Here is a 230,686-nt window from a genome sequence, read left to right as displayed (position 1 = left end):
ACGGCGTCCCTGCGGACCGTCGGCGAGGACACCACATAGTCGACGTCCCGCCAGCCCCGGGGCATGGTCTCGGTGACCGCCGGGTCGAGGTCGGCCTTGTAGAACCAGATCGCGCCGGTGCCGGGTGCGAAGCCGTCGTGCACCAGGTCCAGCCAGAGCGCGTCGTCCACGAGCACCCGGGTCGACGCCGGGTCGGGCACCTCCCGCTCCATCCAGGCGGCGGCCGCCCGATAGGACGCGTTGGCATCGAGGGTGAGGGCGTCCCGGTTGCCGTCGACCCAGCGCGGGACGATGAGCCCCACCCCGGCGACGGCGAGCAGGGCGACCAGGCAGCGGCGCGGGGTGAGCCGCTCCCGCCACCCGGCGGGGGCCCGGCGCACCGGCTCCGGCGCGGCCGGGGCCCGCTGCCCGGCGCCCGCCTCCGCGGCGGGGTCCCGGTCCGCCGGGAGCCGCCGGTGCAGCAGGGCGTGCACCACGCTCGCCGCGGCACCCGCGAGGACCAGCGCCAGGAAGGGCAGCCCCTGGATGACGTACATCGCGGGGAGATAGCCCGAGGGACGCATCGCCACCAGGGTCAGGATCGCCACCGCGCACGCGGGCCCGGCGAGGGCGCGCGCCGTGACCGACCAGCGCTGGACACAGAGCAGCAGCACCCCGCCGGCGACCCCGCCGATCGGCAGCACCCGGTCGTAGTAGAGCCAGGACTGGAGGACGTCGTACGAGCCCGAGCCCGGGTCGAGGATGAAGCCGGAACCCTCACGGCCCATCTGGTACATGATGCCGTCGATGAGCGACACATGGCCGGGGCCGGGGAACAGCTCATGGTTGAGCAGCGCGTACAGCGGATACGACAGACCGATCAGCACGCACGCGGTGATCGCGCCGGTCACCGCGAACTTCCGGGTGTCACGGTGGCTGTGCGTCCACATGGTCACCAGCAGCGCGGGCAGCACCACGAGCATGGTCTCCTTGGTGAGCACCGCCACCGCGCTCACCAGCCCCGCGGCGAAGTGGTGCCACAGATGGCGGTTGGGCGACGCCGCCAGGCAGAACGCCAGCAGTATCCACATCACCGCCAGGTTGTCGAGGAAGATCTCGCGCTGGAGGACGACGGAGAGCGGGGAGAGCCCGAAGAGCAGCATGGCGAGCGCCGCGGACCAGCGGGGCAGGAAGAGCCGCCGGGCCAGGACATAGAGCAGCACCGCGCAGGCCGCGCCGACCAGCAGCATGACGGAGCGCATCGGGGCCACGGTCATCGACTCGGGGGCGATGACCGAGGGCAGATAGGTGAGTCCGGCGATCTGGATCCAGCCCAGCGGCGGATGGTCGTACCAGTAGGTGTAGTGGGCGAGCCCCCGGCCCTCCTGGACCGCCCACGCCTGGGCGAGATAGGTGCCCTCGTCGTCGCTGAGGGCGGGGAAGCGGGTGATGTTCCAGCCCTGGACGAGCAGGATCACCGCGAGCAGGACCAGGCAGAGCAGCAGATCGGGGCGGGAGGCGCGGAAGCGGACGACGGGGCGGGGCAGCAGCCGTACCCGGACCCCGTCGGGTATCTCCTCCGGTTCCCCGGACTCCGCTGATCCCCGGGATTCCCGGGCGCCGCCCGCGGGGGCCGGTGCGGGGGCGCGGCGCTCCGGTATCACCGGCGGGAGCTCCGGGGACCCGTCCCCGGCGGCCCGCTCCGCCGCGGTCCGCTCCGTCGTGGTGGCCTGGCCCGTGGACCGCTCGGGTGTCGTGTCCTCCGGCGTGGGCAGGGTGGTCGTCACCGGTGGGCCGCCTCTCGGGTCTCGGTGAGGTGCGCGCCGACATGGCTGGTGAGTTCCCACTCATTGCGCCCGCGCTGCTCCCGCCAGACCGCGCGCACGGCGGCCCCGGCGAGGAGCACCTGGTAGAAGGGCCCGCCCACGATGAGCTTGAGATAGTGCGTGAACCGGACCCGCAGCCCGTACTGCTGTCCGAAGTCATGGAGTCCGACGACCTCGAAGACAAAGGTGACCATGGCCGTGATCAGCGGCAGGAAGGTCATGATGGCGACGCCCACCGGGACGTCCGCGAAGAGCGCGATGGCGATGTTGACGGGGATGACCACCCCGGAATACGCCTGGAGGAAGGGGGTCATCAGGGTGTAGCGGGCGAGCAGCCGCTGCCGTCTGCTGGGCAGCCGGCGCCAGTCCTTCTTCCGGTAGACCTGGAGAAACCCCTGGTTCCAGCGGGTGCGCTGCTTCAGCAGGCTCATGAGGCTGTCCGGGGTCTCTTCCTTGGTGACCATGTCGCTGTCGTAGGCGACGACGACCTTCTTGCCGGTGGACGAGAGCCGCACCCCGAGGTCGCAGTCCTCGGCGAGGCAGTTCGCGTCCCAGCCGCCCGCCTCCCGGATGACGTCGGTGCGGACGAAGACGGTGTTGCCGCCGAGCGGGATGAACCCTTTCTCCGCGTGGAGGTGGAGCCTGCTGCGGAACCAGAAGAAGTACTCCAGGCAGTTGCGCAGGCTGTACCAGCTGGAGTGGAAGTTGATCAGCTGGACCCCGCCCTGGACGACATCGGCGCCGGTGCTGGTGAAGGCGTGGTCGACATGGCTGAGCAGCTCCGGGTGGACCTGGTCCTCCGCGTCGAAGACCCCGACGACATCGCCGCGGCAGTGCGGCAGCGCGGTGTTGAGGGCCTTGGGCTTGTTCTTCTTCTCATGGGTGTCGGTGATCACCCGTACCCGCAGCGGGTCCCTGAGCGCGGCGCGCTCGGCGACCTCGGCGGTCTCCGGGTCGTCGTGCCCGATGATCACGATGATCTCGTAGCGGGTGTGCGTGGACTCCAGCAGCCGCTCGATGGTGTGCTCCAGCACCGCCTGTTCATGCCGGGCGGGCAGCAGCAGCGAGAAGGAGAGCCCGACCTCGCTGTCGGGCCGGTCGAAGCTGGTCGAGGCCAGCGTCTCGGGCGTACGCCAGGCATGCATCTGCCACCAGAGCGTGAACGCCGCCATCCAGAACAATGCCATGGACATGGCAACTATAAACACCGACAGCACAGTTGAGCCCCCCTCGGACCCCCGTCGCACACACCGAGCTCGGGGTCCCGGGGACCGGTCATGCCTGTGTGCGTGCAGCCGTGTGGTCTCTTCCGGCACCCACTCCCCTGTGGGCGCTCGCGGCTGCGTCTTGCGAAGGGGACCCTATCGGCAAAATGTGAAAGTCCGGTGCTCATTCGTCAAACACTGGCGCGTTGCTGACTCTTGGCGCGTTTTTGACCATGGAAAACACCGCCACCGCGCCGGGTGCTCACAGAGCGGATGACCGGTCATGTCCCGCAGGGGGCGCGGGAGGTCCGGGGAATCCGGGAAGCCGGGCTTTCGGGGAATCGGGGGGGAGGGGAACGGCCGCCGGGGCCGGGGCGGTCGGCTGCCCGCCCCGGCCGGTTCCCCATGGTTCAGGAGGGGTTGTTGGTGCTGGCCGCGATCTCCGCGTCCATCTTCTCCACCGACTCCTTGATCTTGGTGAACTGGGTGGCGAAGCTGTTGATGCTCTCCACCGCCTGCTGGAGGGAGAGGGTCAGCTTCTCGTAGGCCGCCTTCATCGCGGGGCTGCTCTGCTGCATGAACAGACCGTTGTCGAGCAGTCCCTCGACGGTGGTCTTCGTGGTGAGCAGATGCGGGTTGATGTCGTTGACCGCCTGGTTCATCACTCCGGCGACCCGCACGATCTCCGCGTAGTCGATACTGATGTTGCCCGAGGGCATAAGGGCTCCCTGTGCGTCGGTGTCGTTGCGGACCTGTCGTTCCCTCTGCCGGTCCCACCGGCCCCGCCGGTGTCGCCGTTCCTCCCGGCCCCGCAGGTCCTGCCGGGGCCTCTGTGCTCGCTGCCGGTGCCTCCTGTCAGTCCTCCTCGCGCTCCCACCCCGAGTCGTCGTCGGCGCTGTCGCTCGTCCACTCCTCGGTGCGGCCGTTGGTCTCCACGGTCTTGGTGCCACTGCCGTCCGGGTTCACCTCGATGGTGGTCACCACCTCGTTCCCGCTGCGGTCCACCGTGGTGTGGACGGTCCCCGTGACCGTGCGCTCCTCGCCGTCCTCGCCCGGACCGTTCGTCGTGTACGAGGTCCGTGTGTCCCGGTTGCCCGTGGCGGTGTTGTAGACGGAGGTGCTGCTGCCGGTGGTGGTGCTCTCCTTGCCGTCGGGCGTGACCGTCTTGCTGGTGAAGTCGTCCTTCGTGGTCCGCTCGTTCCCCGACTCGGTGGTGTCGGACTGCCCCGTCGTCGTGGTGGTGTTGCCGTAGACGTCCTTGGCGGTGGAGTCATAGGTGCCGTCGGGGCGGTAGTTGGTGGTGTCGGTGCTGCTCAGCCCGGAGCTGGTGGTGATCGTCGTGGTGATCTTGGTGGGCTTGCCGTCGGCGCCGTACTCGTAGGTCGTCGTCGTGGTGTTGCCCCTGCCGTCGTTCGTGGTCCAACTGCTCGGCCGCTCCGGCGGGGGCTTGGGCGCCCGGGGGTCGTTGGGATCGGCGTGCCCGGCCGCCACCAGCCGCTGCCACTCGTCCCAGATCTCCTTCTGGGTGGCGTACAGATCGGCGTCGAGCGACGCCGCCTGCTTGCTCGCGCCGCCCGCCAGCCGGAAGTCCCAGTCGGCCCAGCCCTTGGCCACCCCCTCATAGAGGTTGCCCAGCTTCTCCAGCTTCTCCTCGGACCGCTTGAACGAATCCTTCCAGACGGCGTAGTACGTACGGATCGCGGTCGCCGCCACCCTCCCGACCTCCTCGGACGAGGTGTGCTCCGGCCGGCCCTCCCGGGCCTGCTGCACCTGGGTCCGCAGCTCCCGGGCCTTCTGCGCGACCGTGTTGAGCAGTTCGTAGTCGACGACGATGTCGGGCACGGGTGCTCCCTCGTCCGGACGGGGCGGAGAGGCCGCTCCTCCCCGCCCCGCCATCATGCCCCACCCCGGGGCCGAAAGGCGGCCCTGTGGACAAGCTCCCCGACGCCGGCCCCCTGCGCGGGCGTACGATGAACGCCCGCGAAGGGAGGCGAACTCCCGCGAGGGGAGGCACCGTTGCCCGCACGACCGTCCGACTGGAGCGCTCTCGGGCTGGGTGGCGACCCCGTCCCCGGCGACACCGACGCCCTGGCCAAGGTCGCCGACGCGATGCGCGAACTGGCGCTCTCCGCCGGGACGGTCACCAACGGACTGCGGGAACTCCAGAACACGGCGGGCGACGGACAGCGCTTCGTCGGCAAGACCGCCGACAGCCTCCGGGAGCAGGTGGACGAGCACCTCTACCGCTTCGTCGGCCGGGTCGAGGAGTCCTTCCGGATGGCGGAGAACGCCGTCCGCGCCTACTCCGCCGCGATGGCCACCGCCCAGGGCGAGGCCGACCAGGCGCTCTCCGCCGCCCAGGGGCTGTCCGACGACGACCCCGAGCGGCAGAACCTGACCCAGCTCGCCGAGGACGCCCGCTCGGACCTCGACGCCGCCGCCAGTACGCTCAGCGACAGCCTGTGGGCGGCGGGCGAACTGATGGTCCAGCCGGTCAGCGACTGCGACCTGTTCTGGGAAGCCTTCCAGTGGCTGACCCTCATCATCTCCGTGATCGCCGTCTTCACCGGCGGCATCCTGGGCATCCTCGCCTGGGGCATGAACGCGGCCCTGCTGATCAAGACCGTCGTCGACTTCAGCCAGGGCAAGGCCACCGGACTCGATCTGGGCCTGGCCTTCCTCGGCATCCTCTTCCCCTCCACCAAGGGCATCAACGTCGGCGCGCTCCTCAAGGGCATCGGCAACAGCCTGCGCGGCGGCCTCGGCGGCCTCACCGGCCTCGGACGCAACCTCTGGGGCCAGGCGGGACGCTTCGCCTCGATCACCGGACTGCCCCGTATCGTGATCCTGCCCCTGCTCGTCGGGGCCAAGATCGCGCCCGCCCTGCGGATCGACCTCGGCGCGGTGCTGCGCGGCATCGGCGGCGGTGTGCGCGGCGGCTGGACCGGGCTGATCACCGCCGTGACCGACGACTGGGCCCGGGTCACCGCCAACGCCACCGGCAGCTGGGGCAAGGTGGGCGCGTACACCACGGTCAACCTCCAGCGGCTGGGCCGCTTCACCCTCGCCGCCCTGGTCCCCCTGAACTTCGCCGAGATGGGCGCCCTCGGCATCGGCGGCGCCGCCCGGCTGGCCTTCGCCGAGCGGGTGCTCGGCATCCCCCAGCCCCAGTTGCACCGCCTCCTCGTCAACGCCGGACAGTTCGACGCCCTGGTGCGCACCTCGCCGTCGTTCACCCACACCGGTTCCGGCTCCCTGGTGCCGTCCTCCTTCCGGCCCGGCGGACTGCTGCTGCCCGGCGGGCTCGGCACGGTCGATCTGACCGGGCTCAGCCTGGCCCGGATGCCGGTGCTCGACCTCGGCTCCCTCGGGCCGGGGCTCGCCCGCGGCGGCTTCTCCGGGATCACCGGCCTGCCGCCGCTCCACCTCCCGGCCTCCCTCGGCGCCCCGCCGCTGCCGGGCGGTCTCGGCGCCATCACCGTGCCGACCGGAGCCCCGGCCGGACTGCTCACCCCGCCGACCGGTGCTCCCGGTCTCCTCACGCCACCGCCGACCGGCACCCCCGGCCTCCTCACCCCGCCGACCGGTGCTCCCGGGCTGGTCGCCCCGCCCCTGCCACAGGGGCTGACCCTCTCGCCCGGCGGGCTGGCCGTGCCCGCGCCGGGGATGTCCGCGGGCACGATCGCCCTGCACCAGGCCGACTTCGCCGCGGGACAGGTCCGCCTCGACAGCAACCTCCTGGTGTCCGGGAACACCGCAGTGGACCTGCTGCGCGACGCCCGCGGCCCGTCCCAGGTCGGCGGCACGGTCCAGCCGGGCCCCGCGCTGACGGGCAGCCCGCTGCCGGCCGTCGGCTCCCTGGGCGACGGGGCCACTCTCGGGCGCGCCGCCGTGGGACACGCGGAGGCGCTGGACGACCTGACCTTCCCCGAACTGCGGGCCCTGGCCGCCGGGGACGTGGCCGTGACCTCCGTCCGCGGCGACGGGATCACCCTGCGGATCGGGGACGCGGCCCCCCGTACCGTGGACGCCCAGGCACTGGCCTCGACCGCCCCGGTGCCGCGCCCGGCGGCCGTCGCGCAGACCCCGCCGATGGCGGCCGGGTCGACGCCGCCGCTGCCCGGGACGGTCGCCGGGGTGCAGCCGCCGCCCGCCGTCGTCCTGGCCGGGGCGGGTGACGCGGCGGCGCGGTCCGTGCCCACCCCCACCCCCGTCAACGGCGCGGTGCAGACCCTGCCCGCTCCGTCGGCCGTGGTCTCCGCTCCGCCGTCGTCCGCGATCACCGGCGCGGTGTCCGCGCCGTCGGTCCCCGGCGCCGCGGCGCGGACCGCGGTCCCGCCGCCGTCGGCGGCGATCGACGGCTCCCTGATCAGGACGGTGGGCGACGGCACGGCCGGAGCGCCGCGCCTGAGCGCCGCGCCACCGCCCCCGGTGTCCTCGCACGATCTCGCCCTGGGGCTGCTGCGGGGCGACGGGCCCCGGACCCCGGGGAACCCGGTCGGGCTGAGCGCGCGGGAGACCCCGGTGCCGGGGGTGTCGTCACGGCCCGCGCTGGACGGGGCCGGAGTGGCCCCGGGCCGGACCGACACCAGCGCCCTGGACCTGGTCGCCCGGCCGGGTGACCGCCCGGGCGCCCCCGGCTCGGCCACCGGGGGTGCGCAGCCCGTGCCCGTCACGCCGGAGGCCCGGATCTCCGTTCCGGAGCGCGTGCCCGACACGGCGTCGAGCGGCGGCCGGGGGACGGGGCGGGCCGACCCGCCCGGCGCCGGCGGCGGTACCGGTCCGGGCCACGTGGAGCCCGTCCGCACCGCACCGGAGACGCGGCCCGTCCCCGGCCCGGAGCAGCGTCCGTCCGTCCCGGAGACCCGGGTCCCCGACACCCGGAGCCCCGAGATCCGCGCACCCGAGGGCCGTGCGTCCGTTCCGGACAGTGCTCCCGACCTGCCGTCGCCGTCCGCGCTCGACAAGGGGAAGGGACGTGCCGTCGACGTCCCGGAGGCCGTGGACGAGGTGGTGGACGGGGCCCGGGGCCTGCCGGAGGGGCGGATATCCGTTCCCGAGCAGGCTCCCGATCTGCCGTCGCTGTCGGCGGTGGAGAAGGTGAAGGGTCCGGACGCCCCGTCGGGCAGCCGCTGGGGCGGGCAGGCCGCCGCGCTGGTCATGAACCAGCGCATCCGCGCCGCGCACCAGGTCGTCATCGGCGACGCCACCGGCCTCCGGGCCACCGAACGGCTCAACGCCTGGGCCGCGTACGAGAGTTCCCTCACCGCCCTCGCCAAGGCCGAGGACCAGCTCGACCTGGTCACCCCGCCCCCCGGCACCGGGGCCTCCACCGGCCCCACCCGGGCCTATCAGCAGTCCCTGGAGAGTCTGCTGACCGCCCGGGCCGAGGCGGACCGGACCTTCGGCCACCTCCGGGACCTGGGCATCGACCCGGTGGCGACCCGTCAGGAGATCCGCAGTGTCACCGGCCGGATCTGGACCGAACGGGGCGGCCTCCTCGGCGGCGCCCGCGAACCCCGCTACCAGCCGGGCCTGCCCGACAGCCCCACGACGCCGTCCACCACCACCGGTCAACTGGACGACGCGATGGACGTGGAGCTGGAGTCGCCGCCGCCCAGCGTCCTCGACAACGGGACGGACGGAAGCCCCTCCGTCCGCTCCATCGATCTCGACACCGGCGCCGGGACGCCCGTACCGCAGTCAACGGTCGGGCACCTGGACGCCATGGAGGTCGACCCGCCGCCCGTCCTCACCGGCGGAGCCCATCAGTGGACCCCGGCGGGCGTCCCGACCGCGCCGTACACGATGGTCAACGACGCCTTCCAGGCCGTTCCCGGGGGCGGGGTCGGCTCCTTCACCGATGGCGGCTATCTGACCTGGGTCCGGGAGAGCGCGGGGGACTCCCGCCCGATCTCCTATGTCGTCAACACGATCGTGAACCACAGAGAGTTGCGGAGCGGGCTCCAGAGCTTCCTGGACTCCGTCACCGGCGGGCTGGACGGCTTCGACGGCCGGGTCGCCGTCGTCATCGGCGTCAACGGCACCCCGGGTGAGCTGGCGCAGATCCGGCAGGCGATCCAGGGCGCCCTCGGCGACGCGTCCTTCCCGCATCCGCTGGCGCTGGTCGCCACCCCGATCCCGCCCCGTAAAGCGGGGTTCCCCTACGGCACCGCCCGGAACGCCACCCTGACCAGCCCCGCGACCGTCCATCTGTCCCGCGCGATGATGGACGGCGGCACCCATCCGTACATCTCCATCATGGACTTCGACCCCAACCCGCGCATCGTCCCCAGCGGGGACCACGTCTTCCGCCACTTCGAGCGGTCCCTGATGCCCGGGGACGGGGTCGCCCCGATCCGGCCGCTGTCGATGGCGGGCGGCTACCGGATGCCCGATCTGACGGTGCCCGGGGCGGCCCAGGAGCTGCTGGACGCCACCAACGCCAGGCTGGCGGCGGCCAGGAACGCGGCACCGCCGCCCGCGGCCACCGGGGACGCCCCGCCCAAGCGGGTCAAGAAGCCCAAGGGCGATGTGCCACCGAGCCAGCTGAACCGGCTCGACCAGATGATCCAGCACGACATGCGCATCCGCGACCGGGTGGCCCAGATCCATCCGCAGACCCCGTACGCGCCCGAGCCCAACCTCTTCGTCGACGCGGCGGCGACCCTGCTGAACACCAACGGGGTGCAGGCCATCCGCTTCGGCGACAACGCGGCCGAGTTCCAGACCCTCAGCGAGCGGCTGAACCTCCTCAACGCCTGGGAGCTGAACCGGAGGCTGCCGATCGGGGCCGTCGCCGGGGTCGGCGGCGACCGGATACCGGGGCTGCTGCGCGGAGCCGACGACCTGTTCGTCCGCGCCGACGGCGTGGCCCCGCACACCGCCGACGTGCTGCGGGGGCTCGCCACCGCGATCCGCGACGGCGACCCCCTGTTCGCCGGGATGGACACCGTCAACCTGCCGCGGCTGCTCGACACCCTGGCGGACAACCTGCCCGGCGGGCCCGGCGCCCGGCTGCCCCTCACCCCCGGGGAGGTCCTGGAGCTGCGCCAGGGCCTGTGGCGCCTCAGCGAGGGGTACGAGACGCGGATCACCCTGCGCCAGATCGACGCCGCGAACGGTGTCCTCCCCGAGCGCGGGGCCGCCTTCCACACCGACTTCCAGGGCGCCGCCGTCCCCACCGATGTCTCACGGCTGCTCAAGGGCTTGTGGGCGGACGGAAAGCTGCCCCAGGACCACGCCAATATGAAACAGCCGATGGACCGGTTCTTCAGCCGGGACGAGTCCCTGGGCAACACCCAGAAGGGGCGGGTCGGGCTGAGCGGGGCCGATCACCGCGACGCCTGGGTCGTCGCCCGTCCGGACCCCTCCGGCGCGGGCTTCGGGCACACCGACCCCTTCCGGCCGGTCCACCACGGCCCGGGGGACCTGCCGTCGACACGGACGGGCGCTGATCTCTCCGCCGGGCTCGATTCCCGGCTGGGCACCCCCGTCAACACGGCGGGCACCACCGGCAACCCGGTGGGCATGGCGGTGTCCGCGCGGGTCGGCGGGGCGGGCTCGTCCCTCTTCGCCGGGGTCGACCCCGCGGCGATGCGGGTGCTCTCCCAGCAGATCGCGCTCAGCACCGACTCCACCCGGTTCCTGCGGAATCTGCGGTACTTCGCCCATGAGCATCTCGCCCATGCGCCTCTCGTGCCGGGGCTGCTGGACCGCTCCCCGGGCTCCTTCTTCGCGGCACTCGACAACGCGGTGCCGCCGGTCAACGGGGTGGACACCTCGGTCCGGATGATGAACGACCTCGTCCGGTCGTTCGACCCCGGCCTGGGCAGCGGTCGTCTGCGTGCGGCGGACACCGAGCTCCGGGGCCTCCAGCAGCACATCGACCAGATGCACACCGCGGGGATGACGGTCGACGACTTCTTCATCCGGCTGACCCACGGCCGTATCCACCCCCCGGGCCAGACGCTCCCGGGACTCCGGATCGCCGAGTCGCCGGTGATCTTCGGGATGGACCCCGGGGCGCTGCGACTGCTCGGCCACTACGCCAACGCCCTGGGCATGGAGATCCGGGTGACCGGCACCGACGGCGTGACCCATGTGGTGGAGCACCTCGGCAAGGGGCGTGGCCCCCGGCAGGCCCTGGAGGTCGCCTGGAACCCCCACGGGAACCCGCCCGGCTGGGAGGCCCGGCAGGTCCCCGCCGACCAGAACGGTGGCGGCGGTTCGTCCCGCGGCCCGGGGACGGACGGCGCGGGCGGCGGGGACCGTCCGCCCAAGCGCCGTCGCGAGCCCGGCCCGGGAGCGCAGCAGCCGCCGTCGGCACCGTCCTTCCCCGGCCCCGACGCGGGGCCGTCCCGCCCCGCTCCCGACAGCGGAACGGGCGGCGGCACCGGCGACGGCGGCCCAGGGCACGGGGACACCGGCAAGCGGAGGGACACCGGCAAGGCCCGTGACATGAGCGACATCGACGCCGGACCGTCCCGGCCCGCCGTCCCGCCCAGGGTGTCCGACCCGGCGCCCGTGGTGCAGATCGACGGAGCCGCGGCGCTGGAGCACTACGAGGAAGCCCGTTTGGAGCTGACCTCGGCGGTCACCGCACTGAGCAGTCTGGAACCGCCGTCCGCCGGCGGCTCCTCGCGGGCGAGCGGCTCCACGGAGTCGGTGCAGTACCGGCAGACCCTGGAGCGGGCCCAGTTGGCGCAGGCCGCGCTGAACCGGGCCGCGGCGGTGCTCGAACAGCTCGGTCTCGATCTGCCGGACCGGATGTCCCGGCTGGGGCTCGACCCCGGTGCCGGGGGGAGTGGCCGCCGGGGCGCGGGACCCCGCTGAGCCGACGGGCCCGCCGACCACGGAGACCGGCGGGACCCGGTGGCTGTCTCAGCGGGTGCTCAGCGGGTGCGCCACTTCTGGTTGGTGGCGCCCCCGCAGCCCCAGATCTGAATCGGGGTGCCCTTCGTGGTGCCGAAGTCCTTCGCGTCCACGCACTTGTTGGCCTGGGGGTTCACCAGGTCGTTCTGTGTGCTGAGGACGAAGGTCTGAGCCGGGTTGCCGCTGCACCGGGCGATCTGGACGAGTGCGCCGTCCGCCGTGGAGCCCCAGGCCACGTCCATGCAGTAGCCGCCGGTGCGGACGGTCCCGTCGGGCCGGAACTCCCAGCGCCGGCCCGATGTGCCCGTGCAGTCGTTCAGCACCACCTTGGCGCCGTCCGTGACCCGGCCGCCCGCGACATCGAGGCACCGCCCGGAGGCCACGCCCGTGATACGGGTGCCGCGGGGCGCCGGGGGCTTGGGCTTGGGCTTCACGGCCGGGGGCCGGGTAGCGGGCCTGGCCGCGGGCTTCGGGCGCGGAGCCGCGCGCGGCGGGGTGCCGCCCCCGCTTCCCCCGCCGCCGTCCCCGGTCCGGGGCGGAGGCGCCGCCGCCGGCGGAGCGCCGCCGTCCGCCCTGCCCCGGTCGGCCCCGGCGCCGGGGCCGCCGCCGTCCGTTCCGGCCGCGCCGTCGCGCGCGGGCGGCTGTGCCGCGGCGGGTTTGCCGGGGGTGCGGGGCCTGGGCTGCCGCGGTGTGTCGTCGGCCGTCCTCGGGGAGGGGGCGGCGGAGGCCGGGGGAGCGGAGGAGGGCGCGCTCGCGGAGGGTTTCGCCACGGCGGCGGTGCGCTCGCTCCGTCCCTCGTCCGTGCTGAGGTCGATCTGTCCTGCCAGGGAGACCGTGAGCGCGCACACGGCCGTCACGGCACCCGCGCTCAACAGGGTGGTCCACACTCTCCGCCCCGGCCGCGTCCCCCGCTGGGGGTGGGCCGGGTGGGCGGAGAAGGTGTCGGAGAACGAGGGCCGCCCGGAGCCGGGAGGCTTCGGCTCATGGGGCGGAGGAGAGGACGGCACGGGTACTCCATCGGGTCGCAGGGCGGGGCCGCCGAGGCCGTGCCGCCGCCCGCTGATGTCAGGTCAATTCTCTTCGATCCGAGAAGAGTTGCGGCGGCACGGTCTGCTTCCGGCCGATGTCCGGGTACGGCTCCGAGTCTAGCCCCGCGCCCCGGGCGGAGTCCCTTCCGCCGGGCGTGCCGCGCTTTCCGTGCCGGTCTCGGCGCGCCCGGTGCGGGGGGTGAGGCGCAGCCGCAGCCCCTGGGGGCGGACCACGACCCCGACCCCGGGCCGGACCCGGCTGCCGGGTTCCGCGGTCCAGCTCCAGCGGGTGGCGAAGGACGTGAGCGCGAGGGTGGCCTCGTTCACCCCGAAGACATCGCCGATGCACTTGCGGGGGCCGGAGGCGAAGGGGATGAAGCCGTGGCGGGGAGGGGCGTTCCCGGGCGCCCAGCGGTCGGGGTCGAAGACGTCCGGGCGGTCGTGGAGCTGCGGGTCGCCATGGACGAGGTAGGGGCTGTAGGCCACGATCGAACCGGCGGGGATGAGATGGGGCCCGAGGCGGGTGTCGTTCATGACCGAGCGGGTGATGAAGAAGATGGGGGAGTGGACGCGGAGGACCTCGGTGAGGATGCGACGGGTCTGTTCGAGCCGTTCGATGTCGTCGTATCCGGCGGGTCTGCCGCCGAGCACCGTGTCGACCTCCGTGCGCAGCCGCTCCTGGAGATCCTGGCGTTCGGCCAGGACGTGCAGGGCCCAGGCGAGCGTGCTGGCCGTGGTCTCGGTGCCCGCGGCGAAGAAGCCGGAGAGCTGGTCCTTGATCTCCGCGTCGGACAGGGGCGGCGCGCCCTCGGTGATCTCGCGGTCCTCCTGGGTGGCCAGCAGCATGGAGAGGAGGTCGCCCCGGTCGCCGGGTTCCGCGCGGTAGGTCCGGATGATGTCCCGGTAGATCGCGTCGAGCCGGGGCCGGGCCCGCCAGTGGCGGACGTGCGCCGGCAGCGGCAGCCAGTCCAGTGAACGGGGCACGAGCGAACGGAGGTAGATCCCGTCGATCGTGGTCACGATGTCCGTGACGAACCGGTCCAGCGTGGCTCCCGACAGGCCCTGCGAGAACATGGCCCTGGCCGTCACCTGGGCGGTGAGCCGCAGCAGCGGGCCCACCGGGTCGAAGGGCCGGTCGGTCGGCCAGGAGTGGGCGCTCTCGGCGATCACCTCGGACATGATGGAGGTGTAGCCGCGCAGCCGGGTGGGGTGGAAGGCGGGCTGCGTGAGCCGGCGCGCCCGCTGGTGCGCGCTGTGCGGGCAGGTGATCAGGTTCTCCCCGATGACCTCCCGGGCGCGGTCGAAGAGATAGCCGCCCTTGTCGAAGGTGCGGGCGTCCAGGAACATCCTGCGGGTCAGTTCCGGATCGCAGATCATCAGGGTCTCGGCGGGGCCGAAACGCATCTTGACCACCGCGCCGTGGCGCGGCAGCGAGGTGACGAACCGGATGGGGTCGCGGGTCATCGCCAGGGCGTGCCCGATGAGGGGGAACGCTCCGGGCGCCTCGGGTATGGGCTCGGCGCTCGTCGCCGCCGGGGTCCGTGCCGTGTGCTTGGTCATCTTCCCCTTCTTCTCTGCTTCCGCTCTGCGGTACGACTGAGGGGAGGCGGCCCCCAGGTGCGGGTCGGGGGCCGCCTCGGCGCGGAGTGAAGGCTAGTGACCGGCGGTGCCGAGCCCAAGGGGTGGGACGGCTGCGGTGGCTGAGGTCAGGGGGTGACCGGAATATTCGTCAGGCCCTTGCCGCCGACCACGGTGTTGCTCGCGTACACCGTGGTGCGGCAACTCGTGCTGTAGTTGGTGACGTTCACGGCGAGTCCCTTGACCCCCTGTGAGCCCCGCAGATCGGAGGAGTTGCCCCGGAAGACCGCGCCGCAGCCCCAGCCGCTGCGCAGGGTGTGGGTCTCGAAGCCGTTGTTGGTGGTGTGGGTCCCGGTGTTGTTCTCGACGAGGACGTTGTTGCCCTTGACGTCGACCCAGGAGTCGTCGTAGTTCGCTCCGGTCAGACCGTTGCCGTCGAAGGTGTTGCCGATGATCCGGGTGCCGGTGGTCCCCTCCTTGACGTCGATGTTCTCGCCGCCGATGTCGGGTCCGATGACATTGTTGAGGATCAGGGCGTTGTCGCTGCGGTCCGAGAGGGTGTTGGCGGTGCCGACGTAGACGCCCTCGCCCATGCCACGGCCGTCGTTGCCGGTGTCGTAGATCCGGGAGTTCTTGATGACCGCGTCCCGGCTCGTCTTGCGGAAGTGGACGGCCTCCATGTCGAGGTTGTGGACGGTGATGCCGTCGATGAGGACGCCGTCCGCCCCGTCCGTGACGATGCCCTTCTGGCCGCCGGTGACGGTGACCCCCTTGACGGTCCAGTACGAGGCCCCGTTGAGGTGCAGACCGTAGCCGCCGCCCGCCGTCAGGACGGCGTTGCGTGATCCGGTGAGGGTGATGCGGGCGGACGCGGTGCCATCGACCGTCGTCTTGAAATTGCCGGTGTAGACGCCGTCCGCGAGCTGAATGGTGTCGCCGGGGCCGGCGGCGGTGAGCGCGGCCTTGAGTTGGCTCGCGGTGTTCACCTGGATGACCCCGGCGGCTTGGGCCTCGCCGCCGAGGAAGGACAGAGCACTGGTGGTCAGAGCGGCGCAGAGCAGGGCGGGGGAGAACTTTCCGGTGTGCATGGCGGTCACCTTTCCCTGAAGGATGTTCAGATATGTGAATGTGGGGTGTCATACTGAACATCGGGAGATTCGCGAAGGTAAGACCGGCCGCGTGGAGAGTCAATACCCGTGAGCGAATGACCGGAATGCGTACGCCATGGCACTGCGTGCCACCCCCGGCGCCCCTCGGATGAATCCCCTCATACCCGGTCACTCCATTGCCCCGCCCCCGGCTGCGCCGCCCGCCCCTGGGGCGTAGGACGGAGACGGTGGACCGAGCGAGGACAGTACCGGGCGAAAGGGGCGGGTATGTACATCGTGGTCGACCTCAACCGCTGCCAGGGGTACGCGCAGTGCGTCTTCCTGGCCCCGAAGGTGTTCGAACTCCATGGCGAGGAGGCCCTGATGTACCTGACCCGTGTCCCCGAGGACCAGCAGGACCCGGTGCGCCGGGCCGTCGCGGCCTGCCCGGTGCAGGCCATCACGGTCGGCGGTGCCGCGGGTGCCGGGAACTGACCGGCCCGGCCGGATCGTCGTCGTCGGGGCCTCCCTCGCCGGGCTCCGCGCCGCCGAGGCCCTGCGCGACAACGGCTTCACCGGCGAGCTGACCCTCGTCGGCGAGGAGGACCGGCCCCCCTACGACCGGCCCCCGCTCTCCAAGGCGGTCCTGCTCGGCCGGGTCCGCGCCGCCGACGTCACCCTCCCCGCCCGCCGGGCCGTCGACGCCCGGTGGCGGCTCGGCGTCCGCGCCGAAGGCGTCGACCTCACCCACCGGACGGTCCTCCTCGCCGGTGGCGAACGCCTCCCCTACGACCGGCTGCTCATCGCCACCGGCACCCGCGCCCGCCCCTGGCCCCACCCCGGCGAAGCCGCCCTGCACGGCGTCCTGGCGCTGCGCACCGCGGCCGACGCGGCCCTGCTGAGCGGCCTCCTGGACGCCGGACCGCGCCGGGTGCTGGTGATCGGCGCCGGATTCACCGGCTCCGAGATCGCCTCGGCCTGCCGGGGGCGGGGGCTCGACGTCACCGTCGTCGAACGCGGGCCCGCCCCCCTGGTCGGTGCCCTCGGCGGCACCCTCGGCGCCTTCGCCGCCGCGCTCCAGCGCGCCCACGGCGTCGATCTGCGCTGCGGAGTGACCGTCACCTCCCTCCAGGGCCGGGACGGCCGGCTCGTCGGCGCCGAACTCTCCGACGGCGGCCGGATCGAGGCCGATGTCGCCGTGGTCTGCCTCGGCGCCGTCCGCAACACCGAGTGGCTCGACGGCTCGGGACTGGCCGCGGGCCCCCGCGGCCTCGCCTGCGACGCGGGCTGCCGGGCCTTCGACATGTACGGCATCGTCACCGACGACGTCTTCGTCGCCGGGGACGTGGCCCGCTTCCCCCACCCTCTCTTCGAGTACCAGCTCCTCTCCCTCGAACACTGGGGCAACGCCGTCGCCCAGGCCGAGGTCGCGGCCCACAACATGATCAGCGAGGGCCCCCGCCGCCGCCCCCACCTCGCCGTGCCCGCCTTCTGGTCCAGCCAGTTCGGCCTCAACATCAAATCCGTGGGCGTGCCCACCTTCTCCGACCGGGTGGTCATCGCCCAGGGCTCCCCGGCCGAGCGCCGCCTCGTCGCCGTCTACGGCTACCGGGGCCGGGTCACCGCCGCCGTCAGCGTCAACCGGGCCAAGTCCCTGGAGTACTACGAGCGCCTGATCGAGTCCGCCGCGCCCTTCCCGCCCGACCCCGCCACCACCGACCGCACCGTCGCGCCCACCCCCGTCCCCTCCGACGTCCCGGACCCCCGACAGCTCTCCCACGGCCCGACCGTCGCCCTCACCGGCCATCTCCCGGACCGGCGCGGCCTCGCCCTCGTCCGCCGGGAGAGCTGACCCCCGCAGCCCAGGAGCCCGCGCCATGCCCCCGGAGACCCTGTTCCGCCGGATCACCGACTACGCCAGCCGCGCCGACCCCTACCCGCTCTACGCCGAGCTGCGGGAGGCGAGGGTGGCCCGCCAGGAGGACGGCAGCTACCTCATCGGCACCTTCGCGGACGTCGCCGCCCTGCTCCACGATCCGCGCATCAGCTCCGACCTGCACAACCGCACCGACCCCCGGGCGGGCGGGCTGCTGCCGCCGCCCGACGACATGCCGCCGTCCTTCATCGGCGTGGACGACCCCGAGCACGACCGGCTCCGCAGACTCGCGATGCGGCCCTTCGGACCGCCGCACTCGCCCGGCCGGATCGACGGCCTGACCGGCGAGGTCACCCGGATCGCCCGCGAACTGGCCGGCTCCCTCGACGGCAGGGACCGCATCGACCTCGTCGACGACTTTGCCTACCCGCTGCCCGTCGGTGTGATCTGCGGACTCCTCGGCGTCCCCGCCGAGGACGTCCCCCAAGTGCACGCCTGGACCGAGTCCATCATCGCCGGATTCGACCTCACCCCGGGCCAGGACGAGGAGGCCCGCACCCGCGCCGCCCGCGAGGCCCGCCGGGGGATGGCCGCCTACCTCAGCGGACTCGCCGAGTCCCGGCGCGGCCACCCCTCCGGCGACCTCCTCTCCGACCTCGCCAACGACCACGGCCCCGACGGCAGCCTCACCCCGGGCGAACTGATGGTCACCGCCGTCCTCCTGCTCATCGCCGGACACGAGACCACCGTCAACCTCATCACCAACGGGATGCTCACCCTGCTGCGCCACCCCGACGCCCTCGCCCTGCTGCGCGCCGACCCGGGCCTGGTGCCGGGGGCGGTCGAGGAACTCCTGCGCTACGAACCGCCCGTACAGCTCCTGCCCCAGCGCACCCCGCTCACCGATGTCGAGGTCGCCGGTGTCACCATCCCCCGGGGCGCCCCGCTGATCCTGGTCCTGGCCGCCGCCAACCGCGACCCGCTGCGGTACGAGAACGCCGACCGCTTCGACCCGCTGCGCCGCGACATCCAGCACTTCGGCTTCGGCAGCGGGGTGCACAACTGCTTCGGCGCCCCGCTCGCCCGGCTGGAGACGCGGGTCGCGCTCACCGAGCTGCTGCGCGCCCTCGACGCCCCCGCCCTGGTCGAGGACCCGCCGCCCTACCGGCGCAGCCCCGTGCTGCGCGGCCCCCGCCATCTGCTGATCGAACAGGCGACGGGCGGCGGCGCCTGAGCCGGCCCGGGCCCGGACCGGTCCGTTCCGTACCGGGGGGCCCGGCTCAGGCCCCGGCGGGGAGCCACGCCGTCAGATGCCCGGGCGTCGACCCCGGCCGCACCCCGTGGACGAACTCCCGGCGCAGCACGGGGTAGGGCTCGCCGTCCCCGAAGAAGTTCTGCTTCATCCGGGCCAGCTCGTCCAGGCGGTACGCGTCCAGGGGCCGCTCGGCCTCCTCGCGCTCCCGGCCGCTCCGCTTCAGCGTGACGCGCTCCGGCAGCTCCGCCGCGCCCGCGAGCGCCGCCGCCCGCAGCTCGACCTCGGCCCGGAACTCCGCCTGGCCGCCGGGCAGCACCCGGTCGATCAGCCCCAGGTCCGCCGCGTGCTGGGCGCTCACCGGCAGGGGCCGCGAGGTCAGCCGCTCCGCCTCGGCCGTGCCCACCCGGCGCGGCAGCGTGTACGTCCAGTACTCCGAGCCGTACAGCCCCATCAGCCGGTAGTGGGGGTTGAGCACCGCCCCGTCCCTGCACCACACCTCGTCGGCGGCGAGCGCCAGCATCAGCCCGCCCGCCGCCGCGTTGCCGGGCAGCGCCGCGACCGTCAGCCGGTCGGTGGTGGAGAGCACCGCGTGGACGAGGTCGTCCATGGCGTTGATGTTCTCCCAGGACTCGTCGCCCGGGTGGGCCGCGGTCTCGATGACCCCCAGATGGATGCCGTTGGAGAAGAAGTCCCGGCGGGGGCCGAGCACCAGGACCGAGGTCGGCCGGGCGCAGGCCGCCCGATAGGCGGCGAGCAGCCGTCTGCACCGGCCGGTGCACATCGCCCCGCCCGCGAAGGAGAACTCCAGGAACCCGGCCCGGCCCAGCTCCCGGTAGCGGATCTCCGACCAGGTCTCGCGGTCCGCCGCGGCGACCGGGTCCACCCCGACCTCCGGCACCCCCGCGAGCCGTTCCCCGAGCACCCGCGCGGCGGACAGCTTGACGGTGACGGGCCCGCCGGGGACCCTGCGGGGCCGCAGCTGCGGAATCCACACGGCGCCGTCCGACGTCGCCCGGCAGATCGCCCCGTCCCGGGTGGCGAGCACCGTGCCCGGCGCGCCCCGCAGCTCGTCCTCGGGGTGCCCGCCGTGCAGGAAGTACGCCTCGCCGTACAGCTCGTCGAGGACACCGGGCCGGGAGTCGGCCGCGCGCAGCTTGCGCAGCACCGTGGCCGTGTCGTCGTGCTCCCAGTCGATCCGGCGGACGTCCTGGCGCAGCGGGGGCCGCAGCCTGCCCCGGACATCGGGCGCCGTGTAGTCCAGCGGCTCGGGGACGAAGGTGCCGGACGCGAACCGCTCCACCGCCAGCAGGACCGCCCGGACCGCCGCGTCGGAGACCTCGCCCCGGTACAGCTCGCTCTTGCCGCAGGGCGCGACCCGGAAGGGCACGGACGCCCAGATGTCCCCGGCGTCCATCTCGGCGGCGGCCTGGAGCACCGTCACCCCCCAGTCGGCGGCCCCCTCGTGGATCGCCCAGTCCAGCGAGGAGGGGCCCCGGTCGCCCTTGGGGCCGGGGTGGACGATCAGGACCGTCCGGGTGGACCAGATGTCCTCGGGGACCACGGAGGTCAGCATGGGGGCGACGATCAGATCGGGGTCGGTCGCCCGGACGGCTTCCCGCAGCGGCTCGTCCCCGTGCACGAGATGGACGGCCACCGAGTGGTCCTCGTCCCGCAGAGCGGTGTGGACGCGCTGGGTGAGGCTGTTGAAGGAGCCGGCGATCAGCAGAATGCGCAAAGGTGCCCTCCGTGGTGGGGCTCGGCGCGGGCTGCGCACGAGCACGGCTGGTCCACGCGGTCGGGATTCGAACGGGAGCGCGGACGGCCGCTCTGCCCTGTGGCACGTACCGCACCGCGGCCGTGGTTCACCCGGGCCGGGAGCCCGGCGCGGCGCTCCCGCGCCGCCGCGGTCCGTTCGGCCGGGCCGTGGCACGGCCGACGGCCATCGGGTCGGAATCCCCTCCGCACCCGGGTCACTTTTCCACGGGAGCCCCGCCGACTTCTGGATTTTGCCTGGACTGTCCCCACGGGTGCGCCGTTCGGGGGAGAGGCCGTTCGGCCCCTTGCTTTTGGACAAGTGGTCCTTGACCTGTCCGGAAAACGGCGGACGGGCCGCCCGTCCATGGGCACCATGGGACATGGCCACGCACGACCCCATTCCAGCGGCAAACGTTTTTCCGCTCCGGCCGCCCCCGCAGGCGGCACCGACGGCGTCCGGAACACCCGTACCGGAGGGGCCGGGCTACTACACCGGGGCGGGCGAAGTGGCCGAGCGGCTGGCGGCGGCGGGACTGAGCACCCCCCAGGCGCCGCGGCCGGGCAGCAGGCCGGGGGAGTTCTGCACGGTGGAGGCGACCCACCCGGACGGCTGGCCCGAGGGCGCCGCGTTCTGCGTGGAGGTGACCCACTTCCCCGAGGCCGCCTACCGCTGGCGGTTCGGGCAGGAGGACCCGCCGGGCGCCGCGGAGCACCGGGCGGAGCGGCTGCGGACGGTCGCCGACGCGCTGCGGGGCTTCGGCTACACCGTGGAGACCGTGGAACGCGGCGGCTGGCGGCCCGGACAGCGGGCGCTGCGCGTCCACCGGCCCGCCGGGGACGCCCCGGGGCGGTGACGCCCGCCCCCGCCGGGCGGACCGGGAGGCAGGGCGCGCTGACTTGTGGCGTCCGCGCCCGGCTCCGGCCCGCCGATCCGGCGCGCGGACTCGTGCCGTCCGCGCCCGGCGTTCCGTTCCCGTGTCCCGCGCCCCGGACCCGTACCGTCGGAGCCTCCGACGACGACAAGGAGCAGGAGATGCCCATGGAATCGCCCACGGACCGTCCGTCCCGCGGTGCGCCGGGAGCCGCCGGGGTCGCGGTGCCGGACAGCGCGCTCGCCCGGGAGGCCACCGAACTGATCCGCGACACCACCGGTGAACTGATCTACCACCACTCCCGCCGCGTCTACTTCTTCGGCAGCCTCCAGGCCCGCGGGAGGGGACTGGCCGTCGACCCCGAACTCCTCTACGTCGGGGCCCTCTTCCACGATGTCGGCCTCGGTGAGGCCCACCGGGGCAGCGGACGCAGGTTCGAGATCGACGGGGCGGAGGAGGCCGCCGCCTTCCTCCGGGCCCATGGGATGCCCGAGGAGGCGGTGCGCCGCGTCTGGACCGCGATCGCGCTGCACACCACACCGGAGATCCCCGCGTATCTGGAACCCGAGGTGGCGGCGTTGACCGCCGGGGTGGAGTACGACGTCCTGGGCATCGGCTTCGACGGCATCGGCCCGGCCGAGCGCGCCGAGATCACCGCGCTGCATCCCCGTCCCGACTTCAAGCGCCGTATCCTCGCGGCCTTCACCGAGGGCGTCGCGCCCAAGCCGGAGACCACGTTCGGCAATGTCAAGGCGGATGTCCTCGCGCACTTCGTCCCCGGCTTCCGGCGCGGCGACTTCGTCGAGGTCGTCCGGGCCTCGCCCTGGCCCGAGTAGCCCCGGCCGCCACCGGGACCACCGGCCGTGCGGACCACCGGCCGGAGCCCGGCCCGGGGCGGACTTCGCACGGCCCTCCCGTCCGGCCGGGGCGGTCGCGCACGGGGCGGTCGCGCACGGGGCGCGCCCGCGGGTCCGCGCCGTGGAGAACCAGCCAAAACCGGGGCCGGGGGAGAGCGTGGGAAGCGCCGCGGCGGGGAGGGAGCCGCCGCGGCGCCGGTCGCCTCCGGGCGCCCCGGGAGGGGCCGCCCGGCCGCTCAGCCCTTGGGCACCTTCAGCCTGTCCCAGCTCCGCCTGCCCGGGGTGCCGTCGGCGTCCCGGCCCGTGTAGCCCAGCTTGCGCTGCCAGGCGGCGTACGAGGAGCGGTCCGCCTCCGACCAGGAGGGGCCGGGGCCCACCCGGTACCGCCCGCACCCCTCCGCCACCAGCCGCCTGCCCATGGCGGTGACGATCGCGCTGCGCCGCCCGGACGCGAAGAAGGCCGCGCCGGGGAACGGCTCGTACGCCACCGGACGCGGCCGGGGCCTCGGCCGCGGCGCGGGCCGGCCCGCGGGCGGTCCGGCCGGTCCCCCGGAGTCCTGGGCCAGCCGGGCGGCGACCCGGGTCCGCATCGCGTCCATGGTGAAACCGCGTGGGTCGACCTTCCCGGGCTGCCACTCCAGATGGCCGATCACCGAGCGCTGGGACCAGCCGTGGGCCCGGCAGATCGCCCCCGACGCCTGCTCGATCGCGAGGAGTTGGGCCTCGGGCCACGGGTCCTTCCCGTCACCGAGGTTGACGCACTCGAAACCGTAGAAATAGCGATTGCCGTCGGTGTCGGCCTCGTTCTTCACGGGCAGGGAGGTCTCGCCGATCACCGCGCGCAGGACCTCGCCGTCGCCGAGCCCGGCGTGATTGGCCCGGCCGTTGCCCACCAGGTGGACCGTGCCGTCCTTGGCGATGACCCCGTGGCAGAGCGGGCCGGGCAGCGTGGCGTGGCCGTTGTAGCACAGCTCGACGGAGCTCTCGGTGCCCGAGGTCACGGTGTGATGGACCATCACCCCGTGCACCGGCCCCCACAGGCCCTTGTGGTTGCGGTTGTGCGTGCGCCAGCTCCGGTGCTCGACCACGCGCAGACCCTCGCTCCGCAGAACGTCCACGAGTCTGTCGGCGGACAGTGGTGTCGCCATGGGCGGTGCTCCTTCTCCCCGATCTGCCTCAGCCGCCGGCCGGAGCGGGTGTCATGAGCGGGATGTCGTCATGGGTCGCCGGCCGCCGGACTGCTCTTGATCGTCATTCCCGCCCAAAGCCCCCTCCGAACCGTTCACGCGGTGATGTTTCCGATGGGGTTGATGTGATTTGGGTGTCCGGTCCCGCCCGGACGGTGTGTCCCGCCCGAGCGGTGCGGGGCCGGTCCCGCACCGCCATCCGGACGGGCCCGGCCCCTGGCCCCCGGCCCGGCCTCCCGGGCCGCTCGCGCGGCCGTACCGTTCAGCCGGTCAACTCCGCCACCAGCGCCGCGACCTGGGGCAGCTCGATGAGGAATCCGTCGTGCCCGTACCGGGACTCGATCACCCGCAGCCGGTCCGCCCCCGGGATGCGGTCGGCCAGCAGGCGCTGCTGCGCCAGCGGATAGAGCCGGTCGGAGTCGACCCCGGCGACCAGCGCACGCGCGCGGACACGGCGCAGCGCGGCGTCCGTGCCCCCGCGCCCACGGCCCACGTCATGGCTGTTCATGGCCTCCGTCAGCACCACATAGCTGCCCGCGTCGAAGCGGCGGGCCAACTTCTCGGCGTGGTGGTCGAGATAGGACTCGACCTGGTACCGGCCGCCGTGCCAGGGGTGCTCGTCCCCCTGGGGCTCGCGCCCGAAGCGCCCGGCCAGCTCCGTCTCGCAGCGATAGGTGACATGGGCGAGACGGCGGGCGATGCCCAGCCCCCGGTGCGGGCCCCGGCCGGGGCCCGCGTCATGGTAGTCGCCGCCCCGCCAGTGGGCGTCCGAGCGGATGGCGTGCACCTGCACTCCGGCCCACGCGATCTGCTCCGCGCTGGCCGCCGCCGTGGTGGCGAGCAGCAGCAGCGCCGCGCAGCGGTCCGGGCGGTCCACCGCCCACTCCAGCGCCCGCATGCCGCCCATCGACCCGCCGACGACCAGGGCCCAGCGCTCCACGCCCAGCAGATCGGCGAACCGGACCTCGGCCGCCACCTGGTCACGGGTGGTCAGAAAGGGGAAGGCGCCGCCCCACCGGGCCCCGGTCCCGTCCCGGGGCGAGGAGGGCCCCGTGCTGCCCTGGCAGCCGCCGAGCACATTGGGGGCGACCACGAACCACCGGTCGGTGTCGAGGGGACGGCCGGGCCCGATCAGCCCGTCCCACCAGCCCGGGGTGGGGTGCCCCGGCTCCGCGGGCCCGGTGACATGGCTGTCGCCGGTCAGGGCGTGCAGCACCAGGACCGCGTTGGAACCGTCCGGCGCGAGCCGCCCCCAGGTCTCATACGCGATCCGTACGTCCGGCAGCTCACCGCCCGCCTCCAGGGGGAGGGGGCCGGGCAGCCGCAGCCAGCGGCGGCGGCCGGGCGGGTCCCCCTCCTGCCAGGCCCCCGTGGCGGGCAGCGGCCCGCTCACGGGGTCCCGGGCGCCGGGCACGGTGGTGTTCAGGACGCGCCCTTCGCGGCCCGGAAACCGGCCTCCAGATCGGCGACGAGATCGGTGATGTTCTCGATTCCCGCCGAGAGCCGCACCAGGCCGGGCGTGGTGCCGGTGGCCGCGAGCTGGTCCGGGGCGAGCTGGCTGTGGGTGGTGGACGCGGGGTGGATGATGAGGCTCCGGACATCGCCGATGTTGGCGAGATGGCTGAACAACTCCACGCCGTCCACGAACCGCCGCCCCGCCTCCACCCCGTCCCGCAGCTCGAAGGAGAGCACCGCGCCCGCGCCGTCGGGCAGATAGCGCGTCGCGGCCTCGTGCCAGCGGTTGCCCGGCAGCCCCGGGTAGTGGACGGCGGACACCTCGTCGCGCTCGCTCAGCCACCGCGCCAGGGCGAGGGCGTTGGACGAGTGCCGCTCCATCCGCAGACTCAGCGTCTCGATCCCCTGGAGCAGCAGGAACGCGGAGTGCGGGGAGAGGGCCGGGCCGAGGTCCCGCAGGAGCTGGACCCGGAGCTTGACGGCGAAGGCCCCGGCGCCGAGAACCGGCCAGTAGCGCAGCCCGTGGTAGCTGGGGTCGGGCTCGCTGAAGTCGGGGAAGCGCTCCGGGTGCGCCCCGAAGTCGAAGGTGCCGCCGTCCACGACCACTCCGCCGATGGTGGTGCCGTGCCCGCCGAGGAACTTGGTCGCCGAGTGCACCACGATGTCCGCGCCGTGCTCGACGGGACGCAGCAGGAACGGTGTCGGCACGGTGTTGTCCACGATCAGCGGCACGCCCGCCGCGTGCGCCGCGTCGGCCACCGCCCGGACGTCGAGGACATTGCCGCGCGGATTGCCCAGGGACTCCGCGAACAGCGCCTTCGTGGTGGGGCGGATCGCGGCCCGCCAGGCGTCGATGTCGTCCGGGTCGTCGACGAAGGAGACCTCGATGCCGAACTTCGGCAGCGTGTGGCGGAAGAGGTTGTAGGTCCCGCCGTAGAGGGAGGTGCTGGAGACGATGTGGTCACCGGCGCCCGCCAGGGTCAGGATCGCCAGGGTCTCGGCCGCCTGCCCGGAGGCGAGCGCCACCGCCGCCACGCCCCCCTCCAGCGCGGCGACCCGCTGTTCCAGGACGTCCGACGTGGGGTTGTGGATGCGGGTGTAGATATGGCCGGGCTCGGCCAGCGAGAACAGGTCGGCGGCGTGCTGTGTGTCCCGGAAGACGAAGGACGTCGTCTGGTAGACGGGCACCGCCCGGGCCCCGGTCGCCGGGTCGGGCGCGGCGCCCGCGTGGACCTGCCGAGTCTCGAACGACCAGCCGGAACGGGGGTCGGCCGCGGGCTCGTCGGGGGTGTGGCCTGCGGATACCTCGTCGACGCTCTGGCTCATGGGCGCTTCCTCACGGGGTGGGACGGCTGGGGCGGGCACGACGGCCCGTCGGCTCCGGGGAGCGCCGGCCCCGGCGGGGGTGCGACGGCCCGGAGCGTCCGGTTCATGCCGCCCAGCACCGTAACGACCCGAAAATCGAACAGGGAACGTGATCGCGGCCATCTCCACACGGTCGCAATACGCAGGAAATATTCCGGGGCCCAAAGGGGGCGGACGGGCTGCCGCCGACCGTGCGGGAGGGGCCGGAAACAGCGGCGTGGGACGGGTGCGGACGGTGGGGCGGGGCCGCCCGGGGAACTCCTCGTCCACCGCGCCGGTCGTATACAGGTTCTGGCGGACGCGGCCCGGCGCCGCCCCTCTTCGCCCGGCCTCCCCGGAAGCGATTATTCCTGGCCCAGAGGACAAGAGGTCGGCCACATCTTCCCTCGGCTGGGGAGGCCGCCACCGCCGCCACGGTTCCGCCGTCCCGCTCGGCGACCGCCTCGGCGGGCGAGGGCGGACGCGGGCCCCCGGCCCGCCACCACCCGGCGATGACGGAGAGTCACGCACGGCGGGCGCGGCACGGCGGGCCGCGCGTCACCCGTACGCGCCATCGCCCATGGCCGCCGCCCTTCTCCCCGTTGGGCCACCGCCGGGCCGGAGTTGCGGCCACCTCCCGGGCATGAGTCCGTGAAGGCATGTTCTGCCGGATATCACCGTCAGGAGGAGCCATGCGCACCATGCCGAAGGACCAGGAGACCGACACGCTGTCCGTGGTGTACTCGGTCCATGTGATCGAGGGGGGCGAACAGGGATTCCTGGACGCCTACGACCGCATACGGAGGTCCGTCGCGAGCGTTCCCGGCCATCTCGTCGACCGTCTCGGCCAGCCCATCGACGACTCCCGGCAGTGGGTGATCACCAGCGAGTGGGAGACCCCCGAACACTTCTTCGCCTGGCAGCAGGGCGAGGACCACCGCGCCCTGCTCGCGCCGCTGCGGCAGTGGGTCGACCAGACCCAGTCGCTCCGCTTCCGGGTCGTCCAGGAGACCGTGGGGGCCGAGGCATGACCCAGGACACCGGCCCGGTCGCCGTCCTCGGCCTCGGCTCGATGGGCAGCTCACTCGCCGGGCGACTGCTCGACCAGGGGGTCCCGGTCCGGGTGTGGAACCGGACGGCCGACCGCGCCGAACCGCTGACCAGGGCCGGGGCCGTGGCCGCCGCGCACCCCGCCGAAGCGGTCGCCGGGACGAGCGCCGCCATCTGCGCCGTGGCCGACAGCGAGGCCCTCTCCGCCGTGCTGCGCGGAGCGGGCGGCATCCTCTCCGACGGCCCCTATCCCGGCGCCCTGCTCTGCGCCGGGACCGTCGCCCCCGAGGAGATCGTCCAGCTCACCGGCGGGCTGACGGGCGTCCTCGACGTGGGCATGCTCGGCAACCGGCGGCACGCCCGCACCGGGGAGCTGAGACTCTTCGTCGGCGGCGAGGAGAAGGTCTTCGCCGCGGGCCGCCCGCTGCTGGAACTGCTCGGCAAGGAAGTCGTCCATCTGGGCGGGCTCGGCTCCGGCATGCGGATGAAACTCCTCCTCAATCTGCTCATGGGCATCGAGGTCCAGGCGATGGCCGAGGCCGTCGAACTCGCCGTCGCGGGCGGTCTCGACCGCGCGCAGGCCCTCGGGGCCATCGCGGGCAGCGGCTTCGCCTCGCCCGTCATGGCCTTCAAGTCCCAGCGGCTCGCGGCCGGCCGCTACGGCGAACCGGACTTCCGACTGCGGCTGATGACCAAGGATCTGCTGCTCGCGGCCGGAGCGGCCGAGCGCGCCGGGCTGCGGCTGCCCCTCCTGGAGGCGGCGCGGGACACCCATGTCCGCGCCACCGAGCAGGGCCACGGGGACGAGGACTGCGTCGCGGTCGCCCACGCGCTGGCCCCCGGGGCCCCCACGGCCCTGACGGCACCGAACCCGGGAACGCACGCATGATCATCGACATCCACGGCCATCTCTCACCGCCCGAGGCCGCCCGGCGCTTTCCGATGCCCCCCAGCCTGACCGACGTCGACGGCATGCTCGCCGCCCGTGCCCGGGCCGGGATCGACCTCACCATCATCGGCAGCCCCGTCGGCGCGGGCGCGATGGCCCGCGTCCCCGGCGTCGACAACTACCGCCAGCCCAGGGACCGGCTGCGCCGCTTCCACGCCTGGATGTCCGGGCTCATCGGCACCTTCCCCGACCAGCTCCGCGGCTATGTGTACGCCAACCCCTTCGGCGACGACGACCATCTGGAAGGGGTCCGCGAAACCCTCGCGGACCCCGCCTTCGTCGGACTCATCACCACCTCCAGCGTCCACGGCGAACTCCTCGGCTCCCCCCGCTCCGACGCGTTCTTCGCGCTCGCCGCCGAAGCCGGGGTCCCGGTCCTCGTGCACGCCCCCGCCGAACCGATCGGCACCGAGGCCGTCGACTCCCACGGCTTCGTCGAACAGATCGGCCGCTTCGGCGATCTCCAGCTCGCCCTCTCGCTGATCGCCTTCAGCGGCTGGCTGGACAAGTACCCCGGGCTGCGGCTGATCGGGGCCACCGGCGGAGGCGCGCTGGCGCTGCTGCCCGAACGCCTCCAGACCGCCGCCCGCCCCCGGCACTGGGGCCGGACACCGTCCGGCCCCAGTGCCGGGGGCCCGGCCGGTGCCGCCGGGCCCCCCGCCGGGCCGCCGGACCCCTCCGCCGTGCCGCCCGCGGCGGACCCGGCCGCCGCACTGCGCCGCCTCTACGTCGACACCAGCACCTTCAGCCCCACCCATCTCGGCCTCAACGCCGAGATCCTGGGACCGGAGCGGATGCTCTTCGGCACCGACTCGCCACCGCTCTCCGTGCCGCTGGAGGACTTCATCCGCATGATCGAGAAACTGCCCGTCGACAAGGCGTCCCAGCAGCTCATCCTCGGCGGCAACGCCGAGGCCGTCTTCGACCTCAGGAGCCGTCCATGACCAGCGCGGATGACCCGGCCGACGCGGCGGTCGCCGCGGCCGAGCGGTGCACCCCCGAGTTCCGGCGGAACCCCTACCCCGTCTACGGACGGCTCAGGCGGACCGCCCCGGTCTGTCCCCTCAACCCCCCGCACGGCATCACCACCTATCTGATCACCCGCTACGAGGACGCCCGCGCCGCCCTCGCCGACCCCCGGCTCAGCAAGGACATGTACGGCGCCCTGGAGTCGTACCGGAGGATCTTCGGGGACTCCTCGGTCGCCCTCGACGACCATATGCTCAACGCCGACCCGCCCAAGCACACCCGGCTGCGACGGCTGGTCAACTCCGGTTTCACCCCCCACCGGGTGGAGTCGCTGCGCCCCCGGGTCCGGCAGATCGTCACCGGACTCCTCGACGACTGCCCCATCGGCGAACCCGTCGACCTGCTCGCCGCGTTCGCCTTCCCCCTGCCGATCATCGTGATCTGCGAACTCCTCGGCGTGCCCCCGGAGGACCGGCCCAAGGTGCAGTCCTGGTCCACGACCGTGGCCCAGACCGGCTTCAGCCCCGAGTCCAAACGGGCCCAGCAACTCGCCGAGGAGGCCCTGCACGCCTACTTCGCCGAACTGGTCGAACAGAAGCGGCGGCGGCCGAGCGACGACCTGCTCAGTGTGCTGATCGGCGCCCGTGACGAGAACGGACGGCTCACCGAGCACGAACTGATCTCCTCCGCCTTTCTGCTGATGTTCGCGGGCCACAAGACCACCGCCTACCTCATCGGGAACGCCGTCCTCCACCTCCTCCGCCACCCCGGGCAGCTCCGGGCGGTACGGGAGGACCCCGCGCTGATCGCACCCGCGGTGGAGGAAGTCCTCCGGTACGACGGATCGGTGGAGACGGGCACCTTCCGGTACGCGACCGAGGACGTCGGGATCGGGGGCACCGTGATCCCCCGGGGCGCGCTCGTGCAGATCGCCCTCAGCTCGGCCAACCGCGACCCGGCGAAGTTCGACGCCCCGGACACGTTCGACCTGGCGCGCCCGGCGAACAACCAGAGCGCCCACCTGGGCTTCGGCCACGGCATCCACTACTGCCTGGGCGCCCCGCTGGCCCGGCTGGAGACCCAGCTCGCCCTCACCGGGCTGTTCGACCGCTTCCCCCGGGTCGCCCTCGCCGACCCCGCGCGGGAACCGGAGTGGCTGGTCGTGCCCTTCCCCGCCTTCCGCGGACTCGTGGAACTGCCCGTCGTCCTGGAGCCGCCCGCGCCCTGACCGCCCCGCCCGCGGCCGGCCCGGTCCGTTCTGCTGGGGACGGCGGCGGAGCGGCCCGTCCCAGCAGAACGGACCCCGTATGACCATCTGGACCGTCCGTCCGGAGTCCCCCGAGGACATTCCGGCCGTCCACGCGGTCAACGCCGCGGCCTTCGACACCCCCGCCGAGGCCGACCTCGTGGACGCGCTGCGCGCCGACCCGGAAGCCTGGATCGACGGACTCTCCCTGGTGGCGGCGGCATCCGACGGCACCGTGGTCGCCCACGCCCTGCTGACCCGCTGCCACATCGGCGGCGGCCCCGCGCTGGCCCTCGCCCCCTGTGCCGTCCTCCCCGGACACCAGCGCAGGGGCGCGGGCTCGGCGGTGGTGCGCGCGGCGCTGGAGGCCGCGCGCGAGCAGGGAGAGAGTCCGGTGGTGGTCCTCGGGCACCCCGCCTACTACCGCCGGTTCGGATTCGAGCCCGCGTCCCGCTGGGGCATCCGCGCCCCCTTCGACGTCCCCGACGAGGCGCTGATGGCCCTCGTCCTCGACTCCGACCGGCCCGTTCCGCGCGGAGTCATCCGGTACGCGTCCCCGTTCGGCATCTGAGCGGCGGACGCGTCGCGGGGGCGGACGGACGTCAGCGCGGTCCCGCGCCCCGGGCCGTCAGCCCGGCGAGATGGGCGCGGACGGTCTCGTGGACGTCGTCGCCGCCGCGGTCCTGGAGATAGAAGTGACCACCCGGGAAGACATGCAGGCCGAACGTGCCCGTGGTGTACTCCCGCCAGTCCTCGACCTCCGCGACCGACGCCCGGGGGTCGGCGTCCCCCGTCAGCGCCACCACCGGACAGCGCAGCGGGGGGCCCGGCACATGGACATAGGTCTCGACGGCCCGGTAGTCGCCCCGGATCGCGGGCATCACCAGCTCCAGCAGCTCCGGATCGGCGAGCGCCTCCATGACGGACCCGCCGAGGAACGACAGCTCGCGCAGCACGCCCGCGTCGTCGCGCAGATGGACTCCGCCGAGCTGCGTGGCGTGGTGCGGGGGGCGGCGCCCCGAGAGCAGCACCAGCACCGGCGCGGGGGTCCCCGCCGACCGCTCCAGCCGCCGGGCGACCTCGTACGCCACGGTCGCGCCCATGCTGTGCCCGAACAGCGCCAGCGGGCGGTCGTCGTCGAGTGCCGAAAGAACCGGGACGATCCGGTCGGCCAGCTCGGCGAGGCTCTCCGCACAGGGCTCCGTACGCCGGTCCTGGCGGCCCGGATACTGGACCGCCGACACATCCACCGAGGGCGAGAGGGCCTTCGCCATCGGATGGTAGGCACTGGCCGCGCCGCCCGCGTGGGGGAAGCACACCAGACGGATGTCCGCCCCGGGCGCGGGGGAGTAGTTCCGCAGCCACAGCCGTGCCTCGCCGACCCGCTGATCCATGTGTCTCGCTCGCCCTTCCTCGTGCCGCCGCGCCCCGGGTGGCCCCGGGGCCGGGCGGTCCGCCTCCGTATCCGGGGGAGCATGCCCACCCCCCGGACCCCGATCACGTCAATTCACGCCGGTCCGCGCCCGTCCGGTTCAGTTCTTGCGGTGGTTGATGTCGTCGGTGAGTTGGGGCAGGACGGTGTGGAGGTCGCCGATGACGCCGTAGTCGACGAGGTCGAAGATCGGGGCTTCGGGGTCCTTGTTGATTGCGACGATGGTCTTCGAGGTCTGCATGCCCGCCCGGTGCTGGATCGCGCCGGAGATCCCGGACGCGATGTACAGCTGCGGTGACACGCTCTTGCCGGTCTGCCCGACCTGGTGGGAGTGCGGGTACCAGCCCGCGTCGACCGCCGCCCGCGAGGCCCCGACCGCGGCGCCCAGCGCGTCGGCGAGTGCCTCGACGACGGCGAAGTTCTCCGCGCCGCCCACACCCCGCCCGCCGGAGACCACGACCGCCGCCTCCGTCAGCTCCGGACGCCCGCTCGCCTCCCGCCCCGCACGCTCCACCACCCGCGCACACACCGCGGCCGGGGAGAACACCACATCCAGATTCTCCACCGCACCCGCCGCGGGAGCCGCCTCCACCGGCGCCGCGTTCGGCTTCACCACGATCACCGGCACCCCCCGCGTCACCCGCGACCGCGTCGTGAACGACGCCGCGAACACCGACTGCACCGCCACCGGCCCGCCGTCCGCGCCCACCTCCACATCCACCGCGTCCGTCACGATCCCCGAACCCGTCCGCACCGCCAGCCGCGCCGCGATCTCCCGGCCCTCACCCCCCGAGGACACCAGCACCGCCACCGGCACCCCCACCGCACCCACCGCCGCCGCCAGCGCGTCCACCTTCGGCACCACCAGGAACTCCCCGTACTCGGGCGCCTCCGACACCAGCACCCGCACCGCACCGTGCTCCCCCAGCACACCCGCCGCCCCCGCGGCACCCTCACCCGCCACCACCGCCACCGGATCACCCAGCCGCCGCGCCACCGTCAGCAGCTCCAGCGACGGCTTCGCCACCACACCACCGGCATGATCCACCCACACAACAACCTCAGCCACGACACACACTCCCAACCACGAAGAACCCGCAACACCGGACAACAACCACAGAAAAAGACCACACCGAAAACACCACCACCCACACCACCCACACCAGCACCAGCACCAGCACCGAAGACGGCACCGGCACCGCCAGCAGCAGCGGCGGAGAGGACAGAGGGCACGGAGGGGACGGAGGGGGAAGAGATAAGGGGGGTGTCAGATGAACTTGCGTCCGGCCAGGAACGCGGCCACCTTCAGTCCGCCGTCGCCCTCGTCGGTGACGATCTCGCCCTTCGTCCGCGCCGGGCGCTCCACCGCCTCCACCACCTCGGTGAACGCGCCCGCGAGCCCCACCCCGTCCGCGTCCAGGCCCAGATCGTCCAGATCCCACTCCACGACCGGCTTCTTCTTCGCCGCCATGATCCCCTTGAACGAGGGATACCGCGCCTCACCCGACTGGTCCGTCACCGACACCACCGCCGGCAGCGGCGCCTCCACCCGCTCACTGGCCCGGTCACCGTCCCGGCGCCCCGACACCGCACCACCCCCGACGGACACCTCCGACAACAGCGTCACCTGCGGCACCCCCAGCCGCTCCGCCAGCACCGCCGGCAGCACCCCCATCGCCCCGTCCGTCGACGCCATCCCGCACAGCACCAGATCAAAACCCGCCTTCTCCACCGCAGCGGCCAGCACCAGCGACGTCCCCATCACATCCGACCCGTGCACACCCCCGTCCTCCACATGCACACCCCGGTCCGCCCCCATCCGCAGACCCTTCGACACCGCCTCCCGCGCATCCTCCGGACCCACCGTCAACACCGTGACATCCACCTCACCGTCCGAACCCTCCGCGATCCGCAGCGCCTGCTCCACCGCGTACTCGTCCAGCTCCGACAACAGACCGTCCACACCCTCCCGGTCCACCGTCCCATCCCCGGCAAACCGCCGCTCACCCGCCGCATCCGGCACATACTTCACACAGACAACAATCCTCAAGGTCATGGCGATCTCCTAGCGGTGGATGGTCCGTTGGCGCGAGGCTATGGCACTCAGTACCCTGTGTAAAGGCACCTAGTGCCAAAAGGCGGGTTCCGGTGCTACGTTGCCCGGCATGACTCAGCCACGCAGAGCACGCAAGGCCGCGCCGGGCCCATCGGCGGACGCCGCCGCCAGGGTGCCCATGCGCGAGGCGCTGGCCGAGGCGGCGTTCCAGCTCTTTCTTGAGCGGGGATTCGAGCGGACCACCGTGGACGACATCGTGGCACGGGCGGGGGTCGGGCGGCGGTCTTTCTTCCGGTATTTCCCGTCGAAAGAGGACGCGGTCTTCCCCGACCACGAGCGCTGTCTCGCCGAGATGACGGCCTTTCTCGACGGCCACGCGGACGGCGATCCGCTGGAGCGGGTCTGCGAGGCCGCCCGGATCGTGCTGCGGATGTACGCGGCGAACCCCGAGTTCTCCGTGCAGCGCTACGGACTCACCCGTGAGGTGCCGGGGCTGCGCACCTATGAACTGTCCGTCGTACGCCGCTATGAACGGACTCTGGCGGGGTATCTGCGGGGCCGCTACGGCGATGCCCCGGACGCCTCGCTGCGCGCCGAGGTGATCGCCGCCGCTGTGGTGGCGGCGCACAACAACGGGCTGCGCGGCTGGCTGCGGTCGGGGGGACAGGGGGACGCGGAGGGGGCGGTCGAGCACGCCTTCGCGCTGGTGCGGGAGGTCTGGTCGGGCCGGGGCGGTCCACGGGCGGTGGTGTCGGCGGCCGGTGACGCGGGGGAGGGCGGCGAGGTGGTCGTCATGGTGGCGGCCCGGAGCACTCCGCTGTGGCGTGTGGTCCAGCGGCTGGAGACGGCCCTCGCCGACGGCTGACCGGGTGCCTTCGGCCCAAGGCGCCGGTCCGACGGCTCCCGGTCCTGTGGCCCGCCCGGCGGCCGCCCCGACGGGGTCGCGTCGGCCCCGCCGCCGCCCTCGTCGCTCCGGCCCGGACCCCGCCCGGCCCGGACCCCGCCCGGGGGCGACGCCACCGCCCGGCCCTCTCTGGAAATGCACCCAGTGCCTATGCGCGGCGGCACTCAGTGCCATATGGTGCTGGGGCGCTTCGCGCGGCGGGGCGCGTCCGAGCCGAGTGCAGGGAGTCGAGATGTATCGAGACATGTCCCAGCCGGGAACCGGCACCGCGCCGTCGGCGCGGAGGGCGGCCGGTCTCATCTATCAGCGGTGCCGCTGGTGCGGCACCGCCTCCTTCCGCCGTCTGCTCTGCCCCGTCTGCGCCTCCAGCGACCTGGAGTCCGCGCGCAGCGAGGGCGAGGGTGTCGTCATCCGCTCGGCGGTGGTCAACCGCTACACCCGGATCGCGCGCAACGAGTCGCTGGTGCGCTTCCCCGAGGGCTTCATGCTCCGCTGCCGGGTGGTCGGCACGGCCCCGCATCTGGTCTGGGTCGGGGCGAAGGTCCGCCCCGTGGGGGGTGCCGACTCCCGGGAGGGTGAGGCCGTGCTGGAGATCTGCGACCCGGTCACGCCCGTCAGCCCCTGGTGAGGTCCGCCGCCGGGCCCCGCCCCGGCCGTCCGGATCAGCCCGCCCGCAGGGACTCCAGCATCCGGGAGAGCGCGGCCCGCGTGTCGGCCAGCTCCCCCGGCCCGCCGGACGCGGCCAGCCACAGCGCCGCCTCGTTCATCGCGCCCGACAGCAGATGGGCCAGCGGCGCGACCGGCTGCCGGGGCACGATTCCCCGTTCCATCAGATCCGCCAGCGCCTCGGCCAGATGGCGGGCGGACGACTCCTCGTCCAGGGCGCGCCACTCGTTCCAGCCCAGGACCGCCGGTCCGTCGACGAGCATGATCCGCTGACGGGCGGGGTCGGTGGCCGCCGTGAGGAACTCCTGGCAGCCCGCCGTCAGTTGCTCCCACGGGTCCTCCCGGGCGTCGGCCGCGTCGGCCACCTGGTGCCCCACCTCCTCCTGGACCTCCCGCAGCACCGCGCGGAACAGCTCCGCCTTGCCGGCGAAGTGGTGGTACAGGGCCCCCTTGGTGACCTCGGCGGCCGTCACGATCTCCGCCAGGCCGACCGCGCCGTACCCGCGGGCCGCGAACAGCTCCCGGCTCACCCGCAGCAGCGTGTGCCGGGTCCGTTCCCGCTGCAACTCCCTGGCCGTCGGTGCCATCTCGCCGCGTCCCTTCCGCTCCGCGCCCGTTCGCGCGGCCTGTCCCGTGTACTCCGGCCCCGTTTGACATACCGATGGTACGTCAATACTTTGATTCACATACCGATGGTATGTGAACGAAGGGCAGTGCCGTGCTGAAGAGCTTCTATCCCGTGATCGCCACCTCCCGGATCGAGGAGTCCAGGGACTTCTACACCCGGCTGATGGGCTTCGAGACGACCTTCGAGGCCGACTGGTACATCAGCCTGCGCCGCCCCGGCCCCCTCGCGTACGAGCTGGCGCTGCTGGACCACACCCACCCCACCATTCCCGAGGGGTACCGCACCCCGGTCGCGGGGCTGCTGCTCAACTTCGAGGTCGAGGACGTCGACGCCGCATGGGAGCGCCTGGTCGTCCGCGCGGGTCTGACCCCCCGGCTCGAACTGCGCAGCGAGGAGTTCGGCCAGCGGCACTTCATCGTCGCCGACCCCGATGGCGTGCTCATCGACGTCATCACCGAGATCCCGCCCACCGGGCGGTACGCCGACCTGTTCCGCACCGGCTGAGCCCCTGCCCGACCGCCCCGACCGCCGGATCGCGGATCGCGGCGTCCCGCGCGGGCGCCGGTCCCGGCCTGTCGCGCGGGCGCGCGGTGTCGCCCGGACGGCCGAGCACAGCGTGCGCACCCCCGGCGGGCGCACTGCAATGGGATCGTGGCACAGCCCCCCGACGACTGTCTCGCCCGCAATGAGTGGATCTGCGGCGAGTATCTGACGACCCGGCGGGGAATCCTCCTGGACGCGGTCGTCCAGCACCTCCAGCTCACCGGCGTCTCCGTGCTGATCGCGCTCGCGCTCGCCGTCCCCCTCGCGCTCGCCGCCCGCCGCTGGCGCTGGGCGGCCGGACCGGTCCTCGGTCTCACCACCGTCCTCTACGCCATTCCGTCACTGGCGATGTTCTCGCTGCTGCTGCCGGTGTACGGGCTCTCCGCCGCCCTGGTGATCGCGGGCCTGGTCCTGTACTCCCTCACCCTGCTCGTACGGAACATCCTCGCCGGGCTGCGCTCCGTCCCCGAGGAGACCCGGCAGGCCGCGCGCGGCATGGGGTACGGGCCGCTGCGGCTGCTGCTCGCGGTGGAGCTGCCGCTCGCCCTGCCCGCCGCGATGGCGGGGCTGCGGATCGCCACGGTCTCCGCCGTCTCCCTGGTCACCATCGGGGCGATCGTCGGCCACGGCGGGCTCGGCAACCTCATCTACTCCGGGATGAACACCTACTTCAAGGCCCAGGTGCTCACCGCGTCCGCCCTGTGCGTGCTGATCGCCGTCATCGCTGACCTGCTGCTCCTCGGCGCCCAGCGGCTGGCCACCCCCTGGGCGCGGGCGGGGGCCACGTGAACACCCTCGCCGAGGCGTGGCGATGGCTCACCGACCCCGCCCACTGGTCCGGCGACGGCGGCATCGCGCAGCGGCTCGTGGAACACCTCTGGCTCACCTCCGTCTGCCTGGGGCTGAGCTGTCTGATCGCGCTGCCCGTCGCCCTGGTCCTCGGCCATGTCGGCCGGGGCGGGGCGCTCGCCGTCAACCTCTCCCACATCGGCCGCGCCGTCCCCACGTTCGCCGTCCTCGTCCTGCTGCTGCTCAGCCCCATCGGCGCCTACGGCTCCTGGCCGACCGTCATCGCGCTGGTGCTCTTCGCCGTGCCGCCGCTGCTCGTCAACGCGTACACCGGGATGCGGGGGGTCGACCGCGACGTGGTGCGCGCCGCGCGGGGCATGGGGATGACCGGCCGTCAGATGCTCCTCGGCGTGGAACTCCCGCTGGCGCTGCCGCTGATCCTCACCGGGGTGCGGATCGCGGCCGTGCAGCTCGTCGCCACCGCCACGCTCGCCGCCCTCGCGGGCGGCGGCGGCCTCGGCCGGATCATCACGGCGGGCTTCAACCTCGCCTCCACCCCGCAGGTCGTCGCGGGCGCCGCCCTGGTCGCCGCGTTCGCCCTCGCCGTGGAGGGGCTGTTCGTCCTGGGACAGCGGCTCGCCCCCGCCTGGGCACGGGAGAGCGGCTGATGCGGCCCCGGTACGCGGTGTACGCCCTCTCGCTGGCCGGGGCGACGCTCGCCGTGGCCGGCGCCTGTATGACCGGGCCCTCACTGGAGAACCGCGACCGGGGCACCGTGCCGCCCGGCGACAGCCACCGGCTGACCGTCGGCTCCGCCGGATTCACCGAGAGCGATCTGCTCGCCCAGCTGTACGCCCTGCTGCTGCGGAACGCCGGACACCCCGCCGACGTCCTCACCGTCACCAACCGGGAGATCTACGAACCGGCGCTGGAGAGCGGCCGGATCGACGTCGTGCCGGAGTACGCGGCGACCTTCGCCGACTGGCTCAACGCCAAGGCCAACGGGGCGGGCGCGCCCCCGGTCGGATCACCGGACCTGGCGACGACGATGACCGCGCTGCGGCGGCTCGCGGAGCCGCGCGGGCTCGATGTGCTGCCCCCGGGGCGCGCGGTGGACCAGAACGCCTTCGCGGTCGGCCGGGAGTACGCCGCGCGCCACGGTCTGAAGACCCTGAGCGACCTGGGGAGATCAAAGCTGCCGGTGCGGCTGGCGGCGGGCGACGAATGCGTGGAACGCCCGTACTGCGAGCCGGGGCTGCGGTCCGTCTACGGCATCGACATCACCGCCGTCGACCCCAAGGGCGTCGGCACCACACAGTCCAAGCAGGCCGTGCAGCGCGGGCAGGACCAGATGATGCTGACCACGACGACCGACGCCACCCTGGACGCCTTCGATCTGGTGCTGCTCCAGGACGACCGGCACCTCCAGAACGCCGACTACATCGTGCCGGTGGTCAACCGGGCGCGGGCCGGGAGCCCCGGGATCGCCCGGGCGCTGGCCCGGCTCAACACCGTGCTGACCACCGGGGACCTGGCCGGTCTGAACGAACGGGTCGACAGTTGGCGCAGGCTCCCGGAGGACGTGGCCCGGCAGTACCTCCAGGAGAAGGGCCTCCTGGGCCGCACCGGCGGACCTCCCGCCGCCCCGCCGCCACCGGGCCGCCGGGTGTTCCCGCCCCCGGACCACGGCCACCCGCCCGATCCTGACCCCCCGCCCCCGGCCCTCCCGCCCCGTACCCCGCGCTCCTGGCTCCGGCCGGCCCTCCCGCCGCTGGAGTGAGCCGGTGGGGGCACCTCGTGCGCGGAGACCGCCCCGGGCTCCGCCCCGTTCGGCCGGAGTTCCCGCGGCTGCGCGGGGTGCGCCGGGCAGGGGGAAGGGTGCCCCTGGGGCGTGGGGGGCTCAGCACCCGGACGGGGAACGGGACCCGGCCGTGGGGTTCCCGGCCGGAGATCCGGGACCCGTCCATCCGTCCGCCGGTGCCGTGCCGCCGGGGGAACGAACATCCGGCGGATCATGCCCCGGCGCCGCGCTCCCCTCGGGGTCGCCGCGGGCCGGGCGCTACGCCGGTCGGTCCGTGTGGAGGGTTTCCAGGCGGCGCTGGAGGACCGCGAGGGCGCCGCGCTGGCGGCCCGGGACGCGGCGGCGCAGGGCGACGAGGCGGGGGGCCAGCGCCAGGGCCGCCGCCGGGTCGCGGATCTGCTCCCATTGGTGGTGGGCGCGGTCCACCGCCCCCTCGACGTCGGGGTCGTCCTCGGCCTGCGCCCGGGACAACCGGTTCTCGGCGACCGTCATCCACAGATCGCAGCTCAGCGCCGGTTCCCCGGCCAGCCGGGCCAGATCGGCCCGGACCTCCAGCCAGTGCACGGCCTGGGCGGAGCCGGGCCCATGGCTCCGCAGCTCCTGCTGCTCCCAGGCGGCGGCGGCCGCCGCCGCCTCGCTGTGCCGCCCGGCGCGCGCGGCGGCCAGTATCGCCGGATGGGGGTCGGGGACGGCCTCCGCTCCGACGGCCCCGGCCGCCGGAGCGGCACCCGCCCCGGGACCCGCCGGGGTCCGGCCGCCGTCCAGCAGCAGCGCGCCCTCGCTCCCGCACTCGGCCACGGCCCGCGCGTGCAGCGCGTCCGGGTCGGGCCGGGCCCCGCTGCGCCAGATCGCGGCGCAGGCCCGCAGATACACGGGGCCGGTGTCGTCCGCGCCGCGCCGCCGCCGGGGCGCGGGCGGGGCCACCCTCCCGTACATCCGGACGGCCGGACCCAGGCCCAGCCCCTCATCGGCGGCCCACCGCCAGGCGTCCTGATCCGCCACCAGGTCCACGAAGACGGTGGTCGTACCGGGCCGTCTGGCCGTCAGCTCCGTGGCCAGCCAGTGCCAGGGCAGCCCGGTGTACCGCAGGGTCGACGGGGAGGACCGGGCCAGCGCCAGATGCGGCAGCCGCTGCTTGCGGTCCAGATGGAGCTGCCCGGCGAGATAGATGCTGAGCGGCCCCGGTGCCGCGGCGGCCGACCGGATGCGGGTGAGGACCGTCTGCGGGTCGAACGGATCGGCCAGTTCCACCACCGTCGCCGTCGCGGTCCCGGTCAGCGCGCCGGGCGGCACCGCCGCCAGCGCGGGCAGTACGGAACTCGCGTCGACCAGCCGCCCCTTGCCCACCGGCGCGACCGCGACGAGCAGCGCGGTTCCCGGCATGGCGGTGTCCCCTCCCGTGATCAGCACACCCTGCACGGTATCCGAATCCGGGCCCCGGTCCGTCCCCCGGTGTGCGGTTTCACTCCGTACGGTGCGGCCGGTTCCCGTACCGGGCAGGGAGAAGACCGGTGAAAGGGACGGCCGGAGGGGCCGCGGCGGACCGGCCGGCGGGGCGGCGGAGGGCCGGGGGACGTCAGGCCGCCAGCATCTTCGGCAGCCACCGCAACTGGGCCGCCTGCTGCACGGAGCCGCCGCCCTCGTGGTCGTTGAAGTCGTAGATCTCGATCTCCTTGGTCCGTCCGGCGTACGCGTTGTAGGCGGCGAAGACCGTCGACGGCGGGCAGGTGGTGTCCTGGAGGGCCACCGAGAAGAGGGCCGGGGCCCGGCACCGCGCGGCGAAGTGCACTCCGTCGAAGTAGCTCAGGGTGCGGCGGACCCGTTCCCCGCTCGTCCGGTGGGTGCGGAGGTAGTTCCCGACCTCCGAGTACGGTATGTGGTCCGTGATGGTGACGGCCCGGGGGAAGTCGCACAGGAACGGCATGTCCGGGGCGATCGCCAGCAGTCCGGGCAGCAGCGCGGCCAGCGCGAGGGCCACCCCGCCGCCCTGGCTCTCCCCGATCACCGCCGTGCGCGCGGCGTCCACGCGCGGATGGGCGTGGGCCGCCTCCACCGCGCGGACCGCGTCCGTGATCAGCCTGCGGTAGTAGAAGGTCTCGGGCGCCTCGATGCCCTGGGTGAGGAAGCCGGGATGGGACGGGGCGCTGCCCACCGGGTCGGCGGTGACGCCCTCGCTCCACATGCTGCCCTGGCCCCGGCTGTCCATGACGAAATGGGCGAAACCGGCGGAGGCCCAGAGCAGATGGGCGTGCGGGAGGCCGCGTCCGCCGCCGTAGCCGATGGACTCCACGACCACGGGCAGCGGGCCGCTCTCCCCGGCGGGCAGGACCAGCCAGGCCCGTATCGGGTGCCCGCCGAACCCGGCGTAGGTCACGTCGTACACCTCCACGGTCGTCAGTCCGGCGTCGACGGGTTCGAACCGCGCGCCGAGGTCGTGGGAGCGGGCCCGGGCGAGGGTGTCCGCCCAGAAGCCGTCGAAGTCGTCGGGTTCGGCGGAGGCGCTGCGGTAGCTGCGGAGTGCGTCGAGCGGAAGGTCGTACAGAGTCATCGGGCACCGCCGTGGGCTCGGGGCGGGACGATCCGCCAGGGGGAACCGGGGGGTGGGCGCGGGGACATTGTGCCCCAGGGGCTGACGGAAAGTCAGTGGCGGTCGGCGGTGTCCGCGGTGGTGCGCGACCGTCGGGGTACGGCTCCTCGGCGGGGAGCGCGCGGCGGGGGAGCGGGCGGGCGGAGCGAGCGCCGCCGCACGGGCGGACCCCCGCGTACGGAGGGGGCCGGTCCCCGGTCCCCCCGCGCTCCGTGCGCTCCGGTGGCGCCGCCGTACGCGGATCGGGCCGGTCCGCGCGGGCGGGCCGGAGCGTGGTGGGGGTCAGGCGTCCGAGACCGAGTGGAACTCCACCTCGTCGCGCGGAATCCCGCGCTCGTCCGCGTCGACGGACCGCCGCAGGGCCTCGTGCAGCAGGGCCGGGGTCAGCACCCCGAGGAAGCGGGAGCCGTCGACGACCGCCACCCACCCGGCGTCGTGCTGGAGCATCTCGCCGAACGCCCGCTTCAGGGTGGCGCCGAGCGGCACCCACGCCTCCATCCGCCGGGCCAGGGGGCCCACGGTCGCGCCCGCCCCGGCCCGGGCGAGCACGTCCGCCGCCACCCAGCCGTGCAGTTCGCCGCCCGGGCCGACCACCACGGCCCAGCGCGCCCCGGCCGAGCGCAGCCGGACGGCGGCCGGGGCGGCGGGCTCGTCCAGCCGGACCAGCGGCGGCTGTTCCAGGTCGTCCGGTTCGACGGTGGTGACGGCGAGCCGCTTGAGGCCCCGGTCCGCGCCGACGAAGCGGGCCACACGGTCGGTGGCGGGCGCCCCGAGGACCGCGCCCGGGGTGTCGAACTGTTCGATGCGGCCCTGCCCGTACACGGCGATGCGGTCCCCCATCCGCACCGCCTCCTCGATGTCGTGGGTGACCAGCAGGACCGTCTTGCGCACGGTCGCCTGGAGGGCCAGGAACTCGTTCTGGAGGTGTTCGCGGACCACCGGGTCGACGGCGCCGAAGGGCTCGTCCATCAGCAGCACGGGCGGATCGGCGGCGAGGGCCCGGGCGACGCCGACGCGCTGGCGCTGGCCGCCGGAGAGCTGGGCCGGGTAGCGCGAGCCGTACACGGCGGGGTCGAGGCCCACCAGGTCGAGCAGTTCGGCGGCGCGGGCCCGGGCCTTCGCCCGCTTCCAGCCGACGAGGGCCGGAACAGTGGCGGTGTTGTCGAGAACCGAACGGTGCGGGAAGAGGCCGACATGCTGGATGACATAGCCGATCCGGCGCCGCAGCCGCACCGGATCGACGGCCGAGACATCCTCCCCGTCGACGAGGATCCGGCCCGCAGTGGGCTCGATCAGCCGGTTCACCATCATCATCGTGGTGGTCTTGCCACAGCCGGACGGGCCCACCAGAGTGACCAGTTCCCCCCGCTCCACCTCGAAGGACAGGCCGTCGACGGCGGTCGTGCCGTCCGGGTAGACCTTGCTGACCTGCTCGAACCGGATCATGTCCCCACGCTAGGAGGGGGGCCCGCCGCCCGCACACGGGCCGGGCCTGTCCGAGTCACCGGCCGTGGCCGGATTTCGTTCCAGCGATCTTTCATGTCATGCCCCTTGCCAGTGGCTGGCGGGTGCTGCTTCCATCAGTTAGGAAAGTTTCCTTCCAGTCCCGGTACCCCCACCAGGCAATGGAGACCCTCATGAAACCCCCACGCACTGTGCTGCGCCCGCTCGGCGGCGCGGGCACCACCCTCGCGGTGGCCCTCCTCGTCGGACTGCTGACCGCCCCCGCCGCCCCGGCAGCCCCCGCGGACGCCCTCCCCGCGGACCGCGCCCCCCGGGCCGCCGTGCTCGAGGCCGAGGACGCGACCATCTCCCAGGGCGCGGTCGAGTCCAACCACCGCGGCTACACCGGCCGGGGCTTCGTCAACTACGACAACCTCACCGGCAGCAGTGTGGAGTGGACCGTCCGCGCCGACAAGGCCGGCACCACCCCGCTGACCCTCCGGTTCGCCAACGGCACCACCGTCAACCGCCCGATGACCATCAGCGTCAACGGCACCCCGGCCCTCACGGGCCGCTCCTTCCCCGGCAACGGGTCCTGGACGAGCTGGCAGACGGCCAACCTCGACGTCCCCCTCAGAGAGGGCGACAACACGATCCGGGCCACCGCGACCACCGCCAACGGCGGCCCCAACGTCGACAGCCTCACCGTCCCGGACTCCGGGGGACCCGGCCCCGGCCCCGGACCCGGCCCGGGCGGCACCCCCGTCGGGATCAACGGCCAGCTCACGGTCTGCGGCACCAAGCTGTGCAACCAGTACGGCAAGCCCATCCAGCTCCGCGGCATGTCCACCCACGGACTCCAGTGGTACTCCCAGTGCGCGACGGGCGCCTCGCTCGACGCCCTGGCCAAGGACTGGAACGCCGACGTCCTGCGGATCTCCATGTACATCCAGGAGGGCGGCTACGACAGCGACCCGCGCGGCTTCACCGACCGGGTGCACAACCTCATCGAGCAGGCCACAGCGCGCGGGATGTACGCCCTGGTGGACTGGCACATGCTCGACCCCGGCGACCCGCACGCGAACCTCTCCAAGGCGAAGACGTTCTTCACCGAGATCGCCCGGCGCCACAACAACAAGAAGAACCTGATCTACGAGATCGCCAATGAGCCCAGCGGTGTCTCCTGGTCCCGGATCAAGAGCTACGCCGAGGAGCTGATCCCGGTCATCCGCCAGAGCGACCCGGAGACCACGGTCCTCGTCGGTACCCGCGCCTGGTCCTCCCTCGGTGTCTCCGACGGCGCCACCGAGGCCGAGACGGTCAGCAACCCGGTCAACGCCTCCAACATCATGTACACGTTCCACTTCTACGCGGCCTCGCACAAGGACGAGTACTTCAACGCCTTCTCCCGCGCCGCCGACCGGATTCCGCTGTTCGTCACCGAGTTCGGCACCCAGACCTACACCGGCGACGGCGGCAACGACTTCGCGGCCAGCCAGCGCTATATGGACCTGATGGCGAGCAAGAAGATCAGCTGGACCAACTGGAACTACTCCGACGACTTCCGCTCCGGGGCCGTCTTCAAGACCGGCGTCTGCAACGCGGGCGGCCCCTACACCGGGACCTCCCCGCTGAAGCCCGCCGGTGTCTGGATCCGTGACCGGATGCGCACCCCGGACAACTTCCCGACCCGCTGACCCGCTGACCCGCTGACCCGCCGACCCGCCGGGCACGGGCCTGCCGGTCCGCGCGGACACCCCGCACCACCCACGCCCGCCCCTGGGAACCCGATGTGATCCCATGGGCGGGCGTGTCCCGTTGTCGAACAGGAGTGTCCGTGACCAGCTACCGCCAGCCAGGAGTCGTCCTCACCGACCATGTCTTCGGTGTCCCCCTCGACCACGCGAACCCCGGCGGGGAACAGATCGAGGTGTACGCGCGGGAGGTCGTCGCGGGCTCCCGCCACGCCGACGGCCTGCCCTGGCTGGTCTACCTGGAGGGCGGGCCCGGCTGCGCGGCCCGCCGCTTCACCGGCACCCAGGCATGGCTGGAACGCGCCCTCACGGAGTACCGCGTCCTCCTGCTCGACCAGCGCGGCACCGGCCGCTCCACACCGCGCAACCGCCAGACCCTCGCCGCCTTCGCCGGGCCCGGGGCCCAGGCCGACCACCTCGCCCACTTCCGCGCCGACAGCATCGTCCGCGACTGCGAACTGATCCGGCGGCGGCTCACCGGCGGAGCGCCGTGGACCGTCCTCGGCCAGAGCTTCGGCGGCTTCTGCGCCACCCACTACCTGTCCACCGCGCCCGAAGGGCTCCGCGAGGTCTTCATCACCGGCGGACTGCCCTCGCTCGACGCCCACGCCGACGACGTCTACCGCGCCGCCTACCCCCGGATGCGGCGCAAGAACGAGGCCCACTACGCCCGCTACCCCCAGGACGTGGCGCGCGCCCGGGAGATCGCCGCCCATCTCGCCGAGCACGACGTGACCCTGCCCACCGGCTACCGCCTCACCCCCGAGGCGTTCCAGTCGCTCGGCATCCTCCTCGGCACCGGCACCGGCAGCCACCACCTCCACTACCTCCTGGAGAACGCCTTCGTCCCCACCGGCGGCGGCCGGCGGGAACTCTCCGACGGCTTCCAGGAGGCCGTCGCCGCCGAGCTGTCCTTCGCCCGGCGCCCCCTCTACGCGGCCCTCCACGAGGCGTGCTACGCCCAGGGCCCGCGGCCCACCGCCTGGTCCGCCGAGCGGGTGCGCGCCGGGTTCCCCGCGTTCGACGCCGCCGCGGCGCTCGACGGCGACAGCCCGCTGCTCTTCACCGGCGAGACCATCCACCCCTGGCACTTCACGGCCGACCCCGCGCTGCGCCCGCTGCGCGAGTGCGCCGAGCTGCTCGCCGCCCGCACCGACTGGCCCGCGCTCTACGACCCGGCCCGGCTCGCCGCCACCGACATCCCCGTCGCCGCCGCCGTCTACCACGACGACCTGTATGTCGAGACCGAGCACTCACTGCGCACCGCCCGCGCCATCCGCGGACTGCGCACCTGGATCACCGACGAGTACGAGCACGACGGTGTGCGGGCGGGCGGCCCCCGGGTCCTGGACCGGCTCATCGCCCTGGCGCGGGACGAGGTCTGAGACCGGAGCCGTCCACGGCCGCGCGGACCGGGCCTTGCCGGACGCACCCGCGCGGCCCGTGCGGCGGACCCCGCACGGCGGCCCCCGCGCCCCGTACGCTGCGGTCATGACGGACACCAGGGACACCACGGACGGCGCGCCCGCGGCGCTGGAACCCATGCCCGGTGACTGGCGGCGCGCCCTCGCCGTCGTCGCCCACCCCGACGACCTCGAATACGGCTGCGCCGCCGCCGTCGCGGGCTGGACCGACGGCGGCCGGGAGATCGCGTACCTCCTGGCCACCCGGGGCGAGGCCGGGATCGACACCCTCGAACCGGCTGGGTGCGCGGCCGTCCGCGAACGCGAACAGCGGGCGAGCGCCGCCGTGGTCGGCGTCACCTCCGTGGAGTTCCTGGACCACCGGGACGGGGTGATCGAGTACGGCACGGCGCTGCGCCGGGACATCGCCGCCGCCGTCCGCCGCCACCGCCCCGAGCTGCTGATCACCCTCAACCACCGGGACACCTGGGGCGGCACCGCCTGGAACACCCCCGACCACCGGGCCGTGGGCCGGGCGACCCTGGACGCGGCGGCCGACGCGGGCAACCGCTGGATCTTCCCCGAACTCCTCACCGAGCAGGGGCTCGCACCCTGGGACGGGGTGCGCTGGGTCGCCGTCGCGGGTTCGGCCTCCCCGACGCACGCCGTCGACGCCCGGCCGGGCCTGGAGCGCTCGGTGGCCTCGCTCCTGGAGCACCGCACCTATATCGAGGCGCTGACCGACACCGACCCGGAGAGCTATGTCCGGGAGTTCCTCACCGGCGCGGCCGGCCGCGCGGGCGAGTCGTTCGGCGGTGTGCCCGCGGTGACCTTCGAGCTGTTCCCGCGCTGACTTTGCCCGCGTCCCGCCGCGCGCCGGGCCGGGTCCGCCGGGGGAGCGGGCGCCGGGCCCCGGGCGCTCAGAACTCGACCAGCACCTGGTCCAGGGACTTGCGCACCAGATCGGGCACCTGGCAGTCGGCGGCCGGATAGCCCACCGGCAGTACGGCGAACGCCTTCTCGTTCGCGGGGCGGCCGAGCACCTCGGCGAGGAAGCGCATGGGGCTGGGGGTGTGGACCAGTGCCGCCAGACCGGACAGGTGCAGCGCGGTCAGCAGCATGCCGACCGCGATGCCCACGGACTCGTCCACGTAGTAGTGCTTGCGCTTGGCCCCGTCGGGGCCGAGCCAGTAGCGCTGCTGGAAGACCACGATCAGCGCCGGCGCGTCCGTGAGATGGGGCTTCACCTCGTCCGTGCCGAGCGGACGCAGCGCCGCCAGCCACTCCTCGCCGAGCCGGCCGTCGTAGGAGAGGCGTTCCTCCTCCTCCGCGGCCTCCCGGATGCGCCGCCGCACCTCGGGGTCCTGGACGAGGACGAAGGTCCACGGCTGCTGATGCGCGCCCGAGGGGGCGGTCGCCGCGCAGGCGACGGCGTCCCGGACCACCTGGAGCGGCACCGGGTCGGGGGCGAACTGGCGCACCGTGCGCCGCTCGTCCATCCGGGTGCGCAGCTCTGCCGAGCGGTTCAGCGAGTGCTCGGGGTCCATCCGGCCGGGGCGGTAGGGGACGGGCCGGTAGGGGTCGCCGTGGGTGGGGGTCCAGGGACGGGTCGGTGCGGTCATGAGGGCGAGTGTGCCGTGTGACGGGAGCGTACGACAGGGGCTGGTGCGGCTTTTCGGTACGGCCCGGGACACGGCCGGTCGGCACGGCCCGGGATACGGCCGGTCGGCCGAAAGCGGGCGGCCGGGGGGTGATGAGGGTTTCCCCAGAGGCAAGCGACCGCTTAGTATGCGCGCACCGTACCGACGGCGGCGGGTGGAGGCCCACGATGCAGGCATGGCGAGTGCACCGCAACGGTGAGCCGGGCGAGGTGATGCGGCTCGACGAGGTGGACAGGCCCGTGCCCGGGGAGGGGCAGCTCCTCGTCCGCGTCCGGGCGGCGAACGTCAACTTCCCCGACGCGCTCCTGTGCCGGGGCCAGTACCAGATCCGTCCCCCGCTGCCCTTCACCCCCGGCGTGGAGGTCTGCGGCGAGACCGCCGACGGCCGCCGGATCATCGCCACCCCGGCCCTGCCGCACGGCGGGTTCGCCGAGTACACCGTCGTCGACGCGGCGGGAGCGCTGCCCGCGCCCGCCGCCCTCGACGACGCGGAGGCGGCGGCCCTGCACATCGGCTACCAGACCGGCTGGTTCGCCCTGCACCGCCGGGCCCGGCTGGCCGCCGGGGAGACCCTGCTCGTGCACGCGGCGGCGGGCGGGGTCGGCAGCGCCGCCGTCCAGCTCGGCCGGGCCGCCGGTGCCCGCGTCATCGGTGTCGTCTCCGGCGCGGCGAAGGCCCGCACCGCCCGTGAGCTGGGCTGCGACCAGGTCGTCGACCGCCGCGCCGAGGACGTGGTCGCGGCGGTCAAGGACGCCACCGGGGGCCGGGGCGCGGACGTGGTCTACGACCCGGTCGGCGGCGAGGCCCACACCTGGTCGGCCAAGTGCGTCGCCTTCGAAGGGCGCATCCTCGTCATCGGCTTCGCGAGCGGCACCGTCCCCACCCCGGCGCTGCACCACGCCCTGGTGAAGAACTACTCGATCGTCGGGGTGCACTGGGGCCTCTATCTCCAGAAGGACCCCGGCGCGGTCCGCGCCTGCCACGACCGGCTCACCGAACTGGCCGCGCAGGGCGTGATCAAACCCCTGGTGAGCGAACGGGTCCCGCTGAGCGGCGCGGCGGACGCGGTGCAACGGGTCGCCGACGGCACGACCACCGGCAGACTCGCCGTCCTGCCCGCCGCCCCCGGGCAGGCCCACCCGCCCGCCGCCGGGGAATCCCCCCGATGACCGCACCACGCCGGGGACGCGCCGGGAACGGGCCCGCCGACCGCCGCCACCACCCCGAGGGAGGGCCACGATGACGGCCGACGCCGACGACATCCGCACCCGCACCCGGGCGTTGCTCGCCACGCACCCGCCGCAACACACCCCGCGGCTCGACTTCCTCCGCGCCCGCTTCGACGCCGGACTCGCCTGGGTGCACTACCCCGCCGGACTCGGCGGGCTGGGCGCGCCCCGGCCCCTCCAGGCCGTCGCCGACGCCGAACTCGAAGCGGCGGGCGCCCCCGACAACGACCCCCGCCGGATCGGGATCGGCCTCGGCATGGCCGCGCCCACCCTGCTGGCCCACGGCTCCGACGAGGTCACCCACCGCTTTCTGCGCCCCCTGTGGGTGGGGGAGGAGGTGTGGTGCCAGCTCTTCAGCGAGCCGGGCGCCGGTTCCGACCTCGCGGCCCTCGCCACCCGGGCCGTGCGCGACGGGGACGACTGGCTCGTCACCGGTCAGAAGGTCTGGACCTCCAGCGCCCACCTCGCCCGCTGGGCCATCCTCGTCGCCCGGACCGACCCCGGCCTCCCCAAGCACCAGGGCCTCACCTACTTCGTCTGCGACATGACCGACCCCGGTGTCGAGGTCCGGCCGCTGCGCCAGCTCACCGGCGAGGCCGAGTTCAACGAGGTCTTCCTCACCGGTGTCCGCATCCCCGACCGGCACCGGATCGGCGCCGTCGGCGAGGGCTGGCGGGTCGCCAGGACCACCCTGATGAACGAGCGCGTCGCCATCGGCGGCCACCGGCTGCCGCGCGAGGGCGGCATGATCGGACCGGTCGCCCGGACCTGGCGGGAGCGGCCCGAGCTGCGCACCCATGAGCTGCACCAGCGGCTGCTGCGGCTGTGGGTGGAGGCCGAGGCCGCCCGGCTCGCGGCCGAGCGGCTGCGCCAGCAGCTCGCCGCCGGTCAGCCCGGCCCCGAGGGCAGCGCCATGAAGCTCTTCCTCGCCGGGCTCAACCAGGAGATCAGCGCCCTGGAGGTCGAGCTGCGCGGCCCGGAGGGGCTGCTCTACGACGACTGGACGATGCGCCGCCCCGAGCTGGTCGACTTCACCGGCCGGGACGCGGGCTACCGCTATCTGCGGGCCAAGGGCAACTCCATCGAGGGCGGCACCAGCGAGGTGCTGCTCAACATCATCGCGGAGCGGGTGCTCGGACTGCCGTCCGAACCGCGCGACGACAAGGACATCGCCTGGAAGGACCTGGCCCGATGACCCCGAACCCCGAGACGGCCCCGGCCCCCCGGACCACCCCCGGGACCGCCTCCGGAACCACCCCCGGCCCCGCCGCCGCCCCGCCGGACCCGCTCGACCTGCTCTGCTCGGAGACCGAGGAGGAACTGCGCGCGGCGGTGCGGTCCCTGCTCACCGACCGAGCGGACCTGCCCGCCCTGCTGACCCGCGCCGAGGCGGGCGACCCGGTCGACCCCGCCCTGTGGGCGGCCCTCGCCCGGGACATCGGGGCCGCGGGCCTCCTCGTCCCGGAGGAGTACGGCGGTCAGGGCGCGAGCCACCGCGAGGCCGCCGTCGTCCTGGAGGAGCTGGGCCGGGCCATGGCCCCGGCGCCCTTCCTCACCAGCTCCGTCATCGCCACCGAGACCCTGCTGGCGCTCGGACCGGACCGCCCCGGGGTCCCCGGCCTCCTCGCGGAGCTGGCCACCGGCCGCAGGACCGCCGTCCTCGCCGTGCCGTACGCGGCCTCCCCCCACGAGCCGCCGCCCGCCGGGGACGGACCGGTCACCGGGGTCGCCGACGCGCACGGGGCCGATGTGCTGCTGACGCTCCGCGCGGACGGCCTGCGCGCGGTGGACCGGGCGGACGCGACCGTCACCCCGCTGACCGTCCTCGACCTCACCCGGCCGCTCGCCGTCGTCGCCGCCCCCGAGGGCGCCGGCACCCTGATCGCGGACCGCGCCACCGCCGTCGGCGCGGTCCGCCGAGCACTCCTCACCGGCGCCGGGCTGCTCGCGTCCGAACAGCTCGGGGTGGCCGAATGGTGTCTGGAGGAGACCGTCCGCCACACCCGGCGGCGCCACCAGTTCAACCGGCCCGTCGGCTCCTTCCAGGCGCTCAAGCACCGCATGGCCCGGCTCTGGCTGGGCGTCGTCTCCGCGCGGGCCACCGCACGGAACGCGGCGGCGGCCCTCGCCACCGGCGCCCCGGACGCCCCGCTCGCCGTCGCCGTCGCCCAGGCCCACACCGCGACGGTCGCCGTCCGGGCCGCCGAGGAGTGCGTCCAGCTCCACGCCGGGATCGGAATGACCTGGGAGCACCCCGCCCATCTCTATCTCAAACGGGCCAAGTCCACCGAACTGGCGCTCGGTTCCCCCGGAGCGCACCGGCTGGCCGTCGCCGAGCTGGCCGAGCTGCCCGCCCCCTGAGCGGGGCCGGGCCCCACGGGCCCCCGCGGCCCCCTGGGACACAGCGGAATCCTCGTCCGTGGACGGGAGGAAATCCCAGGTCGGACCGGGTGGGTCCGGCTCTCTGCCGGTGCGGTTTAATTGCAAGCTGTTCGCAAAAGCAGCCTGATCGCCAGTAGGGGTGTGGGAGCCGTGTTGTCCCGTTCGTTCCAGTCGAGCCCGTCGCGCGGCCGGTCGCGCCGTACGCTCCGCGGCCTGGCCGCCCTCGGCACGGCGGGCGCGCTGACCGCGGGTGCCGCCGCCTGCTCCAACCCCGAGGACGGCGGCTCCGGGGGCCGGGGCACGGGCACCTCCGCCGTGGTCGGCATCGCCTACGAGCCCGAGACCCTCAGCCCCCTCCTCGGCTTCGGCAAGGACGGCAACTCCAAGATCTTCGACGGGCTGCTCGCCCTCGACGCCGACATGCGGCTCAAGCCCGCGCTCGCCGCCGCCCTCCCCGAGGTCAGCGCGGACGGGCTGACCTACACCTACCGGCTCCGCCAGGGCGTGACCTTCAGCGACGGCAAGCCGTTCGCCGCGAAGGACGTCGTCTTCACCTACCGCACCGTCCTCGACGCGAGGACGAACAACGCCTCCAAGTCCGAGCTGGACGCCGTCAAGGACGTCAGGGCCGTCGGGGACGACACCGTCGTCTTCACCCTGAAGTACCCCTACGCCCCCTTCGCGCAGCGCACCGTGCACCCCATCGTGCCCGAGCACGCCCTCGCGGGTCAGGACGTCAACACCGGCCCCTTCACCACGAAGCCGGTCGGCACCGGGCCCTATGTCCTCACCGGCTGGTCCAGGGGCGAGAAGCTCAGCTTCACGGCCAACCCCTCCTACTGGGGCGGCAAGCCCGCCGTCGAGAAGTTCACCATGGCGGTCATCAAGGACGACGACGTCCGCGCCACCCGGCTGCGCGCCGGGGAGCTGGACGGCGCGATCCTGCCGCCGAACCTCGCCAAGGGCTTCGCCGGGGACCAGGGCAGGAAGACCCACACGGCGAAGACCTACGACTACCGCACGGTGACCCTGCCCACCCACCACGAGGTCACCGGCGACACCGCCGTCCGCCGCGCCCTCGACCTCGCCGTCGACCGGCAGACCATGGTCGACAAGATCCTGGAGGGCGCCGGGAAGCCCGCCTACGGACCCGTCCCCACCGGCAGCGAGTGGTTCGCCGAGGGCACCGAGCGGACCCACGACCCGGACGCCGCGAAGAAGATCCTCGACGAGGCGGGCTGGAAGCCCGGCAAGGACGGCGTCCGGGTCAAGGACGGCGTCCGCGCCGAGTTCCCGCTCTGGTACCTCTCCGGCGACAAGCTCCGCCAGGACCACGCCCTCGCCTACGCCTCCGACGCCAAGAAGGCCGGGATCTCCATCAAGACCCAGGCCGGCACCTGGGAGGTCATCGAACCCCGGATGAAGCAGGACGCCGTCCTCGCGGGCGGCGGCTCGCCCGGCGACCCCGACTTCGACCAGTACCTCCTGCTGACCTCGTCCCTCGCGGGCGACGGCTTCAACAACATGGCCTGGTACGACAACAAGGCCGTCGACCGGGCCCTGACGAAGGGCCGGGAGAGCGGCGACCGCGCGGTCCGCGCGGACGCCTACGAGACCGTTCAGCGCGAACTGGTCAAGAACCCCGGCTACACCTTCCTCACCCACATCGACCACCTCTATGTCGTCGACGACTCCTGGACCGGGCTGAGCACCCAGGTCGAGCCGCACGACCACGGCCTCGCCAACGGCCCCTGGTGGAACGTCGAGGACTGGAAGCCCAAGAAGTGACCACCGGCCTCCGCGCGGAGCAGGCGGCGGGCCGCCGGCTCCCCTGGGGGCCCATGGCCCGGATGGCGGGACGGCGGACCCTGTTCGCCGTCCCCGTCCTGCTGGCGGTGACGTTCGGCGTCTTCGCCGTCGCCGACGCCTCCCCCTTCGACCCCGTCAAGGCGTACACCGGCGGCGCCGGGCTCACCGCCTCCCAGGAGACCCTGGACCAGATCCGCGCCAACCTCGGCGTGGACCAGCCCCTGGTCAGCCGCTGGTGGGACTGGCTCACCGCCGTCCTCGGGGGTGACCTCGGCGACTCCAGCTCCCTGCGCCAGCCCGTCGCCGACGTGCTCGCCGAACGTGTCGGCTGGTCCGTGCTGCTCGCGGGCACCGCCTTCCTCCTCGCCGTCGTCCTCGGCACCGCGCTCGGCGTCCTCGCCGCCCGCCGCCGGGGCGGGCGGTTCGACCGCGCGACCTCCGGTGCCGCGTACGCCCTCGAAGCCGCCCCCGTCTTCTGGCTGGGGCTGCTCGCCATCTGGTTCTTCTCCCTGGAGCTGGGCGTCCTGCCCGCCGGGGGCCTCACCGACAGCGACAGCGACGTCGTCACCGCCTCCCAGGTCGCCACCCATCTGGTGCTGCCCGCCGCCGTCCTCGGGATCACCCAGCTCCCGTGGTTCTTCCTCTTCGTCCGGCAGGGTGTCGGCGACGCCCTCGACGAGGACCCCGTGCGCGGTGCCCGTGCCCGCGGGCTGGGCGAGCGGACCGTGCTCCTCGGCCACGCGCTGCGCTCCGGGCTGCTGCCCGTGCTCACCCTGATCGGCTCCCGGGTCCCCGAACTGATCACCGGGGCGCTGCTCGTCGAGACCGTCTTCAGCTGGCCCGGCGTCGCCGCCGCCACCGTCGAGGCGGCCCTCGCCGCCGACTTCCCCCTGCTGGCCGCGCTCACCGTGCTGGCCACCGCCGCCGTGCTCGCCGGGAACCTCCTCTCCGACCTGCTGTACGGACTCGCCGACCCGAGAGTGGGCTTCGATGGCTGACACCGCACCCGCGACCGCCGCGGACGGCACCGGCTCCGGGGGCGGCACCACCTCCGCGGACGGCACCGGCTTGGGGGACGGCACCGCCGCCGCACCCGTCTGGCGCTCCCGGGGGCGCACGCGGCGCTCCACCCGGACGGCGCGGGTCGGGGTCTCCGCCGTCCTCGTCGCCGCGGCCGTCCTCGCCGTGCTGGTCGTCCCCCCGGTCGTGCAACTCGACGAGCAGGCCGTCGACCTCGCGCGGAAGCTGTCGCCGCCGTCCTGGGAGCACCCCTTCGGCACCGACGACGTCGGCCGGGACCTGCTGCTGCGCTGCGTCTACGGGCTGCGGGTCTCCCTGCTCGTCGGCGTGGTCGCGGCAGTCGTCGCCACCGTCGTCGGCACCCTGGTCGGCGCGGCGGCGGCGGTCTTCGGCGGCTGGACCGACCGGGTGGTGATGCGGCTCGTCGATATTTTCTCCTCCGTGCCGCACCTGCTGCTCGGCATCTTCGTCGTGGCGATGTTCCGCCCCGGGGTCTGGCCGGTCATCGCCTCCGTCGCGGTCACCCACTGGCTGTCCACCACCCGGATCGTCCGCTCCGAGGTCCTCTCGCTGCGCTCCCGGCCCTATGTGGACGCGGCGATCTCCGGCGGGGCCTCCCGCTGGCGGGTCACCGTCCGCCATCTGCTGCCGGGCGTCCTGCCGCAGGCGGGCCTCGCCGCCGTGCTGATGGTGCCGCACGCCATCTGGCACGAGTCCGCGCTCTCCTTCCTGGGCCTCGGACTCCCCAGCCACCAGGCGAGCCTGGGCAATCTGGTGCAGAGCGCACGCGGCTCCCTGCTGGCGGGCGACTGGTGGCCCACGCTCTTCCCCGGGCTCTTCCTGATCGTCCCCACCCTCGCGATCGCCGGACTCGCCGGTGCCTGGCGCGAGCGGATCAACCCCCGCCGCCGATCGGAGCTGATGCTGTGAGCACCGCCGTCCTCACGGTGCGGGACCTCTCCGTACGGTTCCGGATGCGCGGCGGCGGCCTGGTCGCCGCCGTCTCCTGTGCCGACTTCGACCTCGCGGCGGGGGAGTGCCTGGCCCTCGTCGGCGAGAGCGGCTGCGGCAAGTCCGTCCTCGCCTCCGCGCTCCTCGGACTGCTGCCCGGTAACGCCGAGACTGCCGGGACCGCCACCGTCGACGGCGTCGAACTCCTCGGCGCCGACGAGCGCACCCTCGCCCGCACGGTACGGGGACGGCGGATCGCGCTCGTCCCGCAGAGCCCGGCCGCCCACCTCACCCCCGTGCGCACGGTCCGCTCCCAACTGGAGGAGACCCTGCGGGAGCTGACCGGCACCCCGCGCAGACAACTGCGCGCCGCCGCCGTCGCCGCGGCCGAGCGGGCCGCCTTCCCCGCCAGCCACCTCGACCGCCATCCGCACGAACTCTCCGGCGGGCTCGCCCAGCGCGCCGCCACCGCCCTCGCCCTCGTCGGGGACGCGCCCCTGCTCCTCGCCGACGAGCCCACCACCGGGCTCGACCGCGCGCTGGTGGACCGGACCGCCGACGAACTGCGCCGTCACGTCACAGACGGCGCCGACGGCCGCGCGCTGCTGATGATCACCCACGATCTGGCGGCGGCGCGGCGGATCGCCGACCGGGTCGCCGTCATGTACGCGGGCCGTATCGTCGAGATCGCCGACGCCGAGGCGTTCTTCGGCCGCCCCGGGCCCCGGCACCCCTACGCCCGGGGGCTGCTCGCCGCGCTGCCCGAGCGCGGCTTCACACCCATTCCCGGGCTCCCGCCCGAGCTGAGCGACCTGCCCCCGGGCTGCGCGTTCGCCGCCCGCTGCGACCGGGCCACGGACCGCTGCGGCACCCGGCCCGGTTTCACCGGGGGGCTGGCCTGCCACCATCCGGTCACCGCCGTCGCCGCCGACCCCGCGCCCGACCGTGGCTGAGCCCCGCCCGGCCGCTCCCGAGGAGACCCCCCGTGCTTGAACTCGACGCGATCACCGCCGGGTACGACCGGCTCGCCCCGGTGGTACGGGACTTCTCCCTGCGCCTGGCACCCGGCGAGGCGGTCGGGCTGCTCGGCCCCAGCGGCTGCGGCAAGTCCACTGTCGCCCGGGTGGCGGCGCTGCTGCACCGCCCGTACGCCGGACGCGTCGTCCTCGACGGGGAGCCCGTCCGGGGCTGGCGGTACTCCGCGCCCCGGGCCCAGCGCACCGCCGTCGGCGTCGTCTTCCAGCAGCCGAGGATGTCCGCCGACCCCCGCCTCACCCTCCACGCCCTGATCGCGGAGCCGCTGCGCGCCAACGGCCGCGGCGGCGAGGCGGACGCGCGGGTCGGCGAACTGTCCGACGCGGTCGGCCTCACCCGCGATCTGCTCGCCCGCCGCCCGCACGAGGTCAGCGACGGCCAGTTGCAGCGGGCCTGTCTGGCGCGGGCGCTGGTGTTGCGGCCGCGTTGGTTGGTCTGTGACGAGATGACGGCGATGCTGGATGCGTCGACGACTGCCGCGCTTGTGGCTGTTGTCGAGGAGTACCGGCGTGGCGAGGGTGCCGGTCTTCTCGCGGTCTCCCACGATCCCGTTCTGCTGAGCCGTTGGTGCGCTCGTACCGTTGTGTGGGCGGACACCGTTCCCGCTGTGTGAGTGACGGCCGGTTGCAGCGGGCCTGTCCGGTGCGGGCGCTGGTGTTGCGGCCGCGTTGGTTGGTCTGTGACGAGATGACGGCGATGCTGGATGCGTCGACGTCTGCCGCGCTTGTGGCTGTTGTCGAGGAGTACCGGCGTGGTGAGGGTGCCGGTCTTCTCGCGGCCCGCCTGACCGACCGGCCCGGCCCCTGACCCGTGCGCCTCACGCGGCCCCGCCCGCGTTCCTGGCAGGCGCCGCGAGGGCGGGTCCGCCCGTCCGACGACAGCGCCTCCCCCGTAGAGGGCCACCGGCCCTCCGGCGCCGGGGCGTGGATGCCCCTGCTCCGCTGCGCGCCCGCGTGGACCGGGTGCCGTGACGCCCGCTCTCCGGCCGGACGGTGCCTCCCCACCCGGCCGCCCGGCCCGCCGGCGCCCGGGTCTCCCGCGCGGGGCCGGTCGCGGACCGATCGGGGTCGGGTGGTGTGCCGGGTGCTCCTCGGGGACCTGGGTCGTGTCGTCGAGATCCCGTCCGTCCGGCCTGTCCTGGCACGGCATCCCCCTGGGCCTGGCGGGCACCGGTGGGGAGCGCGGGGGAGCGCCCGCCACCTCTGGGCCCGGCGGCCCGGGCGGTACCCCGTCCGCTGCCTCGCGGTGCCTCCCGCCGGGCCCGCTCTCCGGGTGGACGACGTCTCCCCACCGGTGGGCCTTTTGGACCCCCGGTGCCCCGACCGGAGCCGGGCGATCCGTGCGTCGGGTGCTGTCCTGCGGTGTGGCCGGTTCCGTTCGGTGGGCGCTCAGGGGAGCCGGAGGAGCCGGGCGGTCCGTGCCGCGCGTGCCGTTCCTGTGGTGCGGCCGGGGCGGGGCAGGGACGCCCTGCTCCGGCGGGGGCCGGCGCCCGGGTGCCCCGCGCGGGGCCGGTCGCGGACCGATCCGGGTCCGGCCGTGCGCCGGCGATCCGTGCCGTGAGTGCGTCCTGTGGTGCGGCCGGGGCGGCGGGTCCCGGCTCCCGGCTCCCGGATCCCGGCCGGTTCCGGCCGTCGGGCACTTCTGCCGGTGTGTCCGCCATCCGTCCCCACGGGGCCGTGCGGCGTGCCCCCGGCGGGCATCCGCGGCTGTGCCGCCGGGCGGCGGGAGGCCGAACTCCTGGTGTGCCCCCTCCCGGGAGGCCGGGACGCGGTCGATACTCAGGCGTCCCTCCCGTTCCCACGCGCCCGGAGGCCCCACCGTGACACCCACCCGCCGCAGCGTCGTCACCACGCTCACCGCCGCGCTCGCGGGCGCCACCGCCGTACCGGACCTCGCCCGCCCGGCGCGGGCGGCCGAGCGGGGCGGCACCCCCCGGCCGCGCCCGCTGCGGCAGGCGCACGCGCACAACGACTATCTGCACCCCCGGCCGCTGCACGACGCCCTCTCCCACGGCTTCACCAGCCTGGAGGCCGACATCTTCCTGGTCGACGGTGAACTGCTGGTGGCGCACACCTCGGCCGAGCTGGACCCGTCCCGCACCCTGCGCTCGCTCTACCTCGAACCGCTGCTCGCCCGCATACGGAAGAACCACGGCGCCGTCCACCCCGGCCACCACCGCCCCGTCCAGCTCCTCGTCGACATCAAGGCGGACGGTGTCGCCTGCTATCGGGAGCTGGACCGCCAACTGCGGGCGTACCGGCCGATCCTCACCTCGTACCACCGGGGCCGGGTGCGTCCCGGCGCCGTCACCGCGGTGGTCTCCGGCGACCGCGCGGCGCGCGTCCCCATGGAGGCGCAGCACAGCCGTCTCGCGTTCTACGACGGACGGCTCGACGACCTGCCGACCGCCGTGCCCGCCTCGTTCGTCCCGCTGGTCTCCAGCAACTGGAACACGGACTTCAGCTGGCAGGGCACCGGTCCGTTCCCGGCGGCCGAACGGGAGCGGCTGCGGACCCTGGTCGCCGCCGCCCACGCGGACCGGCGGCGGATGCGCTTCTGGGCCACCCCCGACGCGCCGGGGCCCGCCCGGGAAGCGGTCTGGCGGGAACTGCTCGCCGCCGGGGTGGACCACCTCAACACCGACGACCTGCCCGGCCTGGAACGCTTCCTCCGCGCCCACCGGGCGCCCGCCGGTACCGCCGTCGGCACAGCGCCCGGCACCCGGTTCTGAACCGGCGTCCCGCCGCAACCACCCGTACGGCGGACACGCCGTACGGGCACGCGCGCCCCTCGCTGCGTCAGACTACCGCCGAATGCCGCAAATCTGGCATTTAACTGCGGTGAAAGAGGCTGGCGATGGTCGTGTCGATCTCGGTGATCCTACTGATGCTGCTGCTCGCGGTGATCTTCATGCGCAACAGCGGGCTGAAGTTCTCCCACGCGCTCGTCTGCGCGCTGCTGGGCTTCTTCCTCGCGGGCACCAGCATGGCGCCCTCCATCCACGAGGGTGTCGCCGCCACCGCCGAGGTCGTGGGCAGTCTCCACCCCTGACCCGGAATCAGTCGCGGGTGGCCGTGTCCACCAGGTACGAACGGATCAGGAAGCGCACCCCTTCCGGCGCCTCCAGCGAGAAACCGCTGCCGCGCCCCGCGACCACGTCGACCACCAGCCGGGTGTGGCTCCACCGTTCGTACTGCGCGACCGACATCCAGAACCCGATGGTCTCGGGGACGCCCGCCACCTCCAGCTCCGCCAGGAGGACGTCGGAGCCCCCGGTGCGGAACTCTCCGCGCGGGTAGCACATGGGCGCGCTGCCGTCGCAGCAGCCGCCCGACTGATGGAACATCAGCGGACCGTGGGCCTGTCGCAGCCGGCGCAGCAGCCCGACCGCCGCCTCGGTCAGCTCCACACGCGGTGATTCGGACATGCCGCCAGTCAACCACCGCCGACGTTGCGAGGTCGTTGCGCCGTCCCGGCGTCATCCGGACGCCCTCCCCGCGTCAAGCGGACGCCGTCGCCCTTCGACACGGCCGTCCCCGGGATGATTGCGTGGACCCCGTGGCGGAGGCGTCCGCCGCCGCCGGTGCGCCGGTGCACGACGACGGGATGGAGTCCCCATGCCTCTGGAAGGCGAGTACGAGCCGAGCCCGGCGCAGTGGGTACGGGATCAGGTGGAGCTGTACGAGAGTTCGGGCGGCGCCGAGGGCACCACGCTCCGCGGTATGCCGGTGGTCGTCCTGACCACCCGGGGCGCGCGGAGCGGGAAGATCCGCAAGTCCCCGCTGATGCGGGTGGAGCACGGGGGCAGCTACGCCCTCGTCGCCTCGGCGGGCGGGGCCGCCAAGCACCCCGTCTGGTACCACAACGTCGTCGCCGACCCCCGGGTGGAGCTCCAGGACGGCGCCGTGCGCCAGGACATGGCGGCGCGCGAGGTGACCGGTGAGGAGAAGGCCGTGTGGTGGGCGCGGGCCGTCGAGGCGTACCCCGACTACGCCGAGTACCAGAGGAAGACCGACCGGGCCATCCCGGTCTTCGTGGTGGAGCCCGTGACGGGGCGTCACTGATCTCCTCCGGGGTCCCGCCGCGCTCCGTGCGCACCGGGACCCCGGAGCGGCGCCGACTCCGCTCCGGGGCTGCGGTGCGGGCGTTCAGTGAACACCGCGGTACGTTGCGAGCGGGTTGCGTGGAGAAGTTCATCACGTGATCGTTGAACCCGCCGGGCACCGTCGGCCGTGTGGCGTCCGCGCCCCGCCGCCCGGGCGCCGCCGCCTCCCCCCGCCCCTCCGTGCCGCATATGCCGGGCGCCACTGCCGTTCACCTGCGGCGCTCCGCTTTCGCCGCCGCCGTGGAGGCCCCGCCCGCCCCGTCGCCCCGCCCGGAACACGCGCACCAGGCATCGCCGCGGCATCGTTTGCGCCATCCCGCACCGCTCCGGGCGCCAATCCCCCCGCGCGGCGACTAGCCGTCGATCTCCCCGGGAAGAGGGCTGGGGCCAGGTCGGCCGCCCCGTCCGCCCGGGCCCGGCCGGGCCCGTCGGTACCGCTCCACGGGTGGCTGTGTCCGTCCCGTCAGTCCCGTCCGTCCCGTCCGTACCCCCGCTCCACGGAACCCCTGGGAGGCGCCGGTGAACCCCGACACCGCGAGGAATCGCTTCACCGAACTGGAGGGCGGCGATCCCGTGGACCATCGGCGGGTGGAGGCGTTCTTCGACGACTGCGGACCGCTCGACATCGACGACATCATCGGGGAGTGGCGGGGCGCGCCCCTGCGGACCGGGCACAAGGGGGTCGCCCAGCTCGACGGGCTGGACTGGTACGGCAAGGTCTTCCGGTCCCGCTTCGACATCACCCCCGTGGCCTGCCGGGACGCGTCCGGGAGACTCACCGACCGCCATGGCTACGGCGGGGCGGGCCTGTGGCGGGTGGAGTTCCGGGGCGTGGTCTCCCTCTCACTGGTCTACGACCGGCATCCGATCGTCGACCACTTCCGCAGGGTCGACGAGGACACCCTCATCGGTGTCATGGACGGCGGCCCCGACCTCCTCGACGAGGGGAAGCACTTCTACTTCTCGCTGCGGAGGAGGTGACGGGATGTCGGAGACCGTGAGCGGAACGACCGCCCCGAACGGGACGGGGGGCCCGGGCGCCCCCGCCGGGGCCCGCGATCTGACGGCGGAGATCCGCCGGGCCTGCCGGGCCGCCGCCGAGCACTGCCGCACGACGCAGAACGCGGACGGATCGTGGTCGCCGGACCCCGACCCCCGGATCACCGAGACCGCGCTCGTCTGCCACGCCCTCGCCCGCTCCCGGGGGACCCGCGCCGATCCCGGCGTCGACGGCGCCGTCGCCCGCGCCCGGACCTGGCTGCGCGCCGCCACCCCCCAGGGCCACGACCCCGGCGTCCGCCTCCTGGAGACGCTGCTGCGCTCCCACGCGCTCGGCGAACCCGACGCGGCGCGCGCCACCCTGTACGAGAGCTGCCGGACGACCCTCCCCGCGCGGGCCCGGCTGATCCGCGCGGTGGCCCTGAGCGCATCCGGTACCACTCCGTCCGGTACCACTCCGTCCGGCGCCACCGCGCCCTTCGGCGCCGGGGCCCTGGCCGAGGGGATCGAGCGGCTGACCGCCGACACGGAACGCCTGGGCACCGGCGCCGAGTGGGCGGGCAAGCCCTGGAGCCGCACCGAGGTCCTCGCCGAACTGGCCCTGGCGCAGCACGCCGCCGGCCGCCCGGCGGACGCCGCCGCCACCGTCGCCTCGCTCGCCCGTGACCAGTCGCCCGACGGCTCGTTCCACTCCCTGGCCATCACCACCGCGCTCGCCTTCCTCGCCCTGGACACGGCCGCCCCCGGCGGCACCGCCTGGACCCGGGCCCGCCGGTCCCTCCTGGACATCCAGCGGGCCGACGGGACCTGGCGGTTCAGCCCCACCGAGATCTGGGACACCGCCCTGACCGTACGGTCCTTCCGGGGCGTCCCGGCCTTCGACACCGCCTGCCTCGCCCCGGCCCGCGCCTTTCTGCGCGCCACCCAGAACCCGGACGGCGGCTGGCCCTGCCTCGCCGGGCTGACCTCCGACTACGACACCACCTCCACCGCCCTGACCGCCCTCGCCGACGACCCCCGCGCCGCCGCGGCGATCGACCGGGGCCTGGAGTTCCTCCGCGCCGGACAGCGGGCCGACGGCCTCTGGCCCACCTGGCAGTCCGCGTCCGACACGCCCGCCCAGGACGTCATCGCCCATGTCCTGACCGCCCTGGACGTCCATGGGCACCGGCACCGCGTCGAGACCGGACGGGCCCGCCACTGGCTCGCCGCCCAGTGGTACACCGACCGCCGCTGGACCGCCGACTGGTACCGGGGCCTGCCCTACGCCACCGCCGAGGCCGTCAGGGCGCTCCCCGGCCACGAGGCCGCCGCCCGCGCCGCCGACCGGCTCGCCGCCCGGCGCGAACCCGACGGCGGCTGGGCCGCCGAACCCGGCGAACCCACCACGCCGGGCTCCACCGGACTCGCCCTCGCCGCCCTCCACGCCGCGGGCCACCCCGCGGCCCGGCCCACCGACCGCGGCGTCCACGGGCTGCTCGCGGCCCAGCGCCCGGACGGCACCTGGGAAGGAGCCCCGATGATGTACGGCCCGCGCCCGCTGCTCGCCCACTACGGGAGCCATACACAGGCGTTCGTCGTCTGCGGGCTGCGCGCCGTGACGGAGCGGGTGCCCGCATGGTGAGCCGCTTCCGGGTGCCCACCGCCCCCGGCGGGCTGCCCTTCGTCGGCCACACCCGGCGGCTGAGCCACGACCCCCTCGCCTATCTGCGCTCCCTGCGCGGTGCCGGGGACCTCGTCCGGCTCCGGGTCGGCCCCCGCTGCGTCTATCTGGTGACCTGCCCCGCGCTGACCCGCCGGGTCCTCGTCGACGAGGCCCGGTCCTTCGACAAGGGCGCGATGTTCGACGAGCTCCGCCTCGGGATGGGCAACGGACTCGTCATCTCCGGCGGCGCCTTCCACCGCCGCCAGCGCCGCCTCGCCCAGCCCGCCTTCCACCCCGCGCGGATCGACGGCTACACCCGGGCCATGACCCGGCGCGCCGGTGAACGCACCGCCGCCTGGCAGTCCGGTGTCACCCTGGACCTGACCCGGGAACTCGACGAACTCACCCTGGACATCCTGCTCGACACCGTCCTCGGCGACAGCGCCGGTGCCGTCCGCGAGGACGTGCTCCGCTGGCTGTCCGCCAAGAGCGGGGTGATGCGCCGTGTGCTCTCCCCGCTGTCCGCGTGGCGCGCCCGGCTGCTCCGTCCGGGCCCCGCGCGCCCGCTGCCCGTCACCGAGGACACCCTCGCCTCCCTGCGCGCCCTGCTGGCGGTGGAGATCCACCGCGGCAGGCTCGCCCCCGTCGGCGGGGGCACCGAGGACATGCTGTCCGTACTGATCGCCGCCCGCGACCCGGACGGCGTCACCGGGATGACCGACGCCGAGCTGACCGATGAACTCCTGACCCTGTTCCTCGCCGGGACCGGCACCGTGAGCGCCGCTCTCGCCTGGGCGTTCGCGGAGGTCAGCCGCCACCCCGCGATGGAGCGCGCCCTCGCGGACGAGGCCCTGCGGGTCCTCGGCGGGCCGCGCCCCGCCACCGTCGCCGACCTGCCGGAACTCCAGTACACCGAACGCTTCCTGCGCGAGGTGCTCCGCTGCCACGCGGTCTGGCTGCTGATGCGGCGCACCCTCACCGCCGTGGAGCTCGGCGGTGTGACCCTGCCGCCCGGCACGGACGTCTACCTCAGCCCCGACATACTCCACCACGACCCCGGCAGCTTCGCCGACCCGGACCGGTTCGACCCCGACCGCTGGCTCGCGGAGCGGCGGGAGCCCGGGGCCCAGGGCGCCCGCGGCGCCTATCTCCCCTTCGGCGCGGGCAACCGCCGGTGCGCCGGGGACGGCTACGCCTGGGCCGAGATGGCCCTCGTCCTCGCCACCACCCTGGCCCGCTGGCGGCTCGTCCCCGGGCCGGGGAACCGGCCCCGGCCCCGGGTGGGCACCGTGGTGCGGCCCGAGCGGCTGCGGATGATCCCGGAGCCGCGATGAGCGCGCCCCGGCCCGCCGCCCCCGCCCACGGCACTGTCCTCGTCAGCGGCGGCGCCTCCGGTATCGGCGCCGCCTGCGTCCGCCGGCTCGCCCCCGCCGCCGGGACCACCGTCGTCGCCGACACCGACCGGGACCGCGCCGGGCTGCTCGTGGACGAACTCCGTTCCCAGGGGCTGTCCATCACCGCGGAATCCCTGGACGTCCGCGACCCGGACGCCGTCGCCGCGCTCTACCGGCGGCTCGCCGCCGAGCACCCGCCGGTGACGCTCCTCGTCAACAGCGCCGGTATCAGCGGACCGAGACGCCCGCTGGACGCGTACCCGCCGGAGGACTTCGACGCCGTGGTCCGCACCGGCCTCCACGGCACCTTCCACATGATGCGCGGAGCCCTGCCCGCGATGCGGGCCCGCGGGGGAGGGGTGGTGGTGAACATCGCGTCCGTCGCGGGCGCCCGGGCCGTGCGCGGGTTCGGCCCCTACGCCGCCGCCAAACACGCCGTCATCGGACTGACCAGGACCGCCGCGCGGGAGTACGCGGAGTACGGGATACGGGTGGTCTCCGTCTCCCCGGGCCACATCGACACCCCGATGCTCGGCGCGCTCCCCGCCGGTACGGCCGGACGGCTCGCCCGCGAGGTCCCCGCGGGCCGCCTCGGCCGCCCCGAGGAGGTGGCGGACCTCGTCGCCTTCCTCGGCTCGGAGCAGGCCCGTTACATCACCGGCTCCGACCACCCGGTGGACGGCGGCTGGCTCGGCTGACCCCTGGAGCGTCCGAAGGAGACACCGTGGAGGAGAACGCCGTGGGAAAGACCACCGGGGGACGAAGCACCGGGGACGGCACCGGGGAGCGGGAGGGCCCCGGGGGTCCCGGAGACACGGCCCTCCTCCACCACGCCGTCGACGGCTGCGGGACCGCGCTCCGCCTCGTCCCCGGCGTCCGCCGCTGGGCCGGGCAGCACGGTCTCTCCCTCGCCACCGACATCGTCCCCCAGGTCTGTCTGGCGGCGGCCTTCTGCGGCGGCCCGGACCGGGACCCGGAGGCCCTGGCCCTCACCACGCGGCTGCTGACCTGGACCTACGCCCTGGACGACCACTCCGACGACCGCACCGCCGACAGCGGCTCGGTGGCGGAGACCATCGAGGGCTGTCTCGCCGTCCTGCACGGGGCCGCGTCCGCCCGCGCGGAGGACCCGCCCCTGGTACGGGCGTTCGCCGACCTGGTGCCGCGGGCCCTGGACGGGCTCGCGCCTCCGGTCGCGCACGCCTGGCAGGAGGAGGCCGCCGCCCTGCTGACGGGCACCCTGCGGGAGCGCGCCTGGGCGGACGGCACCGCTCCGCCGCCGTCCCTGGCGGAGTATCTCGACATCGGCGCACGGACCATCGCCGTGGCCCTCAAGGCGATCACGCTCTGGTGCGGACTGCGGGAGCCGGATCTCTCCGACCGGCTCCCGCAGCTCCTGCCGCCGCTGGCGCGGGCCGCTCTCGCGGTGCGCCTCGCCAACGATCTGAGCGGCCATCGGGTCGAGCGGGCCCTCGGCATCGTCGACGCGCTCACCCTCGGACTGAGCGTGGCGGACGCGGAGGACCGGGTCCGCCGCCATGTCCATGAGTGCGCCGACGCGCTGCGCCCCCTCACCTCACGGGGCCACCGGCCGGCGCTCGTCGTCGAACGGTCCGCCCGCTGGTCCGTGCGGCTGTACGGGCGGTACTACGCCGGGCGCTGACCCGGGACCGGGGCCCGGCAGGCCCCGGCCGACTAGCGGCCTGCGGCAGGGGCCTGCGATCCGGGCGCCCCCGCGGAGCCCGCCGGAGTCCCGACTGTGCCCTTGCCCTTGCCGCCGTGCGGCGGGGCGGGCATGTGGTTGTCGGCCATGGCCGCCCCCGCTGAACCGAGAATCAGCAGTGCGGCGGTGGCGGTGGCGAGCGATATACGGTGCCTTCTCTGCATCAGGCAACCCCCTTCGGTCATGGAACTACGGTGTGCGACGCGGCTCGCGCCGTCCCCCGGTGAATACCGGTTCTGTGGAACAACGTTCCCGCGAGCCGATGATCCGATACGGCCGACGAGGAAAGGAAGGGCGCCACGCGGGCGTCCCGCGGACCGTTCGCGGAAGGAATCTCCCCGGTCCGCCTTCCCCGGTGCGGCCCCGGGACGACCCCTCCATCATCGCTCAAGTGGAGGGCGGGTCACAGGAGATGGGTGTGGCATACCTCATAACCGGGGGCATCGGATGTCCCAGGTGCGCGCCCTGCGCGGGGACGGCCGCCGGGCGCCGCCCGGCGCCGCCACCGGAGGCACACGTTCCGTGGGTGACAAAGCGTCAAGCTGCGTACCGCTCGCGAGCGTTGCTGACGTGACCGTTCACAGAGGCGATCGCGGCCCTCGCCGTGCGGCCCGCGGCCCGCCGCCGTGTTCCCGGGGGCCGCCGCCGCGCGACCGCGCCGCCGTTCCTGGGGAACGCCGTCCGTTGCTCCCGGCATAAGTTTTGGAATCAACAAATCCGTGCCGCTGTTCTGAACAAGCCCTCGATTGGCCGGAAAAACCTGTTTGACAACCCCCCGTCCGGTTTCCCGGCGGAGGCGATCGACGACCGTGCCATGATTCCGCCCGGCCTCATCACCACCGCGACGCTCGGGGAGCTCATGGCCCTCTCGCTCCAGGAATTACTCGATCTCTTTCCCGGTTCCGGCGACGACTTCGGCATCCCCTTCGACCGCCTCAGAGAGTTGGGAGGAGTCCCCGAACTGCTCGCGACCTGGCTCCAGTCGGCGGATCTGACGGTCAGGGGGGCGATCCCCGACCGGGGGAACCTGACCGTCGAAGGGGTGCTCTCCTTCACCCTGGTCGACGGTCCCTGCCCCGTGGTCGTGTCCTTCACCGCCGACGCCGCCGGGACGGTCAGCGGGGTCGGTCTCGACTTCACCCTCCCGTCCTCGGACGACGACGAGGGCGAAGGCCGTGCAGGCCGTGAAGAGGAAAGGGACGACGAGGAGGACGAGGACGACGAGGAGGACCCCGGGCTCGTCCCGCATCTCGTCCTCACCGCGGGCGCCCAGTTCTCCGCCGCGCTGTCGCTGCCCTTCGCCGGCGGGGAGAAGGAGATGGTCTTCACCGCCACCTACGACGGCGGCACCGTCATCGGCGACTGGTCCTCCGACGCCAGCCTGTCCTGGGACGACATCGCCGACGTCCTCGGCACCGCCCCCGCCGAACTCCCGCCCGCGCTGGTGCCCTCGCTCCACCAGGTCGCCTTCGCCTACGAGAAGCGCAAGCGGGCCGTCGTCCTGAGCGCGCGCACCGAGTACGTCCAGCTCGCCTGGGCCTCCCTGCCCCAGAAGCGGGCCGCCATCGGCACCGGCCGACGGCTGCGGGTCGTCCTGCTCCAGGGGGTCTACGAGGCGGGACTCGCCGACCTCCCCACCGTCGGCGAGCACATCCCCCTGGAGGACGACCTCGTCTTCGCCGGGCTCCAGGCGTTCCACCTCTCCGCGCCGATGAGGACCCGCAAGGTGAAGGCCGTCAACGAGCTGCTGGCCGATGTGGGCGTCAACCTCGGACTGCCCTCCCGCGACCTGACCGCCGGAGCCTCCGTCGCCATCACCGGCGGCATCGCCCTCACCGCCAAGAACTACGGCCTCGTCCATCCGCTGCGCCGCAGGAAGCCCGGCCCCGGGCCCGGCCCCGTCCCGCCGCCCTTCGCACCCGCGCCCGCCGCGCCCCCGGCCCTCCCGGCCGTCCGTGCCGACGAGGACACCCCCGAGCCCGCCAAGGCGTCCCTTCCCGTCGACGCCGTCTTCGGCCCGCTGCGGATCTCCGAGATCTCCCTCGGCTACGCCGACGGCACCGTCCGCGTCACCATCGACGCGACCCTCGACGCCGGAGGCATCGAACTCAGCGCCTCCGGCCTCGGTTTCACCGTCCGGATCGACCGGGGCGACGGCGAGTGGGACTTCACCCCCGTGCTGAGCGGCCTCGGCCTCGCCTACGACCGGCCCCCCGTCCGGATCGCCGGAGCCTTCCTCGTCAAGGAGTCCGAACCGCCCTACGAGCAGCTCTTCGCGGGCATGGCGGTGATCGAGGCCAAGGTCGTCAGCGTCAAGGTCCTCGGCGCCTACGCCCGCGCCGAGGGCGGCTTCCCCTCCCTCTTCCTCTACGGGGTGCTCGGCGGGCGCTCCGGCCTCGGCCCGCCCCCGTTCCAGGTGCGCGGCATCGCGGCCGGTTTCGGCTACAACAGCTCCGTCCGGGTGCCCGCCCCCGCCGACACCCCGTCCTTCCCGTTCGTCGCCGAACTCGCCCAGGGCGGCCCGGCCCGGCCCCCGCTGGAGGTCCTGGACTCCCTGCTCGACGGCGCCGGCGGCAGGCCCCCCTGGATCACCCCCGAGGCCGGGCGGATCTGGTTCGCCCTCGGGATCGACTTCACCGTCTTCAGGATGGTCGACGCCCAGGCCCTCGCCCTGGTGGAGTTCGGCGACGACTTCACCGTCGCCGTACTCGGGCTCGCCACCGCCGCCTTCCCCCTCGGACGCGGCGACGGCCCCGTCCTCGCCCGCGTCCAGCTCGCCCTCCAGGCCCTCTACACCTCCCGCGACGGCATGCTCGCGCTCGCCGCCGAACTCACCCCCGAGTCCTTCGTCCTCGACCCGGACTGCCGGCTCACCGGCGGACTCGCCTACCGCACCTGGTTCGCCGGGGACCACGCCGGGGACTTCGTCTTCACCCTCGGCGGCTACCACCGCGACTTCGACCCGCCGGAGCGCTACCCCGTCGTCCCCCGGCTCGGCTTCACCTGGGGCATCTCCGATGTCGTCACCGTCCGGGGCGAGGCGTACTGCGCCCTCACCCCCGCCGCGCTGATGGCGGGCGGACGGCTGGAGGTCGCCTTCCACTCCGGCATCGTGGACGCCTGGCTCAGCGCCCGGCTCGACGCCCTGATCCAGTGGAAGCCCTTCTGGTTCCGGCTCGGCATCGGGGTCCGCATCGGCTTCTCCGTGGACCTGTGGCTCTTCACCGTCCGCGGTGAGGTCGGCGTCGACCTCGACCTGTGGGGCCCGCGCGTCGGCGGCATCGCCACCGTCCACCTCTGGTGCATCGACTTCGACATCTCCTTCGGCGCGAGCGCGCAGAAGGACCCGCCCCCGGTCCCCTGGAGCGAGTTCCAGGAACAGCTCCCCGCCCCCGAGGAGCGGCTGCGCATCACCCCGCTCCGCGGCATCCTCCCCGAGGACGAGTCCGTCCGCGCCCGCCGCCGGGCCACCGGGGACGAGCGCTGGGTGGTCTCCGCCGACGGCTTCTCCTTCTCCACCACCACCGCCGTCCCCGCGTCGAAGGCCACCGCCGGAACGAGGACGGTCGACGGCAAACTCCTCGACATCCGGCCCATGGAGGCCACCGGGATCGACTCCCGGCACACCCTGACCATCACCCTGGACGACCGCCCCTTCGACCCCCACGCCCGCGACTGGATCATCACCGAGAACACCTCCGCCGTCCCCCAGGCGCTGTGGGGCACCGGCGACCCCGACGCCCATGACTCCCTCGTCCCCGGGCAGCTCCTCGGCCTCACCGTCGTCGTCCCGCCGCCGCAGGACGGACCCACCCCCGGCGAGATGACCGATGTCTCGCTCGGCCACGAGGACCTGGCACCCAGCGACGCCCTGCCGCTGACCCCCGCCGACCCGCCCACCGGCCCCGTCCCCGAACGCTGGCAGGACGGCACCACCCCCACCCCCGTCGGGACCATCGCCGACACCGTCGCCACCACCACCGTCCCCGCCCGGGACGCCCTGTACACCGAGCTGACGGCCCTCGGGCTCGCCCCGCCCGGCCACCACGACCCCCTGGACGGCTTCGCCGCCCGTGCCGCGAGCACCTTCACCGCCGAACCGCTGACGATCTGACGCGCGCCACGGGAGCCGCCATGACCGAGACCACCGCCGGGGAGACCCCCCGGTTCACCGTCCACTTCCACGACGACCACATCGCCCCCGCCCCCGGCGGGCTCTACACCGCCGTCCTCGAACACACCGTCGAAGGCCCCGGGGTCGACGAGAATTTCCTCCCCGTCCAGCAGGACTTCGAGATCCGGGCCCCGCAGTTCACCCTGGACGAGTCCTTCGTCCATGCCCGCCACCCCGCGCCCGGCGCCGTCGGGGCCTTCGAGTACGTCCTGCCGCACATCACCCTCAACCGGCTGATCCTGCCGTGGGAACGCAGCCCCGACCCCGACGACCTCACCCTGCCCTGGCTGGCGCTGCTGCTCCTCGCCGAGGAGGAACTGCCCGACGACCCCAGGGCCCAGGGCACCACCCGCACCCGCACCGTCCGCGAACTCCTCGGGAACACCGACCGCACCGTGCTCACCCCCGACATCCGCCGGGTCCCCGACGAACTCCTCGACAGCGCCTGCGCCACCGTCGACATCCCCGCCGACGTCTACGCCGCCCTCGTCCCGCGCAGGCAGGAGCTGCGCCACCTCTGCCATCTGCGCAGGGTCCGCGACCGGGAGGCCACCCGGGTCCTCGGGCCCGCCGGGGAGATCCTGGAGACCGGGGAGTACGGTGTCGTCGTCGCCAACCGCTTCCCCCGCACCGCCGGACGGTACGCCGCCCACCTCGTCTCCCTCGAAGGCTTCGCCGACCACCTCAGCGGCGCCCGCCCCACCCAGGACACCGTCCGGATGGTGTCCCTCGCCGCCTGGTCCTTCGAAGCGGCCCCCGACGCGGGCGCCCACTTCGCCGCCCTCGTCCGCGCACTCGCCGAGGACCCGGCGGGCCTCGGGCTCCGGCTCACCGGCGACCGGCCCGCGCAGGGCCCCGCCGCCGACCGGCTCGCCCAGGGCTACGCCCCCGTCGGCCATGTCCTGCCCTCCGGGGAACGCACCCTCGCCTGGTACCGGGGCCCCTTCACCCCCGTCGTCCCCCAGCGGCCCCCCGGCTTCGGCGACACCCCGCTGCGCCACGCCGACGAAGCCCTGATCTACCTCACCGACAGCGGCGTCTTCGACGTCGGCTACGCCGCCGCCTTCACCCTCGGCCGGGCCCTCGCCCTCTCCGACGACACCCTGGCGAGCGCGCTGTCCGCGTTCCGCACCCGCTCCCGCCGGATCGCCACCCGGGCCCTCGCGCACTCCCGTACCGCCGCCCTGCTCGACGCGGACACCGCCCACCCGGCCCGCGACCGCTTCCACCGGCTGATCGAGGACGGACTCGGCGAGCGGCTGCACCGGGCCGCCCGCACCACCGGCACCGCCGCCGCCGCGGGGACACCCCGCCGCCAGAGCGGGGGAGTGCCCCGGCCGCCGTCCCCCACCGCGCTGCGGACCGGGGCGCTGCGCGCCGGACCCCTCCGGGACGGGCTGCTCCGGGCGCTCGGCCGGCCCCTTGCCGAGCTGCGCGACACCGTCGACCAGGTGGCCCTGATCGCCCGGACCCCCCTGCACCACCTGGTGCCCGACGTCCGGATGCTGCCGCCCGAGAGCCTGCGGTTCTTCCATGTCGACCCCTGGTGGTGCGCCGCGCTGCGGGACGGCGTCCTCAGCACCGGCATCGGCACCACCCTCGACGAGGTGGTGGGCCGCCTGGCCCACGACACCCTCGACGCCCCCCGCCCGCTCTCCGGCCTCCTCATGCGCTCCGCGCTGGTCCGGAACTGGCCCGAGGCCGTCGTCGAACCCCTGCGCGCCGGGGGCGGGCTGCTCGACATCGTCCACCGCCGGGTCATCGGCCCCGATCTGCTGCTCTGCCTTGTCGACGGGGTGCCCGACGAGGTCGTCCTCCGCGAGCCCCACGCCGGAATCCACTTCGGCGTCGACGAGAACGACCGCATCGGGCTGCGCCGCCTCACCCCACCGGTGGGCGACTCCCTCGGCGAGGAGGCGTCCTTCCCCGCCGACGGCGACATCGGCCGCTTCCTGCGGACCGCCCACGACGGCGCCGTCCCCGAGATCCTGGATCTCACCGCGGGCCCCGACCCGCTGGTCCCCGCGCTGGCCGACGCCCTGCGGGAGCTCGGCGAACTCCCCGAGGGCGGGAGCCTGTCGCCCGGGGCGCTCGCCGTGGAACTCGTCAACGCCCCGCAGCGGATCTCCTTCACCCCCGGCCGTTAGGAACCCGTACGCGATGGACGTCCCCACCTCATCGAACTCCCTGATCGTCCCGGTCCAGGTGGACACCCTGCTGGTCAACAAGCACGTCAGGGCCAACGAGCCCTACCGCCGCTGGTACCCGGACTTCGAACGGCTCGACCAGCGGGTGCAGCCCGAGCCCGACCCCTTCAGCAGCGCCCCGGTCACCCCCGGGACCGGGGCCCATGTGCACTGGCAGCTCCCCGACGCGCTGCGGCGGGGACAGCAGGACGGGCCCGCCGGGGAGATCACCTTCCCGACCGTCCCCAACCGCTGGCTGGTCGTCCGCTACAGCCGTCCCGCCGCCGCCCCCGGCCAGGCGCCCACCGCCGTCGGCTGGGTCGTCGACAGCGACTTCCTCGACGACGAGGAGGGCACCTCCGCCTTTCTCGACCCCACGGAGCGCGAGAACCTGGTGCCCGCGTGGATCGGCCGTGCCGTGAACATCACCGCCGCGCCCTTCGACGGCCGCACGACCGACACCCCCTTCCTCACCGCCGTCGGACCCGGACTGCCCACGTTCTCCGCCTTCCAGCCCTACAACGAGAACGTCTTCTCCCTGCACGACCCCCTCACCGACCTCACCGGCCCCTTCCTCATCAGCTACACCGTGGTCGGCTGGTACTCGGACGAGCGCTGGGACATCCTCCGCGCCCCCTCCGGCGGTGGCATCCGGGACCGGCTCGCAGAGCTGCGCTGGGCCACCACCGATCCGGACCTCGCGCCCACCCGCTCCTACTACGCGGGCACCTCCCTCGGACTCCACTGGGACCTGGAGCTGGCCGCCTTCCCCACCCCCGACCGCAAGCCGGACGACATCAACGCCATCGACGTCGCCGTCGGCCATGTCGCCCCCGACGCCGCCACCGCGCTCACCCCGGCGGCCCTCGGCGACCCCGAGGCGGCCCTGCTGTGGGAGGCGTTCTCCTACGACCTCCTCGATGTGCTCGACGAGGACGGCGAAGGAGCCCTCGACCAGGCCCTGCGCCGCACCTGGTTCGGCGCCGAGGACGGCGGCCACCGCTGGCGGGTCGTCGACCGGCCCCGGCCCCCGGGGCAGCGGCGGCGGCAGCGCGCCGAGCGGGAGACCGCGGCCGAGCGGCAGTGGCTCGCCGGCCTCAACCGGGCCCAGTCCGCCCACGACCAGGCCCTGCGCGACCTCGCCGCCCTCCAGCGCCGGCTGTACGGACTGTGGTGGCTGGACGGCAGCCGCAAGGAGAAGCCCGACGGCTGGGCGGAACGCTGCGCGGCCCAGCTCGACCCGGCGGACCCGGACTCCCTGGCGAGCGGGGTACGGACCGCAGCCGACGGGCTGTTCGGCCCGGACGGGCTCCGCTCGCAGATCCCCTGGGGCGACACCGCCGAGGAACTCGCCGCGAGGATCGCCGAGTTCGCCGAGGGGAACATCGCCCCCGACCGCGAACTCCAGCGCTGCCCCGAACCCCCCTTCCACAGCACCCCCGACCCCTCCATCGTCGTCCGCGGGGCCCGGCTCGACCGCCCGCTCACCGACGAGAAGGACCTGCCCTGCCGGACCGTCGGCGAGACCGTCACCGGGATCGTCATCGGCGGGGCCATGACCCCGGCACCGCCCGCACCGCCCGTCCCCCGGCTCGACGGGCTGCCCGGAGCGGACGTCCTCGCCGCGCTGCTGAAGGAGTTCTTCCTCCTCGACCGGGCGGCCCTCAGCGACGACGACCTGGAAGCGGCCCTCGGCGACGACAGCCGCGTCCAGGGCACCCTCGCCCCCTGGACCCGCACCTGGGAACAGCCCTGGTCGCCGCTGCACCTCATCTGGAAGACGGACTGCCACCCCACCCCCTACCGGAGCGAGGGCGAGGACCACTGGAGCTTCGACGGCACCCGCTACCGCTGGGACGGCACCGGCGCCGTCGCCCCCAGCACCCTCACCGGACGCGCCCTGCTCAATCCGCTGCTCCCCTTCAACACCCGCTCCCGGCTCGCCCAGCACATCCGCACCCACCCCCGGGGGCCCGTGGCCGGACTGACGGCGCTGCGGGAGGCGGCCTCCGAGGACGACGAACTGTCCCAGCGGATCGACGGCGTGAACCTCTGGCTCGCCCAGCACGCACCCGCCTTCAACCTCCGCACCCCGCTCGTCGACACCGGGCTCTCCCGCGTCCCGCTCAGCGAGGTCCCCGACCCCGGCCCGCTCGACGGGCCGCCCAGGGACTTCCGCCCCGTCCGCGCCGGACAGGTCGCCTTCGAACAACTCCATGTCATCGACCGCTTCGGCCGCTCCCTCACGGTCATCAGCCCCGACAACATGCTCAGCTACGCGGTCAAGCGCGCGGACAGCGTCGTCCCCGACGTCCCCGTCAACGAGGAGAACGAGTACCGCTACGTCCAGCTCCCGCCCCGGCTGCTTCAGCCCGCCCGGCTCCGCTTCGACCATGTCTCCGCCCTCGACGACGACCGGCTGATCGAGGTCGAGGACGGACCCGCCGAAGCGGCGGGCGACACCCCCGTCTGCGGCTGGCTGATCGCCAACCGGCTCAGCCACTCCCTGCTGGTGCACGGCCCCGACGGCGCCGCCCTCGGCGAGATCAGGGCCGTTCTCGACACCGCGCACCGCAGGACCACCGACTGGGACCCGCTGCCCGGCTCCCCCTACCCGCAGACCGGTGCCGACACCCCCGGCGGGCACGCTTTCCAGCAGGCACTGCCCCATCTCCACGGCTTTGTCACCGGACTGCTCGACGGCGGCCCCGACGCCTTCGACGCCCTGCTCGCCACCGTCGACAGCGCCCTGTCCGCGACCGCCCCGCAGGGCGAGGACACCAGCCTCGCCGCGCTCGTGGGACGCCCCATGGCGCTGCTGCGCAGCCGGGTGCGGCTGGAACTCGACGGACCCGCGATGACCGCGTCCTCCTGGGAGGAAGTCCTCTCACCCACCGAGCCCGAGTTCACCGGGTACCGGTGGAACGTCCGGCTGGGCGCCGGGGACATCGTCAGCGACGGACTCGCCGGATTCTTCACCGGCACCGACTACACCACGCTCCACACCGTCGCCGAACCCGGGACCCCCGGCTACGCCGTCCCCATCGACGGCCGGGAGATCGCCCTCACGGCGCGCCCCGCGAGCGGCGACCACCCGCCCGGGGGCGCGCGCCGCGAGGAGGAGTCCGACACCGCCTGGCTGACCCTGCTCGCCGACCCCTGGGCGGCTGTCCACGCCGTCAGCGACATCCTGCCGGTGGCCCGGCTCGAACTGCCGGAGACCTGGGTGCGCACCCCCCTGGGCCGGGTCCGGCTCTCGTTCCGGATGGGACCGCTGTTCGCGGGCGTCCGGGAGGTCCCCGGCGAGGAGGGCGCCGAGCCCGTCGAACACCTGGTCATGCCCGGCCCCTCCGGCCGGCGCGGCACCTGGTCCTGGGCCGAGCCCGCGCCCGTCGGCGGCGGCGGGGCCGGGGACGGGGCCGGGGACTGGACCACCCGCCCCCTCGCCCCGCCCGACCCCCCGCTGGCCCTCACCGACACCACCCCGGCGGCCCGCTTCGGCTTCCTCCAGCTCAGCGGGGCGCTCGACGAGCCGGACGGCGACGGCCGGCGGAACGGGAGCAGCGCATGACGACCGCCCTGGGCTATCGGGTCCACGCCACCCCCTCCCCGCTGCGGATCAGCACCCCCGACAGGGACCGCCACGCCACGGTCGAGGTCGTCGTCACCAACGACGGCCCCGAGCCGGTCCCCTGCGACACCGTCACCGTCGCCCTGCCCACCGGCACCGGACCCGGCCGTCTCACCGCCCTGCCCGCGGCGGTCACCGCCACCACCGACGACCCCGCGTGGACGGCGGAGCACCGGGGCGGCGGTGTCTTCGCGCTCCGTCCGGCCGCCCCCGGCACCCCCCTCCCGCCCGGCGCGCGGATCACGCTCACCCTGTCCGGGATCGTCGTCGACAGCGTCCCCGGCACCGTCACCCTGGACATCCGGGAGACGGCCGCCCTGTCCGGCCTCCGGGAGCGGCGCCCGGCCCCCGCCGTCCGGCTGGCCAAGGCCGACCCGGACGCCCTCTTGAGGAACTTCAGGCCCGACAAGGTCTCCGTGGCCAACGGCGGGACGGTGACCCTGACCTGGGAGTGCGAGGAGGGCCCCCACTACGAGCTCTTCTTCGACGACCAGCGCGTCGTCGTCAACGGCTTCATCGAGGACGGCAACGGGACATGGAGCTCGCGCCCCCTGACCCGTGCCACGGCCTTCATGCTGCTCGCCAGTACCGTGCAGGACGGTGTACCGGTCACCTACGGACTGACCACGGCCGTGACGGTCGACATCCCCGACCTGGAGGTCGGCGACCTCGACGCCAACGGCACGGTCCGGCTCTTCGGCCGGGCGCAGGAGCTGCCCGTCACCACCCAGAGCACGGCCACGACCTACTTCGCCGACACCGACGGGGTCCTGACCGGCTATGTCAAGACCACCCGCGCCGATGCGATGGCCGAACTGAATGTGCTGGTCACCTCGCCGGACATCACCCGGCAGAAGTTCTCCGCGCAGTCCTGGGACCCGCGTGGCGGCACCGACAACCAGGAGGCGAGCCTCCTCGTCCCGGTCCCCAAGGACTCCACGGTCCGGGTCACCTCCAAGGGCCTCGATTTCTCCGGCTCGCTGACCTGGTTCCCCTTCGGGACCGGCCCCCTGCGCGAGCACACCCCCTGACCACCGGCCTTCCCTCCCAGGAGATCCCTGTGACCGCTTCGCTCATCCCGTCCGGAATCGACGCCGCGTTCGGCGTCCCCGGCCCCTCCGGCCCGCTGGTCTACTTCGTCCGGGGCGGCTGGGCCGTGGAGCACGACGCCGGGACCGTCGCCCCGCCGCTGCGCGGGGCGGCCGTCGCCGAGCTGTGGCCGAAGCTGCCCGCCGCCTACCGGAACGGGTTCGACGGTGCCTGCGCCACCGACGGGCCGGAGGTCCACCTCTTCAAGGGCGCCACCACCGTCCAGTACGACGTGGTGCGGAACGAGCCCGTCGGCGGCACCTCGCCGGTCCCCATCGGCAGCCGCTTCCCCGGGCTGAACAAGGTGCCCGAGTTCACCCAGGGCATCGACGCCGGGGTCCCGGACTCCGACGGCGGCGCGCTCTACTTCTTCCGGGGCGACCGCTGCGCGGTCTACGACCCCGAGACCGACGAGGTCCTCGACCACGGCGCCATCGCGGAGGTCTGGCGCACCCCCGACTTCCCCGCCGCCGAGGTCTACGAGGGGGTGGCGGCAGCCTTCGCCCACCCGGCCACCAGCAACGGCTATCTGGTCACCCGCGACGGTGTCCGGGCCGCCCAGTGCAACACGCGCTCCGGCAAGCTCACCTCCGAGCCGGGTCCGCTGCGGGAGCGCTGGCCCTACCGCACCTTCCTGTGCGTGACGGACAGCACCGAGGAACTGCTCCGGGTGTACGACGCCGCGAGCGGGCAGCAGATCCAGCAGACCACGATCGGCCGCTCGGGCCAGGTCGCGTTCTCCACGGACGGCTTCCTCGGCTTCGCCCCGGTCTACCGGGACGGCCGGCTGGTCGTCTGCGATCTCACGGCGGGCACCACGGACACCGTGGACCTGGGCGGCAGCCCCTACGGGGTCACCGCGCTGCCCGACGGCTCCGCCGTCTGGGTCGGCGACCTCGAAGGCCCGCAGATCCGCTCCGTCGACCTCGCGACCGGCGCCGTCACCCCGATCCGGGCCGGGGGGACCCCCTCCGCGCTCGTGGCCGCCCCCGACAGCCGCTCCGTCTATGTGAGCTGCCGGGGCGACGGGGATGTGGCGGTGGTGGACACCGCGAGCGGCGCCGTGACCCGCAGGCTGGGCGAGATGTCCAACCCGTCGGACGTGGTGATCACCCCCGACGGCCGTACCCTCGCCGTCCTGGACCCGTCCGGCGGCAGCAGCTTCGTCGCCCTGCTGACCACGTCCGGTACCGGAACGACCCGGTTCGTGGAGACCGGGCGGGACCTCATGGGCATCGCCGCCGCTCCGGACTCGCGGACGCTCTACACCGCTGATCTCGGCCCCGACGTCCGGGTGATCGACATCCCGAGCGCGAGCCGGAGGGGCACCGTCACCGCGTCCGGACGTCCCTCGTCCGTCGCCGTCACCCCGGAGGGCGACCGGCTCTTCGTCGTCGGCTACCTGGCGGACTCGGTCCAGATCTTCGACCCCCTGACCGGGGAGCGGACCGGGGAGATCCCGCTGGGCGCCCCTCTGTTCGAGTACGCCTATCTCTCCACCGGCCCCGCCTGGGGCTGAGCCGGGGGACCGGACCGAGGAAGCGGAAGCGGAGAGGGAGGAGAGCGGCCCATGACCGGTCGCGACAAGGACGAGGACGGCCCCCAGATCGTCAGCTACGGGGTGCGGCCCGAACCGGCGCCCATCCAGGTGTCCCAGGGGTCCACCCCGGCACGGGCGGCGGTGCGCACGGTCCTCACCAACCACACCGGCCAGGACGTGGCCCTGGCGGAGGTCGCGTTCGCCTTCCCGGTGGGAGAGGGACCCGGCGACCTCACCGCCAACCCCCGCAGCGTCGAGCCCTATCTGGAGGAGGGGGAGGGCGGGGCCTCCCGCTGGATTCTGGAGGCGGACCCGGACCGCAGCGGTGTCTTCCTCCTCACGCCCCGCCGCAGTGCGTACAAGCTGCGGCCCGGGGACGAGCTGACGGTGTCCTTCGCCCAGATCCAGGTCAACTCGGCGGTCGGCACCAGCAGGCTGACCATCACCGAGACCGTGACAGAGGGGGGACCGCCCCGCCCCGCGGAGTGGCCGCTCGCGAAGGTCCCCGCCGGGTTCACCGCCGGGGACTTCCGGCCGCAGTACATCCTGGTGAAGAGCGGCACCGGCGCCGTCCTCACCTGGCGCGGCGAGAACCGGCCCGGTGCCGTCTACACCATGCTCCACGCCGGTGAGCCCGTCGACGTCACCCAGGTCAAGCGCTGGGAGTCCCCGCCGCTCCACCAGGACACCGCGTTCACGCTGCTGGTCGAGGTGACGGAAGGGGACGGCACCGCCGAGTACGCCATGAGCACCCTGGTCACCGTGGCCCGGCCGGATCTGATGCTCCGCCATCTCACGGTCGGGGGCCGGGTCACCCTGACCCCGGTGGCCGTGGAGTTCGCGCTCGACGAGGAGGTCTTCGTCCGCGAGTGCACGGCCGAGACCGACGGCCTCCTGATCGGACACGTCCTCGCCGACGAGGACATCACCGACCCCGCCGCACCCGCGCCGACCCTCGCGGTCACCGTCACCGCGCAGGGCGTCGAGCACCACAGCAGTGTCCAGTCCCGGGCCGCGTCCCCCCTGACCGGGGAGGACCGGAGCCGCAGGCTGACGGCGGTCGTGCCCCGGGGCGCGGCCGTCCGGATCACCCGTGACGACCGCACCGCGTACACCCACCGCCTCACCTGGATACCGTTCGGCACCGGCGAACTCCGGGCCGGGACGGGAGCCTAGGCAACGGGCCGGGGACGGGGCCGGGGCCGTCGCCGCTCAGTCGTCCGCGGAGACGGCCTCCACCACCGACAGCACGGTGGGCGTGGTGGTGATGTCGTCCAGCAGCAGCCCGGAGGCGCCGAAGAGACGGAGGAAGTCGCCCTCCGTGCGCTCCCGCCCGGTCAGCGAGGCCATCATCATCAGATCGAGGTCCTTGCTCTGGTGCGGGGCGTCCCCCTCCGGGACGAGCGCGTCGATGATCATCACCCGGCCGCCGGGTGCCAGCGCCTCACGGCAGTTGCGCAGAATGGCCACGCACTGCTCGTCGTCCCAGTCGTGCAGAATCCGCTTCAGTATCAGGACGTCCCCGGTCGGCACCGAGGCGAAGAAGTCCCCCTCGGCCGTCTCCCAGCGCCCCGTGGGGTCGGCGCCGCCGGGCACCGGGGTGGCGAGCGTGTGCTCCGCGAGCACATGGGCCTGGTCGTAGAGGATGCCGCGCAGGGTCGGCCCCTTGGCCAGCACCTTGCTCAGCAGACCGCCGTAACCGCCGCCCACGTCCACCACGGTGGCGCCGTCCCTGAACGAACAGCGCCCGGCGATGGGCACGTTCTCCGCGTCCGACAGGGACGCCATGCCCGCGTGGAAGACGGCCGCGATCTCCTCGTTCTGCGCGAAGTGCTCGAAGAAGCCCTGCCCGAAGAGGGCGTCGAACGCGGAGGTGCCCTCGGTGAGACAGCGGGTCATCTCCCCGGCCGGGCGCCACATCGTGGGGTCGGTCAGCATGAGCACCGCCGCCCGCGCCGAGACGGGGGAGTCCGTCCGCAGCGCGTTCCCGTCCGCGGTCAGCCCGAAACGGCCCTGGTGGTCCTCCGTGAACAGCCCCCTGGTGGCCAGCAGCCGCAGCACCCTGTAGAGGTTCCGCTCATGGACCCCGGTCGCCCCCGCCAACTCGGCGGCGGTGCGCGGCCCCTCGGTCAGATGGTCCGCGACGCCCACGGCCGCCGCGGCCCGCAGCGCCGCCGGATAGAGGAAGCCGAGGGCCTCCTGCACGATCCGGGCGTTGCTGCGCCGCCCCGCCCTCAGTTCGTACTCCGCGCACTGGTCGCTGTAGCTCATCCGTCGCCTCCGTCGGTTCCGGTCGCCGGTTCGGGGGCGCACAGCATCCCAGCCCGCCGGAGGGGGCACGGTTGATTCCCGCCACACCGCGATCATTGGAAGGACGGCCCCGCCGGGCCGGGCCGGCGGCTCCCCGGGCCGCACGCCCCCTGTCTACGGCCGACCGGACACGGGGGCTCCCGCGGCCTTCAGGAAGGGGGCGAGCACGGTGACGGGGCGGACGGCGGTGGTGAGGAAGAGCGCGACGCCGACCGCGCCCGGGTCGGGCACACCCGCCGCGCGTTCCCCCAGATAGCTGGCGCGGCCCCGCCGGGCGGAGCGGCCCGCCGTGCGCCGCACCCCGTCCCACGCCGTCACCGAGGCCCGGTCCAGGGCCCGTACCGGCGGTGTCGGCGCCGGGCACGCGGCCAGGGCGAGTACGGCCGGGTGCAGCGCGTCCAGCAGGGTCTTGTCCCCGGGCGCCGCCCCGCCCACCCGGCGGATCGCCGCGAGACCCCGGCCGGTGCCCACCGCCAGGGCATGCGTGGTCAGCCGGGGGCCGTCCGCCCGGGCCGCCGCCGCGAGCTCCTGGAAGAGCAGGCCGAACAGCGGCCCGCTGGTCCCCCCGACCTCGTCCAGGAAGGCGGTGGCCAGCACCCGCAGCGGCTCATGGGCCGCCCGGGGCCGGCGCGGCACCGCCGCCCGCCCGTCCGCCGTGCCCCGGTCCAGCACCCCCACGGCCGCGACCAGCCCGGAGCGGAGGTTGACCCCGAAGTCCCCGTCCCCCGCGAGCTGGTCCAGCGCGGTCAGCTCGGACTCGCACGCCGCCACCGAACGGGCGAACTCCCGCACCCACGCCTCGGTGAACACCCCGTCCTCGGCCATGACACCGTCCCTGGTTCGCCCCCGCACTGCCGGTACCGCCCTGTCCCGCTCGGTGGGTGTCTCACCACCGCCAGGCCGGTGTGCTCACCGGCGCGTCGTACAACCCGGTCGCCTCCTCGTCGGTGGTGAGCAGCGTCAGACAGAAACCACCGGTGTCGAGCGCCGTGACGAACTCGCCCACCAGGCTGCGCCGCAGGGCGAGCCCCCGGCCGTCCAGTGCCCGGCCCAGCTCCCGCAGGACCGCGTACAGCTCCAGCCGGGTGACCGAGCCCAAGCCGCTCACCAGCGCGATCAGCCCTCCGTCGGGCGGGGGCGGCAGCGCGGCCAGCAGACTCGTGGTCATCCGGTCGACCAGGGCGTCCAGGGGCTCGTCGGCCAGGGTGCGCCCGGCCCGTTCCCCGTGGATGCCCACGCCGTACTCCAGCACCCCGGGCGGCAGTTCGAACGCCGGGCGGCCGGTGGTGGGGGAGGTCGGCGGGGCGGACGCCACGGCGAGGCTGCGGCACCGTCCCGCGAGCCGGGTGCCGAGCGCGGTCAGCTCCTCCAGACCGAGCCCCCGGTCGGCGGCGGCGCCCAGCAGCTTCTCCAGCAGCACCGTACCGCCGGTGCCCCGGCGGCCCACCGCCACCGCGGGGTCGTCCGACGCGAGGTCGTCGTCGACCAGCAGCCGGGCGCACGGCACCCGCTCATGGGCCAGCCGCTCGGCGGCGATGCCGAAGTTGATCCGGTCGCCGGTGTAGTTCTTGACGATGTGCAGCACGCCCTCCCGGCGGGCCACCGCCCGGGACGCCTCGAAGATCTGCCGGTTGTGGGGCGAGGCGAAGATCTGCCCGGGGCAGGCGGCGTCCAGCATCCCCGCCCCCACGAACCCCGTGTGCAGCGGCTCGTGCCCCGAGCCGCCGCCGGAGACCACGCCGACCCGGCGCAGCGGGGAGCTGTGCCGGGCCCGCAGATAGCCGTGCTCCGGGTGGTAGGCGACCAGGTCACCGTGGGCCCGGGCGAAGCCCTCCAGGGCGTCCGCCACCAGTGAGCCGGTGGTGCGTGCGAAGTACCTGGCCACGGGAAGCTCCTGACGAGGGCACGCCCGAGGCCGATACGGGCAGTGACCGATCGTTCCGTTCCCCCAAGACTGCGGCCCGGGGCGGGGCTCCGCAATCCGGCTCCGCCCGTCGGGGGAGCGCCCCGGCGGGCGCCGTACGGCACACCCGCCGGGGCGGCGGCGCGGTCAGAGCGCCACCAGCACCTTGCCCAACCGGTCCCCGCGCCCGTGGTACAGGCTCTGGTACGCCGTCGGAATGCTGTCGAAACCCTGGTGGACGGTGTGTTCGCAGACGATCTCGCCCCGGCGGACGGCGCCGCCCAGCTCCTCGTGGAGCGCCCGCCAGTTCGGCGGGGTGAACCATTCGAGCGAGAAGATCCCCCGGATCGTGGTCCGGGGGAACATGATCCACGGCAGCAGCCGCGGCCCGTGCGTCTCTCCGCCGACCTGGGTCGCCCACTGCCAGCAGACCGCCACCTGGCTGTCCACGGTGAGCAGCGGGAAGACGGCGTCCGTGACGGCGCCGCCGAGATGGTCGACATAGCGGTCGACCCCGTCCGGGGCCGCCGCGCGCAGCCGCTCGCCGACCGCTTCGGCGCTGTCGCCGTGCCGGTACGGGAGAACCGCGTCGAAGCCCAGCTCCCGCAGCCGCTCCGCCTTCCGGGGGCTGGACGTGGTGCCCACCACCCGGGCCCCGGCCCGCTTGGCGAGCTGCCCCACCAGGGAACCGATCATTCCGGACGCCCCGCTGATCACCACCGTGTGGCCCCGTTCCACGGTCATGAAGCGGTTCAGCGTCCCCCAGGCGGTCATCCCCGGGCCGCCCATCACCCCGAGGGCCGTCTCCAGCGGCAGCGCCCCGTCGTACCAGCCGGGGTCGAGCCGCCGGAACGCGGGGAAGACCATGGGGAAGGTGCCCGTCTGCCAGCTGCTGGGGGCACCGTTGCTGATCACATGGGTGCGCCAGCCGCCGAAGCCCTGCACCAGATCGCCGACCCGGTGCGGGGCCCGCGGGCCCGCCTCCACCACCTCCATGATCGAGTCGGCTCCCATCGGATCGCCGAGGGGGGTGTCCAGGGCGATGCCCTGGAGATAGAGGTCGACCGAGACGAACAGCGTCCGCAACAGCATCTCGTCGGGCGCGAGATCGACCTCCAGCTCCTCGGTGACCTTCCCGTAGACCCGGTCCACGTCCGGGACTCCCCGCATGTGCTCCCTGACCACCCAGGTCTCTGCCTTCACCACCATGTGCTCACTCCCACGTCTCGTCCAGTGGGGCTCCCGCCGGGGGGCGGGGAGCCGGTACGGGGGTGTCCGCGCCCACCCCGACCGGGATGACGAGATGGGTCGGCGGGGGCGCGCTCTCATCGATGGACGCCGTGAAGGGCTTGCCGTCGTCCCGGCAGACGAACTGCATGACATGCCGTCCGGCCGCGGCGGCCCGGATCAGCCCGCCCGTGGTGGCCCAGACCCCGGACTGGTAGAAGTCGGCGAGCCCCGGGACCCCGGGGCCGTGCTTCTTCACCAGTTCCTCCAGTGTCTCCCCGCTCTCCACGAACGGCTGCCAGCCCAGGACCGTCCCGTCGTAGTTGCCGGTGTAGCGCACCTGCGTCAGCGGGGTGGACACATCGCGCACGGCGATCGACTCCTCGATCCCCGGGTGGCGCTCCTCCAGGAACGCCACCAGCGCGTCCCGCGCCCGCCGCTTCGCCAGGTAGTAGCCCCGCCCGTGCCGCACCGGCAGGGTGTGCAGCTCCTCGCCGGCCCGCACCCGGCTGATCTGCTCGGGCCCCTCGTCCAGGGCCCGCCAGGGGGCGATGTCGCAGAAGTAGGTGGCGTAGACGACCGCCGTGCCCCGCGGCGACAGCTCCGGGTAGTGGCGGCTGCGGAACTGCACATTGACGCTCGGGTGCCGGATGCCGGTGAGCCGGGCCGCCGTCTCCTCGTCCAGGAGGTGGGTGGTGCACGGATCGGCGTCGGGAAACTCCCGGCGCAGCCCCAGGAAGAGGGTGAAGTACCCGGGGAAGACCATGCCCGGCTGCTCGATGGTCCGGGTGTAGAGCCGTTCGTACTCCTCGCCCAGGGGGCGCCCCTTGAGGAGTTTCGTCATCGTGGTGTGGCCGTCGCAGGCGGAGACGACGATGTCCGCCCGCAGCTCGCTCCCGTCGCTCAGCCGCACCCCGGTCGCGCGGTCGTCCTCGACGGTCACCTCCTCCACCTTCGCGTTGTAGGTGACCTCGCCGCCGAGCGCTCGGTAGCGCTCCTCGATCGACCGGGCGAGCCCCAGCGATCCGCCCTCGGGGACCCCCGCCGAGAGATTGGCGTGCGAGGCGAGCTGGAAGTGGAACGGCAGCACCGGGAAGTTGGGGTGCCGCTCGTACAGGATGAAGTTGAACGCCTCCCGCAGCAGCGGATGGGTGAAGCGGGCCGAGAAGTCCGCCATCAGCTCGCCGATCGAGGTGCTGACCGCCCGTGCGTACGGCAGGAAGGAGGCCAGCATGCGCCAGCGCTCCCGCCGTCCCATCAGCCCCACCGGCTTGAGGAAGGGATAGACGGCGAGCGCCTTGCGGAAGGACCGGAGCTGATCGCAGAAACGCCGGATCAGCCGGGCGTCGGCGGGGGAGATCGACGTCAGATGGGCCTGGAGCCGGTCCGGGTCCGAGTAGAAGTGCACGGCCTGCCCGTCCCGTCCGCGCACGATGTTGAAGACGTCGAAGTGGCGGATCTGTTTGCCCTGGAGGGCGCCCAGCTCCAGCCAGATCTGGTGCATCTCGTTGCCCGGACCGCTCCCGAGCAGCCAGCTCACACAGCAGTCCAGGACGAAGTCCCCGCGCGACCACGATGTGCAGCAGCCCCCGGGGACCTCGTGCATCTCCAGGATGCGGCTGCGGTACCCGTTCATCTGCGCGTAGCACCCGGTCGACAGGCCCCCGAGCCCGGCCCCGATGATGATCATTGTCTCCCGGCGGCCCGGGAGGCCCTGGCGCGGTGTCCTCATGCCTCCGGGACCTCCTGTCCGAGCCGGGTGTCCCGCCGGTCGAGCCGGGGCAGCGGGCCCAGCCGCGCCGGGCGCCAGGGCTCGCGCGCCAGGCTCTCCCGGGCGGTGAACGGCAGCCCCCACTCGTCGCACAGGTACTGGACGGCGAACCGGCCCGTCGACGCGGCCCGGATCAGCCCGCCGAGGCCCACCCACTGCCCGGCCAGGGAGAAGCCGGCCAGCCCCGGCAGCCGCATCCGGTCCTTGCCGACCAGTGCCGCCGCCACGTCGTCGGCCTCCGAGAACGCCTTCCACGCCAGGATGCTGCCGTCGTGGTTGCCCGTGTACCGCTTCGTCGTCGCGGGCGAGGCCACGTCCAGCAGCTCGATCCGGCCGGCGATCCCGGGGCGGTGGCGTTCCAGGAAATCCCGGACGAACGCCGCCAGCCGCCGTTTGAGCGCCCAGTACGCCTTGCGGTCCCGGGTGCGCAGCTCCTTCCAGAAGCCGAAGTCGCTGAAGTAGGTGCAGTGGATCACCGATCTCCCCGGTGGAGCGAAGCCGTCCGAATAGTGCGAGCGCAACTGCACCACCAGACTCCGCTGGAGCGCCCCCGGGAGGTGGGCGGCGTCCTCCGGGGAGAGCAGATAGGTGGTGCTGTGCGCGCGGTCGGGACCGAGGTCCCCGCGGACTCCGGCGAACACCGAGACCACCGCGGGGAAGAGGGCGCCCCGCTCCGTCAGCAGCTCGCCGTAGAGCCGGTCCACCCGCGGCCCGGTGTACCGCCCGCCGAGCAGGGTGCGCACGGTGGTGTGGCCGTCGCAGGCGGCGACCACGTGGTCCGCGTAGTACCGGCGGCCGTTGCCCAGCTCGATCCCGACGGCGCGGTCCCGCTCGACCAGGACCCGGGCCACCCGGGAGCGGTAGGAGACCGTGCCGCCCAGCGCCGTGTACCGCTCCTCGATCGAGCGCGCGAGCCCCAGCGAACCCCCCTGCGGGAAGCCCGCGTTGCGGCGGTGCGCGGCGGCCATGTTGAAGAGGTACGGCAGCAGCGGGAAGCCCTCCGGGTCCTGGAAGAACACATTCCGGAACGCTCGCCGCAGCAGCGGGTCCTCGAACCGGTCGGCGAACGCGTGCATGGGCGTCGCCGCCGTGCGCCAGAAGAGCCGGAAGGCGGGCAGCACGGTCCGCAGCATCCGCAGCCGCTCCCCGGCGCTCCGCAGCGCGGGCGCCGTGAGGAACGGATACAGCTCGATGTCCGTGAACCGCCGCAGATCCCGGCAGAACGAGCGGATCAGGGGGGCGTCCGCCGGGGAGATCCCCAGCAGATGCGCCTCCAGCCGCCCCGGGTCGTTGTAGAACATCACCGACCGGCCGCTCTCGTCGGTGACCCGGTTGAACATGTCGAAGTGGGTGATGCTCTTGCCGTCGAGCGCCCCCAGCTCCCGCCAGATCCGGTGCGCCTCGTTGCCGGGCGCGGTGCCGATCAGCCACTCGATGCAGTAGTCGAAGACATAGCCGTCCCGGCCCCAGGCGGTGCAGCAGCCACCGGGCAGCACATGCTTCTCGAAGATCCGGCTGCGCATCCCGTTCATCTGGGCGTAGCAGCCGGTGGCGAGCCCGGCGACACCCCCGCCGACCACGATCACCCGGGGGCGGCGGTCCGCGGGCCGCCCGCCGGGGGCGGCCCCGGGGCGGACGGACCACTCGTGCTCCTCGTCAGCGTGCACGGCGCACCCCGTCGGCGTGCTCGGCGTGTCCGTCGGCGTCCGCCGTCCGCGCGCCCGGGAAGCCGCCGGGGCCAGCGGGGCCGTCGGGTGCCAGCATCCGGCGGACCAGCGCCGCGTTGCGCGCGAGATGACCGGGGTCGAGCATGTCGGCGTGGGCACCCGAGCCGCGCAGCACCGTGTGCGCACGGGTGGAGCTGGTGTGCCAGGACCCGGGCACCCCGTCCGCGTACAGCTCCGCGCTGTGCTCGTCCGTGATCACCGCGACCGCCGCGGCGACGGCCCCCCGGTTGGGGGTGCGTCCGCAGAACGCCAGATACTCCGCCGCGTGCTCCATCGTCTCCCGGGCCACGATCTCCGAACCGGTGTGCTTGCGCAGATGCTCCGCCAACTCCTTCTCGAACGCCACCAGATGTTCGGCCCCGGGGGTGAAGGCGTCCTCGATGCGGTGCGAGTCGAGAATGACCACCCGGTCCACCCGGCGTCCGCGCCGCTCCAGCTCCTTGGCCGTCTCGAAGGCCAGATTCCCGCCGAGGGAGTAGCCGAGGAGCAGGCAGCGGCCCTCCGGCTGGAGCTCGCCCACCAGATCGGCGTACCGGGCCACCTTGTCCTCGCCCGGCAGATAGCCGAACGAGGTCATCCGGTACTCCGCCAGCTCTCCGGCGAGCCCCCGGTAGACGAGGGCCTGACCCCCCGCGGGCGGGAAGCAGAAGATCCGCTCCGTGCCGCCGTCGCCGCCGTCGTTGAAGCCGAGGTGGACGCCGTCCGCGTGGCCGCCGCCGTCCAGGACGGCCCGCTCCACCGAGGCGGCCATCCCGTGCAGGGTCGTGACCTGGTACAGCCTGCTGACCGGCAGGGAGACCCGGAACTCCGCCTGGAGGTGGTGGATCAGCTCGATGAGCTTGATGGAGCTGCCGCCGATCTCGAAGAAGTCCTCGTCCCGCCCGATCCGCTCCCGGCCGAGCAGCGCCCCCCAGTGCCGGGCCATGCTCACCTCGTACGCGGTCACCGGCGGCTCGTACGCGTCGGCCTCGTCCGCGCCGGTGCCGGGGGCGGGCAGGGCCGCCGTGTCGACCTTGCTGTGCGCGGTCAGCGGCAGCTCCGGCAGGGTGACGAAGTGCGACGGGATCATATAGGCGGGCAGGAACCGGGCGAGATGGCGGCGCAGCTCCTTGCGGCCGAGCCCGCCCGCCGCCGCCTCCGCGGTGCCCGGCGCGGCCTCCCCCGCCCCGTCGGCCGGGACGCAGTAGGCGCACAGCGCCGCCTCGCCCCGGGCGTCCGGGCGCACGACGACCACGGCACGGGCCACCTGCTCCAGCTCGGTCAGGAGGGCGGCGATCTCGTCGGTCTCGATCCGGTGGCCGTTCAGCTTCACCTGGGTGTCCACCCGGCCCAGCAGATGGATACGGCCCCGGTCGTCCCAGCGGGCCAGGTCCCCGGTGCGGTAGAGCCGTTCGGGCCCGGCGCCGGGGTCCCGGCCCAGGGTGCGGGTGACGAAGCGCTCGGCCGTGCGGTCCGGGTCACCGGCGTACCCGGTGGCCACCCCCTCCCCACCGATCCACAGCTCCCCGGGGACACCGGGCGGCACCGGCTCCCCGTGCCGGTCGAGGATGTGCAGCGTGCTGTTGGACAGCGGCCGTCCGATGGGCACCATCCGGCCCGGCTCCAGCCCGTCGGCCGGGCCCTCGAAGCAGGCGCTGTCGATGGTGGCCTCGGTGACCCCGTACGAGTTGATCACCCGGGTGCGGGGGCCGCCCAGGGCCCGCAGCCGCTCGTACTCCGCGACCTTCCACGCGTCCGAGCCGACCACCAGGAGCCGCATGAAGTCCAGCCGCAGCCCGTGCTCCGCGCAGTGGTCCATCAGCCCGCGCACCACGGCGGGGACGAACTCCCCGCAGTCCACGCCCTCCTCGCGCAGGGTCCGGTACAGCAGGGCGGCGTCGAAGAGCAGATCCCGCCCGGCGAGCACCAGCGTCCCGCCGGAGCAGAGCGCCCGGACCCAGTCGCCGGTGAAGACGTCGAAGGACGGGGCGGCCATCTGGAGATGGCAGCCGGGCTCGTCGGCGAGGCCGTACCGCTCCCGCCAGGCCGCGTGGGCCGAGGCCAGATTGCGGTGGCTCACCTGGACGGCCTTGGGCCGCCCGGTGGAGCCGGAGGTGTGGATCACATACGCGGGGGAGTCCGGCGCCACCGGGACCGGCGGCAGCGGCGCCGTGTCCCCCGCGCCGTCCCCAGCGGCCAGGACGAGGGTGTCCACCGGCAGCTCCGGCAGCCCCGCCCGGCCCGCGACGTCCGCCACGACCACGAGCACCGCGCGCGAGCCGGTGACCATGGTGACGATCCGGTCCGCCGGGTGGTCGGGCGGGATCGGCAGATAGGCCCCGCCCGCCCGCAGCACCGCGAGCAGCGCCACGATCAGCTCCGGGGACTTCTCCAGGCAGAGCCCGACCACGCTGCCGGGCCCGACGCCGCGGTCGCGCAGCCCGCGGGCCAGCACCCCCGAGCGGTGGTCGAGTTCGGCGTAGCTCATCCGCAGCCCACCCCCGCCCCCGGGCGACGGCGGCACCCGGACGGCGGTCGCCTCCGGGCGCAGGGCCGCCGCCCGGGCCACGAGCCGGTGCACCGGGACATCGAGACCGTCGGGGGCGCCGTCCGCCCAGGGCTCCGCCCCCGAACGCGGCAGGGCCCGCCGCCGGGCGCCGCTCCACTCGGCGGTCAGCCGCTCCCGCTCCGTGGCGCCGAGCATGTCGAGACGGGTGACGGCGCGCCGCTCCGGGGCCCGGGTCAGCTCGTCCAGCAGCCGGGTGTAGTGCCCGGCCATCCGGCGCACGGTCCCCGCCTCGAACAGGTCGGTGTTGTACTTGAAGACGCAGTGGAAGCGGTGCTCCGACTCCTCCTCGTAGGCCGAGAGGGTGAGGTCGAACTGCCCCTCCTCCTCGGGCAGTTCGATGTACTCCAGTCGGTAGCCGTACTTCTGCGCGGCCACCTTGTGGGTGAGCAGGATGAACATCGCCTGGAAGACGGCCGAGCGGCTCGGGTCGTGCTGGAGTCCCAGCTCCTCCACCAGCAGTACGAAGGGGTACTCCTGGTTGTCCAGGCCGCCGAGCACCGTCCGGCGCACCTGGTCCAGGAGGTCGGCCACCGAGGGCTCCCCGGACAGATCCGCGTGCAGCGGCAGCGGATTGACGAAGTACCCGTAGACGGAGGCGAACTCCTGCCGGGTGCGGCCCGTCACCGGGGAGCCGACGACGATGTGGTCCTGTCCCGAGTAGCGGTGCAGCAGGAGGTAGTACGCGCTCAGCAGCACCACGAACGGCGTCACCCCGTGGGTCCGGGCGAGCCGGTGCACCCGGGCGCTCACCTCCTCGTCCAGGACAAAGAACTCCGAGGCCCCGTTGTGGGTCTGCACCGCCGGGCGCGGCTTGTCGACCGGCAGGTCCAGCAGCGGCACCGGGTCCGGGAGCTGCGCCCGCCAGTAGTCGAGCATCCGGCGGGCACCGGGGCCCGCCAGGAAGCGGTTCTGGTCGTTGAGGAAGTCGAGATACCGGGCCGGTACGGGCGCGAGCGCGGGCTCCTCGCCCCGGCGCAGCCCCTCGTACACCGCGAGCAGTTCCTCGATGAAGGTGAACGTGGAGATCGCGTCGGAGACGATGTGGTGCACCGCCTTCATGATCACCCAGCGGTCGGGGGCCCGTTGGAAGAGACGGAACCGGAAGAGCGGGTCCCGGGCCAGGTCGTAGGGCTTGCGGTACTCGGTCACGATGGTCGCGTGGATCTCGTCCCAGCTCTGGTCCCGCACGTCGAACATCCCGAGGTCCACCGCCGCGCCGGAGGAGACCCGCTGCACGGGCCGGCCGTCCACCAGCAGGAAGTTGGTGCGCAGCGCCGGGTGCCGGTCCACCGTCCGCCGGACCGCCTCGAACATCAGCTCCGGGTCGAGGGCGACCCGGACCTCCACCGCGCCGCCGATGTTGTACGCGAAGCCGTCCGGGTTGAGCTGCTTGAGGAACCAGAGGGCCTTCTGGTTCTGTGTCAGGGGGTACTCGCGCGCGTCCTCGAACAGCTCCGGCTCCGCCGCGCCCGCGCCGCCGCCCTCCCCGGCGCCGGAGTCCAGCAGCTCCGTCAGCGCGGTGTACAGCCGGTCCGTCAGCTCACCCACCGACGTACCGCTCAGCAGGGACACCACCGGCAGCGCGATCGCGAACTCGGCCTGCACCCGGCCCCGCAGCTCCATCGCGAGCAGGGAGTCGAGCCCCAGCGCCCCCAGGCCCTCGGCCGGGTCGATCCGCTCCGGGGCGGTCCGCAGCACCGAGGCCGCGAGCCCCGTGAACCGCTCCGCCACCAGGGCCCGCCGCTTCTGCGGATCGCCGAGCGCGCCGAACGCCTCCACGAAGCCCGCCTCCGCGCCGGACCGGCGGCGCGGGGCCGCCGCGGCCAACTCGCCCACCAGCGGCGGCGGCGAGGCGTACCAGGAGAGGAAGACCGGCCAGTCGACCACCGTCGCGATCAGCAACTGGGCCCGGTCCTGGCCGATGACCCGCTCCAGCACCGCCATCCCCGCCTCGGGCGACAGCGAACTCATGCCCCGGTCGACGAGATAGTGGTCGACGAGGCCCAGCTCCTCGATCATGCCGGTGGCCCACGGGCCCCAGTCCAGGCTGAGCGCCGCGAGCCCGGCCGCCCGGCGGTGGTGCGCCAGCGCGTCCAGGAACGCGTTCCCCGCCGCGTAGTTGGTCTGGCCCGCCGTCGTCAGCAGCGAGGCGATCGAGGAGAAGAGCACGAAGTGCTCCAGCGGCTCGTCCCGCAGCAGCCGGTGCAGCAGCAGGGCCCCCACGGCCTTGGGGCCGTAGACGGCGTCGAAGGTCTCCCGGTCCATCTCCGCCACCAGGGCGTCGCGCACCTGCCCCGCCAGATGGAACACGCCCCGCAGCGGCGGCCCGCCCGCCTCCCGGTACCCCTCGTACCAGGCGGTCAGCGCCGCCGCGTCGGTGAGGTCGGCCGACACCGCCTCCGGCCGTGCCCCCGCCTCCTCCAGCTCCCGCAGAAAGGCGATCGCGCGCCCCGGGGAGGAGGCCGGGTCGACCGCGTCCCAGCCCGCGCGGGCGGGCAGCGGGGTCCGGCCCATCAGCACCAGCCGCCGGGCCCCCCGGGCGACGAGCGTGCGGCACAGCAGCCGCCCCAGCGCGCCGAAGGCGCCCGTGACCAGGTAGCAGCCGTCCGTGCGCAGCCGCAGCGGCAGCGGCCGGGTGAGCCCCTCGGCCCGGCGGATACGGCTGGTGAGACGGCGCTCGCCGCGCAGCGCCACCTCCTCGTCGGCGGACCCGTCCGTCCCGTCCGCCTCGTCCGCCCCCTCCGTCCCCGCCTCCGGGGCGGTGGCGGCCAGGATCTCCCCCAGCAGCGCGGCGGCCTCGGCCCCCGGGTCCCAGGAGTCCGGGTCGAGGTCGACCAGCAGCCCCCGGTGCCCCGTCAGCTCCTGGTGCCACAGCACCCGGCCCACCCCCCAGGCGGGCGCGCCCAGCGGATCGACGTCCGCGCCCGGCAGCACGGCCTGCGCGCCCCGGGTGACGACATGGAGCCGGCCCTCCGTCCCCGAGCGGAGCAGCGCGCGGGCGAGCGCGATCAGCGAGTAGGCGCCGGTGCCGCCGTGCCCGTACAGCTCCGCGGGCCCGGTCTCCCGCACCCCGGGCAGATCGAGGTTCCACAGGTGCACCAGCGCGCCGAACGAGGCCGTGCCCCGGTCCCGCAGCTCGGTCAGCAGCCGTTCCCACCGGGTGTCGTCGCCGGGGGCGAGGGTGAACACGCCGCCCCCGCCGCCGGCCGGGTCGTGGCGGTACTCCTCGCCGGGGCGCACCAGGTGGTACGGCGTGCCCCGGGCGGCCAGCAGCGCGGCCAGCGCGTCGCCGACGCCCCCCGCGTCGGCGAGCACCAGCCAGGGGGCCCCGCCGGGCACCGTGTCCCGGGGGGTCCCGGTACCCGGGCTGTCGATCCAGACCGTCTCGGTGAGCCAGGAGTCGATGGTGCCCCGGGCGACGAAGGACGGCGCGCTCTCGGTGTCGGCCGCCCGGAATCCGCCGATCCGGCCGACCGCCGCGCCGCCCTGCTCGTACACCGCGATGTCGCCGACCAGTTCGTCCGCCGCGGAACGGGTCACCGTGGCATGGGCCCACAGCGGGCGGTCGCCCACGGGGCGCAGCGCCACCTCCTCGATCGACAGCGGCAGCCGCACCCCGGTCCCGGCGGCGCTCCCGGCGGGGGCCCCGGTGCCAGCGGGGTCCTCGCCGGAGAGCAGTTGGGGGGTGAGCAGCGACTGGAAGCAGGCGTCGAGCAGGACGGGGTGCACATGGTGGTCCGCCGTGTCCCCGCCGGCCGCCGCCGGGGCGCGCAGCCGGGCCAGCGCCTCCCCGGGCCCGATCCAGACCTCCTCGATGGCCTGGAAGGCCGGGCCGTAGTGGTAGCCCAGGGCCGCCAGCCGGGCATAGCACTCCGCCCCGTCCATCCGGCGCAGCCGGGCGCCGACGGCGCCGGGGTCGAGCGCGGGGCCCGGGGAGCGGCGCTGCGCGGTCCGCACCACCCCGCCCGCGTGCACGGTGCGCTCCGGGTCGGCGGCGGTGGCGCCGTCGGGGCCGGAGACGACGGCGAAGGACGCGTCCTTGGCGGACAGCGAGAACGTCACGGACCTGCTCTCGCCCTCGGGCAGGAAGAGGGCCCGGCGCAGCTCGATGTCGGTGAGGACGGCGTCGGCGCCGCCGCTGAGCGCGCGGACGGCCTGGGCGGCCATCTCCAGATAGCCCGCCGCCGGGAAGACGACGGCGTCCTGGATGCGGTGGTCCGCGAGATAGGGCAGGGTCTCGATGTCGAGGGCGGAGTGCCAGGTGGGCTCCGGGTGGTCGGTCCTGCGGCCGAGCAGCGGGTGGTCCAGGCCGCCGAGGCGGACCCGCGCGACCGGCCCGGGCTCGGTCCAGTGGCGGTCGCGCCGCCAGGGGTAGCGCGGCAGGGCGACCGGGCGGCCCGTGGGCTGGAGGACGTCCCAGTCGATGTCGGCACCCAGGTTGTGCAGCGTGGCCAGGGAGGCGGCGAAGCAGTCGGTCTCGCTCTCCTGGCGCCGGATCGAGGGCAGCGTGCGGCCGGTGACCTGGCGGGCGTCGAGGCATTCGCGGATCGCGTGCCCGAGCACCGGGTGCGGGCCGATCTCCAGGAACAGCCGGTGGCCGTCGTCGGCCAGCCGGTCGACCGCGGCGCGGAAGCGGACCCGGTCGCGGACGTTGATCCACCAGTAGCCGGCGTCCAGCTCCGGCCCCTTGGCCCGGTCCCCGAGGCCCGTCGTGTACAGGGGCAGCCGCGCGGGCCGGGCGTCGATCCCGGCGAGGCAGTCCAGCAGCTCCTGCCGGATCGTGTCCATCGCGGCGCTGTGGTAGGGCACCCGGACGGTGAGGAAACGGGTGAAGACCTGCTCCGCCGTCAGCTCCTCGGCGATCCGGGCCAGGGCCTCCTCGTCCCCGGCGAGCGTGACCCCGGTGGGGCTGTTGACGGCGGCGATGGACACCCGCTCCCCGTGCGGGCGCACCCGGCGCTCCGCCTCCTCCTCGGAGAGGGCGGCGGCGAGCATGGTGCCGGTGCCGTCCAGCGTCTGCTGGAGTCTGCTGCGGTGCACGGCGATCCGTACCGCGTCGGCGAGGCTGTAGACACCGGCCTCGTAGAAGGCGGCGATCTCGCCGGTGCTGTGGCCGACGACGGCGTCGGGGCGGACCCCGTGCCGGCGCCAGAGGGCGGCCAGCGCGATCTGGAGGGCGAAGTTCGCGGGCTGGGCCAGCCAGGTCTCACCCATCCGGGACGCGGCCTCGGGCGCGGCCATCTCCTCGGCGAGCGACCAGCCGGTGAGGGCGTGGATCTCCCGGTCGCAGTCGAGGATCACCGAGCGGAAGACCTCCTCGCGCTCGAACAGCTCCCGGCCCATGCCCCACCACTGCGGCCCCATGCCGGTGAACACCCAGACCAGCCGCCGTTCGGCGGGGTCGAGCCGCCTGCCCAGGACGGCCCCGGGGTGGGGCTCGCCGCGCAGGAAGGCGGCGAGGGCGGCGTCCAGCGACTCCCGCGAGGAGTGGACCAGGGTGAGCCGGGACTCCAGGTGCTGGCGGCGGTGGGCGAGGGTGTGCCCGAGGTCCGCCGCCGTCACCGGGGCCGCGCCGGGCTCCGTGAACTCCCCGGCGAGTTCGCGCCGGATGCCGTCGGCGACCTCGCGCAGCGCCTCGTCGGTGCGCGCCGAGAGCGGGAGCAGCGTCCAGGCGCGCGGCGGGCCGGAGAGGGGGGCGGCCGGGCGCGGGGCGGGCGCCTCCTCCAGCACCACATGGGCGTTGGTGCCGCCGAAGCCGAAGGAGTTCACGGCCGCCCGCGCGGGGCCCCGGTGCCCGGGCCACGCGGTGACCCGGGTGGGGATCTCGTACGGCAGCGCGGCCGGGTCGATCGCGGGGTTCAGCCGCTCCAGGTTGATGTGGGGCGGGATCAGCCGGTGTTCGAGGCAGAGCGCGGTCTTGATCAGCCCGGCGATCCCGGCCGCCGCCTCGGTGTGCCCGATGTTCGTCTTGACGGAGCCGACGTAGCAGCGGGCGCCGGGGTCCCGGCCGATGGCGAGGGCCCGGCCGAGCGCGCCCGCCTCGATGGGGTCGCCGAGCGGGGTCGAGGTGCCGTGCGCCTCCATGTACTGGAGCTGGCCCGGGACGATCCCGGCCTCGGCGCAGACCCGTTCCACCAGGGCGACCTGGGCGTCGGCGCTGGGGACGGTGATGCCGTTGGTGCGGCCGTCCTGGTTGACCCCGCTGCCGAGGATCACGGCGTGGATCGGGTCGCCGTCGCGCACGGCGTCCTCCAGCCGCTTCAGGGCGACGACGCCGACCCCCTCGGCCCGCACATAGCCGTTGGCCGACGCGTCGAAGGTGCGCGAGCGGCCGTCGGGGGAGAGGAAGCCGCCCTTGGTCTCGGCGATGGTGTACTGCGGCGCCATGTGCAGCAGGGCGCCGCCCGCGAGGGCGAGGGAGGTCTCGCCCCGGGCCAGGCTCTGGCAGGCGAGATGGACCGCCACCAGCGAGGAGCTGCACGCGGTGTCGAGGGAGAGGCTGGGGCCGCGGAAGTCGAAGCAGTACGAGATCCGGTTCGACACCATCGTCATCATGGTGCCGGTCGCGGTGTGGGCGGCCAGGGTGTCGAAGCTGAGGTCCGAGAACTGGAGGATCTTGTAGTCCAGGGTGAACGCGCCCATGAACACCGCGACATCGCTGCCCGCCAGCTCGCCGGGGCGCTGCCCGCCGTCCTCCAGCGCCTCCCAGGCCACCTCCAGCAGCTTGCGCTGCTGCGGGTCCATGTGGTCGGCCTCGCGCGGGCTGATGCCGAAGAAGGCGGGGTCGAACTCGTCGAAGCCGTCGATGTAGCCGCCGCGCCCGCCGGTCAGCCGTCCCCGTTTCTCCTTGTCCCGGCTGGCGAGGGTGCGGATGTCGTACCGGTCGGCCGGGGTGGGGGTGATGCAGTCCTTTCCGTCGAGGAGGTTGCGCCAGAAGCTCCGATGGTCCGACGCGCCGCCTGGCAGCCGGCAGCCGATGCCGATGATGGCCACTCTGCCCTGGTCGGGGGCGGGGGTCGCGTCGGTCATGGTGGAACAACTCCTCACGTCATGGTGCGGCGGCACGGAGGGAACGAGAACAACGAGAACGGGGACGGGTGGTGCGGGACGGAGGTCCGTGGGGGACGGGGCCCTGGCGCCGGAGGAGACGGGTCGTGCGTCTCCCCGGGGACGGCGCCAACGCCGGTGCTCCGGACCGGGGTGGGGTCCGGGGCGTGACGGTGCGACAACGCGTGCGGTGGTGCGGTGGTGCAGGACCGTACGGAGGTGTGGCGGTAGGGGTGCGTGACAACGGGTGTGACGGTGGAGGCGGCCGAGGGGCGGGGGATTACACGGCCCGCTCAGCCGGGGCCGGTCTCCCGGCGCCGTGGTCGCAGCGGATGGAGCAGACTCGCGAGGAATTCCCCGGTGCCCGGGAAGGACGCCGGGTCGCCGAGCCCCACGGCGGCGGGCGCGCGCCCGGGCCGCCAGGTGTAGCTGCCGAACAGATGGTCCCAGACTGAGAGGTCGGAGCCGAAGTGACCGGCCTCCGGCAGGACCGTGCTGTGGTGCAGCCGGTGCTGTTCGGGGCTGGCGAGGAGGTGGTTGAGCCTGCCGATGCGCACATCGATGTTGGCGTGGACGAAGTAGCCCTGCGCGGTGACGAAGAGCCCCGCGGCGAACACCGCCTCACGGGAGAACCCGCACAGCGCCAGGGCCAGTTGGACGCACCCCTGGACCACGACGATGTCCAGGACGTGGTTGACCCCGTTGTTGGCCACATTGACCTTCCGGGGGACGTGGTGCACTCCGTGCACGCGCCACAGCAGGGCGTTGGTGTGGCTGATCCGGTGCAGCAGATAACCGGCGAGCGAGCCGGTCAGCAGGGCCGCGAGCGCCTCGATCCAGAGCGCCGCCGTCGGCTGCGAGGGCGCGAGCGCCCCCACCCCGAGGGTGACCAGCGCCTGGGCGAACGCGCTGCCGCCCATGGTGAGGAGGAAGTAGGTGCCGTACCAGCCCCACTCCTTGCGGCTGGGGTGCCAGGACGGCTCGAACGGGATCAGACGTTCCAGACCGGTGAGATAGAGCAGGACCCCCATCAGGAAGAGCGGGCTGACCAGCGCCGGGTCCCAGCCCAGGGTGAGTGCCGCGACGGCTGTCGCCACGGTGGCGGCCAGCAGGAAGGGATAGGCCGCCGTGCGGAGCACGGCCTCTCTGCGGAACGGCCGTGACGCCGGGCCGGGTTCGTCCCCGGCGCCGGACGGTTGTCGTCCGTACGCGTCCATCCTGGGCTCCTCTGCAAGAGGCTCGGACACAGCGGAAGGGGGGACCCGGAAACAGCGGCCGAAGGCCAGGGGAAAATCTGCTCACTGAACCCCCGTTCCTGCGGCATCTGTGCGACCGCGCATGCCGAAATCTCTTCGGACGCCATGAAGTCACCGCGTCGTACGAGGTCATGGGGCGTGGCCGAGGATGCAGATCCCTGAGGAAAACCCGCCAGGATTCCCTGTGCGCGGTCGCCTCTATCCCATGGTCATTGAACCGGATTTTCTCCATGCCGGGAACACGGGAGGAAGTTCCTTAATCAATGTGAGTTACATAGTGATATTAGTTGTCTGATGGGAGAATCCTGATTACCTATTCAGTTCTGATGGGATGGTCCGGTGGATGGGAGGGGGGCGGGGGCGGAGGGGGAGCGGGCATACGGAAACCGGGGCGGCCCTGGGGGCCGCCCCGGTGGGGTGGGTGGACTCAGCCGAGTTCGGTCATACCGTTCCAGCCGGTGCCGATCTGGGTTCCGGTACCGGCCTTGAAGCCGCCGCTGCCGTTGCCCGCGAACAGATGCAGGGTGCCGGTCGCGACCTTGCGGGTGACGATGTCGTTGTGGCCGTCGTTGTTGAAGTCGCCGACGCCGGTCATCTGGTCGAAGGCGGTGAAGTTGTTGCCGACGGCCTGGCCCGTGCCGGCCTTGAAGCCGCCGCTGCCGTTGCCCTCGTAGAGGTGGATGTCGCCGGTGGTCCGGTTCTTCGCCAGCAGGTCGGCCCGGCCGTCCCCGCTCCAGTCGCCGACACCGGCGATCTCGCCGAGCGCGGCCCAGGAGGTGCCGATGACCTGCCCGGTGCCCGTCTTGAAGCCGCCCTTGCCGTTGCCCGCGTAGAGGTGCAGGTCCGTGGTGGTCCTGGACCGGACGACGAGGTCCGTCCTGGAGTCGCCGTCGAAGTCACCGGCGCCGATGATCCGGTCGAAGCCGGTGAAGTTGTTGCCGATGACCTGTCCGGTACCGGCCTTGAAGCCGCCGCTCCCGTTGCCCGCGTACAGATGGAGATCGCCGGTGGACCGGTTCCTGGCCACCAGGTCGTCGCGTCCGTCGCCGTCCCAGTCGCCGACCACGGTGACATGTTCGAGGGCGGAGAAGTTGTTGCCGACGGCCTGGCCCGTGCCGGCCTTGAAGCCGCCGCCGCCGTTCCCCTCGTAGAGGTGGATGTCGGCGGTCGCGGCGGCCTTGGCGAGGACGTCAGACTTGCCGTCGCCGCTGAAGTCGTGCGAGAAGCCGGGCCCGGTGCCGCAGTTGTTGCTGGTGAAGTCGCGGGTCGAGCCCGGGTAGGAGATCCCGTCGAAGACGGCGGTCTGCCCGGTGCCGTCGAGGGTCTGCTCGAAGTGCAGATGCGCGCCGCGGGAGTTGCCGGTGTTGCCCACCTTGCCGATGACCTGGCCGGCCTTGACGGCCTGGCCCACCGAGACCGACTCGCCGGAGAGATGGGCGTAGTGCGTGGTCCAGCCGCCCCCGTGGTCGATCCGGACCCGGGTGCCGGCCCAGCCGCCCGAGGGCCCGGCGGCCGTGACGGTGCCGTTCGCGCTGGCGGCCACCGGCTTGCCCGTGTCGTCGCCCGGGTACTGGTTGAAGTCCACCGAACCGATCGGGTCGTGACCCGGGTAGGTGGACGCCTGCCACACCTCGCCGCAGCGGAACGGGAGCTGGAAGTCCGGGCGGGCGCCGGCCTGGGCGGAGGAGGCGGCCCCGAGGGTGAGGGCGGACGCGGCGAGGACGACGCTGAGGGCGGTACCGGCGAGGCGCTGGGACATCATCGATCCATTCTTGTCATGCACATGCTCAATGAGACTTCGTGCGGGTGCTGCGCGGGGCGAGCCGCGCGGAGTGCTGGGGTGGCGGTGGTGACGTGACGCGGTGCCGTACGGGTGCCGCGTGTGTGCCGTACGGGGCGGGCGCCGCCCGGACCGGCGCCGCCCCTGGTGGGCACGCCCCACTCTCGCCGCGGGAGATCACCCCGGGGAAGGCGGGACGAGTGGCCGGAACCTGCCTGGCAGCTTGGGGACCGCACCGGTCCGGCGGCGCCCGCTTGGGGGAGCGCGGCGCCCGCGCGCCGCCCGGCGGGGCGCGGCCCCGGAGGTCAACATCCCGTCAACGGCCCTCGGCCGCGCGTCAAGAGATCGTTGACCTGCCCCGGGCACACTCGTCCGCAGGCCCCCACCGCGCACCCCGCCCTGCCGCCCGCCGCGGACACGCCCCCGGCGTCCGTACGCGGACCGCGCCGGTGTGCTGACTACTGTGATGGACGAGGCCCACGGGAATACCAGGGTGAAGAGGGAGAGAGGTGCCATGAAGGACACCGACGCCGTTGTCGTGGGCTCCGGGATCAACGGGCTGGTGGCCGCCGCCGAGCTGGCCGAGGCCGGATGGTCCGTCACCCTGCTCGAACGCCACGACGACATCGGCGGCTTCATCGCCTCCGGGGAACGCACCCTCCCCGGCTACATCCACGACACCTACTCCTCCTGGCACCCCCTGTTCGTGACCGGACCCGCCCACGCCCGGCTCGGGGAACGGCTGCGCGAACACGGACTGACGTACCGCAACACCGAGGAGTGGGTCACCGCGAGCGTCGCCGACGACGGACGGGTCACCCTGGCCCACCGCGACCCCAAGGTCACGGCCGCGGGCTTCGCCTACGAGGCCGACCGGGACGCCTATCTCGCCGCGCTGCGGCTGCTCGACGAGCACATGGGTCCCGTCGGCGGCCTCCTCGGCGGCGAACCGAGGTCATCCGCAGGCCTGCGCCACCTGGCGGATCTGTTCCGCATCGGCGGGCGCGCCGGAGTCGAGGGCTGGGCACGCTCCCTCGTCACCGGCGGGCGCGGCTACGCCCGTTCGCGCTTCCGGGGCACCGAGGTCGACCACCTCTACGCCCCCTGGCTGCTGCACGCGGGTCTCTCGCCCGACCACGCCTCCGGCGGGTTCATGATCCCCCTGCTCGCGGCCACCCTGCACGGGGCCGGGCTGCCCGTCGTGGCCGGGGGAGCGGGCCGGTTCACCGACGCGTTCCGCTCGCTCCTCGACTCCCTCGGGGTCCGGATCATCACCGGCACCGAGGTCGAACGCGTCCTCGTCGACGGGAACCGGGCCCGGGGCGTGGTCGCGGACGGCCGGGTCGTCCGGGCCCGCCGCGCGGTCCTCGCGAGCGTGACGCCCACCGTGCTCTACGGGCGGCTGCTGCCCCGGGACACCGTGGACCGGGAGGTACGGGAGCAGGCGGCCCGGTTCCGCTACGGACGGGCCGCGCTCCAGATCCACGCCGCGCTGTCGGGCCCCGTGCCCTGGCGGGACGAGCGGCTGGGCACCGTTCCGCTGATCCATCTCTCCGACGGCTCGGGCAGCACCGGCATCGCCTGCGCCGAGGCCGAGGCGGGTCTGCTGCCCCGGCGCCCCACGGTCGCCGTCGGCCAGCAGCACGTCCTGGACCCCGGCCGGGTGCCCGAGGGCGCGGCGGCCCTGTGGCTCCAGCTCCAGGAGGTCCCCTTCGCCCCGCTCGGGGACGCCGCCGGCGAACTCGACACCGGCGGCGGCTGGACCACCGCGCTCGCCCGGTCCTACGCCGACCGCGTCCTGGACCGGGTCGCCGCGCACGCCCCCGGGCTGCGGGAGCGCATCCTCGCCCTGGACATCATCACCCCCGTCGACCTGGCCGCCCGCAACCCGAACGCCGTCTGCGGCGACCCCTACGGCGGCTCGCTGGAACTGGACCAGAACTATCTCTGGCGCCCGCTCCCCGGCGCGGGCACCCACCGCACCCCGATCGAGGGCCTGTGGCACATCGGGGCGTCCACGCACCCCGGACCGGGCCTCGGCGGCGGCTCCGGCCACACCGTCGCCACCACGCTGCTCGCGGACGGCGACGAGCAGTGGCGGGGCCCCGCCGGAATCCTGCCGGCCCTCGGCGTCTGACACCCGCCGGGCGCGCGACCGCGCTTCCCGGCGCCCGGCCTCGGCTCCGCCGGGTCCGCCCCGTGCGTGACCGCACCCGCACGGCGCGCCGGGTGCCCGGTGCCCGGTGCCAGCTTCGTCCGGTGCCCGGCCTCGGCTCCGCGCGGCCCCGGTGCACGGCCCGCCGCGCGCCCGGCCCGTGGCTCCGCCGCGGCTCCGCGCGGGCTCCGTCCGGTGCTCGACCGCGCCCGGTGCGGGGTGTGTTCGGTGCCGGGTCCCGTCGGTGGCGGGTCCGACCCGGTGCCGGCTCCGCCCGGTGTGCGACCGCGCCCGGTGCCCGGCCCGCCGGGCGCCTGACCGACGCGTTGGGTGCCCGGTCCCGTCGCCGTCCGATCCACCTCGGTGCCGGCTTCGCCCGACAGCCGACCCACCGGGTGTCCGGCCACCGGTCCTGTCCGGCGTCGGTCCGTTCGGTGCTCGATGTCCCCGGTGCCCGGTGCCCGGTGCCCGGTGCCCGGTGCCCGGTGCCCGGTGCCCGGTGCCCGGTGCCCGGTGCCCGGGTGCGCGGCGTGTTCGGTGCCTGGTCCCGCCGGGAGTCCGAGGCTTGCCCGGTGTGCCACCCGCCGGGCTGTCCGACGCGTTCGGTGTCCGGACCCGCCGGGCGTCGGCCTCGCTCCCGCCCTGTGTCCGGCGTGTTCGGTGACCGGTCCGGTCGGTGGCCGGTCCTGTGCGGCGCCGGCTTCGCTCGGTGCTCGACCGCGCCGGTGGGCGACTTGCCCGGTGTCCCGGTGCCCGCCCCCGCGCGGCGCCCGGTGCGGCCTGGTGTCTGCGGCCCGCGGGGTGCCCGCGCCCGCTTCGCCCGGTGTGCGACCGTGCCCGGCGCCCGGCTACCGGGTGTCCGAAGCGTTCGGCGCCCGGCCCCGTCGGCGGCGGCTCGGTGCCCGACGGCGCCCGGCGCCGGTCCTGCCCGTCGGCGGCTCCGTCCCGGCCGCGTTCAGCGTCTGATCCTGCCGCACAGATGGTCCAGGGCGAAGGCCCCCGCCTCCTGCTGGAGCAGGCGTTCCGCCTCCAGTTGCCGCAGCAGCCGGTCCAGCAGCGCGCCGTCCCCGGGGGCCTGGAGGAACTCCAGCACCGCCCGCTGGAAGGCGCCCCGCAGGGTCGGCGGCATCGCGTCCGACGCGTCGAAGCAGAGCAGCCGCGCCTCCGTGAACAGCCCTACCACCGCTTCGGTCGCCCGGGTGCGCGGGCCCGGCCCCGCCGTTCCGTCGGCGAAGAACGGACGCTCCGCCGCCTTCGCCGCCCGCGCCCAGTCGGCCCGGGTCGTCGGGGAGACCAGCTCCCGCAGCAGCCGCCAGGCCGCGTCGCCCGGCGCGAACACCGCCGCCAGATCACCGGAGACCTCGAAGGCACCGCCCCCGTCCGGGAGCCCGGGGACCACCGTGGACGTGGGCGCGGGCAGCACGTCGTCCCCGTAGTGCCTGCGGATGAACGAGCCCTGGTGCTCCCGGTCGCAGTCGCCGCTGTTCAGCAGCCCCCGCCCGTCCTCGCCGTCGAACGGGGTGGACAGCGCCGCCGGGCCCGGCTTCCCGCCCCGTGCCGTGAGCAGGTCCCGCCAGAGGTGCCAGGCCCGCCGCACCCGGTCGTCCGTCCACTCCAGCGAGCCCGTGGCCCACGCCTCGTACACCTCGGGACCCTGCGACTGGAGCAGCAGATCCTCGATCCAGTCCGTCCCCGGCCAGCCCGACACCGGGCCCGACGCCATGCCCAGGCACCAGCGCCCCTCGCCGTTCGACCTGCTCCAGACGATGCTCTTGAGATCCACCCGCACCGGGATTCCGTACACGTGCTGCCGCAGTTGACCGAGGTCGTCGGCGAGGGTGATCCGCTGCGCCCAGGGTCCGGTGGCCGTCGCCGCCAGACCCTCCGGCAGGGGGGACGCGGTGCCGTCCCGCGCGTACTCCGCCAGTTCGCCCAGCCCGTTCAGGATCGCCACGTCGGGCGGGGCGTCCGAACGCAACTGCGCCACCAGCGTCTCGCGCAGGGAGCGGGTGCCCTCGTACGCGTAACGGACCCCGGTCCGCTCGCCGATCCGCGCGAGCACGGTCGTGAACGGCTTCTCCTCGCCGCCCGTCCAGGGGCCCAGGACCACCAGGGTCCGCTCGCCGGGGCCGCCCGAGCAGCCCGCGGCGAGCAGCGCGGCCGGGGCGAGCAGACACCAGGCCAGCAGGGAACGCAGCACACGGCCCACGGCCGTCGACGGTGTCGTCATCGGGTCCGCCTACGGATCATCAGATGTCTGCGGTTGTAGTGGAAGAGGGTGTATCCGCAGGCCAGGGCGGCTGCCGCCCCCGGTATCAGGGCCAGGGCCGTCCACCGGGTCCACCCCGGGGGATGGGTGTCCGCGAGCCGGACCGCGAGCCGGTCCCGCTCCCGTGCGATCGTCCGCTCGGCCAGGATCTGGCTCTCGATCTCGTCCCTGATCCGGTTGCCCGCACCCCGGTCGGCCGCGTCCCGGTCGGCCGAGACCCGCGCCAGCGCGGCCACGGTCTGCCCGATGTACTGCTGCGAGCGGTGCTGGCCCGCCGTCCCGAACCCCAGCAGGGCGAGCACCAGCAGCACCGGCGCCGCGCACCCGGCGAGCGGCAGGCTGTGCACCCGGATCCGCCGCCGCAGAAAGGCCAGGGTGCCGACGACGAGGAGGACGAAGAGCAGCGCCGCCACCACGGCGGCCAGGGCCGTGCCCGCGGTGAGGGCGCTCCACCCCGACCGCCGGGCGGCGTCCGCGCGCAGCTCGCGCTCCAGGGTCCGCAAGCGGTCGAGCACGGCCGTGGAGCCCTCGGGGCCCCGGCCGTCGCCCAGCAGACCGGCCGCGTACGCGAGCCCGGCCCGGCGCAGCCCGTCGCTGTTCTGCTGGTCGTTCGCCCAGTCGATCAAGCCGTCGTAGGCGACGACCAGACCCGACACCACCCGGATCTCCTGCTCCTGCGAGCGGCGCAGCGCCCCGGTCTGCGCCGCGTTGTTGAGGCTCTGGGCGGCCTGCGCGAGCAGCGAGGGATAGCGTTCGCCGAGCCCGACGAGAGCGGTCTGCCGCAGCGGCTGCCCGGCGACCCCGCCGAGGCGCCGCTCCGCCTCGTACCGCGCCAGCGTCAGCGAGACCCGGGTACGGGTCAGCTCCGCCAGGGCGGGCGCGTGGCGGTCGCGGAGCTGTTCGGTACGGCCCGCGGGCACGGAGTGCGCGACGGCCGCGAGGCCCAGCGCGGTGAGGGCGACCACCGGCAGCAGGACCGACCGCGTCATCAGGAACGGCCCGGTGGGCCTGCGGACACCGTCCGCGCGCCCCGAGGCCCAGTGCCACAGGGGCAGCCAGCAGGCCCGCGGGGCCCGCCGCCACCACCGTCCGCGCGTCCCGCCCGCGGGGGTCCGCCCCGCGGCCCCGCTCACCGGGCCCCGCCCCGCGCGCTGTCGCCCCCACCGGCGGACCGGCCCCGCGCCCGGCGGTCGAACAGCCCCCGGGGCGCCTCGTCGCTCCGCCGGTGGCGGAAGCCGAACGGCCGGGTCAGATACGCGTTGTCGACCAGCGCCTCGGCCAGTGCGCGGTCCTCGTCGCCGGAGCCGGGCGGCACCTGCTCGTACAGCCGCAGATAGCAGGCCGCGAGCTGTTCGCGCAGCTCGCGCTCGGAGGCCGGGGCGGGGACGTCCTCGGGCAGCTCGGCGAGGTGCGCGCGCAGCGTCTCCAGCGGGTCCCCGCCGCCCGGGTCCCGCCGGTCCCCGGGCGGCCGTGCCCGCCGCCCGGCCGCCGTCCGCGCACGGGGGCGCGGACCGGCGGCGGGGACCAGCAGGAGCAGCAGCTCCAGCAGATCGGCGCCGAGCCGCTGCTCCGCCAACTGGTCGGTCAGCCCCTCCCTGCGGGTGAGCCGGTGCAGGGCGACCCAGGCGCGGCACGCCTCCTCGGGGGAGGGCGGGGAGCCGTCGGCGGGCGGGTCCGCGAGGATGCGCACCACGGCCGTCCGCGCCGCCGTGCGGTGCCGCGAGTCCGCCGGGACGGCCCGCAGACAGGTGAGGGCGTCCGCCGCCCGCCCGGCCAGCAGATGGATGCGGGCGAGCCCGAAGGCGGCCCCGCCGAGCGCGCGATTGCGCTGCCACACCGCCTGGTACAGCGTCTCGGCCGTCTTCGGCCGGTCGAGCCGCTCATGGCAGTACCCCAGCGCCAGTTTGGGCGCGTACTCGCCGGGGATCGCCGCGTACACCCGGTCGAACGAGGTCAGCGCCCCGGCCAGATCGCCGCGGAAGAGCCGCAGCAGCCCCTGGTGCCAGTGCAGCCGCCAGTCGTGTCCGGCCAGGGCCCCGATCGCCGAGCGGGCCCGGGCGAGTTCCCGCTCGGCCTCCGCGCACCGCTGCGCCGACTCCTCGGGCCGGTGCCCGGCGATGTCCAGATGGAGTCGGCAGCGCAGCAGCGAGCGCTCGGGGGACTCGTCCCAGGCACCGCTGAGCTGGAGCAGGCCGACCGGGTCGTCGTACGAGGTGCGCTGGAGCATGGTCCAGTTGCGGTCGTTCTCGTCCGGTTTCGGCACCGGCAGCCCGCAGGCCACGGCCGAGGGCTCCGGGGGCCGGAAGGTCAGCCGGCGTTTGGCATTGCCCCCGGTCCGCCACTGGACGAGGGCCGGGGCCCGGCCGAGTTCGCCGTCGAGGGCGGCGGGCGTGGGGATGAAGAGCGGCGAGGGTTCGAAGTGCTCCTTGCCGAGCCGCAGCGAACGCAGCTCCCGCAGGACGCCCCGGAGCTGGAGCGCCATCTCCGCCGCCGAGGCGAACCGGGCCTCGGGCAGGTCCGCCATGGCCCGGGCCACCGCCCGCTCCAGGGAGTCGGGCCGCCGGGGCGAGGGCGCCTTCGGCGCCAGGTCGAAGAGCTGCCGGAGCACCGCGCCGACGGCGTACAGATCGGCGGCGACCGTCATCCGGTTGGAGTACCGCAGCTCGGGTGCCGGATAGGTGACCGGCCCCGGCGCGCCGATCTCCCGTACCCCGGCCACGTCGATGAGTTTGATCCCGCCGCCGCAGTGGATCACGTTGGTGAGGGAGAGGTCGCCGTAGACGAGCCGCCGCTTCTCGTGGAGATGGGTGAGCGCGTTCAGGATGAGCAGCCCGTACACCGTGATGAACTCGGGCACCCGGTCGTCGTGGAAGGGCGGGACGCGGTCCCTGATCTGGTCGGCGACCCACTGGAGCGGCGCGCCGTCGGCGAACTCCATCACGATGAACATGGCGGTGTTCTGCGGATGGCCGGGGTGGCGGGCGTAGTTGAAGACCTTGATGATCGACGGGTGGTTGAGCCCGATGAGCCGCAGCCGCTCCCGCAGGGCCGTCTCGGCGGCGCCGGGGTCGCCGGGGTCGCGGACCCCCTTGAGGGCGACCGCCCGGTTCTCCAGCATCTGGTCACGGGCGAGATACACCCGGCCGAAGCTGCCCTGGCCGATCCGGCCGATCACCCGGTACTGCTGGTGCAGCTCCTGGCCGCGCGTCAGCCCCGAGTCCGGGGCGGCGGGGTCGGGGGAGGTGTCCACGAGGTCGTCCGGGTTGTCGACCGTCACCTGGGGGAGGTCGGTGAGGCCGTCACCGGCCGGGAGCACGGTGTACCGGTGCGCGGCGTCCGGGTCGAACGAGTGCACGGCCTCCTCGACCTCGCTGTGGAGCCGGAACAGCTCGTACGAGAGGGCCGCGCTGTTGCGCAGCCCGCCGCCCCGGAGCGCGGAGAGCCGGGCGGCGAGGTGCCGGGAGGCGGGCGGGGTGAGGCGGACGGTGTGCCGGTCGGCGCCGCCGCCGTCCGCGCTCCCGCCGGCGGACCTCCGGGCGGCTCCGGCGGGGCCCCGTCCGGCGGCCCGGTCGGCGCGGTCGCCCGGGGGGCGGCTGCGCCGTTCCAGGGAGGTCAGGACATCCAGCCGCTCGGCGATGGTCCGGGCGCGGCGCTCGGACCACCCGGGGTCGAGCAGTTCACCGGCGACCCGGTCGAGCAGCGGGGAGCGCGGGTCGCGGAAGGTGAGCAGCAGTCGGCTGTGCCCCTGTCTCAGCAGGGCGTGCAGCAGGGGCAGGACCGCCTCGCCCACCGGTGCGGCCCGGTCGACGGAGAGGAAGGCCGCGCACAGTGGCGGGCTGTGCCCGGCGATCCGCTCCAGCAGGGCGTCGGTTTCCGTGCCCGCCGTGGGGGGAGCGGGGCCGTCCGCTTCCGTTCCCGAGCTGTCCCGTCCGGGGGCCGGGCCCTCCGTCGCCCGGGCTGGGCCCCGGCCGTCCGCCCCCGGTTCCGCGCCGTCCCCTCCCGGGGCGCCGTCGTCCAGCCCGGTGCGGCCCGCCGTATGGGCGACCAGCTCCGCGACGGTCCGGCCGCTGACCTCCACGGCGAGGTCGATCGACCCCGCCTGCGGGACGGGGGCGCGGGTGCCCTCCCCGGTGCCCGGGGCGCGTTCCCGGTCGGCGAGGTTGAGCGTCGCGTGCAGCACGGACAGCGCGTCCTGGTCGTCGTCACCGGCGAAGGCCAGCTCCACCGGGTCCCTGACCCGCCCGGGGCCCGGGGCCGTCCCGCCGTCCAACCAGGCGGTCACCGTGTGCCGCAGCCCGCGCGCCCGCCGGGAGTCCGGTGGACCGGAGGTGGGCGGGATGGTGCGGGAGACGGCCCGGTGCCCGGAGACCAGCCGGTCGCGCCCGGCCTCGGGGAGATGGCGCAGCAGGGTCTCGGTCGGGATCATCCGGTGCGTCCCGCCGTCGCCGCTCCCGCCGGGCGGCTGCGCCAGGATGCCGATGACCCGGCCGGTGCGTCCGTGGACGACGCCGCCGCCCGCGAAACCGGGGCCGAGCGGGCCGGACCCGGCGTCCGGCGCGATGCGCACCCACGCGGGGCGGACACCGGGACCGTCGCGCTCCAGCAGCCGCGCGGGCACCTCCCGGCCGTCCGGCCGGTCCCCGGGGTAGCCGACCAGCCGCACCGGTTCGTGCGGCGCGGGGGACTGCCGGTGGAGCAGGACGGGGCGCGCGGGCGCGGGCTCCGTCAGCCGCAGCACCGTGACACCCCCGTCCACGCCGTGGGGGTCGGCCAGCACCTCGGCGGGCAGCAGCCGCCCGCCCGGACCTCCGGCGGCGGGGAAGTCCGCGTACACCCGCGACGGCGCCTCCGCCGCCGGACGGAGCGCCACCACCCCCGCACAGGTGACCACCAGACCCCCCGGCAACAGCACCCCGGCCCCGACCGGCCCCTCCGTGCGGGCTTCCCGCCGGAACAGCCGGACCCGCCAACTCTCGCCGCGGACCGCCGAGTTGGACACTCCCCCGAAGTCCCTCATACCGGAAACGATAGCCCCGAAGAGGAGCGTTCCCTCCCCTTCACCAGGAACCGCCCCCCATCGCCGTACCCGCCCCGCCGGGCCGCTGGTGTCTGAGAGCCGCCGGACCCGCCGGACCCGCCGGACGGGGCCCGGCGGGGGGCCGACCGGACGGTACCGGCCGGGTCCGTGGCGGGACATGACGGCCGATCAAACCACTGAAACCGCCCGGACGTGTAGAAAAGGAACCATGGCGGGAATCAAGGGTTCCTCTGAACGGCCCTCCGGCGACGGACAGCGACCACCGAACGGCGACGACCGGCACGGACCGGCCCCCGGGCGGCGCGCGGGCGCGCGGTCCGCGGTGGGGCCGCGCAGCGTCGTCGGGCAGATGTTCCTGCTGTATCTGGCGGTGGTGCTGCTGCTCACCGCGGGCGCCGTCGTCCTGCTGCTGATCATGGCCCGGCAGGAGAGCGTCCAGGAGGCCGGGGGCCGCTCCCTCGCGCTCGCGCAGGGCTTCGCCGTCGCCCCCGGCACCGCCGCCGCGATCCAGACGCCCGACCCGACCGCCGTGCTCCAGCCCCTCGCCGAGGAGGCCCGCAAGGGCGCCCACGTCGCCTTCGTCGTGGTGCTGGACCGCCGGGGCACCCGGCTCACCCACCCGCTCCCCGACCGGATCGGCAAGCACACCTCGACCGACATGGCCCCCATCCTCGCCGGGAGGACCGTCGTCGAGGAGTGGAACGGCACCCTCGGCCCCCAGGTCCGCGCCTACGTCCCCGTCACCGGCCCCGACGGCGCGGTCGTCGGCGCGGTCGGAGCCGGAGTCCTGATCGCGCAGGTCCACTCCGCCGCGGCCGAACAACTGCCCCTCGTCCTCGGCGCGGCGGCCGGCGCCGTCCTCCTCACCACCGGCGGCGCGGCCCTGCTGAGCCGCCGGCTGCTGCGCCAGACCCACGGCCTCGGCCCCGCCGAGATCACCCGGATGTACGAACACCACGACGCGGTGCTCCACTCCGTACGGGAGGGTGTCCTCATCGTCGACCCCGCCGGGCGGCTGCTGCTCGCCAACGACGAGGCCCGGCGGCTGCTGGGCCTCCCCGCCGATGCCGAGGGCACCGCCGTCGGCTCCCTCGGTCTCCCGCCCGGCCTGGCGGAGCTGCTGTCCTCGGGCCGGGAGGCGACGGACGAGCCGCACCGCGCGGGGGAGCTGACCCTCGCCGTCAGCCAGCGCCCCACCAGGGGACCACGGCCCGGCGGCCCCACCAGCCGGGTCACCACCGTCCGCGACATCACCGAACTCCTCTCCGTCGCCGACCGGGCCGAGACCGCCCAGCGGCGGCTGCGCGTCCTCTACGACGCGGGCGTCCACATCGGCACCACGCTGGAGGTACCGCGTACCGCCCGCGAGCTGGCCGAGACCACCGTCGACCGCTTCGCCGACTTCGTCACCGTCGACCTCGTCGAAGGGGTCCTGCGCGGGGAGGAGGTCGGCGGCACCGAGGGCGAGGTGCGCCGGGTCTGCGTCGCCGGAATCCGTCCCGACGCCCCGCTCTACCGCGAGGGCGAGCTGATCCGGCTGGTGCCCTCCACCCCCCAGGCCCGGGGGCTGTCCACCGGGCGCACGGTGCTGGAGCCCGTCCTCGGCGAGGCCCCCGGGTGGGCGGCGCAGGAGCCCGAACGGGCCCGGCGGATCGTCGAGTACGGCATCCACTCCCTCATCACCGCCCCGCTGGCCGCCCGGGGCGTCCTCCTCGGCGTCGCCGGTTTCTGGCGCATGCGCCGCCCCGAGCCCTTCGACCAGGAGGACATGGCGCTGGCCGAGGAGGTCGCCGCGCGGGCCGCCGTCTGTCTCGACAACGCCCGCCGCTACACCCGCGAGCACACCATGGCCGTCACCCTCCAGCACAGCCTGATGCCGCGCTATCTGCCGGTCCAGGAGGCGGTGGAGGTCGCCTACCGCTACCTCCCCGCCCAGGCGGGCGTCGGCGGCGACTGGTTCGACGTCATCCCGCTGCCCGGCGCCCGGGTCGCCCTCGTCGTCGGCGACGTCGTCGGCCACGGGCTGCACGCCGCGGCCACCATGGGCAGACTGCGGACCGCCGTGCACAACTTCTCCGCGCTCGACCTGCCGCCCGACGACATCCTCGGCCACCTCGACGAACTCGTGGGCCGCATGGACCAGGAGCGCACCGCGGGCGACGACGGCCCCGATGTGACGGGCGCGACCTGCCTGTACGCCATCTACGACCCGGTCGGCGGGGACTGCGTCCTCGCCCGCGCGGGCCACCCGCCGCCCGCCGTGGTCCACCCGGACGGCCGGGTGGAGATCCCCGACGTCCCCGTGTCACCGCCGCTCGGCACGGGCAGCGGGCTGCCCATCGAGACCGCCGCCCTCAAGCTGCCCGAGGGCTCCCGGCTGGTGCTGTTCACGGACGGCCTGGTCGAGAGCGAGGACCGCGACATCGACACCGGTCTCGCCCGGCTGCGCGACGCCCTCTCCGGGCGGCCCGGACTGAGCCCGGAGGAGACCTGCCGGGCCGTGCTCACCGCCCTCCCCGGCCAGCGCCCCCGGGATGACGTCGCCCTCCTGGTGGCCCGGACCCGACGGCTCGACGCGGAGCGGATCGCCGAGTGGCGGGTCCCGTCCGACACCGCCGCCGTCGCGCCGGTGCGGGCCGAGTGCGCCCGCCGGCTGCGGGACTGGGGCCTGGAGGAGATCGCGTTCACGACCGAGCTGATCCTCAGCGAACTCATCACCAACGCGGTCCGCTACGCCTCCCAGCCGATCACCGTCCGGCTGATCCACGCCTCCTCCCTCATCTGCGAGGTCTTCGACGGCAGCAGCACCTCGCCCCATCTGCGCCGGGCGACCGTCACCGACGAGGGCGGCCGGGGCCTCTTCCTGGTGGCGCAGCTCGCCGACCGGTGGGGGACCCGCTACACCCCCCGCGGCAAGGTGATCTGGACCGAGCAGACCCTCGACGGGTCCGGCGGCCACCCCGGCGGCCCCGACCTCACCGAGGCCCTGCTCGACCAGTGGAACCTCTGAGCCGATGCCGATGCCGATGCCGATGCCGATGCTGGTGCCGGTACTGGTGCTGGTACCGGTGCCGGGCCCGGCGCGTACCGGCACGGGCGGCCCACTCCGGTCGCGCACCCCCCGCCCCCGGAGAACAATGAGTGCCGGTACGGGCACCTCGACCACGGCGGGCGGTGCCCGGCCGTGCGGTGGCGCCCGCCGGAGGGATGACCGCGGTGACGACTTCGCCCTTCGGGTCCGGTGACCCGTTCTCCGACCTGTTCAACCGCTTCTTCGGGATGAGCCCGGCGGCCTCCCCGCCGGCCGTCCAGCGGGTCCCCATCGGCCGGCTGCTCAGCGACTCCGCCCAGGAGCTGCTGGCGGCGGCGGGTGCCCGGGCCGCCGAGGACGGTTCCGACCTCGACACCCCCCATCTGCTGTGGGCCGCCACCCGGGTCCCGGCCGGACGGCAGGTGCTGGAACAGGCGGGCGTCGACCCCGACGCCCTCGCCGACCGGGTCGGCCGGTCCCTGCCCACCGGCACCGGCGCCGGTGAACCCGCCCTGACCCCGGCCGCCAAACGGGCCCTGCTCGCGGCACACGCCCGCTCCCAGGCGCTCGGGGCCTCCTACATCGGCCCCGAGCACATCCTCGCCGCCCTGGCGGACGACCCCGCGTCCGGCTTCACGGGCGCCCTGCCCTCCGGCGGCCCCGGCGGCGACCCCGGAACGGGGGAGCGCCACGCCCGCGCGGGCGGCGGCAGCCCGACCCCCACGCTCGACGAGTACGGCCGCGACCTCACCGAGGAGGCCCGCGCGGGCCGGCTCGACCCCGTGGTCGGCCGGGCCCAGGAGATCGAGCAGACCGTGGAGATCCTGTCCCGGCGGACCAAGAACAACCCCGTGCTCATCGGCGACCCGGGCGTCGGCAAGACGGCCATCGTCGAAGGGCTCGCCCAGCGCGTCGTCGCCGATGAGGTCCCGAGGGCGCTGAAGGACCGCCGGGTGGTCTCCCTCGACCTCGCCGGACTCGTCGCCGGGTCCAAGTACCGCGGCGAGTTCGAGGAACGGCTGAAAAAGGTGATCGACGAGGTCACCGCGGCCGACAAGAGCGTCGTGCTCTTCATCGACGAACTCCACACCGTGGTCGGCGCGGGCGGCGGCGGGGAGGGCTCCATGGACGCCGGGAACATCCTCAAACCCGCCCTCGCCCGGGGCGACCTCAGCGTGGTCGGCGCCACCACCATCGACGAGTACCGCAAGCACATCGAGAAGGACGCCGCCCTGGAACGCCGTTTCCAGCCCGTCATGGTGCCCGAACCCACCGTCGAGGAGACCGTCGAGATCCTCCAGGGGCTCCGCGACTCCTACGAGATCCACCACCAGGTGCGCTTCACCGACGAGGCGCTCGACGCGGCGGCCGCCCTCTCCGACCGCTACCTCAGCGACCGCTTCCTCCCGGACAAGGCCATCGACCTGATGGACCAGGCAGGTGCCCGGGTCGGGCTGCGCGCCGTCGGCACCCCCGACCGGAACCACGATCTGGAGGACCGCGTCACCAAGCTGCGCCGGGAGAAGGACGAGGCCGTCAGCTCCGAGGACTACGAGCGGGCGGGCGCGCTCAAGGCCCGGCTCAGGGCGGCCGAGGAGGAGCTGGCGCAGGTCGGCGAGGAACGGGAACAGACCGCCGACGTCACCGCCGAGGACATCGCCGAAGTCCTCTCCGCCCGCACCGGCATCCCCGTCTCCCAGCTCACCGAGACCGAACGCCACCGGCTGATGAAACTGGAGGACGCCCTCCATGAACGGGTCATCGGCCAGGACGAGGCCGTCGTCGCCGTCTCCCAGGCGGTCCGCAGGGGCCGGGCCGGCATGGGCGACCCCGACCGGCCCACCGGCAGCTTCCTCTTCCTCGGCCCCACCGGCGTCGGCAAGACCGAACTGGCCAAGGCGCTCGCGCAGCTCCTCTTCGGGGACGCCGACCGGATGATCCGCTTCGACATGAGCGAGTTCCAGGAGAAGCACACCGTCTCCCGGCTCGTCGGCTCGCCCCCCGGCTATGTCGGCTACGAGGAAGCGGGCCAGCTCACCGAGGCGGTGCGCCGCAAGCCGTACAGCGTCGTCCTGTTCGACGAGGTCGAGAAGGCCCACCCGGACGTCTTCCATCTGCTGCTCCAGGTCCTGGACGACGGCAGACTCACCGACGCGCAGGGCCGGACCGTCGACTTCCGCCACACCGTGGTCATCATGACCAGCAACATCGGCTCGAAGCGCATCCTCGACCACCATGGGGCGGTGGACGAGATCCGGGACGACCTGATGGGCGATCTGCGCGCCCACTTCCGGCCCGAGTTCCTCAACCGCATCGACGAGGTCATCGTCTTCCACGCCCTCACCCGGGACGACCTCATCCATATCGTCGATCTCCTCCTGGAGGGCACCCGGCGCAGGCTCCACGCCCAGCGGGTCGGCTTCGAGATCACCGAAGCCGCCAAGGAACGGCTGGCCAACCTCGGCTACCAGCCCGAGTTCGGGGCCCGGCCGCTGCGCCGCACCCTCCAGACCGAACTGGACAACCGGCTGTCCACGATGCTGCTCGACGGCACGCTGAGCCCCGGGGACACCGTCGTCGCCGATGTCCGGGACGGCGGGCTGACCCTCTCCCTCAAACAGCCGGACCCGACGGCGGACGACCCGGCGGCGGACCCGGCGGCGGACCCGTCCGCCGAGCCGTCCCCGGAGCCGTCCGCCGAGCCGGAGAAGGACGGGAAGGGGCGGTCGGGGGAGGCGGGGACCGAGGCGGGGAACTGACGGGGCGGAGCGGTCCGCGGGCGGATATACGATCGATATACGTCCGCGGAGAGCACGCGGCGCGGGCCGGGAGGTGGGAGTGGAGGGCAGTGCCAGAGGGCTGCGCTTCGGACTGCTCGGGCCGGTCCGCGTCTGGCAGGACGGAGCGGCCCGGCCGTCGGGAACGCCCCAGCAGCGCGCCCTGCTGACGGCGCTGCTCCTGCGCGAGGGCCGGACGGCCGGTCCCGCGGAGCTGATCAGCGCCCTCTGGGGCGAGCAGCCGCCCGCCCGGGCCCTCGCCATCACCCGCACGTATGCGTCGCGGTTGCGGAAGGTGCTGGGGCCGGGTGCGCTGGTGAGTGAGGCGGGTGGGTACGCGATCCGGGTGGGCCGGGAGTGTGTGGATCTGTTCGAGGCGCAGGAGTTGGCGCTGGAGGCGGAGAAGACGCGTGCGGCGGGTGACCGGGAGCGGGCGCGGGCGCTGATCGGGAAGTCGCTGGGGCTGTGGGACGGTGAGCCGCTGGCGCATGTGCCGGGTCCGTACGCGGAGAATCAGCGGACGCGTCTGGAGGAGTGGCGGCTCCAGTTGCTGGAGACGCGGCTGGATCTGGATCTGGAGGCGGGTGCGCACGCGGAGGCGGTGTCGGAGCTGACGGCGCTGACGGCGGCGCATCCGCTGCGGGAGCGGCTGCGGGAGCTGTTGATGGTGGCGCTGTACCGCAGTGGCCGGCAGGCGGAGGCGCTGGCGGTGTACGCGGACACCCGCCGTCTGCTCGCCGACGAACTCGGTGTCGACCCGCGTCCCGAACTCTCCCGGCTCCAGGAACGCATCCTCCGCGCGGACGCCGGACTCACCCGGCCCGGAACCGCCGCGCCCCGCTTCCCGGTGGGGGCGCCGGTGCTCGTCCGGCCCGCCCAGCTCCCCTCCGGGGTGCCCGACTTCACCGGCCACGAGGACCGGGTGCGGGAGCTCGCGGACTGGCTCGCCGACCCCGGCCACCCGGCGGTGGCGGTGTGCGCGCTCGCGGGCGTCCCCGGCGTCGGCAAGTCCACCCTGGCGGTGCATGTCGCGCACGCGGCCCGGCACCGCTTCCCCGACGGACAGCTCTACATCGACCTCCAGCGCACCGAGCCCCGCGCCGACCGGCCCGGGGCCGTCCTCGGCGCCTTCCTGCACGCCCTGGGCGTCCCGCAGTCCGGCATCCCGGAGGGCAGGGAGGCCCGCGCGGCGCTCTACCGCTCCGTCCTCGCGGGGCGGCGGCTGCTCGTGCTGCTGGACAACGCCCGGGACGCGGCCCAGATCCGGCCCCTGCTGCCCGGCACCGCGGGCTGCGCCGTCCTCGTCACCAGCCGCACCCGCATGGTCGACCTCGCCGGGGCCCGGCTCATCGACCTCGATGTGATGTCCCCCGAGGAGGCGCTCCAGCTCTTCACCCGGATCGTGGGCGCCGAACGCGCCGACGCCGAGCCGGAGGCCGCGCTCCACACCTTCGCCGCCTGCGGCTTCCTGCCGCTGGCGCTCCGCATGGCGGCCTCCCGGCTGGCCGCCCGCCGCGCCTGGACCGTGTCCGACCTCGCCGCGCGGCTCGCCGACGAAAGCCGCCGCCTCGGCGGACTCCAGGCCGGTGAACTCGCCGTCCGGGCCCCCTTCGACCGCGCGTACCGGGGCCTCGGCCCGGGCCAGGCCCGCGCCTTCCGGCTGCTCGCCCTCGCGGACGGCCCCGAGATCCCGGCGGCAGCCGCCGCGGCGATGCTCGGACTCCCGCTGCACACGGCGGAGGACCTGCTCGAAGACCTCGTCGACGCCTCACTGCTCGCGTCCGCCGCACCGGGCCGCTACCACTACCACGACCTCGTCCGCCTCCACGCGCGCTCCTGCGCCGAACGCGACGAGACCCCCGGGGACCGCCAGGAGGCCCTGGCCCGGCTGCTCCGCTTCTCCCTCGCGACCACCGCCCCGCCGGTCCGGGACATCCGGCCCGCCCCGGTCTGCGCCCTCGGGCACTCCGGCCCGCCCCTTCCCTGAACCGTGCCGGTCGTGCCGTCCGCTCGACGACGCCGGGGCGCGCGCTCCTCCTGCGCCCGGCCCCGGGGTCCGGACCGGCCGGGCGTGCGTCCCCCGTGCGGTATGGGGAGGACGGCACCGGGGACGGCGGGCGCCGATGGCGACCTCGTCGGGTCGGCCCGAGGGCGCGGGTCCGCCCGGCTGTCCGTGATTGCCCCCTCCGGTCCCTCCGACGGGCCGGTGTTCCTTCCCGTGGGAGGGCGGTGCCCCGTTCTATCGTTCATGGTCTCCGTGCGCCGCCTCTGTGTCCGGGGCGTCCGGACCGGCCGGGCGTGCGTCCCCGTGCGGTACGGGGAGGACGGCACCGGGGACGGCGGGCGCCGATGGCGACCTCGTCGGGTCGGCCCGACGGCGCGCGGGTCCGCCCGGCCGTCCGTGATCGCCCCCTCCGGACCCTCCGACGGGCCGGTGTTCCTTCCCGTGGGAGGGCGGTGCCCCGTTCTATCGTTCATGGTCTCCGTGCGCCGCCTCCGTGTCCGGGGCGTCCGGACCGGCCGGGCAGGTGCCCTCGGTGCGGCAGGGAACCGGGGCCGCGGGCGCCCGCGGCCCCCCGTTCGGGCCCGCCCCGACGGCGCGCGTCCGCCCGGCCGCCGCGGTCCCCGTGTTCTCCGCGGTCCCGCAAAGGGGCCGTCGGCCTCCGGACCCGGCACGGCCGTGCCCTGTGTGGGACGAATGGCCCGGGGCGCCGTCCGGGACACCGGCGGGAGGTCCTGCCGCCGCCCGGTCCGGCGCCGTGCCGGACAGCTCGCGGGCGGCGGCCCGCGTCACGTGGATGCGTGGGTACGACACCGGCCCAGGACCGTCACCGGCGCGAGCGGTGTCCCCTTCCCCGAGCGGGACGCGGCCCCGGGCGGACGCCGCCGACGCCGACCTCCGGGCGGACGGCGCCCGTACGACGCCCCCCGGAGGGGGATCGGCCGGTTCAGCGCGGGGCGAGATGGTCCGTGAACCACCCGGCGGCGGCCTCGGTGACCTGGTCCAGGGCGCCCGGCTCCGCGAAGAGATGCCCGGCGCCCGCCACGACCAGCAGCCGGTTCGGGCAGCGCAGCCGGTCCTGGGCCCAGCGGTTCAGCTCCAGCACCCGGGGATCGGCACCGCCGACCACGAGGAGGACGGGGGCCGTCACGGCGGGCAGCCGGGCGGCGGCGAGGTCGGGGCGGCCGCCCCGGGAGACCACCGCGGCGCACGGTGAACCGGGCGAGCCCGCCGCCCACAGCGCCGCCCCGGCCCCGGTGCTGGCGCCGAACCAGCCGATCGCCAGCTCCCCGCAGCCGGGGCGGTCCAGCAGCCAGCGGGTGGCCCCGGCCAGCCGCTCGGCCAGCAGCTCCGTGGCGAAGACCAGGGAACGGTCCACGGCCTCCGCCTCGGTCAGCAGATCGAGGAGCAGGGTGCCGAGGCCCGCGCCGTTGAGCCCCGCCGCCACCCGCCGGTTGCGGGGGCTGTGCCGTCCGCTGCCGCTGCCGTGGGCGAAGAGCACCGCTCCGGTCGCCCCGGCGGGCAGCGTGAGATGTCCGCCGAGCCGTACCCCACCGGCCGGGAGCGACACCTCCGTGTCCACGGGCCCGGCCCGGGGCGGCTCCGGCGCGGGCGGCGCCCCGCCGTCCCCGGCCGGGCCGTCCGCCGCCGTCCGCCGGGCCGCGTCCCGCAGCGCCCGGACGACCTCCTCGTCCCGGGTCTGGGCGAAGTTCGCGTAGAACTGCCCCACGGCGGCGAAGTCCACGGGGGTGTGGAGGCAGACCAGTTCGTCCGCCTCACCCGCGAGCACCGAGGTCCAGTGCGGCGGCGCGACCGGTACCGCGAGCACGACATGGGCGGCTCCCCGGGCCCGGACGATCCGGCAGGCGGCCCGCGCGGTCGAACCGGTCGCCACACCGTCGTCCACCAGGACCACCGTGCGGCCCCCGAGCGGTTCGGCGGGGCGTTCGCCCCGGTAGCGGGCGGCCCGCTCCGCGAGCACGGCCCGCTCCCGCTCCTCCACGGCGGCCAGTTCACCGGGGGAGACCCCGGCCCCGCGCACCACCCGCTCGTTGACGACGCGTACCCCGTCCTCGCCGACGGCGCCCATGCCCAGCTCGGGCTGGAACGGCACCCCCAGCTTGCGCACCAGACAGATGTCCAGCGGGGCGCCCAGGGCCTCGGCCACCCGCGCCGCGACGGGCACACCGCCCCGGGGCAGCCCCAGGACCACCGGATCGCGGTCCCGGAGCGAGGTCAGCCGTCCGGCCAGCCGCCGGCCCGCCTCGTCCCGGTCCAGGAAGTACATGCGCAGCCTCCCCACAGGGGCATCCCCCGGGACACCGCTCGCACCGCCCCCCGTGGTCCATTGTCGCCCTTTGCCGCCCTTCCGGCCGTGGGGCGGCAGCCCGGCCACTCCCGGGGCCGTGGTCCCGGGAGTGTCAGCGCCGGGGCGCGGCGGACGGCCCGGCGGCGCGCGCGAGGGACCGCAGCGCCCGGTCCAGGCCCTCGCGCTCCCCGTCGTCGAGGAGCGAGACGAGCCCGGTGAGCGCCGCCGCCAGATCGGTGAGCGCGGCGTCGGCCACCCGGCGGCCCTCGTCGGTGAGGGCGATCCGGAAGCTGCGCCGGTCCTCGGTGTCCAGGCTCCGCGCCACCAGCCCCGCCCGCTCCAGCCGGTCCAGCCGCTTGGTCATACCGGCGCGGGACGTCAGCAGGGTGTCGGAGAGCCGCGAAGGGCTCAGGACATAGGGCGGGCCGCCGCGCCGGAGCGTCGCGAGCACGTCGAACTCGCCCTTGCTGATGCCGTGCCGCCGCACCGCCCGTTCCCCCGCGGGCCCGGTGACCTGCTCGGCGACGAAGGCGAGACGGCCGAGGACGGCCACGGCGCCGAGATCGAGATCGGGCCGCTCGCGCAGCCAGTCGTCGGCGAGGCGGTCGGTCGGGTCGGCGGACCCGGCGGCGGGGCGGCGGGGGCTGTCCGGATCGCCGGGCCCTTCGGGCCGGGCCGGGGCGTTCGCGGGAACGGAGTCATCGCTCATGGCCCGACAGCTTATGAGCCCGAAGACAATTCGCGCGTGTACTGTCGTCTGGAAAATCATCTCCGGGCGGTGCGTCCGGGGACCCCGAGATCTGGATGACGCGGACCCTCATCCGCGGGGCGCGGGTCTTCGGCGGGCCCTGCACGAGGCGGGCGTCCCCCTGCCGGCGGGCACCGACGCCACCCCCTTCGCGCCGGGCCACGGCGACGGCCGCCACCGCGAGCTGAAGCTGCTGACCCGGGCCGGGGCTGACCCCGCTGGAGGCGCTGACCGCGAGCACCGCCACCGTCGCCCGCCACTTCTCCCTCGCCGGCCGCGGCCGGATCGCCCCCGATCTCCTGCTGGTGAGCGGGGATCCCACCCGCGACATCCACGCGGTCCGGCGCCGGGGCGTCCGCCGGATCCGCTGACCCCGGACGGCTCCCCGGGCCCGTCCCCGCTGCGCGGCACGGGCCCGGGAAGCGGACCGTCCGGATGTCAGCGGCTGTCGAGCGGCCCCAGCAGCCAGGCCCCGGGACCGTGCGGGTCCTCGTCGAAGTAGTAGGCGCGGATGGCGCCGAGGATGTCCGCCCGGCCGATGAGCCCGTCGCCGTCGGTGTCCAGCCGTCCGAAGACCTCCCGGGCGTCCCCTTCCGGCAGCCCCATCAGCGCCCCCGTCCACCGGACCTGCTGGTCGCGGGTCAGCCGTCCGTCGCCGTCCTCGTCGGCGACGTCCATGAGCGCGTCGAGGAACGGCACATACGCGGCGTCGAAGGAGTCGGGCGTCACCAGCAGCCCGGCGGCGAAGGCCGCCTTGTACTCGTCCTCGCCGATCCTGCCGTCCCCGTCGGCGTCCGCGACCCGCACCAGTTGCCGCCACAGCCCGGTGGTCAGCTCCCGCAGCCTGCCCAGCGCCCCGTCCTGGGGCCCCCGGCCGAACGCGGCCCCCAGCCGTTCGACGGCGGACTCGAAGTCCCGCCGCTCGATGAATCCGTCGCCGTCGGTGTCGTAGGTGGCGAACCGCCGTGCGAGCCTTCGCTCCAGGAACGGGCTGACGTCGTGCATCGACGCACTCCTCCAGGGTTGGTCCGGCCTGCCCGGGGTCCGTGTCCCGGGGCAGGGAATACAGGTTCGGGGCGCAGGGGTCAGGGGATACGGGCGACCGCGCCGTACATCGCGATGTCCCGGTCGTCGTCCAGCGGCCGGCCGGGTTCGGGACGCCAGCGGTGGACCTGGCACAGGCCCGGTTCCACCAGGTCGAGGCCGTCGAAGAAGGCCGCGGCCTGCGCCCGGGTCCGCAGCGCCATGGGCATCCCCCGGCGCTCGTACTCGCGCGCGACCCGGCCGACCTCCTGCGGGGCGAAGTCGGCGGTGCCGATGGTCGCGGCCAGGAAGCTGCCCGGTGGCAGCGGCGCGAGCAGCCGCCTCAGCACGGGGTGGTCCTCCGGCGGCAGGACGAAGTGCAGCATCCCGATCACCATCAGGCCGACCGGCTCGCCCAGGTCGAGGATGTCCCGGAAGGCGGGCGAGCCGATGATCGTGCCGGGGTCGCGCATGTCCGCGTCGGCATAGGCGGTCCGCCCCTCGGGGGCGCTGGTGAGCAGGGCCTCGGCATGGGCGAGCACGATCGGGTCGTTGTCGACGTAGACGACACCCGCGTCCGGCCGCTCCGCCTGGACGATCTCATGGAGGTTGGGCGAGGTCGGCAGGCCGGTGCCGATGTCGAGGAACTGGCGGACACCCTCCTCGCGGGCGAGGTACCGGGCCGCCCGGTGCATGAACGCGCGGTTGGCGCGCATATGGACGGGGAGGGCGGGCCACTCCGCGCACATGGCCGCACCGGCCTCGATGTCGACCTGGTAGTGGTCCTTGCCGCCGAGGATGAAGTCGTAGACGCGCGCCGAGTGCGCCCGGCCGGTGTCCACGCGGTCCGCCGCGCGCCGTGCCTCGTATGCCATCGTGTGAACTCCGTTGGGACCGGGGGGAGTCGGCAGTCTACGGCTCCTGCCGCCGGCCCCGGGAGCCGGGGCTCCGGCCCGGGGGCGGTCCGTCCGTGGCGGCGACGGCGACGGCTGCGGGACCGGAACGGGGCGGGGCGGCAGGACCGCCTGTCCGCCGGGCCTGAGCGCGCGCGGCCCCGGGCCCGACGCGGCCTCACATCCGGGCTCTCAGCACATCGACCTCGCAGCCCGGCGCGAAGGGGTCGAAGCCGTGCTCGACCAGCCAGCGGACCGCCAGCAGGCTGCGCAGCGACCACCACCCGTGGATCACCTCGATGTCGATGTCGATGCCGGTGCCATAGCCCGCGATGACGTCGCCGAGGTGCTCCTCGTGCCCGAGTGTGAAGGTGGCGAGGTCGTACAGGGCGTCGCCCCGGCCCGCCTCGGACCAGTCGATGACGCCCGTGACCTCGTCGCCGTCGACGAAGACGTGGGCGATCTGGAGATCGCCGTGGGTGAACGCCGGAGTCCACGGCCGGAGCGCGGCCTCGGCGACCCGGCGGTTGCGGGCGACCAGGTCGGCGGGCAGGACGCCGCTTGTCACGAGCGCCCCGCACTCGTCGTCGAGTTCCGCCGCCAGCGCGACGGCGCTCCGCCCGGCCCGGCCCGGCCAGGGCGGCGGCGGAGCGTCATGCAGCGTCCGGATGGCGGCGCCCGCAGCGGCCCACGCCGCGGGCGACCCGGTCGACGGCCCGCCGAGGCGCCCCAGCGTCGTCCCCCGGAGCGCGGCGATCGCGAGCACGGGCGGCTCGTGCCACAGGATCTCCGGGGTCGGGACCGGTGCCAGGGACATCGCCTCGACCTCGGTGCCGACACGCGCCCGATCGGCGTCCACCTTCAGGAACACATCACCGACGCGCAGCGTCGCCCGCTCGGAATGGGCGACGACGACCTTGACCTCATCCATGGGTGATCAGTATCCCGGGGGCGGCCGACGGCGTCGCCGGGTTTTCGTGTGCGACGACGCGCGGGCCGCCCCGGGAGCACCGGGCGGCCCGCGCCCTGCCGGGCCTACCAGGTGTGCGCCACGTCGACTATCAGGCGGTCGCCCGCGTGGTGCACCCGGAACGGCAGCTTCGCGCGCACGCCCAGGGCCACCTGGGTCTGCCCCTCGAAGCTCGCCCCGAACACGGCGTCCCGGAAGGTCCGGTAGCCGGAGACGTCCACACCCGGCAGGGCCTTGCCCGCGGTGGCTTCGTAGACGGGCCTGCCGGTGGCGGGGTCGTAGCTCGGGGCGTTGACATAGACCTGGAGGATGGCACCGCCCTTGACGGGAAGGCGTTCATGGGTGCCGTCCTGGTGGAAGGCGTCGACATAGCCGACGTGGTAGCCCGTGGCGCCGCCGCCGGCGCCGGTGATGTCGAAGACGGCGCGGTCGAAGCAGTCGTGCCGCCCGGTGCGGATGTTCTTCAGCGGTTCGGCGGTCGACTCGGTGGCCGACCGGGTGCCGCTGCCCCACGGGGTGGAGCAGGTGGCCGCGGCCGACGGGTGGTCCACCTGACCGCACGAGGCCCAGGCCGCTCCGGCCGTTCCCACGAGCGTGACACCCGCCAGCGCGAGGGCGGTGACGGCGGTTCCCAAGGGGCGCATGACATACCTCCGGAAGAGAGAGACGCGGTGCGGGGCCGGGGCCCCGCATGAGCGCCTACCCTTCCGCCGGGCGAAGACGACGACATCCGTGCGGATACTCATCCGGTGGTCCGGGTACCGGTGGCGGGTGTGCCGCAAGGGACTTGAGCGAACGGAGTGCACCTCTGGGGCGCCGGGGTCCGGGCCCGGGCGGGGCGCTCAGCCGCCGGCGGACGGCCGTGTGCCGGTGCCGGGGGAGACCGGGGGGTCAGCGCTCTCCGCCGGCGGCGGGGCCAGCCCCGCCAGATATCCGTCGACCAGCTCGGTCTGGTGGCCGGGCGGGAACGCCCCGGGGTCGAAGAGGGCCTGCACCACCAGGCCGAGCACGAAGGCCAGCGCGCCTTCCGCGACCCGGTCCGGGGCCCCGGGCGGCAGCTCGCCGAGCCGCTGGGCCGCGGCGATCCGCTCCCGCAGCCGGGCCCGGCCGCCCGCGTATCTGCGGGCGTACTCCTCGCTCAGCCCGGGGTCGGCGAGCGCCGTGTCCCAGGACGAGACCCAGATCCGGTTGCTCGCCGCGGCCTCGGCGGTCAGCGGCAGGATGTCGAGCAGCGCGGCCCGCACGGCGGCGAGGCCCTCGGCCGCCGCGCGCCGGGGCCGGGCGGCGGTCCGCTCCGCGAGCAGTTCCAGGGCGTGCGCGACCAGGTCCCGCTTGGCGGGGAAGTAGTGGGTGAGCAGACCGGTGGTCGCGCCCAGCTCGACGGCGACGGCGCGCAGGGTCAGCCCGTCGAAGCCGCGCGCGGCCAGCACCCGCCAGACCGCCTCCGAGACCTCGCGGCGGCGGGCTTCGTGATCCCCCCTGGTACGTGGCATGCTGCCAGAGTACATAGACATAACACTTGTTTTGTGAATGGGGTCGCCATGTTCTCCCTCCCCCTGCGGGACGACGCCCGCCTCCGTCCGCTGGAGGTGTGGCACGCGGCCGAGTTCGCCGCGCACATGGACCGGGCGCGCGAACACATCCGCCCCTGGGTCGGCGCGGGGTTCGTCACCGACGGCCTCGACGGGGCCCGGGGCATCCTGAGCCGCTACGCCGGGCGCCAGGCCGCCGACGGCGGCCGTCTCTACGGCATCTGGCACGCGGACACCCTGGTCGGCGGCGTGATGTTCACGACGTTCGACGCCGCGTCGGGAAGCTGCGAGATCGGCTGCTGGCTGGAGCCCGCGGCCGAGGGGCACGGGCTGGTCACCCCGGCCTGCCGGGCCCTGCTGGACTGGGCCTTCGCCGAGCGGGGGATGTACCGCGCCGAGTGGTGCTGCCGGGCCGACAACGAGCGGAGCGCCGCCGTGGCCCGGCGGCTGGGCATGACCCTCGAAGGGGTGCGGCGCGCGGTCTGGCCCTTCGCCGGTGCCCGCCACGACCAGCAGGTCTGGGCGGTGCTCGCACCCGAGTGGCGGTCCGGCGCGGGCGCGGACCGCCCGGCGTCCTGAGCCACCCGCACCGGCGGGCGGCACCGGGCGGCGACAGCACCGGCGGGCGGCACCGGAGGCTCCCGGGCCGCCCCCCCGGAGGCCGCGTCTACCGGGGACCGCCGTCCGGCGCCCGCTCCGTCCCGGAGGCCGCCCCGCCGTCGCCCGTCCCGCTGGTCCGGATCACCTCGGCCACATACAACGTGTACGAGTCGTACCACCGCTCCCGCCCCAGCCGCTGGGCCAACCGGTGCTCGGGGTCGGTGCGCCACGCCTCCAGCGTCCCGGGATCACGCCACAGGACGACCGCGAGCCGCTCACCGTCCTCCGCCGTGTAGTGCTTGACCTCGACGGGGTCCGTACCGCCGATGGCGGCGACCCGCTCCCGCATGCGTTCCTCGGCGGCGTCGTGGTCCGCCCCGGCCCGCGCGGACAGCCGCGAGGTGAAAACGATCAGAAGCATCCGTAACCCTCCACGGGGAACGCGGGGCGGGCCGGGGGCGTGTACGCGCGCAACCGGCTGTCGGAGACCGTCGCCAGCCCCGCTCCGTACCTGCGGAGCAGGGCCTCGACGAGGTCGTTGAAGTGCCGGTCGGCCTGCCGGACCGAGGCGTACCCCTCCTCGGAGAAGGCACACCGCTCGTACAGCGGCACGAACCGGTCGGGGAAGAGGCCGACGAGACGTTCCCGCAGCAGCGCCGCCGCCTCGTCGGCCCCCTCCCGAGGGGGGCGGGTCATGGTGTCGTAGTGCCGGTAGGACAGCTCGGATATCGCGTCGGCGTCGGCCCGCCGCCGCTCTTCGTAGGCGGCGAGGGCCGGTCCCCAGCCGCCCTCCGCGTCCAGACAGGAGGCGAGCGTCCGGGCGTCCTCGAAGGCGCAGTTCATGCCGTGTCCCATGAACGGGGCCATCGCATGACAGGCGTCCCCGAGCAGGGCGAAGGTGTCGCGCCACACCCAGCGGTCGCACCGCACCAGCGGGACGGTGGCCCGGGGCGCCGCGGCGAGCTGCGCGCCCAGGTCCGCGATGGCCGCCGCGGGCTCGGGGAAGTCCGCGGTGAACAGCTCCAGCGGATCGCGGCCCGCGTCCACCGCGGCGTAGGACGGCGCGGGCCCGTCCAGACGCTGGAACAGACAGCCGGAGAACCGGCCCGACGGCACGGGGAACGCTCCGAACAGCGCGTCCCCCGTCGGCCAGTAGTGCATGGTGCGGCGGTCCAGCCACCCCCCGTCCAGGGCGATCTCCTGATACGCGAGCCGCAGCGGACGGACCCGCTGCCGGGCACCCCGGGCGACGAGCGCCGCACGGGCGACGGAGTGCGCCCCGTCGCACCCCAGGACATGACGGCAGACCACCTTCCGGGGCCCCGTCTCCTCCTCGACGAGGAGCGCGGGCTCGTCCAGGTCCACCGACCGCACCCGCCGCCGGAAGCGCACCGCCACCCCCGGGGCCGCCTCGGCCGCGTCCAGCAGCAGCCGGTGCAGCCGCTCCCGCTCCACCGACCAGATGGGCCGCCCGTCCCGGCTGTACGGGGTGGTGTGCGAGGTGCCGTCCCGCAGATGCGCGCACCGCCCGTGCAGGGGGACGGCGAACGACCGCACCGTGTCGCCGAGACCCAGCTCGTCCAGGACCCGCCAGCCGCGTGCGGAGAGCATCACGGTGAGCGAACGCCCGCCCGCGCCGGGCCTTCCGCGCGGATCGGCCCGCTTGTCGAGCAGCAGGACCCGCTCGCCCCTGCGGGCCAGATACAGGGCCGCCACCGGCCCCACCAGACCGGCGCCCACGACGACGACATCGGGGTCCCCGGCGGCACCGGTCCGCCCGCGTCCCGCTCCGTGCGTCCCGCCCGCCCCGCTCCTGTTCCCGTCGCCGGGTCCCCCGCTCATCGGGCGCCGAGTTCGGCGAGCACGGCGGCACCGGCCTCCCGGGTGCCCAGCGCCCCGCCGATGTCGGGGGTGGTCCGCCCGGCGGCGACGGCCGCCGCGACGGCCCGGCGCACCGCCCCGGCCTCCTCGCCGTGGCCCAGATGCTCGACCAGCAGGGCCGCCGAGAGGATCGCGCCCAGCGGATTGGCCGTACCCGTCCCCGCGATGTCCGGCGCGGAGCCGTGCATCGGCTCGAACACCCCGAACCCGGTGCCGGGGTTGAGACTGGCCGACGGGGCCAGGCCGATCCCGCCCGCGAGGGCGGCCGTGAGACTGCTCAGGATGTCGCCGTAGGTGTTGTTCGTCACGATCACGTCGAACACGGTGGGGTCCTCGGCCAGCCGCAGCGCGGCCGTGTCCGCGTACAGATGGGACGTCGCGCACCGCGGATGCCGGGCCACCGCCTCCCGCCAGCAGCGCTGCCACAGACGCCCACCGTGCGGGATCGCGCTCGCCTTGTCCACCAGGCACACCCCGCGGCGTGCGACGGAGAAGGCGAAGTCGATGATCCGGGACACCCCGCGATGGGTGCTGAGGTCGGTGTCGAGGGCGACCTCGGCGGCGGTGCCCGTCGCGGTGCCGCCGCCGATCCCGCTGTACAGCCCCTCCGTGTTCTCCCGGACGACCACGCAGTCGATGGGCCGCCGGGCGGCGTCCCGCAGCGGGCTGAGCCGCTCGTGCCAGAGCCGCGCGGGCCGGTAGTTGGCGTACAGGTCGAGCCCGGAGCGCAGCCGCCACAGCACACCCCGGGCATAGCCCGTGTCGCGGAGCCGTGGGTCGCCGACCGCGCCGAGCAGGGTCGCCGCGCTGGAGCGCACCCGGGCGAAGTCCGCGTCCGACAGCGCGGTCCCGTCGCGCAGATACCGGTGCGCGTTCACCTCCTCGATGACATCGAATCGCAGATCGAGTCCCAGGGCGACCAGGACGTCCAGCGCGGGCCCGATCACCTCGGGACCGATGCCGTCGCCGGGAATCACGGTGATGGTTCGCACAAGCCGCACCTCCAGTGCGTCGTCCGTTCGGGGCAGAACCCGCGGTGAAGCGCGGGGGACAGGTCCGGTGCGGCCGTCGGCAGCCCCGCCCGGCGGACTGTCCCGGCGCCGGGACACCCGTCGGCGGCCCCCGCCCCGCCGCGCCACGCACCCCAGCAGCACGCGGCCTGTTCCCGCCCGCCGGGGTCACCTACATTCAGCGGGCCGAGCCTTCCCCCCGGAAGCCCGGATGTACAGACCGGCCCCCGCGGACCCGGGGTGAACCGCCGGAAAGGAGACCCTGTGGCGCCGTCGCTCGACCTCACCGACCCGGCCGCCTTCGTCCGGAACGACCCGTACGCCTACTGGCAGGAGATACGCGTGCGGAGCCCCGTCTTCTGGCATCCGCCCGCCGCCGGGCGGCCCGGATTCTGGGTGGTGTCCCGGTACGCCGACGTCCGGGCCTGCTACGACGACGGGCAGCGGCTCGGCTCCGCCCGGGGCACCGTCCTCGACGTGCTGCTGCACGGCGACGACTCGGCGGGCGGGAAGATGCTCGCCGTCACCGACCGGCCCCGTCACCGCGCGCTGCGGAGCCTGATGCTCCGCGCCTTCTCCCCGAGGGTCCTCGGCGAGGTGGTCCGCCGCGTCGAGGAGCGCACGGCCCGGCTCGTCGAGGAGACCGTGGGCCGGGGCACCGTCGACTTCGCCGCCGATGTCGCCGCGCACATCCCCCTGAACACCATCTGCGATCTGCTGTCCATCCCCGGCCGGGACCGCGCGGAGCTGCTGGCGTGGAGCAAGACGGCCCTGGCCTCGGAACGGCCGGACGGCGACCGCCTGGACGCGCTGGAGGCCCGGAACGAGATCGTCCTGTACCTCGTCGAACTCGCCCTGGAACGGCGGGCCCGCCCCGGCGACGACGTCATCAGCATGCTCGCGTCGGCCGAGGCGGACGGCCGCCCGCTCACCCCGGAGGAGATCGCGCTCAACTGCTACAGCCTGCTGCTGGGCGGCGACGAGTCCTCCCGGATGTCGGCGATCACCGCCGTGCTCGTCCTCGCCCGCCACCCCGGCCAGTGGCGCGCCCTGCGCGAGGGCCGGATCGGTGTGGACACCGCCGTCGAGGAGATCCTGCGCTGGGCCACCCCGGGCATGCACTTCGCCCGCACCGCCCGGTGCGATCTCACCCTCGGCGGGCAGCGGGTGCGCGCCGGGGACATCGTCACCCTCTGGAACACCTCCGCCAACAACGACGAGACGGTCTTCGACCGGCCCCGCACCCTCGACCTCGCCCGCCGCCCCAATCCGCATCTCGCGCTCGGCCACGGGCCCCACTTCTGCGTCGGCGCCGCCCTCGGCCGCGCCGAACTGCGGGCCCTGCTGACGGCGCTGACCGCCCACGCCGGGACGATCGAGCAGGCCGGGGAGGGGCGGCGGATCTACTCCACCTTCCTCCACGGCTACAGCAGTCTGCCGGTCACCTTCCGGCCGCGGCGTTCCGCACCGCGGCCCGACCGGCCCTGAAGGCCGGGCCCGCACGGGGCCGGATGCGTCACCCCTGGTCAACCGCGTGGCGCGGGCAGGCCGATTGACAGGAAAAACGCGACTGTAGTACGCATCACGGCAGGGCTGTGCAGTCGACGGTGTCACCCCGTCAGGCGCGCAGGTGCTTGCGTACGCCAATTCCCGGCCCTCGGCACCGTTCCCAGTGGAACGTCAAGAGCCTTCAGGAAATCGGGACATCCGCGACGCAAGGAGATGACCACGCCTTCATGGAACGTTACGGTCAGTATCGGTCGGCACGCAGGACCGGCGCCGCTCCCCACGGTCCGCCGGGCGGCCCGAACGGGGTCGAACGGGGCGGGGCCCGCTCCCTGCAGAACCGCCTCGGCATCACCGACGGCGTCTACGCCGGACAGGTCGAACTGCGGATACCCGCGGGCCTTCCGTTCGACTCCTGGTGCCGGCTCGGAAGCCAGATCAAAAGGGTCTCCGAGTCCTCCGTGTGGTGGCTCGCCGACTGGCTCGTCTTCGGCGAGGAGGAGTACCCCGACCGCTATCAGGTCGTCATCAAGAGGACCTCGCTCAGCTATCAGACCCTGCGCAACTACGCCTGGGTCGCCCGCAAGTTCCCCGTGGCCCGGCGCCGGGACGCGCTCAGCCTCCAGCACCACGCCGAGACCGCCGCCCTCCCCGCCGACGAGCAGGACCGGTGGCTGGAGCGCGCCGAGCGCGAGCGGTGGTCCGCCCGGCGGCTGCGGCGGGAGCTGCGCGGCCACCACGCCGTGGACGGCGGGGCGGCGGCCCGGGTCCAGGTGACCCTGAACCTCGACTCCGAGCGCAGGGGCCGCTGGACGCAGGCGGCCGAGGCGGCCCACGTCCCGCTCATGGAGTGGATCGTGCGGACCGTGGACGACGCGGCGGCCCCGTAGCGGACCCCCGGCCCGGTACCCCGCGGACGGTCCCGCGCCGCCCGCACCCCCCCCCGTGACACCCGACGAAGGAAGGCAGGGCGATGGAGGAGACCGAGCGGACCGTGCCCACGGTGCCCCAGCTCTTCGAGGCGGTCGCGGGCTGGGCCGGGGACGAGACCGCCGTCGTCTTCCGGACCGCCGCCGTCAGTTACGCGGAGCTGAACACGGCGGCGAACCGGCTCGCCCGGTGCCTGGTCGACCGGGGGGTCGGACCGGACATGACCGTCGCGGTCTCGGTCCCCCGGTCGATCGAGCTGCCCACCGTCCTGCTGGCCGTCCTCAAGGCGGGCGGCGCCTATCTCGCGCTCGACCCCGACTACCCGGCGGAACGGCTCTCGGCCATGGTGGCCGACGCCCGGCCGCTGCTGCATCTGCGCACGGCGGAGCTCGCGCTCCCCGCACCGGCCGCCGGAGTCGACGGCGGCGCCGATGGCGCCGACGCGGCCCATGCGGTCGATGTGCTCGATGTGGTCATCGATGATCCGGTGTTCCGCGCGGAGTGCGCGGCCCGCTCCGGCGACGACCTCACCGACGCCGAACGCCGCGCCCCCCTGCTGCCCGCCCACCTCATGTACCTCGTCTACACCTCCGGCTCCACCGGCCGTCCCAAAGGCGTCGCCGTCTCCCACGCCGGGGTGTCCGCGCTGGTCGAGGGCCAGCACCGGCACCTCGCCCCCGGGCCGGGCGACCGGGTGCTCCAATGGGCCGCGACCGGATTCGACGCCTCCTTCTGGGATCTCTCCCTGGCCCTGTTCTCCGGCGCCACCCTGGTGCTTGCACCCGCCGCCGACCTGCTCCCCGGGCAGCCGCTCCGGGACACCCTGGCCCGGCACCGCGTCACCCACGCGACCCTCCCCCCGGTGGCGCTGAGCGTCACCGAGCCGGACGGGGTCCTGACCGGCGGGGCCGTGGTCTCCACCGGGGACGCCCTCTCCCCGGCCCTCGCCCGCGCCTGGTCCGCCGGGCGGCGCCTGTTCAACGGGTACGGCCCCACCGAGGTGACCGTCGGCATCTCCGTGGGGCAGGTCACCGGGGACGAGGAGATCGGCGTCGGCCGCCCGCTGCCGGGCAGCTCGGTCCAGGTGCTCGACTCCCGGCTCCGGCCGGTGGACCCCGGCGCCGAGGGCGAGCTGTATCTCAGCGGACCCGGCCTGGCCCGCGGCTATCTGAACCGGGCGGCGGAGACCGCGACCCGCTTCGTGGCCGACCCCGCCGGGCCGCCGGGCAGCCGGATGTACCGCTCCGGCGACCGGGGGCGGCGGCGCGCCGACGGGGAGCTGTTCTTCACCGGCCGCGCCGACCACCAGGTGAAGGTGCGCGGCTTCCGTGTCGAACTGGACGAGGTCGAGGCCCGGCTGACCGCCCATCCCTCGGTCGGTCTCGCGTGCGCGCTGGTCGAGGGCGACCTCGCGACGGCCCGGGTCGTGGCGTATGTGACCCTCCGCGAGGGGGCGCGCCCCCCGGGCGGGACGGCGGTCGATTCCGGGGCCGCCGCCGCGGAGCTGCGCCGCCATGCGGCCCGTACGCTCCCCGGCCACATGGTCCCGTCCCGGGTGACCGTTCTCGACCACTTCCCCACCACGCCGAACGGCAAGATCGACCGGGCCGCCCTGCCCACCGTCCGCCCCGGGGGCCCCGCCCGCCCCGTTCCCCCCGGGGAGCCGACGGGCCCCGGGACGGCGGTCGAGGCCGAGCTGTGCGCCCTCGTCGCCCGGATCGTCGGCGCGGACGGCGTGCGCCCCGGGGACAACTTCTTCGACATCGGCGGTCACTCGGTCCTGGCCACCCTGCTCGCGCGGCAGATCCGCAGGGCGTTCGACGTGACCGTGCCGATGCGGGCGATCTTCGAGGCCGGAACACTGGCGGAGCTGGCCCGGACGGTGGCCCTGGCCCGGGCGTCCGGCGCCTGACGGACCGTGGGCCGCCCCGGCCGTGGTGTCCGCCACGGTCCCGTCCGGGCCCGGACGGCTCACCGCGTACGGTGCGGGCGGCTGCCACGGGGTCTCCCGGGAGGTACGGGCCCCGGCCCGGCGGCGGCCCCGGGGCGACCCGGAGCCGTTCGGCGGGGACGGTGGCGCGCCCGGTGCGGAGCGGCCCGGCCGCCTCCCCGGCGCTCGGCACCCGAGGGGAGCGGACGCCCCGGACACCGGGTCCGGCCTCGGGCGGACAGCCGCGCGCGGCGGGCCTGCGGGCGACCTGTCCCGTTCCCCGGCAGCCGGGCGAATCCGTACCGGGGTCTCCACGACCGGTCCCGGCGGCACGCCGACCGCACCGGCGCCATGACCGGGACCGCCGGGCGAAGGGACGGCGGACCGCCCGGCGCACGGGCCGGTCCGCGGTGCGACCCCGGCTGCCGCGGCACCGCCGACCAGGGCGCGGGGCCGTCCACCGGCGCTGTCCCGGCCGGTACGACGGGAACGCCGACCGATCCGCACACCGTCCCGCCCGGGGCGGCGGGACCTCGCTGTGCCGAGCCCCGGGGCGGCGCCCGCGCAGGCCGTGCAGACCGCCCTGCGGGCCCCCAGCAACGCCACGGACGCCGCCGGACCCCTCAGCCACGCTGTCTCCGCCGATCCCGTGGCCCGCACCCCGGAGGCGGACATCCTGGAACGGCCCGGCCGCCGGGCCGGGAACAACCCGTGGCCCGACCCCTGTCCCGCCGTGCCCGCCCCCGGTGCCGCCGGAGGACACCGGCGCCGGGCACGCCCGTCACCCGGCCGGAGTGCCGCCGTCCGCCGGAGGGTCCGGGTAGAACTGCCGGGCCCAGGCGCGGAACACCCCCACCGGGCCGTCGCCCCGGACCAGCCGGGGCGGGCTGACATACCGCTTCGCGTCCCAGACCGGCAGGTCCCGGCTCATGTCCCTGACCACCGTGAGCAGATTCACCCAGCCCGCCGCCCCCGTCAGGGGCCGGAGCAGCGGCGGGGGAAGCCGGGACCACACCCGGTGACCGCCGTCGACGGCCACGCGGGTACCGATCAGCAGCTCCACCCGCCAGGGCGCGACGGGCCGACTGGCGGCGAGCACATCGAACACCAGCCCGCTGCGCGCGTCCCGGAGCGTGGCGTGCAGCAGGGACAGACCGTAGAGGTGGAAGGTCAGATCCGCCCGGAGCCGTCCGAACGGCGGGAAGGTCCGGGTGAGTTCCACCGTGGCGCGGAAGCGGTGCCCGTCGATGACCGGACCGCCCTTCGGCACGGCGTCCGAGAAACCGTGCAGGGCACGCAGATGCCCCAGGTCCGCCACGTTCTCACAGAGTTCCTGCGGATGGCTCAGCACCTCGGTGCGGGCGAACCGCAGCGGCGGGCCCGAGGGGTCCAGCAGCTCCGGTAACCGCCAGCCGGGCGGCTGCCCGGGGGCGCCGCCCGCCCAGGTGAAGATCCCGCCGTTGACCTCGTGGCAGGGCAGCACGGCGAGCCGGTCCCGGACGGCCCCCGGGGCGTAGCCGGGGCCGGTGCGGGTGACGGCGCCGTCCCCGCCGAAGGCGAAGTGGTGGAAGGGGCAGACGATGCTCTCCCCGTCCACCCGGCCCCCGCAGCCGAGGTGCGCCCCCAGATGGGGGCAGTGCGGCCGGATCACCCGCGCCCGCCCGCCACGGGTGCGGTAGACCACGACGTCCTCGTCCATCAGGCGCCGCGTCACCACGGCACCGGGTCGGACATCGTGCGACGGGACGAGCAGGAACCAGCCCGCCGGATACGGCAGCGGGGGCTCCCCGTCGGCGTACGGCTCCTTCGGCCGGGGCCCGGCGGGCGGCCGGAGCCGCCACCGGAGCAGCGGCGTCCCGCCGGACCTCCGGGGGCCGCCGCCGGTGCCCGGTCCGGACACCCGCGCTCCGGCCCGTGTCACCAGCGCACCGGCAGCGCGTCGAGACCGTGTATGGCCCCCGGGCCCCGGAACGGAAGCTCCTCCAGCGGCCGTGCGAGCCGCAGGCCCGGCAGCCTGCGGAAGAGGGTTTCCAGGGCGATCTCCATTTCGAGCCGGGCCAGCGGCGCCCCGAGGCACAGATGCGGGCCGTGGCCGAAGGAGAGATGGTGGGTGCTCTGATCCCGTTCACCGGCGACGAGGAACGCGTCCACGCGGTCGAAGGCCCGGCCGTCGCGGTTGGCGGTGGGCGGGATCACGAGGACCCCCTCCCCGGCGCGGACGGTCCGGCCGTCGACCTCGACATCCGCCAGGGCCGCCCGGCCGATGCCGTGGTGCCCCAGCGGGGACACCAGCCGCAGCAGCTCGTCGACGGCCTCGGGGGAGTGCCCGGGGGAGTCCCGGAGGGCGGCGGCCCACTCCGGGTTCGCCAGCAGCGCCGCCACCGACAGGCCGATCGCCGACGCCGTGGTGTCGTGACCGGCGACGAGCAGCAGCCGGCACATCGAGGCCACCTGGGCGAGTGTCAGATCGTCCCGGGCCGCGAGATGGCTGACGAGACGTTCGTCGGGGCATTCCCGCTTGGCCGCCGCCAGCTCGCTCAGATACGTGTGCAGGGCGTTCCAGCACCGCGAGCTCTCCTCCGGTGTGGTGTTCCACTGCGCCATCGCCCGGCTGGTCCCCTCGAAGAACTCGTGGTCCTCGTAGGGGACGCCGAGGATGTCGCAGATCACCAGCGACGGCACCGGCAGGGCGAACTCGCTGAACAGATCCGCCTGTCCGCGCGGTTCGATCCGGTCGATGCGCTCGTCGACGAGGGCCTGCACCGCCGGGCGCATGGCCCGGACCCGGCGGGCCGTGAACCAGCTCGTCAGCATTCTCCGCTGCCGGGTGTGCTCCGGGGCGTCCATCCGCACGAACGAGGGCTCGCCCTGCGCCATGAACCGCTGGCGGGGGCTGGTCAGCGGGAAGCCCGGGGTGTGGATGTCCGCGCTGAACCGGGGGTCGGACAGGACCAGCCGGACGGCGGAGTGCCGGGTGGCCAGCCACGCCTCGCTCCCGTCGAAGAGGGTCACCCGGGTGAGGGGCTCCTCCTCACGCGCCGCCTCGTACAGGGGCGGTGGCGCGAAGGGGCAACCGCCCCGGGGCGCCGGGAAGGGCATGGTGGAAGCGGACACACCGGGAGCCGGCGGGGTCGACATCGGGGGACCTCGTCTTCTGTTCGTCTTCGGCCGACGCGCCGCGTGCTCTCACCCGGCGCCGGGTACGGGGGCACCACCGGGGCCCGGTGCCCGCGGGGACACGGGGCCGGCGCCGCACGGCGCGGCTGCCGCCGTCCGTCCGCGCGGACCGGGAACGCGGGGACCGGCAGGGCGCCACGGCCGTGGTTCCGTGCACCGTGCCCCCTCCCGGCCGCTCCGCGCGGGCCCCTTCGTACACCTGTCTCACCGGACCGCACGGCCGTGATCTTCCGGATGGTTCACGGCGACCGCCCGCGGCACGGTCGGGGCGACGGGCCCGCCCGTGCCGCGACGGGTGCCGGACCCCCCGGCGCTCTGCCGCACTCCCCGTGCGGGCGCCGGGCCGGACCGGTCCGGCAGGACCGTCGGGCCGGGACGGTGTCCGCGGAGCAATTCCGTACGCAGCTCCCTGATCGGTTCTGTGCTCAGCTCCGTGATCAATTCCGTGAGCAGTCGCGTGATCAATTCCGTGATCAATTCCGCGGCGCTCTCTCTTTTCGCACCCGTCACAGAAGCAACAGCAGTCCGGGGAGCACCCCGTCATCGATCTTCGGCGCCCCGGTATCCCCTTTTCGTCCGCGGGCCACGGCCCGGCCGGAGGCCCCCGAGGCGGCATGTCCCACACACCGTCACCATGATTCCGATGCCGTAGCGGACGCTGTCCCCACCGGGTGTCGACAGCCCCGAGAATTCCCTCCACCACAGGTCATCAGGCATGTCCCCGCTCGTGAAGCGGCTTGAGCGATCATCAATTGGAAGATCCATTTTCAAAGCTTGAACACAAATTGCACACATCCCCTCTTCATAGCGGCCGCGATGGTCTAGATTGACCGTGCTTCAGCTGTTCGGGCGGGAAGCGAACATTGATGATCTATGGGTCTGACACCGTGGACAGCCGTCGATCGCGTCCCGGTGCCAGACGTGGGGGTGATCGATTCCTGGAGCCCGTCAGGGCCTTGGGCGCGGGGAGCGCCCGGGGTCTCCACGGGTTTCCGCGCACCTCACGAGGCCGGTGGACAGAGGGGTCCGCTGCCGCCCGGGGTGGGCTGTTCACGCGGCACCGAACCGGCCGGGGCGCCCCGCGCAAGGGCGCGGGGGCCCGGACGGGGGACGGCGCGGCGCGGGAGGCGGGGGCCTCCCGAGGGGAGGGAACGGTGTCGGGTAGACACGTCGAACCGCCGGCGTACTGGGGGGATCTGTGCAACAGGGGGGATTAGTCAACCCGTTTCCGTCAGCGCGCGGGCGTCTGGCGAACGGGGCGTTCAACCAGCCCGCGATCGATTGGGAAGAGCGGTACCGCCGTACCGTGATCATCAGCGATACCGTGGCCACCGCCTTCGTGGTGGCGGCGATCGGCAATTTCTTCGGGGCCCGTGACGCGGCCAACTGGCACGAGAAATGGGGAATTCTCGCCTTCGGCACCGAACTGCTGGTGCTGGGAGCGCTCGCGGTGAACCGCTCATGGACTCCTGCCGTCCTCGGTCAGGGGGCCGAGGAATTCCGCAGGCTCAGCCGCGCGGTGTTCACGGCGGCCGTCGTTCTGGCGCTCGGCGGGATCGCCCTCACCTCGCGGAACATCAAACTCTGGATCTTCGTCGCGATTCCCGCGATCGCCCTCGTCACCATGACCGAGCGCTATCTGCTCCGCCTCCGGCTGCACAAACAGCGCAAGGAAGGACGGTGTCTGCGACCGGTGCTCGCCGCCGGGAGCCCGGCCACCGTGCAGGACCTGATCGCCAGGGCCCGCAAGTTCCCGCACCTCGGCTGGCGGGTGGACGCGGTGTGCACGACGGACGGCCTCGGCCCGGACGGCGACCAACTGGACGGCGTGCCGGTCATCGGCAGGCTGGCGGACGTCGCCAGCCACGTCCGCCGCGACGGCTATCGCGTCGTCGCGGTCACACCGGACCCGCACTGGTCGCCCGACCGGCTGCAACGCCTGGCGTGGAACCTCGAAGGCAGCGACGCCGAGATGGTGGTGGCCCCCGTCCTGATGGAGGTGGCCGGGCCGCGGCTGCATGTCGACGCGGTGCTCGGCATCCCGCTGCTGCGGGTCAGCATGCCCGCCTTCACCGGGGGCCGCCGGGCGGTCAAGGCCGTCGTCGACCGGCTGGGCGCGGCGGTCCTGCTGCTGCTGTTCGCGCCGCTGATGCTGCTCGTCGGAGTGCTCGTCCTGACGGACAGCCGGGGCGGCGCGTTCTACCGCCAGCGCAGGGTCGGCAAGGACGGCCGCGAGTTCACCATCCTCAAGTTCCGCACCATGGTCGCCGGAGCCGACGGGGCCCGCGCCGGGCTGGCCGACCGCAACGAGGGCGCCGGGCTGCTGTTCAAACTCCGCCGGGACCCGCGGGTGACCCGGGTGGGAGCGGTACTGCGCCGGTACTCGATCGACGAGCTCCCGCAGCTCCTCAACGTGCTCACCGGATCGATGTCGCTCGTCGGCCCGCGGCCCCCGCTCCCCGAGGAGTCCGCCGCGTACGGCCCGGACATCCGGCGGCGGCTGCTGGTCAAACCCGGGCTCACCGGCCTGTGGCAGATCAGCGGACGCAGCGACCTGCCCTGGGAGGAAGCGGTCCGGCTGGACCTGAGATATGTCGAGGACTGGTCGCTCGCCCTCGACGCGGTGATCTTGTGGAAGACCCTGCGCGCGGTGGTCTACGGGCAGGGGGCCTACTGATGCGCGGGAGACAGGGCCGCACGGCGGCCCGCACGCGGAGCGCAGGCCGCAGGGGCCTGCCCGGGGGGAGAGACAGGGCATGAGAGTCAGTGTGTTCGGGCTCGGCTACGTGGGCTGTGTATCAGCCGCGTGCCTGGCCGACATGGGACACGAGGTCATCGGGGTGGACGTCAACCAGGTGAAGGTCGACCTGGTCAACAGCGGCAGGGCCCCGGTGGTCGAGGAACGGATCGGCGAACTCGTCGCCGAGGCCGTACGGACCGGGGCGTTGCGCGCCACCGGCGACGTCGGCGAGGCGATCAGGGGCAGCGAGGTGTCACTGGTGTGCGTGGGCACACCGTCGGAACCCAACGGCAGCCTGTGCACGGCCTATCTGGAGCGGGTCACCGAGGAGATCGGCGCCGCGCTGGCCGAGCGGGGCGGGCGGCAGACCGTCGTCTTCCGCAGCACCATGCTCCCGGGCACCTGTCTGAACCTGCTGGTGCCGATCCTGGAGAAGAGCGTCGGCGGCACGGCCGGAGTGGACTTCGGGGTCGCGGTCAACCCGGAGTTCCTGCGCGAGGGCACGAGCGTGCGGGACTTCTTCGACCCGCCCAAGACCGTCATCGGCGAGATCGACCCGGCCAGCGGCGACACGGTGGCGGCGCTCTACCGGGACCTGCCCGGCGAGGTGTTCCGGGTGCCGGTCCCGACGGCCGAGGCGATCAAATACGCGGACAACGCCTTCCACGGCCTCAAGATCGGCTTCGCGAACGAGCTGGGCGCGGTCTGCCAGGCCCTCGGGGTGGACTCGCACCAGGTGATGGATGTGTTCCTGGCCGACCGCAAGCTGAACATCAGCCCCGCCTATCTGCGGCCCGGCTTCGCCTTCGGCGGGTCCTGCCTGCCCAAGGACCTGCGCAGCCTGGTCCACGCGGCACACCGGGCCGATGTCTCGGTGCCCATCCTCGCCCATGTGCTGCCGTCCAACACCGCCCATCTCCAGCGCGCGGTGGAACTCGTCGAACGCACCGGCAGGCGCCGCGCGGGCCTGTTCGGTCTCTCCTTCAAACCCGGCACCGACGACCTCCGGGAGAGCCCGCTCGTCGAACTGGCCGAACGCCTCCTCGGCAAGGGGTACGACCTGCGGATCTACGACGCCAACGTGAGCCTGTCCCGGCTGCTCGGCGCGAACCGCGAGTACATCGAGACCCGGCTGCCGCACCTCGCGCACCTCCTCGCGGACTCCGTCGGCGAGGTGCTCGAACACGCCGATGTGTGCCTGGTCGGAACCAGGGACCCGGAGGTGCTCGCGGCACTGCCCCACGGCGAAGGACCGGTGATCGTCGACCTCGTCCGCCTCCCCGACGCCGACAGGCGCCGGGCCGAACCGGGGTACCTGGGCCTTGCCTGGTGACACGACGAGCGACGGCCGGCCGGACCGGCGCGCCCTGATCCTGGTGGAGAACCTGTCGGTGCCCTTCGACCGGCGGGTGTGGCAGGAGTGCACGACCCTGCGCGACGCGGGCTGGACGGTGCACGTCATCTGCCCCCGGGGCAGCACACGGGACACCGAGCCGGAGGCGGAGATCGACGGGGTCCGCATCCACCGCTACCCGCTGCGCGCGGCCACCGGGGGCCCCGCAGGCTATCTGCGGGAGTACGGGTCGGCGCTGTGGCACACGGCCCGGCTGGCCCGCAGGGTCGGCCCGGTCGACGTGGTCCACGCCTGCAACCCGCCCGATCTGCTGTTCCTGCCCGCGCTGTGGCTGAAGCGGCGCGGCGCGCGATTCGTCTTCGACCAGCACGACCTCGTGCCCGAGCTGTACCTCTCCCGCTTCGGCCGCGGCGAGGACCTGCTCTACCGCGCCGTGTGCGCGCTGGAACGGCTCACCTACCGGGCCGCCGACATCGTGATCGCCACGAACGAGAGCTACCGGGACGTCGCGATCCACCGGGGCGGACAGCGGCCCGAGGACGTCTTCGTGGTGCGCAGCGCCCCCCAGATCGAGCGGTTCCAGCCGGTGCCGCCCGAGCCGGAGCTGAAGCGCGGCAAGCCCCATCTGCTGTGCTACCTCGGGGTCATGGGCCCCCAGGACGGTGTCGACTACGCCCTGCGGGCCCTGGCCGCACTCCGCGACGAACTGGGCCGGACCGACTGGCACGCGGTGTTCATCGGCTCCGGCGACGCCTTCGACGCGATGACCGGGCTGTCCCGGCGGCTCGGACTCGACGACCGGGTGCAGTTCACCGGGCGGGTCCCGGACGCCGACCTGGTGCGCTACCTGTCCACCGCGGACGTCTGCCTCTCGCCCGACCCGCGCAACCCGCTCAACGACGTGTCGACCATGAACAAGGTCCTGGAGTACATGGCGATGGGCCGGCCGATCGTCTCGTTCGACCTCCGGGAGGCGCGCGTCTCCGCCGGGGACGCCGCCGTCTACGCGTCCGCCGACGACGAGTCCGAGTTCGCCGCGCTCATCGCGCAGCTCCTGGACGACCCGGACCGGCGGGCCCGCATGGGCGGGATCGGCAGGGAACGGATCAGCGGCAGGCTCTCCTGGCGCAACTCCCAGGCGTCCCTGCTCGCGGCCTACGCCGCCGCCTGCCGTGACCGCACCCCGGGGCGGCCGGCGACCCGGTCCGGACAGGGAAGCGACCGCACCGTTGAGCGATGACACGATACGCCTGGCCACGATCGGGCGGATTCTCCGTCGGCGCCGACGGCTCCTCACCCTCCTCACCGTGGTGGGCGCGCTCGTCGGCTACGGCACCTCCGTCCTGTTCCCGCCGCGCTACACGGCCTCGGCGCCGGTCCTGCTGTCGGGGCAGTGGGAGGAACGCGAGCTGCTGACCCAGGTGGAGATCGCGACCATGTCGGCGGTCGTCGACCGCACGGCCGCCGCGCTCGGCTGGAAGGGCGTCAGCGGCAGCGAACTGCGGGAGCGGGTGAGCGCCAGACCCACCGACGGGAACATCATCAAGATCTCCGGCACGGCCGACACCCCGGAGCGCGCACAGCGGCTCGCCGACCGCACGGCCCGGGAGTTCGTCGCCTTCGCCGCGCGGCTCACGGGCGAGGGCACCGACCCCGAAGCGGCCACGGGAGCCGAGGCGCTGCGGCGCAAGGTCCTGGAGACCGACCGCCGCATCACCGAACTGGCCGAGGCGGCCGACCCGGGCCGGACCGTGGAGAGCGTGCAGGCCCGCACCACCCTCGCCAAGCTGCTCACCGCGCTGGAGACGGCCATGAAGAAGCTGGACGAGGCCGACCCGGCGAACGGCAGGACCGGCATGGTCGTCATGGCACCGGCGGACCGGCCCACCGGCGCGGTGCCGCCGACGCGGCCCCAGCTCATCGCCGCCGGGGCCCTGCTGTTCCTCCTGTCCGCGGTCATCGGCCACCTCGCCGCCGCACGGGTCAACCGCAGGCTGCGCACCGAACCGGAGATCGCGGCGGCGCTGGGCTCGGCCCTGCTGGGCACCGTCGACGTCCCCGGTGGACGGGGCGCGCACGGGACGGCGGGCGGCGGCCCGCGCGCCTGGACCCGCCGACTGCTCGGCGTCGACACCCGGTGGGACCTGCCGACCCCGCGGACCTCCGGCGACGAGGCCGGACGGCGCGTCCGCTACCGGCGGGTGTGCGCCCGCCTCCGGGACCAGGCCCCCGGCCCCCGGCGGCTGCTGGTCGTCGTACCGGACCGCGACGAGACCGCCCGCCGGGCCGCCGGGCAACTCCTCGCGGAGGCCGGGGGCGGGCTGCCCGGCGACCCGGCCCCGGCGAGCGGCGGATACCCCCTGCTGCGGGTCGTGGAGGTCGCGGTGGACCGGCCGATGGTCCCGGACCGCGGCACCGAGTCCGGCGCCGTGGTCGTGCTCAGCGCGGGCCACTGGACCGCCGCGGAACTCGGCGGTATCGCCGAGGCGTGCGCGGACAGCGGACACGACATCGTCGGCACCGTCGTCGCCGGCGCGGTCCGGGCCCGTCCGGCGCGGGCCGCCGACCGCCCTTCGGACACCGCCGCGACGGCACCCGCGGCGCCCGGCCGCACGACAGGGGAGCCGGAGTGACGACGAGCACGACCGGGAAGCCGTCGACGGCCGCCCCGCTGCTGGACCTCCAGGCGCTGGTGGTGGCGGTCCGCAGACGCCGCCGCCTCTGGTACGCGCTGGCGCTCCTGGGGCTGCTGGCCGGACCCGCGGCGGCGGTCCTGCTGCGACCGCCGCCGACCGCCGTGACCACGGTGCTGGTCATCCACAAGGAGGACCAGCCGAACGACACCGGAACCCTGATCCGCACCGATATCGCCCTGCTCCAGACCACCCGGATCGCGGGCCGGGCCCTGAAGGCCCTCGCCTCCCCCGAGGACCCGGCGGAGTTCCTGCGGGAGTACCGGGGCACCGGCCTGACCAACAACCTGCTGCTGATCGAGGCGACGGGCGACACCGGCCCGGACGCGGTGGCCCGCGCCCGGGCCCTGGCCGACGTGTTCATCGCCGACCATGTACGGCGGATGCGGCAGACCGCGAACGCCGAGGCCAAAGCCCTGCTCGACGAACGCGACCGGATGCGGGACGAACTCGCCCGGGTCAACCGGGACATCGGGAACCGCCCACCGCGAAGCGACCCGAACGCGTCGGCGGACATCGAGTCGCTCTTCGCCCGCCGGGCCGAACTCAACTCGCGGATCGCCGAATTCGACCGCCGCGCCGCGGACGCCCGCACCGGCGCGCCCCAGGTCGCCGCCGGTACCCAGATCGTGGACGCCCCGCGCACCGTGCGGCACTCCCTGCCCCGGGCCGCCGCCACCAACGCCGCCATCGGACTCGTCCTCGGGCTCGCGCTCGGGCTCGCGCTCGCCGCGGTCGGCGCCGTGGTCGCGGACCGCCCCGTGCTGCGCCGGGAGATCGCGGCGAACCTGGGCGCCTCGGTCATCGCGGAACTGCCCGGGGCGCCCCGCCCCCGGCCCCGGCGGTGGCGGCGCCGACGGACCCGGGCCGCCCGGGAACGGCTCACCACCACCCTCGTCCGCACCGTGCGCGGCTGCGCGGAACCGGTGTCGCTGCTGGAACTCGGCTGTGCGCGCGGCACGGGCGCCCTCGCCCTCGACGTCGCCGCGGCGCTCGCGGCGGACGGCCCGGTGGCCGTCGTCGACGGCCTGCCCGGCGCGGAACTCGCCGCGGGCCGCCGGGGACCCGAAGACCCGGCCGTGGTCAGCGGCGCGGACGCCGAGTCCCTGCCGCAGCAGACCCGCCGGCTCGGCGTCGGCTCGGTCGCGCCCGGCACGGCCTGGACCGACCTCCAGTACCTCGGCAGCCGGACCGTCCTCGTCGTACGGGCCGGGCACGGCAGCGCCGCCTGGCTGCACACCGTGGCACGGCAACTCGCCGACCAGCGCATTCCGGTGCTCGGCGTGGTGCTGATCGACCCCGACCCGCGGGACCGGACCGACGGCACGCTCTGGGACGGGCCGTACGCCGCCCCGCACGGCCGGGACGAACGGCCGACCCCACCGTACGGGACGGCGGGCCCGCCGCGCGCCGAGCGCCCGCCCCGGCAGAACAGAACGGGCCCGCCGCGCACCGAGCGGCCGGCGATGCGGGCCGCACGGGTCCCGGACAGCGAGCAGGAGGCACGGTAGAACATGTGTGGCATCGCAGGCACATACCGCTGGCCGGACGGGAAGGCGGTGACGGACCGGCTCACCGGAGTCCTCACCCACCGCGGCCCGGACGGGTCGGGCCGCTACAGCCACCCCGTCGGCGACAGCGAGGTGCACTTCGGCCACCGCCGGCTGGCGATCGTCGACCTCTCCGCGACCGGCGCCCAGCCGATGGTCTCCGACGGCCTCGCCCTCACCTACAACGGCGAGCTGTACAACGCGCCCGAACTCCGCGCCGAGCTGACAGCCGCCGGAGTGCGCTTCCGCGGCACCTCCGACACCGAGGTCCTGCTGGAGGCGTGGCGCCGCTGGGGCACCGCCTGCCTGCCCCGGCTGCGCGGCATGTTCGCGTTCGGCGTCTTCGACGAACGCACCGGTGACCTGGTCCTCGTCCGCGACCAGCTCGGCATCAAGCCGCTGTTCCTGCTCCGGCGCGGCCCGGGCCTGATCTTCGCCTCCGAACTCAAGGCGCTCGCCGCCGCCACCGGCGGAAAGCTGGACGTGGACCACGGGGCGCTCGTGGCCTCGCTGCTCTACTACTGGGTGCCGGACTCGCGCTGCGCGCTCCGCGGAGCGGAGAAGCTGCCGCCGGGGAGCTGGCTGCGGTGCCGGGCCGACGGCCGGGTCGACCGCGGCCGGTTCTGGAACCTCAAGGACGTCGCCGCCGAGGGCCAGGAGCGGGCCCGGTCCGGGGAACGCCCGGACCTCGCCGCCGTCGTCGAGGAGTCGACCCGGCGCCATCTGCTCGCCGACGTACCGGTGGCGACCTTCCTCTCCGGCGGCCTCGACTCCAGCTATCTGACCGCGCTGGCGGCCCGCCACCGGCCCGGGATCTCCGCCTACACCATCGGCTTCCGCGCCGAGGACGCCATGTTCGAGGCCATGCCCGACGACCTGCGTCACGCCCGCCGGGTGGCCGGGCGGTTCGGCATCGACCTGCGGGAGATCGAGATCTCCCCCCAGGTGCTCGACCTGCTGCCGAGGATGACGTACCACCTGGACGAGCCGATCGGCGACCCCGCCGCGATCAACACATTCCTGATCTGCTCGGCCGCCCGGGAGGCCGGGGTCAAGGTGATGCTCTCCGGCATGGGCGCCGACGAGCTGTTCGCCGGGTACCGCAAGCACCTGGCCAACCTGCTCGCCCTGCGCTACCAGCGCGTCCCGGGGCCCCTGCGGCGCGGCCTGTCGGCGGCGGTGGACCGGCTGCCCGTCGCCACATCCCGCCGGGGCTACCGGTCGGTGCGCTTCGCGAAGCGGTTCCTCTCCTTCGCCGACCTCCCGGAGGAGACCGCGTTCCGCCGCAGCTACACGATGTACGACCGGGACGAACTGCTCGCCCTGGTCGATCCGGACCTGGCGGGGACGGTCGACGACGTCCTCACCGAACACGCGGACGTCTACCGGGACAACGACCTCGACGACTTCGTCAACCGGATGTGCCTGGGCGACACCCGGATGTTCCTGCCGGGTTTGAACCTCGCCTACACCGACCGGTCGAGCATGGCCGCGTCCACCGAGGTCCGGGTGCCGTACGTGGACGTCGAGGTGGTCAGGGCGGCGTTCGCGACACCCGGCGACCGCAAGATCGTCGGACGGCAGGGCAAGGCCGCCCTCAAGGAGGCGGCGGTCTCGGTCCTGCCCCGGGAGATCGTCTACCGGCCCAAGGGCCTGTTCAGCGCCCCGCTGCGGGCCTGGATGAGCCGGGACCTGGCACCGCTGGTGCGCGAGGTGGTGCACGACGGCGTCCTCGTCCGCTCCGGCCTCCTGCGCCGCGAGGCCCTGGCGCGCATGGTCGCCGAGGACGCCGCCGGGCAGCGGGACTTCTCCAAACATCTGTGGCACGTGCTGACCCTTGAGTACTGGTACCGCGACGCGGTCTCCGGCTCCGGCCGGAGCCACGCGGCGTGAGGGCGTAGTGAGCGGAACGAAAGAGGAACTCGGGTGAAACAGGTCGTACAGAACTACAAGAGCGGCGAGCTGGCGCTGCTCGACGTACCGGAGCCGGGGTGCGCACCGGGCGGTGTGCTGGTCCGCAGCGCCTACTCGCTGATCTCCACCGGGACCGAGCTGATGAAGGTGTCCGAGGCGGGCATGTCCATGCTCGGCAAGGCCCGCTCCCGGCCGGACCAGGTCGCCAAGGTCATGCAGAGCGTGGCCGTCAACGGGGTGCCCGCCACCTACCGCAAGGTGATGGGCAAGCTGGACTCGTACACCCCGCTGGGCTACTCGCTGTGCGGGGTGGTCGAGGAGGTCGGCGCCGGGGTCGACGAGGTGAAGGCCGGCGACCTCGTGGCCTGCGCGGGCAATGAGCACGCGCTCCACGCCGAGCTGAACTGGGTGCCGAAGAACCTCTTCGCCCGGGTGCCGGACGGCCTCGCGCCGCGCCACGCGGCCTTCGGCACCGTCGGATCGATCGCCCTTCAGGGCGTCCGCCGGGGTGAACCGCAGCTCGGAGAGGTGGCGCTGGTCATCGGCCTCGGGCTGATCGGACAGCTCGTGGCGCAGCTCCTCACCGCCTCCGGGGTCCGGGTCGTCGGCGTCGACCCCGACCCGGCGCGCTGCGCGCTCGCCGCCCGCCTGGGCGCCGCCGCCTGCGGCGATCCCGCGTCCACGGCCGTGGCGGCGGCCGTCGCCGAGCTGACCGACGGCCACGGGGTGGACCAGGTGTATCTGGCCGCGGGCGGCGGCAGCAACCAGCCCGTCGAACTCGCCGCCCGGCTGAGCCGGGACCGGGGCCGGGTCGTCGACATCGGCAAGTGCCGACTGGACCTGCCGTGGAACGCGTACTACGAGAAGGAGCTGGACGTCCGGTTCTCCCGCAGCTACGGGCCCGGGCGCTACGACCCGGAGTACGAGCTGGAGGGACGGGACTACCCGATCGGGTATGTGCGCTGGACCGAGCGCCGCAACCTGGCCTGCTTCCTCGACCTCACCGCCCGGGGCGGTGTCGACGTGGAGCCCCTGATCTCCCACATCGCCGGCTTCGACGACGCCGTGGAGACCTATCGGCGGCTGAAGGACGGCGAACTGGAGGCCGTGGCCGTGCTGTTCCGCTACCCCGGGCACACCGAGGAGCCGAAGGCCGCCCCGGCGGTGGCCGTCCCCGCCGTCAGGAGGAGCGGAGCGGCGCCCGCCGCGACCGGGACCGGCGGGGCGCCGGTCCGGCTGGCCTTCGTCGGCGCCGGAAACTACGCCACCTCGATGCTGCTGCCGCACCTGGCGCGGCGCGACGGCGTCGAGCTGTCCGCCGTCGTCACCACGACGGCGCTGTCCGGGGCCAACGCACGGCGGAAGTTCGGCTTCGCCCGGGCGACCACCGACCTCGACACCGTGCTCGGGGACCCGGCCGTCGACGCCGTGTTCGTGGTCACCCGGCACAGCTCCCACGCCGACCTGACCCGAAGAGCGCTGCTCGCGGGCAAGGCGGTGTTCGTGGAGAAGCCGCTGGCGCTCGACCAGGACGAGCTGGCCGGGGTGCTCGCCGCGGTGGAGGAGTCCGGCAACGACCGGCTCCAGGTGGGCTTCAACCGCCGGTTCGCGCCGCTGCTGAACGAGGCACGCACCCGGTTCGGCACCCGGAGCGGACCGGCGAGCCTGCGCTACCTCGTCAACGCGGGCCGGCTGGACCACGGGAGCTGGTACCTCCGCCAGGACACCGAGGGCTCCCGGTTCGCGGGCGAGGGCGGCCACTTCATCGACACGGCGAGCTGGCTGCTCGGAGCCGACCCGGTGTCGGTGTACGCGGTCGCCACCCCCGGCACCGAGGACCTCCAGATCGTGCTCGGCTACCCCGACGGGTCCACCGCCACCGTCAGCTATGTCACCACCGGCGCCCCCGGCTTCCCCAAGGAGACGCTGGACCTGGTCGCCGACGGCAAGGTGCTGCGCCTCGACGACTTCGTCCGTGCCGCCGTGTACGACGACCGCCGCAAGCGGTGGGCCGGCCCCCGGCTGCCCCAGGCCCGGGACAAGGGCCAGTCCGCCCAACTGGCCGCGTTCATCAGGGCGCTGCGGACCGGCGGGCCGATGCCGGTGCCGCTGGAGTCGCTGGCCGCCACCACGGCGGCCACCCTCGCGGTACGGGACGGTCTCGTCAGCGGCGCGCCGGTGACCCTGGCGAGAGCGCGATGACCATGGACATGGGCTGGTATCTGCGGCGGCTGTCCCGGATGGGACCGAGGGAGGTCGGCGGCCGGGCGGCCGACGCCGTACGGCGCAGGCGATGGCGGTCGGACCCGCCCGGCTGCCCGGTCCCCGACGGCGCCCGGTTCACCGCGGTCCTGCCCGCCGGGACGGTCGCCGCGGTCCCGCCGGACGCCGTGAAACGCCTCGTCGCCACGGCGGACCGGCTGATGGACGGGCACGCCCGGTACTTCGGGGTGGACCGCCACGACCTGGCCGACCCGGACTGGTGGTACGACCCGAAGACCGGCCGCCGCGCCCCGGCGGGCCACGCCTTCGACCTGCCGTACCGCGACGAGGACGCCGTCGGCGACATCAAACAGATCTGGGAGCCGTCCCGGCACCAGCACCTGACCGTGCTCGCCGCCGCCTACGCGCTCACCGGGAACGAGCGGTACGCCGAGCGCGTCGCCGGACATCTGCGGTCCTGGTGGGCGGCGAACCCGCCGCTGCGCGGGGTGCACTGGACCAGCGGCATCGAGCTGGGCATCCGGCTGCTGTCCTGGGTGTGGACCCGCCGACTGCTCGACGGCTGGCCGGGCGCGGCCGGGCTGTTCGAGGACAACCCGGCCGCGCTGCACCAGATCTGGCACCATCAGCGCTGGCTGGCCGCCTTCCCCAGCCGGGGGTCCTCCGCGAACAACCACATCATCGCCGAGGCCGCCGGACAGACCGCCGCGGCCTGCGCGTTCGGATGGTTCCCCGAATCGGCGCGCTGGCGCGCCGACGCGCTGCGGTCGCTGGAACGGCAGCTGCGGAACAACACCTTCGACTCCGGCCTCAACCGCGAGCTGGCCACCGAGTACCACGGACTCGTCCTGGAACTCGGCCTCGCCGCGGTGGCCGAGGCGGACACCGCCGGTGTGCCGGTCCCCGCCTCCGTCCGGCAGGTCCTGCTGCGCATGACGGACGCCCTCGCGGCCGTCGTGGACAACCGGCTGCGGCCACCGCGCCAGGGCGACGCGGACGACGGGCACGGACTGGTCGTGGACGGCGCGGGCACCGACCGCTGGGCCTCGCTGCTGGCCACCGGGGACGCCGTGTTCGGCCGGCTCGCCTGGTGGCCCGAGGTCACCGGCACCGATGTGCGCACCCCGCTGCTGACCGCGCTCATCCGGCCCGCGGCGCCGCCGGTGACCCGTCCCGCGCACCGGCCGGCCCACTTCGCCGACGCGGGGCTGACCGTCCTGCGCGGCCCCGGGGAGATCTGGTGCCGCTGCGACGGCGGTCCGCACGGCTTCCTGTCCATCGCCGCGCACGCCCACGCCGACGCGCTGTCCGTGGAGGTCCGGCACGACGGGGTCGACATCCTCGCCGACCCGGGGACGTTCTGCTACCACGGCCAGCCAGAGTGGCGGCGGTACTTCCGCTCGACCCTCGGCCACAACACCCTGCGGCTCGACGGCGCCGACCAGTCCGCATCCGGCGGCCCGTTCCTGTGGACCCGGCAGGCCCGCAGCCGGGTCCTGGCGGTCGAGCCGTCCGACGGGCCAGTGGCCCGCTGGTGCGCCGAACACGACGGCTACCGGCCCTCCGTGCACCGCCGCCGGGTGGAGCTGACCGCCGCGAGCCGGGAGCTGCGCGTGGTCGACGAGGTGCGCGGCGGCCCGCGCCGGGCCGCGGGCCTGGCCTTCCACCTCGGGCCCGCGATCACCGCGGAGCTGGCGGGGAACCGGGCCCGGCTCACCTGGACCCGGGACGGCGAGGACCGCTCCGCCGTGCTCGACCTGCCGGGGCAGCTCCACTGGCGGGCGCACCGCGGCGAGACCGCCCCGCCGCTGGGCTGGTACTCCGCCGGTTTCGGACGCAAGGAACCCGCCACCACGCTGCTCGGCACCGGCTTCGCCGACGGCACGCGGGGGTTCACCACCGTCCTCAGGTTCGACGGCAGGGCCTGAGGGCTGCCGGGACAAATCGGAGCCGGAGCCGGAGCCGGAGCCGGAGCCGGAACAGGGACAGGAACAGGAACAGGAACAGGGAGCGAAGTCTCGTGATGCACAGGGCACGGCGGGGGACGGTGGACCTCCCCCTCGCTCCGCCGGGGGCACCCCCACCCCTCGCCACACCAGGGGCACCCCCACCCGGGCCGCCGGGCCCGGGGCGGGCGCGCTGCCGGGGCGCACGAGTCCGGCGCGACGCGTCCGACAGCCCCTCGGCAGGACGCCCCGCGGGGAGCACAGAGCGGAACCGGACACCACCGACGGCCGCCCGCGCCCCCGGGCCGGACACCACCACCCGACCCCGGGCCGGTGGTTGACATGGCCGGATATCTACGGCGGCGCGGCCTGCCGGGCGGAGCGGACCCGGCGGGCCCCCACCCCGGCGCCGAACCGCGCCCGCCCGGACCACCGAAGACCGTCGGGATCGTCTGGGGGCTGCTCGTCCTCAACACCCTCGGCTCCGCCGGGGCGAAGACCATCGTCCCGCTGCCCCGCTCCCTCATGCAGATGGTCACGATGGGCGCGCTCGCCGCCGCGTTCGCCCTGGCACTCGCCCTCAACCTCCGGCTGCGCATCCGCGCCAGCGCCTTCGTCTTCCTGCTCACCCTGTTGCTGGTGCCGAGCGTGATCTCCAGCGCGATCCTGGAGTCCGGGTTCGGCGCGATGTTCCGCTGTGCCCGGCTCTCCCTCTTCGTCGGCACGCTGTGGCTGCTCAGCCGCTGGTGGGACGGGAGCCTGACCTTCGTCCGCCACCACATCCGGCTCTACTTCGCGGTGATCGGCTCCGCGGCCGCCGGGCTGGTCGTCTCGCCGGGCGCGGCCATGCCCGAGCTGTACGGCGGACGGCTGGTCGGCGCGCTGTGGCCGCTCACCCCGCCGCAGATCGGACAGTACGCCGCAGTGATCATCGGGCTCACCGTGCTGCTCCTGCTGGGCCGTCGCACCACCGGCACCAGCGCGGCCGTGATCATCGTCCCGACCCTCATCCTGCTCGCGCTGACCCACACCAGGACGGCGACCGTGGGCCTGCTCGCCGGGCTGGTGCTGGCGATCGGCTCGCTCCTGCTGACCAGCGGCCCCGCCCGCCGGTTCTTCGCCTGGACGGTGGTGTGCGCGGCCGTGGCCGCGGTGGGGTTCGCCTCCGCGGTGCAGGCGTGGTTCCTGCGCGGACAGAGCAAGGAGCACTTCTCCAGCCTCACCGGCCGGGCCAAGGTCTGGGACGCCCTGCTGGCGGAGCCCCGGACCACCGCGGAGCGGCTGTTCGGCGTGGGCCTGGGCGACAAGTCGTTCGGCGGGCTGCCGATCGACAACAGCTGGCTCGCCGTCTATCTGGAACAGGGCCTGGTCGGCCTCGCCCTCGTGGCGTCGATCATCGTCGTGCTGGGCGGTGTCGCGCTGCTGCGTCCGCCGTCGCTGCCGAGGGCCTGCGCGATCTTCCTCATCAGCTACTGCGCCATCTCCTCGTACACCGAGGCAGGGCTGGGCGACGCCTCACCGTATCTGCTGCATCTGGCCCTGGCCGCCTCGCTGCTGGCGGCACCCGCCACGGCCGCGCCCCTCCCGGCGCCCGCCGCCCCCCGACGACGTCTCCCGCGCCGGCCGCGGGAGAGGAGGTGACCGCGCCCATGCAGGGTCTGCACGTTCTCGTGGTGCACAATCGCTACTCCTCGGCGCAGCCGAGCGGGGAGAACCGGGTCGTCGACCAGGAGGTGGAGCTGCTGCGGGCGGCCGGTCACCGGGTCGGGACGTTCGAGCGGCGCAGCGACGACATCGCCGCCCGGTCCCTGCCCGCCAAGGCCGCGGTGCCGCTGCTCGTGCCCTGGAACCCGGCGGTCCGCACCGAGCTGGCCGCCCGGCTCCGCGCCGAGCGGCCGGACGTGGTCCACCTCCACAACGTCTTCCCGCTGCTGTCGCCCTCGGTGGTCGCCGCCTGCGCCGACGCCGGGGTGCCCGCCGTCGCCACCCTGCACAACTACGCCCAGATCTGCCCGCCCGGCACACTCCAGCGGGACGGCAGGCTGTGCACCGAGTGCGTCGGCCGGGCGGCGCCGCTGCCCGCCGTCCGGCACGGCTGCTACCGGGGCTCCCGGCTGGCGACGCTGCCGCTCGCGGTCGGTCTGACGGTGAACCGACGGCGGTGGTGGTCCGGTGTGGAGCGGTTCCTCTGCATCTCGGCGGCGCAGCGCGACATCCTGCTGGACGCGGGCCTCCCGGCCGGGCGGCTGGCGGTGAAGCACAACTTCGTGCCCGACCCGGGCGCCCTCCGCACGGGAGCGGGCGAGCATCTGCTCTTCCTCGGGCGGCTCGCGGAGGCGAAGGGCGTGGCGCTCCTCATGGCCGCGTGGGACCGGATCGCCGCGGACGGCGGGGTGGGCGTCCCACTGGTGCTCGCCGGGTCGGGGCCGCTGGAGCGGGAGGTGAGCGCGTGGGCCGCGGGCCGGGACGACGTGCGCCACGTCGGCCTCTACGACCCGGAGCAGTGCCGGCGGGCGGTCGCGCGGGCGGTGGCCGTGGTGGCGCCCTCGCTGGCCATGGAGACCTTCGGACTGGTCGCGGCGGAGGCGATGGCGGCGGGGGTCCCGACCGTCGCCGCCGGTCACGGCGGTTTCGTCGAACTCGTCGAGGACGGGGTGACGGGGCTGCTGCACCGGCCGGGCGAGCCCGCCTCGCTCGCGGCCTGCCTGCGCCGGATCACGGCCGACCCGGCCCGCAACCAGGAGATGGGCCGGGCGGCCCGGCGCCGCTACGAGCGGGGCTTCAGCCCGGCCGTCGGGCTGGAGCGCCTGGTGGACGCGTACCGCACCGCTCTCGCGGCGCGGTCCGGCGGCGGGGACGGCCCGCCGCCGACAGGGGACACGAGCACCGACCCGCGGCGGGGCACCCGCGCGGGCGGGGATGGGGGCAGAAGATGACACGATGCCGACTCTGCGGCTCCACGGCGCTGGCCGGGGTCGTCGACCTGGGGGCGACCCCGCCGTGCGAGAGCTTTCTCGCCGCGGACCAACTGGACCAGCCGGAACCGACCTACCCGCTCCATCTGCGGGTCTGCACCGACTGCTGGCTCGCGCAGCTCCCTCCGCTGATCACCCCGGAGGAGACCTTCACGGAGTACGCCTACTTCTCCTCCTACTCGACCTCCTGGGTGGAGCACGCGCGCGCCTACGTCGACGGCACCGTACGGCGGCTGGGCCTCGGCCCCGACGCCTTCGTGGTCGAGGTCGCCAGCAACGACGGATATCTGCTGCGGCACCTGGTGGACCGGGGCATCCGCTGCCTCGGCATCGAGCCGTCGGAGAACGTCGGCGCCGCCGCGCGGGACGCGGGCGTACCCACGCTCACGGAGTTCCTCTCCCCGGCCACCGGCACCGCCGTCCGCGCCGCACACGGCCCGGCGGACCTGGTCGTGGCGAACAACGTGTACGCGCACATCCCCGACGTGGTCGGATTCACCCGGGGGCTGCGCGCCCTGGTCGCCGACGACGGCTGGGTCTCCATCGAGGTGCAGCACCTGCTGACCCTGATCGAGCTGAACCAGTACGACACGATCTACCACGAGCACTTCCAGTACTACACGGTCGCGTCCGCGGCCCGGGCACTGGCGAGCGGCGGACTCGCGCTCGTGGACGTCGAACACCTGCCCACCCACGGCGGTTCCATCCGGCTGTGGGCCCGGCCCGCCGAGACGGCCGGGGAACCGACCGGGCGGGTCGCCGACGCCCTGGCCCGGGAGAAGGCCGCCGGACTGGAGGAACTGTCCGGGTACACCGCGTTCTCCGCCCGCGTGGCCACCGTCCGCCGGAACCTCCTGCGATTCCTCGTCGAGGCCGCCGAACGCGGCGAGACCGTCGTCGGCTACGGCGCCCCCGGCAAGGGCAACACCCTGCTCAACCACTGCGGCATCCGGCCCGACCTGCTCCCGTACACGGTCGACCGCAACCCCTACAAGCACGGCAGATTCACCCCGGGCACCCGCATCCCCATCCTGCCGCCCGAGCGGATCGCCGCCGACCGGCCGGACTACGTCCTCGTCCTCCCCTGGAACCTGCGCGCCGAACTCGTCGAGCAACTGTCCTTCGTGCACACCTGGGGCGGCCGGCTGGTCTTCCCCATCCCGGAACTGAGCATGGTCGAGGTCACATCATGAAGGTCGTCCTGTTCTGCGGCGGTTACGGGATGCGGATGCGCAACGGCACCGACGACGACATGCCCAAACCCATGGCGATGGTCGGCCCGCGCCCGCTGATCTGGCATGTCATGCGCTACTACGCGCACTACGGGCACACGGAGTTCATCCTCTGCCTCGGCTACGGGGCCCACCACATCAAGGAGTTCTTCCTCACCTACCGGGAGACGACGTCCAACGACTTCGTGCTCCGCGACGGTCGGACCGAACTGCTCTCCACCGACATCGCCTCCTGGCGGATCACGTTCGTCCAGACCGGCATCGAGTCACCGATCGGGGAACGGCTGCGCCGGGTCCGGCACCACCTCGACGGCGACGAGATGTTCCTCGCCAACTACGCCGATGTGCTCACCGACGCCCCGCTGCCCGAGATGATCGACCGGTTCGCCCGCCGCGACGCAGGCGCCTCCATGATGGTGGTGCCGCCGCAGTCCTCGTTCCACTGCGTGGACCTGGGCGAGGACGGCCTGGTCGGGGGCATCACCGCGGTGAGCGAACTGCCCCTGTGGGAGAACGGCGGCTACTTCGTCCTCCGGCAGGAGATCTTCGACCACATCCCCGAGAACGGGGACCTGGTCGCCGACGGCTGCGCCCGGCTCGCCAAACGCGGACGGCTGGTGGCGCACCGGCACCGCGGCTTCTGGAAGCCGACCGACACCGTGAAGGAGCGGGCCGCGCTCGACGCCGCCTACGCCCGGGGCGACCACCCGTGGGCCGTGTGGGAACGGGACGGCGCCACAGCGGGCGCGACCGGCGGCACCGGGGCGAGGACCGCGTGATCGGCCTGAGCGGCGCCCGCCTGCACCGCGTCGCCGCGGTCGGCGCCCACTGCGACGACATCGCCATCGGCACCGGTGGCACCCTGCTGACCCTGTGCCGCGCCCGGCCCGGCCTCCGCGTCGACGCGCTGGTGCTCACCGGCGCGGGCACCGAACGGGAACAGGAGGAACGGGCCGCGCTCACCGCCTTCTGCCCCGACGCCGACCTGCGGCTGACCGTGCTCAAACTGCCGGACGGACGGCTGCCCGCCCACTGGGACGAGGCCAAGGCCGCCGTCGAGGAACTGCGCGCACGGACCGACCCCGATCTCGTCCTGGCCCCGCGGACCGAGGACGCCCACCAGGACCACCGCTCCCTCGCGCGGCTCGTCACCACCGCCTTCCGCGACCACCTCGTCCTCGGCTACGAGATCGTCAAATGGGACGGCGACCTCGGCCGCCCGGTGGCGTACCAGCCGCTGACCCCCCAAAACGCCGAGGACAAGGCCCGGCTGCTCCAGGAGCACTACCCCTCCCAACACCACCGGCCCTGGTACGACCGGGAAGCCTTCCTCGGGCTCGCCCGCATCCGCGGCATCGAATGCCACACGCGGTACGCCGAGGCGTTCGCCGTCACCAAACTCACTCTCGACCTGGGGGAATGAACCGTGCGTGTGCTGCTGACCGGACACCAGGGATACCTGGGCACCGTGATGGCCCCGGTCCTCGCGGACGCGGGCCACGAGATCACCGGACTGGACGCGGGCCTCTTCGCCGACTGCGTCCTGGGCCCGCCGCCCGCCGACCCGCCGGGACACCGGGTCGACCTGCGCGATGTCACCGCCGACCACCTGGCCGGTGCGGACGCCGTGATCCACCTGGCCGCGCTCTCCAACGACCCGCTGGGAGCGCTGGCACCCGACCTCACCTACGCCATCAACCACCACGCGTCCGTGCGGCTGGCCAAGCTCGCCCGCGACGCCGGAGTACGGCGCTTCCTCTACGCGTCCACCTGCTCGGTCTACGGCGCCGCCGGGGGGGACGACCTGGTGACCGAGGACGCCCCGCTGCGCCCGGTGACCCCGTACGCCGAGTCCAAGGTACGGGTGGAGGACGACCTGCACGCCCTCGCCGACACCGACTTCACCCCGGTGTTCCTGCGCAACGCCACCGCCTTCGGCCACTCGCCCCGGCTCCGCGCCGACATCGTGCTGAACAACCTGGTGGGCCACGCCCTCCTCACCGGCGAGGTGCTCGTCCTCTCCGACGGCACCCCCTGGCGCCCGCTGGTGCACGCCGCCGACATCGCCCGGGCCTTCGCCGCCGCGCTGACCGCGCCCCGGGAGGCCGTCCACGGCCGGGCGTTCAACATCGGCAGCGAGACCAACAACGTCACGGTCGCCGAGATCGCCGCACAGGTCGCCGAGGCGGTCACCGGCTCCCGGGTGCGGATCACCGGCGAGACCGGCGCCGACCCCCGGTCCTACCGGGTGGACTTCTCCCGGTTCCGCGCCGCGATACCCGGCTTCGACTGCGCGTGGACGGTGAAACGGGGCGCCCTCGAACTCGCCGACGCCTACCGGGCCCACGGCCTGACCCGCGAGGACTTCGAACGCCGCTTCACCCGGCTGGCCGTCCTGCGGACCGCCGCCGACACCGGCGCCGTCGACGACACCCTGCGGTGGCGCCGGTGACCGGGGCAGGCGAGGAGATGCACGCCCTGGTGGAGCGGTTGTACCCGCTCTGCCGGAGCATCACCGGCGACGGGGTGCGCGCCACCCTGGACATCGTCGGCGAACACCTGCCGCTCCAGGTCCACGAGGTGCCGACGGGGACACCCGTGCTCGACTGGACGGTGCCCCAGGAGTGGAACATCAAGGACGCCTACATCGCCGACCCCACCGGGAAACGGGTCGTCGACTTCGCCGCGTCCAGCCTGCACGTCCTCGGCTACAGCGTGCCCGTCTCGGCGACCCTGTCCCTGGACGAGCTGCGCGGACATCTGCACACCCTGCCCGACCACCCGTCCTGGGTGCCCTACCGCACCAGCTACTACCGGCCCCAGTGGGGATTCTGCCTGGCCCAGGAGACCCTGGACGCCCTCCCGGACGGCGACTACGAGGTCCGTATCGACTCCACCCTCGCCGACGGCCACCTCACCTACGCCGAACACGTCGTCCCCGGACAGGTCACCGACGAGGTGCTCATCTCCTGCCACGTCTGCCACCCCTCGCTGGCCAACGACAACCTGGCCGGCATCGCGGTGGCGACCTGGCTGGCCGGGGCGCTGGCGGAGGGGACCCCCTGGTACACCTACCGGTTCCTGTTCGCGCCCGGCACCATCGGGGCGATCACCTGGCTGGCCCGCAACCCGGAACGGGTGGGCGGGGCACTCCCCGCCCCGGCGGGACCGGAGACCGGGGGACGGGTCGCGCACGGGCTGGTGCTGGCCTGCGCCGGAGACCCGGGCCGGCTGACCTACAAACAGAGCAGACGCGGCGACGCGGAGATCGACCGCGTGATGCGGTACGTACTCGCCGCCTCCGACCGCCCCCACCGCATCACCGAATTCACCCCGTACGGCTACGACGAGCGGCAGTTCTGCTCACCCGGCTTCGACCTCGGCGTGGGCTCGCTCAGCCGGACCCCCTACGCGGGCTACCCCGAATACCACACCTCGGCGGACAACCCGGACTTCGTCACCCCGGAGGCGCTGGCGGACACCCTCGCCGTCTGCCGCGAGGCATGCGCCGTACTCGACCGCAACCGGCGCTACCGCAACCTCAGCCCCTACGGCGAACCCCAGCTCGGCCGACGCGGACTGTACGACTCGCTCGGCGGCCGAAGCGACGCCCAACAGGCCCAGATGGCCATGCTCTGGGTGCTCAGCCTCTCCGACGGCGGACACAGCCTGCTGGACGTCGCCGAACGGTCCGGGCTGCCCTTCGACGCCGTCACCGCAGCCGCCGACGCCCTGCACACCGCCGGGCTGATCACGGCATGACGCCGATGACCACCGGACAGGAGAACCCGGGCCCGGCCGCACCGGCACCCCCGACGGCACCCGCGTCGGACCCGCCCGCCGCCGGGGGAGCCATCGCCCGCCGGCTCTCCTGGGGACTGGCCGACCAGGCGGTCTGTAGCCTGACCAGCTTCGCGCTGGGCATCTGTGTCGCCCGCTCCCTCGGGCTGGCCGCGTTCGGCGTGTTCAGCCTGGCCTGGGTGACCTACGGCGTCGTCCTCGGCGTCTCCCGCGGGCTGGCCACCGACCCCCTGATGGTCCGCTTCAGCGCCGTGCCGGTCGCGTCCTGGCGCACGGCGGCGGCCCGCTCCTCGGGCACCGCCCTCGCCGTCGGCGTCACCGTCGGCACGGCGTGCCTGACCACCGGGCTGCTCCTGGGCGGCCCGGTGGGACCCGCCTTCGCCGCCCTCGGCGCCGTCCTGCCCGCCCTGCTGCTCCAGGACGCCTGGCGGTTCGCGTTCTTCGCCGCGGGCACCGGACGGAAGGCGTTCGCCAACGACCTCCTGGGAGCCCTCGCCCTCGTCCCCGCCCTGCTGGTGGCCGCCCCTGTCGGCGGCGTGGCCGCGTTCGTGCTCGCCTGGGGCACGGCCGCCGCCGTGGCCGCGGGATACGGCTGCCTCCAGTCCGGCATCCTGCCCCGCCCGGCCGGAGCCCGCGCCTGGCTCCGCGAACAGCGCGACCTCGGCTACCGCTATCTGGCCGAGAACGCCGCCGTCAGCGGCGCGGCCCAACTCCGGGCCTACGGCCTCGGCGCGATCGTCGGCGTCGGCGCGGTGGGCGTGATCCGGGGCGCCGAACTGCTGCTCGCCCCGTTCCTCGCCGTACTGATGGGGCTGTCGCTCGTCACCGTCGCGGAAGCCGCCCGCGTCCTGCGGCGGGCCCCGCACCGGCTGCCCCGGTTCTGCCTCCTGCTCGGCGGCGGGCAGGCCGCCGCCGCGCTGCTCTGGGGCGCGGCCCTGCTGCTGGTCCCGGACCGGGCCGGTGAGCTGGTGCTCGGCGAGGTCTGGCACGCCGCCTCCGGACTCGTCGTGCCCGCCACCCTCGGCGTCGCGGGCGCCGGTCTCGGCGTCGGCGCGGCGGCCGGACTGCGCGCCCTCGCCGCGGCCCGGCGCAGCCTGCGCTGCCAGCTCTACGCCTCCACCTGCTACGCCGGCGGCGGGCTCGGCGGGGCGGCCCTGGCCGGCACCACCGGCTCGGCCTGGGGCGTCGCCGCAGCGACCGTCACCGGCTCCGCCGTGTGGTGGCTGCACCTGCGGTCCGCCCTGCGCGAGCACCACCGGAACACCACCCGTGAAGTGAGGACACCGTGACCGCCCTGCCCCGCCCTCCCCGGCTCAGCATCGGCCTGCCCGTGTACAACGGCGAGGAGTACCTCGCCGAATCGCTCGACGCCCTGCTCGGCCAGACCTACGAGGACTTCGAACTCGTCATCTCCGACAACGCCTCGACCGACGGCACCCGCGACATCTGCCGCCGCTACGCCGCACGGGACCCGCGCATCCGGTACATCCGGCTGCCCCGGAACATCGGCGCCGCCCCGAACCACAACCACGTCTTCACCGAGTGCCGCGGCGAACTCTTCAAATGGGCCTCGCACGACGACCTGTACGCCCGGGACCTGCTGCGCCGCTGCGTGGCGGCGCTCGACGAACACCCCGACGTCATCCTCGCCCACGCCGACCAGGCCGTCATCGACGCCGACGGCCGGGTGAAGGTCCCGTACGCGTACACCCTCGCCACCGGCTCGCCGCACCCGCCCGAGCGCTTCCGCAGCATGCTCTTCGAACCCGGCGGCGACGACTTCTACGGGGTGATCCGCGCCGAGGTGCTGCGCCGGGTGAAACCGCACGACAGCTACCACCACGCGGACCGCACCTTCGTCACCGAGATCGGCCTCCACGGACGCTTCCACCAGGTCCCGGAGCTGCTGTACTTCCGCCGCGACCACCCCACCCGCGCCGAGCGGGCGAACCCCTCCAAGCGCTCCCGGTGCGTCAACCTGGACCCGCGCCGGGCGGGCTTGCTGCACCCCACCCCCCGGCTGCTCGCCGAGTACGTCTGGGGCTTCGTCGCGGCGGTCCGGCGGGCGCCGCTGTCCCCGGCCGACCGGCGCGCGTGCTACCGCCACCTGGCCGCGTGGCTGGCCAGCCGCGCCCGGCCCGGCGCCGGTGAACGGGTCGAGGACCGCACCCCGGTCGACCCGGACCGGCCCACCGTCTGTGTCGACGCCCTCGTCGCGGGCCGTGACGGCGGACGGGCATGAGGGCCGCGACCGCGCCCCCGGTGCGCGTCGGGGTGTTCGGCCTGCTCGGCTCCGGCAACCTCGGCAACGACGGCTCGCTGGAGGCCGTGCTCGGGTACCTCCGCGCCGAACACCCCGAAGCCGTCGTGGACGCGCTGTGCGGCGGCCCCGAGACCGTCGCCGCCCGGTACCGGATCCCCGCCACCCGGCTGCACTGGTACCGGGGGGAGTACCGGACCGCCTCGCGCGCGGGCGCGATCGCGGGCAAGGGCCTCGGCAAACTCGTCGACGCCTGCCGCACGGCCGCCTGGGTGCGCCGCCACGACGTGGTGATCGTCCCGGGCATGGGCGTCCTGGAGGCCACCCTGCCGCTGCGGCCGTGGGGCTTCCCGTACGCGCTGTTCCTGCTCTGCGCGAGCGGCAGGCTGCTGCGCACCCGGGTCGCGCTGGTCGGTGTCGGCGCCGCCGCGATCGGCAGCAGACCCACCCGGGCCCTGGTGCGCTGGTCGGCGCGGCTGGCCGCCCACCGCTCCTACCGGGACACCCTGTCCCGCGACGCGATCCGGGCGATGGGCGTGGACACCGCGCACGACGAGGTCTGCCCGGACCTCGCCTTCGCCCTGCCGGTGCCGCGGGTCGCCACCGTCCCGGGCCGGGTCTGCGTCGGCGTCATGGCCTTCCACGGCGGCGACGACGACCGCGCCCGCGCCGAGGAGATCCACCGGCGCTACCTCGACGGAACGACCCGCTTCGTGCGCGCCCTGGCCCGGGACGGCAGAGAGGTCCGGCTGCTCACCGGCGACGCGGTCGACGCCCCGGTGGTCGCCGCGATCCTCGGCGCGGTCGACTCACCGCTCGTCACCGCCGCCGAGACGGCCACACTGGCCGACCTGATGAAGGAGACGGCGGCTGCCGACACCGTGGTCGCGACCCGCTACCACAACCTGGTCTGCGCGCTGAAGACCGGCACACCGACCCTCGCCCTCAGCTACGCGGCGAAGAGCGAGGCGCTCATGGACCGGATGGGGCTGGGCGCCCACTGCCACCCGGCCCGCGCGGTCGACGCCGGTCGACTGCTCGCGCAGTTCCGGGAAGTGGAACGCACCGCGGCGGAGCTGCGACGGACCCTCGCCGAACGGAACCGGACCGCCGCCCGCCACCTCGACCGGCACTTCACCGCGTTGACCGCGGCCCTCTTCCCGACGACCGGCCCCGCCCCCGACCCCGACCCCGACCCGAGCCCCAGCCACGCCCTGCGGGAGACCCCATGAAGGCGACCGGAATCCCGGCGATCACCGGCGCGTACCTCTTCGAACCGACACCCCGCGCCGACGAACGCGGCTTCTTCTGCCGCACCTTCGACGCCGGCCTGGCCCGCTCGGTGGGCCTCGACCCGCACGCCTTCGTCCAGGACAGCGTCTCCCGCTCGGCCCGGGGAGTGCTGCGCGGACTGCATCTGCGCTCCGGAGCGGGCGAGGCCAAACTGGTGCGCTGCTCCTTTGGGAAGATCTTCGACGTCGTCATCGACCTGCGGCCGGACTCACCCACCTACCGCACCGTGGCCACCTTCGAACTGTCCGGTGAGACACAGACGACCCTGTACATCCCGGCGGGGTGCGCGCACGGCTTCCAGGCGCTCACCGGGACCGCCGACACCTCGTACCGCATCGACCGCCCGCACGACCCGGCCGAGGACGTCACGATCGCCTTCGACGACCCGGAGCTGGCCATTCCGTGGCCACTGCCGGTCACTCTCATGTCCCGCCGGGACCGGGAGGCGCCGAGCCTCGCCGAGGTCCTGAAGCACGAAGTCCTGAAGCACGAAGTCCTGAAGCAGGAGGCCCCGAAGCAGGGGGCCCTGAGGCACGAGGCTCCGCAGCACAAGGCCCTGAAGCACGAGGAGAAGTGAGATCCGCGTGACCACCGAAGAGTTCCACCTGCCCCGGTCACGGCAGGCGAACGAGCGACTGCACGCCCTGGTCCCCGGAGGCGCGCACACCTACGCCAAGGGCGACGACCAGTACCCCGAGAACCTGGCTCCGGTCATCAGCCACGGCCGCGGCGCCCATGTATGGGACATCGACGGCAACCGCTATGTCGAATACGGCTCCGGCCTGCGGTCCGTCAGCCTCGGCCACGCCCACCCGCGCGTCGTCGAGGCGGTGCGGCGGGAACTCGACCGCGGCAGCAACTTCGTCCGGCCGTCCATCGTGGAACTCGACGCCGCGGAACGTTTCCTGGCCACCGTGCCCACCGCCGAGATGGTGAAGTTCGCGAAGAACGGCTCCGACGCCACCACCGCCGCGGTGCGCCTCGCCCGCGCCGTCACCGGGCGCCCGAGAGCGGCCGTCTGCGGGGACCACCCGTTCTTCTCCGTCGACGACTGGTTCATCGGCACCACCCCGATGTCCGCCGGTATCCCCGCGGCGGCCACCGAACGCACCGTGGCCTTCCCCTACGGTGACCTGGCCGCGACGGAGGACCTGCTCACCCGGTACCGGGGCGAGGTCGCCTGCCTGATCCTCGAACCCGCAGGACACACCGAACCGCCCCCCGGATACCTCGCGGGCCTGCGCGAACTGGCCGACCGGCACGGCTGCGTCCTGATCTTCGACGAGATGATCACCGGCTTCCGCTGGTCCGAGGCGGGCGCCCAGGGGTTGTACGGCGTCGTCCCCGACCTCTCCACCTTCGGCAAGGCCCTCGGCAACGGGTTCGCCGTCGCCGCGCTCGCCGGACGCCGCGACCTCATGGAACGGGGCGGGCTGCGCCACCCCGGCGACCGGGTGTTCCTGCTGTCCACCACACACGGCGCGGAAACCCACGCGCTGGCCGCCGCGATGGCGGTGCTCACCACCTACACCGAGGAAGGTGTCACCGCGCGGCTCCACGCCCTCGGCGAGCGGCTGGCCGCCGGTGTCCGCTCCGCCGCCGCGGGCATGGGCGTCGCCGACCACCTCGTCGTCCGGGGCCGGGCCAGCAATCTGGTCTTCGCCACCCTCGACGAGAACGGGAAACCGTCGCAGCGGTACCGCACCCTGTTCCTGCGCCGCCTGCTCGCGGGCGGGGTGCTCGCCCCGTCGTTCGTGGTGAGCAGCGCGCTCAGCGACGAGGACATCGACCGCACCGTCGAGACCGTGGCCCAGGCGTGCGCGGTGTACCGGAAGGCGCTCGACGCCGCCGACCCCACACCCTGGCTGGCCGGACGGCCGGTGAAACCCGTCTTCCGCCGCCGGGCGTGACCGGGCGTCAGCGGCGCTCCCGCCCACGAGCGCCGGACACCCGGTCGACCAGCCACGCCGACACCGGCACCACCACCAGCGCCGCGCACCAGCCACCGAGGACATCGGTCGGGTGGTGCGCGTCCAGCGCGATCTGCGCCCAGCCCATGGCCGCGCCGGCGAGCAGCGCCGAGGCGAGCACGAGCGACGTCCCGGCCGCCGCGCCGAGGCCGCGCCGGCCGGCCACGAGCAGCGCCACCACGAGGGCGAACGCGGTGAGGAAGGCGGTGTGCCCGCTCGGGAACGACAGGTGCACGCCATGGATGGTGCGACCCACCAGGGGCTTGAGCAGCGTCGTCGTCCCCACGGCCAGACCGGGGCCGACCACGGCGAGCACCGCCGCGCGCGGTCGCCGCAGCAGCAGGCACCCGGTCACGGCGGCCACGACCAGCACCGCCGCCCCGGCGGGCTCCGCCAGGAAGTCCACCGCCAGCGCGACCCGCCGCCACAGCGGCCGGGCGTCGCCCACCGCCGACCGGAGCCACCCGTCGACCCCGCCGGACCGGCCGTCACCGGCGTACAGGACCCCGAGCACCCCGAGCGCCAGCGCGGCGAGGACCACGACCGGCCCGAGCCACACCCGCAGCGGCGGGGGCAGCAGAACCGGCTCCCGCCACCCGGTCGTCCCGCCCGGCCCACCCGTGCCGGTACCGACAGCCATCAACGAGCCCCCCTCGTCCTCACGTCCGGTCCCGCCCGCGCCGAAGCCGCCCCCCGCGCCCGGGCCCGGGCCCGCGGCGGCGAGGCGCCGACCCATCGGGACGCCCACGGTAAAAGAGCGCGCCGGACCGTACAACCACGTCAGCGTTTCATGAGTCGTGTTCATGCGCGGCATCTCCCCGCCGCCCGAGCATGTCCGGTCAATCCGGGTATTCCGATCAAGAGGACCGCATGAACCCAGCCAGACGCACGACTGCCGCGGCCGCCACCGCCGTCGTGCTCGCCACCGCCGGAACGCTGCTCAGCACGACCGCCCCGGCCGCCGCCGCTCCCGTGAGCTGCGCCTCTCCCGCCTTCACCCGGGAGTTCTTCGCGAACACCACCTTCTCCGGAAGGCCGCGGGCAACGGACTGCGACAGCGCGATCGACCAGAACTGGCGGGCCGGAGCCCCCGCGTCCGGCCTGCCGAGGGACAACTTCGGGGTCCGCTGGTCCGTGACCCGGGACTTCGGCTCCGGCGGCCCCTTCACCCTCCGGGCCGATGCGCAGGACGGCATCCGGGTCCACCTCGACGGGGTCCGCAGGATCGACCTGTGGAGCAATGTCTCCAGCACCCGCGGGAAGACGGTGAACCTCACCGTCCCCGCCGGAAAGCACACCCTCCGCGTCGACTTCGTCAACTGGACCGGGAACGCCGACGTCGACTTCACCTACACGCCGCGCACCTCCGCGAGCGTGGACAAGGTCGAGCCGCTCGCCCCCCGGGGCGCCTCGGCGGCGTACGACAAGGGCACCCGCCGGACCAGGGTGGCCTGGTCGAAGAGCCCGGAGATGGACCTCGCCGGGTACCGCGTCTACCGCCGGGCGCAGGGCGCCTCCTTCGGCACCCGCCCCCTCGCCACCACCACCTCGACGTCGTACAGCGACACCACCGTGCCCGCCACCGGTGCCACCTACCTCTACGAGGTCCGCGCGTACGACAGGGCCGGGAACGAGTCGGCGGGCACCGCAGACCAGTCGGTCGTCACCACCGACCGGACCCCGCCCCCGGCCCCCGCGGCGCCCACCGCCCTGTCGGAGTACGACGGCATCCGGCTCACCTGGCCGACGGACCCCGCGGCGGCCTCGTACCGGGTCTACCGGGCGACGGGGACGAACGGCGCGTTCACCCGGATCGCCGACACGGCCCGGGGCACCCATCTGGACACCCGGGCCGCCGACGCCGCCACCCACACCTACCGGATCACCGCGCTGGACCGGGCGGGCAACGAGTCCGGCCGCTCCGCCCCGGTCAGCGTCTTCCGCAGGGACCTCACCGCGCCCCCGGCCGTCACCGGGCTGCGTGTCACCCCGACCGGGTACGGCTTCGCCCTGACGTGGGACGCGAGCCGCGCGCCCGACGCCAAGACCTATGTGGTCCATTGGGGAGAACTCATGGGCGACGAGGAGGAACAGATCTGCTACGGCAGCCCCGTGGAGTACCTGGCGGCCGGTACCACCTCCCACGACTACCTCACCCTCCCCGACGGGGACGAGGTCTGCTTCTTCGTCGACGTCCTGGACACCGCCGGGAACTCGTCCCTGCGGCAGACCGGCACGGCCCACGCCGTGACCGCGACGGAGATCGACACCACACCGGGCGTTCCGACCCCCGAGGGCTCCCCCCTGCGGGTCACCGCGCACGGGGCCGGGGGCACCGAGGGCAACACGGTGTCGTGGAGCGGCCTCGACCCCTCCTCCCCGCAGGCCGCGCGCGGCTACCGGGTGCACCGGTGGAACCCCGTGACGGCCCGGTACGAGAAGATCGCCGATATCGCGAGCGGCACCTCCTACACCGACACCCGGGCCGGGCGGGGCACCACCTCGTACTACTGGGTGACGGCCGTGGCCGCCGACGGCACCGAGTCCCTTCCCGCGGGGGACTGGGCCGTCTCCGCACCGGCGCGCTGACCCGATCCGCCGGGACGAGCCGCCCGACGGGATGACGGGGTGACGGGAAAGGCGCCTGACCGGTGGATGAACGGGTCAGGCGCCCTTTCCGGCTCCTGGAAGAAGCCCAGCCGCTTCGGCGGGTACGGCACCGGATGCGCCGGGGCGCCGGACGGGCCGGACGGTGATCCGGCCGGGTCGCCCCGCGCCCGGTCCGGCAGGTGCTCCGGACCGCCCAGCACATCACGGCCCATGCACTCGGCCGGATGCCGGCCGTTCTTCCCGCCGACAGGACCGGGCGGCCCGCGCATGGTCCCGGGTGCGCCGCCACAGATCGCCCCGGCCGCACCGGTGACCGATCCGCGGCAGCGGCTCCTCCGGTTCCGAGGCCCGGAACCGGGCCGCACGTCATCATGCGCGATGCACCCGGGCCGATACCGGGGACCGTGCCCTCCACCGTGGTTCAACGGGTGCCGTCCCTGCGTCCCGGGAGGTGGAGCCCGGCCGGTGGTGGATCGGCCCGACAGCGTTTCCGGCGCGGGCACCGTGTGCTACTCCTCCGGTTCGGGGCGTGGGCGCCAGGTGCCGTCGAGGGGAATGCCGGCGGCCCTGGCGATCCGGTTCCGTGAGGCGAGCAGTCGGGCCCTGAGCCCCGGCAGGTCGACCCCCACCAGTGCGCCATCGCGTTTGACCACGCGTCCGGCGGCGAGGACGGTGTCGACCAGGCCGGGGTGGCCGGCGCTGACGATGGTGGCGACCGGGTCGGTGACCGGGAACACGGTCGGGTCGTCGGTGCGCAGGAGGACGAGGTCGGCGTCCTTGCCGGGGGTGATGCTGCCCGTCCGGTGGCCGAGTCCGCAGGAGTGGGCGGCGTCGACGGTGGCGAACTCCAGCAGGTCGCGGGAGCGCAGTCCGCCGTCCAGGCCGCGCTGTACGGCGAACGCGGTGCGCATGGTGGAGAACAGGTCGCCGGCGGCCGAGGGGACGTCGTCGGTGGAGAGCGTGGGGCGCAGGCCGGCGGCGAGCGCCCTGCCGGTGACGGGGTGTCCGAAGCCCATCTTCAGTTCGACGTCGGGGCTGATCGACACGGAGCTGCCGGCGTCGGCGAGCATCCGCAGTTCTTCGTCGCTGACGCCGTTGGCGTGGACGAACGTGGTGGTGTCCCGCAGCAGGCCGTGCTCGCGCAGATCGGCCACCGGACGCTGTGTCCCGTCGGAGGCGATGTGGAGGCTGGTGCGCAGGCCGAGTTCGGCCGCGAGTGCCAGCTCCCTGGCGACGGTGGGCATGCCGGTGTCGTCGGGGCCGCGCAGCCCCACTGCCAGGGTGACCCGCTTGTCGCCGGACAGCTTGCGGTGGACGCGGCGGACCTCGGTGTCGACCGGGTCGGGGGTGCCCCATCCCGCGCCGAGGCAGAAGACCGACCGTCCCGGCGCGTCGCGCAGCGCGGCGACGGCGGCGTCCACATGCTGGGGCGTCCGCGCGACATGGTGCCAGTCCAGCATGGTGGTCACGCCGGAGTGCAGGGCCTCCAGGCGGCCGAGGAGGGTGGCGGCGTAGACATCCTCGGGCCGGTAGTGGGGTTTGAGGATGCCGTGCAGGGCGAGCGCCCACTCGGGGAACGTCCAGTCCGCGCCGATGCCGCGGAACGCGGTCTGCCAGGTGTGGCGGTGGTTGTCGACGAAGCCGGGCATGACGATCCGGTCGGTCGCGTCGATGATCTCGGCGTCCGGGGCGTCGAGGCATTCGTCCACCCCGGTGATCACGCCGTTCTCGATCAGCACGTCACCGCGGACGAGGTCGCCGACGGCCGGGTCCATGCTGACCACGGTGCCGCCGCTGAGGAGGATTTTCATCGGACGGGCTCCTTCGTGTCGGTGGCGGACACCGCGTCGGCGGCGGCGAGGACGTCGGCCACCAGGTCGGCCGTGTCCTCGATGCCCGCGGCCAGCCGTATCAGTCCGGGCGGGACCGCTTCGCCGATCTGTTGCTCACTGAGCATTCCGCGCCACATGGACGCGGGGTGCACGGCGAGTGATTCCACGCCGCCGAGGCCGGCCGACCGGCGCGGGTACTGGAGCGCCCCGAGGAAGGCGTCGGCCGTCTCGAATCCGCCGGTGAACTCGATCCCGAGGACCCCGCCGAAGCCGCTCATCTGGTCGGTGGCCAGCCGGTGCTGAGGGTGGGACGCCAGGCCGGGATAGTGGACCCCGGCCACGGCCGGGTGCTTGCTCAGGGCCTGGGCGAGCGCTTGTCCGTTGGCGTTGTGCCGGGGCACCCGCAGCGGCAGGGTCCGCAGGCCGCGCAGGAGCAGCCACGCGTCGACGGGGCCGAGCGTGGCACCGGTGAGCAGGCCCACGTTCCAGACGCGGTCCAGCAACTCCGCCGGCCCGGCCAGCACTCCGGCGGAGACGTCCGCATGACCGTTGAGGTACTTGGTGGCGCTGTGCCAGACCAGGTCGATGCCGAAGTCCGCCGGTCGCTGGTTCAGGGGCGTGGCGAAGGTGTTGTCCGCCATGGTCACGACGTTGTGCGCGCGGGCCGGCCCGGCGACGGCGCGCAGGTCGGTGATCCGCAGCAGGGGGTTGCTCGGGGTTTCCACCAGGATCAGGCGGGTCCGCGGGGTCAGTGCGTTCGCGAAGGCGTCCGGGTCGGTCTGGTCCACCAGGGTGGTCGATACGCCGAGGCGCGGCAGCAGGTTCAGCAGCACCGATGCCGTGCCGCCGTAGGTGGACCGCTGCCCGATGACATGGTCGCCGGCGGACACCAGGGCCAGCACGGCGGTGGTGAGCGCCGCCATCCCGGACGCGGTGACCATGGCCGCCTCGGTGTTCTCCAGTGCGGCGACGACGGCGGCGACCTGGGCGTGGTTCGGGTTGCCGAAGCGGGTGTAGAAGTCCGAGCCCCGGCGCTCGACCGCCGCATCGGCGAACGTCTGTGCGTCCTCGGCCGAGAACGCCGCCGTCTGGTGGATCGGCGGTGCCACGGCCCTGCGGGGATGGACCTCGCGATCGGCGTGAACGGTGATGGTGCTCCTGCCCGGCATGGCCGTCCTTCCGTGGACCGGTTGGTCTGACCCCTGAAGGGTGACCGGCGAGCCCTCCGGTACGGCGGAATTCCGGCAACTTCGGCAGCATATTGCGCGCGGTCGGGGTGACAGATGGTGGTAGGAGCCCTCAGGGCGCAATAATCTGCCGTCATGGACGAGATGGACCGGTCGATTCTGGCCGTGCTCGAACAGCACGGGCGCATCAGCAACAGCGAACTCGCCGACCGGGTCGGGCTGTCGCCCTCCCCCTGTCTGCGGCGCGTGCGCCGGCTGGAGGACGAAGGCGTCATCCGCGGCTACCGGGCGGTCATCGACCCCGCCGCGACGGGCCGTGGCCTGCGGGTCTTCGCGGGCGTCCGGCTGATCCGCCACACCCGCCCGGACGTGGCCGCGTTCGAGCGCGGGATCACCCGGCTGCCCGCGGTCGTCGCCTGCCACCACATCACCGGCAATTTCGACTATCTGCTCCAGGTCGAGGTGGCCGACCTGCCCGCCTACGAGGACTTCCACGCCCACCAGTTGGCCACGCTGCCCGGCGTGGCCACCGTGACCAGCTACGTCACCATGAAAACCCTCACCGCGGACCCCACCTGACCGACTCGCCCGGGCGCCCGCGGACCGGAACGCGGGCGGTGGGAGGGGCAGAGTGCCACCGTGCGGGCTGCGGGGTGCCGTCAGCGCAGGCGCGGTCGGAGGATGAGCCGACGCGGGCGGTAAGCGAAGTCGAATGCCACGGGGCGGATATCCGACCCAGGGGCGCATTCCATTTTCCATCGGGCTGCGATGGTGGAAAGCGCAAGGGTGCTCTGCACTTCCCCGAAAGTGTCACCAATGCATTTGCGTGGACCGCCGCCGAATGATACGAAATTTCCGCGGGGCAGATCCGCCGTGCGGTCCGGTGACCAACGGTCGGGGTCGAAGACGTCTGGGCAGCCATGAATGTCACCTTGGCGCTGGATGACATGCGGACTGAATACGATCGTGGTGTCAGGGGCCATTCGTGTTCCGGCCAGCTCCACCTCTTTGGTGGTGGTGCGTGACAACAGCCACCCTGGAGGGTAGAGGCGCAGTGTTTCGGTAATGATGTTGTGGGTGAGCGATAGGTTGGGCAGGTCGTTCCAGTCGGCAGGTCTGCCGTTCAGGACGGTGTCCACTTCTTCGTGGAGCCGCATTTCGATCTCAGGGTGCTGGGACAGCAGGTACAGGGCCCATGTCAGGGTGGTGCCCGTGCTTTCGGACCCGCCCAGCAGCATGGTGATGACCTGGTCGTGGATCTCCGAGTCGTCCATGGGAACCCCGCCGCCCGCATGGCTCGCAGTCAACGTCGCCAGCAGACCTCCCCGCTCCAGCCCGGCATCTCGGCAGTCCGCGATGATGCGGTTCACCACCTCATCAAGAGCTTGGAGCTCCTGGTGGTAGCGGCGGTTCACGGCAAGAGGCAACTGTTGTATCTGCTGCGGAATGATCGTCCGTGGGAGGAATTCATGCAGCGTCCTCTCGAAGGAGTGGCGTACCTGCTCCACCGTGGGGTCGTCGAGGTCGGACGAGAGCAGAGTGCGTACGACTACGCGCAGGCCCAGGCCGTAGAGTACAGCGAACGCATCGATTTCCTGACCTTCCTGCCAGGAGCCGGACAGGGCGGTGATCTCCTGCCGCATCACCGCCGAGTATTCCTCCAGCCTTGCCTTGCTGAAGGCGGGCTGCATGAGCCGGCGCTGCCGACGATGATCACTGTGCGGGCACGTTCCCAAGCCGTTGCCCAGGACGCTTCGGAACCTTTCGATGATCACTCCGCCCTTGTCGAAGGTGCGATCATCGGTCAGCACCTGCCGGAGGAGCTCCGGGTGGCACGGCACATACGCCCGTTGTGTCCCGATGCGAATCTCCACCAGATCGCCGTATGTCGACAACGACTCCAGGAATGTGATGGGACGTCGCATCAGATGTCCTGCATGGCCGATCAGTGGCAGTGCTCCCGGGGCGCGTCCGGTGGTGAAGTTGCCTGTTGTCGACGAGTCATGCTTCTGCGTGGTCATGACGTCCTCTCGGGTGGTGGCGGCGTCGTAGCGACAGGCTGAGGTCTCCTTCGAGACCGGGTGATGTCACCCTGGTGCGGCGTCTTCCGCGGGGGTTGGACGCGAGGTGTGTGCGTCGCGGAAGTCTGCGAGGTCGTAAAAGGCCACGGCCCATTCGGCGAGGCGGACCGATTCGATGGCGGCAGGATTGTTCTCGGCGAGCAAGGGCGCGAGCCGGGCGCGGCCGGCGGTCACGCGGGCGTCGCGCTCACGACGCACCCAGTCAGGGGTGACGCCGTACATGAAGACGTTGTTCTGGCCGTTCTGGCCGCTCTCCCAGCCGATGGTGCCCAGGTCGTTGGCGAGCCGTACGGCGGTGGCGAAGTCATCGAGGGCTGGTACCAGGGCGTCCAGGCGGCTGGGCAGGCACGGGTCCGTGGAGGAGATCCACCGGGGCATGTGCGTGGTCCATACAAGGGAGCTGTCCTTGTGCTCCAAGTAGTCCGCCACGGGAAACTCTTGGCCGGGGCACTGCGACCGTGCGTGCCCGGTTCGCCAGTCGTAGCGCAATCCCTGCATACAGCGGTCGAACCTGTCGGTCCACAGATCCGCCAGCGCCGGGTACAGCGGGAAACGGGAGAACTGCTCCTGGATCTCGGACAAGGCATCGAGCAGGGGGTGCGCGGTGTCGGGTACGCCCGTACGCACGACCGCACTGCAACGGGTGAGTATCTCGTCCAGTTGTGTCTCCGTGACGGCTTCGTCCTCTGTGTAGTCGTCCAGGGCGTACGCCCAGACACAGATGCGGGCGCACCAGCGCAGCTCGTGGAGGGTTCGCCACGGGCTGATCGTCGCTGTGGACAGCGCCATGGCTGCCACGGGGGTGGCCTTCACCCGCGGATGCTTCGCGGTCCACGCTTGCAGGTCGGCCAGCAATTGCAGGGCGAGTACGCTGAGGGGCGCGCACTGGGCCGGGGTGGGCAGGTACTCCATCGAGGTGTGTCCGACGTGGGTCGATGCCATGGTGGAGCCTCGTCTTCACAGGGGCGGCAGAAGCAGGTCACGGGTGGTGTACAGGGCGGCGGCACGGGCGGCGCGGACGACACGTACCGGCGTGTACAGGTCCTTGTCATGCCATAGGGGAGTCAGCGGCAAAGCGCCGCAGAGGCGGGCGCGCCCCCTGGTGAGCGCCTGTTGCACGGGGATGTTCCCGCCGCCGGAAGGTGGGGCGAGGATCTGCAGGGCGTAGGCGGTCTCCTCGACCGTGGAGTGCCACAGGCCCCAGCCGCCGTCCGAGCGTTGTGTTGCCAGCACCCACCGCACAGCACGCTGCCGTGCGGGGGCGGTGGCAGGGGAAGCGTGGGCTGCCAGTGCCTGGGTGCAGCAGACGGTGGCGTAGTAGGGGGAGGCGTGCCACTTGTCGAGCCAGCTGCCATCCTGCTTCTGAGCCGCGAGGAGCCACGCTGATGCGGTGTCCATGGCTGAGCCGTATCGGGCCCTGTCCTGAGGGTGTTGGGCGACGTGGTGACCGAGCGTCTCCAGGACATGGGCATTGGTGCTGATGGAAGGGGTGCGTTCGCCGATGAAGCACTGGAAGTAGCCGTCCGTGCGGTAGTCCATGAGGACCTCGGGACGGCGCCCGCGGCCGTGCGTGGCAAGCGCCAGCAGAACGGCGGCGGTGTCATCCGCGTCCGGCGGCAGTCCCGCACCCGCTGGAGCGCCCTGTGGTGTGAGCGCTGCCTCCAGGCTGTCGAGAAGGGCTGCCGGAGCCTCGCATGGAACCCCCGCGGCAGCGAAGTTGTTGAGCAGCCAGGCCCGTTCGAAATAGGTGATCGGGGTGATGGAGGGCACCGGGCCGCTGTATCGGTGCTGGAGTTCTTCCAGGTAGCGCCGTGCGCTGTCGCTCTGTTGCGACGGGGCGACCCTGGTGAGCCATGTTGCTGTCGCGGCGGCGGAGCCACCGATGATGCCCTGGGCGGGTTGAAGGTGGGAGGCTGCCTCGGTCGATAGCCCCAAGGTTTCCGAGGCGTGCCACACCTTGCCCGGGACAGGTGTGCCGGCTGCGGCGTGGGAGCGCAAGGCCCCCAGCGTGCGGCCGTCGAGGCCCCCGGGGCAGACGAGGCTGCCGCGGTGTTGCGAAAAAGCGGGTCGGGAATGCGGGTGCGCCGGGTCCAGGAGGTGCTGGATGCCCTCAAGGAGCGAGGGTATGACCAGTTCGACCGCAATGGTGTCCGGCGGGCTGTCGCTCGTCCCAAGACGACGCAGTGCCGTCAGGCCCGCGTCAACTGCGCGCAGGAGCCGGTCATGAGGCACTCCGTGGTCCTGCGCGGGAGACGCCAGACAGGTGAGCAGGGCGTGTACGGCACTCAGCGTGGGTACGAGACGGTACCCGCCGGGCGGGCCCCACGAGCCGTCCTCATGCTGCCGCTCCAGCAGGAAGGCCACCCGTGTGGCGTGACCGCCGAGCCAGGTGGCGTGGGCCACCAGCCGCGCCGTTTCGTACTCGGACACGGACACCTCACCCCAGGCGTCCTCGGCCGACTCCGTGAGGAGTTGCGTCGCCTCATCGACAAGGGTCCGCTGTCGTATCTGAGGCGGAGGGGCATCATGCGCGTCGGGCAATGTCATACGGTACCGGCACCTTCCCAATGATCGGCGGTTTTCGTGTGCGGCTCGCGGCGGGGCTCCTTGGGGGCGAGGAGGCGATCGACGCGTCGGGGACCAGGCCGACTGTGGTGACGTCTTCGGGCCGGAGCCCGGTGTCCTCGGCGTGCCCCGGCGGATGGTGTCGCCCGGCGGCGGGATCAGGCCGGGGACCTTCGTCCTTCAGGGCGTCCACCGTCTCCATCGGCCCGTACGCTGAGCGCGTGGTCAGGGAGAGCCGCGCGACGCGGTCGACGCCCGCGCGGTGGCCACAGGAAGCTGCGGGCACGACCCGGTGGCGCGGTGGCAGGACTGTGTGTTCATGCAGCCCTGACCGTTGCCGCATCAGCGATCCGGCGAAGCGTTCGGGCGGTGGAAGGCGGGAAAGATGCCTGATCGAGAGCTTGATGTGCCTGCGCATGGCGGTTTCGGATCAGGCGCTCGACTTCAGCGCGAGCGCCGGTCGCGGTGAGGATGCCCCTGATCCGGACAGCGTCGTGCTCGTCCAGGCCCGGATTGCCGAGCAGCAGGTGGAGGACCTTGCGCTGGGCCGCATCGGCGCGCTGGAGGGCGAGGGCGAGGAGCACGGTGTGTTTGGCGCCCCGGAGGTCGTCGAGCACGGGTTTGCCGGTCTGTTCGGGAGCGCCGTAGACGCCGAGAAGGTCGTCGCGCAGCTGAAACGCCTCACCGAGCGGGAGAGCGTAGGCGGTGCAGGCTTCCAGAACAGCGAGGCCGGCGCCCGCGAGGGAGGCACCTATGTGCAGGGGCCGCTCACAGGTGTACTTGGCGGTCTTGTAGCGGGCAACGGTCAGCGCGGCGTCGAGATCCAGAGTCGGGTCACCGGCAGCGCAAAGGTCAAGATACTGCCCGTACATCACCTCGGTCCGCATGCCGTCGATCACCGGCAGGACCGCCGCCAGGCGGTCGGGGGTCAGGCCCGCGGTGTGCAGAAGTTCATCGGACCAGGCCAGAGCAAGGTCTCCGACGAGGATCGCGCCGCCGGTGCCGAGGTGCGAGGCGGCCTCCTGACCGCGGAGCGCGCTGTGGTGTGCGGCGAGGGAACGGTGGACGGTGGGCTTGCCGCGGCGGGTGTCGGAGTGGTCCATGAGGTCGTCATGGATCAGAGCGAAGGCATGGAACATCTCCAAGGACGCGGCGGCCTGCACTACAGCGGCCATGTCGCCCGCGCCGCCGCCTGCGTACCAGCCGCAGATGCACAGCAGCGGGCGGAGCCGCTTCCCACCCGCGAACACGAAGTTGCGCAGGGTCTGCACGACTTCGGCAGGCATGCAGTGCTCAGCGGCAGCGCGCTGCTTGCCCACGAGGAAGCCCTCAAGGCAGGTCTCGACGGCACGGCGGTTGGCGAGCAGGTCCAGCTCAGGTCTGGCCGCGTTGGTCAAGGTGCTCATGATTGCGGTGCCCTTCCTCGTCACTGGTGGTGTGTGCGTCACGTACCGGCCGAGGGACTTGTTCGAGCAGCGCCTCAATGTTCCGGTGCTCAGAGGCGGTGGCAACGAGGGGACCCCGAGGGCTGGTGAAGCCGACCAACAGGAAGTCGGCCCGTCATGCAGGAAGCGCGGTAATCAGGTGGCTGTCCCTTCATAGGAGCAGACGTCTACTGATTCGCAAGTACGAACACTTTACGTCATACGGTCGTTGGGAAATCAAGTATGCCCCCATTGCATGGCCGGAATCACTCTCAAAATGGGGTAAGCGCCCTGGAGCCGACTGAATGTCAGACGCACCGGGGCAGCAGTGATGGCCAAAACGAACCCTTGCTATGATCGCGGTGCCCGTCGCGTTGATCGAATTCCGCTGTCCGGGTTTATTGATCAGAAATTCATGGGTTTTACTCATTGATGATGCGGCGGATGTTTCGGCCGCCGGAGTATCCGTGCACGATGTGGGTTGATATCGCCGGCGGTGGAAGAAGCGGCTGGTTTCGGCGCCGGGTTGGGCCTGGTTCCTGGGCCCGGTGGGTGTGGGGCAGGCCGCGTTCGAGGTCGGAGTCGACCGCTCGGCAGTGACATCACGGGCGCGCCCGGTACAGGGTGCGGGGCGGGCTCAGGGCTCTCTACGCGTCGGCGTCGGCGGGTTCCCAGCGGGGCGGAAGGAAGCCATGACACGTCCCCTGCACTCACATTCTCCGAAGTCCTCGCGGAGATCCGCACGAGCCCGTCGGTTTTCTACCGCGTCCGGGCCCGGGGCGCCGCACCACGCATGATTGAACTGCCCAATGGAGAACTGCGCTGCCGCCGCGCCGACCTGGACAAGTGGTGGGATGCCCGCGAAAGGGACACGCGTGAATGGCGATGAGCTACAGGGTCCGATTTCCGGGAAATACGCGAGCGCGCCGACCGGCGGAAGGGCTTCGGGGTCCGCTGGACCGTCAGCGGCCGTGAGAATTCCGCGTCCTTCGCCACCAGAGGACTCGCGGAGAGTCGTCGCGCCACACTGATGACCGCCGCCCGCGACGGCGAGCCGTTCGATCCGCACAGCGGGCTGCCCGCCTGCGGGCTGCGAGCCCGGGAGCGGCGCACCACCTGGTACGGCCTGGCACAGGAATACATCGAGCAGCGCTGGGACCGGACGCCGGGCGGGACAGAGCATCCAGGTTCTCTTCCGCCACTGCGCCACGTCCCTCGCCGCGGCACGCGGGCACACCAGCCGCCCGCCTTGGTGACACCAAGGGCGCCTGACGGGAATCATCCCAGGTCAGGCGCCCTTTTCCAGCTCCTAGAAGAAACCCAGCCTCTTCGGTGAATATGACACCAAAAGATTCTTCGTCTGCTGGTAATGGTCCAGCATCATCCGATGGCCCTCCCGCCCGATCCCCGACTGCTTGTAACCGCCGAACGCGGCATGCGCGGGATAGGCGTGATAACAGTTCGTCCATACGCGACCCGCCTGGATCGCCCGGCCCGCCCGGTACGCGGTGGAGATGTCACGGGTCCACACCCCCGCCCCCAGGCCGTACAGGGTGTCGTTCGCGGTCTTGATGGCGTCGTCGAAGTCCGAGAAGGACGTCACCGCGACCACTGGGCCGAAGATCTCCTCCTGGAAGACCCGCATCCGGTTGTCGCCCTCGAAGATCGTCGGCTGGACGTAGTAGCCGCCCGCCATCTCGCCGTCGTAGGTGATGCGTTCACCGCCGGTCAGGACCTTCGCTCCCTCCTGCCGGCCGATGTCCAGATAGGAGAGGATCTTCTCCAACTGGTCGTGCGACGCCTGCGCGCCGATCATCGTCTCCGTGTCCAGCGGATGGCCGGGCACGATCAGCTCGGTCCGGGCGACCCCCGCCTCCAGGAACTCCCGGTAGTGCCCGCTCTGGATCAGGGCCCGCGACGGGCAGGTGCACACTTCGCCCTGGTTGAGCGCGAACATCGTGAAGCCTTCGAGGGCCTTGTCACGCAGCTCGTCGTCGGCGGCCCAGATGTCGTCGAAGAAGATGTTCGGCGACTTGCCGCCCAGCTCCAGGGTGACCGGTTTGATGTTCTCGGAGGCGTACTGCATGATCAGCCGGCCGGTGGTGGTCTCACCCGTGAACGCGATCTTCGCCACCCGAGGGCTGGACGCCAGCGGTTTGCCTGCCTCCACACCGAAACCGTTGACGATGTTCAGCACACCGTCGGGCAGCAGATCGGCGACGAGATCCAGCCATACATGGATGGACGCCGGGGTCTGCTCCGCGGGCTTGAGGACGACCGCGTTGCCCGCCGCCAACGCCGGGGCCAGCTTCCACGAGGCCATGAGGATCGGGAAGTTCCACGGGATGATCTGGGCGACCACCCCCAGCGGCTCATGGAAGTGGTAGGCGACGGTGTCGTCGTCGAGCTCGCTGAGCGTACCCTCCTGGGCGCGCAGCGACCCCGCGAAATAGCGAAAGTGGTCGATCGCCAGCGGGAGATCGGCCGCCAGGGTCTCCCGTACCGGCTTGCCGTTCTCCCAGCTCTCCGCGACCGCCAGCTCCGTCAGATGCGCCTCCATCCGGTCGGCGATCCTCAGCAGGACGCCGGCACGCTCCCCGGGCGCCGTACGACCCCAGGCGGGAGCCGCGGCGTGCGCCGCGTCGAGGGCGCGTTCCACGTCCTCCGCGGTTCCCCGGGCGATCTCGGTGAAGGGCAGGCCGTTCACCGGACTCGGGTTCTCGAAGTACTCGCCCCGGGCCGGTGCGACGTACTCCCCGCCGATCCAGTGGTCATAGCGGGACCGGTAGGAGACGATCGCGCCCTCGCTGCCCGGTGCTGCGAAACGGGTCATGTACTGAGCCTCCCGATGACTCTGCTGACGCTTCGACGGCTCGTCCGACGGAGCCGGGGGTCATCGCCCTCCGTCGTCGGACGACTACACGGCGAGGCTAGGAGCCGGGAGGTTGCAAGGAGGTTGCGCCTCGCCGGACCGCACCCGGAGCCCCCTCCCGGCCCGCTCGCCGCCCCGCTCCCGGCTCAGCGGTGGTCCGCCCGGATCAGATCCGCGCACCGCTCACCGATCATCATCGTCGTGATGCACGGATTGACGGTGGTCAGCACCGGCATCACCGACGCGTCCGCCACCCGCAGCCCTCGTACCCCCTTCACCCGCAGCCGGGCGTCCACCGGGGCGTCCCGGTCCTCCGCCGCGCCCATCCGCACCGTGCCCGCCGGATGGTAGACGGTGTTGTGCGTCTCCCGGACATACGCGAACAGCTCCTCGTCCGAGCGGGCCCCGGGCCCCGGCGCCAGCTCCCGCCCCGCCCACTCGGCCATCGGCGCCCGCGCCACGATCTCGCGTGCCAGCCGCAGCCCACGCAGCATCACCCGGACGTCGTGCTCATGGGTGAAGTACCGGGGGTCGACCATCGGCTTGTCGCGGAAGTCCCGGGTCCGCAGCCGCACCGTGCCCAGCGAACGCGACCGGGTGACATTCGGCGTGAGACAGAAGGCGTTGTCGGACGTCGGATAGCCGCGACGGTACGTGTTCAGATCGAACGGCACCGACCCGTAGTGGAACATCAGGTCCGGCCGGTCCAGACCCGGTTCCGTGTCCGCGAAGACACCGATCTCCCACCACTGGGTGGACGAGGTCACCATCGGACGGCGCGCCTCCCACATGACCAGCCCCTCGGGATGGTCCTGGAGCCGGGAACCCACCCCCGGGGAGTCCACGCGCACCGCGACCCCCGTCTCCCGCAGATGCCGGGCCGGACCGATCCCCGACAGCATCAGCAGCTTCGGCGAGTCGATCGCGCCACAGCAGACGACCACCTCGCGCCGCGCCCGCACCGCCCCGGTACCGCGTGCGTCCGGCAGCAGGAACTCGACCCCCTCACAGCGCCCCTCCGCGTCCAGCAGCAGCCGCTTGGCCTGGACCCCGGTCCGGACATCGAGCCCCCGCCTGCCCAGGACGGGATGGAGATACGCGACCGACGACGAGGCCCGGGTCCCGTCCTCGTACGCGTTGATCTGGAACCAGTTCGCCCCCCGCACCACCGTGGAACCGGTGTTGAACGGAGTGGTCGGTATGCCCGCCGCCGCACAGGCGGCGAGCAGGGCCCGGCCGCAGGGATCGGCCGGCGGCACCGTGCGGATGGTCACAGGACCCGAACGCCCGTGGTGGTCACCGGGCGCGTCATTGTTCTCCAGCCGCCGGAAGAACGGGAAACACTCCAGGGCGCCCCACCCCCTCGCCCCCAGCGCGGCCCACTCGTCCAGATCCTCCGCCGGGGCCCAGAACGCGATGCACGAGTTGTGCGAGGAACAGCCGCCCAGCACCTTGCCGCGCGAGTGCCGCAGAAAGCTGTTCCCCCGGGGCTGCGGCTCAACCGGATAATCCCAGTCGTACCCCGAGGCCAACAGCTCCATCCAGCGGTCGAGCCGCAGGACGCTCTCGTCCCCGGCGTCGGACGGCCCCGCCTCCAGGACACAGACGCTGACACCGGGGTCCTCCGAGAGCCGCGCGGCGACGACCGATCCCGCCGTACCACCGCCGACCACCACATAGTCGTACACAGGAACGGAACCGTGCGACGCCGACAGGGACATGGGCCACCTCCGAGGACAGGGCTGGGACCGGAAGACAGCGGAGCAGGGGACACCGGCGGGCGCCGGCAGGCGCCGGCCCGGCAGACGATGAGCGGCGGGCGCGGCGGACACCGGCGGGAAGGGCCGCGCGCCCCGGCCGCTCAGGACCGTTCGGAACGGTTCAGGACACCGGGGGCGGCGACTGCGGGGCGCGGTGCTCCTCCCGCACCCCCGTACGGTGGCGCTGCACCCCCCAGTAGTAGGCGAAGCCACCGAGCGCCACGGCCCCGATGAACAGGAACGCCCCCCAGCGCAGATACCAGTGCTGCTCGCCGGTGGCGTTGTAGACCTCGGCCCGCGGCCAGGCCAGGTTCAGCGACATCGCCGCGCCCCACACCACCGCGACCACGTTCACCGGCAGCCCCCAGCGGCCCAGCGAGAAGGCGCCCTCGGCGGGCCGCCACCGCCCGCGCAGCCGCTGGATCAACTGGGGGACCGTGACCAGCAGATACGCCAGATAGACCATGATGATCGCGATACTGGTGAGCACCGAGAAGATCTGCGGCTGCCCGATGTTGAGCACCAGGACCGCCACCCCCACCACCCCGAGCACCACCGCCGGGAGGACCGGGGTGCCGAACCGGGGGCTGACGCGCGAGAGCAGCCGCCCGGCGGGCAGATTGTCGTCCCGGGCCATCGCGAACATCAGCCGGATGCCCGCCGCCTGCACCGCCAGCATGCACACGGTGACCGCCACCACCACACACCACAGGACGATCTCGCCGACCGTGGGCCCCAGGGTCTCCAGCACCACGTACTGGAGCCCCTGGGCCGACAGACCGGGCGCGCCGAGATCCGGCACCGCCATCAGGGCCAGCAGCAGAATCAGCCCGCCGAGCGCGAACGAGGCGACCAGCGCGCGCAGGATGGCCCGGGGCGCGTTGCGGCCCGGGTCGCGGGACTCCTCGCCCAGCGAGGACGCCGTGTCGAAGCCGTACATGACATAGGCCGAGGCCAGTGACGCGGTCAGAAACGCCCCGAACCAGCCGAGGGCATCGCCCGAGCCCTTGCCCCGGGTCTCCATGAGCACCGCGCCCGGCCCCCGGGTCACCTCCGTGGCGAGCAGCGCCACCAGCGCCACGGCGGCGATCAGTTCCACCAGGACGCCCGCGGAGTTGATCCGGGCCATCAGCCGTACGCCGAACGCGTTCACCAGCGTGGAGAACGTGATCAGCACCGAGCCCAGCAGCACCGCGTTGGCGGCGCTGTCGGCGGCGTTCCCCGTCTCGCCGACCAACTGGAACCGCTGGTCGATCAGCGGCAGCGTGATCTGGTACGCGAGGGCCACCGCCGCCAGCGTCACCATCGTCGCGGTGAGCATCATCCAGCCGCCGAGCCAGCCGATGTGCGGACCGCCCAGCGTCTTGGCCCAGTTGTAGACCGAGCCCGCCACCGGATAGCGCGCCGCCAGCTCACAGAAGCAGAGGGCGACCATGAGCTGTCCGGCGAACACCAGCGGCCAGGACCACCAGTAGGCGGGTCCGCCGAAACCGACACCGAAATAGAAGAGCTGGAAGGTGCCGGTGAGGATGGAGATATAGCTGATACCGGCGGCGAAGGTATGGAACGAACCGAGGCTGCGGCGCAGCCCGGAGGGGCGGTAGCCGAGCAGCGCGAGGGCCGCGTCGTCCCGGCCGGAACCCGTGCTCCCCGTGCCGCCCGTACCGCCCTCGGGTCTGGTACCGCCCGTGGTGCCCGTTCCGGCGGCGGGGTCGCCCGTACCGCGCGCGGGGCCCGCTGCGGTGCCGGGGCCCGTCCCATCGGCGGGGCCCGTGCCGTCCCGGGCGCCGTCCCCCGGGCCGGGGAGGGGGCCCGGGACGTGAGCGCCGGAGGTCATGCGAACCACCCCTGGGGACGCGGCGCGAGATTGTGCCAGACGTGCTTGGTCTCCTGGTACTCCGCGAGCCCCGCGGGCCCGAGCTCCCGCCCCACCCCCGACCGCTTCATCCCGCCCCACTCCGCCTGCGGCACATACGGGTGGTAATCATTGATCCAGACCGTCCCCGCGCGCAGCCGGGACGCCACCCGCCGGGCCCGCCCGGTGTCCTGCGACCAGACCGCGCCCGCGAGCCCGTAGACCGTGTCGTTCGCGAGCGCGACCGCCTCGTCCTCCGTCCGGAACCGCTCCACCGTGAGCACCGGACCGAAGGACTCCTCCCGCACCACCGACATGGCGGCGGTGCACTCGTCCAGGACCGTCGGCGGATAGTGGAAACCCCCGCGCAGCGCCGGGTCGTCGGGTCTGCGCCCGCCGCAGCGCAGCACCGCGCCCTCCGCCACCCCCGCCGCCACATACGCCTCCACCTTCTCCCGGTGCGCCGCCGAGATCAGCGGACCGGTGCGCGCCTGGGGGTCGAACGGCCCGCCCATCCGTATCCGCTCCGCCCCCGCGACCACCGCGTCCACGAAACGGTCGTGCAGCACGTCCTCGACCAGGAGCCGCGCCCCCGCCGAGCAGACCTGCCCCGAGTGGAGGAAGGCCGCGGTGAGGGCATGGTCCACGGCGGTGTCGAAGGCGGCGTCGGCGAAGACGATGTTCGGGTTCTTCCCGCCCAGCTCCAGCGCCACCTTCTTCACCGTGGCCGCGGCGGCGGCCATCACCCGCCGCCCGGTGGCGAGCCCGCCGGTGAACGACACCATGTCGACCCGGGGATCGGCGCAGAGCGGGGCACCCGCCCCGGTGCCGGTACCGGGGACCAGATTGGCGACCCCGTCCGGCAGCCCCGCCTCGGCCAGCAGCCGCATCAGCCCGATCGCGGTGTGCGGGGTCAGCTCGCTGGGCTTGAGGACGAACGTGTTCCCGGCGGCCAGCGCCGGAGCGACCTTCCAGGCCACCTGGAGCAGCGGATAGTTCCACGGGGTGATCAGCGCGCAGACACCGACGGGCTCGTGCACCACCCGGCTGTCGACGGCGGGCTTCCCCGTGGCAATGATCCGGCCACCGCCGTCGGAGGCCGCCAGCGCGCCGAAGTACCGGAAACAGGCCACGACGTCGTCCAGGTCGTACTCGCTCTCGACCAGCCGTTTCCCGGTGTCCAGGGACTCGGCGCGGGCGAGCGCGGCCCGGTCGCGCTCCAACAGCCGGGCCACCCGCAGCAGCAGCGCGCCCCGTTCGGCCGCCGGGGTGTGCGGCCAGGTGCCCCGGTCGAAGGCGGCACGCGCGGCGCCGATCGCCGCCGACACGTCCTCGGGCCCCGCCTCGTCCACGGTCGCGACGAGGGTGCCGTCGGCCGGGCAGCGGATCTCCCGCCGCCGTCCGTCGAGCGCGCTCGTCCAGTCACCGCCGATGAACAGCTCCGGCATCCGGTCTCCTCCGGTTCGCTACGGTCGGGCATCGGGCATCGGGCATCGGGCGCTGGGCGTCGGGCCGCGGACGTCGGGCATGCGGCCTTCGGCAACGGGCTGGTACCCGGGCCGGGCCGCCCCATACCCCCGGCCCCGGGCACACCGGCACGCCCGACCGCAGAAGCATCCGGCCGGGCACGGACCGCGGGCCGTCAGGCCCAGCGGAGGCCGCCGTCCAACTCCCGGACCCTGGCCAGCGCGGAGGGCCGCTGCGGTGCGGGCAGCACGGAGGCCAGCGCGCGCCACACCGGCAGATCCTCCTCCCCCCAGGGGCTGTACGCCCAGTCCCGCAACAGCCCCGGATCGCCGCGCGCGATGAGCGCCGCCCGCAGCTGATCGGCGAGCCGCCGCCGCAACCTCACCACCGCGGGCGCCCGGGACGCGGGCAGCAGCGGCCCCGCGTAGGCACCCAGCGCCCCCGTGACCGCCCCCGATGCCAGCCGCCGGCTCACCGTGCCGAAGTCCGTGTCGACCCGCTGGGTGAGCCGGTACGGCCGGGACCGGAGCGCGTCCGGCCCGAGCAGCCCCCGCAGCCGGTGCAGTTCGGCCCGCAGCGTCACCGGCGTCACCGACTCGTCCTCGTACAGTTCGACCAGCAGCTCGTCCCCGCAGATCCCCTCGGGGCGGTGCGCGAGCAGCACCAGGATCTCGCTGTGGCGGCGGCTGAGACGGGTGGTGAGCCCGCCCGCCGTCAGCAGGGCCTCGTCCCGGCCCAGCGCCCGCAGCTGCGCGCTCCCCGGGTCCGGCGGCGGCGCCAGCAGGGCGAGCTGGGACTCGGCCGCCCGGGCGACCGCGCCGATGAACGCCAGACTGTGCGGGTGCGCCAGCCGGTCCCCGCCGGTGATGTCGACGGCACCGAGCAGCCGTCCGCTCGCCGGGTCGTGGATGGGCGCCGCGGCGCAGGTCCACGGGTGGACGGGGCGGCAGAAGTGCTCGGCCGCGAACACCTGGACCGGACGGTCGACGGCGAGCGCCGTCCCCGGCGCGTTGGTCCCGGCCGCCGACTCGGCCCAGCGGGCACCGGGCACGAAGTTCATCAGATCCGCCTGGCGCCGGGTCGCGGCCGGCCCGTCCACCCACAGCAGCCGCCCGTGGGCGTCGCAGACCGCCACCAGATGGTCGCCGTCCCGGGCGTAACCCCCGGTCAGCTCACGGATCACCGGCATCACCCGGGCCAGCGGGTGTTCCTCCCGGTGGGCGGCGAGGGCGTCGTCGTCGAGTTCGACGCCCGCGATGCCCTCCGGGCACACCCGGGCACGCGCCGAGCGGCGCCAGGACTCGGCCACGACCGGGCGCACGGGCCCCTCGACCCGTCCCGCGCTCCGGTAGACGTCGTACGCCCGCCGCAGCTCGGCGCTGCGCGTGCCCGGATCGGCACCGGACTCCAGAGCCACCCATCCCTCGGTCGCGTCGCTCATAGCGGGAGCCTTTCCCCGCCGGTGCCCGCGCATCCGTGCGGACGCGGGCGCCCGGGGGCGCGCCGGGACCCCCGGGGGTGCCGCCGACGGCGGTCCGCGGTCGCGTCCGCCGCCGGGTCAGGAGAGGTTGACCAGCCGGACATAGCCGGTCCAGTCCCAGTGGGGTCCCGGGTCGCTGTGCGTGGCGCCGGGGACCTCGTGGTGGCCGATGATGTGCGTACGGTCCTTGGGGATGCCGTACCGCTCGCAGATCGCCGCGGTGAGCGCCGCCGACCGCTCATAGAGGGCCGGGGTGAAGAAGGACGGTTCGTCCACCCAGCCCTCGTGCTCGATGCCGACGCTGCGCGTGTTGTACCCCCAGTGGCCCGCGTGCCAGGCGATGTCCCGTTCCCGTACGCACTGGGCCAGGGACCCGTCCGACGACCGCACCACATAGTGCGCGGACACCCGCCGGGCCGGATTCTGGAAGATGGCGAGGGTGTCGGCGAAGGTCTCCTGCGTGACATGGACGACCACATGGGTGATCGGGTACGCCGAGGGGCGTTCCGACGCGGTGCGGTTGGCGGGCGCCGCGGGTGCCCAGAAGGCTCCGGGGTGGTCGGTCGGCGCCGACGGCGACGGGGAGCGCCCGACTGCCGCGTGGGCGCGGGCCAGGGGCGACAGGGCGGCTCCGGTGGACGCCACCGCGGCGGCCCTGAGCACTTCTCTGCGGTCCATGGGACCTCTCCAGACGGTCGGGGACGGGGAGGCGGGCAATGCCCTCCCGCCGCGCGGGACCGGGGGAGGACGCCAGCAGCATCCCCTGCCGGCGGCGGTTCGCCGGGGACGTCGGCACTCCACCGTGTCGGTGGTGTCGGAGTCGGTGACTGCGGTGTCATCAGCGACATCGGTGTCGTCGGGGCCGTCAGTGTCGTCGGCGTCGTCGGTGACGTCGGTGACGCACATATCGGCGGCGGTGGCGTCTGCACGGTGTTCACACGGGGGCGAGGATGAGGGCGGTGGTGACGGGGACAGGGGTGAACCGGTTGGGGCGGCACCACCGTACGGCCGTGGCGGGGCGGCGGGAAGGAGTTCACCGCAACTCGGCGCGAATCAGCCCCATCTGTGATAAAGAGGTGGGGTTGTGGAGGCGCCGCCCGGAGGTACGGGAGGGCTACCCCCGACCGGATCAGTCGGCCCGCCGGGCATCCACCCGGTCCGCCGTCCCATCATCCCGTGGCCCGTTCGGCCCGTTCGGCCCGTTCGGCCCGTGTGGCCCGTGTGGCCCGGTGGCCGGGACGCGGACCGGGGGAGAGCACCGCGTGTCCGGCCGAGGAAGGCCGGAGGGAGCCCGGGGAAACCGGCGGGGGACCGTCCACCCGGTCGCGCCGCCCCGTCCGCCGCCGCCCCCTCGCACCGCCCTCCGTCCCACCGGAGCACCCCGGGACGGGGCGGTCCGCGCGGGAACCCGCTGCCCGCCCCGCACCGTCCTCGACGACAGCCCCCACCGGCCCCCCGCCGACGGGCGCCCGGCCCCGGTCCGCCACGGACGACGCGAGCGCTGACCGAATCCACCCCGTTTCGCGCGACGGACAACGGGAAGAAGCCGCCGCGACCCGCTCGGTCAGCCGCTCTCGCCCAGGGCCTCCGCGAGAACCGCCGCCGGATCGTCCGCCCCCGGCCCCGACGGCACCCAGCGCCCCGCCTCCCGGCGATACGGCCACCAGCGGCCGTCGGAACCGACCCGCAGTTGCGCGTCCTGCCCCACCACCGTCCAGCGCCCCGCCCCCGCGGCCCGCAGCCGGGGCCGCTCCACCCCGTCCCAGGCCGACTCCAGGGCCGCCGCGGCCCGTCCCAGGACATCCGGCCCGGGAACCTGCTCCCCGTCGAGGACGGCGAGCGCGTCCACGCCCCCGGCCCGCCACGCCCGTACCGCCGCCTCCAGCCCCGCACGCTGCCGCCCCGTACCGGCCGCGAGCCGCGCGAACACCGCCGCGCCCGGCTCCGCCGCCGCCAGCCGCACCGCGTCCTGAGCAGGCGTCAGCGGACGGTCGAGCGGCTGCGCGCCGTGCCCGGGGGCCGACGCCGCCAGCAGCATCCCGCGGGCACGCGCCGCCGCGTCGGCGGCCAGGAACTCCAGCGCCCCCGGGTCGACACCGGCGGGCCCGTTCCCGGTCTCCAGGGAGGGCGGCGTCCCCGGCCCGCCGGGCACCGGCGGGGGAGCGGGCAGCCGCGGCAGCAGACCGGCGGCGGCGTACGCCTCGTCCGCGGGCACCCCCTCCGGCCCCGGGACCCGCCGCCCCTCGTCCGCGGGCCGCGCCGCCCGGGCGGAACTGCGCGCCTGCAACTCACCGACGAGCCGGTGCTCCCCGCGGCCCCGCACCAGCAGCAGCACCCACGGGTCCCGGTCCAGCAACCGCGCCACCTGATAGGCGAGGGCCGCGGTGTGCGGACACAGGTCCCACGCCCCGCACGCGCACTCGGGCTCCAGGTCACCGATCCCCGGCAGCAGCTCGACCCCCGCCGCCGCCGCGTCCTCCACGAGATGCGGAGGCATCTCCCGGTCCAGCAGCGCGGCGATGTGCCCGGCGCTGTCCACCGCCATGTCCAGGAAACGGTCCCAGGCGGCGTCCGTCAGCTCCGTGAGCAGCACATCGGCGCGATGGCCGGTTCCGTCCCGGTCCCGCACCACGGCGGTGACCCGGCCGGGCCGCACCGACACTGCACCGACCGCGCCCGACCGGGCCGTCCTGCGGCCCCGGGTGAGCTGGTCGGATTCGAGTGCCGTGTCCTCCAGGGCCGTCAGCCATGCCCGGCCCCACCAGCTCGCGGCGAAGCCGCGCCCGGAGACCGGCGGCAGCGCGGCGAAGGTCCGCTCCTCCTGGTGCGCCCCGGACGCCGGCCCGCCCCGGCCGGACCCGCCCACCGCGCCGTCCTCGTCGTCCGGCCCGTCGAAGCCGCCCATGCCGTCCAGGCCGGCGATCCCGTCCATGTCCACAGTGGTGTCGACGCCCTCTCCGTCGTGCCCGTCATCCGTGCGGTACGCGCGGTTCATCGCTGTCCCCCGTCCTCGCGCAGCCGCACCAGATCCGCCAGCTCCGCGTCGCTCAGCTCCGTGAGCGCGCCCTCGCCGGAGCCGAGCACGGCGTCCGCGAGTTCCCGCTTCCGCGCCAGCAGCTCCGCGATCCGGTCCTCGACGGTGCCCTCCGCGATCAGCCGGTGCACCTGCACCGGACGGGTCTGCCCGATGCGGTACGCGCGGTCCGTCGCCTGTGCCTCCACCGCCGGGTTCCACCAGCGGTCCAGATGGACGACATGCTCCGCCCGGGTGAGGTTGAGCCCCGTGCCCGCCGCCTTCAGCGACAACAGGAAGACCGGCACCTCGCCGTTCTGGAAACGGGTCACCATCTCGTCGCGAACGGGCACCGGAGTGCCGCCGTGCAGCAGTTGCGCGGCGATGCCCCGTGCCGCCAGATGACTCTCCAGCAGCCGGGCCATCCGGACGTACTGCGTGAAGACCAGCACACCCGCGCCCTCGGCCACGATCGTGTCCAGGAGTTCGTCCAACAGCTCCAGTTTGCCGGAACGCCCGCCGAGCACGGGCTCCTCCTCCTTGAGGTACTGCGCCGGATGGTTGCAGATCTGCTTGAGCGAGGTCAGCAGCCGCACCACCAGACCCCGCCGTTCCATGCCCTGCGCCGCGGCGACCGCGTCCAGCGTCTCCCGTACCACCGCCTCGTACAGACCGGCCTGCTCCGGAGTGAGACCGACGCTGTGGTCGGTCTCGGTCTTCGGAGGCAGCTCCGGCGCGATACCGGGGTCGGACTTGCGGCGGCGCAGCAGGAACGGCCGTACCAGGGCCGACAGCCGCTGTGCCGCCACCGGGTCGCCGCTCTCCGCCGCCTGCGCACAGGTGCGGCGGAAGGTGCCGAGCCGGCCGAGCACACCCGGTGACGCCCAGTCGAGGATGGCCCACAGCTCGGAGAGGTTGTTCTCGATGGGGGTGCCGCTCAGCGCGATACGGGCCTTCGCGCCGATCGCGCGGAGCTGTCGCGCGGTGGCCGAATAGGGGTTCTTGACATGCTGGGCCTCGTCGGCGACGACCAGGCCCCAGGGGGTGCCGCCGAGCCGTTCCGCGTCCAGGCGCATGGTGCCGTAGGTCGTCAGGACGACCGCGCCGGTCGCCGGTGCCTCCAGGCTCCGCGCCGCTCCGTGGAATCGGTGGACGGGCGTGCCGGGGGCGAACTTCTCGATCTCCTGCTGCCAGTTGCCCAGGAGGGAGGCGGGACAGACGACCAGGGTGGGCCCGGCGGTCGCCGCCTCGGTCTGCCGGTGCAGATGGAGCGCGATGACGGTGATGGTCTTGCCGAGGCCCATGTCGTCGGCGAGACAGCCGCCGAGGCCGAGGGAGGTGATCCGGTGCAGCCAGTTCAGACCCCGCAGCTGATAGTCGCGCAGGGTGGCCCTGAGCGCGGCGGGCTGTCCCACACTGTCGCCGTCCCCCTCCGGGGCGGTGAGCCGGTCCCGCAGCCGGGCGAACGCGCTCGACGCCTCTGCCTCCACCGGACGCCCGTCCAGCTCGACGGAGCCGGTCAGCACGGCGTGCAGCGCGTCGGCCGCCGAGAGGGCGCTGTCCCCGGCCGCGCGGACGCGCCGGACCTCGTCCGGGTCGACGAGGACCCACTGGTCCCGCAGCCGGACCAGGGGCCGCTTCGTCTCGGCGAGCCGGTCCAGCTCCTCCCGGCTCAGGGGCCGGTCGCCCAGCGCGAGATGGCGGCGGAGGGTGAAGGGGGCCCCCGCCCCGAAGAGCGAGGGCAGCGCGGACGTCCGCCCCTGCGGGGCTCCGCCGCCCCCCGCGCGGTGACCGTCCGCGGGGCCGCCGGAGTGCCCGGGACCCGGGGCGGCGGCGTCCTGGTCGCCGGTGAGCCCGACGACGGCCCGTGCGGTGAGCCGGTGGGACAGCTCGCGGGGCCAGTGGACCCGGGTACCGCAGGCCGCCAGCGCCCTCGCCGCCTCGCCGAGGAGTTCGGCCACCTCCTCGTCGGCCAGGGGGAGCGCGTCGGGCACGGTGGCCTCCAGCAGCGGTGTGAGCGCGGGCCAGGCGTGTACCGCACGGCGCAGGGCGAGCAGCGCGTCCATCTGCGCCTGCGCTCCGAACGCTCCGTCGGCCCGGTCCCCGTCCGCCCACACGTCCGCCGCGTCCGCGACGGCACCGGGGTCGCTCGCGCTGTGGATCTGCAGGACGGCCCGGAATCCGGGCTCCGCGCCGCCCACGGCCGTCCCTTCCACCCCTTCCGTCACTCCGGCCGGTTCGACCGGATCGACCAGCTCGACGCGGAGGGAGAGCCGGACGCCCGCGTCGTGGCCCGCGGCGACCTCCGCCGCCCAGGCCCGCAGCCCGGGCAGGGGCGCGGGCCGGGGTTCCGTCGCCGCGAACGCCGGACCACCGGCGGCCGTCGCCGCGCCCGGGGTACGCGGCAGGACATCGGCGACCGCGTCGAGGAAGGCCCGCAGCAGACGCTCGGGGTCCGGCAGCAGAGGGACGTCCCCGGCGGGCGTGTCCTCTCCGTGGCCGAGCGGCACGGCGTGGGCGGTGGGCGGCATCGACGCGGCGAGAACACGGACGCTCTCCAGGTCCTCGGGGGCCAGCGGCCCCATCCGCCAGGAGTCGTGGTCCCCGGCGGAGAGACCGGGCAGCAGCAGCCCCCGCGCGGCCAGATGCAGCGCCAGCACGGTCGCGGCACCCCAGAAGGCGACGGCCGGGGAGGTCCCGTCCGCTGCGCGTGCCCGGGTGAGCAGCGGCAGCGCCTCGGTCACGGGAAGGAGGCGCGCGGGCACCGTCCGCAGGGACAGATCGTCACCCACCACGGTGAGGGTCCCGTTCGTGCCGCCCGGGAGGCCGCCCGGGAGCAGTGCGCCGTGGAGGTCCAAGAGGCCCTCGGGGTCCCAGAAGGCGACACGCCCCGCGCGTGCGGGGTCGCCGGGGAGGAACACCGCGCAGGCGTGGGCGAGCGGGGCGGGCGAATCGGAGGAGACGGGCAGGACGGAGGGGGCTGGGTGGGGAGTGGTCAGTGGGTCGGGGGAGGTCGTTGCCGCAGAAGGCCGATGCACAGCGATGACGCATTCCTCAAACTTGACTAGTCCGGGATGGAGTCGCCGAGGATACGTGAACATCGATGCCCGTGCCGCCTTCCGTGACCGTGACCTCCCTCACAGCGTCCGTGTGTCGCGGTGTCGTGCCCAGCGTCCGCCGTCCGTCGGCTTTCCTGCGCCGCGCATCGCCGTGGGAGGCGCCGGGGCCGTAGGGTCCACGGGCCGGAACCGCGGGGAGCGCCCGCGCGTTGTCGATATGGAGGCCGTCGCACGTGGGGACGGCCCGGCCGTACGAGGAGGCACCGCCATGACGGCACGCACGAAGATCATTCTGGCGGGAGTGGCCGTCGGGCTGCTGCTGATGCCGTGGATCGGGTGGTTCTCGCTGCTGGTGGTCCTCGGTATACCGGCGGTGGCGTATCTGATGCTCGACCCCGGCCAGCGGCGCAGACTGCGCAGGGTCTCCCGCAAGGAACTGGGGCGCTGAGCGGACGCCGCCCCCGGGGCGGGGCGGCGCCCGGGGTCCTCAGCGCGCGGCGGTGGCCCCGGCCCTCGCCCGCTGCCACTCGCTCCTGGTCAGGGCGTATTCCACCTCGCCGTGCTCCGACCCCTCGATGGGCTCCGGCCAGTCACCGGAAAAGGTGCGGGCATACCGCAGACCGGCCTTCTCCATGACCCGGCGCGAACCGGCGTTGACCGCCATGGCGGTCGCGAAGACCCGCTCCGTACCGAGTTCGGTGAACCCCTTGCGGACCAGGGCGCGCGCCCCCTCCGTGGCAAAACCGCGGCCCCAGGAAGCTCTCGTCAGTCGATACCCCAATTCCGCGACCGCGGCATTGTCGTCACACGGCGGCCGGAACTCGAACCACCCCAGAAAGGCCCCCGTGGCGCGTTCCTCAGCCGCCCAGAATCCCGGGCGGCCCGTACACGGGACGGTGTGCGTCAACCGGGGCAGCACCCTGTCGCGTACCTCCTCCGGAGAGACCGGCGCACCCCCGGTGAGATAACGCATCACCTCCGGATCGCTGTCGAGGGCACAGATCCGGTGCAGATCACGGGCGGTGAGGGGGCGCAGCGAAAGACGTTCGGTGAGCAGGAAAGGAGCCATCCCCGTATCCTCTTCCCGCCCGGTCGGCCCCACCGACGAATATCCCCGGAAGGCCAGGACCTGCCCGGACCGTTCCCGCCCGGTGTGCTCCATCAGCCGCATTCCGGGACCCCGGGAGCGGGGTCCGGCGGAAGACGCCGTCACCCGTGACGCCGAATATGCCGATCGAATGTACGGGGGCGATGTGCGCGATGGCGCCCCCCGTTGCGCCTTGCCCTGCCGTCGCCGGTACGAAAGGCTTACCGCAACACGGGGAACATATGAGCGGGGAGGACCGACCATGCCGCTGAACAAAGGACTCGACTGGCTGCTCGACGACTTGACCAAGCGGATCGAGCACATCAAGCACGCGCTGGTGCTCTCCAACGACGGCCTGGTGACGGGAGCGAGCACAGGGCTCGCCCGCGAGGACGCCGAGCACCTCGCCGCGGTCTCCTCCGGTCTGCACTCCCTCGCCCGGGGGTCCGGCCGCCACTTCCGCGCCGGACGGGCCCGCCAGACCATGGTCGAGTTCGACGAGGCCCTCCTGTTCGTCACCGCCGCGGGCGACGGCAGCTGCCTCTGTGTCCTCAGCGAGGCGGAAGCGGACGTCGGCCAGATCGCCTACGAGATGACCCTCATGGTCAACCGCGTCGGCGAACATCTGAGCGTCGCCGCGAGACAACCCATAGTTGACAGCCGCTGACCTGCGAAAACAACCCTCCCAAAGGAGTTATCCACAGGCTGCTCCACCCATTTTCACCCGGGGCTATGGTCGTGACCGAGAGCACACACCGCTCACGGGGGGAAACGACCATGACAGTTCAGGAGAGGCTGACTCCGGCGGGCGCCGCCCGGCTGCTGGAGCTGAGGCGGGCCGAGTTCGACCTGGCGGTCCGCCTCGGACACATCCGCACCGAGCCCGCCGCACCCGGGCCCCACGCGGGGCCCGAAGGCCATGTACGGCCCGGGGTCCCCGGCGGGCCCCGGCGCATCGCCCGCGAGGAGATCGACCGACTGCGCGGAGCACCGGGCTTCCCCGAAGCCCTGCGCGAACGGGTACGGACCGTGGGCACCCGGGAAGGCGCCGAACTGCTCGCCATCGCCCCGGCCCGCTTCACCAGGCTCGCCCGCACCGGCCACCTCGTACCGATCACGTACTACATCAACCGCTATCACGCCGTGGTCTGGCTCTACCTCGCGGAAGAGCTCACCGAGTTCGCCGGGTCCCGCCCCGACCTGCTGACGGGCCGGACACCGCCGAGGGACCGGCTCCTGCTCGACCTGGGCGAGGACCGCCGCCCCCGCACCTGGCGGGCCCGGCGGCTCGAACTGCTCCTGCGGGCCGCGGCGGACGACACCTGGGCCCGGGCGGCAGCCCTCGCCTCCGCCCTCGACCCCGACACCCTCGCCGACACGGTGCCCGCTCCCGTCGATCGCGCCCGGCTGCGCGGCCTGCTGCCCCCGGTGGACGGCACCCGCTCACGGTCGGCCGCCGCCCGTGAGACAGCCGAACGGCTCGCCCGCGCGGACCACCCGGACGAGATCCGGCGGCTCCGCGCCCACCTGGCCGGGGAACTGACCCGGGCACGCGCCGAAGAAACCGCACTCCCGCACACTCCTCTACCGGGAACGGGAACCCTCGACACGACCCCCTCGCCCGTCCCCTCCGGACCGGCCCCAGGGCCGGGGGCGGAACAAGCACCGCTTCGGTTCCGGCCCGGACCGGCCGGGATCGCCGGGACCTCCTGGACCACCGGGGCGTGCGCGCACCCCGTCCGGTTCACCGGGGAACCCCGCCGGGCCGTCCACCCCTCCACGGCACCCGCGCGGACCGCCGCCACGGGGCCGGCGCCGCGCACTTCGGCCCACAGGACCCCGCAGCCCCGCGCCACCCGGCCGCGGACCCTCACATCGCCCCCGGGGGCCGACCGGTCGCACCGCACGGACCCGCCGGAGGCGCACACCACACCGGCGCCCCGGGCAACCGCCCGCCGACGCGCCGCCGCCCGTGGCCTCCTCGACCGGCTGCGACCACGCTGGACCAGGCCGACCCGCTGATCACCATGGACCACAGCGCGATCGAGACCACCACCGGGCCCGCGCCCCGGGACGGCTCAGCCCTTCAGTACCCGGCGCGCGTCGACGAACGCCGCCACGGCCCGCTCCACATCCTCGGCCGTGTGCGCGGCGGAGAGCTGCACCCGAATCCGGGCCTGCCCCATCGGGACCACGGGATAGGAGAAACCGATGACATAGACCCCGCGCTCCAGCAGGAGTTCGGCCATCCGGCCGGCCTCCGCGGCGTCGCCGATCATGACAGGCGCGATCGCGTGGTCACCGGGCAGCACATCGAAGCCCTCGGCGGCCATCCGCCCGCGGAACAGCGCGGTGTTGGCCGCCAGCCGCTCCCGCAGCTCCCCGGCCGACTCCAGCAGATCGAGCACCTTCAGCGAGGCCGCGGCGATCACCGGAGCGAGGGAGTTGGAGAACAGATAGGGGCGGGAACGCTGCCGCAGCAGCGCCACGATCTCGGCCCGGGCGGCGACGTAGCCGCCGGACGCCCCGCCGAGCGCCTTCCCCAGAGTGCCGGTGATGATGTCCACCCGGTCCATGACACCCGCCAGCTCGGGAGTGCCGCGGCCGCCGGGGCCGACAAAACCGACCGCGTGCGAGTCGTCCACCATGACCATCGCGTCATACCGGTCCGCGAGGTCGCAGATCTCCGCGAGAGGAGCGACATAGCCGTCCATCGAGAAGACACCGTCGGTGACGATCAGCCGGCGGCGGGCACCCTGGGTCTCCTTGAGGCGCTGCTCCAGCTCGCCCAGGTCACGGTTGGCATAGCGGTGCCGGGCCGCCTTGCAGAGCCGGATACCGTCGATGATCGAGGCATGGTTGAGGGCGTCGGAGATCACCGCGTCCTCAGGGCCGAGCAGGGTCTCGAAGACCCCGCCGTTGGCGTCGAAGCAGGAGGAGTACAGGATCGTGTCCTCCTGGCCGAGGAACGAGGAGAGGCGCGCCTCCAGCTCCTTGTGGACATCCTGGGTGCCGCAGATGAAGCGCACCGAGGCCATGCCGTATCCCCAGCGGTCCAGGGCCTCCTTCGCCGCGGCGACGACCTCGGGGTGGTCGGCGAGCCCCAGGTAGTTGTTCGCGCAGAAGTTCAGTACCTCCCCGGAGGCCACGGAGACGGTGGCGCTCTGCGGAGTCCCGATCACCCGCTCGGGCTTGTAGAGACCGGCCTGGCGGATCTCGTCGAGAGTGGTGCGCAGCTCATCGCGGACAGACGCGTACATAGGAGGGTGCTCCCTGGTGGATGGCGGGCGGATGACGGATGCCCGGTCCGGCACCCGCCCGGCGGACACGGGCGAGTTACCTGACACGGAGACGGGGGAGGGGCGGAGGGGGCGGGGGGGGGAGGGGGACCCCCCAAGAGGGGCCCCGGGGCAGGCGGTCAGCGGGTCCAGTCGAGGATAATCTTGCCGCTCCGGGCCGTCGCGGCCTCGTCGAAAGCGGCCTCGAAGTCCCGGAAGCCATAACTTCCGGTGATGACCGGGGTGAGGTCGAGGCCGCCTTCCAGCAGTACGGTCATGGCGTACCAGGTCTCGAACATCTCCCGGCCGTAGATGCCCTTGACCGTGATCATCGAGGTGACGATCTTCGCCCAGTCGACGGCGAACTCCTCCGCCGGCAGCCCGAGCATGGCGATCCGTCCACCGTGGGTCATGTTGTCGACCATGTCCCGCATCGCTTCGGGGCGTCCCGACATCTCCAGGCCGATGTCGAAGCCCTCCTTGAGGCCGAGCCTGCGCTGTGCCTCCGCGATGCCGTGTTCGGAGACGTTGAGCGCGAGGGTGGCGCCCGCCTTGCGGGCCAGGTCGAGCCGGGCCTCGCTGACGTCGGTGATCACCACATTGCGGGCGCCCGCGTGGCGGGCGACGGCCGCGGCCATGATGCCGATGGGCCCGGCCCCGGTGATCAGGACGTCCTCGCCGACCAGGGGGAAGGAGAGTGCGGTGTGCACGGCGTTGCCGAAGGGGTCGAAGATGGCGGCGATGTCCAGGTCCACGGCGGTGCGGTGCACCCAGACGTTGGACGCGGGAAGCGCCACGTACTCGGCGAATGCGCCGTCGCGGCCGACGCCCAGGCCGACCGTGCTGCGGCACAGATGACGCCGTCCCGCCAGGCAGTTGCGGCACTTGCCGCAGACGAGGTGGCCCTCGCCGCTCACGGTGTCGCCGATGGTGATGTCCTGGACGTCCCCGCCCACGGCCGCGACCTCGCCGACGAACTCGTGGCCGAGGACACGAGGGGTGCTCACCGCCTGCTGTGCCCAGGCGTCCCAGGACCGGATGTGGAGATCCGTTCCGCAGATGCCGGTGCGCAGCACCTTGATCAGCACCTCGCCCGGCCCGATCTCCGGCTCCGGTACGTCCATGAGCCACAGACCGGGCTCGGCGTGCTGCTTGACAAGTGCCTTCATGGGGCGGCTCCAGGCATGGTGGCGGGACCGGGTCGCGGTGGACGCGCCACACGGCTCAGGGCGCGCGCACACCGACGGGAAGCGATCGACGGGACTGATCAGCGGGATTGATCAGCGGAACTGATGGGCGGGGCTGGTCGAACAGGGTGAAAGAGATAGGACGGATGGGGCTGATGGGACATGTATGCCCGGGGGAACGGGTCCGACAGCGTCGGCCGCCGGGCCTCCACCAATCTGCCCAGCGGGACCGCGCGAGTCCATCGAGGATTTCTTAAGCGGGCCCAAAGCGGAGCTTCATACCGTGTCCACAGGGCAGCACCGAGAACGTCCCCGGTCCGGGGCGCACACCTGCGGGTGTGTCCCGGCCGTACGCCTGGTCCCCCTCTGCGGGGCGACAGCGGCGGGGGCCGTCGGTGCAGGGGGGTCGGAGCCGATGCGGGCGGGTCCGGCCCCTTCCCCTGCCCTCTCCGGCCACCCTCTTCCGGCCGAGTGCCCCGACGGGGAAACCGTTCTTCCCCAGCTCAGGGGCATCGTTCGCATATCGGACCACGTGGTGCGAGCCTGGGAGGATGAGCTGGGCATCGTGGACGACCACGGGTGTGTACTCCGGGCGCGGCGGAGTGCTCACCGACGAGGTCGGCGTACTGACCGGGGATCTCACCGTGCACACCACCTGGGCGGGGGGCGAGGCACGGATCGCCGTGCAGTACAGCGGTGCTTCGGACTGGTTCACCATGTCGGGCAGCCCCATCCCGTGCACCTCGGAGGACGAGAGCAGGTCACTCCACCAGGCCGTGGTCGACGCGGTCCAGACGGGCGGCGGTGCCACCGTCCCACCCGTTCCGCACCGGACGGCCTGAGGCCGGACAACCTGAGGCCGGAGGACCCGTGGGGGAGCGATCGGGAAACGGCGGCGGGGACGCTGCCACCGAGAGGCAGGGCCGGCCCTCGAAGACGGTGACGCCAGGAGCACGAAGTGGCGCCCGAGCCTCTGGAGTGAGCTGCGACACCTGAGACCAGACATGCTGTCCGAGCCACGAGGGACGATGCGCGATGCCCAGGGCCCGTCATGCCGCCTGAGGGCGGGGGCGTGGAACCAGGCCCGGGGCCGGTCACCCGGCAGAGCGGCGAACGACGGCGTCACCGGAGCGGCGCACCACCCCTGACCTGCTGACACAATGGCCCGGTGATCGACCCCCGGCGGCTGCGTGTCCTGCGGGCCGTGGCGGACCACCGTACGGTGACCGCCGCGGCTGCCGCGCTGTACCTCACCCCATCGGCCGTCTCCCAGCAGCTCAGCGCGCTGGAACAGGAGACGGGCCACACCCTGCTCATCCGCAGCGGCAAGGGGGTCAGACCGACCGCCGCCGGGGAGATCCTGCTCGGCCACACCCACGCCGTGCTCGCCCAGCTCGAACGCGCCGAGGCCGAGCTGGCGGCCTACGCGGGCGGCGCGGCCGGGGAGGTCACGGCCGCCGCCTTCGCCACCGGTATCGCCGAGGTCGTCGCCCCCGCCATCGGGCTGCTCGCCACCACCCACCCCGGTGTCCGGGTCCGGGTCCGGGACGCGGAGGGTGACGAGTCCCTGCCGCTGGTGCTCGACGGCGAGGCCGATCTCGCGGTCGCGGTCGAGTACCGGGGCGCACCGGGGGAGGACGACCCCCGGCTGTCCCGGGTACCGCTGTACGCGGAGCCGTTCGACGCGGTGCTCCGCGCCGATCACCCGCTGGCCACAGCCGGTCCGGTCGCCCTGGCCGAGCTGGCGGGCAGCGACTGGATCGGCCCCTACCCCGGCAACCCCTGCCACGACATGATCCTGCTCGCCTGTGAACTGGCCGGGTTCCAGCCCCGGCTGGTCCACTCGTCCGACGACTTCCGGGCCGTGGTCGCCCTTGCCGGAGCGGGCGCCGGTGTGGCCCTGGTGCCGCGCTCGGCCCTGCGCGGGATGGAGCTGGCCGACACCGTGGTCCGCCCGGTGGCCGGGACCGCGGCGACCCGCCGGGTCTTCGCCGCCGTGCGCCGAGGCGCCGAGGACCACCCCCTGATCAGCCCGGTGCTCGACTCCCTCGCCCAGGCCGCGGCGGACATTCCCACCCCGGGACCACCTCCGGGACCACCTCCGGGAGCGTCCCCCGGATCACCCTTGGGACCGCCCCCGGGACCACCCGTGCCCGCCCCGCACGCCGCCGCCCCGCTGCTGGCCGTCCCACCCGCCCCACACCCCCCCCGTGAGCCCCCACGCCCTCTCCTGAACGCCCCGGAGCTGGCCGGAACCAACCGCTCCGGCTGGACACCGGCCCCACCCGCTCCACGCGGCGGACACGGGCGGGCACCGGCGGACACGGGCTGACGACAGACGCCGGTGACCGGTACGGAACGGCGGGCCGCAGACCGGCGGCGCTCGCCGATGACCAGGGGCGGCGGACACCGGCCGATCGACGGACCGCCCACCGGCCAGGGACCCCGCCCGGCCCGCTCATCCCGGCGGCGGGACCAGCGCCGCCTTGAGCCCGGACTCCGGATCGGCGGCGGCCCCCCGGCGGAACGCCCGCTCGTAGACCGAGTCCCCGACCCCGGCGCGCGCCGACCGCTCGCACTGCTCGCGTACGCCCGCCAGCTCGGGAGTGCCGCGCTGCGGATGGCCGACAGTGCTCCAGAACGTCTGTCCGGTGCCGTACACCAGCCCCGCCCGCTCACCGTCCCCGGCGGCGGCGAGCGCGGCGGCCAGGAGATCGAGCCCCAGCGCGATGCCGAAGCTGTCGCCGATGCCCTGTTTCCCGGCGAGCATGGCGCGGGCATGCCCGGCGGCCTCGGCCGGCTCGCCGGAGAACAGGGCGATCAGGCTGAGCTGATAGTCCAGATAGGCCCGGGTCCAGGACTCCCCGCGCGCTGCGCAGCCCGCCCGCAGCCACCGCGCCCGCTCCCGGGCCTCGGGCAGCCGGCCGAGCCCGGTCAGCGCGAAGACCCGCACCAGATGACAGCGCAGCCCGTCGGCCGAGCTGAAAGGGTCGCGGACCGCGCTCCGCAGCGCCCCGGCGGCGATCCGGTCCGCGTCGAGGGGACGTCCCGTCAACAGGGCGATCAATCCCCTGAGATAGGCGGCGGCGAGCAGCCCTTCCACCGCCCCCGTCCGGCGCGCGGAACGGGCACAGGCGGCGCCGATCCGCCGGGCGGTCCCGTACTCGCCCTGAAGGGTGACGGCGACCCCGAGCGCCCACAGGGCCCGGGTGCGGTCCGGCCCGTTCCCGGGGTGGACGGCCAGGATCTGTTCGAGGTGGTCGCGCGCCTCGTGGAGATGGCCGCAGCAGCTCCAGAAGAATCCGATCAGTCCCATCAGCCGCAGCGCCCGGCCGGGGGCCGCGGTCAGCAGATGGTCGAGCGCCGTGCACAGATCCGTATGGGCGCCGTCGAGCACGCGGTACCAGTGGGCCTGCTCGGGCCCGAGCCATGCCGCGTCGGCCCGTTCCGCGAGCCCCAGGAAGTGACCGGCGTGCCGATCGGCCACCGGGCTCTCCTCGGCCAGCTCCCGCAGCCAGATCCGGCCGTACTCCCGGATGGTGTCCAGCATGCGGTAGCGGATGCCGACACCGCCGGAGACCTTGACGGCGGAGATGACGGAGGCGGCGCAGAGCCGGTCGAGCAGCGGGCCGATCCGTTCGGCGGGCAGCGGCCCGCCCGCGCACACCGCCCGGGCGGAACCCTCGTCGAAGGCGCTCCGGAAGACGGTGAGCCGGGCCCACAGCAGCCGTTCCAGCGGAGTGCACAGCTCATGGCTCCAGCCGATGGTGGTCATCATGGTCCGGTGGCGCTCCGGCCGGACCACGGCGCCCTCGTCCGCCCGCAGCACCTCGAAACGGGAGGCCAGCCGCTCGGCGACCGCCGCCGTTCCGGTCCGTGCGGCCTGCCCGGCGGCCAGTTCCAGCGCCAGGGGGATTCCTTCGAGGCGCCGGCAGATCCGCGCGGCGGTGACCGGGTCGTAGGGGCCGGGCTCCGGCCGGGCCGAGGCCATCCGCTGCCGCAGCAGCTCCCGCGCCTCCGGCCCGTCCTCCGGCAGCGGCTCGACCTCGATCACCCGTTCCAGATGCAGGTCGAGCGGCTCTCGGCCGGTGCTCAGCACGGTCAGCCCGGGGACGACGGTCAGCAGATCGCCCACCAGGTCGCGGCATGGAGCGAGCAGATGCTCACAGGAGTCGAGCACCAGCAGTATCTGCTTGTCCGCCAGCCACTCGCACAGTGCGTCCACCGGCGTCCGGGGGGTGTGGTCCGACAGATCACAGGCGTCCGACACGGTGGCGACCAGCAGCCGTGCACCCTGGAGCGGAGCCAGCTCCGCCCAGGCCACCCCGTCGCGGAACGCCTCGCGCACCCGCCGGGCCGCCCGCAGCGCCAGCCGGGACTTCCCCACTCCGCCGCAGCCGACGAGAGTGATCAGCCGATGCCGTGCCAGCGCCCGGTCCAGCAGGGTCAGTTCGTCGTCGCGGCCGACGAATCCGGTCGTGTCCTCGGGGAGATGTCCCAGCACGGCCGCAGTTTCCCGCAGCGGGGCACGGTCCGGTGCCGTAGGGGACTATTTCAGGACGACTTGGACGCCGACTCCATCGCCGCCTTGAGATTGCGCAGGGTCCGCCGGATATTGCCCCGCTGGTACTCGGCGAAGGTGTGCCCCCGGGTCGCGAGCCGGTCGAAGGCGTTGGCGAGGGCGTCCGGCCAGGACCGGCGGTCGTCCCGCCAGGTCTCGGTCACACGGGTGCCGCCGTCGACCGGATCGAAGCGGTACTCCCAGGTGGCGATGCGCCCTCGGAGTACCGGCCGCCGTCTGCCGATGGCATGGACCCGGAAGGCGAAACGCTGTCCGGGAACGGCCGCCGTCACGGTGCAGCGGGTGGTCCAGCGCAGTTGCCCCCGCTGGTTGTGCCCGTCGAACTCCATGCCGACATAGGCGTCCTGGGCCTCGCCGCGCACCGTCGCGCCCAGGTTCTCCGGGCTCCAGCGGCCCATCAGGGCGGGGTTGCTGACCTGTGCGTAGATGGCGGCCGGGGCGGCGTGGATCACGATGCTGTCCGAGACCGCGAGCGTGCGTGGCATGGGTGCGACTCCGATTCGTTGCGTCCGTCGATCTGGTCGGTTCCGTCGAGGTGCGCCGTCTTCACCTCGGTCCCCTCGTGCACCGTGCTCGCCGCGCCGCGTCGAGTGCTTCGAGCGCTTCGCGTCCTCTCCGGGAACGAGGGCTGTGCGGGGCCCTTGCCCCACGGACGGACATCGACTCCTCCCGCTGGACATCCGCCGCCCCGACCGGCGGCCGAAGAGAGGCGGAGGGCTCGGCCCCCACCCGTATTACCCACGGGTAGGGCTCCGTCCGCATTGTTGCATGGACTGAACGGTCGGTCAGTCGTGGTGGGTCGGCGCGCGACCGTCCCCGGGGTCGGCGCGGCCAGGAAGGGCGCACTTGCAATCACTTGTATCTGCAATTAATGTCAACGCGTGTAATCCGCTCAGGCAATAACCTGGAGGTTCCCGTGCCCCTCGCACTGCTCGCGCTCGCCCTCGGTGCCTTCGGCATCGGTATGACGGAGTTTGTGATCATGGGGCTGCTGCCCGAGGTCGCCGCGGACTTCGGTGTGTCGATCCCGACGGCCGGATACCTGGTCACCGGGTACGCGCTCGGAGTGGTGGCCGGCGCGCCGCTGATGACCGTCCTCGGCGCGCGCGTCACGCGTCGGCGGATGCTGATGCTCCTGATGGGGCTGTTCGTCGTCGGCAACACGGTGTCCGCGCTGGCGCCCGGCTACGAGGTGATGCTGGCGGGCCGGATCGTCGCCTCGCTCACCCACGGCGCGTTCTTCGGCATCGGATCGGTGGTCGCGGCGGAACTGGTCGCCCCCGGGAAGCGGGCCGGAGCGATCGCGCTGATGTTCACCGGACTGACCGTGGCCAATGTCGTCGGGGTGCCCCTCGGCACCTTCGTCGGCCAGGCCGCGGGCTGGCGCGTCACCTTCCTCGGGGTGGCCGCCCTCGGTCTCCTGGGGCTGCTGGGTGTGGCACGGCTGGTGCCCGAGATGCCGCGGCCCGAAGGGGTGCGTCTGCGGGACGAGGTGGCGGCGCTGCGCGATGTCCAGGTGCTGCTGGCCATGGCCATGACCGTGCTCGGTTTCGGCGGGGTCTTCGCCGCCCTCACCTATGTCGCCCCGATGATGACGGAGGTCGCGGGGTACTCCGACGCCTCGGTCACCTGGCTGCTGGTCCTCTTCGGGATCGGCATGGTCGTGGGCAACCTCGTCGGGGGCCGGTACGCGGATCGCGCGCTGATGCCGCTGCTGTACCTCTCGCTGGGGGCGCTCTCCCTGGTGCTGGCCCTCTTCACGGTCACCGCGCACAACCGGTTCGCGGCGGCGGTGACGATCACACTGATCGGCGGCCTCGGCTTCGCGACCGTGCCGCCGCTCCAGAAGCGGGTGCTCGACCGGGCGGCGGGCGCCCCCACCCTGGCGTCCGCCGTCAACATCGGAGCCTTCAACCTCGGCAACGCGCTCGCCGCGTGGCTGGGCGGACTGGTCATCTCGGCGGGCTGGGGATACACCGCGCCCAACGGGGTCGGGGCGCTGCTGGCGGCGTCAGCGCTGGTGCTCGCGGTGGTCTCCCGACTCCTCGAACGCCGTGACGAGCACGGTGCGCGGGGCCGGGACCTCGCGGAACCGCGACGGCCGGTACCCGCGGTCCGACGTGGCTGACACTGCGCGGCCTGCGGCGCGACGGCCCGGAAGAGCCCTCGCGCCGCACCCGCTTCACAAGGTCAGGTACCGGCCGACACGGCCTGGATGAGCTGGGTGATCTCGCCGAGCAGGGGGATGGAGCCGAGCGCCGAGGGTGAGGTCTGAGCTCCCGGTGCCTGGCCGAGCTGGCCCATCTGCCCTGGCTGGCCGCTCTGTCCGAGTGCCCCGAGCAGCGGGAGGGAGCCCAACGCGGAGGGGGAGGTCTGAGCCGCGGGTGCGAGCTGTCCCATCGGGCCGAGCTGGCCCATCTGTCCCGGCTGGCCGCTCTGTCCGAGTGCCCCGAGCAGCGGGAGGGAGCCCAACGCGGAGGGGGAGAGCTGTGCCGCCGGCGCCGCGGGGGCCGGGGCCGCCCCGTTCCCCGTCATCGAGGCCAGAGCGGATGCGAGCGCGTCCTGGGGCATGGGCAGATCCTGCGTCGACGGGGCCTGCGCGTCGGCGACCACCTGGGCGACCAGCCGGTCCAGCTCCGCCCGGAACGCCGCGAGGGCGTCGTCCTCGTCCCCGTCGTCGTCATCCCCGTCATCATCGTCGTCATCGTCATCGTCGTCGTCCCCGTTCAGGGGCGACTGGATCAGACCCTCGTCCAGTCCGGCCAGCGCCCCTGGGAGGCCGGCCAGGTCCGGCGAGGACTGCCCGGCGGGCATCGCGCCGCCCTGTGCCGCCGCGATCTGGGCGAGCAGTTCCGCGACGAAGTCCGGTACGCCGTCGGTGGCGGCGGGGGCGTCGGTCTGCTCCGCGCCGGCGTCCGGCGGGAAGGCGGGGACGGGGGCCGCGGCGGCCGGTCCGGTCACGCCGATGACGACGGTGGCGCAGAGCGCGGACGGCACGAGCGCCCGGGCGAGCGGTGCGAAACGCATGAGCAGGACTCCTTCGGAGGGGGGACGGGCTCCCCTCACCGTGTGGAGCACCCCTTACGCACGGCAACCGCAGCCATGGCCCACCCTTGCGCCGACTGCGCGCCCGGTCAGGCGGTGACCAGGCGCTTCCCGGTGAACTCCGCTCCCCCGCCGGGGTGCTGCATCCGTGTGAGACCTCATCCCCCGATCGGCCTCACGAGAAGAATCACAGAATTTGCCCGACTATCCACCTGATCGGCTACCCATAAAGAAAAGATAAGAGCACAATGGAATCGCGCTGGACAACAGCGCGATTCGGTCGGACATGCAGAGTGCCGAAGGAGGCGAGTCGTATGGCCGACGTCTCACACAGGGGAGATCTGGCGGGCCATCCCGACGTCAGCGAGATGCGTGACCGCTATGCGCGGGTGCTTGGCGGGCGCGATGTGGCGCTGGTCGATGGACCGGTGTTCCTGGTCGGCCTCGCCTGCGCGGTGAGCCCCTGGATCGTCCATTTCGCGGGCAGCCAGCCCGCCCTGGCGATCCACAATCTGATCATGGGTGCCGCCATCGTGGTCCTCGCCCTGGGATTCACCGCGGCCCCGGCGCGGATGTACGGGTTGAGCTGGGCGATGTGCGCGATGGGTGTCTGGCTGGTCATCGCGCCCTGGATCGTCGGCAGCGGCCCGGACGCGGGGGTCATCTGGACCAACGCCGTGCTCGGCGGCCTCACTTTCGCGCTGGGGCTGGCCTGTACCGCGGTGGCGATGCGGAGCGGACGCAGGCGCCACGGCGCGACCTGATGCCCCGGCCGATGGCCGGTCAGGAGTCGCTCAGCAGCCGGTTCCGGCCAAAGCGATGACGAGCCGTGTTCAGCAGCGCGTGGATGCGCTCTCCCGCCTGGTCGGGGTCGTCGACCCGGGCGGGGAAGGGCAGCCGCGCGTCGCTGTGCGAGGTGTCGTACTCAAGCCGCAGCGTGATGCCGTAACGGTCGATCGCGAGGGGCAGCACCCGCCGTATTCCCTGCTCCGCCCGGGGCTTGACGAGCCGCAGCAGCAACTCGACGATATCGCCGTGCTCATCGCTCATATGGGTGAGCATGCCCGCCTCGCAGACGGCCAGCGGATCGGTCTCGGCGTCCATCAGCTCCTCCAGGCCGACGGTTGTCCGCCGCCCCTCCCGCTCCAGGACGGCGTGGGACAGCTCCATGCAGCGGCTGCCCTCGGTCGCCGCGTGTGCGGGGGAGTCCAGAAGCCATCCCGTCAGGACCACCCGGGCCCTGACCCGGTCGCGCACCGGGGCGGGGGCGACATCCGTGAACTCGACGGTCGCCCGCACGGGAGGTGCCGCGCCGGGCTCCGGCTCCGTGTCCGCCCCGCGCCCGGACGGCGGGTGGAGATGGATCCGTTCGGGGCCGCCCGTGCTGTCGAGCCGGGAGACCTCCGTGCAGCCCTCGTCGGTCACCACGGTCATCGAATCGGCCGCGGTCAGGATCGACCGTACGCGCTCCGCGCCGGTGGGCTCGGCGGGCGGGGCGTTGAACAGGCGGCGCATCCGGGTCTCCACATCTCCGCGCATCGGAATGCTTAGGTTTGCCTAACCTAACCTTCGTGGGGGCTGATCGCCAAGCCCGTCCCGTCAGTCCCCCAGCGGACGCACGGTCACGGGCAGCCCCGGCGCCTGATGCCCGCCGCTCGCCAGCATCCGGATCTCGCCCCGTTCGGTGATCTCCGCGCGGACGATCCCGGTCTCGTCCTCGTAGACGGGGTGACCGCCCGCGCCGGTCCGCTCGGTCCGCCGGACGACCACCGCGTCGTCCTCCGTCCCCGAGGCGGGAAAGACCAGCTCATAGCGTTCCGCGTACTCCATGCGGCCTCCTGCGACGGCCCTGCCGGGCGGACTCCGCCCGCCCTCCCTTTCCATCCCTCCCCATCGTTCCATCCTCACCCGTACGGGGGCCACGCGCCTGGCGGACACCCACCGCGCGCGCCCGGCGCACGATGCGCGCCGGGGTCACCCCGCTCGCCCCACCCGTCCGGTCACCATGCCTCGGCCCCCGCGCCCGCCTCGGCCCGCTCCGCCCGCAGCCGCAGTGCCGCCAGCGGGAGGACGAGCACGGAGACCATGGCCGCGCCCACCATCGCCGACGCCTCGCCCGAGTCGATGACCCCTTCGCCGAGCCCGATCGTGGTGATCGCCACTACCAGCGGCAGACAGGTGGAGGCGTACAGGGCCAGCGCCCACCGGTCGCCGCCCCGCACATCGCGCGGCGCCAGCGCGTACACCGGGCCCCCGCGCACCACCAGGAAGAGCAGCAGGAACACCCCGAGCAGCAGCAGCTCCCGCCCCCCTGCCAGCAGCGCGGCCAGGTCGAACTCGATCCCCGTCACGACGAAGAAGACGGGCACCAGGAAGCCGAAGCCCATCGCCTCCACCTTGGCCAGGATCTCCGCGCTGCTCTCCGGGGCGGCCCCGGAGAGCACCAGCCGGGTGAGGACCCCCGCGGCGAAGGCGCCCAGCAGGATGTCGAGTCCGAAGACCGCCGACAGCGCCAGCATCGACACCAGCAGCAGCATCACCCAGCGCACCGCGAACTGCGCGCTGGTGTGCAGGGTCCGGGCGACGGCCCGGGAGAACCACGGCCGCCGGGGCCGCAGCGCCCAGAGCACCGCGAGCCCCGTCACCACCGCGAACGCGATCAGCAGCACCGCCGACTCCGCCGGTTTGCGCCCGCTGAGCAGCAGCGCCATGGCGATGATGGGCCCGAACTCGCCGACCGCGCCGAAGGCGAGCATCACCCGTCCGAACCGCCCGCGCAGATCGCCGCTGTCGCGCAGGATCGGCAGCACGGTCCCCAGCGCGGTACTGGTGAGGGCCGTGCCCAGGACGACGGCGGCGCTCCAGGGCGCCGACGCGGCCACGATACCGAGGCCCGCCGCCAGGGAGATCAGCCAGGCCCCCAGGGCGCGGCGCAGGGTGTCGCCCCCGAGGGTGCTGAAGTCGATCTCGTATCCGGCGAGAAAGATCAGCATGGCGAGGCCGAGCTGGGAGAGGGTGTCGATGACCGTGTCGGTACGGGCCCACCCCAGGACGTCGGGGCCGATGACGATCCCCAGCCCGATCTCGAAAATGACCAGCGGTACCCGGAGCCGGCGGCTCACGCCCAGGGCCAGGAGCGGGGCGAGCACGGCGACAGCCATGATCAGGAGGAGCGTACCCGGGTGCGCCATGGGCCGTGTCTACCGCACCCGCGTCAGAACGGGGTCCCTTCCAGGCGGCGCAGCCGCTCGGCTTCATCCGTCCGGGGGCAGGTGACACAGGGTTCGGCCGGGCGGATGGCGTAGAAGAGACAGCACCCCGTCCGGGTACGGGTCGGGTACGCGTCTCCTGTACGCCCCGTCAGCCGGCGGAACGCGGCCCCGCCCGGATACGGCCCCACCGCTCCCGGCAGAAGGTCACCGGCCTCGCGCACCGCCCGTTCCTCCTCGCCGAGCATCCGCCCGAGGTACCAGATCCCGGAGACCAGGTCGTCGGTCACCATGCCCCACAGCGCCCGCGGCCCCCGGCGTGCCCTCGGCCCGATCGCGGCGAGGACCGGCCGCACGTGGTCGGCGACCGCCGCCCGCAACTCCGCGCGCAGCGACTCCGGTCCGGGCACCACGCGGACCCCGGGCAGCCCGGCCGCCGGGTCGTCCGGCAGACAGGAGAAGCCGCCCGGCACCACGGCGCAGCCGTTCCCCGTCCGGCGGAGCAGGAACTGGGCCGGCCGCAGCCGGGGTACCCGGCGCTCCAGGTACCAGGGGCCGCTCATCAGCAGGGCGGCCGACCAGAGCAGGCCGTGCAGCGCCCGGGAGGCGACCACGTCGGGGCGGGCGGTGACGGCGTACCGCTCCCGGATGCGCCGGTCCTCCTCGTCCAGGAAGGCATCGAGCAGTTCGGGGCGCGAGGCGAGTTCGGCTCCGTCGATCCAGCCCTGCCCGGCGGGCGCGCGGGGCTCGGCGAGTTCCAGACAGAGGGCGTCGCACAGCGCGGAGAGCCTGCGATAGGCCGAGGCCAGCAGGGTGGAGCAGCTGGGGGCAGCTCCGGCAGGGGCGAGTGCCGGGGCCAGGGTCACGAGTACTCCTCGGGGTGCGGGGTGCGGAGCGGGGGTGCGGACAGGGGCAGCGGCGCGGACGGGGACGCGGCGAACGCGAACGCGCGCCACGGAGACGGACGCGCACACGAAGCCGGGGACACCCGCGCGGGCCAGGGACGCGTCCCCCACAGAAGGTAACGCGAGATAGGTAAGCCTCACCTTAACCGCATTGTCGGACCAGATCACCAACTGGGCCCCCGAGGCGTCGAATTGGCGCTCTTAGGGATGCCTAACCTAAGCTCCATTGTCGTGATCCGGGGCCTCCGGTCCGCCGCGACCTGGGAGTTCGTCCCCGGGCCGCGGTCGGGGCTGCCTCGCCCAGCCCTGTACCTTCCTGCCTGTCCCCCTGCCCGGCGAATGTGCGCGCGGAAGTATTTCACCCATGCAGATGTATGTGCTCGCCCACAACCCCACCGACTCGGTCACCGACGGGTTCCTCCCGGCGGCCCACAGGCTCGGCCTCGCGGTCACCCTGCTGACCGACCAGCCCGCCGCACACCGCGACCGGTATCGCGAACACCACCCCGGTGTGGAGATCCTCGACTGCGACGTACGCGACTTCCACGCCGTCATCAGCAGAATCTCCGCCCATCGGCGCCCGGACGCCGTCTTCAGCAACAGCGACCACCTCCAGACCCAGACCGCCCTGGCCGCCGAGTGGTTCGGCCTCCCCGGCAAGAACTGGCGAACCACCCTCGCGGCCAAGGACAAGGCCCAGATGCGCCGCCGCCTCACCGCCGACGCCGTACGCTGCCTCGAACTGGCGGCCCGTCAGGAGCCCGCCGAACTCCTCGGCCGCGGCCTTCCCTTCCCCTGGGTGCTCAAACCGCGCGAAGGGGTCGCCAGCGAGGACGTCGTCTGGGTGGAGGGCCCCGAGGACTATCTGCGGCACACCGCAGCCATCCGCGCCCGCCGCCCCGGCGCCGCCCTCGTCGCCGAGGAGTACCTCCCCGGCGACCTGCACACCCTGGAGACCCTGGGCGACGGCCGCACCCGCCATGTCCTCGGCGGCTTCCGCACCGAACTCTCCCCGCTCCCGTACTTCATCGAGGAGCGCATGGCATTCGTCCCCGCCCACCCCGAACCCGTCGTCGCCCAGGTGCTCGACGCGCTCGACACCCTCGGCGTCGGCTTCGGCGCCTGCCACACCGAGTTCGTCGTCCACGCGGGCCGCGCCCGGATCATCGAGGTCAACTACCGGGCCGTCGGCGACCAGGCCGATCTGCTCCTCGCCGAACTCCTCGGCATCCCCCTCTTCGAACACATCCTCCGCACCCACCTCGGCGAACCCCTCCCCGCCGACCTCGGCATCCGCGCCGACCGCGCCGCCCGCCTCGCCTACCCCCTCGCCGACCGGCCCGGCACCCTCACCGCCGCCCCCGGCCCCGCCGACCTCACCGTCGACGGCGTCCGGCTGACCTACCGACCGGCCCGCGCCCTCGGCGAACGCCACGAGCTGTACGGCACCAACCGCGACTTCCTCGGCATCATCCGCGCCATCGGACCCGGCCAGGAGACCGTCGACCGTGCCGTGGACGCCTTCACCGCCCGGCTGAGCTGGGAGATCACCCCGTGAGCCACTCCCCGGTCCACCCCGTGCCCCCAGCCGCGGACGGCGGGCCCCCGGCGGACGAGCGGGACCTGCTGCTCCAGGTGCTCGACGCCCTGCTCCGCGAGGACGTCGTCGGACTCCGCAGCCGCAGCACCCCGCTCGACCGCCCCGACGGCCGCTGGCTGCGCCTGCCCGCCGGACCCGGCGACGCCTGGCTGCTGCCCGTACGCCCCGCCGAACCCGGCTTCCAGAGCGACACCGCCACCCGGCTGCCGCTGCTGCGCCGGGAGTCCGACGGCCGGGACCTCACCACCGCCGACGCGATCCTCACCACGCTCGCCCCCCTCGCCGACCCCCGCGACCGCGACGGCTTCGACGCCTTCGCGGCCGAGTGCCGCCGGGCACTGGCCGCCCGGCGGCTGCACACCGCCACCCAGGAGGCCGTCACCACCGCGCTGACCGCCCGCTACGGCCCCCACCCCGCCGACTGGACCGGACCCGCCGCCGCCCTCGCCTTCGACACCCTCGCGGCCCGGATCGACCACCCCGTCCACCCCACCGGACGCGGCCGCGCCGGACTCGGCGAGGCCGAGCTGCGCTCCGGGGCACCCGAGTTCCACCCCCGGCTGCGCCTCCGCCGACTCCTGCTGCCCCGCGACCGCGTCACCGTCCACGGCGCCGCCGCGCACCCGTACCCCGGGGCGGACCCCTCGGCACCCGGCGCCCCGCCCTGGAACGACCTCCCCTGGACGGACCTGCCGTGGACGGACGGCGACCGCTTCGCCCTGCCGGTCCATCCGCTCACCGCGGGCGCGCCCCTGCGCCGCGCCCTCGCGGACACCGGCCTCGACACCGTCGCCGCACTCGACGACACCCCGTACGCCGAGGCCGTACCCACCCTGTCCATGCGGACCGTCGCCCTGACCGCCGACCCCCTGACCCACCTCAAACTCCCCCTCGCCACCGCGACACTCGGTCGGCTCAACCGGCGCACCATCCGGCCCGGCACCCTCACCGACGGCACCGCGGGACAACGCCTCCTGGAACGGGTCGTCGCCCATGAGCCCCGCTTCCGGGACACCGTCCTCCACGCCGACGAGACCCGCTGGGCCCACGCCGGGCACGAACTCCTCGCCGTCCTCGTCCGCCGACTGCCCCCCGGCCTCGACCGGACCGCCGTCGTCCCCCTCGCCGCCCTCCTCGCCCCCGGCCCCGGCGGCAGACTCCTCGCCGACCACCTCGCCGAACGCTTCTACGGCGGCGACCCGCTCGCCCTCCTCGACTCCGTCCTCACCCTGCTCTTCGACTGGCAGACCACCCTCTTCGGACACGGCATCGCCCTGGAGTCCCACCAGCAGAACGTCTCCCTGCTGCTGGACGCGCCCCACGGCACCACCCGGCTGCGGCTGCTCCTCAAGGACAACGACAGCCCCCGCGTCCACGCCGCCCGGCTCGCCGGGACCATCGGCCCCGATCCGGCCGCCTTCGCCGACCCCCGCGTCACCGTCGACAGCGACCAACCGGTACTCGACCTGTTCACCGCCATCACCGTCCACCTCTGCGCGGGCGCCTACGCCTTCGGCCTCGCCCGCCACGGACACGCGCCGCTCGACCGGCTGCTCACCCTGGTGCGCGACCGGCTCACCGAAGCCGTCGAACGCCTGGAGACCCCGCGGGCGGACCTGCTGCGCACCCATGTCCTCCACGCACCGCACCTGCCCGTCAAGGCCATGGTCACGGCGGGCACCCTGCTCGCCAAGGAGAGAACCGGGGCATTGGACATCAACAAGCACTACACCACCGGCCCCAACTATCTGACCTGGGGGAGGAAGAGCCGATGACCAGCACCACCCCCGACCGCCCCGCCGCCTCGGCGGGCCCGCCCGCCCGGCTCCCCACCGCCGACGAAGCCGTCGCCCACACCCTGCTCAACTGCCTGCTGCGCGAGGTCTCCGGACCCGAGCACCAGACCGCCGTCAGCGACGGCCGGCTGCTGCTGCGGCTGCCCCGCCGCGGCGTCCTGCTCCGCGTCGCACTGCGCCGCACCTCCCTCCTCGGCTCCCACCGCTTCACCGGCCCCGTCACCGAACAGCGCCCCGGCGGCTGGGCCGAGGTCGACTGGCGCCGCCTCGCCGACCACACCCACGCCGAACTGTCCCTGCGCACCGGCGCCCGCAACGACGAGTTCCTGCCCCAGGTGGCCGCCAGCCACCGCGGGGTGACCGCCGCCCTCGCCGCCCACGCGCGCCGCGCCCCCGACCCCGCCGACCCCCTCGGCCGCTACCTCGCCTCCGAACAGTCCCTCGTCCTCGGCCACCGCTACCACCCCACCCCCAAGACCCACGGCTCCGACCCCCGCACCTGGTCCGCCTACGCCCCCGAGGCCCGCACCTCCTTCCCCCTGCGGCACCTGGCCGTCCGCGACCACCTCGTCGCCCAGGAGTGCGCCGCACCCGGCGCCGCCGCCCCCCTGGACCGGCTCCGGCCGGTCCCCGCCGGATACCGGCTCCTCCCCGTCCACCCCTGGCAGTACGAGCAGCTCAGCACCGCCCCGGCCGTGCGCGCCGCCCTCGGCCGCGGCGACATCCTCGACCTCGGCCCCGGCGGCCGGCCCTTCACCCCCACCGCCTCCGTCCGCACCCTCTACGACGGCGACACCTTCCTCAAGTTCAGCCTCAACGTCCGCATCACCAACTGCCTCCGCAAGAACGCGCACTACGAACTCACCGGCGCCGTCGCGCTCACCCGGCTGCTCGCCCCCGCCCTCACCGACCTCGCCGCCCGCCACCCCGGCACCGGCGTGCTCCGCGAACCCGCCTACCGCAGCCTCGCCCTCCCCGGCCCCGACGGCCGCCCCGACCGCGCTCTCCTCGAAGGCTTCGGCGTCATCGTCCGCGAAGGGCTCGGCCCCCGGCTGCACCCCGGCCTCACCCCGCTGCTCGCCGCCGCCGTCGCCGACGAATACCCCACCGGCCCCGGCCATGTCTCCCGCCTCACCGGCCGGGACACCGCCGACGCGCTGCGCTGGTGGCGCGCCTACCTCGCACTGCTCGTCCCCCCGGTGCTCACCGCCTACTTCGACCACGGCCTCGTCCTCGAACCCCACCTCCAGAACGTGGTCGTCTGCGTCGACGACGACGGCATGCCGCGCCAGCTCCTCTTCCGCGACCTGGAGGGCACCAAACTCCTCCCCGGCCACCACGGGCCCACCCTCGCCGCGCTCCCCCCCGACGTGGCCGGACCCATGACCTACGACGCCCGCCGCGGCTGGGACCGGGTCGTGTACTGCCTCCTCGTCAACCACATCGCCGAACTCCTCGCCGCGCTCGCCGACCTCCACCCCCCGGCCGAGCCCGCCCTCTGGTCCGAGGTACGCCGCACCCTCGCCCACTGCGCGGCCGACGCCGGGGACCCGCCCCTGCTGCGCGCGCTGCTCGCGGGAGTGCCGCTCCCCGCCAAGGCCAATCTGCTCGCCCGGTGGGAGCGCACGGCCGACCGCGACGCCGGATACGTCCGCCTCCCGTCCCCGCTCGCCGAGGACGTGCTCACCGAAGCCCTCCGCGCCGACGCCCCCTGGAGCCCCCGATGACGACCACACCCGCGGTACGGGCGTACGCCCGCACCCTCGCCCCGGAGCGGCTGCCCGCCTACCTCTACGACCTCGGCGCCCTGCGGGAGCACGCCGCCGCCGTCCGCGCCGCGCTGCCCGAGCGGGTCGAGCTGTACTACGCGGCCAAGGCCAACCCGGAGACGGAGATCCTCACCGCGCTCGCCCCGTACGTCGACGGCTACGAGGTCGCCTCCGGCGGCGAACTCGCCCATGTCGCCCGCGCCGTCCCCGGCCGCCCCCTCGCCTTCGGCGGCCCCGGCAAGACACCCGAGGAGATCCGCGCGGCCCTGGCGTCGGGCGTCGGCCGCTTCCATGTGGAGAGCGCGCACGAACTCGCCGTCCTCGCCGACCTCGCGGCCCGCGCCCGCGTCCGCGCCCGGGTACTGCTCCGCTTCAACCTCGCCGTCCCCGGCGAGCTGCTCGACGGCAGCGCCCTGGCGATGGGAGGCCGGCCCGCCCCCTTCGGGATCGACCCCGCCGACGCCGACGCGGTGGTCCGCACCCTCACCGAGGGATCCAGCCCCTGGCTGGAACTGTTCGGTATCCATGCCCATCTCGCCAGCGGACTCGACGCCCGGCGCCAGCTCGCCGTCGCCGCGTCCGTGACCCGCTGGGCCGCCGCGCTCACCGCCCGCCACGGCGTGCCGCTGCGCGAGGTGAACGTCGGCGGCGGCATGGCCGTGGACTACGCCCGCCCCGGTGAACGGTTCGACTGGGCCGCCTACGGCCGGGGCCTCGCCGCCCTCGCCGACGAGCACCCCGACACGGTGCTGCGGATCGAACCGGGCCGCGCGCTCACGGTGTACTGCGGCTGGTACGCCACCGATGTGCTCGACGTGAAACGGAGCCGGGGCGAGGACTTCGCGGTCGTGCGCGGCGGCACCCACCATCTGCGCACCCCCGCCACCAAGGGGCACGACCAGCCCTGCGCCGTGCTGCCCGCCGACGACTGGCCCCACCCCTGGCCCCGCCCCGCCACCGGGGGCCCGGGCCCGGTCACCCTCGTGGGACAGCTGTGCACCCCGAAGGACCTCCTCGCCCGCGCGGTCCCGCTGACGGCCCCGCTCCGGGCGGGGGACCGGGTGCTGTTCGCCCTGGCGGGCGCGTACGCCTGGAACATCTCCCACCACGACTTCCTGATGCACCCCCGGCCCGGATTCCACTTCCTCCCCGGCGACCCGGCGTCCGCTCCGGCGGACGCCCGGGCGACGGCCGTACCCGCCACCGCCCTCTCCCGCCGCCCGGCGGCGGATCGTGCGAATATCTGAACGCGGTCACCCGGCCGGATCGTTGAATCCGCTCAAGGATGTGTGCCGCCGCTGTACCGCTGTAACACGGGGCCGTCCGTGGTAATTCACCGGATAAGGAAAACGCACGGGGCATGTGCCATGGGCGCAATGCCGAATGCGAGCCCCTCTTTCGGGTGACGGTGTTGATACGTTCCGTACCGCCCCGTTTCGGTGATCGGAAAACGGTGGCCCCCGTGGTCGGGAACAACACCTCCGGTGACCGGAGTCACGGGGGCAACCGTCAACCCGTGAATACCGTGGGACGCTCTGCTGACGGGTGAGGGGCGTTCCGGCGTTCGATCGGCACTCGGTGTCCGGAAACGGCTGCACTCGATGCCGGGGATGGGGCACCCGTCATGGGTAATCTGGCCTTTTCCTCGTACGATACGGGTGAGTACGCCGCCCCTGCCGGACCGTTGCGGGGGCGGCTGCGAACGGGGCTTCCGCGTCCGAGTGTCCGGGCGCCGGCGGTGATCACCGAAAAGGGAACGCGGTATCACGCTGTGTTCATCAAGCGGGGGGCGACATGAGTGAGCATCGGTAACAACTGTGACCAGTGGGACTCCTGGGGCTGATGGTGACCGACGTCACTCCCCTGGCGGGTGCACGAAATTGACGCCCCGAGCGTCTCTATCAGTGCCGGGAAAGCGTCAACCACCTGTGCGTGCCGAAGTGTTCACGGAGTGAATGCGCGGCGCCTCGGACCGGTGGACTCCGGATCGGCAAGTAGTTTCTGCAATATGACGGTACGTGATGAATCGACTACATCAACTCGACGTATTGCCTCAGTGGCCACACCGTGGCCCCGGACAGTCCCGTGTGGGCAGGGAGAAAGCATGAAACCGTTCGCGTGGAACTACGCACGTCCGGCCGAGCTGGCGCCTGTGGTCGACCAGTACTCGTACGACGCGACCCTTCAGTTGAACGTGCTGCCCGACGGGCGGCCGGCCATCATGGACCGGGTGCTGCTGGCGGCGGTTGGCACCACCACCTCCACGGCGGGCTCCGCCACCCACTTCGACGACTGAGCCGTCACCCGCGATGACGGTACTGATCCTGACCTGCGAGCAGGACGTCACCGCCGACATGGTGGTGGCGCAGCTCCACAAGAGGGGCGTCCCGCTCGTCAGGTTCGATCCGGGCGACCTCCCGGGCGAGGGGGCGCTCTCCGCGGAATATGTCCGCGGCGAGTTCCGCGGCTATCTCTCGACCGGGGGGCGCGTGGTGAGCATGGACGGCCTGCGCTCCATCTGGGTGCGCAGGCCCGGCGAACCGGCGGCGCACGCCGCCGAGCCGTCCGAGTGGCTGACCGCCGAGAGCGGGCAGGCGCTGTACGGCATGCTGGACTGCACGGCGGCACGCTGGATGAACGAGCGGGCCGCCGCCGCCCGGGCCCGGCTGAAACCCTGGCAGTTGCGCCTGGCGCACCGCAGCGGGTTTCCCGTGCCCGCGACGGTCGTCACGACCTATCCGAGGGTCGCCCGGCAGTTCGCCGACCAGTACCGGCATGTGGTGGTGAAGGCCATCTCGGGCAAACCGCCCGGCGATCCGCCGATGGCGCTGCCCACCACGCTCGTTCCGCCCGGCACCGACTTCGCCGAGGTCGCCGCCGGGCCCACCCTGCTCCAGCGGTACATCGCCAAACGGGCCGACATCCGGCTCACCGCCGTCGGCGAGGAGATCTTCACCGCCCGCAAGGAGGCCGAACCTGGCCAGGTGGACGGGCGCTTCGGCGACACCGGCCACTCCTGGCGGCCGACCGAGGCCCCGCAGCGGATCCAGCGGTCCGTGGCGCGGTATCTGCGGCTGGCGGGGCTCGCCTACGGCGCCTTCGACTTCGCGGAGGACGGCGACGGCACCTGGTGGTTCCTGGAGTGCAACCAGGGCGGTCAGTTCGGATTCATCGAGCTGGAGACCGAGCAGCCGATCGCGGACGCGGTCGCCGACTGGCTGGGTACGCCCGGGGAGCCGCTCTGATCCGTCCCGGCCCGCCGGCCGCCCCGCCCCCCAGCGGCGACGGGGCATTCCAGCGATGCTTTTCGGACAAAGCTCTGCTCTTCTTTTCCGGGGATCGACGGGGGTGGCTTCGCAAGGTATCCACAATCTGCCAGATCCCTCCACGCCGTGTGGGCGGGGGACATAGAGTGATCCTTTCGTGCCGGGCCCGATATCGGGGGGTGCCCGGCCCAGGAAGCAAAGGATGCTCATGCGCCATCTCCGTGCCGTGACCGCCACGGCCCTCGCCGCCTGTGTCGGTGGCATCGTCCTGCTGCCCACGCCCGCCCAGGCCGCCGGTTCGGTCCACATCTCGAAGATCTACTACGACAGCCCGGGCCGCGACACCCGCACCAACGCGAGTCTGAACGCCGAGTACGTCCAGATCCGCAACACCACCAGGGCCGCGGTGAGCCTCAAGGACTGGTCGGTCACGGACGGGTCGAACCACAGGTACGTCTTCGGTGCGTTCACCCTCGGCAAGGGCAAGACGGTGACGATACGCACCGGCAAGGGCACGAACAACGCCACCACCCGCTACCAGGGCCGCACGAACTACGTGTGGAACAACGACCGGGACACGGCCACCCTGAAGCGGGCCTCGGGCAGCAAGGCCGACACGTGCTCGTACAACTCCACCCGGGTCGACTCCACGAACTGCTGACCCCGGCGGATCTCCCGGCACGGGCCGCCGCCGGCGCGGCGGCGGCCCGTGCCCCCGGGGTTTCCGACGGCGGGCGCTGTCCGTTGGGCCCCGGTGGCAGTGGTCAGCAGCAGCGGGAGACGGCCGAACCCTCCTGTCGGCGCGTCAGCAGCCGCTGGAACTCCCGGCGCGTCGGCGCCGGCGTCCCCGGATGGCTCCGCCGGTGCCGCTCGCAGTACCGTTCGTACGCCGTGTCACCGGTCAGCTCGCGCAGATACCAGTGCGCGGCGCGGGCCGCCCGGCGCAGCGCGGACAGCGCGTCGGCCGGACCCCTCACCGGCGCACCCCCACCGGGGGCTCCGCCTCCGCGGTGCCGATCGACGAGGCGACATGGGGTGCCTCAGTGGTCGGCGGCAGCTCCGGCGCCCGTACCGCTCGGACGCAGACCAGCGCCGCGTTGACGATGACGGTGGTCACGAGGAGCACGAAGACGACGATCAGCACCCCGTCCACCGTGGAGTTGGTGACGATGGTGTGCATGTCGTCCATGCTCTTGGCGGGCGCGAGCACCTTCCCCTCGTCGATGGCGTCCGCGAACCGCTCCCGCTGGGCGAAGAAGCCCACCCGGGGGTCGGAGGAGAAGACCTTCTGCCAGCTCGCGGTGAACGTCACCGCGACGGTGAAGGTGAGCGGCACACCCGTCACCCAGGCCCAGCGCAGCCGCCCGGTCTTGATGAGCAGGGTGGTGGCCACGGTCAGCGCGATCGCCGCCAGGAGCTGGTTGGCGATACCGAACAGCGGGAAGAGCTGGTTGATCCCGCCGAGCGGATCGGTGGCCCCGGCGTACAGGAAGTACCCCCACCCGGCCACCACCACCGCGCTCGCCAGCCAGATGCCCGGCTTCCAGTTCACCCGGCCGAGCGGCTTCCACACATTGCCGAGCATGTCCTGGAGCATGAACCGTCCGACCCGGGTCCCGGCGTCCACGGTGGTCAGGATGAACAGCGCCTCGAACATGATCGCGAAGTGGTACCAGAACGCCTTCATGCCCTCCCCGCCGATGACATCGGAGAAGATCTGCGACATGCCGACGGCCAGCGTCGGCGCACCGCCGGTCCGGGCCACGAGAGTGCTCTCCTCGACCGCCTTGGCCGCCGCGGTCAGCTCCTCCGGCGAGATGGTGAAGCCGAGGTTCGCCACCGCTTGCGAGGCCGACTCCACACTGGAGCCGAGCAGCCCGGCGGGCGCGTTCATGGCGTAGTACAGCCCCGGGTCCAGCACGGAGGCCGCGATCAGCGCCATGACGGCGACGAACGACTCCATGAGCATGGCCCCGTAGCCGATCATCCGCACCTGCGACTCCTTCTCGATCAGCTTCGGCGTGGTGCCGGAGGCGACGAGGGAGTGGAAGCCGGAGAGCGCACCGCAGGCGATGGTGATGAAGAGGAAGGGGAAGAGCGAGCCGGAGAAGACCGGGCCCTGGCCCGAGGAGGCGAAGTCCGTGACCGCGTCCGCCTGGAGCACGGGAGCGGCGATCAGCACCCCGAGGGCCAGCAGCGCGATGGTGCCGATCTTCATGAAGGTGGAGAGATAGTCACGGGGCGCCAGCAGCATCCACACCGGCAGCACCGAGGCGACGAAGCCGTACCCCACCAGACAGAACACCAGCGTGGTCGGGCTGAGCGTGAAGGTGTCCGCCAGGGAGGAGTTCTCGATCCAGCCGCCGCCCACGATCGCGAGCAGCAGCAGGACCACCCCGATGACACTGGTCTCCAGCACCCGGCCGGGCCGCAGCAACTGGAGATAGAAACCCATGAACAGGGCGATCGGGATGGTCATCGCCACCGAGAAGGTGCCCCAGGGCGAATGGGCGAGCGCGTTGACGACGACCAGCGCCAGCACCGCCAGCAGAATGATCATGATCATGAAGACGGCGATCAGCGCCGCCGCCCCGCCGACCTTGCCGATCTCCTCCCGGGCCATCTGCCCGAGGCTCTTGCCGTTCCGGCGCATCGAGAGAAACAGGACCACCATGTCCTGCACCGCACCGGCGAAGATCACACCGAAGACGATCCAGATCGTGCCCGGCAGATAACCCATCTGCACCGCGAGCACCGGGCCCACCAGGGGCCCCGCACCCGCGATGGCGGCGAAATGATGCCCCAGCAGCACCCGGCGGTCGGTGGGCTGGTAGTCCACCCCGTCGTCCAGCCGCTCGGCCGGGGTGGCCCGGGTGTCGTCGGGCCTGAGAACCCGGGTCACGATGAACCGGGAGTAGAAGCGGTAGCCGATGGCGTACGAGCCGAGGGCGGCCCCCACCAGCCAGACCGCCGAGATCTCCTCTCCCCGGGAGAGCGCCAGCACCCCCCAGCAGAGGGCGCCGAGCGCGGAGACGGCGGTCCAGATCAGAACGGTCCTGGGACGGAAGCGGGACGGGGGTGCGGATGAACCGGACACACGGGCTCCTTCTGTGGACGACATGCCGACCGGTCGGACAGCCGGACGCACGGTACGCCCGGCCGGTCACCGGTCGTTTCCGGCCGGGCGACCGGCCGTTTCCGGGACAGGCGCTCATGGAAATCGGCTGGGCACTCCGTGTCAACCGATGGCCGCGTACCGTATGCGGCCCTCCGTCCCCTCCGTCCCTGTTCGGGCGGCGGCCGGGCGCGCCCCCGCCGGGAACACCCCGCCGGGACCGCGTGCTTGACGGCTTGTCGGACCGGAACCCCACAGGGATATGCTGCCTGCGGTTCGGGATCTTGTACGACCGCGGCGGGCGCCGCTGACGTGCCGCGGCCCCGTACCGTGCTGTCCATGAGCGCCCCGCCGGGAGCCTTCGCGGCCCGGTCCGCCCGTCCGGTCGCTCCCCACCCCCGGTTCCGGAGGCCCTGTGACCACCCCGCGCCCAGACGTCCCCCAAGACCTCTCCGTGCCCGTGCCGCCGCCCGGCTGCCCCGCGCACGACCTGGGACCCGACGGCACGCACCGGCTCTACGGCCCGGTGGCCGAGACCGACCCCCCGGCGATGTACGAACTGCTGCGCCGGGAGTACGGCCCGGTGGCCCCGGTACTGCTCCACGGCGACCTCCCCGCCTGGCTGGTTCTCGGCCATCGGGAGAACCTCGAAGTCATGCGCACCCCTTCCCTGTTCTCCCGCGACTCACGCCGCTGGTCGATGTTCCGGGAACACCGGGTACCGGACGACTCGCCGCTGCGCCCGATGATCGGCTGGCAGCCGAGCTGTGTCTTCGCCGACGGCGACGAACACGCCCGGCTGCGCCGCGCGGTCACCGACGGGCTGGCACAGTTCAACCGGCACGGGATACGCCGCCATGTCACCCGGTACACCCACCGGCTGGCCGCCACGTTCGCGGCCCGGGGCGAGGCGGATCTGATCCGTGACTACGCCGAACAGCTGCCCATGCTCGTGATGACCCGGCTGCTGGGCATGCCCGAGGAGAGCGGCCCCCGTCTCGTCGCCGCCTGCCTCGATCTGATGAAGGGCACCGAAACCGCGGTGGCCAGCAACGACTTCGTCGCGGACAGCCTGCGGGCCCTGGTGCGCCACAAACGGGAACAGCCGGGCCGCGACTTCGCCGACTCGCTGATCACGCACGGGTCCGGTCTCACCGAGGACGAGATCGTGCACCATCTGCGCCTGGTGCTCATCGCCGCCAACGAGACCACCGTCAACCTCGTCGCCAACACCCTGCGGCTGCTGCTCACCGACCGCCGCTTCCGGGCGAGCCTGTCGGGCGGCCAGATGACCCTGCCCGACGCCATGGAGCAGGTGCTGTGGGACGCCCCGCCGGTCTCCGTGATCCCGGGGCGGTGGGCCACCGGGGACACGGTCCTCGGCGGACAGCACATCAAGGCCGGGGACATGCTGCTGCTCGGTCTCGCGGCCGGCAACACCGATCCGAGAATCCGCCCCGACCGCGCCGCCCCGGTCCACGGGAACCGCTCCCACCTCGCCTTCAGCAGCGGCCCCCACGAGTGCCCCGGCAGGGACATCGGCCGTGCCATCGCGGAGGCGGGCATCGACACCCTGCTCACCCTGCTGCCCGGCCTGGAGCTGAGCGTCCCGGCGGCCGGACTGTCCACCACCGCCGCCTGGATGACCGAGCGGGTGACCGCGCTCCCCGTACGGTTCACCCCCCGCCGGGACCTCGACGCCCTGCCCGTGCCGTCGGCCGGGGGGCGCCCGCGCGCCGGGGGACAGCGGCCCCCTGCCCCGGGCGTAGCGGAACCGGCCACGACGCCGACGGCCACCGCCCGGCGCGCCCGGTGGACCTCGCTCTTCGGCTGACGCCCCGCAGCGCACAGGCCGGTGACGATCCGGTCGGCCACCCTGGCGGGCATCCCCCGGCCCACCACCTCTCGGCGCCCCGCACGGCGGCGGCCAGGGCCCGACGGTGCCTGCTCCCACCGGCCCCGACCGTGCGGCCCAAGGCATTCCGGATGCCGTGCTCGGGACCGTCGGCCGATGCGGGCCCGTACCGGCGCCGACGCCGCATCCGGCCGGATCCCGACGGTGGTGCCGACCGGCCGCCCGCAGGGCGGGCTGCGGCTCCGATACGGTGCCTGCCCCGGGAATATGCCGTGGTCCAACCCCCGGTCACGTGGCGTTCTTGCCGCCGTCGGGCCCCGGACGCATCCTGGGGACCGTTGATCCGGACGGGGGATGCCATGGCCGAGAATGTCACCAGGACCGACAGCCGGGGAGCGGGCGGGGGCCCGGGGCCCGACGGTGCCGAGGATCCGGAGCGCACCGGGCGCACCGCCGGTCCCGGCCTGTTCGCCCGGATACGCGAGGACGAGTACGGCTATCTCGACGAGACCGGCCATGTCTACCTCGACCACACCGGCGCGGCGCTGCCCGCCCGCCGCCAGCTCCGCGCCCAGGCCGAGCGCCTCACCCGGGGAGTCTTCGGCAATCCGCACACCGAGAGCCCCGCCTCCGCCACCAGCACCGCCCTCGTGGAGCGGGCCAGAGCACGCGTCCTCGACTTCGTCGGCGCCGACCCCGACGAGTACACCGTGGTCTTCACCGCCAACGCCACCGCCGCCTGCCGTCTCGTGGGGGAGAGCTACCCCTTCCGGCGCGGACGCGCCGAGCTGCTGCTCACCCTCGACAACCACAACTCGGTCAACGGCTTGCGGGAGTTCGCCCGCGCCCGGCGCGCGCCGACCACCTATGTCCCGCCCGGCGACCTCGAACTGCGGGTCTGTGACGCCACCCTGGACCGGGCCCTGCGGGGCAGGCGCGGCGGACGCGGCCTGTTCGCCTACCCGGCCCAGAGCAACTTCAGCGGCGTCCACCACCCCCTGGAGTGGATTCCCCGTGCCCGGGAACTCGGCTGGCACGTCCTGCTCGACGCCGCCGCGTTCACCGCGTCCAACCCCCTGCGGCTGGACCGCTGGCCCGCCGACTTCACCGTGGTGAGCTGGTACAAGGTGTTCGGCTACCCCACCGGGGTCGGCTGTCTGATCGCCCGCACCGAGGCCCTGGCCCTGCTGCGGCGGCCCTGGTTCTCCGGCGGCACCATCCAGGTCGCCTCCGCCCAGGGCCGATGGCACCGGTTCGCCCGGGGTGCCGCGGCCTTCGAGGACGGCACGGTCGACTTCCATGCCATCCCCGAGGTGTGCACCGGCCTCGACTGGGTCGACTCCATCGGCGTCGAAGCCGTCCACGACCATGTCTCACGGCTCACCACCCGGCTCCTTTCGGGACTGGAACGCCTGTGCCACAGTGACGGCCGCCCCCTGATCCGGCTGTACGGGCCCCGCACCGCGCACCGCAGGGGCGGCACCGTGGCGTTCAACGTCCTCGACGCACGCGGTGCCCTCGTCGACGAGCGCATCATCGCCCGCGATACCACGGCGGCCGGGATCTCCGTTCGTACGGGGTGCTTCTGCAACCCCGGGGCGGGCGAAGCCGCCTTCGGCATCGGACGGGGCACCTTGCGCGCCGCCGGGTGGGCGGCCCGCCGGGTCGCCGCGCCGGACACCCTGGAGGAGTACCTGACCCGGCTCGGCGTCACATCGGGAGGCGCGGTCCGGGCGTCGGCCGGCATCCCCACCACCCCGGAGGACGTGGACACCCTGCTCCGCTTCCTGGGTGACACCTATCGCGACCGGAAACCGTCCAGCGACGGCCTCGCCCCCCGTTCGAGCTGCTGACCCGGCGGCCCGTCACCGTTCCGCGGACCGCCTGCCGAGCGGTCCGCGGCGAGCGGGACGGCACCCCACCACGCCATCAGCGGCGGGACGGCGGTGAAACCGGCGAATATCAGCCGACGGCTCCGACGACCCCGGCGCGGGGGAGGAGCCGCCCGGACGAAGGCGGGCGGCGGCGTCTCCCGGGGCCTCGGCAGCACCGTGCAGGGAACCCGCCCGACTCCCCGGCCCTGCCCGGCCTTTCCACCCCGGCACCCCCGGGCCGCTCCGGGGACCACACGGGAGGTCATGCCTCGGGCGCCGACGAGACCTCCGTCCGGCACCCGGATGCTCCCGCAGATTGGTACGGACCATTAGGGTGGCGGCGATCAGGGTGCACACCGCACCCGGGACCAGGGAGGCGCCGGTGCTCACTCGTCGTTCGCTGCTGCTGGGAGCGGGAGGGGCCGCGTCCCTCGCCGCGTTCCCCGCCCCCGCCGCCGCCACCGGACGGGAACCCCTGTGGCTGCCCCGGACAACGGGCGGCCACCCGGTCGCCACCCACTCCTTCCCCGTGGTGGACCGCTCCCGCACCGATCCGTTCGCCGAACGGCCCGGCCCGCGCGAACTGATGGTGCAGCTCTGGTTCCCGGCCACCGGACACAGCGCCGGGCGGGGGACCGCCGCGTACACCCACCTCCGTACGGCGGCCGTCCTGGAACGCTCCTGGGGCGTCCAGAAGGGTTCCCTCGCCCGGATACGCACCGGGGTCCGCACGGCCCGCCGCCCCCACCGCCGCCCCACCCTGATCCTGGTGAGCCACGGCAGGGGCGCGACCCGTGCCCTGACCACGGCGCTCGCCGCCGAACTCGCCTCGCACGGGCACCTGGTGGCGGCCGTGGACCACACCCACGACGCGGCTGCCGTCCGCTTCCCCGACGGGCGGCTGATCCTCGGGAACCTGCCGTCGGCCCCCGACGACTGGGACGCGCAGGACCGGCTGGAGACCGGGGTGCGCGCGGCCGATCTGCGGACGGTCGTCGACGCGCTGGCCCTCCGGCGGCTCGCACCGCCCCGGATCGGGCTCCTCGGCCACTCCATGGGTGGCGCCGCCGCGGCCGAGGCCATGCGCCAGGACCGGCGCTTCGCCGCCGGACTGGACCTGGACGGCGGCCTGTTCGGCACCCCCGTCCCCGACACCGGTCTCGACCGCCCCTTCCTGCTGCTGACCTCGTCACCCGACCACGAGACCTGGGCCCGCTGGCGCGCCTCCCACCACGGCTGGGGCCGCCACCTCCACCTCGCGGGCGGCGGCCATCTCAGCGCCACCGACCTCGCCGGGTACGCCGAACCCCTGGGCCTCCGCCAGAGCTGGCCCGCGCCCGTCTGGCAGGAGTTCTTCGGCACCCTCGCCCCCGACCGGGCCACCGAGGCCGTCCGCGCCCACACGGTCGCCTTCTTCGGCCGCTTCCTCGCCGGACGCCCCGCCCCCCTGTTGGACGGCCCCTCCCAGCGCTTCCCGGAGATCGAGTTCCGCTGGAGCCGGGGCCACTCCGCTTGACCCGGTCGGGAGCACCGGCTTAGCGTTGCCCGGCTCATGGAAATGATCACGGGGGTGGGTATGACACGCGTGCCGCGCCGGGCGCTGATGATCGCCGCTGTATCGGCGGCCCTGCTGACCGGGTGCTCCTCGGCCGCGGAGCCGGACCGGTCGGCCGCCGACCGGCAGAACGGCGGATCGTCAGATTCCGCCACAGCCGGGAAGGAAGCGGAGGGGGACGAGGCGGGACTCCCCAAGGCGGCGGTCACCGTCGGCACCGCGAGCAGCCCCTGCCGGTTGCCCGTGACCTTCCGGATGCCGGAGTCCTGGCGGCCCGAGGCCGTCAGCATCGACCCCTCCCTGGGCGGCCCGCCCCAGCAGGGCACGGTCCGGCTGGTCTGCGAGATCGACGCCAAACCCGCTGGAATGGTGGGTTTCCTGCGCGTCTGGCAGGGCAAGGGCCACAACCCCCGACAGGCACTGGACGCCTTCCTCACCGAGGCCCACGCCGAGGAGAGCCGGTTCCGCACCGTGACCCCGGGAACGGCGGCCGAGGCCGCCGCGGCGGGCACGGCCACGAAGGCCGGAAAGCTCGACGCGGTCGAGGTCACCTACGTCAGCGCCGACCCCGACCTCGCCGAGCGCAAGAAGGAACGAGCCCTGGCCGTCGCCGCGCCCCGTGGCACCGTCGTCGTCCTGGACCTCGGCGGTATGGACACCGCGGAGCACGAGCGCATGCTCCCGGCCTTCCGACTCGCCCTGGAGACCCTGCGGGCACGGCCGTAGGGCACCTCGGTCCCAGGAGGGCACCGGACGCTGTTGCGAGTGAATTGCGCCTGGTCATCGTAGGTATGAGCCTGATAGCCGCAATCGGTTCCGCGTGCCATGGTGGTGGTATGGCTGATGACCGTACCGCCACCCAGGGCCACTCCCACCACGGCGATCACGAGCACCGGCACCACGGCCACGATCACGATCCCGCGCAGACGCAGACGCAGACACACGATCACCGGCACCGGCACGGCGGCCGATGGCCCCGGACCCGCCACGGAATCGTCCATCTGCTCACCCCGCACGGCCACCGGACATCCGACCGCGTCGACCCCACGATGGAGGCGTCCCACGAGGGCATGCGCACACTCTGGATCTCCCTGGTGATCCTGGGCGCGACGACAGTGGTCCAGGCGGCGGTCGTCGCCCTGTCAGGGTCGGTGGCCCTGCTCGGCGACACCGTCCACAACGCGGCCGACGCCCTCACCGCCGTCCCCCTGGGCATCGCGTTCCTCCTGGGACGCCGAGCGGCGAACCGCCGCTACACCTACGGCTACGGCCGCGCGGAGGACCTCGCGGGCGTCGTCATCGTCCTGACGATCGCGGGTTCCGCCGCACTCGCCGCCCACCAGGCCGTCGACCGCCTGCTCGACCCCCGCGACATCAGCCACCTGCCCGCAGTCGCCGCCGCGGCCGTGGTCGGTTTCGCCGGGAACGAGTGGGTGGCCCGCTACCGCATCCGTACCGGCCGCCGCATCGGCTCCGCCGCCCTGGTCGCCGACGGACTGCACGCCCGCACCGACGGATTCACCTCCCTCGCCGTCCTCCTCGGCGCTGCCGGCGCCGCCCTCGGATGGCACCGGACCGACCCGGTCGTCGGCCTGCTGATCACCGTCGCCATCCTCACCGTCCTCAAGAGCGCCGCCCAGGAAGTACTGCACCGGCTGATGGACCGCGTCGACCCCCGCCTGGTGGACAGGGCCGAGACCGCGCTGCGCTCCGTCGAGGGCGTCCGGGACACCGGACAGGTCCGGCTGCGCTGGATCGGCCACCGGCTCAGGGCCGAGGCCGACATCGTCGTCGACCCCCGGCTGACCGTGATCCGCGCCCATGAACTGGCCGTACGGGCCGAACACGCGCTCCTCCACGCCCTGCCGGGCCTGACCGCCGCGACCATCCACACCGACCACACCCCCACCACCGGCGATCCCCACGAGCCCCTCGCCCACCACCGGCGGGCCCCGGCACCCCCCTGACCGCACAACGGCCCCTGACCACCGTGGACCCGGCGGCCGGGGGCCGTCCCCCGGTGTGCCGGGAAGCCGGGATCAGTCGGCGCGCCCGGTCACCGCGACCGTGACACCGAGGCCGACCATGGCGGCACCGCCCGCCCCGCCGACCAGGGACAACCGCCGCTCCGAACGGGCAAACCAACCACGGGCCGCCGTGGCGCCGAGCCCCCACACAGTGTCGGTGATCAGCCCGATGCAGACCGGGACCAGCCCGAGGACCAACATCTGCACGGGCACGTTCCCGGCCGTCCGGTCGACGAACTGGGGCAGCACCGCGGCGAAGAAGACGATCGTCTTGGGATTCGTGACACCCACGACGAACCCCTCGGCCACGGTCCGCAGATCGCTGCGCGCGGCCCTCCCGCCCACCGTGTCCATCGCGGAGACCGCCATGTCCCCGCGGTGCCGGAATGCCTGCACCCCCAGATACACGAGATACGCCGCCCCCACCAGCTTGACCGTCAGGAACAGCGCGGCCGACCGCTCGACGACCGAGCCCACCCCCAGGGCGACGGCCACGATCACCAGATAGGTGCCGAGGACGTTCCCGGCGATCGTGGCCAGCGCCGTACGGCGGCCGTGCGCGAGGGCCCGCCCCACGACGAACAGCACAGAAGGCCCGGGAATGACGATGACCAAGAGGGCTGCGGCGGTGAACGCGAACAGTCTGTCGGTTGAGATCATGGCCCATGACACCTCGCCGTGCGCCGCCGTGTCCACCGTCGGAACCCCGCTGAAGCGGGCCACCCGGACTCAGGACTGCGCGGGCTGATCGGCGATCAGCAAGTGACTTCCGCAGGACAGAGACCCAGCCGGGCAGAGAGCCGCGCGACGGCGTCCCGCACGTACGCGAAGAAGACGGTGCGCCTCCCACCGCTGCGAAGGCCGACCGGGGGAGCGCGAGAGTCGCCGACAGCGCCGGATCGTCGGCCGTCAGCACCCGCGGCGTGACACTGTCCGGCAGCGGCTCCGCGCCCGCCCTCACACTTCCTTGGTCATGAACGCACTGGTCGGATCGGGCCCATAACCCGCGAACGGGCCGCAGTACGAGAAGCCGAACTTCTCGTACAGCTTCCGCGCGGGCAGGAAGAACGCGCCCGAGCCCGTCTCCAGACTCAACCGGACGAACCCCATCCGCCGGGCCTCGCCGACGATGTGCTCCAGGAGCAGCGAGGCGACCCCGCTCCGCGCCCGCCGCAGCGCGGTCCGCATCGACTTCAGCTCCGCGTGCCCCACGTCCAGCCTCTTGATCGCACCGCACCCCACCAGCGAGCCGCTGTCCAACACCGACCAGAACGTGACCTCCGGCTTGCGCAGCTCACCGAGATCGAGGGCATGTTTGCTCTCCAACGGTGTCACGGACCGCATCTGCTGGACATGCTCGTCGAGGAATGCCACGATCTCCGGCCCGGACAGGTCGTCCACCACGATGTCCACTGCTTGCCCTTCCTCGGAAAGATCGGTACCACCGGTTCGAACGCCACGAGTGCCGTGCCGCGCTGCCCTCATCCTGCCCCAGAACTCGAATCACGCGGCCCCCTCGCCCCACGAATACACTCCCGAACACGACGAGCACTTGCGTGTATGGGCAAATGTGGCTCATCGGTGAGCCGTTCACTGTTGACTACGGCAGGCGCAGGGAGATGTCCGACGACCTCAAACAAGCCATAGTGCGGCTCCTAACGGACGGCATAACCGACTCCTCCATTGCGAGTCGCCTGGGGGTTTCCGTCCGTGCTTGACCGCCATATTGCCGACCTCATGACCGGACTCCGCTCCCAGAGCCGATTCTCAGGCCGGATTCTGCTTGCCGCCTTGGAGAACGGCTTCAGGCTGCGGTCGACAGACAACGATGGCTGAGTGTCGTGTTCGGAGGCTAGCCGTTCCGGATATCCCCGCTCTAGAGTCGGAGCCGTCGCCGCTAAGGCTGCACATGCGCGCTCGGCGACTCATCGTGGAGGTGGCGAACATGGCAACGTATGTCTTGATCCACGGCTCCTGGCACGACGGATCTGCCTGGCAGCCCGTCATGACACGGCTGGAGAAGCTCGGTCATACCGCACACGCTCCGACCCTGGCAGGCCATGGCGCCGACGTCGACAAATCGGTGAACCACAACGATTGTGTCCAGTCCGTGGTCGACTTCATTGTCGACCAAGACCTGACGGAAGTCGTCCTGGTCGGCCACAGCTTCGGCGGATCGATCATCGCCAGGGTGGCAGAGGAAATTCCGGACCGCTTACGCCGACTGGTCTTCTGGAATGCATTCGTCCCCGAGCCGGGCAAGAGTCTGATCGACCAAATACCTCCGCACTACAAGGAGATGTTCCATGCCCTGGCCGCCGAGTCCGACGGCGACGCTCGTACGATCATGCTCCCCTTCCCGCTCTGGCGTGATGTCTTCATCCAGGACGCCACTCTTGAGGAGGCCCAGGCGGCATACGAACAGCTCTCCCCGGAACCCTTCCAGCCCTTCGTGGACACACTCGACCTCCAACGCTTCTACGAACTGACCATCCCGAAGAGCTTCCTGAACTGCACCGAGGACACCGCACTACCGCCGGGGGAGTGGGGCTGGCACCCGCGTATGTCCAGCCGCCTTGGTCTGCATCGACTGATCCAGATGCCGGGCAGCCACGAGGCCATCTTCACCGACCCCGAAACGCTGGCGGACAACATCGTCCTGGCCGGCAGGGACTGACCCAAGAGCGAGCGCCACTGCCGGTGGACTCCCGCTCCCTCGTCCACCGGCAGCGCGACAGCTCCATGAGGGCACTCTCGACGCGGTCGTCCCCAGAATGTCCGCCAGCGCTTGAGTCAGCCGCCCGCATACGGGCGGCTCGGTCGGACCGCTGGCTCTCAATGTGGAAGATCCGCCGGACGTCCTCCGCCGAGTACTCCCGATAACCGGAGCCCGTAGCCACCAGCTGCTGACCTTGCACACTGCATCACCTTGGAGCGATTTCAATGATGCTGGCCTTGCCGCCCCCGACTCCTCCCCACAATCAGCAGCTCGCCGCTGTTGCTGCGTGCGCGGAGCGCACAGGATTCCCGCTTGCGGGAATCCCACTACCGCGCTTGCG

At 73.7% G+C, this 230,686-nt stretch carries 164 protein-coding genes and 2 pseudogenes (1 of these 166 cut by a window edge); 92 read left to right on the top strand and 74 right to left on the bottom strand.

The window, feature by feature from the left end:
• The 4 genes from CRV15_RS00895 to CRV15_RS00880 form a co-directional block, all read right to left on the bottom strand.
• Positions 1-1,766, bottom strand: the 5' portion of a protein-coding gene (locus CRV15_RS00895; protein WP_003962717.1) for an ArnT family glycosyltransferase. 121 nt of this gene lie to the left of the window's left edge; 1,766 of the gene's 1,887 nt are visible here — the first part of the coding sequence; its start codon is at positions 1,764-1,766; the stop codon falls past the left edge of the window.
• Positions 1,763-2,992 carry a glycosyltransferase gene (locus tag CRV15_RS00890; RefSeq protein ID WP_230864196.1) on the bottom strand — a complete coding sequence of 410 codons (1,230 nt, stop codon included), beginning with the start codon at positions 2,990-2,992 and terminating at the stop codon, positions 1,763-1,765. The genes CRV15_RS00895 and CRV15_RS00890 overlap by 4 nt, the downstream gene beginning before the upstream one ends.
• A gap of 428 nt (positions 2,993-3,420) precedes the next feature.
• A complete protein-coding gene (locus CRV15_RS00885; RefSeq protein ID WP_003959026.1) occupies positions 3,421-3,729 on the bottom strand; it encodes a hypothetical protein in 309 nt (102 codons plus the stop codon).
• Between the two features lie 136 nt (positions 3,730-3,865).
• On the bottom strand, positions 3,866-4,852 hold the full coding sequence (locus tag CRV15_RS00880; RefSeq protein WP_003959025.1) for a hypothetical protein: 987 nt from the start codon (positions 4,850-4,852) through the stop codon (positions 3,866-3,868).
• Between the two features lie 174 nt (positions 4,853-5,026).
• Here CRV15_RS00880 and CRV15_RS00875 point away from each other — a divergent pair, with 174 nt between their 5' ends.
• The gene (locus tag CRV15_RS00875; RefSeq protein ID WP_003962719.1) at positions 5,027-11,845 is read left to right on the top strand and encodes a putative T7SS-secreted protein; all 6,819 of its coding nucleotides are present in this window, start codon (positions 5,027-5,029) and stop codon (positions 11,843-11,845) included.
• Between the two features lie 59 nt (positions 11,846-11,904).
• Here the strand turns inward: CRV15_RS00875 and CRV15_RS00870 are convergent, their stop codons facing one another.
• The 3 genes from CRV15_RS00870 to CRV15_RS00860 form a co-directional block, all read right to left on the bottom strand.
• Complete coding sequence (locus CRV15_RS00870) at positions 11,905-12,891, bottom strand: RICIN domain-containing protein (RefSeq protein WP_003962720.1); 987 nt, start codon at positions 12,889-12,891, stop codon at positions 11,905-11,907.
• Between the two features lie 138 nt (positions 12,892-13,029).
• Positions 13,030-14,472 carry a cytochrome P450 gene (locus CRV15_RS00865; RefSeq protein WP_003962721.1) on the bottom strand — a complete coding sequence of 481 codons (1,443 nt, stop codon included), beginning with the start codon at positions 14,470-14,472 and terminating at the stop codon, positions 13,030-13,032.
• Positions 14,473-14,618: 146 nt separating this feature from the next.
• Positions 14,619-15,578, bottom strand: coding sequence for a right-handed parallel beta-helix repeat-containing protein (locus tag CRV15_RS00860; RefSeq protein WP_003962722.1), 960 nt, complete (start codon positions 15,576-15,578; stop codon positions 14,619-14,621).
• Positions 15,579-15,866: 288 nt separating this feature from the next.
• Between CRV15_RS00860 and CRV15_RS00855 the strand changes: the two genes are divergently transcribed.
• The 3 genes from CRV15_RS00855 to CRV15_RS00845 are packed head-to-tail and all read left to right on the top strand — an operon-like array spanning position 15,867 to position 18,688.
• Positions 15,867-16,073: a ferredoxin gene (locus CRV15_RS00855; RefSeq protein WP_003962723.1), complete on the top strand. Its 207-nt coding sequence runs from the start codon at positions 15,867-15,869 to the stop codon at positions 16,071-16,073.
• On the top strand, positions 16,060-17,430 hold the full coding sequence (locus CRV15_RS00850) for an NAD(P)/FAD-dependent oxidoreductase (RefSeq protein WP_003962724.1): 1,371 nt from the start codon (positions 16,060-16,062) through the stop codon (positions 17,428-17,430). Before CRV15_RS00855 ends, CRV15_RS00850 begins: the two co-directional genes overlap by 14 nt.
• Before the next feature lie 25 nt (positions 17,431-17,455).
• Positions 17,456-18,688 carry a cytochrome P450 gene (locus tag CRV15_RS00845; protein WP_003962725.1) on the top strand — a complete coding sequence of 411 codons (1,233 nt, stop codon included), beginning with the start codon at positions 17,456-17,458 and terminating at the stop codon, positions 18,686-18,688.
• Between the two features lie 46 nt (positions 18,689-18,734).
• Here the strand turns inward: CRV15_RS00845 and CRV15_RS00840 are convergent, their stop codons facing one another.
• Positions 18,735-20,444 carry a hydrogenase maturation protein gene (locus tag CRV15_RS00840; protein ID WP_009998146.1) on the bottom strand — a complete coding sequence of 570 codons (1,710 nt, stop codon included), beginning with the start codon at positions 20,442-20,444 and terminating at the stop codon, positions 18,735-18,737.
• Between the two features lie 400 nt (positions 20,445-20,844).
• On the opposite strand from CRV15_RS00840, the gene CRV15_RS00835 reads away from it, so the two are divergent.
• Both CRV15_RS00835 and CRV15_RS00830 read left to right on the top strand, forming a co-directional pair.
• A complete protein-coding gene (locus CRV15_RS00835) occupies positions 20,845-21,318 on the top strand; it encodes a hypothetical protein (RefSeq protein ID WP_003962727.1) in 474 nt (157 codons plus the stop codon).
• Between the two features lie 185 nt (positions 21,319-21,503).
• Positions 21,504-22,172, top strand: coding sequence for an HD domain-containing protein (locus CRV15_RS00830; RefSeq protein WP_029183142.1), 669 nt, complete (start codon positions 21,504-21,506; stop codon positions 22,170-22,172).
• A 257-nt stretch (positions 22,173-22,429) separates the two neighbouring features.
• On the opposite strand, the gene CRV15_RS00825 is transcribed toward CRV15_RS00830, so the two are convergent.
• From CRV15_RS00825 to CRV15_RS00815, 3 genes are all read right to left on the bottom strand, one after another.
• Positions 22,430-23,341, bottom strand: coding sequence for a peptidoglycan-binding protein (locus tag CRV15_RS00825; RefSeq protein WP_003962729.1), 912 nt, complete (start codon positions 23,339-23,341; stop codon positions 22,430-22,432).
• A 301-nt stretch (positions 23,342-23,642) separates the two neighbouring features.
• Entirely contained in the window at positions 23,643-24,794 is a 1,152-nt protein-coding gene (metX, locus tag CRV15_RS00820) for a homoserine O-acetyltransferase MetX (RefSeq protein ID WP_003962730.1), read from the bottom strand.
• An 8-nt stretch (positions 24,795-24,802) separates the two neighbouring features.
• Positions 24,803-26,161 (bottom strand): bifunctional o-acetylhomoserine/o-acetylserine sulfhydrylase, encoded by a 1,359-nt coding sequence (locus CRV15_RS00815; RefSeq protein ID WP_009998150.1) that lies wholly within the window; start codon positions 26,159-26,161, stop codon positions 24,803-24,805.
• Between the two features lie 710 nt (positions 26,162-26,871).
• Between CRV15_RS00815 and CRV15_RS00810 the strand changes: the two genes are divergently transcribed.
• The 5 genes from CRV15_RS00810 (at position 26,872) to CRV15_RS00790 (ending at position 30,964) form a co-directional block, all read left to right on the top strand.
• The gene (locus tag CRV15_RS00810) at positions 26,872-27,210 is read left to right on the top strand and encodes an antibiotic biosynthesis monooxygenase family protein (RefSeq protein WP_009998152.1); all 339 of its coding nucleotides are present in this window, start codon (positions 26,872-26,874) and stop codon (positions 27,208-27,210) included.
• The gene (locus CRV15_RS00805; RefSeq protein ID WP_003958986.1) at positions 27,207-28,118 is read left to right on the top strand and encodes an NAD(P)-dependent oxidoreductase; all 912 of its coding nucleotides are present in this window, start codon (positions 27,207-27,209) and stop codon (positions 28,116-28,118) included. Before CRV15_RS00810 ends, CRV15_RS00805 begins: the two co-directional genes overlap by 4 nt.
• Positions 28,115-29,122 (top strand): amidohydrolase family protein, encoded by a 1,008-nt coding sequence (locus CRV15_RS00800; protein ID WP_003958987.1) that lies wholly within the window; start codon positions 28,115-28,117, stop codon positions 29,120-29,122. Before CRV15_RS00805 ends, CRV15_RS00800 begins: the two co-directional genes overlap by 4 nt.
• On the top strand, positions 29,119-30,375 hold the full coding sequence (locus CRV15_RS00795; protein ID WP_003958988.1) for a cytochrome P450 family protein: 1,257 nt from the start codon (positions 29,119-29,121) through the stop codon (positions 30,373-30,375). Before CRV15_RS00800 ends, CRV15_RS00795 begins: the two co-directional genes overlap by 4 nt.
• A 79-nt stretch (positions 30,376-30,454) precedes the next feature.
• Entirely contained in the window at positions 30,455-30,964 is a 510-nt protein-coding gene (locus CRV15_RS00790; protein ID WP_003958989.1) for a GNAT family N-acetyltransferase, read from the top strand.
• Between the two features lie 31 nt (positions 30,965-30,995).
• Here CRV15_RS00790 and CRV15_RS00785 read toward each other — a convergent pair whose 3' ends face one another.
• From CRV15_RS00785 to CRV15_RS00770, 3 genes are all read right to left on the bottom strand, one after another.
• Complete coding sequence (locus tag CRV15_RS00785; protein ID WP_003958990.1) at positions 30,996-31,787, bottom strand: thioesterase II family protein; 792 nt, start codon at positions 31,785-31,787, stop codon at positions 30,996-30,998.
• Positions 31,788-31,925: 138 nt separating this feature from the next.
• Positions 31,926-32,894, bottom strand: coding sequence for an electron transfer flavoprotein subunit alpha/FixB family protein (locus CRV15_RS00780; RefSeq protein ID WP_029183144.1), 969 nt, complete (start codon positions 32,892-32,894; stop codon positions 31,926-31,928).
• Between the two features lie 198 nt (positions 32,895-33,092).
• Complete coding sequence (locus CRV15_RS00770; protein WP_003958993.1) at positions 33,093-33,881, bottom strand: electron transfer flavoprotein subunit beta/FixA family protein; 789 nt, start codon at positions 33,879-33,881, stop codon at positions 33,093-33,095.
• A 178-nt stretch (positions 33,882-34,059) separates the two neighbouring features.
• Here CRV15_RS00770 and CRV15_RS00765 point away from each other — a divergent pair, with 178 nt between their 5' ends.
• Together CRV15_RS00765 and CRV15_RS00760 are read left to right on the top strand one after the other, a co-directional pair.
• Positions 34,060-34,746, top strand: coding sequence for a TetR family transcriptional regulator (locus tag CRV15_RS00765; protein WP_009998156.1), 687 nt, complete (start codon positions 34,060-34,062; stop codon positions 34,744-34,746).
• A gap of 271 nt (positions 34,747-35,017) precedes the next feature.
• Positions 35,018-35,413 (top strand): Zn-ribbon domain-containing OB-fold protein, encoded by a 396-nt coding sequence (locus tag CRV15_RS00760; RefSeq protein ID WP_003962739.1) that lies wholly within the window; start codon positions 35,018-35,020, stop codon positions 35,411-35,413.
• A gap of 34 nt (positions 35,414-35,447) precedes the next feature.
• Here the strand turns inward: CRV15_RS00760 and CRV15_RS00755 are convergent, their stop codons facing one another.
• On the bottom strand, positions 35,448-36,038 hold the full coding sequence (locus CRV15_RS00755) for a TetR/AcrR family transcriptional regulator (protein WP_009998159.1): 591 nt from the start codon (positions 36,036-36,038) through the stop codon (positions 35,448-35,450).
• 131 nt (positions 36,039-36,169) lie between these two features.
• Between CRV15_RS00755 and CRV15_RS00750 the strand changes: the two genes are divergently transcribed.
• From CRV15_RS00750 to CRV15_RS00735, 4 genes are all read left to right on the top strand, one after another.
• Complete coding sequence (locus CRV15_RS00750) at positions 36,170-36,583, top strand: VOC family protein (RefSeq protein ID WP_003962741.1); 414 nt, start codon at positions 36,170-36,172, stop codon at positions 36,581-36,583.
• A 147-nt stretch (positions 36,584-36,730) separates the two neighbouring features.
• A complete protein-coding gene (locus CRV15_RS00745) occupies positions 36,731-37,411 on the top strand; it encodes an ABC transporter permease (RefSeq protein WP_003962742.1) in 681 nt (226 codons plus the stop codon).
• Positions 37,408-38,079, top strand: coding sequence for an ABC transporter permease (locus CRV15_RS00740; RefSeq protein ID WP_003962743.1), 672 nt, complete (start codon positions 37,408-37,410; stop codon positions 38,077-38,079). Before CRV15_RS00745 ends, CRV15_RS00740 begins: the two co-directional genes overlap by 4 nt.
• On the top strand, positions 38,079-39,191 hold the full coding sequence (locus CRV15_RS00735) for an ABC transporter substrate-binding protein (RefSeq protein ID WP_003962744.1): 1,113 nt from the start codon (positions 38,079-38,081) through the stop codon (positions 39,189-39,191). Before CRV15_RS00740 ends, CRV15_RS00735 begins: the two co-directional genes overlap by 1 nt.
• Positions 39,192-39,470: 279 nt before the next feature.
• Here the strand turns inward: CRV15_RS00735 and CRV15_RS00730 are convergent, their stop codons facing one another.
• From CRV15_RS00730 to CRV15_RS00720, 3 genes are all read right to left on the bottom strand, one after another.
• Positions 39,471-40,631, bottom strand: coding sequence for a hypothetical protein (locus CRV15_RS00730; RefSeq protein WP_003962745.1), 1,161 nt, complete (start codon positions 40,629-40,631; stop codon positions 39,471-39,473).
• Positions 40,632-40,788: 157 nt separating this feature from the next.
• Positions 40,789-41,760 carry an acetylxylan esterase gene (locus CRV15_RS00725; protein ID WP_003962746.1) on the bottom strand — a complete coding sequence of 324 codons (972 nt, stop codon included), beginning with the start codon at positions 41,758-41,760 and terminating at the stop codon, positions 40,789-40,791.
• 321 nt (positions 41,761-42,081) lie between these two features.
• Positions 42,082-43,245, bottom strand: coding sequence for an ATP-binding cassette domain-containing protein (locus tag CRV15_RS00720; protein WP_003962747.1), 1,164 nt, complete (start codon positions 43,243-43,245; stop codon positions 42,082-42,084).
• A 191-nt stretch (positions 43,246-43,436) separates the two neighbouring features.
• Here CRV15_RS00720 and CRV15_RS00715 point away from each other — a divergent pair, with 191 nt between their 5' ends.
• From CRV15_RS00715 to CRV15_RS00705, 3 genes are all read left to right on the top strand, one after another.
• Complete coding sequence (locus tag CRV15_RS00715) at positions 43,437-44,939, top strand: cellulase family glycosylhydrolase (protein ID WP_009998162.1); 1,503 nt, start codon at positions 43,437-43,439, stop codon at positions 44,937-44,939.
• Positions 44,940-45,079: 140 nt separating this feature from the next.
• The gene (locus CRV15_RS00710; RefSeq protein ID WP_009998163.1) at positions 45,080-46,381 is read left to right on the top strand and encodes an alpha/beta fold hydrolase; all 1,302 of its coding nucleotides are present in this window, start codon (positions 45,080-45,082) and stop codon (positions 46,379-46,381) included.
• 106 nt (positions 46,382-46,487) lie between these two features.
• A complete protein-coding gene (locus CRV15_RS00705; protein ID WP_029183146.1) occupies positions 46,488-47,252 on the top strand; it encodes a PIG-L deacetylase family protein in 765 nt (254 codons plus the stop codon).
• 67 nt (positions 47,253-47,319) lie between these two features.
• On the opposite strand, the gene CRV15_RS00700 is transcribed toward CRV15_RS00705, so the two are convergent.
• Positions 47,320-48,021, bottom strand: a complete 702-nt coding sequence (locus CRV15_RS00700) for a nitroreductase family protein (RefSeq protein ID WP_009998166.1) — start codon at positions 48,019-48,021, stop codon at positions 47,320-47,322.
• 206 nt (positions 48,022-48,227) lie between these two features.
• Here CRV15_RS00700 and CRV15_RS00695 point away from each other — a divergent pair, with 206 nt between their 5' ends.
• The 10 genes from CRV15_RS00695 to CRV15_RS00645 all read left to right on the top strand — a co-directional run bounded on the left by CRV15_RS00695 (position 48,228) and on the right by CRV15_RS00645 (position 59,537).
• Positions 48,228-49,229: an NADPH:quinone oxidoreductase family protein gene (locus CRV15_RS00695; protein ID WP_003962752.1), complete on the top strand. Its 1,002-nt coding sequence runs from the start codon at positions 48,228-48,230 to the stop codon at positions 49,227-49,229.
• Between the two features lie 70 nt (positions 49,230-49,299).
• Positions 49,300-50,484, top strand: coding sequence for an acyl-CoA dehydrogenase family protein (locus tag CRV15_RS00690; RefSeq protein ID WP_003962753.1), 1,185 nt, complete (start codon positions 49,300-49,302; stop codon positions 50,482-50,484).
• On the top strand, positions 50,481-51,650 hold the full coding sequence (locus CRV15_RS00685; RefSeq protein ID WP_003962754.1) for an acyl-CoA dehydrogenase family protein: 1,170 nt from the start codon (positions 50,481-50,483) through the stop codon (positions 51,648-51,650). Before CRV15_RS00690 ends, CRV15_RS00685 begins: the two co-directional genes overlap by 4 nt.
• Before the next feature lie 234 nt (positions 51,651-51,884).
• Entirely contained in the window at positions 51,885-53,459 is a 1,575-nt protein-coding gene (locus CRV15_RS00680; RefSeq protein WP_029183147.1) for an ABC transporter substrate-binding protein, read from the top strand.
• A gap of 53 nt (positions 53,460-53,512) precedes the next feature.
• Positions 53,513-54,478, top strand: a complete 966-nt coding sequence (locus CRV15_RS00675) for an ABC transporter permease (protein WP_029183148.1) — start codon at positions 53,513-53,515, stop codon at positions 54,476-54,478.
• Complete coding sequence (locus CRV15_RS00670; RefSeq protein ID WP_003962757.1) at positions 54,471-55,430, top strand: ABC transporter permease; 960 nt, start codon at positions 54,471-54,473, stop codon at positions 55,428-55,430. The genes CRV15_RS00675 and CRV15_RS00670 overlap by 8 nt, the downstream gene beginning before the upstream one ends.
• Positions 55,427-56,404, top strand: a complete 978-nt coding sequence (locus tag CRV15_RS00665) for an ABC transporter ATP-binding protein (RefSeq protein ID WP_003962758.1) — start codon at positions 55,427-55,429, stop codon at positions 56,402-56,404. Before CRV15_RS00670 ends, CRV15_RS00665 begins: the two co-directional genes overlap by 4 nt.
• Before the next feature lie 32 nt (positions 56,405-56,436).
• A complete protein-coding gene (locus CRV15_RS00660; protein ID WP_003962759.1) occupies positions 56,437-57,099 on the top strand; it encodes an ABC transporter ATP-binding protein in 663 nt (220 codons plus the stop codon).
• A gap of 1,206 nt (positions 57,100-58,305) precedes the next feature.
• On the top strand, positions 58,306-59,217 hold the full coding sequence (locus tag CRV15_RS00650; protein WP_009998168.1) for a phosphatidylinositol-specific phospholipase C/glycerophosphodiester phosphodiesterase family protein: 912 nt from the start codon (positions 58,306-58,308) through the stop codon (positions 59,215-59,217).
• Positions 59,218-59,342: 125 nt separating this feature from the next.
• Positions 59,343-59,537, top strand: coding sequence for a hypothetical protein (locus CRV15_RS00645; RefSeq protein ID WP_003962762.1), 195 nt, complete (start codon positions 59,343-59,345; stop codon positions 59,535-59,537).
• A gap of 7 nt (positions 59,538-59,544) precedes the next feature.
• On the opposite strand, the gene CRV15_RS00640 is transcribed toward CRV15_RS00645, so the two are convergent.
• The gene (locus tag CRV15_RS00640) at positions 59,545-59,913 is read right to left on the bottom strand and encodes a DUF779 domain-containing protein (protein ID WP_003962763.1); all 369 of its coding nucleotides are present in this window, start codon (positions 59,911-59,913) and stop codon (positions 59,545-59,547) included.
• Positions 59,914-60,103: 190 nt separating this feature from the next.
• On the opposite strand from CRV15_RS00640, the gene CRV15_RS00635 reads away from it, so the two are divergent.
• From CRV15_RS00635 to CRV15_RS00610, 6 genes are all read left to right on the top strand, one after another.
• Positions 60,104-60,550 (top strand): nitroreductase family deazaflavin-dependent oxidoreductase, encoded by a 447-nt coding sequence (locus CRV15_RS00635; protein ID WP_003962764.1) that lies wholly within the window; start codon positions 60,104-60,106, stop codon positions 60,548-60,550.
• A gap of 560 nt (positions 60,551-61,110) precedes the next feature.
• Positions 61,111-61,572, top strand: a complete 462-nt coding sequence (locus tag CRV15_RS00630) for a DUF4334 domain-containing protein (RefSeq protein WP_003962765.1) — start codon at positions 61,111-61,113, stop codon at positions 61,570-61,572.
• Positions 61,573-61,576: 4 nt separating this feature from the next.
• Positions 61,577-63,214, top strand: coding sequence for a prenyltransferase/squalene oxidase repeat-containing protein (locus CRV15_RS37320; protein ID WP_003962766.1), 1,638 nt, complete (start codon positions 61,577-61,579; stop codon positions 63,212-63,214).
• A complete protein-coding gene (locus CRV15_RS00620) occupies positions 63,208-64,569 on the top strand; it encodes a cytochrome P450 (protein WP_003962767.1) in 1,362 nt (453 codons plus the stop codon). The genes CRV15_RS37320 and CRV15_RS00620 overlap by 7 nt, the downstream gene beginning before the upstream one ends.
• The gene (locus CRV15_RS00615) at positions 64,566-65,327 is read left to right on the top strand and encodes an SDR family NAD(P)-dependent oxidoreductase (RefSeq protein WP_003962768.1); all 762 of its coding nucleotides are present in this window, start codon (positions 64,566-64,568) and stop codon (positions 65,325-65,327) included. Before CRV15_RS00620 ends, CRV15_RS00615 begins: the two co-directional genes overlap by 4 nt.
• A gap of 26 nt (positions 65,328-65,353) precedes the next feature.
• On the top strand, positions 65,354-66,292 hold the full coding sequence (locus tag CRV15_RS00610; protein ID WP_003962769.1) for a terpene synthase family protein: 939 nt from the start codon (positions 65,354-65,356) through the stop codon (positions 66,290-66,292).
• Between the two features lie 32 nt (positions 66,293-66,324).
• On the opposite strand, the gene CRV15_RS00605 is transcribed toward CRV15_RS00610, so the two are convergent.
• A complete protein-coding gene (locus CRV15_RS00605; protein WP_129555046.1) occupies positions 66,325-66,516 on the bottom strand; it encodes a hypothetical protein in 192 nt (63 codons plus the stop codon).
• 650 nt (positions 66,517-67,166) lie between these two features.
• Between CRV15_RS00605 and CRV15_RS00600 the strand changes: the two genes are divergently transcribed.
• From CRV15_RS00600 to CRV15_RS00575, 6 genes are read left to right on the top strand one after another with little or no spacing between them, the layout of a single operon-like run.
• Positions 67,167-70,466 carry a DUF6603 domain-containing protein gene (locus CRV15_RS00600; protein WP_009998171.1) on the top strand — a complete coding sequence of 1,100 codons (3,300 nt, stop codon included), beginning with the start codon at positions 67,167-67,169 and terminating at the stop codon, positions 70,464-70,466.
• Between the two features lie 20 nt (positions 70,467-70,486).
• Positions 70,487-72,673, top strand: coding sequence for a hypothetical protein (locus CRV15_RS00595; RefSeq protein ID WP_003962772.1), 2,187 nt, complete (start codon positions 70,487-70,489; stop codon positions 72,671-72,673).
• A gap of 13 nt (positions 72,674-72,686) precedes the next feature.
• On the top strand, positions 72,687-76,283 hold the full coding sequence (locus tag CRV15_RS00590) for a hypothetical protein (RefSeq protein ID WP_003962773.1): 3,597 nt from the start codon (positions 72,687-72,689) through the stop codon (positions 76,281-76,283).
• Positions 76,280-77,374: a hypothetical protein gene (locus CRV15_RS00585; protein WP_003962774.1), complete on the top strand. Its 1,095-nt coding sequence runs from the start codon at positions 76,280-76,282 to the stop codon at positions 77,372-77,374. The genes CRV15_RS00590 and CRV15_RS00585 overlap by 4 nt, the downstream gene beginning before the upstream one ends.
• A 29-nt stretch (positions 77,375-77,403) precedes the next feature.
• Positions 77,404-78,951 (top strand): hypothetical protein, encoded by a 1,548-nt coding sequence (locus tag CRV15_RS00580; protein WP_003962775.1) that lies wholly within the window; start codon positions 77,404-77,406, stop codon positions 78,949-78,951.
• Between the two features lie 51 nt (positions 78,952-79,002).
• Positions 79,003-80,148 carry a hypothetical protein gene (locus tag CRV15_RS00575; RefSeq protein WP_003962776.1) on the top strand — a complete coding sequence of 382 codons (1,146 nt, stop codon included), beginning with the start codon at positions 79,003-79,005 and terminating at the stop codon, positions 80,146-80,148.
• Positions 80,149-80,184: 36 nt separating this feature from the next.
• Here the strand turns inward: CRV15_RS00575 and CRV15_RS00570 are convergent, their stop codons facing one another.
• The 9 genes from CRV15_RS00570 to CRV15_RS00530 form a co-directional block, all read right to left on the bottom strand.
• Positions 80,185-81,243 (bottom strand): methyltransferase, encoded by a 1,059-nt coding sequence (locus CRV15_RS00570; RefSeq protein ID WP_009998173.1) that lies wholly within the window; start codon positions 81,241-81,243, stop codon positions 80,185-80,187.
• Between the two features lie 153 nt (positions 81,244-81,396).
• On the bottom strand, positions 81,397-82,107 hold the full coding sequence (locus CRV15_RS00565) for a DAK2 domain-containing protein (protein ID WP_003962778.1): 711 nt from the start codon (positions 82,105-82,107) through the stop codon (positions 81,397-81,399).
• Between the two features lie 61 nt (positions 82,108-82,168).
• A complete protein-coding gene (locus CRV15_RS00560; RefSeq protein ID WP_003962779.1) occupies positions 82,169-83,167 on the bottom strand; it encodes a dihydroxyacetone kinase subunit DhaK in 999 nt (332 codons plus the stop codon).
• A 165-nt stretch (positions 83,168-83,332) separates the two neighbouring features.
• Positions 83,333-84,388 (bottom strand): MDR family NADP-dependent oxidoreductase, encoded by a 1,056-nt coding sequence (locus CRV15_RS00555; protein ID WP_029183151.1) that lies wholly within the window; start codon positions 84,386-84,388, stop codon positions 83,333-83,335.
• Between the two features lie 10 nt (positions 84,389-84,398).
• Entirely contained in the window at positions 84,399-86,144 is a 1,746-nt protein-coding gene (locus CRV15_RS00550; protein ID WP_003962780.1) for a phytoene desaturase family protein, read from the bottom strand.
• Positions 86,141-87,850, bottom strand: a complete 1,710-nt coding sequence (locus CRV15_RS00545) for a phytoene desaturase family protein (RefSeq protein WP_003959056.1) — start codon at positions 87,848-87,850, stop codon at positions 86,141-86,143. Before CRV15_RS00545 ends, CRV15_RS00550 begins: the two co-directional genes overlap by 4 nt.
• Positions 87,840-97,487, bottom strand: coding sequence for a non-ribosomal peptide synthetase/type I polyketide synthase (locus tag CRV15_RS00540; RefSeq protein WP_009998175.1), 9,648 nt, complete (start codon positions 97,485-97,487; stop codon positions 87,840-87,842). Before CRV15_RS00540 ends, CRV15_RS00545 begins: the two co-directional genes overlap by 11 nt.
• 311 nt (positions 97,488-97,798) lie before the next feature.
• Complete coding sequence (locus CRV15_RS00535) at positions 97,799-98,722, bottom strand: sterol desaturase family protein (RefSeq protein ID WP_003962782.1); 924 nt, start codon at positions 98,720-98,722, stop codon at positions 97,799-97,801.
• Positions 98,723-99,188: 466 nt separating this feature from the next.
• A complete protein-coding gene (locus CRV15_RS00530) occupies positions 99,189-100,523 on the bottom strand; it encodes a VCBS repeat domain-containing M23 family metallopeptidase (protein ID WP_003962783.1) in 1,335 nt (444 codons plus the stop codon).
• Positions 100,524-101,055: 532 nt separating this feature from the next.
• On the opposite strand from CRV15_RS00530, the gene CRV15_RS00525 reads away from it, so the two are divergent.
• Positions 101,056-102,678, top strand: a complete 1,623-nt coding sequence (locus CRV15_RS00525) for a phytoene desaturase family protein (protein WP_009998177.1) — start codon at positions 101,056-101,058, stop codon at positions 102,676-102,678.
• Positions 102,679-103,651: 973 nt separating this feature from the next.
• On the opposite strand, the gene CRV15_RS00520 is transcribed toward CRV15_RS00525, so the two are convergent.
• From CRV15_RS00520 to CRV15_RS00510, 3 genes are read right to left on the bottom strand one after another with little or no spacing between them, the layout of a single operon-like run.
• Positions 103,652-104,926: a type 2 periplasmic-binding domain-containing protein gene (locus CRV15_RS00520; RefSeq protein ID WP_003962785.1), complete on the bottom strand. Its 1,275-nt coding sequence runs from the start codon at positions 104,924-104,926 to the stop codon at positions 103,652-103,654.
• A complete protein-coding gene (locus CRV15_RS00515) occupies positions 104,923-106,098 on the bottom strand; it encodes a hypothetical protein (RefSeq protein WP_003962786.1) in 1,176 nt (391 codons plus the stop codon). Before CRV15_RS00515 ends, CRV15_RS00520 begins: the two co-directional genes overlap by 4 nt.
• Complete coding sequence (locus tag CRV15_RS00510) at positions 106,095-109,982, bottom strand: tetratricopeptide repeat protein (protein ID WP_003962787.1); 3,888 nt, start codon at positions 109,980-109,982, stop codon at positions 106,095-106,097. Before CRV15_RS00510 ends, CRV15_RS00515 begins: the two co-directional genes overlap by 4 nt.
• Before the next feature lie 229 nt (positions 109,983-110,211).
• Here CRV15_RS00510 and CRV15_RS00505 point away from each other — a divergent pair, with 229 nt between their 5' ends.
• The 3 genes from CRV15_RS00505 to CRV15_RS00495 all read left to right on the top strand — a co-directional run bounded on the left by CRV15_RS00505 (position 110,212) and on the right by CRV15_RS00495 (position 117,798).
• Complete coding sequence (locus tag CRV15_RS00505) at positions 110,212-113,013, top strand: SpoIIE family protein phosphatase (protein ID WP_003962788.1); 2,802 nt, start codon at positions 110,212-110,214, stop codon at positions 113,011-113,013.
• Positions 113,014-113,210: 197 nt separating this feature from the next.
• Positions 113,211-115,793 (top strand): ATP-dependent Clp protease ATP-binding subunit, encoded by a 2,583-nt coding sequence (locus tag CRV15_RS00500; protein WP_003962789.1) that lies wholly within the window; start codon positions 113,211-113,213, stop codon positions 115,791-115,793.
• Positions 115,794-115,866: 73 nt separating this feature from the next.
• Positions 115,867-117,798: an AfsR/SARP family transcriptional regulator gene (locus CRV15_RS00495; RefSeq protein WP_003962790.1), complete on the top strand. Its 1,932-nt coding sequence runs from the start codon at positions 115,867-115,869 to the stop codon at positions 117,796-117,798.
• 961 nt (positions 117,799-118,759) lie between these two features.
• On the opposite strand, the gene CRV15_RS00490 is transcribed toward CRV15_RS00495, so the two are convergent.
• From CRV15_RS00490 to CRV15_RS00455, 7 genes are all read right to left on the bottom strand, one after another.
• Positions 118,760-120,100, bottom strand: a complete 1,341-nt coding sequence (locus CRV15_RS00490; protein ID WP_009998180.1) for a phosphoribosyltransferase family protein — start codon at positions 120,098-120,100, stop codon at positions 118,760-118,762.
• Positions 120,101-120,233: 133 nt separating this feature from the next.
• On the bottom strand, positions 120,234-120,830 hold the full coding sequence (locus CRV15_RS00485; protein WP_009998181.1) for a MarR family winged helix-turn-helix transcriptional regulator: 597 nt from the start codon (positions 120,828-120,830) through the stop codon (positions 120,234-120,236).
• Between the two features lie 477 nt (positions 120,831-121,307).
• Entirely contained in the window at positions 121,308-121,874 is a 567-nt protein-coding gene (locus CRV15_RS00475; RefSeq protein ID WP_003962794.1) for an EF-hand domain-containing protein, read from the bottom strand.
• An 80-nt stretch (positions 121,875-121,954) separates the two neighbouring features.
• Entirely contained in the window at positions 121,955-122,767 is an 813-nt protein-coding gene (locus CRV15_RS00470; protein ID WP_003962795.1) for an SAM-dependent methyltransferase, read from the bottom strand.
• Positions 122,768-122,963: 196 nt separating this feature from the next.
• Positions 122,964-123,716: a phosphotransferase family protein gene (locus tag CRV15_RS00465; RefSeq protein ID WP_003962796.1), complete on the bottom strand. Its 753-nt coding sequence runs from the start codon at positions 123,714-123,716 to the stop codon at positions 122,964-122,966.
• Between the two features lie 104 nt (positions 123,717-123,820).
• Positions 123,821-124,399, bottom strand: coding sequence for an AMIN-like domain-containing (lipo)protein (locus tag CRV15_RS00460; RefSeq protein ID WP_009998183.1), 579 nt, complete (start codon positions 124,397-124,399; stop codon positions 123,821-123,823).
• Between the two features lie 198 nt (positions 124,400-124,597).
• On the bottom strand, positions 124,598-125,248 hold the full coding sequence (locus CRV15_RS00455) for a TetR/AcrR family transcriptional regulator (RefSeq protein WP_003962798.1): 651 nt from the start codon (positions 125,246-125,248) through the stop codon (positions 124,598-124,600).
• Between the two features lie 48 nt (positions 125,249-125,296).
• Here CRV15_RS00455 and CRV15_RS00450 point away from each other — a divergent pair, with 48 nt between their 5' ends.
• A complete protein-coding gene (locus CRV15_RS00450; protein WP_003962799.1) occupies positions 125,297-125,866 on the top strand; it encodes a GNAT family N-acetyltransferase in 570 nt (189 codons plus the stop codon).
• A gap of 88 nt (positions 125,867-125,954) precedes the next feature.
• On the opposite strand, the gene CRV15_RS00445 is transcribed toward CRV15_RS00450, so the two are convergent.
• Genes CRV15_RS00445 through CRV15_RS00435 form a run of 3 tightly spaced genes read right to left on the bottom strand, consistent with a single transcriptional unit; the run spans position 125,955 to position 128,760 of the window.
• The gene (locus tag CRV15_RS00445; RefSeq protein WP_003962800.1) at positions 125,955-126,308 is read right to left on the bottom strand and encodes an antibiotic biosynthesis monooxygenase family protein; all 354 of its coding nucleotides are present in this window, start codon (positions 126,306-126,308) and stop codon (positions 125,955-125,957) included.
• Complete coding sequence (locus CRV15_RS00440; RefSeq protein WP_003962801.1) at positions 126,299-127,729, bottom strand: FAD-dependent oxidoreductase; 1,431 nt, start codon at positions 127,727-127,729, stop codon at positions 126,299-126,301. The genes CRV15_RS00445 and CRV15_RS00440 overlap by 10 nt, the downstream gene beginning before the upstream one ends.
• Positions 127,726-128,760 (bottom strand): isocitrate/isopropylmalate dehydrogenase family protein, encoded by a 1,035-nt coding sequence (locus tag CRV15_RS00435; protein WP_009998185.1) that lies wholly within the window; start codon positions 128,758-128,760, stop codon positions 127,726-127,728. Before CRV15_RS00435 ends, CRV15_RS00440 begins: the two co-directional genes overlap by 4 nt.
• A gap of 282 nt (positions 128,761-129,042) precedes the next feature.
• Here CRV15_RS00435 and CRV15_RS00430 point away from each other — a divergent pair, with 282 nt between their 5' ends.
• From CRV15_RS00430 to CRV15_RS00420, 3 genes are all read left to right on the top strand, one after another.
• Positions 129,043-130,266 carry a cytochrome P450 gene (locus CRV15_RS00430; RefSeq protein WP_009998187.1) on the top strand — a complete coding sequence of 408 codons (1,224 nt, stop codon included), beginning with the start codon at positions 129,043-129,045 and terminating at the stop codon, positions 130,264-130,266.
• A gap of 248 nt (positions 130,267-130,514) precedes the next feature.
• Positions 130,515-131,174 carry an LmbU family transcriptional regulator gene (locus CRV15_RS00425; protein ID WP_003962804.1) on the top strand — a complete coding sequence of 220 codons (660 nt, stop codon included), beginning with the start codon at positions 130,515-130,517 and terminating at the stop codon, positions 131,172-131,174.
• An 83-nt stretch (positions 131,175-131,257) separates the two neighbouring features.
• On the top strand, positions 131,258-133,126 hold the full coding sequence (locus CRV15_RS00420; protein ID WP_003962805.1) for a non-ribosomal peptide synthetase: 1,869 nt from the start codon (positions 131,258-131,260) through the stop codon (positions 133,124-133,126).
• Positions 133,127-133,925: 799 nt separating this feature from the next.
• On the opposite strand, the gene CRV15_RS00415 is transcribed toward CRV15_RS00420, so the two are convergent.
• Together CRV15_RS00415 and CRV15_RS00410 are read right to left on the bottom strand one after the other, a co-directional pair.
• Positions 133,926-135,044 carry a Rieske 2Fe-2S domain-containing protein gene (locus tag CRV15_RS00415; protein ID WP_009998189.1) on the bottom strand — a complete coding sequence of 373 codons (1,119 nt, stop codon included), beginning with the start codon at positions 135,042-135,044 and terminating at the stop codon, positions 133,926-133,928.
• 17 nt (positions 135,045-135,061) lie between these two features.
• Positions 135,062-136,282, bottom strand: a complete 1,221-nt coding sequence (locus CRV15_RS00410; protein WP_003962808.1) for a cytochrome P450 — start codon at positions 136,280-136,282, stop codon at positions 135,062-135,064.
• A gap of 1,237 nt (positions 136,283-137,519) precedes the next feature.
• On the opposite strand from CRV15_RS00410, the gene CRV15_RS00390 reads away from it, so the two are divergent.
• The 20 genes and pseudogenes from CRV15_RS00390 (at position 137,520) to CRV15_RS00295 (ending at position 164,212) form a co-directional block, all read left to right on the top strand.
• Complete coding sequence (locus tag CRV15_RS00390; RefSeq protein WP_003957317.1) at positions 137,520-138,998, top strand: sugar transferase; 1,479 nt, start codon at positions 137,520-137,522, stop codon at positions 138,996-138,998.
• Positions 138,999-139,077: 79 nt separating this feature from the next.
• Entirely contained in the window at positions 139,078-140,394 is a 1,317-nt protein-coding gene (locus tag CRV15_RS00385) for a nucleotide sugar dehydrogenase (protein WP_003957316.1), read from the top strand.
• Positions 140,384-141,655, top strand: coding sequence for a glycosyltransferase family 4 protein (locus CRV15_RS00380; RefSeq protein ID WP_009998196.1), 1,272 nt, complete (start codon positions 140,384-140,386; stop codon positions 141,653-141,655). The genes CRV15_RS00385 and CRV15_RS00380 overlap by 11 nt, the downstream gene beginning before the upstream one ends.
• On the top strand, positions 141,645-143,048 hold the full coding sequence (locus CRV15_RS00375) for a Wzz/FepE/Etk N-terminal domain-containing protein (RefSeq protein ID WP_003962809.1): 1,404 nt from the start codon (positions 141,645-141,647) through the stop codon (positions 143,046-143,048). The genes CRV15_RS00380 and CRV15_RS00375 overlap by 11 nt, the downstream gene beginning before the upstream one ends.
• Complete coding sequence (locus CRV15_RS00370; RefSeq protein WP_003962810.1) at positions 143,045-144,619, top strand: Wzz/FepE/Etk N-terminal domain-containing protein; 1,575 nt, start codon at positions 143,045-143,047, stop codon at positions 144,617-144,619. Before CRV15_RS00375 ends, CRV15_RS00370 begins: the two co-directional genes overlap by 4 nt.
• A 3-nt stretch (positions 144,620-144,622) precedes the next feature.
• Positions 144,623-146,551 (top strand): asparagine synthase (glutamine-hydrolyzing), encoded by a 1,929-nt coding sequence (asnB, locus tag CRV15_RS00365; RefSeq protein ID WP_003957312.1) that lies wholly within the window; start codon positions 144,623-144,625, stop codon positions 146,549-146,551.
• A gap of 33 nt (positions 146,552-146,584) precedes the next feature.
• Positions 146,585-148,774, top strand: coding sequence for a bi-domain-containing oxidoreductase (locus CRV15_RS00360; protein ID WP_003957311.1), 2,190 nt, complete (start codon positions 146,585-146,587; stop codon positions 148,772-148,774).
• Complete coding sequence (locus CRV15_RS00355; RefSeq protein WP_003962811.1) at positions 148,771-150,723, top strand: alginate lyase family protein; 1,953 nt, start codon at positions 148,771-148,773, stop codon at positions 150,721-150,723. Before CRV15_RS00360 ends, CRV15_RS00355 begins: the two co-directional genes overlap by 4 nt.
• A 360-nt stretch (positions 150,724-151,083) precedes the next feature.
• Positions 151,084-152,382: a hypothetical protein gene (locus CRV15_RS00350; RefSeq protein ID WP_003962812.1), complete on the top strand. Its 1,299-nt coding sequence runs from the start codon at positions 151,084-151,086 to the stop codon at positions 152,380-152,382.
• Positions 152,383-152,399: 17 nt separating this feature from the next.
• The gene (locus CRV15_RS00345) at positions 152,400-153,677 is read left to right on the top strand and encodes a glycosyltransferase (RefSeq protein ID WP_029183155.1); all 1,278 of its coding nucleotides are present in this window, start codon (positions 152,400-152,402) and stop codon (positions 153,675-153,677) included.
• Positions 153,674-154,909 (top strand): class I SAM-dependent methyltransferase, encoded by a 1,236-nt coding sequence (locus CRV15_RS00340; protein ID WP_003957306.1) that lies wholly within the window; start codon positions 153,674-153,676, stop codon positions 154,907-154,909. Before CRV15_RS00345 ends, CRV15_RS00340 begins: the two co-directional genes overlap by 4 nt.
• On the top strand, positions 154,906-155,727 hold the full coding sequence (locus CRV15_RS00335; protein ID WP_003957305.1) for a glycosyltransferase family protein: 822 nt from the start codon (positions 154,906-154,908) through the stop codon (positions 155,725-155,727). Before CRV15_RS00340 ends, CRV15_RS00335 begins: the two co-directional genes overlap by 4 nt.
• Complete coding sequence (locus CRV15_RS00330; protein WP_003957304.1) at positions 155,724-156,371, top strand: PIG-L deacetylase family protein; 648 nt, start codon at positions 155,724-155,726, stop codon at positions 156,369-156,371. The genes CRV15_RS00335 and CRV15_RS00330 overlap by 4 nt, the downstream gene beginning before the upstream one ends.
• A 3-nt stretch (positions 156,372-156,374) precedes the next feature.
• Positions 156,375-157,400, top strand: coding sequence for an NAD-dependent epimerase/dehydratase family protein (locus CRV15_RS00325; protein ID WP_003957303.1), 1,026 nt, complete (start codon positions 156,375-156,377; stop codon positions 157,398-157,400).
• Complete coding sequence (locus CRV15_RS00320; protein ID WP_003957302.1) at positions 157,388-158,710, top strand: DUF4910 domain-containing protein; 1,323 nt, start codon at positions 157,388-157,390, stop codon at positions 158,708-158,710. The genes CRV15_RS00325 and CRV15_RS00320 overlap by 13 nt, the downstream gene beginning before the upstream one ends.
• Positions 158,707-160,038, top strand: coding sequence for an MATE family efflux transporter (locus tag CRV15_RS00315; protein ID WP_003962816.1), 1,332 nt, complete (start codon positions 158,707-158,709; stop codon positions 160,036-160,038). Before CRV15_RS00320 ends, CRV15_RS00315 begins: the two co-directional genes overlap by 4 nt.
• A 5-nt stretch (positions 160,039-160,043) precedes the next feature.
• Positions 160,044-160,991: a glycosyltransferase family 2 protein gene (locus tag CRV15_RS00310; protein WP_086012176.1), complete on the top strand. Its 948-nt coding sequence runs from the start codon at positions 160,044-160,046 to the stop codon at positions 160,989-160,991.
• Positions 160,988-162,241, top strand: a complete 1,254-nt coding sequence (locus tag CRV15_RS00305) for a polysaccharide pyruvyl transferase family protein (RefSeq protein WP_003962818.1) — start codon at positions 160,988-160,990, stop codon at positions 162,239-162,241. The genes CRV15_RS00310 and CRV15_RS00305 overlap by 4 nt, the downstream gene beginning before the upstream one ends.
• Positions 162,238-162,777: pseudogene (locus tag CRV15_RS00300) on the top strand (dTDP-4-dehydrorhamnose 3,5-epimerase family protein); the annotation flags it as partial. The gene CRV15_RS00305 and the pseudogene CRV15_RS00300, both read left to right, overlap by 4 nt.
• A 109-nt stretch (positions 162,778-162,886) precedes the next feature.
• Positions 162,887-164,212 (top strand): glutamate-1-semialdehyde 2,1-aminomutase, encoded by a 1,326-nt coding sequence (locus tag CRV15_RS00295; protein WP_003957298.1) that lies wholly within the window; start codon positions 162,887-162,889, stop codon positions 164,210-164,212.
• A gap of 7 nt (positions 164,213-164,219) precedes the next feature.
• On the opposite strand, the gene CRV15_RS00290 is transcribed toward CRV15_RS00295, so the two are convergent.
• The gene (locus tag CRV15_RS00290) at positions 164,220-164,912 is read right to left on the bottom strand and encodes a phosphatase PAP2 family protein (RefSeq protein WP_044955787.1); all 693 of its coding nucleotides are present in this window, start codon (positions 164,910-164,912) and stop codon (positions 164,220-164,222) included.
• A gap of 230 nt (positions 164,913-165,142) precedes the next feature.
• On the opposite strand from CRV15_RS00290, the gene CRV15_RS00285 reads away from it, so the two are divergent.
• On the top strand, positions 165,143-166,861 hold the full coding sequence (locus CRV15_RS00285; protein ID WP_003962820.1) for a PA14 domain-containing protein: 1,719 nt from the start codon (positions 165,143-165,145) through the stop codon (positions 166,859-166,861).
• Positions 166,862-167,391: 530 nt separating this feature from the next.
• Here the strand turns inward: CRV15_RS00285 and CRV15_RS00275 are convergent.
• Positions 167,392-168,693, bottom strand: coding sequence for an amidohydrolase family protein (locus CRV15_RS00275; protein ID WP_003957294.1), 1,302 nt, complete (start codon positions 168,691-168,693; stop codon positions 167,392-167,394).
• Entirely contained in the window at positions 168,690-169,883 is a 1,194-nt protein-coding gene (locus CRV15_RS00270; RefSeq protein WP_003957293.1) for a trans-sulfuration enzyme family protein, read from the bottom strand. Before CRV15_RS00270 ends, CRV15_RS00275 begins: the two co-directional genes overlap by 4 nt.
• Positions 169,884-170,036: 153 nt before the next feature.
• Here CRV15_RS00270 and CRV15_RS00265 point away from each other — a divergent pair, with 153 nt between their 5' ends.
• Positions 170,037-170,480, top strand: a complete 444-nt coding sequence (locus CRV15_RS00265; RefSeq protein ID WP_003957292.1) for an Lrp/AsnC family transcriptional regulator — start codon at positions 170,037-170,039, stop codon at positions 170,478-170,480.
• Between the two features lie 80 nt (positions 170,481-170,560).
• On the opposite strand, the gene CRV15_RS00260 is transcribed toward CRV15_RS00265, so the two are convergent.
• From CRV15_RS00260 to CRV15_RS00185, 12 genes are all read right to left on the bottom strand, one after another.
• Entirely contained in the window at positions 170,561-171,922 is a 1,362-nt protein-coding gene (locus tag CRV15_RS00260) for a cytochrome P450 (RefSeq protein WP_003957291.1), read from the bottom strand.
• A 66-nt stretch (positions 171,923-171,988) separates the two neighbouring features.
• Positions 171,989-172,924, bottom strand: coding sequence for a terpene synthase family protein (locus tag CRV15_RS00255; RefSeq protein ID WP_003962821.1), 936 nt, complete (start codon positions 172,922-172,924; stop codon positions 171,989-171,991).
• Between the two features lie 15 nt (positions 172,925-172,939).
• The gene (locus CRV15_RS00250; protein WP_003962822.1) at positions 172,940-174,529 is read right to left on the bottom strand and encodes a prenyltransferase/squalene oxidase repeat-containing protein; all 1,590 of its coding nucleotides are present in this window, start codon (positions 174,527-174,529) and stop codon (positions 172,940-172,942) included.
• A gap of 335 nt (positions 174,530-174,864) precedes the next feature.
• Positions 174,865-175,953, bottom strand: coding sequence for a polyprenyl synthetase family protein (locus CRV15_RS00240; RefSeq protein ID WP_003957287.1), 1,089 nt, complete (start codon positions 175,951-175,953; stop codon positions 174,865-174,867).
• 1,327 nt (positions 175,954-177,280) lie between these two features.
• Positions 177,281-178,804, bottom strand: coding sequence for an acetaldehyde dehydrogenase ExaC (gene exaC, locus CRV15_RS00225; protein ID WP_003957286.1), 1,524 nt, complete (start codon positions 178,802-178,804; stop codon positions 177,281-177,283).
• A gap of 185 nt (positions 178,805-178,989) precedes the next feature.
• Entirely contained in the window at positions 178,990-180,564 is a 1,575-nt protein-coding gene (locus tag CRV15_RS00220) for a GMC family oxidoreductase (RefSeq protein WP_009998206.1), read from the bottom strand.
• A 160-nt stretch (positions 180,565-180,724) separates the two neighbouring features.
• Complete coding sequence (locus tag CRV15_RS00215) at positions 180,725-182,440, bottom strand: APC family permease (protein ID WP_003962827.1); 1,716 nt, start codon at positions 182,438-182,440, stop codon at positions 180,725-180,727.
• A complete protein-coding gene (locus CRV15_RS00210) occupies positions 182,437-183,906 on the bottom strand; it encodes an aldehyde dehydrogenase family protein (RefSeq protein ID WP_003962828.1) in 1,470 nt (489 codons plus the stop codon). Before CRV15_RS00210 ends, CRV15_RS00215 begins: the two co-directional genes overlap by 4 nt.
• A gap of 194 nt (positions 183,907-184,100) precedes the next feature.
• Positions 184,101-185,366 (bottom strand): GAF domain-containing protein, encoded by a 1,266-nt coding sequence (locus CRV15_RS00200; RefSeq protein WP_003962829.1) that lies wholly within the window; start codon positions 185,364-185,366, stop codon positions 184,101-184,103.
• Between the two features lie 117 nt (positions 185,367-185,483).
• On the bottom strand, positions 185,484-186,083 hold the full coding sequence (locus tag CRV15_RS00195; RefSeq protein ID WP_003962830.1) for an N-acetylmuramoyl-L-alanine amidase: 600 nt from the start codon (positions 186,081-186,083) through the stop codon (positions 185,484-185,486).
• Between the two features lie 886 nt (positions 186,084-186,969).
• Positions 186,970-188,400 (bottom strand): hypothetical protein, encoded by a 1,431-nt coding sequence (locus tag CRV15_RS00190; RefSeq protein WP_003962831.1) that lies wholly within the window; start codon positions 188,398-188,400, stop codon positions 186,970-186,972.
• Positions 188,397-191,456, bottom strand: a complete 3,060-nt coding sequence (locus tag CRV15_RS00185) for a DEAD/DEAH box helicase (RefSeq protein ID WP_230864198.1) — start codon at positions 191,454-191,456, stop codon at positions 188,397-188,399. Before CRV15_RS00185 ends, CRV15_RS00190 begins: the two co-directional genes overlap by 4 nt.
• 289 nt (positions 191,457-191,745) lie before the next feature.
• Here CRV15_RS00185 and CRV15_RS00180 point away from each other — a divergent pair, with 289 nt between their 5' ends.
• The gene (locus tag CRV15_RS00180; RefSeq protein WP_009998210.1) at positions 191,746-191,925 is read left to right on the top strand and encodes a hypothetical protein; all 180 of its coding nucleotides are present in this window, start codon (positions 191,746-191,748) and stop codon (positions 191,923-191,925) included.
• A gap of 39 nt (positions 191,926-191,964) precedes the next feature.
• On the opposite strand, the gene CRV15_RS00175 is transcribed toward CRV15_RS00180, so the two are convergent.
• Positions 191,965-192,546 carry a GNAT family N-acetyltransferase gene (locus CRV15_RS00175; protein WP_029183158.1) on the bottom strand — a complete coding sequence of 194 codons (582 nt, stop codon included), beginning with the start codon at positions 192,544-192,546 and terminating at the stop codon, positions 191,965-191,967.
• Between the two features lie 280 nt (positions 192,547-192,826).
• Between CRV15_RS00175 and CRV15_RS00170 the strand changes: the two genes are divergently transcribed.
• The gene (locus CRV15_RS00170) at positions 192,827-193,231 is read left to right on the top strand and encodes a roadblock/LC7 domain-containing protein (protein ID WP_003962835.1); all 405 of its coding nucleotides are present in this window, start codon (positions 192,827-192,829) and stop codon (positions 193,229-193,231) included.
• A gap of 110 nt (positions 193,232-193,341) precedes the next feature.
• Positions 193,342-194,586 (top strand): DUF6397 family protein, encoded by a 1,245-nt coding sequence (locus tag CRV15_RS00165; protein ID WP_009998211.1) that lies wholly within the window; start codon positions 193,342-193,344, stop codon positions 194,584-194,586.
• A gap of 56 nt (positions 194,587-194,642) precedes the next feature.
• Here CRV15_RS00165 and CRV15_RS00160 read toward each other — a convergent pair whose 3' ends face one another.
• A complete protein-coding gene (locus CRV15_RS00160) occupies positions 194,643-195,824 on the bottom strand; it encodes a glycine C-acetyltransferase (RefSeq protein WP_009998213.1) in 1,182 nt (393 codons plus the stop codon).
• A gap of 158 nt (positions 195,825-195,982) precedes the next feature.
• Positions 195,983-197,011 (bottom strand): L-threonine 3-dehydrogenase, encoded by a 1,029-nt coding sequence (gene tdh / locus CRV15_RS00155; RefSeq protein ID WP_009998215.1) that lies wholly within the window; start codon positions 197,009-197,011, stop codon positions 195,983-195,985.
• A gap of 569 nt (positions 197,012-197,580) precedes the next feature.
• Here tdh and CRV15_RS00150 point away from each other — a divergent pair.
• Together CRV15_RS00150 and CRV15_RS00145 are read left to right on the top strand one after the other, a co-directional pair.
• Entirely contained in the window at positions 197,581-197,871 is a 291-nt protein-coding gene (locus CRV15_RS00150; protein WP_003962839.1) for a hypothetical protein, read from the top strand.
• 326 nt (positions 197,872-198,197) lie between these two features.
• Positions 198,198-199,106, top strand: a pseudogene (locus tag CRV15_RS00145) (LysR family transcriptional regulator); the annotation flags it as partial.
• Positions 199,107-199,487: 381 nt separating this feature from the next.
• On the opposite strand, the gene CRV15_RS00140 reads toward CRV15_RS00145, so the two are convergent.
• Positions 199,488-201,533: an ATP-binding protein gene (locus CRV15_RS00140; RefSeq protein ID WP_003962841.1), complete on the bottom strand. Its 2,046-nt coding sequence runs from the start codon at positions 201,531-201,533 to the stop codon at positions 199,488-199,490.
• 50 nt (positions 201,534-201,583) lie between these two features.
• Positions 201,584-202,096: an SRPBCC family protein gene (locus CRV15_RS00135; RefSeq protein ID WP_003959022.1), complete on the bottom strand. Its 513-nt coding sequence runs from the start codon at positions 202,094-202,096 to the stop codon at positions 201,584-201,586.
• 431 nt (positions 202,097-202,527) lie between these two features.
• Between CRV15_RS00135 and CRV15_RS00130 the strand changes: the two genes are divergently transcribed.
• On the top strand, positions 202,528-203,739 hold the full coding sequence (locus CRV15_RS00130) for an MFS transporter (RefSeq protein ID WP_003959021.1): 1,212 nt from the start codon (positions 202,528-202,530) through the stop codon (positions 203,737-203,739).
• A 62-nt stretch (positions 203,740-203,801) separates the two neighbouring features.
• Here the strand turns inward: CRV15_RS00130 and CRV15_RS00125 are convergent, their stop codons facing one another.
• Positions 203,802-204,638: a hypothetical protein gene (locus CRV15_RS00125; RefSeq protein ID WP_003962843.1), complete on the bottom strand. Its 837-nt coding sequence runs from the start codon at positions 204,636-204,638 to the stop codon at positions 203,802-203,804.
• 332 nt (positions 204,639-204,970) lie between these two features.
• On the opposite strand from CRV15_RS00125, the gene CRV15_RS00120 reads away from it, so the two are divergent.
• Positions 204,971-205,420: an SPW repeat protein gene (locus CRV15_RS00120; RefSeq protein WP_003959019.1), complete on the top strand. Its 450-nt coding sequence runs from the start codon at positions 204,971-204,973 to the stop codon at positions 205,418-205,420.
• A gap of 19 nt (positions 205,421-205,439) precedes the next feature.
• Here the strand turns inward: CRV15_RS00120 and CRV15_RS00115 are convergent, their stop codons facing one another.
• From CRV15_RS00115 to CRV15_RS00100, 4 genes are all read right to left on the bottom strand, one after another.
• The gene (locus CRV15_RS00115) at positions 205,440-206,195 is read right to left on the bottom strand and encodes a DUF2470 domain-containing protein (protein WP_003962844.1); all 756 of its coding nucleotides are present in this window, start codon (positions 206,193-206,195) and stop codon (positions 205,440-205,442) included.
• Positions 206,196-206,255: 60 nt separating this feature from the next.
• The gene (locus tag CRV15_RS00110; protein WP_009998221.1) at positions 206,256-206,486 is read right to left on the bottom strand and encodes a DUF6296 family protein; all 231 of its coding nucleotides are present in this window, start codon (positions 206,484-206,486) and stop codon (positions 206,256-206,258) included.
• A gap of 170 nt (positions 206,487-206,656) precedes the next feature.
• Entirely contained in the window at positions 206,657-207,847 is a 1,191-nt protein-coding gene (locus tag CRV15_RS00105; RefSeq protein WP_003962847.1) for a cation:proton antiporter, read from the bottom strand.
• Between the two features lie 23 nt (positions 207,848-207,870).
• Positions 207,871-208,731: a (2Fe-2S)-binding protein gene (locus tag CRV15_RS00100; protein ID WP_003962848.1), complete on the bottom strand. Its 861-nt coding sequence runs from the start codon at positions 208,729-208,731 to the stop codon at positions 207,871-207,873.
• A gap of 403 nt (positions 208,732-209,134) precedes the next feature.
• Between CRV15_RS00100 and CRV15_RS00095 the strand changes: the two genes are divergently transcribed.
• The 7 genes from CRV15_RS00095 (at position 209,135) to CRV15_RS00060 (ending at position 217,862) form a co-directional block, all read left to right on the top strand.
• Entirely contained in the window at positions 209,135-210,328 is a 1,194-nt protein-coding gene (locus CRV15_RS00095; protein ID WP_003962849.1) for an ATP-grasp domain-containing protein, read from the top strand.
• Positions 210,325-212,145, top strand: coding sequence for an IucA/IucC family protein (locus CRV15_RS00090; protein ID WP_003962850.1), 1,821 nt, complete (start codon positions 210,325-210,327; stop codon positions 212,143-212,145). The genes CRV15_RS00095 and CRV15_RS00090 overlap by 4 nt, the downstream gene beginning before the upstream one ends.
• Complete coding sequence (locus CRV15_RS00085; RefSeq protein WP_003958816.1) at positions 212,142-213,893, top strand: IucA/IucC family protein; 1,752 nt, start codon at positions 212,142-212,144, stop codon at positions 213,891-213,893. The genes CRV15_RS00090 and CRV15_RS00085 overlap by 4 nt, the downstream gene beginning before the upstream one ends.
• Positions 213,890-215,182 carry a type III PLP-dependent enzyme gene (locus CRV15_RS00080; RefSeq protein WP_003962851.1) on the top strand — a complete coding sequence of 431 codons (1,293 nt, stop codon included), beginning with the start codon at positions 213,890-213,892 and terminating at the stop codon, positions 215,180-215,182. Before CRV15_RS00085 ends, CRV15_RS00080 begins: the two co-directional genes overlap by 4 nt.
• An 857-nt stretch (positions 215,183-216,039) precedes the next feature.
• Entirely contained in the window at positions 216,040-216,231 is a 192-nt protein-coding gene (tgmA, locus tag CRV15_RS00070; RefSeq protein ID WP_009998237.1) for a putative ATP-grasp-modified RiPP, read from the top strand.
• A gap of 13 nt (positions 216,232-216,244) precedes the next feature.
• Positions 216,245-217,180 (top strand): ATP-grasp ribosomal peptide maturase, encoded by a 936-nt coding sequence (gene tgmB, locus CRV15_RS00065; RefSeq protein ID WP_003958810.1) that lies wholly within the window; start codon positions 216,245-216,247, stop codon positions 217,178-217,180.
• 229 nt (positions 217,181-217,409) lie between these two features.
• Entirely contained in the window at positions 217,410-217,862 is a 453-nt protein-coding gene (locus CRV15_RS00060) for a lamin tail domain-containing protein (protein WP_044956005.1), read from the top strand.
• A gap of 103 nt (positions 217,863-217,965) precedes the next feature.
• On the opposite strand, the gene CRV15_RS00055 is transcribed toward CRV15_RS00060, so the two are convergent.
• Positions 217,966-218,178: a YbdD/YjiX family protein gene (locus CRV15_RS00055; RefSeq protein ID WP_003958808.1), complete on the bottom strand. Its 213-nt coding sequence runs from the start codon at positions 218,176-218,178 to the stop codon at positions 217,966-217,968.
• The gene (locus CRV15_RS00050) at positions 218,175-220,322 is read right to left on the bottom strand and encodes a carbon starvation CstA family protein (RefSeq protein ID WP_230864199.1); all 2,148 of its coding nucleotides are present in this window, start codon (positions 220,320-220,322) and stop codon (positions 218,175-218,177) included. Before CRV15_RS00050 ends, CRV15_RS00055 begins: the two co-directional genes overlap by 4 nt.
• A gap of 409 nt (positions 220,323-220,731) precedes the next feature.
• Here CRV15_RS00050 and CRV15_RS00045 point away from each other — a divergent pair, with 409 nt between their 5' ends.
• The 5 genes from CRV15_RS00045 (at position 220,732) to CRV15_RS00025 (ending at position 227,567) form a co-directional block, all read left to right on the top strand.
• Positions 220,732-222,150, top strand: a complete 1,419-nt coding sequence (locus CRV15_RS00045; protein WP_003958806.1) for a cytochrome P450 — start codon at positions 220,732-220,734, stop codon at positions 222,148-222,150.
• 380 nt (positions 222,151-222,530) lie between these two features.
• On the top strand, positions 222,531-224,024 hold the full coding sequence (locus CRV15_RS00040) for an aminotransferase class V-fold PLP-dependent enzyme (RefSeq protein WP_009998233.1): 1,494 nt from the start codon (positions 222,531-222,533) through the stop codon (positions 224,022-224,024).
• 403 nt (positions 224,025-224,427) lie between these two features.
• The gene (locus CRV15_RS00035) at positions 224,428-225,561 is read left to right on the top strand and encodes an alpha/beta hydrolase family protein (protein ID WP_003962855.1); all 1,134 of its coding nucleotides are present in this window, start codon (positions 224,428-224,430) and stop codon (positions 225,559-225,561) included.
• Between the two features lie 60 nt (positions 225,562-225,621).
• Positions 225,622-226,326 (top strand): lipoprotein, encoded by a 705-nt coding sequence (locus tag CRV15_RS00030; RefSeq protein ID WP_009998231.1) that lies wholly within the window; start codon positions 225,622-225,624, stop codon positions 226,324-226,326.
• 110 nt (positions 226,327-226,436) lie between these two features.
• Entirely contained in the window at positions 226,437-227,567 is a 1,131-nt protein-coding gene (locus tag CRV15_RS00025) for a cation diffusion facilitator family transporter (RefSeq protein ID WP_009998230.1), read from the top strand.
• Positions 227,568-227,639: 72 nt separating this feature from the next.
• Here the strand turns inward: CRV15_RS00025 and CRV15_RS00020 are convergent, their stop codons facing one another.
• Both CRV15_RS00020 and CRV15_RS00015 read right to left on the bottom strand, forming a co-directional pair.
• Positions 227,640-228,287 carry a LysE family translocator gene (locus CRV15_RS00020; protein ID WP_009998228.1) on the bottom strand — a complete coding sequence of 216 codons (648 nt, stop codon included), beginning with the start codon at positions 228,285-228,287 and terminating at the stop codon, positions 227,640-227,642.
• A 297-nt stretch (positions 228,288-228,584) separates the two neighbouring features.
• The gene (locus CRV15_RS00015) at positions 228,585-229,040 is read right to left on the bottom strand and encodes a GNAT family N-acetyltransferase (RefSeq protein ID WP_009998227.1); all 456 of its coding nucleotides are present in this window, start codon (positions 229,038-229,040) and stop codon (positions 228,585-228,587) included.
• A 532-nt stretch (positions 229,041-229,572) separates the two neighbouring features.
• Here CRV15_RS00015 and CRV15_RS00010 point away from each other — a divergent pair.
• Entirely contained in the window at positions 229,573-230,304 is a 732-nt protein-coding gene (locus CRV15_RS00010; RefSeq protein WP_009998224.1) for an alpha/beta fold hydrolase, read from the top strand.
• Positions 230,305-230,686: the final 382 nt, after the last annotated feature.

It is taken from the genome of Streptomyces clavuligerus, assembly GCF_005519465.1.
Lineage (GTDB): Bacteria > Actinomycetota > Actinomycetes > Streptomycetales > Streptomycetaceae > Streptomyces > Streptomyces clavuligerus.
The sequence above is the reverse complement of the archived record's forward strand: the minus strand, read 5'-3'. Positions and strand labels throughout refer to the sequence as shown.

Excerpts from the sequence above, each read along its gene's own strand:
- CRV15_RS00890 (WP_230864196.1), bottom strand. The coding sequence starts at position 2,992 with ATGGCATTGTTCTGGATGGCGGCGTTCACGCTCTGGTGGCAGATGCAT.
- CRV15_RS00885 (WP_003959026.1), bottom strand. The coding sequence starts at position 3,729 with ATGCCCTCGGGCAACATCAGTATCGACTACGCGGAGATCGTGCGGGTC.
- CRV15_RS00865 (WP_003962721.1), bottom strand. The coding sequence starts at position 14,472 with ATGACCAAGCACACGGCACGGACCCCGGCGGCGACGAGCGCCGAGCCC.
- CRV15_RS00860 (WP_003962722.1), bottom strand. The coding sequence starts at position 15,578 with ATGCACACCGGAAAGTTCTCCCCCGCCCTGCTCTGCGCCGCTCTGACC.
- CRV15_RS00855 (WP_003962723.1), top strand. The coding sequence starts at position 15,867 with ATGTACATCGTGGTCGACCTCAACCGCTGCCAGGGGTACGCGCAGTGC.
- CRV15_RS00845 (WP_003962725.1), top strand. The coding sequence starts at position 17,456 with ATGCCCCCGGAGACCCTGTTCCGCCGGATCACCGACTACGCCAGCCGC.
- CRV15_RS00835 (WP_003962727.1), top strand. The coding sequence starts at position 20,845 with ATGGCCACGCACGACCCCATTCCAGCGGCAAACGTTTTTCCGCTCCGG.
- CRV15_RS00830 (WP_029183142.1), top strand. The coding sequence starts at position 21,504 with ATGGAATCGCCCACGGACCGTCCGTCCCGCGGTGCGCCGGGAGCCGCC.
- CRV15_RS00825 (WP_003962729.1), bottom strand. The coding sequence starts at position 23,341 with ATGGCGACACCACTGTCCGCCGACAGACTCGTGGACGTTCTGCGGAGC.
- CRV15_RS00815 (WP_009998150.1), bottom strand. The coding sequence starts at position 26,161 with ATGAGCCAGAGCGTCGACGAGGTATCCGCAGGCCACACCCCCGACGAG.
- CRV15_RS00810 (WP_009998152.1), top strand. The coding sequence starts at position 26,872 with ATGCGCACCATGCCGAAGGACCAGGAGACCGACACGCTGTCCGTGGTG.
- CRV15_RS00805 (WP_003958986.1), top strand. The coding sequence starts at position 27,207 with ATGACCCAGGACACCGGCCCGGTCGCCGTCCTCGGCCTCGGCTCGATG.
- CRV15_RS00800 (WP_003958987.1), top strand. The coding sequence starts at position 28,115 with ATGATCATCGACATCCACGGCCATCTCTCACCGCCCGAGGCCGCCCGG.
- CRV15_RS00795 (WP_003958988.1), top strand. The coding sequence starts at position 29,119 with ATGACCAGCGCGGATGACCCGGCCGACGCGGCGGTCGCCGCGGCCGAG.
- CRV15_RS00790 (WP_003958989.1), top strand. The coding sequence starts at position 30,455 with ATGACCATCTGGACCGTCCGTCCGGAGTCCCCCGAGGACATTCCGGCC.
- CRV15_RS00785 (WP_003958990.1), bottom strand. The coding sequence starts at position 31,787 with ATGGATCAGCGGGTCGGCGAGGCACGGCTGTGGCTGCGGAACTACTCC.
- CRV15_RS00770 (WP_003958993.1), bottom strand. The coding sequence starts at position 33,881 with ATGACCTTGAGGATTGTTGTCTGTGTGAAGTATGTGCCGGATGCGGCG.
- CRV15_RS00765 (WP_009998156.1), top strand. The coding sequence starts at position 34,060 with ATGCGCGAGGCGCTGGCCGAGGCGGCGTTCCAGCTCTTTCTTGAGCGG.
- CRV15_RS00760 (WP_003962739.1), top strand. The coding sequence starts at position 35,018 with ATGTATCGAGACATGTCCCAGCCGGGAACCGGCACCGCGCCGTCGGCG.
- CRV15_RS00755 (WP_009998159.1), bottom strand. The coding sequence starts at position 36,038 with ATGGCACCGACGGCCAGGGAGTTGCAGCGGGAACGGACCCGGCACACG.
- CRV15_RS00735 (WP_003962744.1), top strand. The coding sequence starts at position 38,079 with ATGCGGCCCCGGTACGCGGTGTACGCCCTCTCGCTGGCCGGGGCGACG.
- CRV15_RS00725 (WP_003962746.1), bottom strand. The coding sequence starts at position 41,760 with ATGACTCTGTACGACCTTCCGCTCGACGCACTCCGCAGCTACCGCAGC.
- CRV15_RS00720 (WP_003962747.1), bottom strand. The coding sequence starts at position 43,245 with ATGATCCGGTTCGAGCAGGTCAGCAAGGTCTACCCGGACGGCACGACC.
- CRV15_RS00715 (WP_009998162.1), top strand. The coding sequence starts at position 43,437 with ATGAAACCCCCACGCACTGTGCTGCGCCCGCTCGGCGGCGCGGGCACC.
- CRV15_RS00705 (WP_029183146.1), top strand. The coding sequence starts at position 46,488 with ATGACGGACACCAGGGACACCACGGACGGCGCGCCCGCGGCGCTGGAA.
- CRV15_RS00700 (WP_009998166.1), bottom strand. The coding sequence starts at position 48,021 with ATGACCGCACCGACCCGTCCCTGGACCCCCACCCACGGCGACCCCTAC.
- CRV15_RS00695 (WP_003962752.1), top strand. The coding sequence starts at position 48,228 with ATGCAGGCATGGCGAGTGCACCGCAACGGTGAGCCGGGCGAGGTGATG.
- CRV15_RS00690 (WP_003962753.1), top strand. The coding sequence starts at position 49,300 with ATGACGGCCGACGCCGACGACATCCGCACCCGCACCCGGGCGTTGCTC.
- CRV15_RS00685 (WP_003962754.1), top strand. The coding sequence starts at position 50,481 with ATGACCCCGAACCCCGAGACGGCCCCGGCCCCCCGGACCACCCCCGGG.
- CRV15_RS00675 (WP_029183148.1), top strand. The coding sequence starts at position 53,513 with ATGGCCCGGATGGCGGGACGGCGGACCCTGTTCGCCGTCCCCGTCCTG.
- CRV15_RS00670 (WP_003962757.1), top strand. The coding sequence starts at position 54,471 with ATGGCTGACACCGCACCCGCGACCGCCGCGGACGGCACCGGCTCCGGG.
- CRV15_RS00645 (WP_003962762.1), top strand. The coding sequence starts at position 59,343 with ATGGTCGTGTCGATCTCGGTGATCCTACTGATGCTGCTGCTCGCGGTG.
- CRV15_RS00640 (WP_003962763.1), bottom strand. The coding sequence starts at position 59,913 with ATGTCCGAATCACCGCGTGTGGAGCTGACCGAGGCGGCGGTCGGGCTG.
- CRV15_RS00635 (WP_003962764.1), top strand. The coding sequence starts at position 60,104 with ATGCCTCTGGAAGGCGAGTACGAGCCGAGCCCGGCGCAGTGGGTACGG.
- CRV15_RS37320 (WP_003962766.1), top strand. The coding sequence starts at position 61,577 with ATGTCGGAGACCGTGAGCGGAACGACCGCCCCGAACGGGACGGGGGGC.
- CRV15_RS00620 (WP_003962767.1), top strand. The coding sequence starts at position 63,208 with ATGGTGAGCCGCTTCCGGGTGCCCACCGCCCCCGGCGGGCTGCCCTTC.
- CRV15_RS00615 (WP_003962768.1), top strand. The coding sequence starts at position 64,566 with ATGAGCGCGCCCCGGCCCGCCGCCCCCGCCCACGGCACTGTCCTCGTC.
- CRV15_RS00605 (WP_129555046.1), bottom strand. The coding sequence starts at position 66,516 with ATGCAGAGAAGGCACCGTATATCGCTCGCCACCGCCACCGCCGCACTG.
- CRV15_RS00600 (WP_009998171.1), top strand. The coding sequence starts at position 67,167 with ATGATTCCGCCCGGCCTCATCACCACCGCGACGCTCGGGGAGCTCATG.
- CRV15_RS00595 (WP_003962772.1), top strand. The coding sequence starts at position 70,487 with ATGACCGAGACCACCGCCGGGGAGACCCCCCGGTTCACCGTCCACTTC.
- CRV15_RS00590 (WP_003962773.1), top strand. The coding sequence starts at position 72,687 with ATGGACGTCCCCACCTCATCGAACTCCCTGATCGTCCCGGTCCAGGTG.
- CRV15_RS00585 (WP_003962774.1), top strand. The coding sequence starts at position 76,280 with ATGACGACCGCCCTGGGCTATCGGGTCCACGCCACCCCCTCCCCGCTG.
- CRV15_RS00575 (WP_003962776.1), top strand. The coding sequence starts at position 79,003 with ATGACCGGTCGCGACAAGGACGAGGACGGCCCCCAGATCGTCAGCTAC.
- CRV15_RS00570 (WP_009998173.1), bottom strand. The coding sequence starts at position 81,243 with ATGAGCTACAGCGACCAGTGCGCGGAGTACGAACTGAGGGCGGGGCGG.
- CRV15_RS00565 (WP_003962778.1), bottom strand. The coding sequence starts at position 82,107 with ATGGCCGAGGACGGGGTGTTCACCGAGGCGTGGGTGCGGGAGTTCGCC.
- CRV15_RS00550 (WP_003962780.1), bottom strand. The coding sequence starts at position 86,144 with ATGAGGACACCGCGCCAGGGCCTCCCGGGCCGCCGGGAGACAATGATC.
- CRV15_RS00540 (WP_009998175.1), bottom strand. The coding sequence starts at position 97,487 with ATGACCGACGCGACCCCCGCCCCCGACCAGGGCAGAGTGGCCATCATC.
- CRV15_RS00535 (WP_003962782.1), bottom strand. The coding sequence starts at position 98,722 with ATGGACGCGTACGGACGACAACCGTCCGGCGCCGGGGACGAACCCGGC.
- CRV15_RS00530 (WP_003962783.1), bottom strand. The coding sequence starts at position 100,523 with ATGATGTCCCAGCGCCTCGCCGGTACCGCCCTCAGCGTCGTCCTCGCC.
- CRV15_RS00525 (WP_009998177.1), top strand. The coding sequence starts at position 101,056 with ATGAAGGACACCGACGCCGTTGTCGTGGGCTCCGGGATCAACGGGCTG.
- CRV15_RS00520 (WP_003962785.1), bottom strand. The coding sequence starts at position 104,926 with ATGACGACACCGTCGACGGCCGTGGGCCGTGTGCTGCGTTCCCTGCTG.
- CRV15_RS00510 (WP_003962787.1), bottom strand. The coding sequence starts at position 109,982 with ATGAGGGACTTCGGGGGAGTGTCCAACTCGGCGGTCCGCGGCGAGAGT.
- CRV15_RS00505 (WP_003962788.1), top strand. The coding sequence starts at position 110,212 with ATGGCGGGAATCAAGGGTTCCTCTGAACGGCCCTCCGGCGACGGACAG.
- CRV15_RS00500 (WP_003962789.1), top strand. The coding sequence starts at position 113,211 with ATGACCGCGGTGACGACTTCGCCCTTCGGGTCCGGTGACCCGTTCTCC.
- CRV15_RS00490 (WP_009998180.1), bottom strand. The coding sequence starts at position 120,100 with ATGTACTTCCTGGACCGGGACGAGGCGGGCCGGCGGCTGGCCGGACGG.
- CRV15_RS00485 (WP_009998181.1), bottom strand. The coding sequence starts at position 120,830 with ATGAGCGATGACTCCGTTCCCGCGAACGCCCCGGCCCGGCCCGAAGGG.
- CRV15_RS00475 (WP_003962794.1), bottom strand. The coding sequence starts at position 121,874 with ATGCACGACGTCAGCCCGTTCCTGGAGCGAAGGCTCGCACGGCGGTTC.
- CRV15_RS00470 (WP_003962795.1), bottom strand. The coding sequence starts at position 122,767 with ATGGCATACGAGGCACGGCGCGCGGCGGACCGCGTGGACACCGGCCGG.
- CRV15_RS00465 (WP_003962796.1), bottom strand. The coding sequence starts at position 123,716 with ATGGATGAGGTCAAGGTCGTCGTCGCCCATTCCGAGCGGGCGACGCTG.
- CRV15_RS00460 (WP_009998183.1), bottom strand. The coding sequence starts at position 124,399 with ATGCGCCCCTTGGGAACCGCCGTCACCGCCCTCGCGCTGGCGGGTGTC.
- CRV15_RS00455 (WP_003962798.1), bottom strand. The coding sequence starts at position 125,248 with ATGCCACGTACCAGGGGGGATCACGAAGCCCGCCGCCGCGAGGTCTCG.
- CRV15_RS00450 (WP_003962799.1), top strand. The coding sequence starts at position 125,297 with ATGTTCTCCCTCCCCCTGCGGGACGACGCCCGCCTCCGTCCGCTGGAG.
- CRV15_RS00445 (WP_003962800.1), bottom strand. The coding sequence starts at position 126,308 with ATGCTTCTGATCGTTTTCACCTCGCGGCTGTCCGCGCGGGCCGGGGCG.
- CRV15_RS00440 (WP_003962801.1), bottom strand. The coding sequence starts at position 127,729 with ATGAGCGGGGGACCCGGCGACGGGAACAGGAGCGGGGCGGGCGGGACG.
- CRV15_RS00425 (WP_003962804.1), top strand. The coding sequence starts at position 130,515 with ATGGAACGTTACGGTCAGTATCGGTCGGCACGCAGGACCGGCGCCGCT.
- CRV15_RS00420 (WP_003962805.1), top strand. The coding sequence starts at position 131,258 with ATGGAGGAGACCGAGCGGACCGTGCCCACGGTGCCCCAGCTCTTCGAG.
- CRV15_RS00410 (WP_003962808.1), bottom strand. The coding sequence starts at position 136,282 with ATGTCGACCCCGCCGGCTCCCGGTGTGTCCGCTTCCACCATGCCCTTC.
- CRV15_RS00385 (WP_003957316.1), top strand. The coding sequence starts at position 139,078 with ATGAGAGTCAGTGTGTTCGGGCTCGGCTACGTGGGCTGTGTATCAGCC.
- asnB (WP_003957312.1), top strand. The coding sequence starts at position 144,623 with ATGTGTGGCATCGCAGGCACATACCGCTGGCCGGACGGGAAGGCGGTG.
- CRV15_RS00355 (WP_003962811.1), top strand. The coding sequence starts at position 148,771 with ATGACCATGGACATGGGCTGGTATCTGCGGCGGCTGTCCCGGATGGGA.
- CRV15_RS00350 (WP_003962812.1), top strand. The coding sequence starts at position 151,084 with ATGGCCGGATATCTACGGCGGCGCGGCCTGCCGGGCGGAGCGGACCCG.
- CRV15_RS00340 (WP_003957306.1), top strand. The coding sequence starts at position 153,674 with ATGACACGATGCCGACTCTGCGGCTCCACGGCGCTGGCCGGGGTCGTC.
- CRV15_RS00335 (WP_003957305.1), top strand. The coding sequence starts at position 154,906 with ATGAAGGTCGTCCTGTTCTGCGGCGGTTACGGGATGCGGATGCGCAAC.
- CRV15_RS00315 (WP_003962816.1), top strand. The coding sequence starts at position 158,707 with ATGACGCCGATGACCACCGGACAGGAGAACCCGGGCCCGGCCGCACCG.
- CRV15_RS00305 (WP_003962818.1), top strand. The coding sequence starts at position 160,988 with ATGAGGGCCGCGACCGCGCCCCCGGTGCGCGTCGGGGTGTTCGGCCTG.
- CRV15_RS00290 (WP_044955787.1), bottom strand. The coding sequence starts at position 164,912 with ATGGCTGTCGGTACCGGCACGGGTGGGCCGGGCGGGACGACCGGGTGG.
- CRV15_RS00285 (WP_003962820.1), top strand. The coding sequence starts at position 165,143 with ATGAACCCAGCCAGACGCACGACTGCCGCGGCCGCCACCGCCGTCGTG.
- CRV15_RS00275 (WP_003957294.1), bottom strand. The coding sequence starts at position 168,693 with ATGAAAATCCTCCTCAGCGGCGGCACCGTGGTCAGCATGGACCCGGCC.
- CRV15_RS00270 (WP_003957293.1), bottom strand. The coding sequence starts at position 169,883 with ATGCCGGGCAGGAGCACCATCACCGTTCACGCCGATCGCGAGGTCCAT.
- CRV15_RS00265 (WP_003957292.1), top strand. The coding sequence starts at position 170,037 with ATGGACGAGATGGACCGGTCGATTCTGGCCGTGCTCGAACAGCACGGG.
- CRV15_RS00260 (WP_003957291.1), bottom strand. The coding sequence starts at position 171,922 with ATGACCACGCAGAAGCATGACTCGTCGACAACAGGCAACTTCACCACC.
- CRV15_RS00255 (WP_003962821.1), bottom strand. The coding sequence starts at position 172,924 with ATGGCATCGACCCACGTCGGACACACCTCGATGGAGTACCTGCCCACC.
- CRV15_RS00250 (WP_003962822.1), bottom strand. The coding sequence starts at position 174,529 with ATGACATTGCCCGACGCGCATGATGCCCCTCCGCCTCAGATACGACAG.
- CRV15_RS00240 (WP_003957287.1), bottom strand. The coding sequence starts at position 175,953 with ATGAGCACCTTGACCAACGCGGCCAGACCTGAGCTGGACCTGCTCGCC.
- exaC (WP_003957286.1), bottom strand. The coding sequence starts at position 178,804 with ATGACCCGTTTCGCAGCACCGGGCAGCGAGGGCGCGATCGTCTCCTAC.
- CRV15_RS00220 (WP_009998206.1), bottom strand. The coding sequence starts at position 180,564 with ATGTCCCTGTCGGCGTCGCACGGTTCCGTTCCTGTGTACGACTATGTG.
- CRV15_RS00215 (WP_003962827.1), bottom strand. The coding sequence starts at position 182,440 with ATGACCTCCGGCGCTCACGTCCCGGGCCCCCTCCCCGGCCCGGGGGAC.
- CRV15_RS00210 (WP_003962828.1), bottom strand. The coding sequence starts at position 183,906 with ATGCCGGAGCTGTTCATCGGCGGTGACTGGACGAGCGCGCTCGACGGA.
- CRV15_RS00200 (WP_003962829.1), bottom strand. The coding sequence starts at position 185,366 with ATGAGCGACGCGACCGAGGGATGGGTGGCTCTGGAGTCCGGTGCCGAT.
- CRV15_RS00195 (WP_003962830.1), bottom strand. The coding sequence starts at position 186,083 with ATGGACCGCAGAGAAGTGCTCAGGGCCGCCGCGGTGGCGTCCACCGGA.
- CRV15_RS00190 (WP_003962831.1), bottom strand. The coding sequence starts at position 188,400 with ATGAACCGCGCGTACCGCACGGATGACGGGCACGACGGAGAGGGCGTC.
- CRV15_RS00180 (WP_009998210.1), top strand. The coding sequence starts at position 191,746 with ATGACGGCACGCACGAAGATCATTCTGGCGGGAGTGGCCGTCGGGCTG.
- CRV15_RS00175 (WP_029183158.1), bottom strand. The coding sequence starts at position 192,546 with ATGGCTCCTTTCCTGCTCACCGAACGTCTTTCGCTGCGCCCCCTCACC.
- CRV15_RS00170 (WP_003962835.1), top strand. The coding sequence starts at position 192,827 with ATGCCGCTGAACAAAGGACTCGACTGGCTGCTCGACGACTTGACCAAG.
- CRV15_RS00165 (WP_009998211.1), top strand. The coding sequence starts at position 193,342 with ATGACAGTTCAGGAGAGGCTGACTCCGGCGGGCGCCGCCCGGCTGCTG.
- CRV15_RS00160 (WP_009998213.1), bottom strand. The coding sequence starts at position 195,824 with ATGTACGCGTCTGTCCGCGATGAGCTGCGCACCACTCTCGACGAGATC.
- tdh (WP_009998215.1), bottom strand. The coding sequence starts at position 197,011 with ATGAAGGCACTTGTCAAGCAGCACGCCGAGCCCGGTCTGTGGCTCATG.
- CRV15_RS00150 (WP_003962839.1), top strand. The coding sequence starts at position 197,581 with ATGAGCTGGGCATCGTGGACGACCACGGGTGTGTACTCCGGGCGCGGC.
- CRV15_RS00135 (WP_003959022.1), bottom strand. The coding sequence starts at position 202,096 with ATGCCACGCACGCTCGCGGTCTCGGACAGCATCGTGATCCACGCCGCC.
- CRV15_RS00125 (WP_003962843.1), bottom strand. The coding sequence starts at position 204,638 with ATGCGTTTCGCACCGCTCGCCCGGGCGCTCGTGCCGTCCGCGCTCTGC.
- CRV15_RS00120 (WP_003959019.1), top strand. The coding sequence starts at position 204,971 with ATGGCCGACGTCTCACACAGGGGAGATCTGGCGGGCCATCCCGACGTC.
- CRV15_RS00115 (WP_003962844.1), bottom strand. The coding sequence starts at position 206,195 with ATGCGCGGAGATGTGGAGACCCGGATGCGCCGCCTGTTCAACGCCCCG.
- CRV15_RS00110 (WP_009998221.1), bottom strand. The coding sequence starts at position 206,486 with ATGGAGTACGCGGAACGCTATGAGCTGGTCTTTCCCGCCTCGGGGACG.
- CRV15_RS00105 (WP_003962847.1), bottom strand. The coding sequence starts at position 207,847 with ATGGCGCACCCGGGTACGCTCCTCCTGATCATGGCTGTCGCCGTGCTC.
- CRV15_RS00095 (WP_003962849.1), top strand. The coding sequence starts at position 209,135 with ATGCAGATGTATGTGCTCGCCCACAACCCCACCGACTCGGTCACCGAC.
- CRV15_RS00085 (WP_003958816.1), top strand. The coding sequence starts at position 212,142 with ATGACCAGCACCACCCCCGACCGCCCCGCCGCCTCGGCGGGCCCGCCC.
- CRV15_RS00080 (WP_003962851.1), top strand. The coding sequence starts at position 213,890 with ATGACGACCACACCCGCGGTACGGGCGTACGCCCGCACCCTCGCCCCG.
- tgmA (WP_009998237.1), top strand. The coding sequence starts at position 216,040 with ATGAAACCGTTCGCGTGGAACTACGCACGTCCGGCCGAGCTGGCGCCT.
- tgmB (WP_003958810.1), top strand. The coding sequence starts at position 216,245 with ATGACGGTACTGATCCTGACCTGCGAGCAGGACGTCACCGCCGACATG.
- CRV15_RS00060 (WP_044956005.1), top strand. The coding sequence starts at position 217,410 with ATGCGCCATCTCCGTGCCGTGACCGCCACGGCCCTCGCCGCCTGTGTC.
- CRV15_RS00050 (WP_230864199.1), bottom strand. The coding sequence starts at position 220,322 with ATGTCGTCCACAGAAGGAGCCCGTGTGTCCGGTTCATCCGCACCCCCG.
- CRV15_RS00040 (WP_009998233.1), top strand. The coding sequence starts at position 222,531 with ATGGCCGAGAATGTCACCAGGACCGACAGCCGGGGAGCGGGCGGGGGC.
- CRV15_RS00030 (WP_009998231.1), top strand. The coding sequence starts at position 225,622 with ATGACACGCGTGCCGCGCCGGGCGCTGATGATCGCCGCTGTATCGGCG.
- CRV15_RS00025 (WP_009998230.1), top strand. The coding sequence starts at position 226,437 with ATGGCTGATGACCGTACCGCCACCCAGGGCCACTCCCACCACGGCGAT.
- CRV15_RS00020 (WP_009998228.1), bottom strand. The coding sequence starts at position 228,287 with ATGATCTCAACCGACAGACTGTTCGCGTTCACCGCCGCAGCCCTCTTG.
- CRV15_RS00010 (WP_009998224.1), top strand. The coding sequence starts at position 229,573 with ATGGCAACGTATGTCTTGATCCACGGCTCCTGGCACGACGGATCTGCC.